The 230,686-nt window shown below is 46.5% G+C and carries 218 protein-coding genes, 1 pseudogene, 2 riboswitches and 1 other annotated feature (2 of these 222 cut by a window edge); of the genes and pseudogenes, 152 read left to right on the forward strand and 67 right to left on the reverse strand.

Annotation, left to right across the window (positions count from 1 at the left end; translation table 11 throughout):
* The 7 genes from BVG16_RS08815 to BVG16_RS08845 form a co-directional block, all read left to right on the forward strand.
* Window positions 1-1,646, forward strand: the 3' portion of a protein-coding gene (locus tag BVG16_RS08815) for a sensor histidine kinase (protein ID WP_078498183.1). It extends 214 nt beyond the left edge of the window; 1,646 of the gene's 1,860 nt are visible here — the last part of the coding sequence; the start codon falls outside the window, past its left edge; it ends in the stop codon at window positions 1,644-1,646.
* Between the two features lie 55 nt (window positions 1,647-1,701).
* A complete protein-coding gene (locus BVG16_RS08820; protein WP_078498184.1) occupies window positions 1,702-3,234 on the forward strand; it encodes an extracellular solute-binding protein in 1,533 nt (510 codons plus the stop codon).
* Between the two features lie 45 nt (window positions 3,235-3,279).
* Window positions 3,280-4,185, forward strand: coding sequence for an ABC transporter permease (locus BVG16_RS08825; protein ID WP_078498185.1), 906 nt, complete (start codon window positions 3,280-3,282; stop codon window positions 4,183-4,185).
* Window positions 4,185-5,048: a carbohydrate ABC transporter permease gene (locus BVG16_RS08830; protein WP_078498186.1), complete on the forward strand. Its 864-nt coding sequence runs from the start codon at window positions 4,185-4,187 to the stop codon at window positions 5,046-5,048. Before BVG16_RS08825 ends, BVG16_RS08830 begins: the two co-directional genes overlap by 1 nt.
* Before the next feature lie 156 nt (window positions 5,049-5,204).
* On the forward strand, window positions 5,205-6,104 hold the full coding sequence (locus BVG16_RS08835; protein ID WP_078498187.1) for an SDR family oxidoreductase: 900 nt from the start codon (window positions 5,205-5,207) through the stop codon (window positions 6,102-6,104).
* Window positions 6,105-6,239: 135 nt separating this feature from the next.
* On the forward strand, window positions 6,240-7,685 hold the full coding sequence (locus BVG16_RS08840) for an alpha/beta hydrolase family protein (protein WP_078498188.1): 1,446 nt from the start codon (window positions 6,240-6,242) through the stop codon (window positions 7,683-7,685).
* A 50-nt stretch (window positions 7,686-7,735) separates the two neighbouring features.
* The gene (locus BVG16_RS08845) at window positions 7,736-8,131 is read left to right on the forward strand and encodes a MerR family transcriptional regulator (RefSeq protein WP_078498189.1); all 396 of its coding nucleotides are present in this window, start codon (window positions 7,736-7,738) and stop codon (window positions 8,129-8,131) included.
* Between the two features lie 19 nt (window positions 8,132-8,150).
* Here the strand turns inward: BVG16_RS08845 and BVG16_RS08850 are convergent, their stop codons facing one another.
* Window positions 8,151-8,366, reverse strand: a complete 216-nt coding sequence (locus BVG16_RS08850; RefSeq protein WP_078498190.1) for a hypothetical protein — start codon at window positions 8,364-8,366, stop codon at window positions 8,151-8,153.
* Between the two features lie 80 nt (window positions 8,367-8,446).
* Here BVG16_RS08850 and BVG16_RS08855 point away from each other — a divergent pair, with 80 nt between their 5' ends.
* Window positions 8,447-8,701, forward strand: a complete 255-nt coding sequence (locus tag BVG16_RS08855) for a hypothetical protein (protein ID WP_078498191.1) — start codon at window positions 8,447-8,449, stop codon at window positions 8,699-8,701.
* Window positions 8,702-9,073: 372 nt separating this feature from the next.
* A complete protein-coding gene (locus BVG16_RS08860) occupies window positions 9,074-9,409 on the forward strand; it encodes a zinc ribbon domain-containing protein YjdM (protein ID WP_078498192.1) in 336 nt (111 codons plus the stop codon).
* 84 nt (window positions 9,410-9,493) lie between these two features.
* Here the strand turns inward: BVG16_RS08860 and BVG16_RS08865 are convergent, their stop codons facing one another.
* Together BVG16_RS08865 and BVG16_RS08870 are read right to left on the reverse strand one after the other, a co-directional pair.
* Window positions 9,494-10,168 carry an ABC transporter ATP-binding protein gene (locus tag BVG16_RS08865; protein WP_078498193.1) on the reverse strand — a complete coding sequence of 225 codons (675 nt, stop codon included), beginning with the start codon at window positions 10,166-10,168 and terminating at the stop codon, window positions 9,494-9,496.
* A 1-nt stretch (window position 10,169) separates the two neighbouring features.
* On the reverse strand, window positions 10,170-11,204 hold the full coding sequence (locus tag BVG16_RS08870) for an ABC transporter permease (RefSeq protein ID WP_078498194.1): 1,035 nt from the start codon (window positions 11,202-11,204) through the stop codon (window positions 10,170-10,172).
* 184 nt (window positions 11,205-11,388) lie between these two features.
* Here BVG16_RS08870 and BVG16_RS08875 point away from each other — a divergent pair, with 184 nt between their 5' ends.
* Both BVG16_RS08875 and BVG16_RS08880 read left to right on the forward strand, forming a co-directional pair.
* Complete coding sequence (locus tag BVG16_RS08875) at window positions 11,389-12,339, forward strand: esterase/lipase family protein (RefSeq protein ID WP_078498195.1); 951 nt, start codon at window positions 11,389-11,391, stop codon at window positions 12,337-12,339.
* 183 nt (window positions 12,340-12,522) lie between these two features.
* The gene (locus BVG16_RS08880; RefSeq protein ID WP_078498196.1) at window positions 12,523-13,581 is read left to right on the forward strand and encodes an LLM class flavin-dependent oxidoreductase; all 1,059 of its coding nucleotides are present in this window, start codon (window positions 12,523-12,525) and stop codon (window positions 13,579-13,581) included.
* Between the two features lie 90 nt (window positions 13,582-13,671).
* Here the strand turns inward: BVG16_RS08880 and BVG16_RS08885 are convergent, their stop codons facing one another.
* From BVG16_RS08885 to BVG16_RS08895, 3 genes are all read right to left on the reverse strand, one after another.
* A complete protein-coding gene (locus tag BVG16_RS08885; protein WP_078498197.1) occupies window positions 13,672-14,346 on the reverse strand; it encodes a lysoplasmalogenase in 675 nt (224 codons plus the stop codon).
* A gap of 31 nt (window positions 14,347-14,377) precedes the next feature.
* Entirely contained in the window at window positions 14,378-15,781 is a 1,404-nt protein-coding gene (locus BVG16_RS08890; protein WP_078498198.1) for an aldehyde dehydrogenase, read from the reverse strand.
* A gap of 179 nt (window positions 15,782-15,960) precedes the next feature.
* Window positions 15,961-16,392 carry an anthrone oxygenase family protein gene (locus BVG16_RS08895; protein ID WP_233146942.1) on the reverse strand — a complete coding sequence of 144 codons (432 nt, stop codon included), beginning with the start codon at window positions 16,390-16,392 and terminating at the stop codon, window positions 15,961-15,963.
* A gap of 276 nt (window positions 16,393-16,668) precedes the next feature.
* Here BVG16_RS08895 and BVG16_RS08900 point away from each other — a divergent pair, with 276 nt between their 5' ends.
* The 6 genes from BVG16_RS08900 to BVG16_RS08925 all read left to right on the forward strand — a co-directional run bounded on the left by BVG16_RS08900 (window position 16,669) and on the right by BVG16_RS08925 (window position 23,406).
* A complete protein-coding gene (locus tag BVG16_RS08900) occupies window positions 16,669-17,310 on the forward strand; it encodes a formylglycine-generating enzyme family protein (protein WP_198957445.1) in 642 nt (213 codons plus the stop codon).
* A 104-nt stretch (window positions 17,311-17,414) separates the two neighbouring features.
* On the forward strand, window positions 17,415-17,870 hold the full coding sequence (locus BVG16_RS08905; protein WP_078498201.1) for an SRPBCC family protein: 456 nt from the start codon (window positions 17,415-17,417) through the stop codon (window positions 17,868-17,870).
* 272 nt (window positions 17,871-18,142) lie between these two features.
* Window positions 18,143-19,120 carry a ring-cleaving dioxygenase gene (locus tag BVG16_RS08910; RefSeq protein WP_078498202.1) on the forward strand — a complete coding sequence of 326 codons (978 nt, stop codon included), beginning with the start codon at window positions 18,143-18,145 and terminating at the stop codon, window positions 19,118-19,120.
* Between the two features lie 51 nt (window positions 19,121-19,171).
* Window positions 19,172-19,437, forward strand: a binding site (T-box leader).
* A gap of 83 nt (window positions 19,438-19,520) precedes the next feature.
* Entirely contained in the window at window positions 19,521-20,774 is a 1,254-nt protein-coding gene (locus BVG16_RS08915) for an MFS transporter (protein WP_078498203.1), read from the forward strand.
* Between the two features lie 172 nt (window positions 20,775-20,946).
* Window positions 20,947-22,242 (forward strand): GntP family permease, encoded by a 1,296-nt coding sequence (locus BVG16_RS08920; protein ID WP_078498204.1) that lies wholly within the window; start codon window positions 20,947-20,949, stop codon window positions 22,240-22,242.
* Window positions 22,243-22,263: 21 nt separating this feature from the next.
* Complete coding sequence (locus BVG16_RS08925) at window positions 22,264-23,406, forward strand: glycerate kinase family protein (protein WP_078498205.1); 1,143 nt, start codon at window positions 22,264-22,266, stop codon at window positions 23,404-23,406.
* A 54-nt stretch (window positions 23,407-23,460) separates the two neighbouring features.
* On the opposite strand, the gene BVG16_RS08930 is transcribed toward BVG16_RS08925, so the two are convergent.
* Window positions 23,461-24,489, reverse strand: a complete 1,029-nt coding sequence (locus BVG16_RS08930; protein WP_078498206.1) for a CdaR family transcriptional regulator — start codon at window positions 24,487-24,489, stop codon at window positions 23,461-23,463.
* Window positions 24,490-24,696: 207 nt separating this feature from the next.
* On the opposite strand from BVG16_RS08930, the gene BVG16_RS08935 reads away from it, so the two are divergent.
* The 11 genes from BVG16_RS08935 to BVG16_RS08985 all read left to right on the forward strand — a co-directional run bounded on the left by BVG16_RS08935 (window position 24,697) and on the right by BVG16_RS08985 (window position 36,376).
* On the forward strand, window positions 24,697-25,182 hold the full coding sequence (locus BVG16_RS08935) for an SRPBCC family protein (RefSeq protein WP_078498207.1): 486 nt from the start codon (window positions 24,697-24,699) through the stop codon (window positions 25,180-25,182).
* Between the two features lie 3 nt (window positions 25,183-25,185).
* Window positions 25,186-25,554, forward strand: a complete 369-nt coding sequence (locus BVG16_RS08940; protein ID WP_078498208.1) for a DUF4180 domain-containing protein — start codon at window positions 25,186-25,188, stop codon at window positions 25,552-25,554.
* Window positions 25,555-25,719: 165 nt separating this feature from the next.
* Window positions 25,720-27,315 carry a PTS sugar transporter gene (locus BVG16_RS08945; RefSeq protein WP_078498209.1) on the forward strand — a complete coding sequence of 532 codons (1,596 nt, stop codon included), beginning with the start codon at window positions 25,720-25,722 and terminating at the stop codon, window positions 27,313-27,315.
* A gap of 232 nt (window positions 27,316-27,547) precedes the next feature.
* Window positions 27,548-28,279: a 2,3-diphosphoglycerate-dependent phosphoglycerate mutase gene (gene gpmA, locus BVG16_RS08950; protein ID WP_078498498.1), complete on the forward strand. Its 732-nt coding sequence runs from the start codon at window positions 27,548-27,550 to the stop codon at window positions 28,277-28,279.
* Window positions 28,280-28,359: 80 nt separating this feature from the next.
* A complete protein-coding gene (locus tag BVG16_RS08955; protein WP_332888767.1) occupies window positions 28,360-29,892 on the forward strand; it encodes a spore germination protein in 1,533 nt (510 codons plus the stop codon).
* On the forward strand, window positions 29,885-30,988 hold the full coding sequence (locus BVG16_RS08960) for a GerAB/ArcD/ProY family transporter (protein WP_078498210.1): 1,104 nt from the start codon (window positions 29,885-29,887) through the stop codon (window positions 30,986-30,988). Before BVG16_RS08955 ends, BVG16_RS08960 begins: the two co-directional genes overlap by 8 nt.
* The gene (locus BVG16_RS08965; RefSeq protein ID WP_078498211.1) at window positions 30,985-32,103 is read left to right on the forward strand and encodes a Ger(x)C family spore germination protein; all 1,119 of its coding nucleotides are present in this window, start codon (window positions 30,985-30,987) and stop codon (window positions 32,101-32,103) included. Before BVG16_RS08960 ends, BVG16_RS08965 begins: the two co-directional genes overlap by 4 nt.
* A gap of 113 nt (window positions 32,104-32,216) precedes the next feature.
* Window positions 32,217-33,038, forward strand: a complete 822-nt coding sequence (locus BVG16_RS08970; protein ID WP_078498212.1) for a COG4705 family protein — start codon at window positions 32,217-32,219, stop codon at window positions 33,036-33,038.
* Between the two features lie 158 nt (window positions 33,039-33,196).
* Window positions 33,197-34,180: an aldo/keto reductase gene (locus tag BVG16_RS08975; RefSeq protein ID WP_078498213.1), complete on the forward strand. Its 984-nt coding sequence runs from the start codon at window positions 33,197-33,199 to the stop codon at window positions 34,178-34,180.
* A 111-nt stretch (window positions 34,181-34,291) separates the two neighbouring features.
* Window positions 34,292-35,476 (forward strand): NAD(P)/FAD-dependent oxidoreductase, encoded by a 1,185-nt coding sequence (locus BVG16_RS08980; protein ID WP_078498214.1) that lies wholly within the window; start codon window positions 34,292-34,294, stop codon window positions 35,474-35,476.
* A gap of 36 nt (window positions 35,477-35,512) precedes the next feature.
* Window positions 35,513-36,376, forward strand: a complete 864-nt coding sequence (locus BVG16_RS08985) for an RNA polymerase sigma-70 factor (protein WP_078498215.1) — start codon at window positions 35,513-35,515, stop codon at window positions 36,374-36,376.
* Window positions 36,377-36,473: 97 nt separating this feature from the next.
* Here BVG16_RS08985 and BVG16_RS08990 read toward each other — a convergent pair whose 3' ends face one another.
* Window positions 36,474-37,673, reverse strand: coding sequence for an MFS transporter (locus tag BVG16_RS08990; protein WP_078498216.1), 1,200 nt, complete (start codon window positions 37,671-37,673; stop codon window positions 36,474-36,476).
* A gap of 240 nt (window positions 37,674-37,913) precedes the next feature.
* On the opposite strand from BVG16_RS08990, the gene BVG16_RS08995 reads away from it, so the two are divergent.
* From BVG16_RS08995 to BVG16_RS09020, 6 genes are all read left to right on the forward strand, one after another.
* Window positions 37,914-38,831, forward strand: a complete 918-nt coding sequence (locus BVG16_RS08995) for an AraC family transcriptional regulator (protein WP_158081654.1) — start codon at window positions 37,914-37,916, stop codon at window positions 38,829-38,831.
* 162 nt (window positions 38,832-38,993) lie between these two features.
* Entirely contained in the window at window positions 38,994-39,893 is a 900-nt protein-coding gene (locus BVG16_RS09000) for an alpha/beta hydrolase (protein ID WP_233146943.1), read from the forward strand.
* Between the two features lie 153 nt (window positions 39,894-40,046).
* Complete coding sequence (locus BVG16_RS09005) at window positions 40,047-40,697, forward strand: TetR/AcrR family transcriptional regulator (RefSeq protein ID WP_078498218.1); 651 nt, start codon at window positions 40,047-40,049, stop codon at window positions 40,695-40,697.
* Window positions 40,698-40,730: 33 nt separating this feature from the next.
* On the forward strand, window positions 40,731-41,513 hold the full coding sequence (locus BVG16_RS09010; protein ID WP_078498219.1) for a DUF4097 family beta strand repeat-containing protein: 783 nt from the start codon (window positions 40,731-40,733) through the stop codon (window positions 41,511-41,513).
* Window positions 41,514-42,118: 605 nt separating this feature from the next.
* Window positions 42,119-42,697: a sigma-70 family RNA polymerase sigma factor gene (locus tag BVG16_RS09015; RefSeq protein WP_078498220.1), complete on the forward strand. Its 579-nt coding sequence runs from the start codon at window positions 42,119-42,121 to the stop codon at window positions 42,695-42,697.
* The gene (locus BVG16_RS09020) at window positions 42,687-43,676 is read left to right on the forward strand and encodes a hypothetical protein (protein WP_078498221.1); all 990 of its coding nucleotides are present in this window, start codon (window positions 42,687-42,689) and stop codon (window positions 43,674-43,676) included. The genes BVG16_RS09015 and BVG16_RS09020 overlap by 11 nt, the downstream gene beginning before the upstream one ends.
* A gap of 86 nt (window positions 43,677-43,762) precedes the next feature.
* Here the strand turns inward: BVG16_RS09020 and BVG16_RS09025 are convergent, their stop codons facing one another.
* Window positions 43,763-45,505, reverse strand: coding sequence for a methyl-accepting chemotaxis protein (locus tag BVG16_RS09025; protein WP_078498222.1), 1,743 nt, complete (start codon window positions 45,503-45,505; stop codon window positions 43,763-43,765).
* Window positions 45,506-45,664: 159 nt separating this feature from the next.
* On the opposite strand from BVG16_RS09025, the gene BVG16_RS32755 reads away from it, so the two are divergent.
* Both BVG16_RS32755 and BVG16_RS32760 read left to right on the forward strand, forming a co-directional pair.
* Window positions 45,665-45,805 carry a hypothetical protein gene (locus tag BVG16_RS32755; RefSeq protein WP_158081655.1) on the forward strand — a complete coding sequence of 47 codons (141 nt, stop codon included), beginning with the start codon at window positions 45,665-45,667 and terminating at the stop codon, window positions 45,803-45,805.
* 25 nt (window positions 45,806-45,830) lie between these two features.
* On the forward strand, window positions 45,831-46,007 hold the full coding sequence (locus tag BVG16_RS32760) for a hypothetical protein (protein ID WP_158081656.1): 177 nt from the start codon (window positions 45,831-45,833) through the stop codon (window positions 46,005-46,007).
* Between the two features lie 668 nt (window positions 46,008-46,675).
* Here the strand turns inward: BVG16_RS32760 and BVG16_RS09035 are convergent.
* Window positions 46,676-47,809 carry an SGNH/GDSL hydrolase family protein gene (locus BVG16_RS09035; protein ID WP_078498224.1) on the reverse strand — a complete coding sequence of 378 codons (1,134 nt, stop codon included), beginning with the start codon at window positions 47,807-47,809 and terminating at the stop codon, window positions 46,676-46,678.
* 182 nt (window positions 47,810-47,991) lie between these two features.
* On the opposite strand from BVG16_RS09035, the gene BVG16_RS09040 reads away from it, so the two are divergent.
* The 8 genes from BVG16_RS09040 (at window position 47,992) to BVG16_RS09070 (ending at window position 54,758) form a co-directional block, all read left to right on the forward strand.
* Window positions 47,992-48,519 carry an AAA family ATPase gene (locus tag BVG16_RS09040; RefSeq protein WP_078498225.1) on the forward strand — a complete coding sequence of 176 codons (528 nt, stop codon included), beginning with the start codon at window positions 47,992-47,994 and terminating at the stop codon, window positions 48,517-48,519.
* 80 nt (window positions 48,520-48,599) lie between these two features.
* A complete protein-coding gene (locus BVG16_RS09045) occupies window positions 48,600-49,436 on the forward strand; it encodes a YitT family protein (protein WP_078498226.1) in 837 nt (278 codons plus the stop codon).
* 90 nt (window positions 49,437-49,526) lie between these two features.
* Window positions 49,527-50,597, forward strand: a complete 1,071-nt coding sequence (gene rlmN / locus BVG16_RS09050) for a 23S rRNA (adenine(2503)-C(2))-methyltransferase RlmN (RefSeq protein WP_078498227.1) — start codon at window positions 49,527-49,529, stop codon at window positions 50,595-50,597.
* A 14-nt stretch (window positions 50,598-50,611) separates the two neighbouring features.
* On the forward strand, window positions 50,612-51,085 hold the full coding sequence (greA, locus tag BVG16_RS09055) for a transcription elongation factor GreA (RefSeq protein WP_078498228.1): 474 nt from the start codon (window positions 50,612-50,614) through the stop codon (window positions 51,083-51,085).
* A 75-nt stretch (window positions 51,086-51,160) separates the two neighbouring features.
* Window positions 51,161-52,267: a glycosyl hydrolase gene (locus tag BVG16_RS09060; protein WP_078498229.1), complete on the forward strand. Its 1,107-nt coding sequence runs from the start codon at window positions 51,161-51,163 to the stop codon at window positions 52,265-52,267.
* A gap of 138 nt (window positions 52,268-52,405) precedes the next feature.
* Complete coding sequence (locus BVG16_RS09065; RefSeq protein WP_078498230.1) at window positions 52,406-53,281, forward strand: GGDEF domain-containing protein; 876 nt, start codon at window positions 52,406-52,408, stop codon at window positions 53,279-53,281.
* Between the two features lie 33 nt (window positions 53,282-53,314).
* Window positions 53,315-53,470 (forward strand): hypothetical protein, encoded by a 156-nt coding sequence (locus BVG16_RS33095; RefSeq protein WP_198957444.1) that lies wholly within the window; start codon window positions 53,315-53,317, stop codon window positions 53,468-53,470.
* Window positions 53,445-54,758 (forward strand): glycosyltransferase family 2 protein, encoded by a 1,314-nt coding sequence (locus tag BVG16_RS09070; protein WP_408635313.1) that lies wholly within the window; start codon window positions 53,445-53,447, stop codon window positions 54,756-54,758. The genes BVG16_RS33095 and BVG16_RS09070 overlap by 26 nt, the downstream gene beginning before the upstream one ends.
* 64 nt (window positions 54,759-54,822) lie before the next feature.
* On the opposite strand, the gene BVG16_RS09075 is transcribed toward BVG16_RS09070, so the two are convergent.
* Complete coding sequence (locus BVG16_RS09075) at window positions 54,823-55,320, reverse strand: hypothetical protein (RefSeq protein ID WP_078498232.1); 498 nt, start codon at window positions 55,318-55,320, stop codon at window positions 54,823-54,825.
* Between the two features lie 240 nt (window positions 55,321-55,560).
* On the opposite strand from BVG16_RS09075, the gene BVG16_RS09080 reads away from it, so the two are divergent.
* Both BVG16_RS09080 and pdxR read left to right on the forward strand, forming a co-directional pair.
* Entirely contained in the window at window positions 55,561-56,229 is a 669-nt protein-coding gene (locus BVG16_RS09080; RefSeq protein ID WP_078498233.1) for an S-layer homology domain-containing protein, read from the forward strand.
* Between the two features lie 144 nt (window positions 56,230-56,373).
* On the forward strand, window positions 56,374-57,810 hold the full coding sequence (gene pdxR / locus BVG16_RS09085; RefSeq protein ID WP_078498234.1) for a MocR-like pyridoxine biosynthesis transcription factor PdxR: 1,437 nt from the start codon (window positions 56,374-56,376) through the stop codon (window positions 57,808-57,810).
* 80 nt (window positions 57,811-57,890) lie between these two features.
* Here pdxR and BVG16_RS09090 read toward each other — a convergent pair whose 3' ends face one another.
* The 12 genes from BVG16_RS09090 to BVG16_RS09145 all read right to left on the reverse strand — a co-directional run bounded on the left by BVG16_RS09090 (window position 57,891) and on the right by BVG16_RS09145 (window position 69,927).
* Entirely contained in the window at window positions 57,891-58,463 is a 573-nt protein-coding gene (locus tag BVG16_RS09090) for an SCO family protein (protein ID WP_078498235.1), read from the reverse strand.
* A gap of 16 nt (window positions 58,464-58,479) precedes the next feature.
* Window positions 58,480-58,776: a c-type cytochrome gene (locus BVG16_RS09095; protein WP_233146944.1), complete on the reverse strand. Its 297-nt coding sequence runs from the start codon at window positions 58,774-58,776 to the stop codon at window positions 58,480-58,482.
* Window positions 58,777-58,858: 82 nt separating this feature from the next.
* The gene (gene cyoE / locus BVG16_RS09100) at window positions 58,859-59,779 is read right to left on the reverse strand and encodes a heme o synthase (RefSeq protein WP_078498237.1); all 921 of its coding nucleotides are present in this window, start codon (window positions 59,777-59,779) and stop codon (window positions 58,859-58,861) included.
* Window positions 59,776-60,096: a cytochrome o ubiquinol oxidase subunit IV gene (gene cyoD / locus BVG16_RS09105; RefSeq protein ID WP_078498238.1), complete on the reverse strand. Its 321-nt coding sequence runs from the start codon at window positions 60,094-60,096 to the stop codon at window positions 59,776-59,778. Before cyoD ends, cyoE begins: the two co-directional genes overlap by 4 nt.
* Window positions 60,097-60,651 carry a cytochrome o ubiquinol oxidase subunit III gene (gene cyoC, locus BVG16_RS09110; RefSeq protein ID WP_408635323.1) on the reverse strand — a complete coding sequence of 185 codons (555 nt, stop codon included), beginning with the start codon at window positions 60,649-60,651 and terminating at the stop codon, window positions 60,097-60,099.
* 77 nt (window positions 60,652-60,728) lie between these two features.
* On the reverse strand, window positions 60,729-62,702 hold the full coding sequence (locus tag BVG16_RS09115; RefSeq protein WP_078498240.1) for a cbb3-type cytochrome c oxidase subunit I: 1,974 nt from the start codon (window positions 62,700-62,702) through the stop codon (window positions 60,729-60,731).
* 36 nt (window positions 62,703-62,738) lie between these two features.
* Complete coding sequence (gene cyoA / locus BVG16_RS09120) at window positions 62,739-63,656, reverse strand: ubiquinol oxidase subunit II (protein WP_078498241.1); 918 nt, start codon at window positions 63,654-63,656, stop codon at window positions 62,739-62,741.
* Window positions 63,657-63,977: 321 nt separating this feature from the next.
* Entirely contained in the window at window positions 63,978-64,937 is a 960-nt protein-coding gene (locus BVG16_RS09125; RefSeq protein WP_144027331.1) for a COX15/CtaA family protein, read from the reverse strand.
* Window positions 64,938-65,080: 143 nt separating this feature from the next.
* Window positions 65,081-66,211, reverse strand: a complete 1,131-nt coding sequence (locus BVG16_RS09130) for an ATP-binding protein (protein ID WP_078498242.1) — start codon at window positions 66,209-66,211, stop codon at window positions 65,081-65,083.
* 95 nt (window positions 66,212-66,306) lie between these two features.
* Window positions 66,307-67,593: a histidine--tRNA ligase gene (locus BVG16_RS09135; protein WP_078498243.1), complete on the reverse strand. Its 1,287-nt coding sequence runs from the start codon at window positions 67,591-67,593 to the stop codon at window positions 66,307-66,309.
* A 252-nt stretch (window positions 67,594-67,845) separates the two neighbouring features.
* Entirely contained in the window at window positions 67,846-68,688 is an 843-nt protein-coding gene (locus BVG16_RS09140; RefSeq protein WP_078498244.1) for an aldo/keto reductase, read from the reverse strand.
* A gap of 12 nt (window positions 68,689-68,700) precedes the next feature.
* Window positions 68,701-69,927 (reverse strand): MFS transporter, encoded by a 1,227-nt coding sequence (locus BVG16_RS09145; RefSeq protein WP_078498245.1) that lies wholly within the window; start codon window positions 69,925-69,927, stop codon window positions 68,701-68,703.
* Window positions 69,928-70,084: 157 nt separating this feature from the next.
* Between BVG16_RS09145 and BVG16_RS09150 the strand changes: the two genes are divergently transcribed.
* The 3 genes from BVG16_RS09150 to BVG16_RS09160 all read left to right on the forward strand — a co-directional run bounded on the left by BVG16_RS09150 (window position 70,085) and on the right by BVG16_RS09160 (window position 71,356).
* Window positions 70,085-70,450, forward strand: a complete 366-nt coding sequence (locus BVG16_RS09150) for a winged helix-turn-helix transcriptional regulator (RefSeq protein ID WP_078498246.1) — start codon at window positions 70,085-70,087, stop codon at window positions 70,448-70,450.
* A gap of 18 nt (window positions 70,451-70,468) precedes the next feature.
* Window positions 70,469-70,780, forward strand: coding sequence for an MGMT family protein (locus BVG16_RS09155; RefSeq protein WP_078498247.1), 312 nt, complete (start codon window positions 70,469-70,471; stop codon window positions 70,778-70,780).
* Window positions 70,781-70,903: 123 nt separating this feature from the next.
* Window positions 70,904-71,356, forward strand: a complete 453-nt coding sequence (locus tag BVG16_RS09160) for a thioredoxin family protein (protein WP_078498248.1) — start codon at window positions 70,904-70,906, stop codon at window positions 71,354-71,356.
* A 50-nt stretch (window positions 71,357-71,406) separates the two neighbouring features.
* On the opposite strand, the gene BVG16_RS09165 is transcribed toward BVG16_RS09160, so the two are convergent.
* Window positions 71,407-72,108 carry an FHA domain-containing protein gene (locus BVG16_RS09165; protein WP_078498249.1) on the reverse strand — a complete coding sequence of 234 codons (702 nt, stop codon included), beginning with the start codon at window positions 72,106-72,108 and terminating at the stop codon, window positions 71,407-71,409.
* A gap of 142 nt (window positions 72,109-72,250) precedes the next feature.
* Here BVG16_RS09165 and BVG16_RS09170 point away from each other — a divergent pair, with 142 nt between their 5' ends.
* Window positions 72,251-73,219 carry a glycerophosphodiester phosphodiesterase family protein gene (locus BVG16_RS09170; protein ID WP_144027346.1) on the forward strand — a complete coding sequence of 323 codons (969 nt, stop codon included), beginning with the start codon at window positions 72,251-72,253 and terminating at the stop codon, window positions 73,217-73,219.
* Window positions 73,220-73,307: 88 nt separating this feature from the next.
* Entirely contained in the window at window positions 73,308-73,802 is a 495-nt protein-coding gene (locus BVG16_RS09175; protein WP_078498251.1) for a glutathione peroxidase, read from the forward strand.
* A 94-nt stretch (window positions 73,803-73,896) separates the two neighbouring features.
* Here the strand turns inward: BVG16_RS09175 and BVG16_RS09180 are convergent, their stop codons facing one another.
* The 6 genes from BVG16_RS09180 to BVG16_RS09205 form a co-directional block, all read right to left on the reverse strand.
* Entirely contained in the window at window positions 73,897-77,199 is a 3,303-nt protein-coding gene (locus BVG16_RS09180) for a DEAD/DEAH box helicase (RefSeq protein WP_078498252.1), read from the reverse strand.
* Between the two features lie 674 nt (window positions 77,200-77,873).
* Window positions 77,874-78,620: an ABC transporter permease gene (locus BVG16_RS09185; RefSeq protein WP_078498253.1), complete on the reverse strand. Its 747-nt coding sequence runs from the start codon at window positions 78,618-78,620 to the stop codon at window positions 77,874-77,876.
* Window position 78,621: 1 nt separating this feature from the next.
* Complete coding sequence (locus tag BVG16_RS09190) at window positions 78,622-79,329, reverse strand: ABC transporter permease (protein WP_078498254.1); 708 nt, start codon at window positions 79,327-79,329, stop codon at window positions 78,622-78,624.
* Complete coding sequence (locus BVG16_RS09195) at window positions 79,326-80,246, reverse strand: ABC transporter ATP-binding protein (RefSeq protein WP_078498255.1); 921 nt, start codon at window positions 80,244-80,246, stop codon at window positions 79,326-79,328. The genes BVG16_RS09190 and BVG16_RS09195 overlap by 4 nt, the downstream gene beginning before the upstream one ends.
* Before the next feature lie 90 nt (window positions 80,247-80,336).
* Complete coding sequence (locus BVG16_RS09200) at window positions 80,337-81,731, reverse strand: HAMP domain-containing sensor histidine kinase (protein ID WP_078498256.1); 1,395 nt, start codon at window positions 81,729-81,731, stop codon at window positions 80,337-80,339.
* Between the two features lie 7 nt (window positions 81,732-81,738).
* Window positions 81,739-82,413, reverse strand: coding sequence for a response regulator transcription factor (locus tag BVG16_RS09205; RefSeq protein ID WP_078498257.1), 675 nt, complete (start codon window positions 82,411-82,413; stop codon window positions 81,739-81,741).
* Window positions 82,414-82,642: 229 nt separating this feature from the next.
* Between BVG16_RS09205 and BVG16_RS09210 the strand changes: the two genes are divergently transcribed.
* Together BVG16_RS09210 and BVG16_RS09215 are read left to right on the forward strand one after the other, a co-directional pair.
* Window positions 82,643-83,230 carry a TetR/AcrR family transcriptional regulator gene (locus tag BVG16_RS09210; RefSeq protein ID WP_233146945.1) on the forward strand — a complete coding sequence of 196 codons (588 nt, stop codon included), beginning with the start codon at window positions 82,643-82,645 and terminating at the stop codon, window positions 83,228-83,230.
* Between the two features lie 86 nt (window positions 83,231-83,316).
* Window positions 83,317-84,138: an SDR family NAD(P)-dependent oxidoreductase gene (locus tag BVG16_RS09215; protein WP_078498259.1), complete on the forward strand. Its 822-nt coding sequence runs from the start codon at window positions 83,317-83,319 to the stop codon at window positions 84,136-84,138.
* A 99-nt stretch (window positions 84,139-84,237) separates the two neighbouring features.
* Here the strand turns inward: BVG16_RS09215 and thrC are convergent, their stop codons facing one another.
* A complete protein-coding gene (gene thrC / locus BVG16_RS09220) occupies window positions 84,238-85,626 on the reverse strand; it encodes a threonine synthase (protein ID WP_078498260.1) in 1,389 nt (462 codons plus the stop codon).
* A 337-nt stretch (window positions 85,627-85,963) separates the two neighbouring features.
* On the opposite strand from thrC, the gene BVG16_RS09225 reads away from it, so the two are divergent.
* Window positions 85,964-86,149, forward strand: a complete 186-nt coding sequence (locus BVG16_RS09225) for a lysozyme family protein (protein WP_233146993.1) — start codon at window positions 85,964-85,966, stop codon at window positions 86,147-86,149.
* Entirely contained in the window at window positions 86,142-86,342 is a 201-nt protein-coding gene (locus BVG16_RS09230; protein WP_233146946.1) for a hypothetical protein, read from the forward strand. Before BVG16_RS09225 ends, BVG16_RS09230 begins: the two co-directional genes overlap by 8 nt.
* A gap of 87 nt (window positions 86,343-86,429) precedes the next feature.
* On the opposite strand, the gene BVG16_RS32400 is transcribed toward BVG16_RS09230, so the two are convergent.
* The 7 genes from BVG16_RS32400 to BVG16_RS09260 form a co-directional block, all read right to left on the reverse strand.
* On the reverse strand, window positions 86,430-86,597 hold the full coding sequence (locus BVG16_RS32400; protein ID WP_144027333.1) for a helix-turn-helix domain-containing protein: 168 nt from the start codon (window positions 86,595-86,597) through the stop codon (window positions 86,430-86,432).
* A 192-nt stretch (window positions 86,598-86,789) separates the two neighbouring features.
* Window positions 86,790-87,068, reverse strand: a complete 279-nt coding sequence (locus BVG16_RS09235; RefSeq protein WP_078498262.1) for a hypothetical protein — start codon at window positions 87,066-87,068, stop codon at window positions 86,790-86,792.
* Window positions 87,069-87,082: 14 nt separating this feature from the next.
* Window positions 87,083-87,544: a hypothetical protein gene (locus BVG16_RS09240; protein ID WP_078498263.1), complete on the reverse strand. Its 462-nt coding sequence runs from the start codon at window positions 87,542-87,544 to the stop codon at window positions 87,083-87,085.
* 112 nt (window positions 87,545-87,656) lie between these two features.
* Window positions 87,657-87,872: a glycerate kinase gene (locus tag BVG16_RS09245; RefSeq protein ID WP_269845588.1), complete on the reverse strand. Its 216-nt coding sequence runs from the start codon at window positions 87,870-87,872 to the stop codon at window positions 87,657-87,659.
* A gap of 455 nt (window positions 87,873-88,327) precedes the next feature.
* Window positions 88,328-88,885, reverse strand: a complete 558-nt coding sequence (locus tag BVG16_RS09250) for a YdeI/OmpD-associated family protein (protein WP_018759915.1) — start codon at window positions 88,883-88,885, stop codon at window positions 88,328-88,330.
* Window positions 88,882-89,814: an alpha/beta fold hydrolase gene (locus tag BVG16_RS09255; RefSeq protein WP_010861405.1), complete on the reverse strand. Its 933-nt coding sequence runs from the start codon at window positions 89,812-89,814 to the stop codon at window positions 88,882-88,884. Before BVG16_RS09255 ends, BVG16_RS09250 begins: the two co-directional genes overlap by 4 nt.
* A gap of 91 nt (window positions 89,815-89,905) precedes the next feature.
* On the reverse strand, window positions 89,906-90,976 hold the full coding sequence (locus tag BVG16_RS09260; RefSeq protein ID WP_332888768.1) for a helix-turn-helix transcriptional regulator: 1,071 nt from the start codon (window positions 90,974-90,976) through the stop codon (window positions 89,906-89,908).
* Here BVG16_RS09260 and BVG16_RS09265 point away from each other — a divergent pair.
* Together BVG16_RS09265 and BVG16_RS09275 are read left to right on the forward strand one after the other, a co-directional pair.
* Complete coding sequence (locus tag BVG16_RS09265; RefSeq protein WP_233146947.1) at window positions 90,952-91,215, forward strand: CHAP domain-containing protein; 264 nt, start codon at window positions 90,952-90,954, stop codon at window positions 91,213-91,215. The two genes, BVG16_RS09260 and BVG16_RS09265, sit on opposite strands and share 25 nt — an antisense overlap.
* Before the next feature lie 544 nt (window positions 91,216-91,759).
* The gene (locus BVG16_RS09275) at window positions 91,760-92,842 is read left to right on the forward strand and encodes a VanZ family protein (protein ID WP_078498503.1); all 1,083 of its coding nucleotides are present in this window, start codon (window positions 91,760-91,762) and stop codon (window positions 92,840-92,842) included.
* A gap of 11 nt (window positions 92,843-92,853) precedes the next feature.
* Here the strand turns inward: BVG16_RS09275 and BVG16_RS09280 are convergent, their stop codons facing one another.
* The gene (locus tag BVG16_RS09280) at window positions 92,854-94,086 is read right to left on the reverse strand and encodes an MFS transporter (protein WP_078498265.1); all 1,233 of its coding nucleotides are present in this window, start codon (window positions 94,084-94,086) and stop codon (window positions 92,854-92,856) included.
* 111 nt (window positions 94,087-94,197) lie between these two features.
* Here BVG16_RS09280 and BVG16_RS09285 point away from each other — a divergent pair, with 111 nt between their 5' ends.
* Window positions 94,198-96,021, forward strand: coding sequence for an SgrR family transcriptional regulator (locus tag BVG16_RS09285; protein ID WP_078498266.1), 1,824 nt, complete (start codon window positions 94,198-94,200; stop codon window positions 96,019-96,021).
* Window positions 96,022-96,156: 135 nt separating this feature from the next.
* Window positions 96,157-96,891 (forward strand): MerR family transcriptional regulator, encoded by a 735-nt coding sequence (locus BVG16_RS09290; RefSeq protein WP_078498267.1) that lies wholly within the window; start codon window positions 96,157-96,159, stop codon window positions 96,889-96,891.
* A gap of 311 nt (window positions 96,892-97,202) precedes the next feature.
* Here the strand turns inward: BVG16_RS09290 and BVG16_RS09295 are convergent, their stop codons facing one another.
* Window positions 97,203-97,388 (reverse strand): copper amine oxidase N-terminal domain-containing protein, encoded by a 186-nt coding sequence (locus BVG16_RS09295; protein ID WP_078498268.1) that lies wholly within the window; start codon window positions 97,386-97,388, stop codon window positions 97,203-97,205.
* Window positions 97,389-97,666: 278 nt separating this feature from the next.
* Between BVG16_RS09295 and BVG16_RS09300 the strand changes: the two genes are divergently transcribed.
* From BVG16_RS09300 to BVG16_RS09310, 3 genes are all read left to right on the forward strand, one after another.
* Window positions 97,667-97,990 carry an AbrB/MazE/SpoVT family DNA-binding domain-containing protein gene (locus tag BVG16_RS09300; RefSeq protein ID WP_078498269.1) on the forward strand — a complete coding sequence of 108 codons (324 nt, stop codon included), beginning with the start codon at window positions 97,667-97,669 and terminating at the stop codon, window positions 97,988-97,990.
* The gene (locus BVG16_RS09305) at window positions 97,990-98,373 is read left to right on the forward strand and encodes a type II toxin-antitoxin system PemK/MazF family toxin (protein WP_078498270.1); all 384 of its coding nucleotides are present in this window, start codon (window positions 97,990-97,992) and stop codon (window positions 98,371-98,373) included. Before BVG16_RS09300 ends, BVG16_RS09305 begins: the two co-directional genes overlap by 1 nt.
* A 704-nt stretch (window positions 98,374-99,077) precedes the next feature.
* A complete protein-coding gene (locus BVG16_RS09310) occupies window positions 99,078-100,388 on the forward strand; it encodes a GHKL domain-containing protein (RefSeq protein ID WP_078498271.1) in 1,311 nt (436 codons plus the stop codon).
* 95 nt (window positions 100,389-100,483) lie between these two features.
* On the opposite strand, the gene BVG16_RS09315 is transcribed toward BVG16_RS09310, so the two are convergent.
* Window positions 100,484-100,858 carry a winged helix-turn-helix transcriptional regulator gene (locus tag BVG16_RS09315; protein WP_078498272.1) on the reverse strand — a complete coding sequence of 125 codons (375 nt, stop codon included), beginning with the start codon at window positions 100,856-100,858 and terminating at the stop codon, window positions 100,484-100,486.
* Between the two features lie 159 nt (window positions 100,859-101,017).
* Here BVG16_RS09315 and BVG16_RS09320 point away from each other — a divergent pair, with 159 nt between their 5' ends.
* Window positions 101,018-102,052 (forward strand): LLM class flavin-dependent oxidoreductase, encoded by a 1,035-nt coding sequence (locus BVG16_RS09320; RefSeq protein ID WP_078498273.1) that lies wholly within the window; start codon window positions 101,018-101,020, stop codon window positions 102,050-102,052.
* Window positions 102,053-102,098: 46 nt separating this feature from the next.
* Window positions 102,099-103,226 carry an NADH-dependent flavin oxidoreductase gene (locus BVG16_RS09325; RefSeq protein ID WP_078498274.1) on the forward strand — a complete coding sequence of 376 codons (1,128 nt, stop codon included), beginning with the start codon at window positions 102,099-102,101 and terminating at the stop codon, window positions 103,224-103,226.
* Between the two features lie 63 nt (window positions 103,227-103,289).
* Here BVG16_RS09325 and BVG16_RS09330 read toward each other — a convergent pair whose 3' ends face one another.
* Complete coding sequence (locus BVG16_RS09330; RefSeq protein WP_078498275.1) at window positions 103,290-104,180, reverse strand: LysR family transcriptional regulator; 891 nt, start codon at window positions 104,178-104,180, stop codon at window positions 103,290-103,292.
* 125 nt (window positions 104,181-104,305) lie between these two features.
* On the opposite strand from BVG16_RS09330, the gene BVG16_RS09335 reads away from it, so the two are divergent.
* Complete coding sequence (locus BVG16_RS09335) at window positions 104,306-105,373, forward strand: branched-chain amino acid aminotransferase (RefSeq protein WP_078498276.1); 1,068 nt, start codon at window positions 104,306-104,308, stop codon at window positions 105,371-105,373.
* A gap of 53 nt (window positions 105,374-105,426) precedes the next feature.
* On the opposite strand, the gene BVG16_RS09340 is transcribed toward BVG16_RS09335, so the two are convergent.
* A complete protein-coding gene (locus BVG16_RS09340) occupies window positions 105,427-105,705 on the reverse strand; it encodes a hypothetical protein (RefSeq protein ID WP_078498277.1) in 279 nt (92 codons plus the stop codon).
* Window positions 105,706-105,830: 125 nt separating this feature from the next.
* Here BVG16_RS09340 and BVG16_RS09345 point away from each other — a divergent pair, with 125 nt between their 5' ends.
* The 15 genes and pseudogenes from BVG16_RS09345 to BVG16_RS09420 all read left to right on the forward strand — a co-directional run bounded on the left by BVG16_RS09345 (window position 105,831) and on the right by BVG16_RS09420 (window position 122,966).
* Window positions 105,831-106,109, forward strand: a complete 279-nt coding sequence (locus tag BVG16_RS09345; protein ID WP_078498278.1) for a hypothetical protein — start codon at window positions 105,831-105,833, stop codon at window positions 106,107-106,109.
* Window positions 106,110-106,413: 304 nt separating this feature from the next.
* Window positions 106,414-107,115: an ABC transporter ATP-binding protein gene (locus tag BVG16_RS09350; RefSeq protein WP_078498279.1), complete on the forward strand. Its 702-nt coding sequence runs from the start codon at window positions 106,414-106,416 to the stop codon at window positions 107,113-107,115.
* 12 nt (window positions 107,116-107,127) lie between these two features.
* Entirely contained in the window at window positions 107,128-110,436 is a 3,309-nt protein-coding gene (locus BVG16_RS09355) for an ABC transporter permease (protein WP_078498280.1), read from the forward strand.
* A gap of 102 nt (window positions 110,437-110,538) precedes the next feature.
* A riboswitch (glycine riboswitch) is annotated at window positions 110,539-110,608 on the forward strand.
* Between the two features lie 38 nt (window positions 110,609-110,646).
* A riboswitch (glycine riboswitch) is annotated at window positions 110,647-110,760 on the forward strand.
* Between the two features lie 155 nt (window positions 110,761-110,915).
* Window positions 110,916-112,249, forward strand: a pseudogene (locus BVG16_RS09360) (alanine/glycine:cation symporter family protein).
* 464 nt (window positions 112,250-112,713) lie between these two features.
* Window positions 112,714-113,904: a hypothetical protein gene (locus BVG16_RS09365; protein ID WP_078498281.1), complete on the forward strand. Its 1,191-nt coding sequence runs from the start codon at window positions 112,714-112,716 to the stop codon at window positions 113,902-113,904.
* Window positions 113,905-113,934: 30 nt separating this feature from the next.
* On the forward strand, window positions 113,935-114,543 hold the full coding sequence (locus BVG16_RS09370) for a hypothetical protein (protein ID WP_078498282.1): 609 nt from the start codon (window positions 113,935-113,937) through the stop codon (window positions 114,541-114,543).
* A gap of 602 nt (window positions 114,544-115,145) precedes the next feature.
* Window positions 115,146-115,694: a glycerol-3-phosphate responsive antiterminator gene (locus BVG16_RS09380; RefSeq protein ID WP_078498284.1), complete on the forward strand. Its 549-nt coding sequence runs from the start codon at window positions 115,146-115,148 to the stop codon at window positions 115,692-115,694.
* Window positions 115,695-115,823: 129 nt separating this feature from the next.
* The gene (locus BVG16_RS09385; RefSeq protein WP_078498285.1) at window positions 115,824-116,537 is read left to right on the forward strand and encodes a glycerophosphodiester phosphodiesterase; all 714 of its coding nucleotides are present in this window, start codon (window positions 115,824-115,826) and stop codon (window positions 116,535-116,537) included.
* 20 nt (window positions 116,538-116,557) lie between these two features.
* Entirely contained in the window at window positions 116,558-117,370 is an 813-nt protein-coding gene (locus BVG16_RS09390; RefSeq protein ID WP_078498286.1) for an HAD-IIA family hydrolase, read from the forward strand.
* A gap of 18 nt (window positions 117,371-117,388) precedes the next feature.
* Window positions 117,389-118,225, forward strand: coding sequence for a metallophosphoesterase family protein (locus tag BVG16_RS09395; RefSeq protein WP_078498287.1), 837 nt, complete (start codon window positions 117,389-117,391; stop codon window positions 118,223-118,225).
* Window positions 118,226-118,248: 23 nt separating this feature from the next.
* A complete protein-coding gene (locus BVG16_RS09400) occupies window positions 118,249-119,340 on the forward strand; it encodes an ABC transporter ATP-binding protein (RefSeq protein WP_078498288.1) in 1,092 nt (363 codons plus the stop codon).
* The gene (locus BVG16_RS09405) at window positions 119,337-120,209 is read left to right on the forward strand and encodes a carbohydrate ABC transporter permease (RefSeq protein ID WP_078498289.1); all 873 of its coding nucleotides are present in this window, start codon (window positions 119,337-119,339) and stop codon (window positions 120,207-120,209) included. Before BVG16_RS09400 ends, BVG16_RS09405 begins: the two co-directional genes overlap by 4 nt.
* A 12-nt stretch (window positions 120,210-120,221) precedes the next feature.
* On the forward strand, window positions 120,222-121,055 hold the full coding sequence (locus BVG16_RS09410) for a carbohydrate ABC transporter permease (RefSeq protein WP_408635315.1): 834 nt from the start codon (window positions 120,222-120,224) through the stop codon (window positions 121,053-121,055).
* A 23-nt stretch (window positions 121,056-121,078) separates the two neighbouring features.
* Window positions 121,079-122,395, forward strand: a complete 1,317-nt coding sequence (locus BVG16_RS09415) for an ABC transporter substrate-binding protein (RefSeq protein WP_078498291.1) — start codon at window positions 121,079-121,081, stop codon at window positions 122,393-122,395.
* 127 nt (window positions 122,396-122,522) lie between these two features.
* Window positions 122,523-122,966, forward strand: a complete 444-nt coding sequence (locus BVG16_RS09420; RefSeq protein WP_144027335.1) for a carboxypeptidase regulatory-like domain-containing protein — start codon at window positions 122,523-122,525, stop codon at window positions 122,964-122,966.
* A gap of 9 nt (window positions 122,967-122,975) precedes the next feature.
* On the opposite strand, the gene BVG16_RS09425 is transcribed toward BVG16_RS09420, so the two are convergent.
* On the reverse strand, window positions 122,976-124,091 hold the full coding sequence (locus BVG16_RS09425; protein ID WP_078498293.1) for a response regulator: 1,116 nt from the start codon (window positions 124,089-124,091) through the stop codon (window positions 122,976-122,978).
* Between the two features lie 352 nt (window positions 124,092-124,443).
* On the opposite strand from BVG16_RS09425, the gene BVG16_RS09430 reads away from it, so the two are divergent.
* The 9 genes from BVG16_RS09430 to BVG16_RS09470 are packed head-to-tail and all read left to right on the forward strand — an operon-like array spanning window position 124,444 to window position 136,278.
* Window positions 124,444-125,574 carry a hypothetical protein gene (locus tag BVG16_RS09430; protein ID WP_078498294.1) on the forward strand — a complete coding sequence of 377 codons (1,131 nt, stop codon included), beginning with the start codon at window positions 124,444-124,446 and terminating at the stop codon, window positions 125,572-125,574.
* A gap of 30 nt (window positions 125,575-125,604) precedes the next feature.
* Window positions 125,605-127,089, forward strand: a complete 1,485-nt coding sequence (wsfD, locus tag BVG16_RS09435) for a glycan biosynthesis hexose transferase WsfD (RefSeq protein WP_078498295.1) — start codon at window positions 125,605-125,607, stop codon at window positions 127,087-127,089.
* Between the two features lie 18 nt (window positions 127,090-127,107).
* Window positions 127,108-128,667 carry a DUF2334 domain-containing protein gene (locus BVG16_RS09440; RefSeq protein WP_078498296.1) on the forward strand — a complete coding sequence of 520 codons (1,560 nt, stop codon included), beginning with the start codon at window positions 127,108-127,110 and terminating at the stop codon, window positions 128,665-128,667.
* Window positions 128,664-129,914 carry a glycosyltransferase family 2 protein gene (locus tag BVG16_RS09445; protein WP_078498297.1) on the forward strand — a complete coding sequence of 417 codons (1,251 nt, stop codon included), beginning with the start codon at window positions 128,664-128,666 and terminating at the stop codon, window positions 129,912-129,914. The genes BVG16_RS09440 and BVG16_RS09445 overlap by 4 nt, the downstream gene beginning before the upstream one ends.
* Before the next feature lie 20 nt (window positions 129,915-129,934).
* A complete protein-coding gene (locus BVG16_RS09450; protein WP_144027337.1) occupies window positions 129,935-132,013 on the forward strand; it encodes a cellulose biosynthesis cyclic di-GMP-binding regulatory protein BcsB in 2,079 nt (692 codons plus the stop codon).
* Window positions 132,010-132,864 (forward strand): GGDEF domain-containing protein, encoded by an 855-nt coding sequence (locus BVG16_RS09455; RefSeq protein WP_078498299.1) that lies wholly within the window; start codon window positions 132,010-132,012, stop codon window positions 132,862-132,864. The genes BVG16_RS09450 and BVG16_RS09455 overlap by 4 nt, the downstream gene beginning before the upstream one ends.
* A 50-nt stretch (window positions 132,865-132,914) precedes the next feature.
* Window positions 132,915-133,958, forward strand: coding sequence for a glycosyltransferase family 2 protein (locus BVG16_RS09460; protein WP_078498300.1), 1,044 nt, complete (start codon window positions 132,915-132,917; stop codon window positions 133,956-133,958).
* A 14-nt stretch (window positions 133,959-133,972) separates the two neighbouring features.
* The gene (locus tag BVG16_RS09465) at window positions 133,973-134,980 is read left to right on the forward strand and encodes a lysylphosphatidylglycerol synthase transmembrane domain-containing protein (RefSeq protein WP_078498301.1); all 1,008 of its coding nucleotides are present in this window, start codon (window positions 133,973-133,975) and stop codon (window positions 134,978-134,980) included.
* Complete coding sequence (locus BVG16_RS09470) at window positions 134,977-136,278, forward strand: NAD(P)/FAD-dependent oxidoreductase (RefSeq protein ID WP_078498302.1); 1,302 nt, start codon at window positions 134,977-134,979, stop codon at window positions 136,276-136,278. The genes BVG16_RS09465 and BVG16_RS09470 overlap by 4 nt, the downstream gene beginning before the upstream one ends.
* Here BVG16_RS09470 and BVG16_RS09475 read toward each other — a convergent pair.
* Together BVG16_RS09475 and BVG16_RS09480 are read right to left on the reverse strand one after the other, a co-directional pair.
* Complete coding sequence (locus tag BVG16_RS09475; protein ID WP_078498303.1) at window positions 136,275-136,991, reverse strand: class I SAM-dependent methyltransferase; 717 nt, start codon at window positions 136,989-136,991, stop codon at window positions 136,275-136,277. The two genes, BVG16_RS09470 and BVG16_RS09475, sit on opposite strands and share 4 nt — an antisense overlap.
* Before the next feature lie 18 nt (window positions 136,992-137,009).
* Entirely contained in the window at window positions 137,010-137,318 is a 309-nt protein-coding gene (locus BVG16_RS09480) for a metal-sulfur cluster assembly factor (protein ID WP_078498304.1), read from the reverse strand.
* A gap of 238 nt (window positions 137,319-137,556) precedes the next feature.
* On the opposite strand from BVG16_RS09480, the gene BVG16_RS09485 reads away from it, so the two are divergent.
* The 13 genes from BVG16_RS09485 to BVG16_RS09550 all read left to right on the forward strand — a co-directional run bounded on the left by BVG16_RS09485 (window position 137,557) and on the right by BVG16_RS09550 (window position 149,934).
* A complete protein-coding gene (locus tag BVG16_RS09485) occupies window positions 137,557-138,825 on the forward strand; it encodes a stalk domain-containing protein (protein ID WP_078498305.1) in 1,269 nt (422 codons plus the stop codon).
* A gap of 291 nt (window positions 138,826-139,116) precedes the next feature.
* Complete coding sequence (locus BVG16_RS09490) at window positions 139,117-140,313, forward strand: ParM/StbA family protein (RefSeq protein ID WP_078498306.1); 1,197 nt, start codon at window positions 139,117-139,119, stop codon at window positions 140,311-140,313.
* A gap of 52 nt (window positions 140,314-140,365) precedes the next feature.
* A complete protein-coding gene (locus BVG16_RS09495; protein WP_078498307.1) occupies window positions 140,366-140,716 on the forward strand; it encodes a hypothetical protein in 351 nt (116 codons plus the stop codon).
* A gap of 415 nt (window positions 140,717-141,131) precedes the next feature.
* Window positions 141,132-142,589, forward strand: a complete 1,458-nt coding sequence (locus BVG16_RS09500) for an arylsulfatase (protein WP_078498308.1) — start codon at window positions 141,132-141,134, stop codon at window positions 142,587-142,589.
* A gap of 43 nt (window positions 142,590-142,632) precedes the next feature.
* Entirely contained in the window at window positions 142,633-143,445 is an 813-nt protein-coding gene (locus BVG16_RS09505) for a GNAT family N-acetyltransferase (protein ID WP_078498309.1), read from the forward strand.
* A 354-nt stretch (window positions 143,446-143,799) separates the two neighbouring features.
* The gene (locus BVG16_RS09515; RefSeq protein WP_078498311.1) at window positions 143,800-144,243 is read left to right on the forward strand and encodes a MarR family winged helix-turn-helix transcriptional regulator; all 444 of its coding nucleotides are present in this window, start codon (window positions 143,800-143,802) and stop codon (window positions 144,241-144,243) included.
* A gap of 96 nt (window positions 144,244-144,339) precedes the next feature.
* A complete protein-coding gene (locus tag BVG16_RS09520; protein ID WP_078498312.1) occupies window positions 144,340-145,287 on the forward strand; it encodes a ring-cleaving dioxygenase in 948 nt (315 codons plus the stop codon).
* A gap of 1 nt (window position 145,288) precedes the next feature.
* Window positions 145,289-145,903, forward strand: a complete 615-nt coding sequence (locus BVG16_RS09525; protein WP_078498313.1) for an alpha/beta hydrolase — start codon at window positions 145,289-145,291, stop codon at window positions 145,901-145,903.
* A gap of 39 nt (window positions 145,904-145,942) precedes the next feature.
* Window positions 145,943-146,554: a flavin reductase family protein gene (locus BVG16_RS09530; RefSeq protein ID WP_078498314.1), complete on the forward strand. Its 612-nt coding sequence runs from the start codon at window positions 145,943-145,945 to the stop codon at window positions 146,552-146,554.
* Window positions 146,555-146,742: 188 nt separating this feature from the next.
* Window positions 146,743-147,366 carry a TetR/AcrR family transcriptional regulator gene (locus BVG16_RS09535; RefSeq protein WP_078498315.1) on the forward strand — a complete coding sequence of 208 codons (624 nt, stop codon included), beginning with the start codon at window positions 146,743-146,745 and terminating at the stop codon, window positions 147,364-147,366.
* A 34-nt stretch (window positions 147,367-147,400) separates the two neighbouring features.
* Window positions 147,401-148,285, forward strand: a complete 885-nt coding sequence (locus tag BVG16_RS09540) for an ABC transporter ATP-binding protein (protein WP_078498316.1) — start codon at window positions 147,401-147,403, stop codon at window positions 148,283-148,285.
* An 8-nt stretch (window positions 148,286-148,293) separates the two neighbouring features.
* A complete protein-coding gene (locus tag BVG16_RS09545) occupies window positions 148,294-149,091 on the forward strand; it encodes an ABC transporter permease subunit (protein ID WP_078498317.1) in 798 nt (265 codons plus the stop codon).
* A 45-nt stretch (window positions 149,092-149,136) separates the two neighbouring features.
* The gene (locus tag BVG16_RS09550; protein WP_078498318.1) at window positions 149,137-149,934 is read left to right on the forward strand and encodes an ABC transporter permease subunit; all 798 of its coding nucleotides are present in this window, start codon (window positions 149,137-149,139) and stop codon (window positions 149,932-149,934) included.
* A gap of 71 nt (window positions 149,935-150,005) precedes the next feature.
* Here the strand turns inward: BVG16_RS09550 and BVG16_RS09555 are convergent, their stop codons facing one another.
* Window positions 150,006-150,554 carry a zinc ribbon domain-containing protein gene (locus BVG16_RS09555; RefSeq protein WP_078498319.1) on the reverse strand — a complete coding sequence of 183 codons (549 nt, stop codon included), beginning with the start codon at window positions 150,552-150,554 and terminating at the stop codon, window positions 150,006-150,008.
* A 183-nt stretch (window positions 150,555-150,737) separates the two neighbouring features.
* Here BVG16_RS09555 and BVG16_RS09560 point away from each other — a divergent pair, with 183 nt between their 5' ends.
* Together BVG16_RS09560 and BVG16_RS09565 are read left to right on the forward strand one after the other, a co-directional pair.
* Window positions 150,738-151,175 (forward strand): RrF2 family transcriptional regulator, encoded by a 438-nt coding sequence (locus BVG16_RS09560; RefSeq protein ID WP_078498320.1) that lies wholly within the window; start codon window positions 150,738-150,740, stop codon window positions 151,173-151,175.
* Window positions 151,176-151,238: 63 nt separating this feature from the next.
* Window positions 151,239-152,138 (forward strand): NAD(P)/FAD-dependent oxidoreductase, encoded by a 900-nt coding sequence (locus BVG16_RS09565; RefSeq protein ID WP_078498321.1) that lies wholly within the window; start codon window positions 151,239-151,241, stop codon window positions 152,136-152,138.
* Between the two features lie 99 nt (window positions 152,139-152,237).
* Here BVG16_RS09565 and BVG16_RS09570 read toward each other — a convergent pair whose 3' ends face one another.
* On the reverse strand, window positions 152,238-152,735 hold the full coding sequence (locus BVG16_RS09570) for a DinB family protein (RefSeq protein ID WP_078498322.1): 498 nt from the start codon (window positions 152,733-152,735) through the stop codon (window positions 152,238-152,240).
* 169 nt (window positions 152,736-152,904) lie between these two features.
* Between BVG16_RS09570 and BVG16_RS09575 the strand changes: the two genes are divergently transcribed.
* A complete protein-coding gene (locus BVG16_RS09575) occupies window positions 152,905-154,134 on the forward strand; it encodes an MFS transporter (protein WP_078498323.1) in 1,230 nt (409 codons plus the stop codon).
* A gap of 175 nt (window positions 154,135-154,309) precedes the next feature.
* A complete protein-coding gene (locus tag BVG16_RS09580) occupies window positions 154,310-155,284 on the forward strand; it encodes an aldo/keto reductase (protein ID WP_078498504.1) in 975 nt (324 codons plus the stop codon).
* Window positions 155,285-155,464: 180 nt separating this feature from the next.
* On the opposite strand, the gene BVG16_RS09585 is transcribed toward BVG16_RS09580, so the two are convergent.
* A complete protein-coding gene (locus tag BVG16_RS09585) occupies window positions 155,465-155,875 on the reverse strand; it encodes a DUF1761 domain-containing protein (RefSeq protein WP_078498324.1) in 411 nt (136 codons plus the stop codon).
* Window positions 155,876-155,974: 99 nt separating this feature from the next.
* On the opposite strand from BVG16_RS09585, the gene BVG16_RS33680 reads away from it, so the two are divergent.
* A complete protein-coding gene (locus BVG16_RS33680) occupies window positions 155,975-156,100 on the forward strand; it encodes a hypothetical protein (protein ID WP_269845585.1) in 126 nt (41 codons plus the stop codon).
* 133 nt (window positions 156,101-156,233) lie between these two features.
* Entirely contained in the window at window positions 156,234-156,662 is a 429-nt protein-coding gene (locus BVG16_RS09590) for a VOC family protein (protein ID WP_078498325.1), read from the forward strand.
* A 75-nt stretch (window positions 156,663-156,737) separates the two neighbouring features.
* Here BVG16_RS09590 and BVG16_RS09595 read toward each other — a convergent pair whose 3' ends face one another.
* A complete protein-coding gene (locus tag BVG16_RS09595; RefSeq protein WP_078498326.1) occupies window positions 156,738-157,244 on the reverse strand; it encodes a hypothetical protein in 507 nt (168 codons plus the stop codon).
* 252 nt (window positions 157,245-157,496) lie between these two features.
* On the opposite strand from BVG16_RS09595, the gene BVG16_RS09600 reads away from it, so the two are divergent.
* The 3 genes from BVG16_RS09600 (at window position 157,497) to BVG16_RS09610 (ending at window position 162,476) form a co-directional block, all read left to right on the forward strand.
* Window positions 157,497-158,510, forward strand: a complete 1,014-nt coding sequence (locus BVG16_RS09600; protein ID WP_078498327.1) for an ABC transporter substrate-binding protein — start codon at window positions 157,497-157,499, stop codon at window positions 158,508-158,510.
* A gap of 147 nt (window positions 158,511-158,657) precedes the next feature.
* Window positions 158,658-159,272 carry a TetR/AcrR family transcriptional regulator gene (locus BVG16_RS09605; RefSeq protein ID WP_078498328.1) on the forward strand — a complete coding sequence of 205 codons (615 nt, stop codon included), beginning with the start codon at window positions 158,658-158,660 and terminating at the stop codon, window positions 159,270-159,272.
* Window positions 159,273-159,362: 90 nt separating this feature from the next.
* On the forward strand, window positions 159,363-162,476 hold the full coding sequence (locus BVG16_RS09610; RefSeq protein ID WP_078498329.1) for an MMPL family transporter: 3,114 nt from the start codon (window positions 159,363-159,365) through the stop codon (window positions 162,474-162,476).
* 70 nt (window positions 162,477-162,546) lie between these two features.
* Here BVG16_RS09610 and BVG16_RS09615 read toward each other — a convergent pair whose 3' ends face one another.
* Window positions 162,547-162,921: a VOC family protein gene (locus tag BVG16_RS09615; RefSeq protein ID WP_078498505.1), complete on the reverse strand. Its 375-nt coding sequence runs from the start codon at window positions 162,919-162,921 to the stop codon at window positions 162,547-162,549.
* 251 nt (window positions 162,922-163,172) lie between these two features.
* On the opposite strand from BVG16_RS09615, the gene BVG16_RS09620 reads away from it, so the two are divergent.
* Complete coding sequence (locus tag BVG16_RS09620; RefSeq protein WP_144027338.1) at window positions 163,173-164,261, forward strand: hypothetical protein; 1,089 nt, start codon at window positions 163,173-163,175, stop codon at window positions 164,259-164,261.
* Window positions 164,262-164,415: 154 nt separating this feature from the next.
* On the opposite strand, the gene BVG16_RS09625 is transcribed toward BVG16_RS09620, so the two are convergent.
* The 4 genes from BVG16_RS09625 to BVG16_RS09640 form a co-directional block, all read right to left on the reverse strand.
* On the reverse strand, window positions 164,416-165,525 hold the full coding sequence (locus BVG16_RS09625) for a sensor histidine kinase (protein ID WP_078498331.1): 1,110 nt from the start codon (window positions 165,523-165,525) through the stop codon (window positions 164,416-164,418).
* A complete protein-coding gene (locus BVG16_RS09630) occupies window positions 165,522-166,202 on the reverse strand; it encodes a response regulator transcription factor (RefSeq protein WP_078498332.1) in 681 nt (226 codons plus the stop codon). Before BVG16_RS09630 ends, BVG16_RS09625 begins: the two co-directional genes overlap by 4 nt.
* Window positions 166,203-166,261: 59 nt before the next feature.
* Window positions 166,262-167,455, reverse strand: a complete 1,194-nt coding sequence (locus BVG16_RS09635; protein WP_078498333.1) for a chromate transporter — start codon at window positions 167,453-167,455, stop codon at window positions 166,262-166,264.
* A 125-nt stretch (window positions 167,456-167,580) separates the two neighbouring features.
* Window positions 167,581-168,459, reverse strand: a complete 879-nt coding sequence (locus BVG16_RS09640; protein WP_078498334.1) for an AraC family transcriptional regulator — start codon at window positions 168,457-168,459, stop codon at window positions 167,581-167,583.
* A 133-nt stretch (window positions 168,460-168,592) separates the two neighbouring features.
* Between BVG16_RS09640 and BVG16_RS09645 the strand changes: the two genes are divergently transcribed.
* From BVG16_RS09645 to BVG16_RS09680, 8 genes are all read left to right on the forward strand, one after another.
* Entirely contained in the window at window positions 168,593-169,603 is a 1,011-nt protein-coding gene (locus BVG16_RS09645) for a Gfo/Idh/MocA family protein (protein ID WP_078498335.1), read from the forward strand.
* On the forward strand, window positions 169,600-170,586 hold the full coding sequence (locus BVG16_RS09650) for a Gfo/Idh/MocA family protein (protein WP_078498336.1): 987 nt from the start codon (window positions 169,600-169,602) through the stop codon (window positions 170,584-170,586). Before BVG16_RS09645 ends, BVG16_RS09650 begins: the two co-directional genes overlap by 4 nt.
* A gap of 213 nt (window positions 170,587-170,799) precedes the next feature.
* A complete protein-coding gene (locus BVG16_RS09655; protein WP_078498337.1) occupies window positions 170,800-171,228 on the forward strand; it encodes a MarR family winged helix-turn-helix transcriptional regulator in 429 nt (142 codons plus the stop codon).
* A gap of 82 nt (window positions 171,229-171,310) precedes the next feature.
* A complete protein-coding gene (locus tag BVG16_RS09660; protein WP_078498338.1) occupies window positions 171,311-172,321 on the forward strand; it encodes an alpha/beta hydrolase in 1,011 nt (336 codons plus the stop codon).
* Window positions 172,322-172,432: 111 nt separating this feature from the next.
* Window positions 172,433-173,086 (forward strand): TVP38/TMEM64 family protein, encoded by a 654-nt coding sequence (locus tag BVG16_RS09665; RefSeq protein ID WP_078498339.1) that lies wholly within the window; start codon window positions 172,433-172,435, stop codon window positions 173,084-173,086.
* A gap of 248 nt (window positions 173,087-173,334) precedes the next feature.
* Window positions 173,335-174,258 carry an ABC transporter permease gene (locus tag BVG16_RS09670; protein WP_233146995.1) on the forward strand — a complete coding sequence of 308 codons (924 nt, stop codon included), beginning with the start codon at window positions 173,335-173,337 and terminating at the stop codon, window positions 174,256-174,258.
* A 30-nt stretch (window positions 174,259-174,288) separates the two neighbouring features.
* Complete coding sequence (locus tag BVG16_RS09675; protein WP_078498341.1) at window positions 174,289-175,185, forward strand: carbohydrate ABC transporter permease; 897 nt, start codon at window positions 174,289-174,291, stop codon at window positions 175,183-175,185.
* Window positions 175,186-175,268: 83 nt separating this feature from the next.
* Window positions 175,269-176,963, forward strand: a complete 1,695-nt coding sequence (locus BVG16_RS09680) for a type 2 periplasmic-binding domain-containing protein (protein WP_078498342.1) — start codon at window positions 175,269-175,271, stop codon at window positions 176,961-176,963.
* A gap of 79 nt (window positions 176,964-177,042) precedes the next feature.
* On the opposite strand, the gene BVG16_RS09685 is transcribed toward BVG16_RS09680, so the two are convergent.
* Complete coding sequence (locus BVG16_RS09685) at window positions 177,043-178,359, reverse strand: deoxyguanosinetriphosphate triphosphohydrolase family protein (protein WP_078498343.1); 1,317 nt, start codon at window positions 178,357-178,359, stop codon at window positions 177,043-177,045.
* A gap of 242 nt (window positions 178,360-178,601) precedes the next feature.
* On the opposite strand from BVG16_RS09685, the gene BVG16_RS09690 reads away from it, so the two are divergent.
* Both BVG16_RS09690 and BVG16_RS09695 read left to right on the forward strand, forming a co-directional pair.
* Window positions 178,602-179,414, forward strand: coding sequence for an aminoglycoside N(3)-acetyltransferase (locus tag BVG16_RS09690; RefSeq protein ID WP_078498344.1), 813 nt, complete (start codon window positions 178,602-178,604; stop codon window positions 179,412-179,414).
* A gap of 156 nt (window positions 179,415-179,570) precedes the next feature.
* Window positions 179,571-181,247, forward strand: a complete 1,677-nt coding sequence (locus tag BVG16_RS09695) for a M20/M25/M40 family metallo-hydrolase (RefSeq protein ID WP_078498345.1) — start codon at window positions 179,571-179,573, stop codon at window positions 181,245-181,247.
* A gap of 100 nt (window positions 181,248-181,347) precedes the next feature.
* Here the strand turns inward: BVG16_RS09695 and BVG16_RS09700 are convergent, their stop codons facing one another.
* On the reverse strand, window positions 181,348-182,214 hold the full coding sequence (locus BVG16_RS09700; RefSeq protein ID WP_233146948.1) for a helix-turn-helix domain-containing protein: 867 nt from the start codon (window positions 182,212-182,214) through the stop codon (window positions 181,348-181,350).
* 73 nt (window positions 182,215-182,287) lie between these two features.
* On the opposite strand from BVG16_RS09700, the gene BVG16_RS09705 reads away from it, so the two are divergent.
* The 6 genes from BVG16_RS09705 to BVG16_RS09735 all read left to right on the forward strand — a co-directional run bounded on the left by BVG16_RS09705 (window position 182,288) and on the right by BVG16_RS09735 (window position 189,141).
* Window positions 182,288-183,346: a Gfo/Idh/MocA family protein gene (locus BVG16_RS09705; protein WP_078498346.1), complete on the forward strand. Its 1,059-nt coding sequence runs from the start codon at window positions 182,288-182,290 to the stop codon at window positions 183,344-183,346.
* Between the two features lie 36 nt (window positions 183,347-183,382).
* Window positions 183,383-184,240 (forward strand): sugar phosphate isomerase/epimerase family protein, encoded by an 858-nt coding sequence (locus tag BVG16_RS09710; RefSeq protein WP_078498347.1) that lies wholly within the window; start codon window positions 183,383-183,385, stop codon window positions 184,238-184,240.
* Between the two features lie 41 nt (window positions 184,241-184,281).
* A complete protein-coding gene (locus BVG16_RS09715; protein WP_078498348.1) occupies window positions 184,282-185,157 on the forward strand; it encodes a sugar phosphate isomerase/epimerase family protein in 876 nt (291 codons plus the stop codon).
* A gap of 438 nt (window positions 185,158-185,595) precedes the next feature.
* Complete coding sequence (locus tag BVG16_RS09725; RefSeq protein WP_078498350.1) at window positions 185,596-186,558, forward strand: ABC transporter permease; 963 nt, start codon at window positions 185,596-185,598, stop codon at window positions 186,556-186,558.
* Between the two features lie 21 nt (window positions 186,559-186,579).
* Complete coding sequence (locus BVG16_RS09730; protein WP_078498507.1) at window positions 186,580-187,488, forward strand: carbohydrate ABC transporter permease; 909 nt, start codon at window positions 186,580-186,582, stop codon at window positions 187,486-187,488.
* A gap of 39 nt (window positions 187,489-187,527) precedes the next feature.
* Window positions 187,528-189,141, forward strand: a complete 1,614-nt coding sequence (locus BVG16_RS09735) for an extracellular solute-binding protein (RefSeq protein WP_078498351.1) — start codon at window positions 187,528-187,530, stop codon at window positions 189,139-189,141.
* A gap of 70 nt (window positions 189,142-189,211) precedes the next feature.
* Here the strand turns inward: BVG16_RS09735 and BVG16_RS09740 are convergent, their stop codons facing one another.
* Window positions 189,212-191,485, reverse strand: coding sequence for a helix-turn-helix domain-containing protein (locus tag BVG16_RS09740; protein WP_078498352.1), 2,274 nt, complete (start codon window positions 191,483-191,485; stop codon window positions 189,212-189,214).
* Window positions 191,486-191,815: 330 nt separating this feature from the next.
* On the opposite strand from BVG16_RS09740, the gene BVG16_RS09745 reads away from it, so the two are divergent.
* The 10 genes from BVG16_RS09745 (at window position 191,816) to BVG16_RS09790 (ending at window position 208,625) form a co-directional block, all read left to right on the forward strand.
* Window positions 191,816-193,204 carry an alpha-L-fucosidase gene (locus BVG16_RS09745; protein ID WP_078498353.1) on the forward strand — a complete coding sequence of 463 codons (1,389 nt, stop codon included), beginning with the start codon at window positions 191,816-191,818 and terminating at the stop codon, window positions 193,202-193,204.
* A gap of 18 nt (window positions 193,205-193,222) precedes the next feature.
* Entirely contained in the window at window positions 193,223-194,509 is a 1,287-nt protein-coding gene (locus tag BVG16_RS09750; RefSeq protein WP_078498354.1) for an alpha-L-fucosidase, read from the forward strand.
* Between the two features lie 62 nt (window positions 194,510-194,571).
* Window positions 194,572-195,891: a glycoside hydrolase family 125 protein gene (locus tag BVG16_RS09755; protein WP_078498355.1), complete on the forward strand. Its 1,320-nt coding sequence runs from the start codon at window positions 194,572-194,574 to the stop codon at window positions 195,889-195,891.
* Window positions 195,888-199,037 carry a beta-galactosidase gene (locus tag BVG16_RS09760; protein WP_078498356.1) on the forward strand — a complete coding sequence of 1,050 codons (3,150 nt, stop codon included), beginning with the start codon at window positions 195,888-195,890 and terminating at the stop codon, window positions 199,035-199,037. The genes BVG16_RS09755 and BVG16_RS09760 overlap by 4 nt, the downstream gene beginning before the upstream one ends.
* A gap of 3 nt (window positions 199,038-199,040) precedes the next feature.
* Window positions 199,041-201,779: an alpha-mannosidase gene (locus BVG16_RS09765; protein ID WP_078498357.1), complete on the forward strand. Its 2,739-nt coding sequence runs from the start codon at window positions 199,041-199,043 to the stop codon at window positions 201,777-201,779.
* A gap of 32 nt (window positions 201,780-201,811) precedes the next feature.
* Window positions 201,812-202,834 carry a carbohydrate-binding family 9-like protein gene (locus BVG16_RS09770; protein ID WP_078498358.1) on the forward strand — a complete coding sequence of 341 codons (1,023 nt, stop codon included), beginning with the start codon at window positions 201,812-201,814 and terminating at the stop codon, window positions 202,832-202,834.
* A gap of 6 nt (window positions 202,835-202,840) precedes the next feature.
* Complete coding sequence (locus BVG16_RS09775; protein ID WP_078498359.1) at window positions 202,841-205,459, forward strand: transglutaminase domain-containing protein; 2,619 nt, start codon at window positions 202,841-202,843, stop codon at window positions 205,457-205,459.
* A 23-nt stretch (window positions 205,460-205,482) separates the two neighbouring features.
* Window positions 205,483-206,517, forward strand: a complete 1,035-nt coding sequence (locus BVG16_RS09780; RefSeq protein WP_078498360.1) for a glycoside hydrolase family 18 protein — start codon at window positions 205,483-205,485, stop codon at window positions 206,515-206,517.
* A 184-nt stretch (window positions 206,518-206,701) separates the two neighbouring features.
* Window positions 206,702-207,373 (forward strand): FadR/GntR family transcriptional regulator, encoded by a 672-nt coding sequence (locus BVG16_RS09785; protein ID WP_078498361.1) that lies wholly within the window; start codon window positions 206,702-206,704, stop codon window positions 207,371-207,373.
* A 13-nt stretch (window positions 207,374-207,386) separates the two neighbouring features.
* Window positions 207,387-208,625, forward strand: a complete 1,239-nt coding sequence (locus BVG16_RS09790) for a CynX/NimT family MFS transporter (RefSeq protein ID WP_078498362.1) — start codon at window positions 207,387-207,389, stop codon at window positions 208,623-208,625.
* Between the two features lie 68 nt (window positions 208,626-208,693).
* On the opposite strand, the gene BVG16_RS09795 is transcribed toward BVG16_RS09790, so the two are convergent.
* Entirely contained in the window at window positions 208,694-209,125 is a 432-nt protein-coding gene (locus tag BVG16_RS09795) for a MerR family transcriptional regulator (protein WP_078498363.1), read from the reverse strand.
* Window positions 209,126-209,150: 25 nt separating this feature from the next.
* On the reverse strand, window positions 209,151-210,161 hold the full coding sequence (locus BVG16_RS09800; RefSeq protein WP_078498364.1) for a medium chain dehydrogenase/reductase family protein: 1,011 nt from the start codon (window positions 210,159-210,161) through the stop codon (window positions 209,151-209,153).
* 151 nt (window positions 210,162-210,312) lie between these two features.
* Here BVG16_RS09800 and BVG16_RS09805 point away from each other — a divergent pair, with 151 nt between their 5' ends.
* The 3 genes from BVG16_RS09805 (at window position 210,313) to BVG16_RS09815 (ending at window position 211,850) form a co-directional block, all read left to right on the forward strand.
* A complete protein-coding gene (locus BVG16_RS09805; RefSeq protein ID WP_078498365.1) occupies window positions 210,313-210,774 on the forward strand; it encodes a DUF2269 family protein in 462 nt (153 codons plus the stop codon).
* Between the two features lie 162 nt (window positions 210,775-210,936).
* Window positions 210,937-211,446, forward strand: coding sequence for a hypothetical protein (locus BVG16_RS09810; RefSeq protein WP_078498366.1), 510 nt, complete (start codon window positions 210,937-210,939; stop codon window positions 211,444-211,446).
* A 95-nt stretch (window positions 211,447-211,541) separates the two neighbouring features.
* Window positions 211,542-211,850 carry an antibiotic biosynthesis monooxygenase gene (locus tag BVG16_RS09815; protein WP_078498367.1) on the forward strand — a complete coding sequence of 103 codons (309 nt, stop codon included), beginning with the start codon at window positions 211,542-211,544 and terminating at the stop codon, window positions 211,848-211,850.
* A 73-nt stretch (window positions 211,851-211,923) separates the two neighbouring features.
* Here the strand turns inward: BVG16_RS09815 and BVG16_RS09820 are convergent, their stop codons facing one another.
* Both BVG16_RS09820 and BVG16_RS09825 read right to left on the reverse strand, forming a co-directional pair.
* Window positions 211,924-212,763 (reverse strand): lipoate--protein ligase family protein, encoded by an 840-nt coding sequence (locus BVG16_RS09820; RefSeq protein WP_078498368.1) that lies wholly within the window; start codon window positions 212,761-212,763, stop codon window positions 211,924-211,926.
* Between the two features lie 30 nt (window positions 212,764-212,793).
* Window positions 212,794-212,979: a hypothetical protein gene (locus BVG16_RS09825; RefSeq protein WP_078498369.1), complete on the reverse strand. Its 186-nt coding sequence runs from the start codon at window positions 212,977-212,979 to the stop codon at window positions 212,794-212,796.
* A gap of 120 nt (window positions 212,980-213,099) precedes the next feature.
* On the opposite strand from BVG16_RS09825, the gene BVG16_RS09830 reads away from it, so the two are divergent.
* Window positions 213,100-214,902 (forward strand): ABC transporter substrate-binding protein, encoded by a 1,803-nt coding sequence (locus BVG16_RS09830; protein WP_078498370.1) that lies wholly within the window; start codon window positions 213,100-213,102, stop codon window positions 214,900-214,902.
* 49 nt (window positions 214,903-214,951) lie between these two features.
* Here the strand turns inward: BVG16_RS09830 and BVG16_RS09835 are convergent, their stop codons facing one another.
* On the reverse strand, window positions 214,952-215,857 hold the full coding sequence (locus BVG16_RS09835; protein WP_078498371.1) for a LysR family transcriptional regulator: 906 nt from the start codon (window positions 215,855-215,857) through the stop codon (window positions 214,952-214,954).
* A 130-nt stretch (window positions 215,858-215,987) separates the two neighbouring features.
* Between BVG16_RS09835 and BVG16_RS09840 the strand changes: the two genes are divergently transcribed.
* Window positions 215,988-216,737 (forward strand): SDR family NAD(P)-dependent oxidoreductase, encoded by a 750-nt coding sequence (locus BVG16_RS09840; protein WP_078498372.1) that lies wholly within the window; start codon window positions 215,988-215,990, stop codon window positions 216,735-216,737.
* Between the two features lie 53 nt (window positions 216,738-216,790).
* Here the strand turns inward: BVG16_RS09840 and BVG16_RS09845 are convergent, their stop codons facing one another.
* Together BVG16_RS09845 and BVG16_RS09850 are read right to left on the reverse strand one after the other, a co-directional pair.
* Window positions 216,791-217,240, reverse strand: a complete 450-nt coding sequence (locus tag BVG16_RS09845) for a hypothetical protein (protein ID WP_078498373.1) — start codon at window positions 217,238-217,240, stop codon at window positions 216,791-216,793.
* A gap of 161 nt (window positions 217,241-217,401) precedes the next feature.
* Window positions 217,402-218,199 carry a lipase family protein gene (locus BVG16_RS09850; RefSeq protein WP_408635316.1) on the reverse strand — a complete coding sequence of 266 codons (798 nt, stop codon included), beginning with the start codon at window positions 218,197-218,199 and terminating at the stop codon, window positions 217,402-217,404.
* Between the two features lie 228 nt (window positions 218,200-218,427).
* On the opposite strand from BVG16_RS09850, the gene BVG16_RS09855 reads away from it, so the two are divergent.
* The 5 genes from BVG16_RS09855 (at window position 218,428) to BVG16_RS09875 (ending at window position 225,643) form a co-directional block, all read left to right on the forward strand.
* Window positions 218,428-219,390, forward strand: a complete 963-nt coding sequence (locus tag BVG16_RS09855; protein ID WP_078498375.1) for an ABC transporter permease — start codon at window positions 218,428-218,430, stop codon at window positions 219,388-219,390.
* 60 nt (window positions 219,391-219,450) lie between these two features.
* Window positions 219,451-220,317, forward strand: a complete 867-nt coding sequence (locus BVG16_RS09860; RefSeq protein WP_144027349.1) for a carbohydrate ABC transporter permease — start codon at window positions 219,451-219,453, stop codon at window positions 220,315-220,317.
* Between the two features lie 73 nt (window positions 220,318-220,390).
* Complete coding sequence (locus tag BVG16_RS09865) at window positions 220,391-222,058, forward strand: extracellular solute-binding protein (RefSeq protein WP_078498377.1); 1,668 nt, start codon at window positions 220,391-220,393, stop codon at window positions 222,056-222,058.
* 225 nt (window positions 222,059-222,283) lie between these two features.
* Window positions 222,284-223,870, forward strand: a complete 1,587-nt coding sequence (locus BVG16_RS09870) for a response regulator (RefSeq protein ID WP_078498378.1) — start codon at window positions 222,284-222,286, stop codon at window positions 223,868-223,870.
* Between the two features lie 15 nt (window positions 223,871-223,885).
* Window positions 223,886-225,643, forward strand: coding sequence for a sensor histidine kinase (locus BVG16_RS09875; RefSeq protein WP_078498379.1), 1,758 nt, complete (start codon window positions 223,886-223,888; stop codon window positions 225,641-225,643).
* A gap of 83 nt (window positions 225,644-225,726) precedes the next feature.
* Here the strand turns inward: BVG16_RS09875 and BVG16_RS09880 are convergent, their stop codons facing one another.
* Both BVG16_RS09880 and BVG16_RS09885 read right to left on the reverse strand, forming a co-directional pair.
* Window positions 225,727-227,010, reverse strand: a complete 1,284-nt coding sequence (locus tag BVG16_RS09880) for an ammonium transporter (protein ID WP_078498380.1) — start codon at window positions 227,008-227,010, stop codon at window positions 225,727-225,729.
* Between the two features lie 339 nt (window positions 227,011-227,349).
* Window positions 227,350-227,484, reverse strand: coding sequence for a DUF4023 domain-containing protein (locus tag BVG16_RS09885; protein ID WP_078498381.1), 135 nt, complete (start codon window positions 227,482-227,484; stop codon window positions 227,350-227,352).
* Between the two features lie 127 nt (window positions 227,485-227,611).
* Between BVG16_RS09885 and BVG16_RS09890 the strand changes: the two genes are divergently transcribed.
* The 4 genes from BVG16_RS09890 to BVG16_RS09905 form a co-directional block, all read left to right on the forward strand.
* Window positions 227,612-228,043, forward strand: coding sequence for an EamA family transporter (locus BVG16_RS09890; protein WP_078498382.1), 432 nt, complete (start codon window positions 227,612-227,614; stop codon window positions 228,041-228,043).
* A 119-nt stretch (window positions 228,044-228,162) separates the two neighbouring features.
* Complete coding sequence (locus BVG16_RS09895) at window positions 228,163-228,696, forward strand: YceI family protein (protein WP_078498383.1); 534 nt, start codon at window positions 228,163-228,165, stop codon at window positions 228,694-228,696.
* Window positions 228,697-228,809: 113 nt separating this feature from the next.
* Entirely contained in the window at window positions 228,810-229,916 is a 1,107-nt protein-coding gene (locus BVG16_RS09900; protein ID WP_078498384.1) for a nitric oxide synthase oxygenase, read from the forward strand.
* 2 nt (window positions 229,917-229,918) lie between these two features.
* Window positions 229,919-230,686: the 5' portion of a 1,4-dihydroxy-2-naphthoate polyprenyltransferase gene (locus BVG16_RS09905; protein WP_078498385.1), read on the forward strand. Its footprint extends 183 nt past the window's final position; the window shows 768 of its 951 coding nt (coding positions 1-768); its start codon is at window positions 229,919-229,921; the stop codon falls past the right edge of the window.

A 230,686-nucleotide genomic window follows, 5' to 3' on the forward strand; every position in this document is an offset into this window, starting at 1 on the left:
GTATCGCGGCGAGCCCGGAAGTTCAAGCTTATCTGAAAAAAGAGAACTCATCGGTCGAAGAAACAGAGGCAATCGAGAGCGAGCTGCAAAAGTTCGCAGCGACCGATCGTCCCGAACTCGCGGGCATGTTCCTCATGTCCAAACAGAGCCGCATGATCTCGATTTTTAGCTATTATTATTCACAATCGGGATTTTACTCTAACGAGCCGTGGTTCTCGCTCCCTTTTCAATCCGCACCGCAAATCATTCCAACGCACTACACTAATTATCCGGATCAAACCAAATATGCGGTATTCTCCGTCGTCCTTCCGATTTACGATATCGATACGATTGAGATCATCGGTCGGCTGGTGTTGGACATCATTCCGAAGCGGGTGATCGAAACGTTCGGTAAAGTCGGGGTGGGCGAAAGAGGATATCCGCTCGTTGTGTCTTCCGACGATATCGTGGTCTATCACCCGAACGATACTTACGTCGGAAAACCCCGGTCAAAGACGCCATTATCGTCTATCCGGTTGGCAGCGGACGCTAGCGCCGCATACAAGCAAGCGTGGGGCGGAGAGTCGTGGCTCGTCTCCGTCAATCAATCGAATCGCATGAAATGGAACATCGTCTCCATCGTGCCCTCTTCCGAAATGGAGGCAGGGTTAAAAGCCGTGCGCAACGCGATATATGCCTCATTCTTTATCGTTACGCTCATTATTATGGCAGCCGTTCCGCTGCTCACGCATCAATTCGTCAAACGGATCACGGGATTGAAAAATATGATGGCGAGGGTATCGAGGGGCGACTTACGGGTGCGTGCCAAAATTGAGAAGCGGCAGGATGAGTTCCAATATCTCCATCTCGGCTTTAACAATATGGTCTCGCGGTTGCAACAGCTTCTGGACGAGGTGTATGAGTTGCAGATGAAAGAAATGCGTCTTGAGCTGCGTCAGAAAGAAGCGTTAATTCATGCGCTGCAAAATCAGATCAATCCCCATTTGCTCTATAACACGCTGGGCATCATCAAGAGCATGGCGTTCTTCGAAAACGTGCCAAAGATCGAGCTGATGGCTCGAAACCTTGCGGATGTGTACCGCTATACCGCAAGGTTCGAGCAAGAAGAAGTAACGCTGCGGCAAGAATTGGATATTATGACCAAATATTTCGAAATTATTCATTTGCGCTTCCCCGCGACGTTCAACTGTTCCGTACTCATTCACACACGATTCCACGACTGCCTGTGCATGAAGCTAACGCTGCAGCCGATCGTGGAAAACGCGGTGAAATATGCTATTGAGCCGCATGGAGGAGACGGCACGATTATTGTGAGCGCTTTTGAGGACGGCGAAGCTTTGGTTATTGAAATCGCCGATAATGGCAAAGGAATTGATGAAGCGCAATTGGAAGAGATTCACCGGATGCTGGAACAAGCAACCTCCATACGGCATGAAGATGCGGTCCCTCACCCCCATCGTTCGCTCGGGCTTGCGAATGTCCATGCCCGCTTGGTGCTCAAATATGGCGAGAAGTATGGCATCCGTATCGACTCTTTTATTGGCAAAGGGACCGTGGTATCGGTACGAATTCCATTGCGGACAGACAAGCCCATTCAACTTCGTGGAAATGAGTCGGAGATCGTGAATTTGGATAAGGCGCCTTGAGTCTTGCTCTTTTATACTGGGTGAGAACATACACCGCACTCAAGGGGGATACAAAATGAAAAAGTTATTTATGGCTTTACTGGCCGTTGCTTTGTTCCTAGTAGGTGTTATCGGCTGCGGAGACAAGGCAAACGAAGGAGAGAAGCAGGCGAATGGAGTGATCCAACAACCGGGCTCGGCGGATAAAGGCATGTCGGAGAAGCTGGACATCACGATGATGGTCAGCACAGCGGCGGGCGGCGGGTGGTCAGATGATCATCCCATGGTTAAGCTGCTAAACGAGAAGTTCAATATCAATTTGAAATTTCAATGGGTGCCGGGTGACAGCTATAAAGAAAAGCTGAACGTATTGGCTGCATCGAACAATTTTCCGGATGTGTTCCAGATTTGGGATGCTTCCATGTACAGCAAGTGGATGAATAAAGGGGTGTTTTTGGATTTAGAGCCACTTTTGAAAGATTATCCGAACATTATGAACAATGTGCCGAATGAAGCTATGAAGATGATGAATCCAAAGGGAAAGGTTTATGGACTACCTATGTATGCGCCGGCATTTCGGAGCAATCTGGCGATCCGGCAAGACTGGCTGGATAAGCTGAGTCTGCAAATGCCGACGACGGTAGACCAGTTCTATGATACGGCTAAGGCGTTCGTGGAACAAGATCCCGACGGCAACGGAAAGAAGGATACCATTGGTTTTAGCATGTCCGTAGGCACCACCTCCATCGGTGGGATAGATTACTTGAAAGGCGCGTTCGGACTGGCAAACAATTGGAAGCTGGAGGACGGCAAGCTTGTTCCTCAGCAGGTTCAGGCGACCGAGTGGAAGGCACTGGCTGAATTTCTGCATAAAGCGTATGTAGAGGGTGTGTTGGACAAAGACTTCCCGGTCAATAAAGATCGTGATCCATGGAATAAATTAGAGGCTAACACGTTAGGAATGGCCGAGGTCAACCCGAACGAAGTATACACCCAATCGCTGCCGACGCTGCAGAAGCTTGCACCGACGGCGGATATCGTACAGTTGGATCCGCCGAAGGGATCGACGGGGCTGCAATTCGCCAATACGGTGACGAGTACGGCGAAAATCGTTTTAAATAGCAAGTTGGAAGAGAAGAAGCAACAGCGTGTTCTGCAAGTGCTCGATTATATTTTCTCGGACGAAGGATTTATTCTGACGAAGAACGGAATTGAGGGCGTTCACTATCAGAAGGACGGGGATAAATACGTAAAGCTGGATAAATTCGATACAGATCGACCGCAAATATTATCCACCTGGTTCATACGTCGTTTTGACCCGGGCATTCAGATCCGACTGTGGGACAGTAAAGAATATGCAGACAAAGTCATGGCCTGGTTCAATAACACGGAGAAGTACCGTTGGACCGATCCGGCCGCGGGGCTAGTATCCGAGACGGCATCCAAGCTTGGTGCCCAAATCGATCAGAAGCTGGTGACCGCTATCGTGAATGTGATTGTCGGCAGGGAGCCGATCGAATCCATCGATCAAGCGATCCAAGCTTGGAGAACCGGCGGAGGCGATAAGATTATCGAGGAGACGAATGCGATCTACGCCGAATTGAACTAAGCCGTTGAGCTGAAGGCTCATACAAGTTGAGGGGGATGGCCGGCCATGGCCGATACGAAAAAGCTTCTCCGCAGAGGAATTCCAATGTACATCATGATTTTGCCCGGTCTGTTGTACTTTCTCTTGTTCCGTTACTTGCCGATGGGCGCGATTGTTATCGCTTTTCAGAATTATGATCCATTTAATGGTTTCATGCATAGCGAATGGGTGGGACTGGACCATTTTGCAAGGTTGTTTGGCGAAGCGGATTTCTGGCGGTTGCTTAAAAATACTTTGATTTTGAGTGCCATGAACTTGTTTTTGTTCTTCCCTGCGCCGATTGTTCTAGCACTGATGCTGAATGAAGCACGGGTTCGGGCGTTCCGCAAGACCGTTCAAACGATTACCTATATGCCGCATTTTCTATCCTGGGTCGTGGTGGTAGGCATCTCCGTGCTGCTGTTCGCCACCCAGGAGGGTGCGGTGAACAAACTATTCGTCTCCCTGGGATGGGATCGGATCGAGTTATTGACGAACCCCGATTACTTCCGACCATTGTATACGTTCATGAACATCTGGAAGGAATCGGGCTGGAGCGCAATCATCTTCCTCGCGACGCTGGCATCAGTCGATCCAACGCTTTACGAAGCGGCTGTCATGGATGGGGCAAGCCGATGGAAGCAGATGCTGCACGTCAGCCTGCCCGCCCTCAAGCATGTCATTCTGATTATGTTCATCTTGCGGCTGGGTCAGACGATGGATACCGGATTCGAGCAAGTACTGCTCATGCAGAACACGCTTAACATAGATGTTTCGGACGTGTTCGATACCTATGTGTACCGCGTGGGCATCTTATCGGCCGAGTATAGCTACACGACGGCTGTTGGTCTGTTCAAATCCGTTGTTGGGCTATTGCTCATCATCGGGGCGAACAGCTTCGCCAAACGCAAGGGAGAAGAGGGTGTTTACTAATGAAGACGACGGGAACGGATCGCATCTTTACAGGTACGGTCTATACGATCTTAATTGTGTGCTCGTTAGTCGTATTGTTGCCTTTCTTATATGTCGTGCTGGTTTCTTTTGCCACCAAGCATGAGGTGTTGTCGCGCGGTTTCTTTTTGTTCCCGAAGGAGTGGACGCTGAATTCGTATCAATTCCTGTTCCGCGAGCACAACTTCCTTAAGGCATTTCAGAACTCGCTATGGATCACTTTCGTTGGAACGGTTATCAATATGATCTTGACCAGCCTCATGGCGTATGCGCTTGCCAAGCGATGGCTGGTCGGTAGGAAGACGATTAACCTGCTCGTATTGATCACGATGTTATTCAACGGCGGCATCATTTCGACGTATTTGGTCGTTAACGGCCTGCATCTGCTTGACACTTACTGGTCGATCTGGTTAACGGGGGCCATTGCTCCGTTCCATTTAATCGTCATGCGCAGCTTCTTCCAGAGCTTTCCGATCGAGCTGGAGGAGTCGTCGCGGATGGATGGCTGCGGGGAGCTGCGACTGTTCTGGAACATCGTCGTACCGCTGTCGATGCCGGCCATTGCCACCTTCACGCTGTTCTACATGGTGCAGAATTGGAATACGTTTTTCAATGCGCTTATCTATATCAACGATTCCGACAAATGGCCGCTTCAAGTATATTTGAGGCAAATGTTGATCGAAGCGGCCGATTCTTCGATGTCGCTTGATATCGAGGGCTTCGAGTACGGGCCGCCGGTGAAGATGGCGACGGTCATCGTGACCGCAGTGCCGCTACTCATTGTGTATCCGTTCTTGCAAAAGTATTTCAATAAAGGGATGCTGCTCGGTTCTGTGAAAGGATAGCGGGCAGCGGACCGAACGCTGTGTCTATCCACATCAGAGGGGAGACAAGAAGACGAAAAAAGCCCGAGCGGAGGGCTTTTTCTTTTTTTACACCGTCACCCATCGGGAACTAGGCGAATATCCTGCTTATGCTAAGAAAGTAAAGGAGGATTCGCCGTGATTCCATACTATCCCTATTTCGGCTACGAGACGCGATGCCAGCAGGTGCCAATTACGTTTCCGCCACAACATCAGGACGTACAGCCCGGGTTGGAGTATGTCATGAACCCACTCCCGATATCCGATAATCCCGATTACAAGGGAAGCGGTAAGTTGGAGGGGAAGATCGCTATTATTACCGGAGGAGACAGCGGAATCGGCCGTGCCGTCGCCATTGGCTTCGCCAAAGAGGGAGCAGATGTGGCGATCGTCTACTTGTATGAGCGAGAGGATGCCGAAGCAACGAAGCAGATAGTAGAGCGCTACGGACGCCGATGCCTGGTAATTGAAGGTGATTTGCGAGATCCGGCATTTTCCGCGGAGACGGTCAGAAGAACGTTGGAATGTTACGGTAAATTGGACGTTCTCGTATTGAATCAAGGCGTTCAGTTTCCGCAGGAGAGCATCATGGACATTTCCGACGAACAGTTAGAGAATACGTACCGCACGAATATTTTTCCGCATTTCTATATGACGAAGGCCGCGCTCCCGCACTTGAAGCCAGGAAGTACCATCATATCGACGGCATCTGTGACTGCTTATGCTGGCGCTCCCTTACTAGTCGACTATTCCTCGACCAAAGGGGCAATCGTATCCTTCACAAGATCCTTGTCGCTCCAGCTCGTAAGCAAGGGTATTCGTGTCAATGCGGTGGCACCGGGCCCGATATGGACGCCGCTCATCGTGTCCAGCTATTCGGCTGAATATGTAAAGACGTTCGGTCTAGAAACCCCGATGAAACGCGCTGGACAGCCGTTCGAGCTCGCGCCGACCTACATTTATTTGGCGTCTGAAGATTCTTCCTTCGTCTCAGGACAAGTGCTTCATGTCAACGGTGGCATTATCACGGAAACTTGAACGGGAGTCCCCAATATAACATCGAATGCAATTGCAGCTTGACCTTGCAGTATACTTCAACGTTTATACTTTGCCTAAAATCAATTGCGGTTCTGCATGACAGAGAATCGTGATAAAGTTGGAGGTATTTGTATCATGAGAACGTTAGAAATCATTCTGGTCCTGGTTACGTTAGCCGCAATGGGAGGAATTCTCTTCGTAAAAAGAGATCGGCGGCTAGATGTGGCGATGTTATTATCGGTTGCTCTAGTTGTCGCTTTGCATGGCATCATCGATCATTTCCGCATACAGATGGTTCCGGCCTACGCTGTGGCTCTGGGACTGATCGTTGTATTCATCGTCAGACTGGCTAAGCCTCACAGCGATGTTCGGTCTAAATCTCCACTTAAAAAGAGCTTGCTATCCATACTCGTGTTGGCTGTCACGGGCACAGCGGTGTATTCCAGCATGTTGCTGCCCGTCTTCTCTATGCCTGAACCGACGGGGAAGTATGGAATTGGCACCGTATCTCGCCAGCTTACAGATGAAGCCCGTGGCGAAACTTACAGTGCTGACCCGAACGACAAGCGGGAGCTTATGGTGAATATCTGGTATCCAGTTGACCGGAACAAGGTCGAAGGACAGCCACGGGAGCACTACCCTTCTTCCCTAGGGGAAGCCATCAGTCTGGTCTTCGGTATCCCGAAGCAGATATTCAGTCATGTAACGAATATCCCCACGCATGTTGTTGACGGGGCGGAGTTATCTACGAATGAAGCGAAGTATCCCGTATTGGTGTTCTCGCCCGGTGTCCGTTCGACCCGGTTCCAGAGTATGACTGCCATCGAGGAGCTGGTAAGTCACGGGTATATTGTTGTAGGTATGGATCATCCATACACTTCGGCCAAGGTTACGTTCCCTGACGGTCGAGCTGTGATCTATGAACCGGAACCTCAGTTTCCGACATCAGCAGAGCTCTATGAGAACAACATCAAGGGAGTTGCCATTCGTGCGGCAGATGCGCGGTTCGTACTCGACACGCTTGCGGAATGGAACGTGGAGGACCCGGACCATCGATTCGAAGGTAAACTGGATCTGGATCGTGTCGGCATATTCGGGCACTCCTATGGCGGGGCGACGACGGTAGAAGCGATGGCATTGGACAAGCGATTCAAGGCAGGTGTCAGTCTGGAAGGCGGATTCTGGGGGAGTGTTGCCCATACGGGATTGCAGCAGCCGTTCATGTATATGATGACAGGCGGCACCGCGAAGAGTTTGGATCCATCGACGGAGAAGAAGGACAAGGTGTTCTACAAGGAGTTTGCTCCTGATCTGGAATCGGTAATGACGAAGAGTACGAATGACACCTACTATTTGATCGTTGACCATTTGATCCATCAGAGCTTCACAGATATTGCGCTGTTGTCGCCATCGTTGTTTGCTAAGCAGATCGACCCGGTGCATAATATCGATATCACTAGATCTTATGTGAGAGCCTTTTTCGATCAATATCTAAAAGGAGAAAAGCAGCCGCTTCTGGATGGCCCGTCTTCCGCATATCCCGAGGTGAAGTTTGATGCTGCGTATACGAAAAAAAGATAATCAGAATAAATCATGAATAATAATGACCGTAAAATGATGGGGGTGCAGGCATGGAAGGAATGACACGCGGTGAACTAGCCAAACGTACCGGAGTTAGCATGGCAGCCATTCGTTATTACGAGGAGAGCGGTGTCCTGCCTGCTACCCAACGTGTGGCGAATGGGTACCGTATCTATACGGATGACTATCTGGTGAAACTTAAGTTTATCCAGGATGCCAAGTCATTAGGTTATTCGCTCAAGGAAATCCGGGAGGCGCTGCACATGCTCAGTCGAGAAATGGATGCAGAGACCTTAAAGGGCTACGTACGCGATAAAATTAACGAAATTAATGAGAGAATCAACACGCTGCAGGCTATGCAAACGATGCTGGCTGGCTTGCTGCAGACCCCGCAAGAGGCCATTCACAACTATTTGCAATCGTTCCGACACTTGGACGAGGGGTGAGGGGTATAACCGCAGATCATTATACTTGGTAAAGACGCTGGAGCTGATGTTCTTCAGTGTCTTTTTTTAGATTCTCTAATCGATGAGAATCATCTTGATCTTTGCATAACGTCCCTTCAGAATTCATTCGGTGCGATTTCTTGGCTGATGCATTTGAATATGGGATAGCTACACTAATCATCATAATTGCTGCTGTCGCAATAGATATCCCCTTCAATTTTTTGATGATTTTCATCACAACATCTCCTTGTATTGGGGTTATATGGGATAATAACCACATTAAGATCATACTTTTAATAATTTGGAGGAAGTTGTATGAAAAATAAGCCTTTTAGGTATTTAATAGTCTCAATCGTTCTGATATTTTTATCTCTAGGTCAATTATTAATGCAATTACGTCCAAATGATTTTTTAACGGATTCCGAGAGAATAACTCGTGATAATCAAGCATGGTTATTTTTCTCAATAGAGATGGTTGTATTAATATTTCTATTAATTATGTCAATTGCGGGAATTATCAAGAATAACAATAAATCAGATATGGGAAAAAAAGACGTTAGTGATAAATAGAGCAATAACCCTATTCGTTGCGCTAATCTTGAGAGCTGCTAGCAGCTCTTTTTTTATTTATTTAAATTTGTTTCAAAAGCTGACCAAGCTCTTTATGCATCGAAAGAGCAGGGGAGAAACCAGGTTACGCATTTCATGGACTTGAACAATGAGCATCTTTAGATAAGGAGCTTTTTTTGCTATCGGAATAATGAAACCAAATGAGTTCAGAGGGAACCATTCGGTCGTTGGGGCTGCGTATCTTCGGACAAATAGGATGGAATGTGGTAAAATGCTCGGGAGGCAGGCACTTTGAAGAAAGTGGTTGACCTTCCGAGTTTTTGTATGGTGATAAGCTAAAATGGACAAAAAGCAGATGGAGGAACTTATTGAATGAGTGTTTTACCAAATTGCCCGAAATGTAGTTCAGAATATACGTACGAGGACGGAAGCCTTTTGGTGTGCCCGGAATGCGCGCATGAGTGGACTTTAGATGCCGATCACAGCGAGGATACAAAGGTTGTTAAAGATGCGAATGGAAATATCCTGAACGATGGGGATTCCGTCAGCATCATTAAAGATCTTAAGGTAAAAGGAAGTTCATCGGTGCTCAAGATTGGTACCAAGGTCAAAAATATTCGCCTGGTAGACGGCGATCATGATATCGATTGCAAGATTGACGGCTTCGGTGCAATGAAATTAAAATCCGAATTCGTAAAGAAGATATAGTTCACATGTATACGTTGTGAAAATATACAGAAAAGGGTTGCCCGCAAGTCATGACAGATCATGGCATTGGGGCAACCCTTTTTGCTATACAATCAATCCATCTTTCATCGTAATGATGTGATCTGCATAGGACAGCATTTCTTCATCATGGGTGACCATTAAGGTTGTGATGTTCAATGTTTTGGTCAGATCCCGAATGAGCGTCATCACATCTCTGGAACGCTTCGAGTCGAGACTTGCCGTCGGCTCATCCGCGAATAGAATTTTGGGTCTATGGATGATGGCGCGGGCAATGGCAACGCGTTGTTTTTCACCGCCGGATAAGGAAGAAGGATAAGCATCTTTGCGGTGATTCATATCAACCATGTTGAGGATCTTGGTGACTTCTGCTTGTTGTTCTCGCTTGGTCATTTTGGATTCCGAGACGTCAAGCATGAGCATGAGTTGGTCTTCTACGGTAAGGAATGGGACGAGATGGGCCGATTGAAATACAAAGCCGAATTTACTTGCTCGTATTTTTCGAATCTCCTCCTGCGTCATCGCGATCAAGTTGTTTCCTTCGAATTGCACCTGCCCGTCGGAAGCGCGTTGAAGGCCGGCGGCGATGGTAAGCAGCGTGCTTTTGCCGGAACCGGAAGCACCCACGAGAGCCGTGAGCTCTCCTTCCTGCAGGGTAAGGTTGATCCCGTTCAATACTTGCTCCTCAACTTCGCCATTGGTAAATGTTTTGGTTACGTCATGTATTGTGAAGGTTGTCATGTTACATGTCTCCTTGTTGAATAGCTTGTAAAGGTTCTACTTTCTTAATCTGGATGCCTGAGAGCGTCGCGCCGATAAATCCGATGACCAAGAATAGGATCGATAAGAGAAGGGTTGTGTCCAGCGTTAGGTGGAACGGCATGCCTTCCGGTGCAATCAGGCTAAAGCCTTGGCTTAATGCCACGGACAAGACCAATGCGATGATCGTAATGAAGAACATTTGGGACCACATCATACGGAATAGCGTACTCGTTTTGACGCCGATGGCTTTCAAGATCCCGTATAGCCCGATTTTTTGGACGTTCATCATATAGAAGAAAATCGCGAACAACATCCCGCTGATGGCCACTAAGAACCAAATGATCATATTGAGGGACATTTGTTCTGCTTTATAGCTCGAAATGGTGTTGAGAAATTGGCTTGTGGAGAAGGATTGTAATCCTGTAATCGATGGCGCTTGATCTTGTGCCGGAATGAACAATAATTGCATGTTATTGACACGGTATATCTCTTTATAGTTGTCCATGTGGATAAAGGCGACAGGGGCATGACTGTATTTCTTCTGATCCACGAACCCGGTCACTTTGAATGTACCACTGAATTGATTATTCGTAAGGACATCTCCGACTTTAATGCCGTCTTTTTCCAAGGAGCGATCTAACACGATTTCGCCTGGAGCGACGTTCTCGAATAATTTGGAATCTGTTGAAGTGACGAATGCTACGCTATGCTGTTTGTCTTCCGCATCGTTCACAAAGCCCATCTGGATAGAAAAAGCCGCGGCATCTTTGTGGTCTTGTAAAGCTTGATCCTGCACGCCTGCATCTATTTTCGAAAGATTATAGGTTTCTTTCGCATCGGCATTCATATAGAAATGACCTTTAGGCAGATCTTTGATCAAGGCCGCATTATCTTGGGACAATCCATTGGCCAATCCCGATATGATAAAGGTTAGGAAACTCACGAGAAAAATAATGGACCCTAATATAATAAACTTCGCTTTGCTCTTCTTGATTTCTTTCCATGCCATATTCATGACAAACCCTCCATTTCTTTGGTACAGCTTGAGTATATGCTCTCTCTATGAACGGAGCATGAACGGAGAGTTACATGTTCTTGGTGATTGTGATGTTTAAACGGATGGTTAGCTCAAATTTCATTTGCATATATATAGCATATTAGGGATTAATCGAAGCTTGAACTATAGGTGGGTGGAATCGATGCAGATGCACCGTATGCGCAAAACGCCACTCGTTTTTGTTCCCGGGGTATTCGGGTCCAGGGGCGATATGATTATACCTGGGACCGGGAGATGGAGCTTTGGGGCGGCTGGGGCAATCTATGATCCGTTTGTTCGACAATTGGAACAGTTAGGTTATGAGAGGAATATTTCACTGTTCATTGCATTCTATGATTGGAGACAACCTCTTCCGAATGCTGCACAGACTTTTCTGGTTCATACCATTCAAGAAGCGAAACGAAAGACGGGTGCCAGACATGTGAATTTGCTTGGACATAGTATGGGTGGACTTGTGAGTAGAGCGTATGTGCAGAGTGATTATTATCAAGACGACGTAAACCAGCTTATTGTATTATGTTCTCCCAATGCCGGTTCGCCAGCTAATTATGCGTACTGGACGGGAGCGACCCTAGAGCATCATTCAGAAGCTCCTGTTAATGTTGTATCGCTCTACATGGATAGATACCTTAGTTATTTAACTCAGATCTCTCCCCTGAATCGGGTAGAGGCGATTCATATGTATTTTCCAAGTCTGTTAGATTGTGTGCCCTCTCAAGATTACGGAAATTATGTAATCGTGAATGCATCGGATTCGAAGAGATTTGTCCCCTACCAGACGTTGGGAGTCCAGAATCTATTTTTAGATGCGCTAAATAGGGATCAAGACATCCTGAAGCGGAGGAATATTGAGGTTACCTTGATTGCCGGGATGGGACATAACACGATTCAGTATCTCCAAGAGAATCATTGCCCTTTGACATTTGTATGGAATGCTGGTCCAGTCTGGGATACCGTTAATAGTGATGCAGGGGATGGAAATGTCATGATGAAGAGTGTTTTTACATTGGAAGGAGATCAACATGTAATAGAAGCGGGGCACATCGAAGCGCTATTCATCAGTGTTCCTCTTCTAAAAAAGAAGCTGACGTGATCCCGGAGTTATCCATCCCTAGAGGAGGATTGAAGGTCATTGCATAGCATACCGAAGCACCGAGGAAAGATTTTTCGCCTTGGTGCTTTTTCTTTGGTGCAAGAAAGGTTATAATCGAGAAAATGCTTTATTTTTTATATTTACTGGTATAAAAAAAGTTAATAAATACAGGAGGGGTTACTCATGGAAATAGGAATTAGCACATTTGTGGAAACAACGCCGGATGTTCAGACCGGTGAGTTGATTAGCCATGCACAGCGCATCCGCGAGGTTGTGGAAGAGATCGTACTTGCAGATCAGGTAGGGCTGGATGTCTATGGCGTAGGCGAGCATCATCGCAAAGATTATGCAGCCTCCTCCCCGGCCATTGTACTGGCTGCTGCTGCGTCACAGACGAAGCGGATCCGGCTGACAAGCGCGGTCACGGTGTTGTCTTCCGCCGATCCTGTGCGTGTTTTCCAAGATTTCGCAACCGTCGACGCGATTTCGAATGGACGGGCTGAGATCATGGCAGGACGGGGTTCTTTTATCGAATCCTTTCCGCTGTTTGGGTATGATCTGAAGGATTATGACGAACTATTCGACGAAAAGTTAGAGTTGTTATTAAAAATTCGAGAATCGGAGAAAGTGACGTGGAGTGGGACGCATCGACCAGCTATTCATAATTTGGGCGTGTATCCACGTCCGGTTCAGCATCCTTTGCCTGTATGGATTGGCAGTGGAGGCAATCAGGAATCGGTGATCCGTGCGGGATTGCTCGGATTGCCGCTCGTCCTCGCGATCATCGGAGGAAGTCCCATGCATTTTGCGCCGCTCGTGCAGCTCTATAAGAAAGCAGCTGCTCATGCAGGCCATGACGTATCGCAGCTGCCGGTTGCGTCACATTCACACGGGTTCATCGCGGAGAGTACCGAGCTTGCCGCCGATAAGTTCTTCCCTTCCACACAAGCCAGCATGAATGTGATTGGACGGGAGCGGGGTTGGGGGCATTATGACCGTGCAAGATACGATGCAGCTCGCGGCTTTGAAGGGGCGTTGTACGTAGGCGATCCGGAGACTGTTGCGCAGAAGATCATCAACCTTCGGAAACATGTAGGCATCACGCGTTTTATGCTGCACGTGCCGCTCGGCACCATGCCGCATGCGGATGTCATGAGAGCTATTGAACTGTTGGGAACCGAGGTGGCGCCGCGCGTTCGGGAGGAGATATCCCGATGGGAATCTGAGGGCGAAGCCGAGTAATCATCAGAGCTGGAGTATCTAATCTTCAGTCGTAAATAATAAAAAGCAATAAATGCAGTCCTATGGACGGCGTTTATTGCTTTTTGTGTATTACCCTTGAACGCTCTTGCTGCTGGAAGGAGGTATAGCTGGTTGCCGTACTACAGCATGAATGCTGGAGGCCATGCAGAATTGGGCGGTGTAATAGGTGGTCATAATGAGTACGTTAGAGAACGTGACAGGGGATACAAATAGATTCCAAGATAGGATCGAATCCGAGATCGTAAATAATAGGCTTCCGATGATCGCCCATGTCTGACCGGTCATGATGGCTGACCATGTCATCAATGAAATGACGGTAATGTAGAGTAGAACGGGCACGATTAGAGCTTCGTTGTGATCTCGGATCAACGCTTGAACAATCTCCCCACCGATGAAATATGCATATAGCCCAAGGGGGAGAATTGTTGCGAACCGAAGCTTCGAAAAGCGCCACCTGCTGAAAAATCCAGTCATATAGAACAGATGTCCGATCAGGAAGGCAGATAACCCAATCACGAACCAGTCTAACAGGCCATCGCCAAGCATACAGAAAAATAACCCGGCTAATAGCATGAAGTAATAACGTTGCTTCGACCGTGGAGCTTGCAGGAACGCATAGGTGATAATGAGCCACATTGGGATTAACTTGAATAAGAGTTTAACGGCATGTGGATCCGTCGGAATGACGAAAATATAGAGTAAACTCATGATCAGAATAAGTAAGGGCAATCGGAACTTATTCAATGCGCAGGCTCCTTTAGGATGGAATGCAAGGCTATTTGAGAAACATCTTAATTCGTTTCAGACCATTTTTGAGATGAGGATACCGAAAAGGAATATCAAATAAGGTGGTCTGTTTCAATATGCTCTTGCGGTGGGAGAACAGATCGAAGCTTCCCTTTCCGTGATAATTGCCGATTCCACTGCTGCCAACCCCGCCGAAAGGCAGGTACGGAGAGGTGAAATGATAGACCGTATCGTTCACGCAACCACCCCCGAAAGAAGCCTGAGTCAGCACTTGCTGCTGAATCTCTTTATTTTCGGAGAAGATATACAACGCGAGCGGTTTTGGGCGGTTACGGATTTCTTCAAGAACATATGCAATCGTGTCATATTCAAGAACAGGTAGTAGGGGGCCGAATATTTCTTCCTGCATGATTGCAGCATTCGCCGTGATATCGGTAAGAATCGTAGGTTCGATTCGTAGGGTGTCCCGATTGCTGTGGCCTCCTGCGATAACCGTGCCTTCATGAAGCATGGCTTCAAGCCGTGTAAAATGCTTATCACTCACAATCCGTGTATAGGACTCGTTATCGAGCGGGTTTGCTCCGTACAATTCTTGAATGGCGTCCTTTAAATGTATGATGAATGCCGCTTTAACCGATTGATGGACATAAATATAGTCTGGCGCCACACAGGTCTGGCCTGCATTCATGAACTTTCCCCAGGCAATCCGTCTCGCGGCCAACTTCAGGTTCGCATCCTTGTGAACGATGCAAGGGCTTTTGCCCCCCAACTCTAACGTGACCGGCGTCAGATGCTTGGCGGCCGCTTCCATAATGACTTTGCCAACGGAGATACTCCCCGTAAAAAAGATATAATCTGTCTTTTCGTTGAGCAGCGCTTGGCTTGTACCGACATCCCCCTGTACGACAGTAATATATTCCTCGTCATACGTCTCTTGGATGAGAGCAGCTAATACCTCCGATGTCTTGGGAGTAAGCTCGGATGGCTTGATGATCGCGCAATTCCCCGCGGCAATGGCACCAATAAGCGGCGCGATAGCGAGCTGAAAAGGGAAATTCCAAGGCGCAATAATCAAGACGACACCATAGGGCTCCGAATAAATGGTGCTTTTTGAACCCCAATGCGTGAGCGGCGTCTTCACTTTTTGGGGCCGCGCCCAGGTATGCAGATGTTTCAGGACGAAGCGAATCTCCTTCAAGACAATGCCAATCTCGGTGGAATACGCCTCAAATTCGGATTTATTCAGATCCGACTTCAACGCTTGAATGATGTGCTGCTCGTATTTTCGAATGGCATCCCCTAATTTGATCAGTGCATCCCTCCGATAGGCGAGTGACTTGGTCTGGTGCGTATCAAAGAAGGTCTTTTGCTTATCAATGAGGGTTGTATATTCATTTTTATGTAGGTTGGAGCTGAGATCCATGGTGGACATACCTATTCACTCCCGCAAAATCGTCATTTTTTTACTACTGAAGCCCATATTAACCTTACCATAAGCGGTCATGCCATGGGGGCTGTAACATAAATATAGCAGCGATATTGTGGGAGGGAAATGTGCGGTATGGGTAGCCTAGCGATTGAGGACGAACGCCGTATCCTTACGTATGTCCCTTACCACTTGCGAAGCGCGATGATGAACGATGCCAAAGCTGCAAGCGAGGCAATCGTCCGCACGTGATTCCACACCATCCATTGGGACAGGTATTGCGTCCATACGCGGGTTCCTTCGGCACTGCTGGGGTCCACGGCGGCTAAAGCATCGTTCAAGGGCACATTGCATACGACTGTAACCAGGAAGCTGCCTACGACATAGAGTGCACTGCCGACAAGAAGATAAGTCGTGGGAGTCGTGCCTAATTTGAAGATTGAATAGACGGCTAGAATCACAGAGGCCAGGGCGGTTCCCATAAACACCAAGCTGAATAAGGGATTTAGCACGGTGATATTGATGGATTGCATGGCAGCAATCCCTTGATCTGCCGGCAGACGGGCGAGCGCGGCCATGACGAATGTCGAAAAGGCAAAAAATAATCCAGCAACCAAACCAGAACCAAGGGCAGAAGCAAAAGTTAAACCAAAGAGAAAGTTACCGATGAGATCCAACCTCCTTTTTCGAGTAAGCGATGGGGCAATTCCCCATACCTACAGATTATTTTAAGAATAGAAAAATATGGAATATTAGTCAATTCCGAATGAAGAGATTCTTTGAAAATTTATATGTTGATTTAACGGCTCGAAAAGTGCTAAAATTTGCAAAATTGAAATCATTGGGAGGAAGATAGATTGTCAAATGAAATAAAGCGTTACATGGACGATCCAATGGTAGAAATTCCAGGGGGAGAAATAGAATTAAGAGACGATAGAATAAAAAGCAAATGGAAAGCTGAAATAAGACCGTTTCTTCTTGCTCGGTATCCTGTAACTAGGGGTCAATACGATGCGATTACAAATAAATCACCGTATTCTTATGACGGAGATCTAAAACCGGTTGTGAATATTTCTTGGAATGATGCAATTGCTTTTTGTAATCTACTTTCTGAGAAAGCTGGGCTGAAAGCGTGTTATTCGATAAATAATGAGGGTAACATCATTTGTGATTGGGAATCGGACGGCTATCGTCTTCCTTCAGAAGCAGAGTGGCAATATGCATGTAAAGCAGGCACGACGGGTTATAGATACGGAGAGATTAATAAGATTGCCTGGTATAATGAAAATTCTGGGGGCAAAATCCATGAAGTAGGAAGAAAGGAACCGAATGCATGGGGTCTGTATGATATGTTAGGGAATGTTTGGGAGTGGTGCTTTGATTTATATGATGAGCAAGTGTACGGCTCCTACCGAATTTTTCGGGGAGGCAGCTGGGCTGAAGAGGCCAGGGGTTGTGGGGCTTCGTGTCGTCGTCGCAGCCATCCGACATTTGGCATAGATGACCTTGGATTCCGTCTTGCCCGGTCTATTTAACTTTTACGAACAAGCCAACTGTAAATAAATAAACGAAATGGATAGAGTTTTAGATTACATCTGAGACGCTATCCATTCTTATTTCTGAGAGAAGGAGATTGACGATGATTCATTGGAATGAAGAAACTGTAATTGACGCAAATATAGAAAAGGTATGGAACCTGTTCGCACTGGAGAACATTCATCGCATTATGCCGCATGTCATTGAGAATGAAGTCATTGAACAGCATGAAGGCGTTGTCGGTACGAAGTATCGTCAGAAGTATAAACAGGGCAAGCGTGTTGAGACGTATATTGTTGAAGATCTGGCTTATGAGAATACACCGGACAAAAAACATAACACCATAGGTTTCACCTTAGCCAAAGCTTTTGAGATTAAGGCGTCATTTACACTCATAAAGATCGATGATGAGCATACCGAATTTAACTATAGCGGTCAAAATAGAGGAGTAAATTGGTTGGGTAAGCTGATGCTGAAGCTTGGGGGAACCCGAAATAACGATAAAGTCATACTTAACTTTATGGAACTTGTGCGGCAAGAAGCGATGAAAGACTTGTAATCTAGACGATCAAGGGATCGAAATGCCGGTTGATGGCGGTGTGACAGCGAAATAAGATCTTCATACGTAAGGCTCCGTCGCGACATTCGTGATGGAGCCTTTGTTTTGCAGGAGTATTTGACACCCAAGTATAACCGCGCTATAATATCTTTAAATAAAGATATTTAGTTAAAAAATAAATAGGATAGCTCAAAGAATCACATGCTATGAATTATGATTTCAACAGCATGTCCTTTCCTTTGTGAAAGACCAATCGAATGGAGGATGACAATATGAACGGTTTAAAAGGGATCCATCACGTAACAGCGATCACAAGCAGCGCGGAGAAGAACTATGCGTTCTTTACGAATGCATTAGGTATGCGCCTCGTGAAAAAGACAGTGAACCAAGACGATATACAGACATATCATTTATTCTTCGCGGATGACAAGGGCAGCGCGGGTACAGATATGACTTTCTTTGACTTCCCGGGGATTTCGAAGGGAACGCACGGAACGGATGAAATTGCGAAGACCTCCTTCCGTGTGCCGAGCGACGCGGCATTGGATTATTGGGTGCAGCGCTTCGATCGCCTGAATGTGAAGCATACGGGCATTCAAGCGTTGTTCGGCAAAAAGACGCTTTCCTTTGTGGATTACGATGATCAACAGTACCAATTGATCTCAGATGAGCATAATGAGGGCGTTCAATCCGGCACGCCATGGCAGAAAGGGCCCATCCCTTTGGATTATGCGATTACAGGCTTAGGACCCATCTTCGTCCGCGTCTCGGATTTCGATTTCTTCAAGCAAATGATGGAGGAGCTGCTCTTGTTCAAAGAGATCGCGAAAGAAGGTTCGCTTCATTTGTTCGAAGTCGGTGAAGGCGGCAATGGCGCTCAAGTTATTGTGGAACATAATGTCATTCTTCCGAGAGCACAGCAAGGCTACGGCACGGTTCACCATGCGGCATTCCGCGTCGAAGACCGCTCGGTGCTGGAAGAATGGATCAAACGTCTGGATCGTTATAAATTCCCGAATTCCGGATACGTCAATCGCCACTTCTTCGAATCCTTGTACGCAAGAGTCTCGCCGCAAATTCTATTCGAATTCGCGACGGACGGCCCAGGATTCATGGGTGATGAACCCTATGAGACACTTGGGGAGAAGCTGTCACTTCCGCCGTTCCTAGAAGCGAAACGCGAGTATATCGAGAGTGTGGTCCGTCCGATCGATACGGTGCGCAGTACGAAGGAATTTGTAAAAGAATAACGCTGCCATCTTTACCCAATTGGGATATTTTGATATTATGTTAGGAATATTCCAAATGCGTTGAAGAGAAGAGTAAATACATCGGATTTTGTAACAGAGAGCTCCGGCAGCTGAAAAGGAGTACGGAATCATGTATTGAACCAAGACTCTGAGCATCACATCGGACCTAGTATTGCGGGATGGTGTGACAGGGGCTCCTGTTATCGAGCTAGAGTATAAACACCGGGTTGTACCCGATGTCGTACTTGAAGAGGTTAATATGGCGACATATTAACGAATCTGAGGTGGTACCGCGAAATCCAAATCTCGTCCTCAAGACTACGGTCTTGGGGGTGGGATTTTTTTGTTGTGTCATAGCCATCGGAGATGGAACAATCTCGATTCATAAAGGAGCATTTCCATGAATAGGAAACAATTCTTAGAAAATTGGAAGTATCCTTCCATTTTATTGCTTGGCATCGGTATCTCGAACATAGGATCATGGATTTATTTTATTGCACTGAACTTGATCGTGCTGGATATGACGAAGTCGCCTTTTGCGGTATCGGTGCTGTATATCTTGAAGCCTATTGCGACACTGCTCACCAATCTGTGGTCCGGCAGTTTCATTGACCGTAGGAATAAGCGGAACGCCATGGCTTTACTTGATATGCTGCGGGCTGTTTTCATCGCGTTATTACCTATAATTTCATCCACATGGTATATCTATATGCTCGTCATTTTCATCAACATGGCTGATTCCATGTTCGGTCCCGCATCGATGACGTATATCACGAAGCTCATTCCGCAGGAAAATCGGCAACGCTTTAACTCGCTTCACAGCTTAATCAGCTCAGGAGCGTTTCTGATCGGCCCAGCTGTCGCTGGACTATTGTTCCTGCTGGGTTCGCCACTACTCGCCATATACATCAATGCAGCGGCATTATTGATTTCAGGTGTGATCACGCTTTTCTTACCGAACTTGGAGGAATCGACAATCGTCGGGCAACGTGAGTCAAAGCCGAAGATGTCATTCGCCGTCATCCAAGATGATTGGAAGGCGGTTATGCGGTTCTATCGCAGCCATGTTTATATTATGGCGATTTGCTTGCTGTTCGGGGGTGTTATGGTGGTCATGGCATCCGCTGTCGACTCACTCGAGGCTTCGTTTGCTACACTCGTGCTGCATTTGACTGAAAGTGAATATGGCGTACTCGTCAGCATCGCGGGAGCAGGGATTATTATAGGAGCGATGGTAAATACTTTAATTGTCAAAAAAATTGCGGTTTCATCGATGATCGGCATAGGTACAATCGGCGTATGCTTCGGTTATTTGATCTTTGCTGTCTCCCATACATTCTTTTTCGCGGGAGCAGGATTTTTCACGCTGGCATTCTGCCTGGCCTTTGTGAACGCAGGATTCGCGACCTTCTATCAAAATAATGTTCCCGTGGATATGATGGGGAGGATCGGAAGTCTGAACGGATTTATTCATGCCGTATTCATCATCTTGGCAACAGCCGCGCTTGGGCTTGCTTCCGAATGGTTCTCCTTGCGTATGGTCATCATCATCGGGGTGCTCGTGATGGTCGTGTTGGGGGCGATGTTATGCGCGTTCGTATTGCAGTCTTCGAAGAAACCTTATTATGTAACGGCATCAAGCCTTAAAGGATAAAATAACGAAATAACAGCCTCTTGCCAACGAATCTTAGGGTATAGAGGCTGTTGTTATGTGTGCTCATTTTTGTGCAAATGCACAATACATTTCGTCCGTTTTTCAATATTTTTATTCGGGTACAGACCTTATAATGAAAGCGTGTTCAACAAATGCATAGGGGGTATGACAGATGGATTTTACGATCAGTTGGATTGGAGCTCTTATAGGTCTTGGAATCGCGATCGTTTTGATACTAAGAAAGCTTAATCCGGTATATGCATTATTTCTAGGAGCAATTGTAGGCGCTTTAATTGGGGGCGCAAATTTAGAACAAACGATTAATGTACTTGTTAGTGGAACGCAAAGTGTCATGGGGACGGTCATCCGGGTTCTTGCCGCAGGTGTGCTGGCCGGGGTCATGATGGAGTCGGGGGCAGCCGAGACGATTGCACAAGCCATCGTGAAGAAATTCGGCGGGGGTAAAGCCATTCTCGCCTTAGCCTTAGCGACGATGATTATTACCGCAGTAGGCGTATTTATTCCCGTTGCCGTATTGATCGTTGCACCGATTGCCCTGTCTGTAGGGAACAAAATGGGGATCTCCAAAATCGCGCTGCTTCTTGCCTTATCGGGTGGAGGTAAAGCAGGGAATATCATTTCACCGAATCCGAATACGATTGCAGCAGCACGGGGATTTAACTTGGATTTAAGCCATGTCATGTTGGCGGGCATCATTCCTGCGATCTGTGGTTTGATTGTAACCGTAATCATTGCTTCAATGCTAAAGAATAAAGGCGTTATGGTATCGAATGAAGAAGCAGTAGATAACAATAAGGCCGATACTTCCAACTACCCGACGCTTGGCAAAGCCATTGTCGCTCCGGTTGTGGCCATCATTCTGCTTATGATTAATCCGATCGGCTCGCTCTCTGGAATTGAAGCACTTGCCAAATTCAAGGTGGATGCGATGTACATTCTACCGATTGCCGGTATTGTCGGCATGCTAGCGATGGGGCAAGGCAAGAAAATTTTGCAATATACTACATCCGGTATTAACAAAATGACAGCAACGGTATTGATCTTAATTGGTGCAGGCGGGATTGCAGGGCTGATCTCGGCATCTGACTTATCTACGCAGGTTGTAAGCTTGATCGAGGCTTCGGGTATCTCCGGAACCTTCCTAGCTCCAATATCCGGTATTCTGATGGCAGCCGCAACGGCTTCTACGTCGACGGGTGTTATCCTGGCTACAGGATCGTTCGGACAAGCGATTCTGAATATGGGTACGGCACCGCTCGCTGCAGCAGTGATGGTGCATACCGGGGCAACGGTCATTGACTCCTTGCCTCAAGGCAACTACTTCCATGTCACGGCGGACAGCATGAAGATGAGCATCAAGCAACGGATGGGGCTTATTCCTTACGAGGCCATTGTAGGTGGAACAATGACAATTGTTGCAACGTTAATCTACGGATTTCTGTTCTAATATAAGATATGGGGTGAGAAGATGAGAGAGAAAACATTTGTATTGGCACCGGACTCCTTTAAAGAGAGCATGACGGCAAAAGAGGTATGTATCGCGATGGAGCAGGGAATACGCAAGGTCTTCCCGACGGCTAATTATATTCATGTCCCGATGGCAGACGGCGGCGAGGGGACGGTACAGTCGCTTGTTGATGCTTCTGGTGGACAAATTCATTACAAAGAAGTCATGGGCCCCCTTGGACAGACGGTAACGGCCAAGTACGGAATTCTGGGCGACGGCCAGACGGCAGCGATCGAGATGGCCTCCGCGAGCGGCATTCATTTGGTCACGAAGGAAACCAAGAACCCACTCATCACGACGACCTATGGGACAGGGGAATTGATTCGGGAATGTCTGGATCAAGGGATCAACAAGATCATTATCGGGATCGGCGGAAGCGCGACGAACGACGGCGGAACAGGGATGGCGGAGGCGCTTGGTGCAAAATTCCTGGACGAGGAAGGCAATCTTCTTCCGCGCGGCGGGGGCCGTCTGGATAAGCTGGCTAGCATTGATATTTCCTCGCTTGACGAACGTCTCCAGCATGTCGAGATGATCGTAGCTTGTGACGTAACCAATCCGTTATGTGGAGAACATGGCGCGTCGCATGTGTTCGGCCCGCAAAAAGGAGCAACGCCTGACATGGTGCTTCAGCTGGACCGTAACCTTGCGCATTATGCGGAAGTCGTGAAGCAGCAGCTGGACAAAGACGTGCGGGATATCCCAGGCGCCGGCGCTGCAGGCGGTTTGGGCGCAGGATTGTTGATTTTCACCCAAGCTACGCTGCAAAAAGGTATTGAAATTGTGATTGAGTATACCGGCTTGAGAGAGAAGCTTGCCGATGCGGACTATGTGTTCACAGGCGAAGGCGGCATTGACTTCCAGACCAAATTCGGTAAGACCCCTTACGGTGTAGCGAAGGCAGCCAAAGAGGCCGACAAAAAAGTCATTGCGGTAGCGGGGTACATTGGAGAAGGCATTGAAGCGCTCTATACCGAAGGCATTGATGCCGTATTCGGCATTGTTCCTGGGGCGGCTGATTTGGAGAAGCTGTTGTCTGAGGGAGCACAGAACGTAGAGCGGACTTGCGAAAATATCGCGCGAGTTCTTCGATTCAGCGAATGAGAAATGGTATGACAAGAGCAGCGCCTCGAAGGTTTCGTCCGAGGCCGCTGCTCTTTATTTGTATAGAGACAATAATCCATGGGTGAGTTCAAATAGCTGCAGTACATTTCGCGGGTCTTTTCCTGTGATGGAATGGATCCGTTTGAGGCGGTATTGCAGCGTGTTGCGATGAATATTGAGCTCGGCCGCCGTGAGCGAGACGCTGCAATCATGGTTAATAAAGCTCCGCAAGGTCTCCATCATGTCCATCGTATCCTCTAATTTGCTGACAACGTTCAAGTTGTTACTCAGATCCGCATGGCTTAGCTTAACAAGGAAATCGACCTCGTCATAAGCAACGACCCGCGATGGCAGGTTGAGGGCAACCAATACATTCATTGCCGACTTGGCCTGGTAGTAGCTTTCTGCAATGCTGCTCTTCAGATTTCCGATGGCGATTAACGCATCATTCTGATGCTGCAGCATCGTCTGTATGAGTTTATCTGTACTTTTAGCGTTCTGAACCATAATGAGATGGGTGTCTTCTTCCATGACGAATGACGGGTAGAGCAGCAAGCTCTTTGCGGATTCCTCATTCCACGTGAAATTTTTGACATACAGGACTACGGTCTTTAGAAGCAAATCGATCTTATACGTTGAAGCTTCTTTTTTGAGTTTTTGCGAATAGGCCCCCTGGTGTTGAAGCAGCATTTCTAGAAAAGCTTTTTTGCGATTCGCTTCATGAGCCAGGTTTTTTAAGGCGGTACCTTGCTCGATCAGCAGCGCTACCGTTGTTCTTACAATGTTGCAAAAGGGTCTTACTTCATTCGGATTGCCGGTAATCCCTATGACGCCTACGCGTTTGTGGTCGATCACAATGGGCTCGTTGGTTCCTTTCTTCTCAAAGCGGCCATCATCCCATACTTCAATCATTTTTCCCGTGGCCAAAGCTTTTACCGCACCTTGGTGAATCGTGCCTACCCGCCCTTTATTCCCACTGCCGATGATGACGCCTTGGTCATTCATGATATTGATGTTATAGGGGATGTCTTTCATCATTTTATCGACGATGTCTTGTGCCTGTTGCTCGGAAAGCTGGAACAATTCAAGGCCCTCCCTTCCTGATGCTAGTATGGTGCAATATCCTGCTTCTCATATTGTGAAAGTTTGAACTTGTTTGTGCAGATGAACGAGATTTCTTTTATCATATCATAACCAGGATGAGATCTCAGCAGCACCCTACGGCGCAAGCTGGATCGCGCTTCCGACAAATGGTAATATTATCCCATAACGATGATAGGAGGGTCCACCATGTTAGCTGTCATAGAACAAACGGAGGTTGGATATACCGCGCGAATGGAACGTCGTTGGAAGCATAGCGTTCAGAAGGTATGGTCCATGTTGACAGACAATGACATGCTTGCGAAATGGTTCGTCGAGCTTCAGGTCGAGGAGCTGGCTATAGGCGGTCTAATGAAGTTCGATATGCAGAACGGTACGTTCGAGGAGATGAGAATTACCGATCTTACCCTTAATTCTGTCTTGGAATATACATGGGGGGAAGACCAGGTTCGTTTTGAACTTTATCCGGAGCAAGAGGGCTGTCGGTTGGTCTTTCAAGAGAAGATTCATCGGTTAACGGATCATACATCCAGGGATCTTGCCGGCTGGCATGTATGTTTGGATGTGATCAGCGCCTTACTGGATGACAGGACGCTTGAATCGCGCCAGAGTGAATGGAATAGACTGCATCCGCAGTATGTACAGTTGATTGAACGATTGAAGGAAAGGGGATAAACCATGGAAGTGCGGGTAGATCAACAAGGGAGCTCTAGGGTAGCCGTCATTTCAAGTCCGGATATCCTGATCAAGGATGTTCAAGATGCCTTAGATTTGATGTCTACGTTACAATATACCGACAATTGCTATAAGTTTGTCATTTATAAATCCAACATCACGGAGGATTTCTTCGATTTAAGTACGCGGTTGGCGGGGGAAATTCTGCAGAAGTATATCAATTACCAGGTGAAAATTGCGATTGTCGGAGATTTTAAGGGGTACACCAGCAAGAGCTTGAAGGATTTTATCTATGAGTGCAATCAAGGTAAAGATGTGTTTTTCGTGGAAAATGAGCAAGCAGCGCTTGAAGCGCTTCATCGCTCGGCGTAGCCAATGATTTGAAGCAGCGTCAAAGACACCGGTCGGGTCTTTGGCGTTTTTTTGTATGCACCCACTCGCCCCATAATAACTATTGTTCCCCCGTCTTTTTACTCGTATAATAAGCTAATGCGGTAACTAATTAAAGTGAGAAAGCTATTAGATGAGGGGTACATCATGAAACGTATAGCCATTCTGGGCAGCAGCGGCGGAAACTTATTTAATCTCGGGGGGAAAGATCCCGAAAAGTTGATGAGTGAAATTATCTCGCAATGTAAGGGTGCGAATGTAGAGATTGCTGCGGTGCAATTTATTGCAGCCGTAGAATCGATGGATGTAGCGAAGGATCATACAGCGGCGGTTCTCTATCGATGGGATGCAGGCGAGATGCGTCTCACCAAGATGTATGAGGGGCCATTGAAAGAGACGAACCAAGCAGCGATGGTGTTAGACACGGAAATTGCAGGTCAGATCCAAGCCGGTCAGATCGATGGTATCATCGTGATGAGCGCCGATCCTAACCAGGCCAACCAACAAGCTATGATAGCGGCGGTTGAGAAGCGGATTCCTGTCGTAGGGACCGGGGGAACATCCATGGCATTGATCAGTTCCAAGGGAGCGAATGTGATCGCTACCTCCGGGACGACAGGAACGACGAATCGGACAAGAGCCGTATCCTTCATGACTTCTTTGTGCAAATATTGGGGGATCAAATATCATCCTGTCCTTGGAGATACGTCCACCCAACATGCATCCGTGTCTTCCAATCCGTGGCGGAAGATCAATCTGAAAGGGATTATGCAGGCTTCGCTGCCAGGTTTTATAGCCATGGCGATTGTGCTCGCCATAAGCCAAATCCCCGCGTTAAAAGGGCTAAGCGAAGTATTCGATCTCATGCTCAAGGCATTGCCGGTTGTTCTTGCGGTCATTGCCGCGAAGCAAATCTCCGACTTGGATGAAGTATCGATCGTTGCAGGTGTCATTGCAGGAACCTTATCGATCAATGGCGGCATTATTGGCGGTATTATTGGCGGGATTGGTGCTGGTCTTCTGGTTCAGTACTTGTTCGTAAAATGTGTACAGTGGCGTTTCCCTATGACGACGGTCAATATCGTGGCTGGTGGATTCGCAGGTCTGATCTCGGGACTCATCATGTATTATTTGATCGCTCCATTTGCCTTGCAAGCCGGAGAGTTGATGAAGTATTTGATTAACGAGGCGATCTCTTTCAATCCGATCGTAGCCGGCGTTGTGGCAGGGCTGTTGATTTGGCCAGCGATCTTGGGAGGCGTCTATCATGCCGCAATTCTGCCGATCGTATTGCTTGAAATGGAGAAGACGGGCAATAGTTTCTTGGGTGCGGTAGACATGGTAGGTTTGGTTATGGTATCTGCCGGTATTACCTTAGCGAATATCATTGCGCCAAGAGATAAAGGGGAAGCGGCGGTCGCGACTCCGGGATTTCTGATCAATATGGGCTTCGGTACGTTCGTAGAGGCGGCGTATCCATTTATGTTCTCGAACAAAATGGTATTTGCGGGAGCGATCTTGGCCGGGGGTGTAGGAGGCGGACTCGTGGGCGTGTTCAACGTTCGAGGTACCGCGTACGTTCCTTCGTTCATGGGGCCTTTGCTATCCAATAACGTGATGGGGTTCACGATCGCCATGGCGGTCGCGTTATTACTCTCATTGGTCATTACTTTGGTGGCGAACAAGGCTGTCCGAAACAAGAAGAACCTGGAACCCACCACCCAGGTTGAACAATCTGCATAACATCTACTAGGCCAACCTTATCTGGATAAAATATAAAGCCCGCTTAGCTAATGGTATAGCTAATACGGGCTTTTTGTTGTGTCGAGGATCTAACTGTTTTTTAAGCACCTTCGTTAATCGATGCAGCCCAGCTTTCGTGGCGCGGTTTTCTCCAGGAGAATAACTTCGGAGCCTCTGGGAGATGAATAAAGGGGAATTGTTAACGCATACCGGATATAGAAAGAAGCGAGCGATGATGAAAATCGTACTTATTCGCCACGGGCAGAGCGTGTGGAATCTAGAGAATCGATTCACGGGATGGACAGACGTAGATTTATCGGACAATGGATTGGAAGAAGCAAGGCAAGCAGGAATGATCCTGAAGCAGAACGGATTTTCATTTGATGCTGCGTATACATCTGTGCTCAAACGGGCAATTCGTACGTTATGGATTGTTCTGCATGAAATGGACTTGATGTGGATACCCGTCTATAAATCCTGGTGCCTGAATGAGAGACATTATGGTGCGCTCCAAGGTTTGAACAAAGACGACACAGCCAAGAAATACGGTGAGGATCAAGTGCATCAATGGAGAAGGTCCGCCGATATCAGGCCCCCTGCGTTGGAGAAGAGTGATCCAAGGTACGAGGCCTCCCATCCTAAATATAAGGCGTTAAAAGAAGGGCAGTTTCCTCTCACAGAGAGTCTGGAAGATACCGAGCGAAGAGTGTTGAAGTATTGGAATGAAGCGATCGCACCTGCGATTCGAAAAGACCAAAAATTGATGATATCCGCCCATGGGAATACGATCCGTGCCTTAGTTCAATATCTGGACAATATCCCTTCCAACGGCATCGTGAATCTAAATATTCCGACGGGAGTTCCGCTGGTATACGAATTAGATGAAAATCTGAAGCCGGTCCGACACTACTATCTAGGCATGGAGGGCGAATTGGAGCCCGGTGTTATTCCTCATCACTTCTAGATAAAGGAATATTTCTCCTATTATGGGGACAATCTACGATGTAGCTATCATATCATTGTAAGTTGTGAGGGGGCAGGGTCGTGGGTTTTTTCAAAGAAATGTTGAATAATAATCGAAGAAAGAGCAGACCTATGCCCGGAAAGTCTACATTGACGCCCCGACCGGTATTTCCTACAGTGCAGGAGAATATTCAATATTTGAAAGAAGCGCTGTTTCATACAGATGATTTAGTACGCCAAAAGGTATCGATCCCAGGGTATACGAGCGAGTTCCTCTTTATGTACACCATGTGCGACCAGAGTAAAATTCGTGAGGAAATATTCAAGCCGATTTTGGAAAATAAAGACGGAGATTTAGAAGGAATTCTAATCTCGATGCGAGCGAACAAGCATGATGATCTTGAGAAAGTGATTGATTTGGTAGTTAAAGGAAATGCCGTGCTATTTATCGAGGGTATGGAAGATTGCTTTGTTATTGAGGTAGGATCGAGTCATGTCCGAAATGTCACCGAACCGAACAATGAGAAGGTTGTGGAGGGCTCACACGAAGGTTTTGTGGAAAGTGTCAGTATAAATCTACAGCTCGTTCGTAAACATATCGAGAATCGAAATTTAGTAGTGAAGCGGTATAAGCTTGGGAATGAAACAAAAATTGAAGCGGTAATTGTCTATTTGCAGAATCTGGCCAATCCCGAGCTTATCGAAGAAGTCGATCGCAGGATACAGAATATTGATGCGGATAATATCTCATCTTCCGAATTTATCGAAGAATATATTGAAGACAAAACGTTCTCGCCCTTTCCTCAGCTGCTGCATACAGAGAGACCGGATCGAGTCATAGGGAATTTACTGGAAGGCAGAGTGGCATTGTTAGCCGAAGGTAGTCCTACGGCCTTAATTATGCCTGTGACCTTCTTTGCCTTTTATCAATCGCCCGATGATTATAGTTTTCGGTCTCTGCAAGGGTCATTTATTCGATTCATCCGGGTATGCAGCTTTGTCTTCGCGATCGCTCTACCGGCTTATTATATTGCGGTGGTTTCTTTCCATTATGAAGTGATTCCGGAGGATTTACTGCTGCCCATTAAAAGCAGCATTGAGAACATTCCGTTCCAGCCGATTCTTGAGGCGCTGTTTATGGAGCTGACGATTGAATTGCTTCGTGAAGCTGGCATCCGCCTCCCTGGGCCTGTGGGACAAACAATTGGGATCGTCGGCGGTCTCGTCATCGGGGATGCGGTTGTCAAGGCGGGTCTAGTTTCGAACACTATGATCATTGTTGTCGCCTTAACGGCGATTGCTTCTTTCGTTGTACCTTCCCATGAGATGAGTGCATCGGTCCGAATGCTGCGCTTTCCTATTATGGTTGCCGCATCGCTATTCGGATTTATTGGAATTGTCTACAGCTTAATGATCATTCTGATTCATTTATGTTCATTAGAATCGTTCGGTACGCCTTATTTGGCTCCTATCGCTCCGTTCCGATGGAAGGATTTGAAGGATACGATCATTCGAATGCCACAGTGGGCATTAAGACAACGTTCGCAAGATCCAGCTCCTCAAAAACTAAATCAGCAGTCACAACCCGTGGAGGAAGAGAGAAGCGATGATTAATGTGAGGGATCAAATTACACCGGGACAGCTCGCATTTTTGGTCGTCCAGACTCAAATTGGAGTGGGGCTGTTAATGCTGCCTTCCCAAGTGCATACCGCAGCCCAAGGGGACGCGTGGATCTCCGTCCTTATCGCCGGATTATTGGTTCAATTTTTCATTGTTGTCCTATGGTGTTTAGGCAGGAGATTTCCTTCGCTTACATTGTATGATTATTTGCCGGCACTATTAGGAAGATATATAGGAAAACTTGTCCACCTCGTATATGCGGCTTACTTCATACTCGTGTCAAGCTACATCATTATTAACTTTGCTAAAACAATCCGAGACTGGGTGTTGATTGAGACGCCCCAATGGATCGTTATAGGGATGATGACGAGCGTATGTATCTATTTGGTCCGTGAGAGTTTGCGAACGATTGCCCGTTTTTTTGTTCTTGTATTTTTCTGTAACATCGCGTTGATCATTATCGTTTCTTGTGCGTATCTTCACGTTAATTTTCTATATATATTGCCAGTGGGACAGGCAGGAATATGGAAAATTACGAAGGGCGTGCACGAAACCATGGCCGCTTTAGCGGGGTATGAAATTCTATTAATTTGTTATCCCTTCGTGAAGGGAGGCAGCGTTGCGAAAATCAAGGCAGTCGTCTTTGCGAATATTTTCTCCACATTGTTATATGCCTTTGCGGTCTTTACTAGTCTTATCGTATTCAGTCCTCAGGAGTTGAAACTGCTGCCCCAACCTCTACTGTACATGGTCAAGGCGTTAGGCTTTAAATTGTTCGAGCGGTTAGACCTCTATTTTCTCTCCCTGTGGATGGTTGTAGCAACCACTTCGGCGATAGGTTATTTTTTCATGGCTTCCAAGGGAGTCGCCAATCTCTTTCGGCAACAGAGTAATCATCGCAAGGCAGTGCCTTATACGGCGGCGCTCGTATTTATCATTGCGCTGATCATTCAAGATCCGCTCCTCATTGATACGATAGGGAAAATTTTATCTATCACAGGTTATGTGTTTATAATTGGGATTCCCTTCGTTCTATTAATGATTTCCGTTCTGTTCAACATACATGAAGCAAGGGGGAGACCGAGGTGAGAACGGGGTTAATCTTATTCGCAACCTGCTTCCTAGCAGCAACGCTTCTATCGGGTTGTTGGGACCAACAACTGTTGAAGGACATCAGAATTGTAGATGCCAGCGGCTTAGACCTGGATCCGGAAGGGAAGCTTCAAGCTACCTCCTCGGTACTCGAAGTGAGCGGTTCGCAATCCGGAAATAAGAGTTTGGACGAAATCCAAACGGGGAAGGGAAATACAACCAGACAATTGCGGGATATTCTTGACCGTAAGATATCCGGTATATACTCGGCTTCCAAGCTTCGTGTCACTCTAATGGGAGAGGCTCTAGCGAGACAAGGTATTTATCCGTATCTCGATGTATACTACCGTGATCCCAGCAGCGCTTTGAATGCGAGGATTGCTGTCGTTGAGGGTACAGCACATGATATCCTCACTTTCAAAAAACCAGGAACAAAACTCGTCGGCGAGTATTTTAACAAGCTAATCAGTAGCGCGGAGCGTAGAACGATTATTCCAGCGGTTAACCTTCAACTTATCTGTCCACCCATGTTGGATCCAGGTGATGCTTTTGCTCTCCCCTATATTTCTAAAGATACGACAAGTCCTTCGATTTACGGGATAGCATTATTTAGTGGGGATAAAATGACAGGTACCTTAAAATCGGAAGATTCCATGTTATACCTATTGATGGCGGATAAATTAGCCAAGACTGCCAGTGTGACGCTTAAAATAAATGAGGAGGGAAGTCAGAACCCGGAGAAATATATCGCGATAGACATTCAAAAATTAAAGCGGAAGTTGAAAGTAAACGTTCAAAACAACCGAAATATTAAAGTGACGCTCGATCTGAAATTAAAAATAGCTGTCGTTGAATACGCAAAGGATCACTTAAATGATAAGCGAAATCTCACCCAGTTGGATAAGAAGCTATCGGAAGAACTGACGAGAAGAGCGCAAGTGATTACGCAGAAAATGCTGCAGGCCAAGCATGACGGGTTTGGAATCGGTCGAAGAGTGATGGCTTACTATCCGAATACATGGAAAAAACTGCATTGGTTAGAGGATTACCCGAAGGTGGAGTTTGTTCCTAAAGTGACGGTTAAGATTGTTAAACACGGAATAATGAACTAAATAAAGCGAGGGAATAACCTAATCTTTTCTCATCGTATTCACAGAATGCGATGCTACACTCATGGCATCAGCTTAGAAATCCGCCTAGCCATGAAAGAGAGGAGAAATGAAGCATGAATAGCGAAAAATCAATCCATTCTGACAACGATTTGTATGTTCAGCAAAATGGACGGCAGATGTTGAACAAGGTACCAGAGGTCATGATTTTCTTCTGGATCATTAAGATTATGGCAACGACGGTGGGTGAGACGGCAGCCGATTTCCTGAACATGAATTTGGGCTTAGGCTTGACCAATACGACCCTTGTCATGAGTATCTTCTTGGTCATTATGCTATTCGTTCAGTTCAGAGCGAGAAAGTATGTGCCTTGGATCTACTGGCTCACGGTCGTACTTATCAGCGTTGTTGGCACATTGGTCACGGATAACCTCACAGATAACTTCGGAGTTCCTTTGGGAATAACGACCGTCATCTTTTCAGTCGCGCTGATGTTGGTATTTTTGGCCTGGTTTGCGAGTGAGCATACACTCTCCATCCACTCCATTTACACCACCAAGCGGGAAGTTTTCTATTGGCTGACGATTCTGTTCACCTTTGCCTTGGGGACTGCAGCCGGGGACCTTATAGCAGAGGGCTTGAATTTGGGTTACTGGTTGTCAGCGCTGATGTTCGCGGGACTAATCGCCTTGGTGACCATTGCACATTACTACTTTAAGTTAGGTGCTGTGCCGGCCTTTTGGATTGCTTATATTTTGACTCGTCCATTCGGTGCTTCTCTCGGCGACTATTTATCACAACCTCGTGATGAGGGTGGGCTTGCGTTGGGAACGGTAGGAACGAGTGCAATCTTCCTCGTTACGATTCTATGCTTGGTGATTTACTTGACCAAGACAAAAAGAGACGAGATATCGCTGTCCCATTTAACGGAGAAGTAGATATTTTATAAAATCATTCGAAAAAGCTTAGAGCAGAATGGCTCTAGGCTTTTTCGTGCATATGTGCTAGAGAAACGGTTCATGTGATAAATTAGAGGAATAATCATCGTTACGAATACCAGAATAGTACCAAACAACGAATAAAGGAGTAAACGAATATGAAATATCGTCGACTAGGAAGAAGCGGGTTAGAAGTATCAGCATTAGGATTAGGTACGAATGCATTCGGGAAACGTGCGGATCAAGAAACATCCACGCGGATCATTCATTTTGCCTTGGACCAAGGCATTAATTTCGTGGATACGGCCAATATTTACGCGGGTACGGAATCGGAAAGGATTATTGGAGAGGCGCTGGCGGGAAAGCGTCATCACGTGGTACTAGCTACAAAAGCCGGATTAGTAACGGGACAAGGTCCGAATGCCATGGGTTCATCGCGGTATCATCTTCAACAAGAATTGGAGAGCAGTCTTCGACGCTTAAAAACCGATTATATCGACCTCTACCAGATCCATACCTTCGACCCGTATACACCGATTGAAGAGACATTACGTACTTTAGATGATATGGTCCGTGCCGGAAAGGTTCGCTATATTGGCGCATCCAACTATGCCGCATGGGAACTGATGAAGGCGTTGGGAATCAGTGAACAGAAAGGATTTCCCCGTTATATCTCTACGCAAGTTAGTTATTCACTCGGAGATCGGACACCAGAGCAGGAACTCGTCCCGATGTGTGTAGATCAGGGCGTAGGAATTATACCGTATTTTCCACTGGCTGGCGGTATTCTAAGCGGGAAATATACGTTGACAGAGGGGGCGCCTGCCGATTCCAGGGCCGTGACGGACCCTAATTTCAACAAATTCCTGAATTCTAGCCGGATTACACTAGGACAGCAAGTAAGTAAGCTCGCTGCTGATCGAGGAAGCAGCCCTAGTGCGCTTTCCTTAGCATGGCTTATGCATAAACCCGCTGTCTCGACCGTCATTGTGGGTGCCACAAGAGTGGAACAATTGCAAGATAATTTGAAAAGCGTAGCTTTAGACATGGATGCAGAAGTGAGCGAGTCATTGGACGAAATTAGCGATTCGTTCCGCCATGGAGAGCCTTTTGCGGCTTACCGATTACCTTCGAATGCCTAGTTAGCCCTCGCCGGTTCGCATTCATGTATTTTTATAAATAGGTTCGCTTATGCTGTCACAAGATGGCATCCTTCCTCGTTTCATGTGCAAACGAAGAATGGAGTGATTGTCATGAACGAACTTACATGTGTCATTATTGGTGGAGGATACGCGGGCATAAATGCTGTAAAAGCGATTCGCAAATCATGTCAGGGGGAAATGAGCAGCCGAACGCTCCGGGTCATTCTTATCGATAAGAACCCCTACCATCTGCGTAAAGTATTACTTTTTAAGCTTGCGGTCGGACAAGAGGATATTACGATCCCTTTGAATCAATTGTTTCCTGAAGGGGTTGAATTCGTTCAAGCTACCGTAACAAATATTGCAGCTAAGGAACGAAAAGTGCTATATCGGGATCCAGCAGGCACGGAGTTCGCCATGAATTACGATATTCTCGTCGTGGCAGCAGGCAGTGTCGTAAGGCAGCCAGATCCCTCGCAGGGCGGCCTTGCATTGGACAGTCAGGACGCTGCGAGGAACATCCGTGACATATGGATGGCGAACTTAAGAAAAGCGGTTCAAACGAAAAATGCGCAAGAGCGCCAGCGATACATGACCATAGCCGTTGCAGGAGCCGGTATTAGCGGTATCGAGACCTCTGCGGAATTGGCTTATGTCGTTCGTGCGGAAGCAGAAAAGCTCGGGTTAGACCCGGGTGCTGTGAAAATATATCTATTGAATGCGCAGGATAGACTTTTCAAGGAAGGTCCGGCCAAGGTAGGGATGAAATTAGAACGTTCTCTCGCTGACTTTGGAGTAACTTCCTTACATGGATGCAAGGGATTGCAGGAGACCGAGGGAAGGCTGATCCTGTCGAACGGACAGACGCTATCCGTCGGCTTATGTATATGGACTTTGGGGCTTGTACCCCATCCCATGCTGCGAAGCGTCGGATTACCACTCACGGAAGAAGGATATGTTATCGTCGATGCAAGCTATCGGGTTCAAGGTGCGCCAGGCGTGTACGCTATCGGAGATTGCGCGCAGATCGTTGATCCGGTAACTGGTCGAACGGATGGCAAGACGTGTAAAGAAGGTAATGCGCAAGCCGATCGACTTGGCAAAGTTATTCTAGCGGATGTGGAGGGGCATACGGCGCCCTCGCATAAGCCATTTACGGATTTTTTCTGTATTGGCTTAGGTCCTGGGCAGGGAATGGTATGGACTCGTCAGTGGGGTCTGGATATTGTTCTTACAGGGAAATTGGGTTGGAAAATTAGGAAATACACGTGGGATGTGGCCAGTTTGCTGAAATAACTCCAAATGAATGGCAAAATGACAGGAAGTGATCCAATGCAGGACCTATACGAGCAGTATAAAAGGCTGTTGTTTACGCTTGCCTATCAAATGACGGGTTCGGCTTCTGATGCGGAGGATGTTGTACAGGATGTGTTCTTGAAACTGTACGATGTTAACCCGGAACGTCTAGTCGAGCCCAAAGCATATTTGTGCAAAATGGTAACGAATCGTTGTCTCGATGTGCTCAAATCAGCACGAAAACGGCGGGAACAGTATTTCGGTCCCTGGCTTCCTGAGCCCATCCGTACCTCAGAAGACGATTCGTTCGAATCCGTCGTTCGCGGCGAATTGTTGTCCTATGCGATGCTCGTGCTGTTAGATCGGCTATCCCCCGCGGAACGAGCGGTGTTCGTTCTTCGTGAGGCACTCTGCTTCGAGTACCCCATGATTGCCGAACTTGTTGGTAAAAGCGAAGCGAATTGCCGCAAGCTGATCAGCCGCGCGCGAGGGAAAATGGGCATTTCGCCCGACGAACCCATCCATGCCGAGGCAGCAAGCGAAGAGTGGGTTGGCCGGTTCCTGTCTGCGCTTGAGCAGGGCAATGTAGATACGGTGATATCTTTGCTTGGCGAAGATGTCGTGCTGGTATCTGACGGGGGAGGCAAAGTATCCGCAGCTGCGCATCCTATTGAAACACGGGATCATGTCGTCCGATTCCTTCTTGGAGTCATACGTAAAGCTCGTCAGGACGAAGAAGGTCTACAAGTGGAGATCGCTCAGGTTAATGGTCAAACGGGACTTGTTATTCGTTCAGAAGGGGGAATCTTAACCATTGTTCTCCTTCATGTCGAAAAGAATCTGATCCAGAACCTTTACTTTGTTAGGAACCCGGATAAGTTGACGCTTTTTCATGAATAAAGATCTATCCCTACAGCTCATCATGTGGACAGCAAACAGCCCCGCTTCTACAAGAAGAGAAGCCGGGGCTGTTCGTATTTTGATGATATCTATACCATTATGCTGCATGGCGTTTCCGTTCCGAGAGATAGCTTGCCACACCGATGGCGAGACCTAGACCTACGAGTACGGCACCGACCCACGGTAGAGACGTAATCGAGAGGTGCGTAATAACCCATCCGCCAATGAAAGCTCCTGCCGCGTTCCCGAGGTTGCCTGCGGAATGACTCGAAGTCGAGGCCAGTGCAGGAGCATCCTGCGCCAGACTCATGACGCGTACCTGAAGACCTGGCATCACGGCGAAGGAAGCTGCTCCCCACAGGAAGATGGTAATGACGGAAGCAACCGGACTGTGTACGGTGAATGTAAATAGCGTGAGGATCACACAGATCGTGAAGTAAAGCCCTAGAATGGAAGGCATGAGCTTCCAGTCGGCGAGCTTCCCGCCAATGATGTTACCGATGGTTACGCCGCAGCCGAAGAGAACCAGAATCCAAGTCACGCTGTGCTCCGCATACCCCGTAACCTGTTGCAGCAAAGGAGCAATGTACGTAAATACCGCGAATAACCCCGCATTTCCTAACGCTCCAATAAGCAGATATAACATGAGCTTCGGTGAAGCTAACGCCTTGATTTGCTGTGTCATGCTTGTCGGCAGTTCCTGCCGAAGCTTCGGAATGAACGCGAAGATTCCGATCAAAGCCAGCACGCCCATGATGGCAATCACGCCGAATGAAGCCCGCCAACCTAAATGTTGTCCGATGAACGTCCCCATCGGAACCCCGATAATATTTGCAATCGTTAACCCGGCCATCATGATGGACACGGCGCCGGCACGTTTGTCCGGGCGTACGAGATTGGAAGCAATAACCGCACCGACACCGAAGAACGTTCCGTGTGTTAAGGCTGTAATCATACGTGCAACCATCAGAACGGCGTAATTTGGTGCAAATACAGAAATACCATTACCGAGAATGAAGAGCACCATGAGCAGACACAACAGTTTCTTTTGCGGAATCTTGTGGGTAAGGATGGTCAGAATGGGTGCGCCGACAGCGACGCCAAGTGCGTACATGGTAATGAGCTGCCCTGCCGTCGAAATGCTGACGTGCAAATCATCCGCTACATTCGGGAGAAGACCCATGATGACGAATTCCGTCATGCCAATAGCAAACGCCCCTACGGTAAGCGACAAAATGGAGATAGGAAACGGTTCTTTGACAGCCTTTTTCCTCGAAATACTGTGAGATAAATCCATGCTGTGAATGACAACCTTTCTATGGCATAAAGTGATACGATAAACTTGTAAGTACAAGTTGCTTGAATTGGAGACCTGCTTTATATTATTTCGTTTTCAGAAAATATTTTCAAGATAATTATTTGATAGGTATTGATATGGATGAGGTATATGCATAAAATTACCATATGATGGTATATTTAGTATCATGGTTTTTTCATGATGCAAGTGATCAAATATCAAAGGATGAGGGAAGTCTTTATGATGAAGCTCTGGACGGAAGGGATTATCTACTATCAAGGCTATCAGCTGGGCATGACATACCATCCTGAAGATACGGTCTACGAGGATCACGAAGATCTTAGGACCTACCGTATTCTCTTGATCAAAGAGGGGACTGGGGTATTGCAGCTAAAGGATCGTCTGTACCCGATTATGGCCCCGGGGGTATATTGTTTCAATGACCGGGAGCATGTACGCTTTATGGCAGGGGCATCGTTCAAGGTGAAGTACTTACGGTTCCAACCGAGCGTATTGAATACCCGGCTTGGTCATTTGCTTCAGGGTTTACAGGAAGGTCTTACTACAGATTACCAAGATCTATGGGTGATGGAACCTTTCATCGATCGCACGGAATCCTATTACGGAGGGATGCCGCTAGATCCCTCCGTTGCGAAGCGTGCGGAAGAATTAATCGAGCACATCGGGAAGAATCTCACATTACAGCCAGATTGCTACTGGCCATGCCGCAGCCGCTCCTATCTCATGGAACTGCTGTTTCTTATTCGTCAGGTTTATCAAGAGATGGATTTGTCTCCCCACCCGATCCCCCATGTCGTTCCAGAATCGATAAAGCCTGTCATCGCCTATCTGCATACATACTACAAAGATAAAATTAAGCTCGAGCATTTAACTGGATTATTTCATGTGAACAAGACCACGCTCAATGAATCTTTCAAAAAATCAACCGGCTATTCTGTCATCTCTTATCTGAACCACATTCGTATGCGCATGGCGGATGCGATGCTTCGCAATACCACATTGCCAACAACCGAGATTATGGAGATGATCGGAATTCACGATGATGCGCATTTCATCAGGAACTTTCGTAAGCATTCGGGGTATTCACCAGCGGAATACCGTAATAAATATTGTTGGATGCTGCACAAATCGTTATAAAACAGCGCTCCGATGCGGAGCGTTTTTTGATGTCGAAAAGCTTATATTAAAATGTTGTCAATATGCAGGAATACACTGCGGATATTCAGTACCCTCACCATCCATGTCCTGATACGATTCCAATAGAGCAATTCGATGAAATCAAAAAGAGGAGATGTATGTATGAAATGGATGAAAACGGTATGTGCTGTAGTGTTTAGTTTCTCGTTATGGCAGTCTGCTGCGATAGCAGCTCCACAACAGGCTCACGTGTCTTCGACCACGTTGAAAGCCGTCTTTTATAGCGAGTCTCTGCAGAAAGAAATGAATGTAAATGTGTATTTGCCGCCGAACTATGATGCGCAAGATAAGTATCCTGTCCTCTATGTGCTGCATTCCTACAAACTTAATGAAGATCATTGGTTCAAAGCACTTAACATCACGAAGAAAGCGGATGAACTGATCACGAGTGGAAAAATCGAGCCCATGATTATCGTAGCGCCAAAAATAGATAACAGCTTTGGGGTCAATTCAGCAGATCATACCGGGTATGTAGACGGAAGCGGCAAACCCGGGGACGAAGGCGTTTTAAACGCTGGCAAATACGAAGACTACATCACAAAAGACGTGATTTCCTACGTAGATAGTCACTTCAACACGATTAAGTCACGAAATAGCCGATATATCGGAGGGACTTCTATGGGTGGATTTGCTGCATTGCATATCGCCTTACGTCATCCGAATTTATACAGCAAGGTGGGAGGACATTCACCGGCCTTGTTTGTCGGCAAAATGTGGGATGTGCTGGAGAAAATGATATATCCAACGAGCACAGTTAGACAAGAAAATGATCCGCTCGCCCTCGCAGCAAGTCAGAAATTAAATAAATTGAACATTTATCTGGATTGCGGCGACCAAGACGATTTTAAAGAAGGAACCAAGAAATTAAGCGATATTCTTCAAGCTCAGAAAACCAAATCCTTTGAGTTCCATACCACGCCGGGCGGGAAACATGACGATGCTTATTGGAGCAGTCAAGTCGAGAACTACCTCCTGTTCTATGGAGGATTCGATCGCGAGTAAAATCGGAAAAAATGCTTGAAATGACCTGCCTTGTGCAGGTTTTTTTGCGTAGATCAAGATGCGGGAGGAGACATTGGGATGCTAGTTCATGACAAATAGACGTGAATATGATAATATACATACCAACGTTCGGTATGTAAAGGAGAAAGACCTATGGCTAGAAATAAATATCCAGAACAAACCGTAGAGCACATTCTGTCGGTTTCAGCGAAGCTTTTTATCGAGAAAGGCTTCGATAAGACGAGTATACAAGACATTATTCAGGAGCTAGGCATGTCCAAGGGAGCTGTGTACCATCACTTTAAATCCAAAGATGAGATCTTGGGGGCTGTGATGCGAAGACATTTCGACCGGGCTGCGCAAATGCTGGACGAACTCGTAGCGTATACCCAAGCAGCGAATGCGAGGGAGAAGCTTGTCCGCATTTTGGAACACAGCATTGCAGACCCTGAAGCCCATGCGATGGATCGAATCCTAAGCGCACAGATCAAAAATCCGCAATTCGTGGTCGCTGGCATTCAAGGCGGTGTGAATAAGGATGCCGCGATCATTGCACAAATCATGATGGAGGGCCGAGAGGACGGATCCATACATACGGACTACCCGGTGGAATGCGCGGAGGTGTTCATGATGCTCGTGAATATCTGGGCGAATCCGATCTTATTCGAGCGTACGCTTCCAGAGACGAGCCGCCGCTTAACGTTTTTACAACACATGATGAAGCAGCTGGGTGTAGATATTGTCAGTGATGCATTGATTCAACAAATCATAGACCGACATACGGAAATGGGCGGCTATCAGTAGCAGAGGTCATGGAATAAAGGGGGAGTGATAATCATGTTGGAGAGCCGTACGATACGAAAAACGCAACATTTTCAGGATACCATTTCAAATATTTCATTAGCATGGCTGACGGGTGATATTCAGATTATAAAAAGCGATACGGACGAGATCAAAATCATTCAGTACGCCAACCAGGGATTCTCGGAAAACAAACTATTCGACGCACGAGTAGAGAACGGAACGTTAAACATTCTAGATGGACGGAAACGCAAACTGTCGTTCGGGATTCACGTTCATCGAACCCTATTGGAGCTTCACCTTCCGGCTCAATCCTTTCAATCGTTCTCGATACAGGGCACAGGCAGTCATATCACGATACAGGATATTCAAGTTACGGATTGCAACTGCCATATCACCTCCGGCGTAGTTAATTGTTCGGGTACGATCACAGATCTTAAGGTAAGAGCGATAGGCAGCCATATCCTGGGCGAGCAACTGTCGGTACAGAAGGTTCGCCTTCAAGCTACTTCCTCGAAAATAGATCTCTCGGGCATGTTCTCGGTGGTTGATACCCAGATTACGGGTAGAAGTATGCGGATAGAATCATCCTCGATGATTCGGCGGCTTCACTCTGTATCAACGGGAGCCAGCGTGAACGTGGTTATTCCGGAAAATGACGGGTTTACCCTCCAATATAAGCAGGGAAGCGGGCAGATGAAGAGCGAATTTCCCCTTGTCACACAAGGGAATACGCATCGCTATAAGAACGGAGAGAGCAAAGAGAGCACTCTTAAAGCGGAGGTTCGGGGCGGGAAATTTACACTTTTGAAAAGTTGAAAAATGAGATGTCCAAAGTAGAAGTCCAAAGTAGATAGAAAAGTTGAAAAGGACATCATGGACTAGTGGAATAGGCCCTGCAGCACCGCCGCCATAGAAATATGCACTGCAGCACACATCGCAATAGAAATAAGCCTTGCAGCACATGCCGCTATACTGGATTTATCCAAGACAGCAGGCCAGTTCGGCTCCTATTCAACCCCTATATTGGACAAATGTAAGATAGAACCCTAAAAACCCACTGATTTAAGTAGAAATGTAGTTTTTGGTTGGATATATCCAATATAGCCCTGTCTGAAGGCATTATTTATCGAGAGTTAGTGGATAAATCCAATATAGATACCCAATGTGAAGTCCAGAGTAGGAATCCAGAGCAGAAAATCCAGAGTAGGAATCCAGAGCAGAAAATCCAGAGTAGGAATAGAATCCAGAGCAGAAATCTAGAGTACATATCCAAAGTAGATATCCTATGTGGTATTCAAAGTAGATATCCAATATAGGGTATAGAAATCCATGGCTGCGGCGTATTTTTTTACATTTAGTGAACCTTTTTTGCGGGTAGGAACCAATATCTAGTGTAATTCCTGAATGGAGGCCGGCCCCCAATGAATGAACAAGATTTGCGACCTTGGCTCATCCGGATGAGTCAGGGCGAGGAGGAAGCGTTGCACGTTGTGTTCGAGGCAACACGTGCGCATACGTACAGGATGGTCTATTTTCTAGCTGCAAATAAGCAAGATACCGATGACATCGTGAGTGAAGTGTACATGGAATTGATTCGCTGTATGTCCAAATACAATCAGGAGCAGCCCTTCATGCCATGGTTCAACGGGATCATTGTCCGCCAGGTACGCAACTGGAAGCGTCGGATTTGGAGAAGCCTTCGCCTCATGGAGCGGGTCAAGTCGGCGGAACAGCTTGTGGCATCTCCGTATATGGAAGATCCTTTTGATGGGATTCATGGCGGGCAGGAGCTGCTGCCGCTGGTGAATCATTTATCCCAGAAGCTCAGAGAAGTCATTGTCCTTCGGTATTATCAAGATTACACCTTAGAAGCAATTGCTCAACTTTTAAATATTCCCTTGGGTACGGTGAAGTCCAGACATCGTCTGGCGCTTGAAAAATTGCGGCACCATGTGTCGCACACCATGAAGGAAAGAGGGGAGTCTACCTATGTCCATTGAAGAGAAGCTAAGACAGGAGTATTTGCAGGAATCCAGACGCTTAGAGACCTTCCCCTCCCTCGACAGACATGTTCTGGACATCTACCGCAAGGAGATGAAGAAGAATAGAGGGATGGTCGATATGGCACGTAGGACGAAACTGCCGAAAATTGCTGCGGTATTGCTTATCGTAGGTTTGCTCTCCGGGTTTGCTTATGTAGGGGGAAAGCTGCTGTTCCAAGAGAATCAGGGCCCTTGGCGAGTAGAAGCCCGAACAAGCGGGGACAATTTCACATTACAGCATATTTCAGCGGAACAAATTCGAAGCAAAATGGCCGAAGTGAAATCAACGTTGGCTGCCGGGGAAGCTGCGGTCATTTATTTCGCGGACTTGGAGAAAGAGGCTAATCCTTTGCTTCGCCAGGTTCCAATGGTTGGGGTGAGTCAACCAGAATTGGTAAGCGATTGGAATCAATGGCAGGGACGGTTGCAGGAGCACGATATTTCCGTTCCTGTCCCCCAAGTTATCGCGGGTCAGTTTACCTTTGAGGCAGGTCAATTGGGCAGCCCATTGGTGGGAGATTTGGATAAGGAAGGACTACGTATGCTGGATCAATTGAAACAGGAAAGCCAGGATACCGGGAACAGCATCGTATGGCAAAAAGTTCAGGGGTATAATCCAGTACTCGAAACCTACTCCTACACCTATCATTCAGAAGCCGGTGAACGACTATTTGTTACACTTGTTGAAGCACCTGCGGAGAAAATCTCGATGAAATTGACGCTTCCGGATTCAACAGCCTATGAGGAAGTGAGCATTCATGGCGTGAAAGCTCATTACACGAGCCATTCCCAGATGTTCTATAGCGAATCGAACCAATACCAGGAGCTATTCTGGACGCAGACGTACGGGGAGCATAGTTATATGGTGAAGGTAGGTTCAGATTCTCCGAACATCACCAAAGCACAACTCATTCAAGCCGCGGAAAGTATACAATAAAGGCAAAGCGTAAGCCAAAGCCAAAGCCAAAGCCAAAGCCAAAGAGCACCGGGCCAGTACCGGTGCTCTTTGCTTTGTATAGTCGATTATGCCTCTAACTTAAACTTTCTAATCTCCGTCTCTAAATCATGGGCCATATCACGAAGCACCGTAGCCGAACCTGAAATCTCCTGCATCATGGCTAGTTGCTCTTCGGAGGATGCCGCGACATTTTGGGAATTCTGTGAAGCATTTCGACCGATTCTTGCTAGTTCATCGAGGGAAGCGGCAACCTGTTCACTGCCAGCGGACATCTGCTCTGCTGCAGCCGATACCTCATATACTTGCTCATTGACGCTTTGCAGGGCACCTACGATATCCTGGAATGTTTGTCCCGCCAGATGAACGGCTTTTGCGCCTTGGGTGACTTGAACCATACTGGTATTCATTGCGGTTGAAGCGTTATCGACATTCTCCACAATCCCATGTAACAGCTCTGAAATCTGCTGTGAAGAATGATGGGATAATTCCGCCAGCTTCCGTACTTCATTCGCGACAACGGCAAATCCTTTGCCATGCTCACCAACTCTAGCTGCTTCGATGGACGCATTGAGTGCCAGAAGGTTGGTTTGTGCCGCAATGTTCGTAATGATGCCTAGAATGCTGCCGATTTCTTGAGAACGAAGCTGTAGGTCAGCTAAAATCGTAACCGTTTCCGATACCGTTGTATGAATCGTCTCCATGTCTTGAACCGATTGACGAATGACCACGTTGCCTCGTTCGGCATTTCCTGCGACCTCACTCGCGTGTTCAGATAGTTGTGAAGAGGATTCAGCAATACGCTGGACCCCTGCGGCCATTTCTTCTATCGCGATTTGGCTTTCCATGGAAGACTGCATTTGAGTCTCGGAGCCTGTTGCTACTTCTTGAATCGAAGAGGCGATTTCCTCCGTTGCCTTTGATGTCTGATCTGCACTCATCATCAGGGCATTCGAAGAAGCCGAGACTTGAGATGAGGTCAATTGTACATTTTGTACGAGCTGACGGATATTATGAATCATGGTGTTGAAGTTCTCTGACAGAATACCGACCTCATCTTTATTTTTGACCGGAATTTCAACCGAGAGATCGCCTTCAGCCACTTGAATACTTAATTGGGATAGCTGGCGAATCGGACGAAGCGCAATGCGTACAAGGAATATCGTTAGGGCAATGAAGAGAATGGCGATGCTTGTACCAATGATAATCGTATCGATTAGCGTAGCATTCTGGTCGGCTTTGAGGCTTGCATAGTTAAAGTCGATGCCGAAAATACCGACTTTCTTGCCTGTACTATCCGTAATCAAGCTTACGATACTCATCCATTGGCCGTATTCATCCGTGTATACCTTGGATGCGGCATAGCCGTCTTTCTCCATTTGGCTCACCGCCTTCGCAAAGGCGCCTTTGGTCTCGTACACGGTACCTGATATCATGCCCGCATCGTATAATTCTTGGTTGCCAAGCAATAAGGTTAGCTTTTTGCTCTCGCCATTTGCCACGACATCAGGTAGATAGATATAGCTATTTGCGATCATTTTATTATTTTTCACACTGTCTAGCTCACGCTGGAGCTGTAGAATCTCAGGGTCTTTCATCAGGGTATCTTTCCCGATTAAGGTTTTAGCCTTTTCAATAGTTGGAATGCTCTGAGCTACTAGACTGTGCAGTGTCCATTCTAGGTTAAGCAATTCTGCATCCTGCTGACTTCGTAATCGAATCGAAGAGATGGTGGTTAACGCGCTTCCCATGAGGAAGAACAGAATCGACAGAATGATAATCGATTTAAACACTAAGCTTTTTTGTTTCATGAACAGGCCCCCGGATTCTATGAAGTATATTTCATATTTGTAATGAATTTATTATCGTCATTTTATCGCGGGATTGTTACGGGAAAATGGGCTTCTTTGAAAATAATGAGGGCGCAGAAACCTGCGCGAGTAGACTGATATTATATGTGCTTTACCTGTATGGAAAGTCAAAAAGGATTTGGCGTGTTTTCCCCTCAGAATCGGGATCAGGGGATTTACGAAAATGTAGGGTGGGATTTTACGGTAACGCCACAATCGCAAGCGTCGACGGTCGTATTTGGACTCGGCATGTGGCGATAAATCTGGTATTACGAAATATCCAGATTTGAAACCTGTATTTGATAACATGGAGAAAGCAGGCTTGCCTTTTGCCTATCCAGAACAGACCAAAGCATTCCAAGCGGACCTTTCAAAAGGTGTGGAAGAGATTATCTTCAAAGGCGGCAAGAAGCCTGTCAAAGAATTGCTGGATGAATTACAGAAGAAATATGGTCAGAACTAATTAAGATAGCGGACCGACCAATATGACGATCACGATCGATGGTGTGAAGTATGCAGTAAGCGGATCATAAACCATGGGAAGTAGAAGAAAGACACCCTTATGAGGTGCCTTCAGAGTGTCGATAAAGTCCAGAGGACTTTTCGGCACTTTATTTTTTTGGTGATCTCGTTTCGTAGAAGTAAAATCAATTTAAAACGATCTATAACAATGATGAAGATGAATGCAGTTTGCTATGTTGTTAAAATCCAGTACAGGTGGGGAAAAAGTACTTGTGGTGGTGCTATATTGGATAAATCCATTAACTTCGCCGTTTTCAGTACGATTTCACACTCTATACTGGATAAATCCAATAGAATGTGCTGAAAATGCCTCTAAAATGCTGATTTTCCCCCTCTATATTGGAAACGTCCAGTATAGGTGCGCGTTTTAGTGCTGGTAGTGAAGCTATGTTGGATAAATCCATTTTAGGTACGCGAATTCGTGTTGGTGGCAAAGTAATATTGGATTATCCAAAATCGCCATAATTCTCAATTCATGGCTCTATAGGAAAACTTGCTTGTTTAGGGTGAAGGCCCTTTTTTACGTGCCCTCCAAAAAAACGGGGGTTTCTCGACAGCCTTCTTTATCTCAATACCCCTCGTTTCAACTCTTCTGAGTAGGTCTTTTCTTTAGTACTGCTGTTTGTTTGGGGTTTCGAAGACGTCTGTAAGCAGATTTTGGATAACTGGCAGCAGATGATGGGCCATACGATGGAAGCCCAAATCGGTCGGATGAATGCCGTCAACCGTGCATTCGGCGAAATCTTCTCCTAGCAAATCCCCACCATCGAGAAAATGAACATGCCTGTCGCCGCTCTGTCGCAACTGTTCGACTATTTCCATCTGAATATGTCTCATTCGGTGCCTTCGATTCTCGGCATCGGTGGAAAAGCATTCGGCTGCGTTGCGGATCTTAGATAGGACGAGGATTGGAGTCGTCGTATGCTTACTCCGTAATATACGGATAAATTCAGGTAGAGTCGCCTCCATTCGCTCATACGTACCCACGTTCGCTTCATAGTCCAGTACGAACAAGGCCGGATTATCGATTTCACTGATGACCTTGGCAACCTCGGGTTCGCCTCTTCCGTTACCGGAAAAGCCAAGATTAATAAATTCTAGCGGAATGGAGCGGCTCAAAATATGGGGGTACGCCATCCCTGGGCGGTTCGCGCATCCTCCTTGAGTGATGGAAGTGCCGTAGATGACAATACGCTTATCACTGATGTAGGCAGGCACCTCACTTACTTCTGCGTCGGGATCAACGCCGATCCAGATTTCCTCTACGCCTTGATAAAGGGGGAAGTAGAGTGTTATACACTGTTGCCGTTTCGTGGGCAACTCGAATAGCATCGATTCGTACTCCGTTTTTGTATGATCGAATCGGGTTGTGCTGCAGTAGCGCTGCTGTCCGATTTCGCCGATATAGCAATCGAATCCGCACTGACCGGTCGCGGCCATATGATACATGTTTCCGATGCCTGACAATTTTACTTTGATGGACAGTTTGGAGGAATTTGTTTGAAAGCGGATCTGCCCGCCTGCGGTGCAATTAGCCAATTCATTTACCTGCTGTGGTAATGAGGCGGATGGAGCTGCGGGCAACCTACGATACTTGTTGTCCTGTTCGAACCAGTAAAAACCTGCAAGATGAAAAGGTTTATCTTTCGGAGACAACCACTTCAGTGGTTCGTCACCTACCTGTCTAATCGCCATATTCGGATCAAGCTTCACTGCATTAATACCTGTGGTTTGTTCCGACATTGTCCATCATCTCCCGTTTCCCTTAGCTTTTCGAGAAAATAATGCCTGATTTCTGCGGGGTTGTCAATATATTCCTTCCATGCCATGGAACGAGGTATAATTAGTATAGAATGGGAACCAAAAAACTAACACTTCATTTGTGCGACGGCACAAATCATCCATACATAGGGGAGAAAAAGAAAATGCAGCCAACCAAAGACAAGCATGTCGTCTACCTCCTATCCGGTCCTTGCGGGGTAGGGAAATCTACGGTATCGAAGATGCTCTCTCAAGAGCTGAAGCACGCGGCGTTAATCGTCGGTGACAATATTATGCACATGTTCGAAGAAGGGTATGAACCGCCGTGGGAGAAGAGATTATCGCTCACATGGGACAATATTACAGCCCTTACGCGCAATTTCATTTCGCAAGATATTGACGTGATCATTGATTATGTTGTCGAAGATGAGTTAGAATGGTTCTGCCAAAATCTAGCCGACTTGACCGTGGATATCAAATATGTGGTACTTCGCGCAAATGAGGACACGCTAATCGAGAGATTGAACCAACGTGGGAATCAGGAGTTGATCAATCGCTCTTTATTTTTGCTTAGACAGCTAGAAGGGGCGGTGCATAATCAGCCCTATCTATTAGATACAACGGTGAAGGAGCCTGCGGCGATTGTAAAGGAAGTGCTGGACCGCGAACCGTTGCCGCTCCCATTGCTATAACGATTTATCTTGATAATTACCAACGTAGGAGTCTTGGTACTGGATAGATTTACTTCATGGCATCTAGAAAGGACAGAACAATGAAAAAACGCATCATGGACATTTTTATCATTATGATCGGAGCATTGATATTTGCCTTGGCTGTCAATTTGTTCGTTATCCCGAACGAATTTGGTGAAGGCGGCGTAACAGGGCTTACGATTATTCTGTATTACCTGTTCCAGTGGTCTCCGGGGCTTGTCAGCTTAATCTTGAACGCCATCTTATTAGTTGTAGGTTATAAATTCCTGGATAAGCGAACGACCATTTATACGATTATTGCTGTCGTATTTAATTCACTCTTCCTCCATCTGACAGAACACTGGCATATCGAGTCGAATGAATTGATCATTAATGCGATCTTTGCCGGGGTTTTTGCCGGAGTAGGGATTGGATTGATTATTCGGGTTGGCGGCACGACGGCAGGGTCGACCATTCTAGCCCGTATTATGAACAAGTATCTGGATTGGAATGTCAGCTATGCACTCTTGTTCTTTGATCTGATCGTCGCCTTCTCTTCGTATTTCATTATTGGCGCACAGAGTCTGATGTTCACGATCGTGCTGCTCTATGTCGGCACCAAGGTCATGGACTTTATTATTGAAGGGGTCAACCCGAAAAAGGCCATTACGATTGTATCTAAGCAGCAGAATGAGATCGCCGAGCAAGTGAATATCGTGATGGATCGTGGTGTTACAGTGCTCTACGGCCACGGGCATTATACGAAGGACCCGAAAGAGATCCTATACATCGTCATTAGCAAACAGGAAGTCAGCACGTTGAAGAAAATCGTCAAAGCCATCGATAAAGATGCCTTTATTACCATTCATGACGTACGCGATGTGTTCGGTGAAGGATTCGTCGATATTTCGAAATAATATCCGTGTATGTGTGTCCCCTTGTTTAAAACAATGAATTCTGGGACAATAAAAGAATGAATTTGAAAGTTTTGAAAAGAGGACAACTACATGAATAAACCATCCATCTATGGATTAACATTAGATCAATTATATGCCTGGCTGGCGGAACGTGGTCACAGCAAGTATCGCGCGTCGCAAGTCTGGGATTGGTTATATCGGAAGCGGGTGACGGACTTCGCGGCCATGGAAGATGTTCATCCTGAATGTATACAATTATTGGCTGAATCATTTGCTATCCTGACCTTAGATGAGCACGTTAAGCAAGAATCAGCGGATGGAACCATCAAGTTTTTATTTAGGCTGCAAGACGGGAATTTGATTGAAACGGTACTCATGCGCCATAAGTTCGGTTTATCTGTATGTGTGACGACACAAGTGGGGTGCAATATCGGTTGCAGCTTCTGTGCAAGCGGGTTGTTAGCGAAAAGCCGTGACTTAACCAGCGGCGAGATCGTGGAGCAAATCATGAAGGTGCAGCTTCATCTGGATCAAACAGGTCAAGGCGAGAAGGTCAGTCACCTCGTCGTGATGGGAATCGGTGAGCCGTTCGACAACTTCAAGAACCTGATTGATTTCATCAAAGTCGTTATTGATCATAAAGGATTAGCGATTGGTGCAAGACATATTACGGTGTCAACGAGCGGCCTTGCGGGAAAAATAAAGGAGTTCGCGGACCTGGATCTTCGGGTGAACTTGGCTATTTCCTTGCACGCGCCGAATAATGAACTGCGGACACGGATTATGAAGATCAACCGCGCGATTCCGATTGAGGAATTGATGGTAGCGATTGAATACTTCCTAGATAAGACGAATCAGCGGATTACGATTGAATACATTTTACTCAAAGATGTCAATGATCAGGTAGAACATGCGCTTGAGCTGGCTGAGTTGATCAAGGCTCGCCCAAGACTGGCTAAGCTTGCCAATGTGAACTTGATCCCATACAATCCAGTAGATGAGCACAGCCAATATCAACGAAGTGCGCAGGAATCCGTGCGTGCGTTCTACGATGTGATGAAGAAGCAGGGCGTCAGTGTGAGTGTGCGTCTGGAGCATGGAACAGATATTGATGCGGCTTGCGGTCAGCTGCGAAGCAAACAAATTAAGAAAGCGGAGTAGGAGTTGTAGCAACGATGGCGAAAGAAGAAGTGATTGTAACTCAAGAAGGTCTGGAAAAATTGGAGGCCGAGCTTGAAGAATTGAAATACGTGAAGCGCAAAGAAATCTCGGAACGGATTAAGATAGCCCTTGGCTATGGTGATTTAAAGGAAAATAGTGAATACCATTCCGCGAAGAATGATCAGGCGTTTATGGAGACAAGGATTCTTATCATCGAAAAAATGCTCAAAAAGGCACGCGTGATCGACGCCGACAGTCTGGATAATTCGAAAGTTCATATCGGTTCGACCGTGCTTCTGAATGATCTTGAATTTGCCGAGAAGATCGAGTATCGTATTGTCGGTACAGAAGAAGCCGATGTATTGGATAACAAAATTTCATATGAAAGCCCGTTAGGCAAGGAATTAATCGGGAAAAAAGTTGGCGATGTGGTTAACGTCGATGCCCCGATGGGCGTCATTAAATATGAATTGCTTGAGATTAAGTAGAGTTGAATAGGGAAGACCCGTGTAGCTGCGTGTGGCAGACGCGGGTCTTTTATTTTATGCAGGAAGAGGTGGAATATGGTGTTTCTGAATCGCAACCGTACATTTATGATTTTGGTCATCTTGCTGATTATTGTAGGGATCACGATCATGATGGTACGGAAGGACAAGAGTATGCAACGAGCATCGTCACATACGCAGGAGTTCATCGAGCAACACATGGTAAATCCGAATGGGACGATCGCTACCTACTTGAAGGATGCGGCTTCGGATCATCCGGACATTGTCGCCGGTCGGGAGTCTTTATCGGAATCCTTAGGCATCTGGATGCAATATACCGTGCTGCAACAAGACCATGAGCGGTTCGACCAGAGCTATCAGCTGCTCCAGAAATGGTTCATCGCTCCACAGAAATATATTACGTGGAAGCTAAGCAGCGACGGCACATCCCATGTGAACACGAATGCGTTAGGGGATGATTTTAGAATTATAGGCGCTTTATTGAAAGCCTACGAACAATGGAACCAAGAGGAGTATCGTACAACAGCCCAAGAAATCTCGGCGACCTTATTGAAAAGTGTGCAGAAGAACGGGTATTTCGTGGATTACCATGATTTCGCAAGAGACGACTCCTCAAACCTCCTTAGCCTTGTTTACGTCGATATCGAGACGCTTCAGTCCATGCAGGGTCAGCATCTGATGGATCCATCCTTGCTTCAGAAATATATGGATTTGCTGCGAGATATGCCGGATGACGGCGTGTTTTATCCAAAAGCCTATGATGTGACAACGCATCAATATAGCTATGATGATAACGTTAATATGATTGATCAGCTTATTGTTGCCAACCATTGTGCAGAGATGGACCTCAAGCCTGAGAAGCTCATAGCGTTTCTGAAGAATGAGTTCAAGTCAAATCATCGAATTATGGGGAGCTACAATCGGGTAGACCGTTCTGCGGCCGTGGACTATGAATCTCCTTCGGTCTATGCGCTAGCTATTTTACTCGCGCTGAAGGTGGATGATTTGACCTGGGCGAACCAGTTATATGACCGGATGATCACGTTCCGCGACCAGGATGTTTCGTATCGAGGCGGTTATGTGTTCGATCAGAATACGCATGTGTTTGATAATCTATTTCCCTTGCTAGCAGAAGCCGAATTACATCAGGCGAATGCTCGTTAAGAGGCGTAATAGAGTGGACCTATAGCGAATTATGCAAAAACTTGTCGAATAATGTAAAACGTTGTTATAATACATAAGGTTAAATGGATTCCAGTTATCATAACTGGAATTTTTTATTTCTTTGAAAGAAGGGATAGGATGGAGAATCGAGCGCCCACTCGCGGTATGGAATTGGGTTATATGTTGTTGGTTGGACTATCGATGGTGCAAGTATTGCTCATTTATTTGAAGCTTTACATGACACAGACCTATACCATGCAAGATATTGTATTTAGCATGGCTACGTTATTCGCTTTATTAATCGGTTTTTTTGTGCCGTTCGGGATATCGGTCGTTGGTATTTTTATTTTTATGGTGGGCTATTTTGTATGGTTGGTCACATATGCACCCGTTAACGTTCTTACATTGACTTGGTTGTTGATCATTCCGGTGAACATCCTCATCGCTGCGTTTATCAAGACCCGGCTGATTCGTACGCAACGGATCATGGAACGGTTGGAAGCACTGAAGGATACCAATCCGGAGATTGATTTAGCCACCAATCTGGGGAATAAAGACGCTTTGGAAGATGCCGTGATGAAACAATCGAACTTGGCACGACGGTATTCGGAGCATTACGGGTTCTCGATGGCGATGTTCAAGATTGAATTCCTGCCGCTTGTGCTAGAGTCGCTAGGATCTGAACGATATGCGCAGTTGCTGCTAGAGCTGTCGAATACGATTCAACAGCAAATCCGGTATGAGGATTACAAGTTTTCGATTGAAGACGGGCGATTTATTATTCTATGTCCCATGACCAGTCAAGAGCATTTCCACGTGGTGACCGATCGGATCAAGAATGCGATGATGGATCTTGCATTTATGGATAAAAAGGGATTGCCTCTGAAATTAGTCGTGCGTGCTGGAGCGATGGAATTCCAAAAGGAACACTTCAGTCACTATGAGCGGATCGATGAGGTTATCGCTGCATTAGAACGCAGGACGGAGACGGATCTCGTGGGCGAATACATTTAGAACGGCAGCGTGCCGAACAAAGGAGGTTGTTATATGCTGCTTGTGGTATCGTATACGAGATGGTTCATCCCTTTAAGTATTGTCGTCTCCAGCTTATTTGTACTCGCGATCATCGGTCTGACCATTGCCACGCTAATTTTTCGCGCTAAAGTGAACAAAACGTATGATCGGGGGAAGTCGAGTGGCTGAATCGATCCTATTATTTTCAATTATTAGCATTTGGATTGCCGTGCTTGAAGCGATTATCATCATGGCAGGTGCCGTACGATTTGTATATAGACAGCAACGAACGTCATTCCATATCCCTGAGGATATGGCTCATTTCCCGACCGTCACCGTGATGGTTCCCGCACATAATGAGGATGTTGTCATTACGTCGACGGTCGAACATATTCTCGACTTGAATTATCCACCGGAGAAAGTGCAGGTCATTGTGATTGCAGACAACTGTTCGGATGATACGGCATTAAAGATGTATCAGCTTCAGGCACGCCCTGCTTATCGCGATCGTGATTTCTATATTATGGATCGAACCGGGACAGGGGGTAAATCGGGTGCGTTAAATGACGCGCTGAAGATGGCCAAGGGCGAATGGTGCTGTATTTATGACGCCGATGCTGCGCCGGAGAAGAATGCGCTGTTATTCCTGACGCAAAAAGCGATGGAGAAACCGGAGGAATACGGTGCGGTATTCGGCCGCAACAAAGCGCGGAATCGCGGTCAGAATTTCCTCTCCAGATGCATTAATTTGGAGCTGGTCACTGTGCAGCGCGTTCACCATACAGGACTATGGGAGCTCTTTAAGTTAGGAACTATTCCCGGGACGAATTTCATCGTGCGGACGGAGCTGATGCGTGATATCGGCGGTTGGGATGAAGACGCCATTACAGAAGATACCGCCATATCCTTTGATATATTAACAAGAGGACAGTTGATTGCCCTGGCGCCGCAAGCCGAAGCCTATCAGCAAGAACCGGAGAAACTCAGCGTGTATATGAAGCAGCGTGAACGTTGGTCGAAGGGGAATTATCAGGTCATTTTGGATAACGCAAAGCATTTATTCGATGGGACAAGCTGGCGCATTAAATTGCATATTCTGTACTATGCAGCGAGTTATTTCTGGTTTATGATCGCGATCATTATTTCGGATATTCTATTCCTAACCAATATCGTCTACCAGACCATTGCCCTGTTTAACCCGGGGGTTGTCTCTCCGTTCCAGTTCGCAGGCGATGTCTACGTATACTTAATTATTGCTTGGGCGCTTATGTATTACATTTATGTTCTTCAGATTAATCTCGCCCTGGCAGCCGATATCGGGCAGAGCAATACGCGAAACTTTATTATATCTTGCGTCTCCTATTTTACGTATGCGCAGTTGTTCTTGATCATCTCGATCAAGGCATTCTATTCGTTGTGTGTGGATAAGGTGGCAGGACGCAAGACGAAATGGTATAAGACGCAGCGATTCGATTAACGGATCGACGGCACAAAAAAACTACCCAGGTTCTGGGTAGTTTTTTGTTGTGAGACTTATGGAATTATTCAAAATTAGTGATGATATATCTTCCTTTGTCTTCTTGCCATTTCAAGGTATAGATCTTGTTCTCCGGCGTTGTAATTTTGAATTCTTCTTTACTGCCTTCGACTTTCACGGTATCGAACGTTGTATCGACAATCGAAGGGTTGAAGAATGGAGCCGCAGCGCCGTCTTCGCCTTTGTTCAAGACCACGTTGTTGTCTACCGTCTGGTCTGTAACGTAATGCTTCATGATGTTATCGACGAGTGGTGCATCGAAGTATCCAAGCAGAAGTTCTTTCGCCTTTTCTTGTCCGCCTGTTGCCGGATCTAAGATGGGTGTTCCGTCTTTTGCGGTTGTTTTGTGGAATAGCGTTTTAACTTTATCAACGGCTACACGAGCGTCGTTATAGGCAATTTGCTTGTCCATAGGATCGGCTTCTTTGGCCGGTGTAGAGCAGGCTGCGACGGATAGGATAAGAATAACGAGCATTAGTACGGTCATAAATTTGTTACGCATGTGGAGTCTCCTTTTGTTCTGTAATCATCACTATAGTGTAATCCTGTTACCACTAAATTCCAACTTGTAAAACTTTCCAGTTTATTTGAACGCTCGGTGCTTTAAGGGAATGGAAGGAAGACTTAGGCCGACAGAGCAAATGGTATAAGACGCAGCGATTTGATGAAGTGCATGCAACTTATCCGCATGTGATTCGTCTATGATGGTAAATTGTTCTATCTTATGACTTGAGGTGATTCCATGCGCACACAACATAAACTTATTGCACTATCTGCCGCTGTCGCGGTGTTCTTGTCGCTTGCTGGACAGAGCTTTGCGGCCGAGGCTCCTTTTACGGATTTGAACCAGGTTACGGAAACAGAGAAAATTACGCTTTTACAGTCGCAAGGATACTTGCATGGGGTAGGTTCCGATCGATTTATGCCTTATGCAGAGTTAACGGCAGCGCAGGGGATACAACTCATGGTCAATTCACTAGGATTGAATATCGATTTTATAAAGTTTGTGAAGCAGCCCCAAGCGACCGATTATTATCCGAAAGCAGACAATGATGCGTGGTATGCCAAAGCGTTGGTCATCGCAGCTTATCACCATGTGGATGTCACAGCAGATTTAGATCCCCAAGCGGTATGGACCCGTGAGGAGTTTACCTATCAATTGATGAACACCATGGAAGCCAATATCGCATTGCCGATGGTGAAAATCGCTCCCGTGGATGTCGCGGATGAGAAGGACATAGCGGGAGATCGCATCGGGGCTATTCAACGTGCGCTAGCCTTACATATCGTGACACTCGACGAGTCAGGGAAGTTCCGGCCCCAAGAACCTATGACTCGCATAGAGGCTGCCGTGTTGGTCTACCATGCGCTTCAGTACATCGAGAAACATACGGTGCCTGTAACCGAATAAGCATTGTTTCGAAAAAGGTCCCTTTTGCAGGGGCTTTTTTGTGCTATTATCCGAATTCATTTGGACTATAAATGATCAAATGATATGATGAAATAGGACATTGAATACCAAACATTCAATTACGCTAACAGGGAGGCGATGACCATGTGGAAGCCTGACCGTCTAAGCGCTCAGCCTCTTTATCAACAAATTGCAAATGATCTTGAACGAAGAATCTCGTATGGCGAATTCCCGCCCGGTGCGATGCTGCCTTCCGAACGCAAACTCGCCGAGCAATTGGGCGTGAATCGAAGCACCGTCATTCTTGCTTATGCGGAGCTTCGCTCGCTTGGCATTATCGAGAGCCGCTCGGGAAGCGGAACGCGTGTGAGTAAGTATAAATGGGGAGCTACGCCGAAGCATACGCCGAACTGGCATCGGTATGTAGAAGGCGGGAGCTTCTTGCCTAATTTGCCTTTTTTGCGCCGTATTCGTGAAGCCTTGCAGCAGAACCCCGAATTAATAGATTTTGCAAGCGGAGAACTCGCGTCGGATCTCGCTCCAGCCGAAGAAATCAATGCGCTCATGAAAGTAAATCAATACACGGAATATTTAGGGTACAACCATCCCCAAGGATATGCTCCCTTGCGGAAATCGCTTGTGCAATATTTACATCAACATCGGGATATCCAGACGACGGACTCATCGATTCTCATCACATCGGGCTCACAGCAATCGCTTTATTTAATAACCCAATGTTTATTGGCCCCTGGCGATGCGGTTGCCATAGAAGATCCTTCGTATTGCTACTCGCTGCCTATGTTCCAGTCCGCCGGACTTCGGTTATTTCGCCTGCCGGTCGACCATCGAGGTGTGCGACCTGAAGGCATCCGATCTTTGTATAAAAAACATCGTATCAAGATGGTATTCGTTAACCCGAACTTCCAGAATCCAACGGGCACACTGCTCGATGAGGAACGTCGCAATGAACTTCTGCGTGTGACAAGTGAGTTGGGATTGCCGATCGTAGAAGATGATCCCTTTAGCCTTACCGCCTATGACGGGGCATCACGTCCGCCGCTCAAATCCATCGATGCTATGGGCTCGGTGATCTACATTGGTTCCTTCTCCAAAATTGCGGCTTCCGGGCTGAGGGTCGGCTGGATGGTCGCCCCTAACTCCGTTGTTGAACGGTTGGCCGATGCCAGACAACAAATGGATTTCGGGCTTAGCATCGTGCCGCAAAAGGTTGCGGAGCAATTCCTGAATTCAGATTATTTCCAACCTCATTTGGAACGGTTGCGAATGCGTCTGCTCTATAAAAGGGATTTACTGATTGAAGCCCTGCGCAAGGAACTGCCAGGGCTGGTCAGCTTTATGGTTCCGCAAGGCGGGTTGCACCTGTGGTGCAAGATTATTCCCGAGGTCAATGATCATAGATTATTGGAAGAAGCCATTCGAAGAGGGATTGTCTTTGTACCGGGGAGTGTCTATGGTTCGGATTCCGGTTATGTTCGCTTTACGTATGGAAGATCCAAGGCGGACGAGATCGAGCCAGGCATCTCAAAATTTGCCGAAGCGCTTCGGAGCGTTCTCAGCTAGAATAACAAAGGTGCATGACATGTGTGAGTCTCACACAGGTTCATGCACCTTTGTTGTTTGATGAATCGTCTCTATTTCGTTTATTGCTGTAAGGATTTAATATCTTTTATCACTTTATTGTAAGGTACATCCGTCATGCCATCATATTTGGCTACAACGGTGCCGGATTGGTCGACCAGAAAGAACGTGGTTCCGTGAATGACTTGATCGGAAGCCGTGTCTTTGGCCACGACGGTTCGGAACGATTGTAATGCAAAGGTTTTGATGTCTTCGAATGAATATCCGGTCACCCCGTGCCAATGGGTAAAATCAGCTTTAAATTTCTCCAGGTAGCTTTTTAACGCGGCGGGATCGTCTCGCTCCGGATCTACGGAAAAGGAGACCAGCTCCACATCCAAGCCGGCTTCTTTTATTCTGTTCTGCAATTCCGCCATATTGGCGGTCATGGACGGACAGACCGTAGTACAATACGTGAACATGAAATCTGCGATCCATATCTTATTGTCCAAGTCGGCCGAAGAAAACGATGTTCCTTCTTGATTCGTATACTCAAACGGTACGACCTCGGTGCGAAGCTTATGCTTACTTTCTCCGCAAGCCGTGATCATAACAATCATTAGACTGAATAGACCCAACAAAAATGCCTTTTTCATTGTGATTCCCCTTCATTTAACGATGGTTCGAGAGCCATGTTGCCAAGGAATCGATTTCCTCGGTCTGCAATACCTTTTTGAAAGCCGGCATGCCTTTCGCCCCGTCACGGATGATGTCAGCCAGTTGTTCTTCTGACCATTTCGATCCAACCTCCTGCAAGTTCGGGCCGACTCTTCCGCTTAAATCCGCAGCGTGGCAAGCGAGGCACTGCTTCTTATAGATGGCCGCTGCTTCCGCCTCTGCCGGTGTTGAATCGGCCGTGCGCTTTGTCTGATTGCTTGCTCCTTGACCGCATCCCGTTGCGACGAGCACTGTGATAAAGAGAAGAACAACAGATAACTTTGCCTTCAGAGCAATCCCCTTCCTCTCATCAAAATCAAATCTTCGAATCTATTCAGAACGGACGACCTGGCGTATCCAGAATCATCGTCAGAAATACAATCATGAGGTAATTGACCGAGATCAAGAAATTGGTGCGAGCCCATTGGTCCGTATCTGCCGCACGCTTCCCGAGCAGGGTGTGCCACATCCAAATGAGGCTTGCAATGACGGATACGGCCAGAAATACGATGCCTGAATAGTTCAGGACGTACAGCATGATAACCGTAGGCGTCAGCAAGGCAACATAAGGAATCATTTGGAGTTTTGTGCGTTCGATGCCTTTGCGGACAGGCAGCAGCGGATAGCCTGCTGCTCGATATTCCTCTACGCGCCGAATGGCCAGCGACCAGAAATGTGCAGGTTCCCACAGGAACAATAAAGCGAACAGAAGGAACGCGCCTGCATCAATTTCATTCGTAAATGCGCAATACCCGATCACGGGCGGCATAGCACCGGATATTCCGCCAACTGATGTACTCCAAGTCGAGGTGCGTTTCAGCCACATCGTGTATACGACGACGTAGACGAACATCCCCAGCAGTCCGAGCCAGCCGCTCAGTATATTTACTTTCCAGAACAGAATCGCTTCACCAGCTAGACCAAGCGATATGGCGTAGAAGAGGACGCTCCTTGTCTTCAACCGTCCGGTCGCAAGCGGTCGATTAAGGGTGCGCTGCATCCGTTGATCCAGCTTTTGGTCCCATATATTGTTCATGACGCAGGAGGAAGCCATGGTTAATACTGTCCCCAGAAGCATCCATAGCAATATGCCCCAATCCGCGTTCCACTTGGATGCTAACCAGTAGCCGCCAAATGCGGCGACGAGATTGAGTTGCAGGATCCGGGGTTTTGTCAATTGAATCCAGTCTTTTAGCATCGCTCTTGCCGGTGCTTTGTCGTTAACAACCACGGTGTTTGAAGATGCTCTGCTCATACGGCCACCATATTGTATAACATAATCCACATGGAGCCGACGACGATAATCAGTAAGATGACGATGCCTAGAATCAGGGCCATCAGATTATAGCGCGGCTTCTGCTCCTCCCGGAGGTGCATGAAGAAAATCAGTTGTACGATAAACTGCAGCGCTGCTGCGCCCATCAGAACGACTTTGCTCACCATGCCGTCGAACCATCCTCCCAAGACGATGGCAATCGGAATGATCGTCAATACGATGGAGCATAGGAATCCGATCGAATAGGTTTTCAAGGAGCCATGAGATTCCTCATGAGCGGTTTCATGTTGCGCCATCTAACTCACTCCCATCAAATAAACAATTGTGAAGACAAAAATCCAAACCACATCAAGAAAATGCCAGAACAAACTGATAATATGGACTTTCCGCTTCGTTACAGGTGTAATGCCATGCTTGCCCAGTTGGATAATAATCGCAATCATCCATACTAGTCCGACAAGCACATGAAGCCCATGGGTGCCGACGAGCGTGTAAAATGCAGATAGAAATGCACTCGTCGACAGGGTGGCTCCCTCACCCACAAGATGTATAAATTCATTCACTTCCATAGCGATGAAGGCAGCGCCCAGTAGTGCCGTAACACCAAGCCATCTCATCAATGCTTGACGGTTGCCTTTATGCATGGCCAGTACGGCGAGGCCGCTCGTATAGCTGCTGATCAATAGGATGAAGGTACTTACGATAATACCGCCGATTTGAAATAGATCTGCAGGTCCGGGTCCGCCATTCGTATTGCCTTTCAAGACGATATACGTCGCAAATAAGGTTCCGAATATGATGATATCCGTCATCAGATAAATCCAGAATCCAAACTTCCGCATTTCCTCCATATCCGGGTGGCCATGGTCTTCCGAATGTAGTTCGGCAGGGGACACTTGTCCGGCATGGTTCACGTTCCGTTGCGCCATTAGCTGGTCACCTTCCTTAACTCCGATTCTGTACGGGTTATTTCATCAACAGGGATGTAATAATCGTTGTTATAATTAAACGAATGAACAAGCATACATGCGACGACGCCAATCAATCCCGGTATCGTTAACCACTGCCAGTGGAACACGAATCCGAAGCCGGCCAAGAACCAGCACATGGACATCACAATCGGAATGCCGGAATTTTTCGGCATGTGGATCGGCTCCAGTACGGGCTTCGCAGGAACTTGCTGGCCATTTGCTCTGCGTTGCTTTTCCTCCCACCATTCGTCTTGATCCGAAACCTGAGGTAGCGTTGCAAAATTATAGAGCGGCGCGGGTGACGGGATGGACCACTCCAACGTACGTCCGTTCCATGGATCGCCTGTTTCGTCTTTTTTAAGATGCTTCACACTGTATATGATTTGCCATATTTGGAACAAGAACGCGATGCCCATGAACCCTGCTCCAATGGTGGATACTAAATTCATTTCCCACCAGCCTTTATCCCAACCGTACGTATAGACTCTTCGTGTCATACCCATGAGGCCCAATACATATTGCGGCATAAAGCACAGATAGAACCCAATGTTCCACAACCAGAACGCCCACTTGCCGATACGCTCATTCAATTTGAAGCCGAACAATTTAGGCCACCAATAATATAAACCGGCGAAATATCCGAATACCACGCCGCCAATGATGACATGGTGGAAATGCGCGACAAGGAAATAACTGTTATGGAACTGGAAGTCAGCCGGTGCTACCGATAGAAGAACCCCGGTCATGCCGCCCGTCACAAAACAAGGAATAAATCCGATCGTCCACAACATCGGCGTCTCGAAGGTGATCTTTCCGCGGAACATCGTGAACAGCCAGTTGAACACCTTGACCCCGGTCGGAATTGCAATCAACATGGTTGTGAGTGCGAAGAACGCGTTGACGTCCGCGCCGGAACCCATCGTAAAGAAATGGTGCGCCCAGACGAGAAACGATAGAACGCTAATAATAATCATCGCAAATACCATGGATTTATAGCCGAACAGCTTCTTCTTCGCAAAGGTAGATACGATCTCCGAGAAAATACCGAACGCGGGCAGTACGATAATATACACTTCCGGATGGCCCCACATCCAAATCAAGTTAATGTACATCATGGGATTGCCGCCGCCATCCAAGGTGAAGAAATGCGCGCCCGCATAACGGTCGAGGAACAATAACGCGAGCGTTGCCGTCAGAATAGGAAAAGAAAATATGATGGCAATACAACTGGAAAGGACGGACCATGGGAACATCGGCATTTTCATTAACTTCATGCCAGGCGCCCGCATTTTCAGAATCGTGACGATAAAGTTGATGCCTGTCATGAGGCTGCCGATCCCGGAAATCTGGATCCCCCAAATATAGAAATCCTGTCCTACGCCCGGATTATGCATCAGGCCTGAATAAGGCGGATAAGCGAGCCAGCCGGCATCCGGCGAACCGCCGATGACAAAAGATAAGTTAAACAGCATGGCCCCGGAGAAGAAGAGCCAGAAGCTGAGCGCATTCAAGAACGGATACGCCACATCGCGCGCACCGATCTGCAGCGGCACGATCACGTTGAATAAACCGAACATGAACGGCATGGCCATAAATAAAATCATGATCACGCCATGCGTGGTAAAGACCTGGTTATAATGATCCGCGGCCAAAAATTCCATATTCGGCATGGCCAGTTGCGCCCGCATCAGCAGTGCATCCACACCGCCCCGGAACAACATGATAAAGGATGCAATAATGTACATAATTCCGATTTTTTTATGATCGACGGTCGTTAGCCACTCTCGCCACAGCCAACCCCATTTTTTGAAATAACTGAGTCCGACGATAATCGCTAGCGTGACGAGTACGATGCTGACGTCCGCTCCATAAATCATTGGATCGCCCGTCACAAAAAATTCCGAAGCAAAGCTTTTCACTTTCTCCCACACGAATGATTCACTCCCTATGTTTCCTTACTGAAATCGTTATTCTTCCAACTGAATTTTGTTAATGTCCTTCCACGAAAGCCCATGATTGTGCGAGGAGGCATATTTTGTAACCGTCATCTCGAACAGGCCCTTCGGAAATGCAGAGAACATCCGAACGTCAGATGCGGCAGGCTTGGCCAGCTCTTTGTAACCGTCTAGTGTCAATGCCGGTGAAGAGGTTTTGACTTCGCTCACCCATTGATCGAATGCCTCTTGTGAAGTCGCATTGGCTGTGAAATACATCTTCGCGAACTCTCTTCCCGTGAAATTCGCGCCAGAACCCATGTACTCACCTTTTTCGTCCGCCTGTAAGTGAAGTGTCATGGCCATACCGGACATGGCATACATCTGACCCCCGAGCTGCGGGATCCAAAAGGAATTCATGGGCGAATCAGCTGTAATTTCGAAGCGAATCGGTACATTTTCCGGAAATTGAACATAATTTACGCTTGCGATCCCCTGCTCTGGATACTGGAACAACCACTTCCAGTCTAATGAAGTCACCTGAATGGTGATGGGCTTCACATCCGATTTCAGCGGTTTTGAGGGTTCTAACGCATACGTTCCTTTAACGGTAATGACCCCCAACGCAATAATGATGATAATTGGAATCCCCCACCAAATGATTTCTAATTTCGTGCTGTGCTCCCAGTTAGGCTTGTATTTCGCTTTTCTGCCTTTCTTATCTCGGTAGCGCCAGACGATGACCGCCGTAAGGATCAGAACCGGCACGATAACAACAGCACACAATATGGTTGAGATCAGCATTAAATCTCGTTGTTGTTCGGCAATGGGTCCTTTCGGATCAAGCACGATCATGTTTTTAGTACACCCAGTAGTCGCGAAAAGCACCAGCACCATCATGGACAAGGAAGCGAACCAGCGAAGTGCTTTGTATGCTTGGGGTGTTTTCATGTAACTCATCTCCTATCGACATGCGTGAGCACTTTATTATCACGTCTTACTTTAATGAGGAACGTTTGACATGTCACCAGCCACTACCCGCGTCTGCGCACCAACCATGTTCAATGAAACGCAACAAATACGACACATTTTATTCATAAGAAAAGCTTTAATCTTGGTGGAAAGTATAATATGTCATAGTGTTTTGTGGATAAACGTTGAGCGGTTCAGATGTCTTTACAGAGGTTATTTCTGTCGAGAATGCTATCTTTGAATACAATGGCGACACATTTTATCCACAAAAAAAGACCCTTCAAGTGAAGGGTCCGCATCCTATCTTGCTCTGAATTTCCATGAGCGAATGGATATATCCGTCAGCGCACTAAACAAAAGTGTTGCCAGCACATTGTGAAGAAGACTCGTAAAGATGTAGATATCTGCATTATTCATCGTGAGGGTGAGCCATGCGCCGCTAAATACTTGAGCCATAACGAAGAGTAGTGCAAGACCTGCGACGTGGTTCAAGGATAACGCCTGCTCCCCCGAGTCGTGGCGGCGAATCAACAGATACAAGCATACGATAAGAATAAGTAGAACCGCCGCGGCAACCCGGTGCAGAAAGACAATGCCGGAAGCCCCGGACAGGGTAGGTATAACCTGCCCGTTACATAAGGGCCAACCCATGCAGCCTGCATCTGAATGTGTATGGCGGATGTAAGCTCCCAAATAAACGACACCGTAACAATAGATCCATATTCCCCAAGCCAAGAGATAAACGGCTTTCGGGAATCGAATAGGGACCGCATCTTCTTTCGTCTTCTTCATCCGATACGTCCATACAACCAACAGCATGCTGCTGGCAACTGCGAGCAGCGATATACCGAAATGGATCGCCATCACGGCCGGTCGCTGCGGCCATATCACGGCAGCGGCGCCCATGAAGGCTTGTACGACGGTAAAGAATAACGTTCCGCCAGCATACCCTACGGCTTCTCGATACTGTCTAAGATAACGCCAGGTATATATAAATGTGGCGAGAATAATCAATCCTACGATCCCTGTAACCATACGGTGCGAGTATTCAATAATCGATTCCAGCGTATAAGCGGGAATGAATTTCCCGTTGCATAAGGGCCAATCATCCCCGCAGCCTCGTCCGGAGCCGGTCTTGGTCACGATGGCTCCTGCGATCAATACTAGAAACATGCCAATGAATGAAGCCCATGCCAACCATCGGTAACGAAAGGATATGGATGGGTCTGGATCCCCTTTTTGCGTGGTCGTGATGTTCATGTTGTTCAACCCCTGTCAGCCTATTTTTACAGACCGATTGTATCGGAATTTAAGTAACCCGTAACCATCCATTCCATTTCGTTCTGCACCAGCCATTGGGCATGTAAAAAGCCCCTTCACAGGGGCTAGGGGTCATCTTTGTGTTAATTCAGATGCAATTGTACAGATAATTGCGGATGTAGAGTTGCCATTTCCGTCACAAGTTGTTCCAAGGTTCCCGGATCGAAGCCAGCAGTGAAAATCTCGCGATCCGGTAAGAAGGTGATGCTTGTGCCTGTCTCGCTTGTCACGCCTACAGTTCGAAGAGGGGATTGCGGGATTCCGTGTTTGTAATCCTGAAGGAACACCTTGCCCTCCCGGCGGATTTCCACGGTTAGCTTCTGTGAGAGTGCATTAACGACAGGGATGCTAATCCCATGGTCACCATCTGGGGCATTCAAGGTAGCACTAGGGATAAAGCGATTCAGGTCTGTCATCACCGATTGGACATGTGTTGTCGCGGAATGCGGCAACGCTTGGACAGGGATGCCTCGACCGTCATCGGATACGGTGACGCTGTCATCTTGGTGGAGGAAGACTTGAACTTGCTTGCAGTAACCTGCTTGGTGCTCTAAGACGCAGTTCTCCAAAACCGTTCGTAGAAGCAGGTGAGGATCGTACGACTTTGATGGACTTCCCAGATATGCGCTTGTATGATCCCGTACTTCCGCTAATGCGAGATAATCGCTCGTCTCAAGAAGCTCGGATGTTGCTGCGAATAACAGAAGCAGCGGTAAAGCGCGGTGGCCCCGAATCGTATACTGGCCTCCGCGTTCTTCTTGTGTCAGCAGATCAGCTCCTTGCAGAGCCTTGATATGGTGATACAGCTGTCCTGTCGTGCCCATATTTAAGCGTTCAACAAGCTCGGGGCCGGTAAGCGGCTCTCGTAGAACAGAGCGTAGAATATCCAAGCGCTGCTTATGTCCGAGAGCGGCGAGGATCTTAGCCATCTTATCACCATCTAGGTCTAATAACTGTTCTACACCTTTCGATTGAGGCTCCCATCTGTAGCGTTGCTGTCCTCCGGTGTAGTGGCCGGAAAAGAATACTTGCCCTGTATCTGTTTCGGTTGAGCGGGAATCTGGTCCAACAGCCATGAACGGTTGTGTATCCTTGGCCCCAACAGGTTCATGCTTCCCGTCGTTCCTGTCCATAATTTGTTCCATAAGCTTTTGCAGTGAATTCATTTGTGCTTTTAAGGTATCTAGCTCGACGCCATAATCTCGAGAACTCATCGAATCACCCTCACTAATTTATTTAAATACGTAATTACGTAATTGAATAATAACATAAAGGGCAGCGTTTGTAAATTGCTTCCGTCCATTTTAGCTTATAAAAGATTCTGCGTTATGAGGTAGATCGCTTCATCTATCGTAACCACGGTTTCGCTCAATTCGCGCATATCCTTTAACCGTACTTTTCCGGCAGTTGCCTCGCTCTCCCCGATGAGGATCGCGTACCGAATACCTTTGGAGGAGGCCGAAGCCAGTGATTTTTTTAATTTGCGGGAACGTGCCTCCATTCGGGTACGGATCTGGCAGGCACGCAGTTCTGCTGCTGCCCGAAGTGCCTCCGGCAGGGTATCGCCAATCGGAATGACCACCACTGCGGCATCCTCGACGGACATATCGTCGCGCAGATTCAGCATGGCCATGATGGATTCCATGCCGAAGGAAAGCCCGACGGTGGGGTAAGGGAGATCCTCCCGTCCAATGAGTTGGCCGATGATTGCGTCATAACGTCCTCCCGCACCTAAGCTGGATGTGAAGGCGGACGAGGCATCGAAGATTTCATAGACCGTTCCGGTGTAGAAGGAGAGACCGCGAGACAGGAAGGGATCAAAGACGCAATGCGAAGCCAATCCAATCCGTTGCAGCAGATCCTGCAGCGCCAGAACTTCCAAGGCTCCCGGGCGATCTCCGATCCCGAACGTATCAACCAATTGCGCAAAGGTCGGATTCTCGATGGCGATCAGTTCGGTGATGGCATTCAAGGCAGCAGCGTCGAGCTCCTTAGCATGAAGCTCTTGGCGTACGCCGTCTAAGCCAATCTTAGCTAACTTATCTAAGGTCAGCATGACAGATAGCGTCAGCGATGCAGGCACGCCGATCGCTTCTAACATTTCCCCGAGGAAGCGGCGATTATTCCATTTCACAATGATAGGAATATCGAGTTGGCGGAACGCGTCAACCGCAAGCTGCATGAGTTCGGCTTCCGCTTCGGGTCCTGCGATCCCGACGACATCGACATCACATTGCAGGAATTCGCGCAAGCGTCCCCGTTTGACAGGGCCGTCCCGGAATACTTTGCCGATCTCGTACCGTCGGAAGGGCAATTCCAGACCCGGGTGAAGCGCAATGGCTTTGGCGAATGGAATCGTTAAGTCATAGCGAAGTCCGAGCCGGCGGTTCCCTTGATCCTGCAGCTGATACATTTCCTTCACAATTTCATCTCCGCCGGCGTACTTGGAGGTGAGCAGCTCCATTTCGTGGAGGACGGTCGAATCCATGGATTCATAATCATAGACCTCAAAGATGTTTTGCAGCGTTGTTTGAACTTTTTTGCGCAGCGCTTGTTCCTGTCCTAGAAAATCGTAAGTACCTTTCACGTTCTGCATGTTCATCGCACCCTTTCGATTGGCAAAATAAAAAACGCGCCGGACCTCTTGGTCCTGCGCGTTTGGTATGCCGCAGGGAGGCCAACGCGAAATGCGTTAGCCCGCCCTGAATGAATTCAGGTGTGCTAACGCATTTTGTAATAATGAAATTGTTGTAGGTTGATGCTATTCATCAGGAACATTCCCCTTCAACGTATAATTAGGAAGATTATAGCGAACTCCCTGAGGGAATGCAACCTCAAAATACCCAGATTAGAAATCGAAGTTATCCGGGTCCGGACCTACGCGGCGATCTTCATTGAGCGCATCGATACGGTTCATATCTTCTGCAGACAATTCAAAATCAAATACCGAAGCGTTCTCGATAATACGCTGCTCTTTCGTGGATTTCGGAATGGTTACGATGCCATGCTGAAGGTCCCAACGAAGGATAATTTGCGCGACGGATTTGCCGTATTGCCCTGCAATGTCTAGCAAGGTCGGGTTATCTAGCAGCTGTCCTTGCATCAACGGAGACCAGGCCTCCATTTGAATGCCGTGCTCGCTAGCGAACCGAATGAGATCTTTTTGCGTAAGCATTGGATGGTATTCCACCTGATTCACCATAGGCTTGATTTCAGCGTCTTTCATCAAATCTTCCAAATGGTGGATTTGGAAATTGCTTACACCGATGGCTTTAACACGTCCTTCTTTGTAAAGGGTCTCGAGCGCACGCCATGCTTCCTTATACTTTCCTGCGACAGGCCAATGAATGAGATAAAGGTCCAGGTAATCTAGCCCAAGTCGCTCTAAGCTGGCTTCATACGCCGCAATCGTGGACTCATAACCAAGATCGGCATTCCATACTTTGGACGTCACGAATAGATCTTCGCGTGAAAGGTTATTCTCTTGCAGGGCTTCGCGAATGCCTTGTCCCGTGCTTTTCTCGTTCTGATAAATCGCGGCAGTATCGATACTCCGATATCCGTGCTTGACCGCTGCTTTGATCGCTTGGACGAGCTCTGATCCTTCTTCGACTTTAAATACGCCTAAACCGAACCACGGCATACGAACGCCGTTGTGTAATGTTGTTGTAGCTTGTAAGTGTTGTGTCATGATGATGACCTCCTAGTTAGATGTTTGATATGATGCAACTGATTCATTCTTGCTCGCGACTTCACTTCGCTTCTCTAAGGATCGGCTCCAGCCTGTTAATAGAACGGCTCCCAGCACCATGATGGCACCTACCCATGTCGTATGAATAAGACCCATATGGTCCGTAACGACACCGCCCAAATAGGCGCCAATCGCAATGCCTGCATTAAAGGCTGCAATATTAAAAGCAGATGCGATATCCTTCGCGGTTGGCGCATAACGTTCCGCTAGCATAACCACATATACTTGCAATCCGGGGACGTTCATGAAGGCGAATAGACCCATGAGACTTATGGTAACCAATCCCGCGATTTTAAAAGGTGCCGTAAAAAAGAGAATAAAGAGCACAATCGCTTGAACGACGAACATATAAAATAAAGCCTTCAGGGGGTTGCGATTCGCGGCTTTTCCGCCAATCACGTTGCCTATGGCGATCGCAATCCCGTAGACGAGCAGAATGATAGCCACTGTATTTTCATGAAAACCGGTGATGTCGTGCAGGATTGGGGATAAATAAGTAAAGACGACAAATGTACCCCCATAACCCAGTGCGGTGATGATTAAAGAAAGCAACAATCGTCCGTTCGTCACCAGCTTGACTTGGTCGCGGAACGGTGTCTTGGCTCCTGTCCGTAAACCGGATGGTACAAGGATCGAATTAGCGATCCATGCTAGAATCCCGACGACGACGATGGTGATAAAGGCAGATCTCCAACCCCATTGTTGTCCGATCCAAGTACCCAAAGGCACGCCTGTGACCGTGGCAATGGTAAGACCGGAGAACATGATGGAGATCGCGCTAGCTCGACGGTTCTCCGGAACCAGATCTGCAGCGATCGTTGATCCGATGGACATAAATACGCCATGGGCGAATGCGGATATGACACGCGCAATAAGTAGCACAGTAATTCCGCTAGCAACGGAAGCTAAGCCATTCCCCAGAATAAAGACAATCATGATCCATAGCAAAAGTGTCTTGCGTGATACTTTCGCCGTCAATGAGGTGAGGATGGGAGCTCCGAACATCACCCCTAACGCATACAATGTGACGGTTAATCCTGCGGTTGTCACCGATATATTTAAGTCTTCAGCAATAAGCGGGAGTAACCCCACGCTGATGAACTCGGTTGTTCCAATTGCAAAGGCGCTTACCGCTAATGCTAAGAGCGCCAGCGTACTTCTTCGTTGATCGAATGTCATGTGTTTCACTCCTACAGTATGGCAATCACCGGCCGGTAAATGTTATTATGGGACAATCAATACAAAATGAACAGTACGTACTTTAAAGTACTATAGGCACTATAAAGTGCTATAGGCACTAAAAAGTTCCTGTACATGATACAAGGAGGGACAGGCAATGGCCGAGAAGAAATATAATATTTCCGTTGAAGCAACCTTGGAGGTGATCGGCGGGAAATGGAAGTGTGTTATTCTGTGTCATTTAACCCACGGCAAGAAAAGAACCAGCGATCTGAAACGCGTGATGCCGAGCATTACGCAGAAAATGTTGACCCAACAGCTTCGTGAGCTGGAGCAAGACGGCATCGTGAACCGGATCATTTATAATCAAGTGCCGCCCAAAGTCGAGTATGAACTAAGTGAATACGGCCGCAGTCTCCAACCGATATTGGACTCGCTGTGTGCATGGGGAGAAGCTCATATTATTAAAGAGTACGGCGATAAATTCGCTGTGCTCGAGCCGAACTATTTGAATCAACCGTGAGAGGAGAGGACATCAGACATGCAACCTTTCACACGTCGTGTCATTGAGATTATTCAGGGAATCCCAGAAGGATACGTGATGACCTATGGCCAAGTCGCCGAATTGGCGGGGAGCCGTCGTGGCGCCCGGCAAGTCGTTCGGATTCTGCATTCGTTAAGTGATAAACATGGTCTTCCATGGCATCGTGTCGTCAATGCAAAAGGTGAGATTGCGATACAGGATGATGAAGGGCGGTTCACACAGACCGTGTATCTGCAAGATGAGGGGGTCACGATGCTGGCGAATGGGACGATTGATTTGGAGAGGTATCGATACATCCCCGAGGTATGATGTAATTAGGAATATTTTGGGTTATTCGCGATAAATGTGAGATTAGTATCAGATTGTCCATAACACCCCGTGGTATAAAAGGGATAAAAACAAGCTATTGGTATCCGAATAGCATGGGGGGACATGATGAAGAAGCGAAGAAAGTATACCTTTTTCTGGGGGGTAGGCATTGTTATTGTTCTGTTGGCAGTCCTGGGTTGGTTGAATGGGATGCAGAATAAGTCCGTGTTAACGCCGATGACGAATGAAGGTCTGGAGTCCTTCTTCCAGGAACAACAGTCAGGAGTTGTCTATATTGGCCGACCGACTTGCCCGGTATGCAGGGAGTTTCAGCCTAAGGTCGAAAAGGTATCTAAGGCAACGGGAACCGAAGTATTCTATTACAATACCGATCTGGCACGTCAAGAAAATGAGACGACATTGAACCAGATGATGGAGAAGCTGCAAGTACAAGCTGTCCCCACGGTGATCTATTTTAGCGAGGGTAAAGAAGTTGATCGGCTGCAAGAAGGAGAGTACACGCAAGAGGGGTTTGAACAGTTTTTGCAGAAACATGAAGTACCGCATGCCAAATAAGAGAAGCGCCAGAGCCTCAAGAGAGGTTTCATGGCGCTTTTTCTGTGGTTCTATAGGCGATTCGCAGCTGACTCCTTCAGAGAGAGGATATATCCTTTGCTTCGAATGTTCTCGATGGCAAGAACTTGTTGGGTTTTCTGCCGAATACGATAGATGAGTGCATTCACCTCTTCGGAACTAACGTCTGGAATTTCGTCGATCGAAGGCGATCGTTCGGGCCATACATACGTTTTGATCTCGTCCTTAGAGACGAATTGCCGTTGATTCTGAACGAGCAGCTCAATGCATTTATACTCTTTCTCCGAGAAAGCAAAGCACTCGTCATGCACGCTCAGTTCTTGCTTGATTGGATCTAAGCTGAGGTCGGTTACAAGCATGGCATTGGCGGCTTTTAGGAAAGGTACGATATCGATCGTATCATTCAGATTGTACGTTGAGAATGTAAGCAGGACGTGGCCGTGGGCGAGTGAAATGTGATCTGTATGTTGAAGTAGGGTCTTTTCGTTCGGTTGAAGTCGGTTGTGGTTTACGTATGTGCCATTCTTGCTGTCCAGATCCTCAATATAGTATTGGCCGTTCTCCTCGTGAATCGCGAAATGCTTCCTCGACACGAAGATGCTGCTAAAAGCGATATCGGTATCCTCAGCGCTATCGGTTGTTCGTCCTATCACGACGCAACTTTTTTCTAGCGGAATCGTCGTGTCTTCCTGATAGGGAACGCCTTGTTTGACGATTAGAAATGATAATCCCATAATGGTCTCCCTTTACTCTCGTTGTTATGCTGTTATTATTCTATGATCTACTTATTATGTCATAACTATTGTATTCGCGTAAGGGCATTTATAAACTATTAAGTATGAAGCATTGACATGTCGACCATATTTGGAGGGTATGATGAAAAGGTTCTTTTCTAATAAAATCGTATTATTCATTCTGCTAATCATCCTATTAATATATCTGAACAACGGTTCGTTATTCACGAAACAATCGACTACGCCCCCAGAAATCCTTGCTCACCGGGGACTCGGGCAGACCTTTACAATGACGGGGATTACCGGGGATACCTGTACGGCGGAGCGGATTTTCGAACCCGAGCATCCCTATTTAGAAAATACGATTCCATCGATGGCAAAGGCATTTGATCTTGGAGCCGATATCGTAGAACTGGATATTAAGCCCACCAAAGACGATCAATTCGCCGTATTCCATGACTGGACGCTGGAATGCCGTACCAATGCCCATGGCATGGTCAAAGATTATACCATGGAAGAGCTGAAGCAGTTGGATGTTGGTTATGGGTATACTGCGGACGAAGGGAAGACATATCCTTTTCGCGGGAAAGGTATAGGTCTCATGCCGTCGCTGGATGAAGTCCTGTCTTATTTCCCAGAGAAATCGTTCTTGATCCATATCAAGAGTGCGGATCCAGAGGAAGGAACACAACTGGCACAGTATCTCGGAGCACTTCCTGAGCATCAATTAAGTCAGTTAACCGTATACGGCGATGACCAGCCGATCAGCATGCTGAAGAAGAGTCTTCCGGACATCCGTGTGATGTCCATGTCGACGTTGAAGAGCTGTGTACTGTCTTATTTCGCGACAGGATGGACAGGGTATGTTCCAGCAGCATGCCAGGATACGCAATTACATATTCCAGAAACCTATGCCCCTTGGTTATGGGGGTGGCCGGATAAGTTCATACAACGTATGGCCGAGGTGAATACGCGAGTCATTCTTGTAGCAGGCAACGGCGGATGGTCGGAAGGTTTTGACACCATGGAGGATGTTGAACGGATACCGAAGCATTACTCGGGGGGCATATGGACGAATCGAGTTGACCGCATTGCACAATGGTTTAAATAAACGTCTTCCTAACTTTTTGCCGTTGACGATATCATATAAATTGTATACAATTTAATTACATACAACTTATATAAAGGAGGATGTTCGCATGTCTATCTATGATATTGAAGTCAAGTCCATACGAGGGGAGCTGCAGACCCTGGCGCCTTATCAGGGACGGGTGATGCTGATCGTTAATACAGCTACACAGTGTGGTCTAGCTCCACAGTTCAAAGGGCTTCAGCATCTTCATGATACGTATCAAGATCAAGGGTTTACGGTGCTTGGGTTCCCGTGCGCGCAGTTCGCGAACCAGGAACCGGGCGACAACGATGAGGTCGCTCAGGCATGCGAGATCAACTTTGGCATTACGTTTCCGTTGTATGCCAAGATTGATGTGAATGGCAGCAACGCACATCCTTTGTTCCAATATCTTACGCAGCAAGCCAAAGGGATCTTCGGCACCAAAGCGATCAAGTGGAATTTCACCAAATTCCTTGTGGATCCACAGGGGAATGTGGTGAAGCGCTTTGGACCGAAAGATGAACCCCACCGGATTGAGAGCTATATTCAACAATTACTTAAGCATTCACAAAATGCATAGCGATCGGAATATAAAAGCACCCTTATCGCCAAGATCTACTTTTTAGGAGTAGGTCGGAGGAGTTCGATAAGGGCGCTTTTTTTATAGACGGTACTTAGGATTCAATCATCAGGATTTCGCGAATTTCTTGCTCGGTGAGTGCGGTCAAGGCTTCTTCCCCCGGCTGGATGATTTCATCAATCAGATTTTTCTTACGCTGCTGCAGTTCATACATCTTATCTTCTACCGTGCCATGGGCGACAAGGCGGATGACTTGTACAATACGTTTCTGTCCGATGCGGTGAGCGCGGTCGGCAGCCTGCTGCTCAACTGCAGGATTCCACCAGAGATCATAGAGAATGACCGTGTCGGCTCCTGTTAGATTAAGTCCCGTACCCCCTGCTTTCAGGGACATCAGGAAGAGGTCGCGTTCGCCTTCGTTGAATCGGTCACAGAGCGTTACACGCTCGGATGCAGGTGTATTGCCGTCGAGATAAAAATGAGGTACGCCCTGATAGCTTAGCTCGCGTCCAATGATACCAAGCATTTCCGTGAATTGTGAGAAGATGAGCATTCGTTTCCCAGCACTTCGGCACTCTTCGATGATCTCTAATAACTGCTCGAATTTGGCGGAGCTCCCCGTATAGTCCTCTACGAACAAGGCGGGGTGACAGCATAATTGGCGAAGTCGTGTTAACCCAGCAAGAATTTTGATGCGATTTTTCTGGAAAGTCTCAGCATCCAGATGCCTCACGGTTTCTTCACGCAGCTTTGCTAAATAGCTGACATACAGCTTCTTCTGATCAGGCAGAAGCTCTGAAGCTTGAATGGATTCAATCTTCTCGGGCAATTCCTTGAGCACATCGGTTTTCAACCGCCGAAGCAAGAACGGGCGTGCCCTTCGGGCTACGGTTGCTCGAGGGAGGTCTTGAAATGTGCGCCGACCCACGAATAGATCCGGGAATACCGCGTCGAAGATCGACCATAGCTCTTCGAGCCGATTTTCGATGGGCGTCCCCGTCAGAGCGAAGCGATACTGCGCCTGAATAGATTTGACGGCCTGAGCCGTCTGTGTTGCATGATTCTTGAACATCTGAGCTTCATCCAGGATCAAGGTGTGGAACGATGCTGCGATATACTCCTCAAGATCCCGACGTAAGAGTGGGTACGAGGTGAGAACCACATCGACCTGGGATACATCTTGGAGAATCGAACGACGTTCCGACTTGGTTCCATCGGCAATTACCACGCGAATTTCAGGTGCGAATTTCTGCAGCTCGTTATACCAGTTATAGACGAGAGAAGCAGGAGATACCACGATCGCGGGCAGCCCTTGTTCTCGAATTTCAGGGAGTACAGAGACGATAAAGGCGATACTCTGCAAGGTTTTGCCGAGCCCCATATCATCCGCCAGAATCCCCCCGAATTGATAGTACGCAAGGGTTTTGAACCATTGAAACCCATATTTCTGATAATCGCGAAGAATGGGATCTAATCGTGCAGGCACCGGAAATTCCAGGTTATCCGGGTTGCGCATGTTGTCTAAGAGCCGTCGGAATGATTTCCCGAGCTTAACGGAATTCCGTTGTTCATGAGAGTCGATGAGATGAAGTCCGCGGAAGACAGGCAATCGAAGCTCTCCGTTCTTGAAATCCTCCTCTGTGACGCCCATCTCGTTCATGAAACGAATAATTTCTTGGAACTCCTCCGTCTCCAGCGGAAGCAATGCACCGCTTGGAAGTCGATGGTATTTGCGCTTTTCTTCCAGCGATTTGAGCAGATTTCGAATATCGGATTCGGGAATACCATCCATATCGAACTGGAATTCCAGCCATTTGGTACGTTCATCCACATTGACGGTGATCTTGGGCGGCATGATGTCCGTGTAAAGTCTTAATTTCACGCTCGTCGTTGCATAGACGTCCATCAGCTTCTCGAGTTGGGGCACGATATGATAGAGAAAGTCATACTCCCCGTCTTCGTCCTCCATGAAATAGCCAGCTTCGGTCTTGGCGAACGATCCCTGCTCCATCAGTTCGAGAATTCGTCGTTCTTTCTCGCCGTCCCGTAAAAGAATCAGCTCATGGTTGTGCTGTTGGCTGTGACCTTCCAGCGGGTTGATGGTCATTTCGCCGTACTGAAACTCGATGCCGGCTAATAGCCGATCTCTTACGCGGTCAAGGTATAGCTTTGCCTTCAAGGGAGTTCGGAGAATGCGGTCGGATACGGTCTTGGCGATATGAACGGCACCTAATTTCATCAGCCCGGGCGTTACCCGTTCCATAAAGGACTCCATGTGCTCCGGTGCGATCTGGATGTTATGCTTCGGAGAGGCTTCAAGGAGCTGCTTCAACGATGCGAGGCGTCTGCATTGTTCCGTCGACTGCTTCATTATCTTCCCATTCGACAGTATGATGCCGTACATGTCCATGACAAGAATCTGCTCTAGTCCCTCCACATCCAATTGATAGCTCTCCGGCTGGGATTGATCGAATTCGAACTGGACCGGAAGCGGACCATCATCTAATGCAATCCCTTCATACGTCTCGTGGCCGTGTTCAAGCTTAACCGAAGGTGCCGATGCAAGGAGGGATAACATCTGGTCCCACGCGAACGGCGGCACAAGAAGCATGCGGTCGCTTTGTAATCGATTGGCACGTGCTGCAAAGTTATGGAGCGTTTCACGATACATTTTTTCGTGTTGGTAAATGTGAAGGAGCTGTTGAATAATGGCGTCATGCGCCGGCTGAAAGCTATGAAGCTCGGGATCATAGCTGAAATTCTTGGAGAATACATAGGGCTCTCTTCGGTCAATGTGCTCTAGAACATCCCTAATTTTTTGAACCACATAGAGTCGTTTCGGTCCGACCTTCATCTCCAGACCGAACATATATTTCCGGTATCCGTAAGGGACGGGTTTGCACGTGAATTCAACATCAAGCGTTATCCGTGTATCGAAGATCGGTCGTGTGCTCGTTGAACGACGAGGTTTCTCGGTGAAGAGACCCATGATCCGCTCTGTCATTTGTTTGTCGATGGGCGAAATGACTGGCTTTCTATTGGCCGTAACGGCAGAGGATCCTGCGTTATGCTGCGTTGTATCCGCTGAACCGACCGCAACCCAGCTGCGCTCCTGCTGATCATGAATGTGCAGCAATGCAGCTGCGACATGCTTACAGTACGTATCATAAGAATAGAACGCGAGACAGGTGCATTCGGCCCCGATATCTCCGTTGCTATCGATTTCGATGGTGACTTTGCATTCGGTATTTCCTTGCACAATAGCTTCGTAGGTGAAGGCGTCGGGATCGTCATGCGTGAGTGTCACTTTGCCAGCTTGGTAGTCAGCCTGTCCCTTATCATAAGCGCTTGTACCGCATAACAATTTGATAATCCGCTCGGTCAAATAAAAGCTCATGTCAGGAATCCTTTCTTTATTTGAAATTCGTATAAACTTAACTCCGTACTAACGATATCTTTAATATAACATCTCGAATTTTCTAAGGGTACGTCCAAGACCTATTTTACCTATAATGTCGATGAAAAACCAAAAAAGAACCAGGGCAGTTGCCCAAGTTCTACAGAGTGGCGGTAAAAACGATCTATAACAATGATGAAGATGAATGAAATTTGCTATGTTGTATAAATCAGTACAGTGGGGAAAAAGTGTTTGTGGTGGTACTATATTGGATAAATCCACTAACTTCGCTGTCTTCAGTACGATTTCGCACTCTATACTGGATAAATCCAATAGAATGTGCTGAGAATGTCTCTAAAATGCTGATTTTCCCCCTTTATATTGGAAACGTCCATTATAGGTGCGCGTTTTAGTGCTGGTGGTGAAGCTATGTTGGATAAATCCAGGATAGGTCCGCGAAAAAGGACTGGTGGTGTAGCTTTGTTGGAAAATCCATTTTAGGTCCGCGAATTAGCTCATCCGGATGAAAAAAATCGAGGAAGACTTGCTTGTTTAGGGGGAAGGTACTTTTTTTTACGCTCCCTCCAAAAAAACGGGGGTTTCTCGACAGCCTGAAGAACTAGGGCTAGTTGCCCTAGTTCTGTGCTATGTATGAGGATTCGGCTTTCTAATCCCTATACCTCTTTCCGCTTCAAATGCAGCAATCCTCCAATAAAGAACAGAATGAAACTGCACGTAATCGTAATCAGAATATTTTCGATCGGCAGCGTGAAGGCACCGAAGTCCATCTCACTATGTGTCAACATGGCCAGTGAAGGTTGTGCCCAAGGATAGTAAGGTCCGAATTGGGCGGAGTTGACGATAAGCATATTGGGCAATGTCAGTGCTACATTAATGGCCAGCGGTGCAGCAAAGCTGCTCCATCCGATCGATACCCATAATTGCAAAGCCGCGAGCGGCAGACAAGCAACCCAACCGCTGATAATGGCTGGAAGCGCAAACTCCCAGTTCATTCCTCCGGGAATATCATGAAAGCTTACGGACGCAGCTAGGGAAGCGAGCATAAGCAGTTGGGTAACAGCAAGCAGCAGTACAACAATACTAAACTTTGCCATAAATAAGCCCGTTCTCGATACGGGTAGGCATAGCAGTGATTTCCAGCCTCCTCCGCTATGTTCATATCTGCACACAAATGCAGAGAATATTCCCGTCAATATCGGAAGCAGCAGCATAGCGTGAAGTGTGAAGACGATAGACTGCAACTGGACGTACTGTATGAGTGCTGGCGTATCATCGAGCGATGCCATCAGACCGATGATGAGCGAGATAAGCGGGCTTACAGGAACCAATATCCAGATGAGGGATCGGCTCAGCTTTAGTCTTTCAGAAGCCAGTAATCCCATAAATGATTTGACGTTCATCTCAGTTCACATCCTTCCGGTTGAAGTGAATGGAGCCGAGCAGCAGAACGATGAAGCCGCAGAGGAAGCCTACCCCTACAAACACTTCACCTTGAGAAGCTTTGAATGCAGCGAGCGGCCAACTCACGGGCAGCCATTCCGAGGTCGGAAAGATGGACAGTACGGCCAGGACTACACCGATCGTTATGGGAAGTGACTGATTCCGATATGTCATACACATCCATAGCACAAATGCTAGAATAGGCCAGGAAGCGATAAATGGATAGAAGGCCAACTTTGCCACATCGACGATCGGAATATCCGTCCCGAATCTTAGCATCAAGCCTAATGTGATGGACCCCAGAGCCAACAAAATGCACGATACAGTCAGCAGGAATATCGCAACTGCAAACTTGGCGCCAAATACGGAATAACGTGATATCGGCAATGCCAGCAGCTGCTTCCATGCGCTCGTTTGGTGCTCGATATTCGCGAGCATCGAGCTTAGAATCGTAATGCCCATGAGGAGCGCGATAGGAACGAACATCGCTATGTTCTCCAGTAAGTATCTCCATACATCATCCGCATATTGCTTCATCAAATAATCGTATCGCAAGCCGTAGTTAAGCGCCTGCATGGCAATCAATCCGATTGGAGCCAGAAACACCAGAAACCAGAGCCCTTTGCCCTTAAGCTTCAGCAGATCGGCCCTTATAGCTCTGCCGATCATAAGCTTCGTCCCTCCCCGATAATATGAAGGAACAGCTCTTCAAGCGACTTGCGATTTTCCTCCACGCGATAGACGGAGTGGCCTGCGCTCACAAGACTTCTCACCGCGCCAGCTACACGATTATCGTCGGTTATACCCATCGTCAAAGTCGAGTCTGCACCTTGGAAGGAGGCTTCAATACCTTGTTCGCGCAGCAGCCTTAACGCACGCTCCGCTTCTGATACGCGCAGGGATACGACGCTCTGCGACTGAAGCTGCATGTTCTGAATGGTATCTTGGAACACAAGCTCGCCCTGCCGAATAATGCCGACGATGGAAGCCATCTGTTCGACCTCGCTTAATAAGTGGCTGGAGATGAGCACGGTGATGCCATGCTGCTTCGGCATGTTTTTGATGAGTTCCCTAATTTCTAGAATGCCGGAAGGATCGAGTCCATTCGTCGGTTCATCCAGAATGAGCAGCTCCGGACTGCCGAGCAGCGCCCTGGCGATGCCGAGCCGCTGTTTCATCCCAAGGGAATAGCCTTTAACCGCGCGCTTCGCCTCTTTCGTTAGGCCCACGATCTCCAGCACTTCATCGATGCGCTTACGCGGCACGTCGATGATGCGCCGAATTGCCTCCAGATTCTCCACCGCGTTCAAGTGTCCATAGTAAGAAGGATACTCAACCAGAGAGCCTACCTTTCGCAAAATAGAGAGCCGCTGCTTGGCCAGCGATTGTCCGAACACTTCTATACTCCCACTGGATGGTTTGATTAAGCCTAACAGCATACGGATGGTCGTTGTTTTGCCTGCACCGTTTGGACCCAGAAAGCCGTATATTTCACCTTTCGCTATTTTCAAGTTCAGATCAGACACTGCATAGCGCCCTTTATACTTTTTACTAAGACCTTTCGTCTCTATAATCCATTTACTCATCTGTATCACCTCGAGTACCAGCATACCTACTCAAGGTTAAAAGAACGGGGGACTAAAGTTTAAATTTGGTTTAAAAATAGGGATGCGCTTCTATTTCTTCCGTTCATAGATGTAGATTCGAGTTCCTTCACTCGAGCTATCCGTCTCCAGGCCTAACCCCATTTCGACGATCAGATAGTTCACGATTACCAGCCCGATACCGGCTCCCTTAGCCCCTGATTCGGAATGGATGCCTGTGCCGCGATCCGCGATAACAAGCGCACTCCTGCCTGCATGCTGCTCAACGAACAGCCCGATATACCCGCCTTGCGAAGCGTGACGTACTATATTCTGGAACAGATTATCCAATATACGCTGGAAACCCGCCTTGTCCACGTTCCATACCCATGCCTCTTCGGGCAGAAGCACCTCGACCTCCATATTTTCTCGTTCCCAGATGGGATACCAGCCGGCAGCGCTCTCTCGTGCCAGACGCAGCACATCGAGCGGCTCAGGAGACAGTTGATAACGACCGCTTGTCATAAGTGTGTGGGTCAGCAAATTATCGATCAGCTCACTTAATCCCGAAACTTTGTCCTGCACGATAGAGAGAGAGTTCCGCCCCCGATCGCTTAGCGCTTCCTCCCGCAAGCCATACAAATGTCCACTCATGACGGTCAGTGGCGTTCGTAGATCATGCGAAAGATTGGCTATGAGCGATTTCCGCAGCGCTTCCTCTTCGAGCTGTCGCTCTCGACTGATGTGCAGCTGTTCAATCATTCCATTGAACGCGGCTTCCAGCCCGCCAATCTCATCTGTTCTCCTTAGCTCCACGGGTTTTGGGATACCATGCTCATCCTGAAGTGCCATGGCCGATTGAAGGTGGAGCAAGCGCCTTTGAATATGTCGGAAGAAGAGGATGGAGATCGTAACGAACAGCACAAACATAGTAAAGATAATGGCGATATATACAGGCGTCCCTATCGTTGCAGGTCTTTCGAACAGATCTCTCGGCATCTGCAGCACCATAAAGCTTGAGTGGGCATTGTCCTTTCCCATGAAGGCTACCACCGTGTACGGATCCGTGTTCACGCTCTTCTTCATGAAGGCTACTGCATCACTAGGCATCCAGAGGTCGGGTATTCCGGCTTGCGGAGGGAGCTCCAATTCTGTAGCTCCTGCACTGTTCACCCAGAATATAGAAGCTTCGGGGTACTGCGCCTTCAATTCATGCAATCGGAGATTGATCTGGGGCGTCGACTTTCCTTCCATCTCCGCTGCAGCAGCGTACCACATGGCCCTCACATCAGACGCATTACCGTACTTTAAGTCATCTTTCGGATTGCCGTTCATCATATTTCCAAACACGATATAAGATACGCTTACGATAGGCATGACAACGGGGATGAACAGAAAAGACCCAAGGACAATAAGCAGATACTGGCTCCTTAGGGACTGTCTTGCGAACCATTTGGACTCCCTGGGCTTGCGAATAGCTTTTTTCATCCCTTCATCACCCTCTAATCCTATATCCTAAACCTCGTATGGTCTCGATAATTTCAGGAGATGCAGGGTCTCTCTCGATTTTCTCGCGAAGGTAGCGTATATGTACCATCAGTGTCTTGTCCCCTTCAAGATAGGATTCTCCCCACACCGATTCATAGATTTGCTCTTTCGTCATAATCTGGCCGAGATGGCGGATCAGATACATAAAGATATGGAACTGCTTGCCGCTTAACGTGATCTCTTCTTCGTTATCTGTATTCACGATCCGATTCTCGGCTTCATAGACGAGCAAGTGCTTCACGTTCGTTGGAACGTTGGAAAATGTGCTGGAACGCCGCAGCAATACCTCAATTCGAGCAATCAGTTCATCGGGATGGAATGGCTTCGTAACATAATCATCCGCGAATTGAAGTCCTTGAAGTTTATCGTCAATCGCTGTTCGCGCTGACAGCATGAGGATTGGAATCGAAGGCGCAACCTTCTTCAATCGCTGCCCCACTGTAAATCCATCTAGTCCAGGCAGCATCACATCCAGAATGATTAGACTGCAGTTCTCAACCTCCTCCGTGGCCCGATCTCCGCTTCGAAGCCATTTCACTTCGTATTGATGTGCGCGAAGATGCTCCACAACGAAGCTTCCTATCTCTTGATCATCTTCAATGTATAACAGCGTCGTTATCATACGCCAACTCTCCCTTCGCCGCTCATGATTGTATGTGAGCATTGTACACGATCCTAATCGTTTGATGATATGGATAATATGGATTTTCAAGCATAGTAAAGGAACTTCACCTATGTATATTTATTCTACTAGAAAATGAGAGGGTGACAAATGTTCACTTGTCATAAGGAAGGTTATTTCGTATCATCACATTAGAACGATCGTTCAATAGATGAGGATGACAAACTACGTGAAAAGACATTATGACAGTGAACAGACAAGACAGATCATTGCGGAGAAGGCGACGCAGTTATTCGCACAGAATGGCTTTTCGGGGACCGCGATCTCGGATATCTCTAAGGAATCGGGCTTTAGCAAAGGGCATGTGTACTATCATTTCGAGAATAAGGAAAAGCTGTTCGTCTTTTTGGCACAGGATTCGATGCGCTTATGGGGCGAGAAATGGGAGGCTGTCTCTACGGCTTATCCATCGGCTACCGCGAAGCTGTATGGCATGGCAACGTTCGTACTGAATCATTATAAGACGCCTCTACTCAAAGTAGGGCAAGAACTTGCGGCGAATCCGTCGACGAGTCCCGAGACGGTGAAAAGTCTCTACGATCTCGCCGTTGTGCCCATGCAGGCTTACGCGGGCATTTTCCAATTAGGCGTGGATACGGGGGAGTTCGATACTCTGGATGTGCAAGAGACGGCGTTCCTGTTCGGTACGTGGATGGGTGCCCTATGTCAGCATGTTTTTACGATGGAGTACGAGGTTCTGCATCGGATGTTTCAGCAGAGTGTAACGATTTTTTTGGGCGGAATTCAGAAGAAATAAGCGTTTCGCCTCTCTCAATTAGAACGATCGTACTAATTGTTCTAAAGTCATCTCATTCTCTTATGTCAAAGAAAGGTTGTGCTAGAATGCCATCTTCGAACCAGGTAGGGATCATCACAGGGGGCGCTTCAGGAATAGGCAGGGCGATAGGCAAGGAGCTTGCTCGTCGCGGCGTTTATGTCATGCTTGCGGATAAGAATGCGGAAGAGGGGGAGAACGCGGTTCAGGAAATTCAGGCGCAGGGTGGTAACGCTAGGTTTATCAAGGTGGATGTAAGCGATGCGAAGCAAATGCATACGGCTGTTCACGCGGTGTATGAAGAATTCGGCCGCTTGGACTATATGTTCAACAATGCGGGCATTTCCATGTACGGTGAGGTGTATGATATGACCTTGGAACATTGGGAACGTATCATGAACGTGAATGTATGGGGGGTTATTCACGGCATTCAAGCGGCCTATCCTCTCATGAAGCAGCAGGGCTTCGGCCATATTGCGAATACGGCTTCTGCAACAGGGTTGGGACCTTCGCCGACGGCAGCGGCTTATGCGACGACGAAACATGCGATCGTCGGGTTAACGACGTCACTGCATTATGAAGCGGAAGCCTTTGGAATCAAGGTTAGTGCGCTATGTCCAGCCTTCGTAGATACATCGATTTTTGAGCGTGGAGAAGCGATATCCATGGATAAAGCCCTGATTAACGAACAGGTTAAGAAGCAGAAACCCATGAGTCCAGAAAAATTTGCGGTCTTCGCGTTAAAGGGACTAGAACGTAATCAGCCGATCGTATGCCCGATGCCATTGCGTCGGACGATGGATATATTCTTTACCCTGTTCCCTTCGGTGCATCGCAAGCTGATGCGTCTGGTCTGTCGCGTTGCACGTAAAGCACGGGTGGAGGCTTAACACTCTCCTGGCTATAGATAGGCATAGGTATCATCACACACAAATACAGCTCCGATAGGCAAATATGCCGTATCGGAGCTGTGTGACGACATGGGACATTTAGTAGAATTTCACTAATTGTTCCACGATCTCGCTGTTGGATCCGCCAACAAGCGTTTGGAATTGCGGTTTATCGAATAACGCTTCGATTTGAGGTGGAGGCGTCTGTTCGATGTTGACCAGGCGAATGGCCTCGTCGAACTTCGCTGGATGCGCGGTGGATAGGGCCACGGTGACTTCATCCTCGCTGGTGAACTGCTCTGCCGCTGCTACGCCGCATGCCGTATGCGGATCGAGCAAGTAAGCATTGGAATCATAATACTTGCTGATGGTGCGTAGGCATTCTTCGCCCTGTACGCCATATGCGACGAAATCGGCTTGAACCGTTGCTAACTTGTCGGCAGGAATGACGATGTTGCCATCAACCTTGTATTGATCCATGATCGCGGAGATCGCTTGCGCATCTTCCCCATGCAGGTAATAAAGATAACGCTCGAAGTTGCTTGCCACTTGAATATCCATGGATGGACTGTAAGTGCTGTGGAACTCGCCTGGTTGATATACGCCCTCGCGCACGAAGCGCTCCAAGATATTGTTCTCATTGGTTGCAAGAATAAGCTTGTGAATCGGCAGACCCATGCGTTTCGCGAGGTATCCTGCGAAGATATCCCCGAAATTCCCTGTCGGTACGCTGAAGTTCACTTTCCCAGCTTGTCCTTGGTTCGCGAGTTGGAAGTAAGCGTAGAAGTAATATACCGTCTGAGCTAGAATACGCGCGATATTAATCGAGTTAATAGCACGCAAATGGTAGCGGTGCTTGAACTCCACATCAGCGAACAATTCCTTGATGATGCGCTGGCAATCATCGAAGTTGCCTTCCACAGACAGGTTTAATACGTTCGCATCATCCACGGTAGTCATTTGCAGCTCCTGCACCTTGCTTACCTTCTGATGCGGGTGGAGAATACAAATGCGAATGCCTTCTTTGCCGCGTACGCCTTCGATTGCCGATGCGCCCGTATCGCCGGATGTCGCGCCTAGAATATGGATGATCGAGTTATTTTTGCGTGAGATATAGGAATAGAGATTGCCCAAAAATTGCAAGGCTACGTCTTTGAATGCAAATGTCGGGCCGTGGAACAATTCAAGAATGTGAAGATGGTTATTGATCGAACGTACTGGTGTGACCTCCGCATCGCGGAATGTTCCGTAGCTGTCATCAACAAGCTGTTTCAAGTCCTCGCGCGGAATTTCTCCGTCAATGTAGAGGGAGAATACTTCTAGTGCCAACTCCTGATACGAGAGCTGCTGCCATTGCTTCAAAGTGTCTGCAGATACTTGTGGAATGTGCTTTGGAACGAGGAGGCCGCCATCATCTGCGAGTCCCATCATGACCGCATCGATGAAGCCGATTGCCCCTACTTTCCCCCGAGTGCTAATGTAGTCCATAATAATCTCCTTAATCGAGTAAGTTTTCAGTTATTGTATCAAAAAAACGTGCCCCTGCGTAATGAATTTTCTATATGAGCCTGAATAGGGGAGCTTATCGTAGGGAATGAATCGATTTATGGGGCTGTAATATCATTTTGATTACCAATAGACGGATTGAAAAAAACAGGTTTGCGACTGGTTTTAATTATAAAATCCTTCAATATAACTAAATAAGGCTTGATTAGCTTCCTAAGTCTGTATGCAGGATTATTCCGTCAGGAATACTGTATCTGGTATCTGAGCTTCGCTTTTTGTAACGTTTCTAGTATAAAGTTGAAGGTCGTTCGTTTTGAGAATGGAATCTATTGAAGTTGGCGTAAAATATTTTGCAGATATGTGGAAAGGACAACGCGAATACGATGTTTTAAATATTGTACAAGCATATAATTTTGGAGGTGGTTTTCTAAGTCACTCAGGTAAGAGTTATTCTCTGGATAGTGCTATTCAATTCTCAAAAAATCAAGCAGGTGAATATGCCTGATAAAACATCGCTAATTCTTGGAAGATATATAAACCAGCAGACTCTAATGAGAGAATTGCATATTGGCTATGACACATTAAAAACACTTCGTCTAAATGGATTAGAAGTAATTATTATTGGTAGGCAACATTTGTATGATCTTGAAGATGTAAAGGATATTTTCAATCAATCAAAAAATGATTTACCTGATTAAAACCTCAACTATTAAAATCTTACTAAAAATAAAAATATCCTAATCCTTGCGACTTCTTTAGGAGTTAGATTCCGAGTATTTTTCAGTTCAGAGACCATACCAATAGGAATTCCTACGTTGATAGCAATCTAAATCAAGTTCACCATCTCGTGTAGATTCTTTTAGTAATAAAGGTTGAAACTGTTGATACAAATAGACCATCGCTTCATTCTCGCCTTGTTGAGCTTTAAGTGCTAAAGAAGTGAGAGTTTCCATATTATATTCCTCCCTTAAAAATTTGTGATTAATTTTCCAGGGAGGAGGTCGTATATAATTGAATAGGAGACTATCTTATCATTAACCCCTTTAATTTTTCTAATAACCTTTTTTTGTAAATAGAAATCGCCTGTTGAGATAATTCTTTTTCTTTTGCAAGTTCAGTGTCGCTTTTTTTTGCAACATATTTTTCTAGTAAGAATTTTTTTCTTGTATATTTAGTCGTTTAATCGCTTTTATAAGCATTTCATCCTCAAAGTATTCTTCAAGATTTTTCAAATCAATAGCTGATATATTACTAATATTAAAATAGTTGTCTGTGTAAAAAGAATCAGGTGTGATATCTTGAAAATCATTAAGGATTGATCTAGTAGAATAGTTTCTCTTTTTTCTGTAATAATTGTTTGCGTGATAGTGTATGCCAATGTGAATATATTTCTTCAGTTTGTTATCACTTGGAGTATTTGCCATGTAACCATCCCCCTTTACCTTTGTGTCTTTTCTGCTCGCCTATACTGCCAAAAACCCCTATGAACTTTTTCAATAGGCAAATTATTGTCTTTCACCATTTTGGGTAAAATGTTATTTACTAGATTTTTGTAATCTAAATTAAAATGTAGATTTTTAGTGATAGAGGAATGGATTTTTGAGCCATTCATGGGTATGCCAGAAGTTTTCAGGATGTAGCAAATATCTTTAGAAATAATGTCGTAGGGGATAGAAGAAGGCTTTATTTTTTGATCATTAAATTTTGCACGATCAATTTCTTTCTTTGGAATAATAGTTGTTTTAGTGTATGATTGTCCTTCAGAAATGGTGTTTTCTATTTCTTCTATCCGGTTTAATCGGTTTTCGATGGCTTCATAAAGACTAGTGATTGCTTTTCTTTCATGGATTAATTCAACAATCAGCTTCATCAATGCCCTTTTTTCTTCTAACAAGTTCAAATTATCACCTCTTTACTAATAAGAGGTTTTAAAGCTGTCAAATAACAACAAAAAAACTATCAATTAATTTTTGATAGCTTTTTGCGAGTTTCTCTTTTAATATTGTTGTATTTTATGAAGAGATAGTTTTAATAAAATTAAATAAATTGTAGATTGTTAGAATTAAATCGACTTTGCTATTTTTCTTAGTAATTTGAAAATCTTTTGCACCTCTATTAATACTGAAAATACCACTTAAACCATTATCATAAAGTGATTCTATATTTTCACCAACAACAGCAATGGCAGGAACTTGATTTTTCTTTGCCATTCTTGCAATACCTGCAATGACTTTTTCTTATATTTCGAGGCAAAAGGTAATCCAGTGTCTTCTTTGACTGGTAGTGCATCAATGTCCGTTCTTAACCCAATTATTGGATGGTCTTTATTGTCTTGTAACATTGCGACTAATCTAGTTCCAAGGTACTGGTGAAAATGATGTCTTAATCCGATCGTATAATCTTAATCTTTGTTTTCCTTAGTTAGGTTCTTTACATTCATCTGTTATTCTTCTTTGTTTGTTTTATTCAATAGAATTGTCAAATTAAGTACAATACAGATATGCCTCAAAGGAAACTAAAAGACATGCTTTCTGTTAGAATTTAGGGTTCATGCCTTTTAAGGATTTTATTCAGTGTCTATTCTAACGGGCTTGACATTTAACGACGTTTCTTTTTTTGATTGATTAGCGAAATGCATAACCCCTTACATACTCTCTTTGCGACAATGAAGCAAAATGAAAATCTAGGGTCTTAACATTTCTCCCTTGTCCCATGAAACAATTAATCGATTCAATCTTCTTAGCCGAGTTTCTTCTTTTTTAGCACTCATTACCCACCAAATAGAATCTCTTCTGTACGAAGGTGGAAGCTGATTAAAAAATCCCCAAGAACTTGGATCTTTTCTAATTTCATCCTCATATTCTTTCGTTAAAGTAACGTTCCTATGAACGGAAGAATAACCTGTTTGATCATTTCTTTGATTGAAAACAGTCAATCCCTCAGGCCTCATTTGATTGTGTTCTATCAGTTTATGCACCTTTTGCACATTAACTTTACTCCAGAGGCTATTAGGCTTACGTGGAGTAAAGCGAATTTTATAGCAATCTTCATCAACTGTTTTTCGTATCCCATCAATCCAACCAAATGACAGTGCACAATCTACTGATTCGGACCAAGTGAGACTTGCTTTATTGGTCTTTTTCTTAAAAAAAACTACCCAAATTTCACTAGCTGTTTGGTGATGAATATCCAACCAATCAATAAATTCTGTTTGATTACTAAAAAATAGCACTTCACTCATTTTTCCAGCCATTCTAAAATCATTTGATTAAGCTCTTCAGGTCTTTCTTCTTGAATCCAATGACCAGTGTTTAAACTCTTAATGTCTATATTAGGTACAAAATCTTTTATATTTGGAAGCGGCGGAATAATATCTTTCTCACCATAAATCATCAATGTTGGCTGATGAAGAATAGGAGATACGTCACCTAATAAATGCCAATTACGATTTAAATTTCTGTACCAATTGATGCTTGGAGTGAAACCTGTCTTATTGAAGGCTGTGATATAAACAGAAAGATCATCATCGCTCATAACAGGTTCACCTAACGGCTGGGTTGCTTTAGCTAGATTAATCATTTCCATTCCTTCAACAGAGCCTTGTGATGGAACATTCTTTCGATATAAGTTACGAAGAAATTGGGCTGCATTTTCGTCTAATACAGCATCTGCAACACCTGGTTGTTTGTTAAAGTGAACAAAATAGTAATCATCGCCAAAAGCTTCTTCCATAAAATCAATCCAAGGTCTCTCTCCTCGAACTTGGTAGGGCAAGCATAAGTTAATCATTTTATTAACACGTTCTGGATGCAGCAAAGCCATACTCCAAACAACACTTGCGCCCCAATCATGGCCCATAAAAATGGCATCTTTGTATTGGTAGTGATCCAAAAGAGCAACAAGATCACCCGTTAAATGTTCAATATCATATTTTGTGACTTCTTTTGGACAAGAAGACTCTCCATACCCTCGTTGATTAGGAATAATAACGTGATAACCTGCTTCTACAAGAGGAGTCACTTGATGTCTCCAAGAAAAGGCATGCTCTGGCCATCCGTGGCAGAGAACGATAGGTTGCCCCCCATTTTTTTGTCCAGCTTCAAAAACCTCTAGCTCCACACCGTTACCTGAGATAAGTGTTGGTGTTGGAAATTCATAATTGTTTGTCATTTAACATCCTCCTAATTAAAATAAAAGTATCTTACAATGACAATATTATCATGGACGTTTGACAACGGTCTGTCAGCTTTGAGAAACTCACTTAATGATATTTGTCAGCCATCAATCTGAGTTTGGAAGCAATTTTTTTGCGCATTTCTTTTGGAGCTAAGACCTCTATATGCTCTCCAAAACTAAATATGAGAGAGAACAACCATTCTTTTTCGGGGAATGTAGCTGTAACAAGAAGTTCACCTGTTTCTAACACCGCAATATCTTCTTTATTAAAAACATCCTTCACACGAGACTTCATTTGAGGGGAAACTTTTAAGACAATTGTTGTCATTGTTGTTTGTTCATTTAATAATGCCATAATCTCGTGATAGGATTTTTCTCGACGTTCAAATGATTGATTTTCAATGTGAAAATCACTTATACGGGAAACTCTAAATATTCTGAAGTCTTCTTTTAAAAGACAATAAGCAAATAAATACCAAGTATAATTTTTAAATATGAGCGACATAGGCTCAACTTGTCTTTTGCTGACGATATTATCATAATTTCTGTAGTCAATAGTCAGTAAATTAGTCTGTGTAATAGCTTTCCTTAGCGTCTTAACTAATGCTTTTTGATTTGGAGAGTCTCCATAAGGATGTAAATCAATGATGATTTGTTCCATATGCAGCTTTAGATAATCTACCTTGTTTTTAGGAATGATATTTTGTAGTTTTTCTATGGATGATTCTAACTCAATGTCGTCAACTGTGAAATTAATATCCTTGAGAACAGAAAGAAGGGAGGACAGGTTATTAAGAGTTAGTACTTGATGATTTAATTTATAACTCTCATAAATGCTGAATCCACCATTGTTTCCGGAATGGGAAATGATGGGAATACCAGCTAGATTGATTGTTTCAATATCTCGGTAAATAGTCCGGACCGACACTTCAAATTTCTCAGCCAATTCATTTGCTGTTACACGATTTCTATTAAGTAACATCACAATAATGGTTAACATACGTTCTATTTTCATCTTGTTCTCCTTAAAAATATATTTTTTTATTATGTAGTAAGAGCAATTAATCAAATGTTTTGTCTTAGAGTTGTTAGGGTTTGCCTTGATTATCTGAAAAATATGAAATATTGGCAATGGAACGGTTTGCTTATTGCCCAACAGGTATTGAGAATTTTAAAGCTAAAAACCAATGGCTAGGGAAAGGAAATTTGCCTAAAAGTGGCAATATCATCTTTTTTGATTGGGTTGGTGATTCTGTCAGCGACCATGTAGGGATCGTGGAGAAAGTAGAAAATGAGGTTGTTTACACAATTGAGGGTAATTCAGGAGATAAAATTGCCAAACTAAGTTATGAAAAAAATAGTCCTTATATTATGGGGTATGGAACTCCTAAATAAAGAAATTTCTATCTTCTTTTTCTCAACTCTTATTATTATTGACTTCATTTGCATTTTAAAAGAATCAACTACAGCGCTTCATTTACTTTTCCAAGTACTCAAAGTTAAATAGATTTAAACTTTCTAGTCTAAGTTTGTTCTTCTTTGACAGACTTGGAATATTTATAAAAAGTTTTTCTTTTGCTCTACTAAGTGCGACAAAATGCACTCGATCATCTTCATCACCATTTGATTTATGAATTGTTCTAAATAAGATATTTGTTTCATTCAAATCAACTGTACAAGCAATAACTTCGCTCGTTCAATTCATTGAAAAATGGTGTAAACAAGTAACTGTTCTTTGTTGTGTCGGCTATTAGAAATTCCTAGGAGCGTCCGAAATGAGCCTTTAACAGCGACACAAATTTAGTCTCCTTTAAACATGTACAAAGTTGATGAAGCAATTGAGTTTACGGTCAATTATGTGGGGTATCACGGTTTGTGGTATGATGATACAGCATGTTTCGCACATGACACATATTTTTCGATAAAGGCAGGTGAATTTATGCTAGAACCTTACCTATTTCCGATCTCTTATGCGTTCATGACATTTCCCATCGCGGCAGCATTCTTTACTTTGCCATTTCTGATCGTCCAATATCGACGACATGGATATATTCATAAATACCGGGCATTGATTCTTTATTTGTTCCTGTTGTACATGATGAATGCTTTGTATCTGATCGTATTGCCTTTGCCTGCATCGATACATAATCTTCCGCCGAAAGCGGTTTCTTACTATCAACTGATTCCGTTTCATTTTGTCATGGATATTATACGAGAGACATCGGTAAGACCGGGGATCCCTTCCACGTATTGGCATCTGTTGAAGGAGCGCGCTTTTTTGCAGGTTGTATTCAATGTTGCGCTCACCGTTCCGTTCGGTATGTTCCTGCGTCATTATTTACGGGCGCACTGGGTCAGATGTCTTGTGGTAACCTTCATGTTGTCATTGTTCTTCGAAGTCACGCAAGTGACAGGCATATATGGGATTTATGATTATCCATACCGACTGTTTGACGTCGACGACTTGATCACAAATACGCTGGGCGGGATGATTGGACTGCTGGCAGCGGAATGGTTTGCCAAAATATTACCGCGTGTGGACAGACTAGATGAACATGTAGATTTATCGACCAAGCGAGTCTCGTATACCCGTAGAGGCATTGCGTTCTGCATCGATTGGTTTGTTTTGTCTCCTTTTCTGACGTTGTTGGCCATTCTGCAAGTACCGTATCCGTTTGTTATAGGGGTTATCCTTTACTTCATCATTCTCCCTTATGTCACGAATGGGCATACGCTCGGCAAATGGATCGTTCGTATTCGGGTCAAAGGCCAAGGAGAGCGTCTTACCGCTCGCGAGGTTATCGTTCGTTACGGCCTATTCTATCTTGTGCTGGGCGGTCTTAATCAGCTTCTTTTTATTGTTGCGAGCAGTTCCCTGTCGCCGATCCTGATCATGATCTACGCTTTGGGGATGTTCGTCGTTGATGTCCTCTTCGGCATCCATTTATTGCGCTGCATGTTCAACCGTGAACGTCAATTGTTCTATGAGGCGAAAAGCCATACGACGCATATTATTATTTGAATGAGTAAGCATTATTTCGTCCATAACGTGCTGTGCCGGCAGCCGAAGAAAATCAAGATATTTCCCACGCATGCGATGGCGAAAACCATACTCGGGTCGGCCAGTTGCGAGATCCAGCCGGCTCCCATGATAGCGAAGGGCATCCCTAGCTTGAATAAGGAGCCGGTAATTCCGCTGATACGGCCAATGAGTTGATGGGGGGTCGTCTCTTGACGGAAGGTCCAAATACTCACAATGCTGATCGTCTCGAAAAACCCATTAAAAAACAGGCTCATCCCAAGCAGGATGGCAGAATGCGCGAAGAACATCATCAGATACGTGATCCCTACAATTAGTGTCGTCCAAGCAATAAGAACACCAACCCGAAATTTTCTCCGAAACCAGCTAATCACGAAACTCCCGAGTAATCCTCCTACGCCAGCCATCGACAGAACAAGTCCAAGTTCGTAATTCTGCAACCGCAAGGTATCTTTGGCGAGAAAAATAATCGTGGTATCCACCATGCCTGCCGTGCTATTGAGAAATATGACGGTGATCGTAATTAACCATAAGGGCCGATTGCTGCGCAGCTCGCGCCATCCTTCCCCCAGTTCCCGCCAGAATCCTGCACGTTGTGAAGTTACAGGGATCTCCTCCGACTTTAAGAATAGTAGAATGACGAAAGCGAAGATAAAAGCAATGGCTGTGATAAATAAGCCTTCATGCAGCTTAGGGAGCATCAGAATTAACCCTGTAATCACAGGGCCCATAATGCCAATAAGTGTCGTGATGAAATTGAACGAAGCATTGGCGGAGGTTAGCATTTCCTTCGGCAGCGCTTGTTTTACCATGCTAACCCGGGCATTCGAGAAGGCGTAACCGAACGTCATAAGGAAGAAGCCGGCGATATAGAAGACGAAAATCGACGGGTGACCGAATTGTATCGCGGTGAATAAGGCAAGCAGCACCAGAATTTGCAGCAGTATGGACCCGAGTGACCATCGTTTCTTGTGAACTCGATCGACCATGACGCCGATGAACATCGCTAATAGGAGGTTCGGCAAAAATTCAATGCCTCGCATGGTGGACATCGTGACAGAGGACTCTGTTAGTTCGTACAGGATTAGTGGCAATGCGAGCTCGTAGATCCGATTCCCGAATGTGATGATACCGCTCACGAGGAAGAGGACTAAGAAATTAGGGTGCAGCCAAATCGATTTCGGTTTGGATGCTATTTTTGTGTTGGTTTCAGCCTTTGCAGTCATATGCGTTACACCTCTTTACGTGTGGGGATGCTCCACATTATACTTTTGTAAAAGAGGAAGAAAAAGTGAAATGAGTGACGATGTTATTTCGCTTTTTAGGAGTCGGTAAAGATGGAAGTAGAAGCGTATTACCATGCACTAAGGAAACATTACAGCATCATCCCTGAGGATCAGGCATTTATGGTTACTATGGATGAGCTTACAGAAGTCTTATTGTGTACCCGAAGGAATGTGCAGCTGCTTATTCAGAAAATGAGCGAATCCGAGTATATCCATTGGATCGCGGGCCGCGGCCGCGGCAATCGGTCGCAGATGATATTCCGGACATCCGTGCGGGAACTGGTGATGGCAAAGGCGAAGGGATTGGTGGAGCTCCGCAAAATCAACGAGGCTTGGCGTTTGCTGGAATCCTTGGGGGAACCCTACCTGAAGCAGGAATTCACGGCTTGGTTGTACCCCCAATTTGGTGTGTCGCAAGGTGAGGATGAGCTCGATGTACTTCGGTTTCCGTTCTATCGGTCGGTACCTCATTTAGATCCGGCGTTCGTCTTCCGGAGGACAGAAGCTCATTGGATGCGGCAAATTTTCAATACATTAGTGGTATATTCCGCACAGGATCAACGGCTGATGCCGCAGCTCGCGCATGCTTGGGAGAGTAATACGGATAAAACAAGATGGGTATTCCATTTGCGCAAAGGCGTTCGGTTTCATCATGGCAAGCTGCTGACAGCGGGGGATGTTGCTTATAGCTTCCGTCGTATGATGGAAGAGGCGGAGGATGAATGGATCGCATCCATGCTGCTGGACATTCAAGTCCTGGGGAAGCATGACGTGATGTTTGTGCTGAATAAGCCGAATCAAGTTTTTCCTCATCTGATCGGTACGGAGCGATTTTCCATCGTACCGGAGGATATTCATACGCTGCAGCGGGCAGAATCATTCGCAACCTTGCCGATCGGGACAGGCCCGTTTCGAATCGTTCGAAATAACGAATCCATGTTAATACTAGAGGCGCATGAGGCCTATTTCCAAGGATGTCCACATTTGGATCGGATTGAGATGTGGGTGTGGCCGAATTACGAAGATCAGACGGTCGTGTCAGACCGAGAGAAGGATGTCCAGATTCTGTACTCGAAAATCCAAATTGAGAAGGGATCCAATCCGAGTCTAAGCCAGTTGGAGCAGGGAAGTGCATATCTCTCTTTTAATCAACGGAAGCCCGGTGTGATGCAGGATGTGGAGTTCCGTCAGGCCATCCATCTTGCGCTGGACCGTCAACGCATGGTAAATGACCTTGGCGGTATTCGTCAACAACCCTCGGAGGGGTTCATTTGGAACGGAGCAGAGCGAAGGGTCTCGAGCGGATCGGATGAACATGCCTTCCTTTCGGAAGCGAAGCGATTATTAGCAGCAACGGCTTACGCAGGTGAAAGATTGACGTTATATACCTATGAATTGCTGAGCAACGAGCAGGATGCGAGGTGGATTCAAGCGGCGTGCCGTGCAATAGGCGTCCATCTGGAACTCGTCGTGCTGCCCATTGAGCAGCTGACAGACGCATCTGTCATTTCGCAATCCGATATGATTTTTGCAGCTGAAGTTCTTGGAGAGCAGCCGGATATCACGTTGATGGAAATGTATACGATCGGCAACGGGTATATCCGCAATCATCGGAGCGATCAAGAGAAGGCGTGGATCGATGGGTATATTTCACGATGTCTCATGGAAGAAGATGCCGCCGCGAGAATGGCGATCTTGGATGAAATCCAGGAGCAATTGAAGCGAGATTATCGGCTTTTGTTCCTGTATCATACCGTGCAGGTTGCAGGTCATCATGCCTCGCTTAATGGAATAACGCTCAACGCTTGGGGAAAGATTGACTATAAGGACGTGTGGGTTCGGCGACATGCAGACTTTGATCAACGGGACATGTAAACAAGGGAGATCTTCGTAGGTCCCCTTGTTTTTTTATTGCATAAATATCCCGATGCTCCATGGCAAAAGAAAACGGAAATAAGTATTGACTCTCACGTTACGTGATACCCTATACTCCAAAGTGAAGGGAGTCCGATGGCCATGAAAGTAAAAGAAGTTGCCGATCTCGTCGGGATCAGTGTGCGCACGCTGCATCATTACGATGAGATTGGATTATTAACCCCGGAGGAGACGACGGAAGCCGGCTATCGTCTCTACTCGGATCAGAATTTAGAGACGCTGCAACAAATTTTATTTTTTAGAGAATTAGGCTTCCCTTTGAAAAAAATAAAAGAAATCCTTAGTAGTCCTACCTTTGACCAGGAAGAGGCTTTCAGATTGCATCGCAAAATGCTGCTCGATAAACGCAAGCAGCTCGATCAATTAATCATGACGCTGGATAAGACGATTCAGCATAGCAAAGGAGAAATTCACATGTCCAATCAGGAAAAATTCGAAGGTTTTGATTTTAGCCATAATCCTTACGAGCAAGAGGCTCGCGAACGTTGGGGGGACGAAGCCGTCGATAAAGCGAATACCAAAGCGGCTGGATTTGGCCCCGACAAGCAGGAACAATTCAATGAAATTTACAGAAATCTAGCGGCGATCCGCCATACGTCACCGGATTCCGAAGAGGCACAAGCAGGTATTCAAGTATGGTATGCGTTTTTGAATGAGATGGGGGAATACTCGCTAGAGGCCTTCAAAGGGCTTGGTCAAATGTACGTCTGTGATGCGCGTTTTACGAAGAATATCGATAAGTTCGGTGAGGGATTAGCCGTATTTATGCGGGATGCGATGGCATTCTATGCGGATAACCACAACGAATAATTAGCAAATCATAGCTGTAAGGAAAGTCCACTCGATGCCCTGGTCAACCTTTTTAGTTCGGTATTCTTATGTTCAATAATCGGCTGGCGTCGAATACGCTCTTTAAACGTACTGCGGACTTTTGCAGGGCTCTCTATATGGAGGGTCTTTTTTTTTTTTTGAAGCATATATGCGGAATAGTTGTATTTTTTGCTTAGATCGGTGGATTTAAATGAGTTAAGGTATTTTCTTTTTCACTGCGGGCTACAGGTTGCATTTCGACAATACTGCCCTAATTGTAGGTTCCACGAGGGAAGCTTTCAGCGTAAAGATCAGTTTTGAATCCTGGTGCCCACTTCCGATTTGAATTGCGGATCGGAATTGACGTACACTGTTTTGCTCTTATTGTCCCATTGAATATCTACTCCAAGGCCCTCCCATATTGAACGAAGTGGCACATAGACTGATCCATCAATGATTTTCGGTGCTGCACTGCTTTGAACGGTATTGCCATGAATAAAGAATTTAGGAGCTACCGTTGCGGCATAAGCGCCTGCGCTAAATACGGTTGCAACTTTTGGGACTAAAAGGGTGGGAACCGGATTTTGGGGAGAACGGGCGACGGATAGAAGGAGAACAGAGAGCGAGGATTGGGCATGGCGGTATCCTGGCCGATCCGCGCTGCTACGCTATATTTGGTACATATGTAGGAATAAATTTAGGTTATCGATGTATCAACTTTCTTCATTTTGTGTATATACATAAGTATATACATTCGAAAGGGGAGGTGATATAATTGGAGCATAAAGTAAGTGAGGGGTTGATCCATGTGGTAGCAATTGCTGAACCTATTGCAAAAGGAACTATTCGAACTTGGGGGAATAGCCTTGCTCTTCGTATTCCATCTGAAGTAGTTAAAATTTCGAAGCTTAAAGACGGGGTTGAAGTTGGATTTCATGTTTCAGCGGATGGAGAGGTTGTTCTTCGAGCATCTTATCCGAATGCGGATGACCAAGAGTCTCTTCGTGCACTTTTTCTTTCTTTGCGTGGATCGTCTCGACCAGGAGTACGAAGCCATGAAGAAGAACCCTATGAACCAATGGGAGCTGAACAGATTTAATGGCCATTACGGGAGAAGTAGTTCGCGGGAGCGTTGTCTGGCTTAATCTTTATCCAAAAGCAGGACATGAGCAAGCTGGATACCGACCTGCAATTGTTATATCAGATGGACTTATCGATCCATCGATTTCAGATTTAGCTTATATTGTACCAGTTACTAGTCAAGTAAAAGGATATGCCTTTGAAGTTCCAGTGCCCGCGGGTATCTCAATTGATGGTTCTGCAATAGGAACGATCTATACCCAACTCGCGGGGGTTGCACTAACTGACCATGCAAAATCATTGGATCTAGGTGCACGCAATGCAACAGTAATTGGGCATGTAGATCCTAATTCGGACTTTTATAAGCACGTCATTACATATGTTAGAGCAATACTTGCATAGAAAAAGCCATCGAGAGAGCAATCTCTTGAGCGGTTTTTTGTATTATATAGGTTAAGCTCATCTGTATTTCTTATTCCTTCTCACATTCTATATCCTGAGTATTAATTTTCCCATATTTTTCAATTCTCCTTTTTTCCCGTACCGGGATTTATAGATATTCGTTCTCATCTTAAACTAAGGTTTAGGAGTAAGTTCTATAGTAGGCGTTAATAGCGGAGCTTAAAAGCCTTGTGGTTCTAAGTTTTCTTTATTTGCAAGCTTTGCTTGCTATCTGTCGGCGCATAAGCGCCGATCACCTTATCCTGCCCTCAAAATGAGTCGGGAAAACTCTTCAATTATCCGTATACGTGATTGCCTCTGAAGATACGGACTTCACATAAGGATTGTTAGATAACAGCTTGATTTCTTTATCTGTGAATATTTTCTTGCTCATACCATTCCTCTTTCCCATCTTCGTGCTATAAACAAAAGTACCCTATCGAGAGACTTTTTTAAAGTGTCTACTCGATAGGGTACAGTTTATGCATCGGGTGGGCTTTTTTGGATTTTGTGCTACCAACCGCGAAATTTGTCGTATTATCAATCATATTGCGAAATAAGGGTGAAAAAAGGCAACGCTTAATGGTAAGCTAGATGGAGATGTCTATCTCAGATATCTCTCTTATATTGTGCAAATCCAAGAAATAAGGGAGCTTGAAGAAGTAATGCAGCTCAGAAAAATGTATACGGACAAAAGAGTTTTATTGTTCGTGATTGTTACAAGTATCGTATTCGGTGCGCTAATAGGCGCCAAGCTATTTCTATCTTATTATGCGACCGACAAATCCGCGCAGGTTGCGCTTGCTAGGCAATACATCGGGATTGCCGAAGATATCGTAAAAGGTTTAGATAAAAGGGAATATCAGAAGTTTCTGGACACCCCGCAGGACGAAGCGCGGCGGCAAAATATTAAGTTATTTCTAGAACAGTATCGTCTTCGAATTAATGCGCATTATGTGTACACGTTACTTTTTGACGATACGGATATCTCGAGGGTTGGCGTGTCAGCAAATCCGCCTGGGTATGAAGATGTATGGATAGGAGCCATTTGTACGCTTCCTTCAGCTCAGGTAAGGCAGGCGAAGAGCGGCCACAGCTATTATTCGGATATTATTCAAGGCGAATACGGGGACTATTACTTATCTGTCGGTGTACCGCTCTATGATAAGACTGGACGAATGTTAGGTGCGTTGGGGATTGATATCGAAGCCAAAGATTTAGCGAATGTGAGCCATCAAGTGGTTCGCGGCAACTCGTTTATTTTTTTTATTGACATTATCTTTGCGCTAGCATTGTTAGCAGCGGTGTTTTTCTTATACAAGTGGTATAGAGTGCGTCTAAGCCGCAGCCTACAGGAAGCAGAAAATCTGTACACCTCGGAGCTGGGAAAAGTCGTGGATACGATCAAGTCTGGACGGCATGATCTGATGAACCATCTACAGGTGATTAGCGGGCTGATGCAAATCAAGATGTACGATAAAGCATGGGATTATCTCAAACAGCTTAGCGTGGATGTCAAGGTAATGGACTGGACATTAAGGATCAAGAACCCCATTCTTATGGTACTCTTCCAGAGCAAATGGGAGTTGGCCCAGACGAGGAACATCCAAATGGATTTCGACACGGATCAAGAAGATTACCGTCGCGTCGAATCGATGGACCTGGTCAAAATTTATGCCAATCTCTTGGATAACGCGATTGAAGCTTTAGATGGCTATGACGGCGATCAGCCGCGATGTATCCGTGTCACCTGCAAAACGATGGGAGAGAAATATATATTTGCTGTAGAAAATCCTGCCTTGCTGACGGCTAAGGAGCAGAAGGCTTTTTTCCAACACGGTTATTCGACGAAAGATCAAGCCCATGCTGCACGAGGCAATGGACTGATGATTGTGAAGAAGACGGTCACGAAGTACAAAGGAGCGTTATTGTTCAAATACGAGGATGAGAAAGTTCTGATCCAAATCACGATATAGGCGTACCGAACCCGATGTCAAATTCATGAACTACCAAGAGGACAGCCCATATAACGGCTGTCCTTTTTAGTATTTATAAGAGCTGAAGAACAGACTCAAGCTTCTGCTGCCTCAGAATCGCCATTTTTGCAATCCATGAGAATGGCGCTCTTATCTCCGTATTTATGCACGATATAATCATCGCCCCAGACGCAAAGACTGTTGATCAACGGGACAATGGATGTTCCGAACTCCGTAAGCGAATACTCTACTTTAGGTGGCACTTGGTTGTACATGGTCCGGAGTACAATGCCGTCTTCTTCTAGCTCGCGGAGCTGCTGCACGAGCATCTTCTGCGTAATGCTAGGCATGAGTCTTCGGAGTTGGCTGGTACGCTGGGGGACATGACTGAGATGGTGAAGAATGAGACATTTCCACTTCCCGCCGATAATGTCCATGGTCACTTCGATGGAACAACTATATTTTTTCATAAGCGCTACACCCCTTGATATATACAATTATCACTTTTTGGTAACTATGTCACTAAAAAGTACGTTATTACTTCATGGACTACTATGGTATATAATAGCGGTTATTCATTGATTTGACTAGTGAAGGTGAATGAATCTAGTTATAAGGAGGTTTGTTCTATGGCTTTAACGAACGAGCAGACAACAAAATCTCTGCAAGATATACGAATATCGGTGTTGGATTTAGCGCCTATTATAGAGGGCGGCACGCCAGCGGAGGCTTTTCAACGGACAAGGAGCTTGGCGCAGCATACGGAGGCATGGGGTTATCATCGGTACTGGCTGGCTGAGCACCACAATATCCCGGGTATTGCCAGTTCTGCGACATCCGTGTTGATGGGGTATGTAGCCGCGCATACGAGCAAGATTCGCGTAGGTTCAGGCGGCATCATGTTGCCCAATCATGCGCCCTTGGTCATTGCGGAGCAATTCGGTACGCTGGAAACCTTATATCCAGGACGTATCGATCTTGGGTTGGGAAGAGCGCCAGGGAGTGACCAAGTCACGGCACGAGCGCTTCGACGCGATGTTAGAAGCGGAGAGGATTTTCCGGCTCTATTGCAGGAATTACGAACGTATTTCAATCCGGCGCTTGCCGGTCCTTCGGGATTCCGTCGAGTCCATGCCATTCCAGGCGAAGGCTTGAACATGCCGATCTGGCTTCTTGGATCCAGCGGGTTCAGCGCACAGCTAGCGGGAGAACTCGGTCTACCTTTTGCCTTCGCAGGGCAGTTCTCGCCAGGGTTCATCTTACCGGCCCTTTCGATGTATCGGGATTCCTTCAAGCCCTCTGAGGTATTGCAGGAGCCATACGCGATGGTCGGGTTGAACATCATTGCGGCAGATACCGATGAGCAAGCCCGGAAGTTAGCGACTTCACAGCAGCAGAATTTCTTGAATCTCGTGCGGGGTACGCCGGGGTTGTTGAAACCTCCTGTCGAGGATATGGATGCGATCTGGAATGAACGGGAGAAATACGCTGTCGATCAACAGTTGGGCTCCTCGATTGTCGGAGGCCCTGCATCTGTCAAGGAACAACTTGAGGCTTTTCTTGCGAAGACCCAAGCGGATGAGATAATGATAAACGCTGCGATTTACGATCATCAGCATCGGTTGCGCTCGTATGAGATTGTCTCCGAGATTTGGCGGGGGTAATCGTAATCTGCGTCAAGAACTTTGGAAATATAGGAGGAATACAGAAATGAACACAAAATATAGCCCATTATTTGAATCATTTACTTTAAAAAGCGGTGTATCGCTCAAAAATAGAATCGTCATGGCGCCGATGACGCATTGGTCGTCTCATGAAGACGGTACCGTATCGGATGCCGAAATCAAGTATTATGCGCGACGCTCCAAAGGCGTAGGTATGGTCATTACAGCTTGCGTATATGTTACGCCGAATGGCAAGGGCTTCTCCGGCGAATTCGCGGCAGACACGGATGAGATGATCCCAAGCTTGCGTCGTCTGGCTGCAACCATTCAAGATCAAGGCGCCAAAGCGATACTTCAAATCTACCATGGCGGACGTTCTTGCCCACCGGAAGAGGTACCGAATGGAGAGATTGTAAGTGCAAGTGCCATTGCGGAGGACCGTGAAGGAGCGAAAGTCCCTCGTGCACTGACCGATGCTGAGATTGAGGGCATCATTCGTGATTATGCAGAAGCTACTCGTCGTGCGATCGAAGCGGGTTATGACGGCGTAGAGATTCACGGTGCGAATGGATATCTGCTGCAGCAGTTCTTCTCGCCAAGTTCGAATCATCGGGAAGACCGTTGGGGTGGATCGCTAGAGAAACGTCTGGCATTCCCAATCGCCGTAGCGGAGGCAGTCAAAGAAGCTGCGAGTCACGCGAAGCATCCGTTTGTCGTCGGATACCGTTTCTCACCGGAAGAACCCGGAGATGACGGCATTACGATGGAGGATTCGTACCGGTTAGTCGAAGCTCTAATCGATAGAGGAATGGATTATCTGCATGTCTCCTTACAAGATTTCTGGTCGCTTCCTCGTCGCGGAGCCAATGAGTCGCGGACACGGATGGAATGGTTCCACACGCGTTATGGCTCACAAATGACGTTTATTGGCGTTGGTGGATTACACACGGCTGATGATGTGTTGAAAGCCCATGCGTCTGGTATCCCATTGATTGCGCTGGGACGTGAACTTATTATAGATCCAGATTGGGTTGAGAAAGTTGAGCAAGGCCGTGCAGAAGAGATTCAGACGACGCTGACGCCACTGGATCAAGATCGGCTTGTGATTCCTGATCATTTATGGGAGAGAATCATGGCGATGAAGGGCTGGTTCCCTGTGGTTGAATCGGAGTAAAGTGAAACGGCAATTCATGGTTCCCGCGAGCATAGGCTTGCGGGAATTTTTATGATTTACTAGTTAACTGGAGAACATATCAATGAACCTTCGTGCACTTTTGGATAAATAGCGGTCTTTTAACCAGACGATTCCTACGTCGGATTGAAAATCGGCATGAAGAATATCGAACATGTGAATATTGTTCAGAGGGAAGGAAGACATCACGGATTTGGGCAGCACGGTGGCGCCAATACCCGCAGCCACAAGGGCAATCGTAATGGCTACGCTGGAGCATTCACACAGTATATGCGGTTCAACCCCGGCTTGTCGGAACTCCTTCATGAGATTCTCGTGCATACCGACGGTTAGGTCTGTTTTGAGCGAGATGAAAGGGTGCTGAGCGAGCTCTTCCATGCGGATTGTCGTTTGTGCAGGGTCGTAGTGACATTGCTTCGGAAGGACGGCCACGAAGGGGTCAGAGGGCAACTGCATGACCTCATGTTTGTCCTGATCTAGCGAAGCTTCGAAAGGGAGCCGCGCAACGATAAGCTCGATGGCACGCTCATCCATTTGCTCATCCAGCAAGAAATGATCGCCCTCACGAATTTTGAAGGTAACCCCGGTATGCATGGTTTTGAAACGATGAATGGCTGGGGGCAGCAGTGAAATACAGGATACGACACAGCCGATGGACAATACGCCTTGAATGCCTTCGTCCAACTCTTTCACTTCTTTAACTGTCTCGTTGAATTGGTTCAACAGAAATTCAGCCCTGTCACGAAGAAGTTCTCCGGCATTCGTTAGTCGAAGTCGATTCCCTGTTCGGTCGAAGAGCGTCACGCCAAGTTCCTGCTCCATCTGTTTCAATTGGCGGCTTAACGGCGGCTGCTCCATGTTGAGAATTTTGGCCGCACGAGTGACCTTTCCTTCATTTGCTACCGTAAGAAAATAGCGAAGTTGGCGGAGATCCATGATAAGCCCCCTTTACATCAATACCAAAAAGGTATAATAATTGTATAATACGGATATTTTCAATATACCGAATAACTTGATATCATTCAATTAACGAATACTTATAACAAAGGGATGATTTGAACATGGCGCACACCATCACGATCGAATATACCACCAAGAAAAAACAACAACCACATGTGAATCAACTTGGCTTCGGGAAATACTTTACCGATCATATGTTTATCATGGATTACGATACGGAGAAAGGTTGGTACGATCCTCGTATTGTTCCTTATCAACCGATCCTGATGGATCCGGCTTCCAAAGTATTTCACTATGGTCAAACGGTGTTTGAAGGACTCAAAGCATACAAGACGGCGGATGAACGGATCCTTCTATTCCGCCCAGACAAGAATATGAAACGGCTTAATAAATCGAACGACCGCTTGAGCATTCCTGCCATTGATGAAGAGTTGGCTTTGGAAGCGCTGAAGCAGCTCATTCTGACGGATCAGGATTGGATTCCCGAAGCAGTGGGTACATCCCTCTATGTACGGCCTTTCGTCATTGCGACAGAATCTTGCTTAGGCGTTGCGCCATCTCGTCAATACAAATTTATGATCATTCTCTCGCCTGTAGGGTCATATTACGCAGAGGGCATTAACCCCGTTAGCATTCACGTGGAATCCGAGTATGTGCGGGCCGTGGCCGGCGGTGTCGGGAATGCCAAGACAGCAGGGAACTATGCGGCAGGTCTCAAAGCGCAAGAAGGCGCCACAGACTTAGGTTATGCCCAGGTCCTCTGGTTAGACGGCGTTCATCGCAAGTATATTGAAGAGGTTGGCAGCATGAATGTCTTCTTCCGGATCAATGATACGGTGGTAACACCGATGATTAATGGCAGTATCCTGGAAGGAATCACGCGCGCGACGGTGATCGAACTCTTGCAGCACTGGAATATCCCTGTCGAAGAGCGTAGAATTTCGATTGAAGAATTGGTGGAGGCACAGCATAACGGCTCGTTGAAGGAAGCCTTCGGCACAGGTACGGCTGCCGTCATTTCACCGATCGGTTCTTTGCACTATCAAGACGAGAAGCTTGTGCTAGGCGATGGAATTACAGGGGAATTGTCTAAGAAAATCTACGATGCTGTAACGGGTATTCAGAACGGGGTTCTTCCGGACACTTACGGTTGGACAATCGAGATTTGAACATAAATAAGCAAAAAGCCTATCCCTTGGGATAGGCTTTTTGGGTGTGGCACCTAATCGCTACCCCCACCGCCGTCTCCGCCCCCGCTGTCGCCGCCACTATCTCCATGGCTGCCGCTATCATGCGTATCGTGATGGTGGTTGTGATGATGATGGGCATGGTTCCGATGATGGTCATTCATGGAAGCATAATCGCCGCCGCTTGGATTCGCGAAATATCCATCGTTGTTCGAATGTCGTCTTCGACGGTGGCTGCGCTTATTTTTGTTCGTGTCTTTGGCTATGGCAAGTAAGACGAATATCGCAATGATGAGAATAATGATAAATCCCAAATCGTTATCATCCTTTCGTCCATATTGTGCATAATAAGATAGGTACCTCTCAATTGTGAACGATGGGATTCGAAATTACAATATGATACAATGACTGCATGACCTAATACAGGAGATGACAACAGATGAGTGAACAAGTGAATCAGCAAGAGCTTGTGCAATACATAGCGGATGCGTCTAAATTGGATCCGAATCATATCACGATAGTGTTGAAGCATGAGGAGACTTATATCAATAAGGCGAACGCAAATGCGAAAGGTGAAGTCGATATTGATAGCGATGATCTGGTGGATTATGTGATGAGTCGCCCGGATGTGAAATTAAACGAGCTGCAAGTGGAGACGATCCTTGATCTAGAGATGGATTATTTGATGGAGCAGGGCCTTGCTGGCTACGTAGATTAATGTATCGGATATCCTGATGACGGCTAATTGCCTGCGAAATACATGGTTTATGGCCCTGATTTCGTTCAAAAACGCTTACGAACCTGTCATGGTTGCTGTAGGCGTTTTTTTACGTCCATACCAAGCGTTGTTTAGCGAGGTTGGCGCCCCCCATTCTTTTCGCAGATATGAACATTTTGTGCCTTTTGTCATTGCGGCCGTTATGCATTTTTGTTCGTATATTTGTTTGTGCTACACTGGTTTAAAGCTCATACGAACGAGAGAAATCATGGGGCAGCGATCTTAGACGGGGGAGTGGACAGATATGGCATTTGTGACGATCAAAGATGAATATAAACGTTATCAGATGGGCGAGACGACCATTGTTGCGAACGATGGGATTAACTTGGAGATTGAAAAAGGGGAGTTCGCGATCATTGTCGGTCCCAGTGGTGCCGGGAAGTCGACGGTATTAAATATACTTGGCGGCATGGATACGGCCGATGAAGGACAAGTTCTAGTGGATGGTACGGATATTGCCCGGTTCAATAGCAAAGAGTTGACGGGGTACCGTCGCAACGATGTCGGGTTCGTGTTCCAATTCTATAATCTAGTGCCCAACCTGACCACGAAAGAGAATGTCGAGCTGGCATCGCAGATCTCGCCGCGAGCATTGGATGCGGAACAGGTGTTAAGGGATGTGGGGTTAGGCGAACGGTTGAACAACTTCCCAGCACAACTGTCTGGCGGTGAGCAGCAACGGGTAGCCATTGCGAGGGCTCTTGCCAAACAACCGAAGCTGCTTCTGTGCGACGAACCGACGGGTGCCTTAGACTATAATACGGGAAAACAAGTGTTGAAGCTGCTCCAGGATACCTGCCGAAATACAGGGACGACAGTCATTGTCATTACGCATAATTCCGCGTTGACGCCGATGGCAGACCGGGTGATCGAGATTAACAATGCCAAGGTTCGTAAAATGGCAAAAAATCCGAATCCAATTTCTGTCGATGACATTGAATGGTAAGGGGTTCATCACATGAAGAAAAAAGCATTGTGGAGGGATATCCTTCGGGAAATCTGGCGCACGAAAACAAGGTTTCTATCGATTTTCGCGATTATTACGTTGGGTGTCGGGTTTTTTGCCGGGATCAAGGCGACGGGACCCGATATGCTGGATACAGCGGATCATTATTTTAAAGAACTGAAGCTTATGGATGTGAAGGTTCAATCGACGTATGGTCTGAATGAACGCGACATCACAACGTTGAAGCAGATCCCGAACGTGCTAGAGGTGCAGCCTGAATATAGCGGGGATGCTTTTCTAGGCGATAGCGGGTTGATTGGCAAGGTGTTTTCTTACCATGCAGGGGATTCACTGAATCGTTATGTGGTCGTCGAAGGGCGGATGCCCGAAGCCGCGGGCGAAATCGCGATAGATGCGAGTGAGCGGGGCAGCCGATTTAAGTTGGGCGACACGATCACGTTTACGAACCCGGATGCCGAGACTGACCTTGAGGATACTTTCCATACGCTCGACTATAAAGTCGTGGGCAGGGTCAAAAGCCCACAGTTCATCAGCAGCATGGGCCGGGGAACGAGCAGTATCGGCAAAGGAACGGCAGATGTATTTGCCGTCATACCGGACAAAGACTTTAAGTTGTCGGTCTACACGGAAGCCTATATGAGCTTTAAGGACACAGCCGACTTAGTGCCTTACACGGCCGCGTACGATGCGAAGATTGAGAAGCATACCAAGGCTGTAGAACAAGCCTTAGCTGCACGGCCGGAAGAACGTCTGGCAGAAGTCCGCGTCGAGGGTCAAGTGAAGCTGGATGAAGCGCAGCAGAAGATAGATGACGCTAAGAAACAATTAGCCGAAGCGAGTCAGAAGTTGGCCGATGCCAAACAGAAGCTTGATCTAGGGGAACGAAGCTACCAAGCGGGCGTAGACAAGCTTGAATCAGAGCTTGCCCAAGGTCAGGCGAAGCTGGATACAGCGGCTCAGGATATCGTGAAGGGGAAAGCAGAGATTCAGCGCAATCGGCAGACGCTAGCGGAGGGGCAAGGACAACTTCAGACCGGGCAAGCGAAGCTGGATGCACAGAAGAAAGAGCTGGAGCCGAAGCTAGCCCAAGGCCTGGCGCTGGTGAAGTCGCTGCTTCAAGTCTCTAATCTGCCACCCGATGCAATTCCGGAAGCGCAGCAAACCGAGCTTCAGACGGCAGCACAATCGGCTGATCCAAAGCTCGGCCAAACGGTGGCCGGGTTCATGCAGGGAGCGGTTGATGGAGAAACCTTGAAGCGCGCTGCCACTTCGTTCGAACAAGGCTTGAACCAAGCCTCTCAGCAGTTAACGAATGCACAGCAGGAGTTAGATGCGAAGAAGAAGCAGCTACAAGCAGGCTCCCGGCAGCTGCAAGCGGCAGAGAAGAAGCTAATGCAAGGCGAAGCAGCGTGGAAGCGTGGGACAGCCGAGTTAGCGAAAGCTAAGCAAGAAGGGCAAACACAGCTAGATAAGGCGAGAACAGAGCTTGCTCAGGGGCAAGCCGATTACGAAGAAGGACTGAATACCTACCAGAAGGAAAAGGATAGTGCAGACCGGAAGATTGCGAATGGCGAGAAACAGCTGGCCGAAGGGAAGGAAGAGCTGAATAAGCTTGAGCTGCCCAAAATCTATGTGATGGATCGCAGTGTCAACCCGGGTTACACGGAGTTTAGTGATAATGCGGACCGGTTGGCATCGATTGCGACGGCTTTTCCGGTCTTCTTTTTCCTCATCGCGGCTTTGGTGAGTCTGACGACAATGACCCGTATGGTGGAAGAACAGCGATTGCAGATCGGGACACTCAAGGCGTTAGGATACAGCAACATGGATGTGATGAAGAAGTTCCTAGTCTACTCCACGTTGGCTAGCATTACGGCATCGGCGGCGGGTCTAGCGATTGGCTTCACCCTGTTCCCTACGATTATTTACGATGCCTATAGCTCACTCTATAATTTGCCCGGCGTACGGACCAGCTTCTATATGAGTTATAGTATCATTTCAGTACTTGTTGCTGTGCTCTGTACAACGATGACGGCTTCGATCGCGACCCGGGTTGAGTTGAAGAGCAATGCATCCGTGTTAATGCGTCCGAGAGCGCCTAAGAGCGGATCGCGTATTCTGCTGGAGCGCATTGATTTTATCTGGCGCCGACTGAGCTTTATCGGGAAAGTTACGGCACGCAACCTATTTCGCTACAAGCAGCGGATGTTCATGACGGTATGCGGCGTTGCCGGGTGTACGGCATTGATTCTGACCGGATTCGGATTGAAGGATTCAATTGGTGATATTGCACCGCTGCAGTATGGCAAGATTATGAAATATAACGCAGCGGTCGTTTTGCAGGAGGATAGCAGCAAGAAGTTGGCGGAGGATTACAACAAGCTCATTGCAGATACGCCTGAGATTACGGGCAGCTTGAATGTTACGCGTGAAGCTGTGCTGGCCACAAAGAAGGGCGTTAACAGTCAGGATGTGAACCTGTTCATTCCAGAGCAGGCGGATGCGTTGAATAACTTCATCGTACTGAAGGAACGGGGCCGTGAGGAGACCATTCCTTTACCGAGCAATGGCGTGATCGTATCGGAGAAGTTAGCGAAGCTATTCGACCTGCATGCAGGCAGCACGTTGACCGTCCAGAATAAGAATAATGAGCCGTTTGAGCTGAAAGTAGCGGGGACGACCGAGAACTACGCTATGCACTATGTATATATGACCCCACAATATTATGAAGCGGTTTTCGGAAAACCGGCGGTAGTGAACATGCAGCTGCTCACATTCAATCAGGCAAATCCCGCATGGGAAGATCAATTCGGTGAACGATTAACAGCAAATCCGCGTGTCGGTATGGTCAGTTTCACGAGCGGTGTAAGCAATGCGTTCGGCGATACGATGGATAGCATGAATGTCGTCGTGGTTGTGCTGATTATTTCTGCTGCTGCACTGGCCTTTGTCGTATTGTACAATTTGACCAATATCAATGTATCGGAACGCATCCGAGAGTTGTCAACGATCAAGGTACTCGGCTTCTACGACAAGGAAGTCACTATGTACATTTACCGCGAGAATATGATCCTGACGGTGCTTGGCATTATCGCGGGGAATTTCCTCGGCGTACTGCTGCACCGATTCGTGCTTCAGACGGCGGAAGTGGATGCGATGATGTTCAGTCCAACCGTTCATGCCATGAGTTATGGATATGCGGCAGCATTGACCTTGTTATTCTCTGGGGTTGTCATGGTATCCATGCACTACAAGCTGAAGCATATCGACATGATTGAAGCGTTGAAATCGGTAGAATAACGTACTTTCACCAATAGGAAAATATAACCAAACGATCAAACTTCCTTGTTAAATCCTACAAGGGGTCCTATAATGGGTACCAATCAAATGCATATACACTGGATGAAGTTTACGGGAGATAAGCAACAGCTTGGCCGAAGGGGCATAAACTCTCAGGCGCTGAAGACATGGGTTGACATAAACCCTCATGTTCGAGGCAGGACCGTAAGTGGACAGGACTCTGGAGAGACTCCGTGGATGGAGCACCGAAGGGGCAATACGCGATCAGGGAACAGTATCTTATGACGCGTTAAAACTCTCAGGTAAAAGGACAGGGATTGCAAGATCGGTACCTAACATGTACACGCTTAAGATGTGAATGGTTTCACATGCTGCGGCGTATTTATGATCTGCAATATTGTCCCCAGAGTCAAATCCTCGGATTTGGCTCTTTTTCATGTCGTCTACAAGGGATGCAACATCATGAGGGGGAAAAGGAAATGCATGCTTTGGAACATGTATTGGAGAAAGTGAATCAATGGGTATGGGGAGCGCCGCTGCTTATTTTATTGGTAGGAACGGGGATATTGCTGACATGTCGGCTTGGTATGCTACAGGTGATTCGGCTGCCGTTGGCCCTAAGACTGGTATTCAAGGCTAAGAATGAAGGCGAGGGCGATGTGACAAGTTTTGGCGCCTTGGCTACGGCACTTGCGGCAACCGTCGGTACCGGGAACATCGTCGGGGTTGCGACAGCCATCCAAATTGGAGGCCCTGGTGCGTTATTTTGGATGTGGATGGCCGCCTTCTTCGGGATGGCAACGAAGTATGCCGAAGGTGTGCTGGCTGTGAAATACCGGACAATCGATGACAAAGGACAAGTCTCCGGTGGTCCGATGTACTATATTGAACGGGGATTAGGGATAAAATTCAAGCCGCTGGCAATATTCTTCGCAGTGAGCGGGGTATTGGTGGCACTCTTCGGGATCGGGACGTTCCCGCAAGTTAATGCGATCGTATCTTCAACGCAGTCGAGCTGGGGAGTCCCGGTGATCGTGACAGCGGGGATCATGACGGTGATCACGGCTTTGGTCACGTTGGGGGGAATCAAGAGTATTTCACAAGTGTCGACCAAAGTTGTTCCTGTGATGGCAATCATCTATATTATCGCGAGTCTTGTGGTGCTCGCCACATTTGCCGATCAAATTCCTCATGCCGCAGCTCTTGTCTTCCGGGGGGCGTTCAGTCCAACGGCTGCGGGCGGGGGTTTTCTCGGTGCAACGGTCATGATGGCGATTCGCAACGGGGTTGCTAGAGGGGTGTTCTCGAATGAATCAGGTCTAGGGAGTGCACCGATTGCAGCAGCAGCTGCGAAGACCAAATGGCCAGCCGAACAGGGACTCGTATCCATGACAGGTACGTTTTTTGACACGATTATTATTTGTACATTAACGGGCCTTACTTTAATCGTGACGGGGGTCTGGAATGGAGCTGAGAGAGGGGCTATGATGCCGCGATTCCATATGGATCGATGATTCTAACGGTCAGTCTGATATTGTTCGCTTTTACGACTATTCTAGGGTGGAATTATTACGGTGAGCGCTGCATGACCTATTTGTTCGGCGTGAAATCGATCTTGCCGTACCGGATTATATTTATTCTCCTGATTGCCTTCGGTGCTTTCATGAAGCTGGATGCGATCTGGCTGCTCTCGGATATTGTGAATGGCTTAATGGCGCTGCCGAATTTGATCGCTTTGTTAGGCTTATCCGGTGTGGTTGTTGCGGAGACGCGTCGTTATTTGCAGCATTTGAAGGGTCAGAAGTTAGGTTGATATAACAGACTATTTATAAATTCATGTACCGTGTTCGTGCGGTAGAAAAGTTGTTGCAGGAAATGATTGCCGAGGCGTTCGAGATAGAATTAAGGTATAACTGATTGAAGCCAAGCATAAACCAAAAAACCATCATAAAAGGGCTGAAAGCATCAACAACCGTAAGTTCGACGGTTAGGGGAGCTTCAGCCCTTCTGTGTGTAAGGATATATCGTAATGTAACACCTCGAGGGGTGTACCTCTCTTGAGCCCCTATAACTCATTGAGGAGAAATAGAAAAATCAGTCATTAATCAGGTTTTATAAGCCATTATTCAAGTGAGTGGCTTATGCATTTAATGTTATTTAAAGTAAATATATGATAAAATAGGGAAAATGTAATAAACATCATATTTTCACTATAATAAATGTGAAAAAATGGTTTTGTGTTCATATATTTCCTATCTAGAGGGAGGGAGAAATGCGATGGATGTATTGAACAAAAAGGGAAATAGAATGCCTCGGAATTTTATTTTAGTCATACTTCATAAAGGAGTGATTTATAACATGGTAAAAAGAAAGAAGTTTTTACTGGCCGGTATTTCTATTTGTCTAACACTAATCTTATCCGTAGGAGTTGCTGCTGCTAATTGGGATAATATTTTGCAAAAGTATTTAGCGAAGGATGAAGTGGCTTTGCAAAATGATGTTGAAAATATGAGCAATGAACAACTTATTGATGAAATTGATACTTTGGCTGCTACAGTTGATCAACCGGCATTAAACAGTAGTTCAGGGAAAAGTAATATCAATATACTTATTCCTTTTGTATCAGAGCTATTTCAAAGAAAAGATGAACTAAAGGATGTCGATATTCTTAGTATTATTGCTGATAATAGCAAAACGGATATTACACATGAGTCATTAGTAGATTTATATGCGCTTAAACATGAAGCTAGCAAAGATGGAACCGAGATAAAGCAACTCCTTCTTCAGGATGAGATTAGTACTCGGGTTAAATCTAGAATTGTTTCTACTGCCAACTTCACTATAGAAGACGTTGAATTGTTGAAGGAATTGATTCAAAAGGACGATGGGATTCTAGCCTTCAATAGTTTAAAACGCTTAAGCAGAATAGATGGTGCAGAATCGTATAGGCTTTCAGAAAGTATCTTGTCAAATATAGAAAATGAATCAAATACTACGATATCGGCCGCTTTAAAAGCTACTGCAAACTATCTTAAAGATTCTAATCAATCTGCGATTCAAAAAAATACAAATCTAGAAGCTGATTTCATCAATGTAAGCTTGAAAATAATAAATACCAGTAATGACCCCATCCTCAAAGACTCCGCTTTTTTCGCCATTTCTGAAATTGGAAGCCAGAATGCTATTACTCAGATTATTGAGAGCGACTCGGTTGAAAACCAACTAAAAACTTATGCGATCGATCAAAATTTTCTTACTCTAAAGGAAATGCTGACTAGTAATCCTACAGAGGATGAAATTAGAACTGTGCTAACTGCACTCGAATTACTGCCGATTGTGGATTTGCTTGATCCGCTTAAAAATGTGATATCCAACATTAGTGATCCTGATTTGAAGCAGCGGAGTGAAGAAGTTATTTTGCTTATAAAGAATGAAGGCATTAATGGAAATTATAAATGGGTTAAATAACAATAACTCATATAGATGAGGTGAATAAAAATGACAAAAATTTGTAAAAAGTTTTGTATTACTTTAGCAACAATGGTTTTGTTGGGAACTTCGTTTACAGGCATTGAAACAGTTAATGCTGCTACTGGAAATCAAGGCTATGCAGCATATAGAGATGGTGTGTTTTTTGGCTTTGATTGGCACGCAGGTTTATGGGATGAACCCTCGACTGCTTATGCATTTCCTATTCTACATGCTCCTGGTCCTGGTTCTGTACTTAAATGGGATTCTTATGAAAATTTCTTGGATGGAAATACATTTACAGGAACATTCAAACCGAATACTGATCCTAGTTCAAGTGCGAGAGATTTATTTGTTGCTATGGGGAGGAACCTGCGTACAGAAAATATTTCTTATAATTTAGTTTACCAAGTATATTACAGCACTGATGATGCTAGCACATATGTAAAGTACGATGAAATAAGCTCCATGCGTTGTGATGGTGTTATCGAATATATTTATGAATGGTACAGTAACAGAGTATACGGAGACGACACATATTGGGATGTGACGAAAAATAGTTTTTGGGGTAGAGACCACCATAGCGGTACGGCTGTTACACCAAAAAAACAAGTGAACTATCTAACGGCACTACCATGAGCAAAAACAAACAATTAGTCATTATGTTCCTTATCTCAGTTCCGTTCAGTATCATGAATTTCACTGCTTATCTAATGGGAAATATGCCTAGCCTATTACAAGCACTTTCATCTATCCTTTTCATGATAATTTGGTTTGTTTTTGGATGCATGAGGTATCAGAAGCAAAAAGAATACATGCTGCTATCCACTGTATTTTGGTTCGTAGGCGCATTGTTACTAGCATCAGGTTACTATTTCAATATAGCTGAAATATCTATTCCTGCGGTTCTTATCTGGCCTGGGCCTGCTTATGGAATAAGATACTTCTTAGAGACTCCATCTGAGATAACATTAGCATTAATCCTTGTAATGATTTGTTATGGGTGCAGCACGGCGGGTGTTATAGTAGGGAAGCTTTTTGCAGTGATACGCAAAAGATTATAGGGACTATTGCTGAGGAGAACCCCCATCTTAACAAGATGGGGGCTTTTTTTGCATAATGAGCCAGAAGAAAGGGTGTCATCGCTCACGAATTTACCGGTTTTTTACATAGCGTTGATACGGGACTAATATTTCTCAGGTATCTTTAAATTAGAAAATCGGTAGAAACGAGGATTGCTGATGAATTCCTATCCCGTGATTGCTTCAATTACGGAAGCAGACCAAATTGCGAAGGCGTTAAAGAGCGATGTAAGGCGAGTTATTTTAATGACAGGCAGTATCACGAATTTGAAACAGATCATCGAACAGCTCCATAAGGCTGACAAACAAGTTTATGTACATACGGAAATGGTTAGCGGAATTGGCCGGGATGCAGCAGCGATTCAATATGTCGCCGAGGTTTTTCGGGCGGATGGGATCGTAACGACGAAGAGCAACGCGGTTACAGCCGCCAAGCAGGCAGGCATGGCCAGCATACAACGGATTTTCGCGATTGATTCCGCGGCCGTAGAGACCGCGATTCGCATGATCAATACATGTAAACCGGATGAAGTCGAACTCATGCCGGGGTTGATGCCAAGAGTCATTCGGCATTTAAAGCAGCGAATTACGCAACCACTCATTGTCGGCGGCTTGATCCGTCATGAGGAAGAAATTGTGCAAGCTATCGAGCACGGTGCAGATTTTGTATCTATCGGCCATGAGAAATTCTGGTCACCAACTATATAGGATCCTTGGGTGGAGACGACGAGAAAACCCGGTGGTCAGTGAATCAACATCTTTTCATCAAAAAAGAGGGGGGTTTGCTACTGGGTTTTTTGTGTTATTCAAAAATACATTTGGTGGAGGTACGTGTACATGACGATTCAAGCAGTGGCCCATCGCGGGTATCCAAGAAAGTATCCTGAGAACACCTTGTCCTCGTTCCAAGCGGCGATTGAACTGAACTTTTCCCATCTGGAATTGGACGTTCACCTCAGCAAAGACGGAATCCCTATGGTGATTCATGATCATACGATCGATCGTATGACGAACGGAACCGGAAGAGTCGTGGATTATACAGCTGCGGAGCTGCAACAATTTACGATTGCCGGAACCGAACGTATTCCAACGTTGGTGGAAGCTTTAGCCCTTCTCAAAGGCAAGCTGCGGATCAATATTGAGTTAAAGCAAATGGGGAATATGTATCCCGGATTGGAAGAAAAGGTGTTGCAGGTCATTGAGGAGATGGATGCGATACAGGATGTCGTCATGACTTCGTTTGATTTTGATGCCTTGGAACACATGCGTACCCTGTCCCATGATATTCCCATCGGTTTAATCACATTCAGCTGCTCTACTGCCATTCTGGATTGGTCCAAGTCCGTGAATGCAACCTTCTTATCCATGCATTATGGATTTGTCACGGAACGATATGTGCAATTGTGTCAGCAGCAGCAGATTCAGCTGATGGTATGGACCGTGAACGATAAGAAGGTAATGGAGAAATTTAAGCATGATCCTTCCATTTTGGTATGCACAGATGAGCTTGAGCAATGGATAGAGACGGTGCACGCAGCAACGACAGCATAAGAAGTAGAAGGAGATCGGATATGGACGATTTATTATCATTTGACGCTTACTGTTTTGACTTAGACGGTACCATCTTCATCGGGGATCGGCTTCTCCCGGGTGTACTAGATACGATCATGGCTCTGAGGCAAAGGGGCAAGAAGGTGATGTTCTTAACCAACACGTCCGTGCATACGCGGCAAGACTGCCAGCGAAGATTAGCACGGCTTGAACTCGAATGCCAGGTGGATGAGATCATGACGGCCACTTATGTATCGGGAATGTACTTTCAGGAGCATGCACCGAATGCCGTTATCTTCATGGTGGGCGAAGCGGCCATGAAGGAAGAGCTTCGCCAGTTCGCTGTTCGCATGACAGAAAATCCACTCGAAGCAACGCATGTGCTCGTAGGTATGGATCGCCAGTTCACCTATGACAAGCTTCATGGGGCTGCAAAAGCGATACGGAACGGGGCCAAGCTGATTGCCGCAAACCCGGATACATGCTGTCCTGTTGTGGATGATGTCATTCCTGATACAGGTGCCTTAGTCAAGGCGCTGGAGGCAGCAGGCCAGTCGCAACTAGATGTCGTCATTGGCAAGCCTTCTGCTTATTATGCAGCTAAATCCATTCAACAATTAGGCTTGAAGAGTGAACGATGCCTGATGGTGGGCGACCGCTTAGAGACGGATATCCTTCTTGGCCTGAATAACGGCATGAAGACGGCTCTTGTACTCACAGGAATTGCTTCAAGGGAGGATATCGACAACATGCAGATCTATCCGGATTATGTGATTTCTACGTTAGGCGAAATGGTTCGTGGAACAAAGGGGTTATATACGGCCCAACTATAATGCTGGAGGTTGATATCGATGCGTATCGCACTCATAGGGGATTTCCATTATTCACGGATGCACCATGATTCCGAAGAGTTGGTGAAAGCCAAAGAAAAAGCCTATCGCTACATGCTGCAAGCTTTTCTAGACCAAGAGGCAGATTTCCACATTTCCATAGGGGATTTGACTCATGAAGGAGTCCCGGAAGAGTTAGAACAACTCGTGGAATGGATAGATCACAGCGGACGTCAGTTCATTCATGTCCTTGGCAACCACGATACGTATTCGATCCCGAAGGCAGATATTCTGGCGATTACGGGTCAGGAGCGTTACCGTGTCATCGATACGGAGGACGTCATGCTCTTGATTCTGGATACGACGCAAGAAATGAACCCATCCGATTGGGGCGGAACATTAGATGCGGAACAGCTTGTGTGGCTGCATCAACAGCTTGAACGGTCGGGGGATAAACCCGTGTTCGTTTTTGGCCATCATCCTGTGCATGACACGACGATGCGCTCTACGATGGATATGTTATCGATCCATCCGCGCGTGGATGTGAAGTCCGTCTTGCATCGCAAGGCAGAGGGCGGATTCTACTTCTGTGGTCATAATCATGTGAATTCGTTGGTCCGCCAAGCAGGCTGGCATTATATTCAGACCGCGGCCTGCCTGGATGTTCCGGCATTTCGCATCATTGAAGTTAAAGATGGCGAGGTAAGTATGGATTACGTTCGTATGGACGATCCCCAGTTGAACGAGGATGTCGCCTGCTTCTATACGCGTATGCCAGGGTTCGGACCTACAGCATCTGCACTTGGCGAAGAAGCGGACTTGCGACTCGTTACGCAACGATTGAAGGCTGCACGATAATTCAGAAAGCGGGGGTGACCGTGATGGCACAAATCATGCTGAAGAATATTGAGAAGCGTTTTAAGCAGGAGAAAGTCATAGAAGGCTTGGATTTGACGATAGAAGATGGCTCTTTCACGGTGTTGGTCGGTCCGTCAGGATGCGGAAAGTCGACGACGCTCCGTATGATTGCTGGTCTAGAACAACAATCTGACGGACAAATATGGATCGGCGACCGCTGCGTGAACGGGATTGAACCGGGGAAACGCAACGTTGCGATGGTATTCCAGAACTACGCCTTATACCCGATGATGACAGTCAAAGAAAATATTGAGTTCGGACTCGTGAACCGTAAAATGCCGAAGGCGGAACGTGAGAAGGTGATACGTGAGATCACGGAAATTGTTGGCCTCGCAGATTATTTGCACAAGAAGCCTCAAGCGCTATCCGGCGGTCAGCGGCAACGCGTAGCGCTTGCGCGGGCAATGGTGAAGAGCCCTGCCGTCTTCCTCATGGATGAGCCGCTGTCCAATCTGGACGCCAAGCTTCGGAGCCAAATGAGGACGGAGCTCATTCAACTGCACAAACGGCTCGGAGCAACGTTTGTTTTCGTCACCCATGACCAAGTCGAAGCAATGTCGATGGGGGATCGGATTGTCATTATGGACAAAGGCCGCATTCAACAAGCGGATAGCCCGATGCAGATTTACGATGATCCTGACAATTTGTTCACGGCACAATTCATTGGCACCCCTCCGATGAATATCGTAACCCGTTCCAAAGCGGTAGAAGCATGGGATTATCAGGTGGATGAATCGGTGCATCACATCGGCTTCCGCCCGGAGAAAGCCGTGATGACCATGGACAAGAAGGCAGCAGTCGGGAAGCTGCATATTCCTGCGCGTATCGTGACACGCGAGACGCTCGGGGCGGAAATTATTTATCAGTTGGAATCCACGGTAGGTACATTCTATGTGAAGAGCTTTCTGAAGCCGTTAGAAACCGCCGTGGAAGTGAATGTTTCGGTGTCTTACACGGATCTGTTCTACTTCGGCCAGGATGGGCAGCGAGTTCGGGCATTAGAGCCTACCGAGGTGCAGGAACGGTTAGTGATTGCAGGAGGGGGATACGCATGACGTTGTGGTCTCGGCTTCGCCCCTATGTGATGGTGGCACCGTCCATTGCGATCTTCTCGATTTTCTTTATTTACCCGATTTTTTACATGATTTATTTGAGCTTCTTTAACTGGGATTTCATCAATCCAGTGAAGGAGTTCGTGGGACTTGATAACTTTACGGAGCTATTTCGCAATAACGAGTTTCTTCAAGTGCTTAGCAATACGCTCAACTACACGCTGCTTACGGTGTCTTTATCCATTGTGATCTCGCTGTTCCTAGCCATCTGGCTGAATCGGGAGGGAACGTGGTACGGCATTGTCCAAGGCGCGCTGTTCAGCCCGCATATCATTTCGCTCGTATCGGTCTCGCTGGTCTGGATGTGGCTCATGGATCCGCAGTTCGGACTGTTGAATTGGCTGCTGCAGCTCGTCGGATTGCCGAAGCTGGAATGGTTAAGCAGCCCGGACAGTTCGCTGCTGTCGCTGGTTCTTGTGGCGGTATGGAAAGGTGTCGGGTATAACGCCCTCATCTTCATCGCTGGTCTACAAAGTATCCCGAAGGACATGTATGAGGCATCCGCGCTGGATGAAGCCAACCGCTTACGAACGTTCTACAAAATAACGCTGCCGATGCTGTCGCCGACCTTGTTTTTCCTGATTATCATTAATCTGATTAGTTCATTTCAGGTCTTCGAGACGATTGCGATTATGACCAAAGGCGGTCCAGTAAACTCCACGAATACGCTCGTCTTCTATATATATGAGTATGGGTTCCGCTATTTCAAAATTGGTTATGCATCAGCTGCCGGGGTCGTTCTTCTCGTCGTGGTGGGATTGCTGACATTGGTATATTTCAAGCTATTAAGCCGAAAAGTTCATTACCAATAGAAAGGAGCGAGGATGATGCCTATAGAACAAAGACCTCTTCTCAAAGTACTTCATTATCTGGGTATGGTCCTTCTGATGGCCGCCTTCGTTATTCCCTTTCTGTGGATGATCTCGACATCGCTGAAATCGTACGCGGAGACGGTTATTTTTCCGCCGAAATGGATTCCGTCGAAGATCATGTGGAGTAATTTCACCGCCGCATGGGAATCAGGTCCGTTTTTGAAATATTTCATGAACTCGGTCGTGGTTTCGATCAGTATTTTGCTGCTGCAATTCACGACGATCATTCTAGCGGCATATGCCTTCGCGCGGTATCGGTTCAAGGGCGGCAATCTGCTGTTCGGTATTACGATGGTGACGTTAATGATCCCAGGACAGTTAATATTTTTGCCCGTATATCTGCTCATGAGCAAATGGGGGTTGTTGAATACGCTGTTCGCCCTTATTCTGCCGTTCTCCTCCAGCGCCTTCGGAATCTTTATGTTACGGCAATCGTTCAAGCAGGTACAGGAGGAGTTGATCGAAGCAGCTCGGCTGGATGAGGCGCCCGAATGGAAAATCATCCTGAAAATCATGGTGCCGATGGCTCGTCCAACCCTGGTGACCTTTGCGTTGTTCAGCTTTATCGCCCATTGGAATGATTACTTCTGGCCGTTGGTCATGACGACGACGGATGCCGCACGTACGCTGCCGATCGGGATTTCCAAGCTGCGGGAGGTGGATGGCGGCGCAGCATGGCACATTTTGATGGCTGGTAACATGATTCTTGTTATTCCGATTCTGATCGTTTTCTCGTTGGCTCAACGTCACATTATTAAAGCTTTTGTCTATTCAGGCGTTAAATAATATACCAATAGGGAGGATTTACCGTGAAAAAAATAGCTTCTGTTCTTCTAGCAACGACGCTTGCTTTGTCTTTGGCAGCCTGTGGGAATACGACGTCCAATGCTTCAAATGATGCGCCAGCCTCAGGCAGTGCCTCGACGCCAGCACCCGAGAAGAAAAAAGTTGAAATTACGTATTGGTATTCGTGGGGCGACAAAATCGGGGAGAACAACGAGAACCTCGTGAAAATGTTCAATGAATCGCAGGATGAAGTAGTCGTGAAAGCCGAATATCAAGGAACTTATGATGACCAACATTCCAAAGCGCAAGCGGCATTCGCAGCAGGCAATGCACCAGAAGTATGGCAGAACGAAATTTCATCGGTGGGCGTATTTGCCAAATCAGGCATGACAGAAGATTTAACCCCTTTTGTAGAGAAGGCTAACTTGGATATGAAGGATTTCATTCCGGGGTTGATGGGGAACTCTTATGTGGACGGCAAGTTATATGCATTGCCTTACTTGCGCAGCACGCCGATTCTATACTTGAACCGTACACTGTTGAAAGAAGCGGGATTAGATCCAGCCGGTCCTAAGAACTGGGCGGAATTCGAAGAATATGCACGGAAACTGACGGTAAAAGACAAACGCTTCGGCATCACGATGCCGGTCGATATTTGGACTTACGAAGCCTTCGTAAGACAAAGCGGCGGTACGATGATTAGTGAGGATAACAAGACTGCGGCATTCAATACGGCAGCAGGCATAGATCCCGTGAAGCTCTGGCTGAAGATGAAGAAAGAAGGGACCATGAACATCGTTACGACGGATGATGCAGGTACCCAAGCCAAGACGGATTTCCATAACCAGCGCTCTGCGATGCAATTTGCTTCCACGGCAGATTTGACGAAGAACATGATTGTGGCGGAGGAACAAGGTTTTGAATTAGGTACGAGCTTTATGCCTGCCAATACAACCTTCGGTGTACCGACGGGCGGCTGTAATCTCGTGATGTCCGCTAAGTTATCGCCGGAAAAACAAGAAGCGGCATGGAAGTTCATCCAATGGATGACGAGTAAAGAACAGACGATTTATGCGAGCTCCTTCACAGGGTACTTGCCAAGCCGTGTTAGCGCGGTGGAAAGCGATGAAATGAAGAAACTATATGAAGAGAAACCGTTATTCAAAGTTGCAGTTGATCAATTAGCCTATGCAGGACCACGTCCAATGCAGAAGGCATACCCGGAAATTGCGAAGATTCTGAAGGATGAAATCCTTCGTTCCGTGGTCGATTCATCGGTTACCGCTGAAGCAGCCATAGCTGAGGCAGCGAAGAAGGCAGATGCGCTGTTAAGTAAATAATCTCGGGTGGCCTGCAGCCTCCTCTCACATCGTGAGGGGAGGTTGTTTTGATTTCAGAATTTGTAGAGATCTTGCTGTTAGAATGGAATTTGCTTTTGTGAACTGTCTAGGAAGGGATGAAGTCATCGTGTCCAAGCGTCATGTGAAGAATGATATCGAAGTTCGAGTTATAAACGTAGGGGGGATCGAAACGCAGGTAACCTTTAGGGAAGTGGTTCATCCGAATCCCGATTCGGGCATTTTTGTTCGGCCCTATGGGAAAGTAACGGATAAGTTAACCCAACGTGCAATTGAAGGTGCGGAGATTCGGATGTACGATGCCGATTCGTCAAGGGATCATCACTTTCCAAGCGGTTTTGCACCGCAGGATCATGCAAATGCTATACAATACAGCGATAGAAACGGGATGTACGTATATTGGTTCTCCCCTAACACAAACTATTACCTTGTCGTCACCAAGAAAGGGTATGAGCCGTATATTAGCCCGTTACTATCTACTGCTGCAGCTATTGTGAAACATGATGTGATGCTGAAAGCTGCATACCCTGTGAAGCTGCCATTTGCTAAATAGCCGTGTGACTTAACGTACCATACATTGCTCATACCAAGCTGTAATATGCGGTTCGGGTACGGTTCCGAATTCTTCGGATAGAATCTCGCATAAAATCGTGTATTGTTTTTTGATCGCGGCATAGTCACCTTGGGCTTGGTAAATTTTCATCAATGACCAATAGATATCTTCTACGTCCGGAAAGGCTTGTTGAATACGATAATTCAAAGTGAGGGCCTCTGCATAGAACTCGGATTCCGCCATGAAGTTCGCCACACGTACGGCGTGCTGGAACCAGATTGCACGAAGGCGCTCTCGTTCGCTTTCCGCCCAAATATAGTCATAATCCTCTAAGTAATCCCCGCGGTACAATTCCAAGAGCTCCTTGTGATGCGCAAGGGTGTCTAAGGAGAGTGGCGGCATGTCTTGTAGGCTCTTCTGCCATTCGTCGACGTCTAGTCGCACTTGCTGTACATCAAGCATATATCCTTTATCTATGCTATGAACCTCGATCGGAATCTCATGAGATTCTAGTAGTTTGCGAATTTGATAGATCGCTGAATACAGCTGGGTTAGTCCTTTCTTGGGATCGGTATCTGGCCATAGCATCTCTAGTAAGGTATCTTTTTTTATCGTTTTCTGTCTCCAATGGATAAGATATGCGAATAATTCTTGCGCTTTTGTAGTCCGCCATGCGAAATGAATAGGCTGCTCCCGTTCAAATTGCAGGAATGAAAAGCAGCGCAACAAGGGAGGGGAATCTGCCTTGTGCATATACGGTGCCCGATCCTGACAAAGTTGAAGTCGAGTTATGGTGGTCTGAAGGCGTTCGGGATGCAGCGGCTTCAGGAGATAATCGACAGCATTAACTTCAAAAGCTTTGATGGCATGCGTATCATAGGCTGTTACGAATACGATATTCATGGCAGCGTGGCATGCATATAATCGTTCAGCTAATTCAATTCCGGACATAACAGGCATATCGATATCTAGGAATATCACATCGGGCCGAAGCTCCATTGCTGCATGCAGAGCCGCTTCGGGATTCTGATATTTGCCGATGATGTCCATCCCGCCAATCCTTAATAAATGCTTCTCAAGGGCAAGCAAGGCCAAAGCTTCATCATCAACCAGCATCACCTTCATCACGCTAACCTCCTAAGCCCTGCTTTCGTCTAAGCGTGGGATTGTCTTGTCTGTATACGTCATATTATATCTCTATTTCGGCTCGATAGTTAGCTTTTTGGAAGGAGTTTATTATTTGAAAAGCGTACGCATCCCTTCGCTATATAGGATATTAAACCTATATAACATGTTGAGAAAATATGGAGGTAGGCAATTTGTATCACTGATTAATGACAATAAAATTGTTAATCTGTCATGAAATATCAGATTTTGTATAGATTTTCATGATACAATAAGTGTAAGATATAGAAAGCAAATTATTTACAGTTTCACAAGGACTAAAGACCTAATGAATTCATCGGAGATAGAAGAGATGAAGTGGAGTATTTTTTTTTGCATTCATGTCATGGTATTGTTCGTCGTTTTTGTTTCTTTCGATCCTGTTTTTGGTGAACCTGACACATCTTTTAGAGCGTCCTCCAGGCCCTTTACCCCCTCAAATGAGACCTTACAAATTCAACAGAAGCAAAACATGCTATATCAGTTCATCAACAGCAAGCTTCGCGGAAGACATGGTGTGTTCACAAATTATCGGGATACGGATCAATCTGCGCAACTAGCCACCGGGCATGAAGTATTATCCGAGTCTGAGGGTCTGCTGCTGCGTTACTTTGTTAAGACGAACCAACGCAGTGCGTTTGATAGAGAATGGGCACTTGTGAAACGTACTCTTAATCTAGCATCGGGGTTCAGTTATCGATACAGCCCAAAGCTTCCAAAGCGTTATTCGACCAATGCGGCTGTGGACGATTTACGAATCATTCGTGCACTGTATGAAGCAGCGAGTACATTTAAGAATACGACATATAAGAACGAAGCCGACACTTATGCCAAACGATTCTATACATATAATACGAAAAATGGATATGTATACGATTTTTATGATGCATCATATCAAATGACGAATCAATCCATTATGTTGTGCTATATCGATTTGACAACACTACAAAGACTGCCGGGCCCTTTAGATCAGCAGCGTCAGTTGTATTCCAATATGTTGAGCGTGATACAGAATGGATATGTGTCTCATATTTTCCCGTTTTACGAGACAAGGTATCAGTATGATACGCATTCGTATCATTCCGAGAACATTAACACGGTCGAATCCCTACTAACAATTCTAGCGCTTGTCGAAGTCAACCAACAGAAGCCGGAGAGCATTGTTTATTTGAAGGAACAGGTGAGAAGCGGTACTTTGTACGGCCAATACACGCGAGAGGGAATTCCGACGAACACAATTCAATCCACGGCCATTTACGCTCTTACAGCGATGATAGGTTCTGAGCTTGATGATCAGGAGCTCTATGAGAATAGCATTCAGAGAATGTCTCAATTTCAAGTAAATAATGCCGATAGCCCTCTGTATGGCAGCTTTGGTGATACGAAGTCGCAGACAGTCTACTCATTTGATAATTTAATGGCACTGTTGGCCTTCTCATACTAAGCAATGAAAGAGAGGAGGAAGCCACACCTCATGATCAGGAATCATCTTCAAAAAATTAACCGCCTAGGTATTTTAAGACGTTTAACCAATATATCCCCAGCTTTCTTCGCCGCATTTATGGTGTTGTTGATTACAAGTATCGCGCTATTCACACCGCCTTACATCGGAATGGCCGACAACGGGGATTATTTCCGTATTTTATACGGCAATGGGGTTTATTTTAATGTGCCGGATTACACAAGCCAGTATTTTGGCTACTTTATACCCAAGTATGGCATATTTCAATATTTTAATGAGAATAACACGGTGGTTGTCTCCTCACAGTCTATCTTTATCCAAGCAGCTGTTTGGTTGAACAAATTGTTTATTGATGCATTGGTGTTCGACGTTCGAGTTCAAGCGGCGATCTATACCTGTCTGTATACGATTGCGGTGTATTTGCTGGTTGAGAGCATCACATGGAAAACGCCTCGCAAGTATGGCTACCCCATTGCGATTTTGGCTATTTTTCTTTTTGGCGATACAGCGTATACAGCCTACTTCAATTCTTTCTATGGAGAGAGCGTAGCCTTCATTATGATGATTTTTCTCCTTGCATCGGGTCTGCTGCTCTATCGCAATCGCTATAACGATTACGTCATGTTGACCGTGTTTACCTTGAGTGGAATCTTATTAACCACGAGTAAGCAGCAAAATGCTCCAGTGGGGGTTATCGTGGCATTCATCGGAATCATGCTTATTTTTATACGAAAAGGAAAGACATTTCGTATATTGACGGCTTCCTCATTAGCATGCTTATTGCTAGCAGGTGTGGGCACTTATGCCTTTATTCCAAAAGAATTCGTGAATATTAATAAATACCATGCTATGACGAGAGGCATTCTTATGGAATCGAAGGATCCTGAGGCTGCACTGAAGCCTTTTGGAATCGATCCACAGTATGCCATTTTGGATAAAAGCGTTTATTTTGAATCGAATACAACGGTGGATCTTGATTCTGAAATACTAGAGAAGAGTTTTTATAGTCACTATGGATTTGGGTCGATTGTTAAATACTACATTACGAATCCGGGTCAAGCAGGCCAAATGCTCGATTTGGCAGCCAAAAGCGCGTTTATCATAAGGCCTCCTGCCATGGGGAGTTACGAGAAAGATGTTGGCAAGCCATGGGGTGCCCAGACGAACTTTTTTTCCGAATATAGCGAGCTGAAAAAACATCTCACACCAAGAACTTTCGGTTTTATTGTCATATGGATTTCATTGGTCATGGGCCTGTACCTCCCTTCCTTTATCTCAGCCTTAAGATCAAGGAATATGAGGAAGGCAGCTCGTTTTCCGCTTATTGTCATGCTGATTTTAATCGGTTTATCCGGTATTGTCGTGTCCTTTATTGGGGCGGGAGACGCCGATTTGGCCAAGCATGTCTTTCTATTTACCGCAGCGTTTGATCTGGTTACCTTCTTATTGGTGGCAGATGCGATTCGCAGGCGTTTGATACAAGGGGATCAAGATTAATATTTTGGGGGGATTGGCTTGTATTTCAAAACAATGATAAGGACATTCCTATGCATCCTTATTATTATAGGGGCAGTTCCTTCGAATTACGTACATGCATTACCTCGAGAGCCTTCACATGTATTGCTGATCTATGATGGGCTGGCAATAGGAACTTCGAGAGAGGGCAATATCGAGGCATTGCAGAGGATGCTAGCCTCTTACCGCATGCAGGTTACTATATCAACTTTCGATGCCTATAAAAAAGGGATGTTAGCTCAATATCAAAAGGTCATCGTGGTTCGGAATCTAGATGACGCAACGACGACGAGCGTGGATTATTTACATGATTTTGAAGCGTATAAAGGCGACTATCTGCATATTGGGTTTCACGTTCCTGCGCAGGTTCAATCCCAACTCAACCTTCATACAAAGATAACCAACGATCAGTTCGTCCAATTATCTATTGGACAATGGAAACAACGATCCGTTCGGGTCAGCCATATTCCCTACATTGTGCAAGCAAACGGCAGACATTATGGGGGCATATCGTCTGAAAAAGGGGATATTCATGCCCCTTACGGAGTTCGGGAGAACCGCTTCGCGTATGTGCCTTATTATGAGCGCGGCAACCTTAGTGAATTAGCCATGGCCTATGTGTTAAAGGATTGGCTGAAGGTGACGGAGCAAGGGAGAACCTATTTGCTGATCAAAGAAATCTATCCTTTTTCCGACTTGAAGCTTGTAGAGAGCATGGCAGATCAATTGTATCGGGCGGGTATACCCTTTATCGTCAGTGTTCGACCTGTATTCAGCAATACCGACTATCCTGCCATGAAGCGTTACCTGGAGACGTTGAAATATGTGCAGTCTCGTAATGGAAGCATATTGGTCAACGCTCCTGTTGTAACGACAACCATTAATCAAGCAGGAGCTAAGTTAGAGGATCAGATGGAGTTATTTATCGATGTGTTAGCTAATTACGGGATAGCTCCGTTGGGAATGGGGGCTGAGATGTACTGGTCGTATGATCAATATTATGTAAATCAAGGGATGAGATTTTTCAATTCAACCATTCTTTTCCCGAATGAAAGTATCAGATACAAATCTCAGCAAGACGAATCACAGAGGTTTAGCTCTTCCGCCTTCAGCATGCCATTGAGCTTTTTGGAACAATTTGAGCACGCCGATAAGGTGATTGCCCGTTTGCCAATGGATGTGGCTCTAACCTACGACTTCGATGAAACAGAAGATCAAATGAATGAACATATGCAGACCCTGATGGATCGTTGGATTCACTTCGATGATTACAAAATCGATGATCATGAGGTTAAGACGGTTACGAATACGGTCTTATCCCGGAACGGTTTATTGTATATCAATGATCGAAGCGTTGATATGAATGATGCCTATAGACACATCAATTCGGAATATGACTATTTGCATGAACAAAAGAAAAGCTTAGCCACGTTATTCAATATTCAGAATAAGATCCTGATTGCGTTAATTATAGCGACACTCCTGGTATTTGGATTGTTATTCATTATTGGATATCGACTTTACAAAGACAAATATATCAAGCAAAGGAAAGAACTATGACTATTGCAGATATTCTTATGCTCATTTCGGTCATTTGTATCTGGGCGCTCTTGGTTGTCAATGTTGTTCTTATTATTGCTGGATACTTCTACTATATCGAGAGTGAGAGGGAACCTGTTCCGGAGTTGGAAGGGGAGGTACCGTTCGTCTCGATCATGGTCCCTGCTCATAATGAAGGCAAAGTCATTACCAAGACAGTCGAGGCACTCCTTGCACTGGATTATCCTCATGATCGATACGAAATTATTGTCATCAATGATAATTCTTCAGATAACAGCCATACCTTGCTCCACGATTTACAGGTGAAGTACCCGGGTCGTCATTTAAACATCATAAATACGGATTCCATTACGGGCGGAAAAGGGAAATCCAATGCATTAAATATCGGATTTGCTCAAAGTCGGGGCGAGCTTATTGCCATTTACGATGCAGACAACACACCGGAGAAAACAGCCCTACGTTACCTGGTTGCCGAAATTGTGGAAGATGCTTCGTTAGGAGCCGTGATTGGCAAGTTCCGAACGCGAAACCGTGATGCCAGTTTGTTAACACGATTTATTAATATAGAAACGTTATCGTTTCAATGGATGGCTCAGGCGGGTCGATGGAAATTATTTAAGCTATGCACCATACCGGGAACCAACTTCATCATACGACGTCATATTTTGGAGCAAATTGGCGGTTGGGATGAATCTGCGGTAGCAGAGGATACGGAGATCAGCTTCCGTATTTATATGATGGGCTATCGAATTAAATTTCAACCCAAAGCCGTGACATGGGAACAGGAACCGCAGACCTTAAAGGTTTGGTTCAAGCAGCGGACGCGCTGGGCGAAGGGAAATATTTATGTCATTGTGAAAAATGCTGCATTGCTGTTTAATCCAGCAGCGAAAAATATACGTTTTGATATTATCTATTTCCTATCGATCTATTTTTTATTGTTAACCTCCTTGATTATGTCCGATATATTGCTTATTTTACATGCTTTGGGATACGTGCATACGACGCTTGCAAGCTTTAGCTCGTTCCTATGGATGTTAGCTATTACCATGTTTGTTGTGGGGACGTTTATTACCGTTATGACGGAAAAAGGCGAGATGCGCCTGTCCAATCTATGGATTATCATGCTGATGTATATTTCTTACAGTCAGTTATGGATCATCGTTGCTGCGAATGGGTTATACACCTATTTGAAAGATTTGATATTTAAACGGGAAGTAAAATGGTATAAAACGGAACGCTATTAAGTTAGAAGGGAAAGAAAATTGTGATAAAACGATGGTTAGTAATATCTCTGACATGCCTATCTTTAATATTCGTACAATGGGGGCAAATCTCAGCAGTAAGCGCGGAACAATCAGGACGGTTAACGTATGAGATGCCCTTGACGAGCACGAATATATCATTATCGGGTGCTTTGACAACAAAACAGCTTTATTTTCAGATTCCGACGTATTGGTCGGTCCAAGACGTTACCTTGATGGTAGACTATGAGGCCTCTCCTTTAGCGTTAAAGGATCGTTCAAGCATAACGTTGAAAATAAACGGGACATATTTGAACTCTTTTAGACCCTCTACCGAAGAGGGGAAGCAGCATATTGCGGTAACGATCCCAAAGGCGTTAGTCATGAAAGGTTCGAATAACATCACGATCGAAGGAACCGTTCAAACATTTCAGACCAAAGATGAAGTCTGTGTGAATGAAAATTGGCAAGATAACTGGCTGCAAATGTATAGCACCTCCCATGTAGCGATTCAGCATTTCAATGAGGCGCCGCAAAATATTCGGGAGTTTCATACGTTTTTTACTGGCTTGGATATTATGGATGCGGATCAAAGTGCCATTGTTCTGCCTGGGGAGAGCAATACCACTGAATTGGAAGCAGCCGTCTACGCGTTAACAGGCCTTTCAAAATCCAGCAGCAATGAGGATAAGCCGATTCCCTTCCTTTCTTATGGAACCAATCAAATAACAGAAAAGAAGGCTATTGCGGTTGTGTCCTTATATGATCATTTACCGAGTGATATTAAGGCCCAGCTGGCACAACAAGACTTACAAGAAAAGGCACTCATTCAATTGCTAACATCAGAAAAGCAGTCAACGTTAGTTGTCACATCTCAAAATCCGGATCTATTAGTGAAGGCTGGGAAATGGATCGCAAATCAAGATTTAATTGGGCAGTTGAACAAGGATATCAAAATCGTGAATAAAGATACTGACGTTGATACCCCTGCTGTGAGCATGAACAGAACCATAGAATTAACAGCAAATGGGGATACGCTCAAAGGGTGGAGACATCAAGAGCAGACGTATTTTGTTTCTCAGCCCGTAAACCGGTCTATTGCGGATGCAAGCAAAATCAGTGTTGATTTCCGATATGCGCAAAACCTTGATTTCGAACGTTCGATGATCACGGTATTGGTCAATGATAAACCGATTGGCAGTAAGAAGCTGACTACGGCGTTAGCAAATGGGGATCAAGTCACGCTGCCCATCCCCAAAAACTTAAATATATCAGGTAATTTCACGATTACCATTGCGTTTGATCTGGAATTAAAAAATGCGTATTGTTACCGAAATGAAGACCAGATGCCATGGGCCTTTATTACAAAGGATACGATATTACAGCTTAACACAACCGAAAAAACGGAGTTGTTATTCAATAATTATCCATATCCCTTTATTCGTGATGGCAACTTCAATCGAATGGCTGTTGTGATCCCGAAGCAGCGTGATAACTATACGTATCAGACGATTTCCAACATATTCAGCCTACTTGGGCAATATACAGACGGCAACCGAGGAGAAATCCATTTCTACGAAGATAAGGCGCCACAGGACGTGTTGGATCGCAATATCATTGCCATTGGGACCTACGAAAATAATGAACTTATTCGATCACAAAATAACAGTTTCTACTTTCAATTCCGAGCCGATGGGACGGGGTTTCTATCGAATGAAAAAATGAGTATTGATGACGATTACGGTGCGCGTGCAGGTACATTACAACTTATGGACTCACCTTATAAGAGTGGGCATGCTTTATTGGCTGTGACGGCTTCTCGTTCGGAATCCTATTTTTTAGCCTCAAAATTGATAGCTAGCAAGAGTGCAATGTGGAAAATCTACGGGGATGGTGTCATTGCCGATAAAGATGGCAAAGTGAATTCGTATCGTTTCAAGAAGCAAGCAGATGATAGCCAACCAACGCTAATAGATAAATTGGTCCAACGGGAAGACGTGTTGGGCTTTACGGTAGCTTTTTCATTGGTGCTGCTGCTAGTGCTTGTAGCTCTCGTTCTCATTGTACGCAAGTATAGAAAGAAACGGGGTGAGGGTCGATGAAACGGAATCAAAGCAGTCTTTTATCGGATGTAGCTTTTCTGCTATTGTTCGTGATCTGTTTTATTTGTGTCGTGTTTACCTCAAGCAATCCAACTTATTATATTCAGAATATCATTTTTTTGAATGCAGCCTTTTTAATTGCAATTGTAACTTACTTTACGAATCTGACAGCAGGCTTGATCCTTAACTTTCTTTTCATTTTTGGTTGTGGAACCTACACGTTGTATCAAAGCGTTGTTCAAGGCGTGAGCATTGATAGTCAAAATTATTTTTGGATCCTAATGACGCCGATCATTACCGCGGTGACCTGGACGCTTACCCGGGCCAATAAGCAGTTGCAGGAGGAAAAAGAGCAATTGCAACGAAGCAACGCATCCTTAGCGACTATGGATGAAAATACGCTTTTAAAAAATAGCTGGTCGTTTCAAAAGGATACCACTGTATTTATGGCGCTATCGAAACGGTTTAATATCCCTTTGACGCTTGTCGTCATGCGTGTTCGGTATTGGGATGAAATACGGCGTATGACCAGTGATGAAGAGATGACATCGGTGATCTACGATATCTCGACATTAAGTCAGACGAGCATTCGAACCAACGATTGCTTGTATATTTTTGATAAAGAGAATTTGACTTGGGGTTTGATTTTATTTACCGATCGCCAGGGGGCTAATGTAGTTATTGATCGTTTGAAGCAGAACGTAATTAATCTAAATAATGGTGAGCATTCCTATAAGTACAAAGTTGAACTGAACCTTAAGATTGGAGCTGTTGAGTATGACCCGGAAGGGATTTCAACACCGCTCGATTTTATTGCAGAGGCAAGAAAACAATTGGAGTATGACGTATAGTTCTCTGCATCCCAATGTAGAATTAAGACGGTTAACGAAGGAGGTATATCATGGAACATCGTAATCAATACCCGATCCTTACTATGGTTGTTCCTTGTTACAATGAAGAGGAAGTTATTCATGAAACAACGAGTAGATTGTCGAGCGTCATTCATAATCTTATCGAGGATAAGCAAATATCACCGTTAAGTACCATCCTCTATGTAGACGATGGAAGCAAGGATCGCACATGGGAGAACATTCTGGAACTCAATTTGACGAACCCATTCGTTAGTGGGCTAAAACTAGCTAGAAACGTAGGCCACCAAAATGCATTGTTAGCGGGTCTCCTGCATGCAAAAGACAAGTCGGATTGCGTGATATCGATGGACGCTGATTTGCAAGATGATGTGAATGTGATTCCTGAATTTATAGCCAAGTATAAAGAAGGGTACGACATTGTTTATGGCGTGCGTAAGGATCGGAGTTCGGACACCTATTTCAAACGTAATAGTGCGATGATGTTCTATCGATTTCTTAGACGTATGGGCGTCAATATCGTTACAAACCATGCAGATTACCGTCTGATGAGCAAGAGGGCCCTTGAGGGGTTAGAGCAATTTAAAGAAGTTAATTTATTCTTGAGAGGAGTTATTCCTCTTATCGGCTATAAGTCTACAGAAGTATACTACGAACGTCATCCAAGATTTGCAGGAGAATCCAAGTATCCTTTGAAGAGAATGCTGTCCTTTGCTTTGGATGGAATTGTTTCTTTTAGTATTTCTCCAATAAGGGCTGTATCTCTTATCGGGGTGATATTCTCTCTGTTAAGCATCATCATGGGAATCTACGTATTCGTAAGCAAACTCTATGGAAATGCCGTGTCGGGTTGGGCATCGCTGATGATTTCCATATGGTTTATTGGAGGAGTGCAGCTCATTAGCTTAGGTCTGATTGGAGAGTACATCGGAAGAATTTATAAAGAGGTTAAGAATAGACCTAAATATATTGCCGAAGTGAAGCTCGAAGCACAGGTCGTGCAGGACATGCAGGACGTGTTCCAAGATAAAAGATATGGATTGCAACCAACTCAAGTGTTAGTCAATGGAGGGTAGTAGGCAAATTAACGATGAAAAAGAAAATAGCAAAATTAAGTATTCAGATTCTGATTAGCGGATTTTTTTTATGGTTGGCATTCAGACATGTGGTCTGGGGTGACATCATCACAGCTTTCTCTCTAATTGACGTGAAATATGTCATCATCGGTACGGTATTGCAGAGCACCAGCTTCTTCATTCGAGCAAGTCGTTGGCAATATTTATTGTCTCCGGTTAAAAAAATCAGTTACGGTTCCTCCTATCAAGTGATGACGATTAGTTATGCAGCGAATAACTTAATTCCATTACGAGCGGGAGATATTCTAAGAGCCGTTCTGATTGGCAACAAAGAAAAAATAAGTAAAGTGGCTTCATTCTCCAGTGTCATCTTGGAACGAGTGGCAGATGGATTAACCATGCTGATATTTCTAATCATTGGTTTTGTTAATTTGCATACGGAGTCTCTATGGCTAACACGACTAATGTACTTATCGATTTTAGTTTTCGTCACATGCATTGTGTTTATCGTGATCTTATGTAAATATCAACAATCTTTCATTCACTTCTTAGGGCGCATGATCTCCAAGAAATCCGAGAAGCTTGCGGATACAGCGACTCGTTTTATGCAGAACTTTCTGGTTGCTTTTCAGGTTGTGCAATCCAAATCCATGTTAGTGAAAATTTTGGTATCTTCTTTATTGATCTGGGGATTGGAAGCAAGCTTATTTATGATGATTGCGAAGTCTTTCGGGATTTCCGAGCACGTATTTCTATTGGGTATCGTATCCGTTGCAATCGTTAATTTAGGAATCATGATTCCGTCCTCTCCTGGCTATGTAGGAACATTTGAATTTTTCTGTACATTAAGCTTGGGTCTGTTCATGATTCATTCCTCGCAATCAGCAAGCTTTAGTATATTGGTGCATGTGAGTCAATATATTCCGATCACCGTGATAGGATGCATCATGTGGTTATCGCTTACGCTGAGCAACAAATCTTCACGACAAAGAATAGAAACGATAAAGGATGAGTCTGTATGAAGATCGCAATTATCGGTGGTGGATTTACAGGATTGGCTGCTGCAAAAAGGTTGTTAGAAGCAGGTCATCACGTGGATATCTACGAAAAAGAAGCCAAGCTGGGCGGAGTGGCCGCAAGCATAAATTATGAAGATACGAAACTAGAAATTTTCTATCATCATATTTTTACGTCGGATCATGAAATTATTGCACTAATTGAAGAGCTTGGATTAAAGAATCAACTAAAGTGGCTCGAGAGTAAGATGGGATTTTATATTGATGGGAAAATATATGAGTTTGGGACCCCGATAAGTCTATTGAAATTCAAACCGCTCACATTTATGGATAAGATAAGATTCGGCATATCGGTATTGCGTTTACAAATGATTCAGGATTGGAGACCTTTAGAGCGTATTACAGCAAAGGAATGGCTCGTAAAGCATGCTGGGGAAAAAGCGTATAAAATTTGCTGGGAGCCTCTATTAACATCTAAATTCGGTGAGAAGCATGATCAAATATCGATGGCGTGGTTTTGGGGAAAGATCAAACTAAGAGGCTCTACAAGAAGCGACGCTAAGACAAAAGAGATGTTAGGGTATGTCATGGGCAGCTTTGAAGAAGTAGGAACGAAGCTCATCGAATATGTGCAGGGACTTGGCGCGCAGATAAAGTATAATTCTTTCGTGAAGAATGTAGAGTTCATAGATGATCATGTAGTCGTCCACGTCGATCAAGAGGAAGTTCAATATGACAAAGTACTGTTAACCGTGCCGTTGCCTGTTGTTGGACATCTCGTTCAGGGACTTTCCAGACATGATTTACAGACCATCGATCAAATTGAATACACAAGTGTCATTTGTTCTGTATTGAAATTAAATCAATCCTACTCGGACATTTACTGGTTAAATATCGGAGATATGGACATTCCTTTTGGGGGATTGATCGAGCACACCAATATGGTGCAAGATTCAAGATATAATGGCAAGCACATTCTCTATATCTCGAATTATATGTTTGAAACAGATCCGCTATATCAAGCGCAAGACGATCAAATCAAAGCCGAATATATCCATCATCTTCAGAAAATAAACCCATCGTTTCATGAGGGGTGGATTGAGGATTTTCAAATATTCAAAGCGAAATATGCGCAACCGATGATCAAATGCAATTATTCATCCTTAAAACCAGCGTTCCAGACATCCATACCCCATGTGTATATTGCGAATATGACCCACATTTATCCGGAAGACCGGGGTATGAACTATGCAATCCGCACGGGGTATGAAGTTGTGGATGTCATGTTGCACGATTCACGCTAAATTGATGATTTATTTGCAACAATAATGAGCGCTGGAGATGCGGCAGACGAATACGGTTCGGCATCAAAATTGCCGCAAGTCGCTACAGACGCAAACCCGCAAGATTGAAGAACTGGCCGAAGCTGCTCCGCCGTAGCAGGATATAGAGGAATCGTGTTAGATAAGCGCTCCCCATCTGCTGTTAGTGTCGTTGTGAACAGTATTTTATCGTCTGCCAAGGCGTAGCTTCGTTCGAATTGAAATGTCTCCCGGGTCATGACGGGGAACTTGAAATCCTGATGGAGAAGCACTTTCTCGTAGTTGACGATTTGTATAACCAACTTGCCATGGTCATTCAGCTGGCTGTACGCGGTGTGCAGGAAGTCTTGTATTTCGGCCATATCATTCAAATGTACGAGTGTATTTCCCACGCAATAAATGCCATCAAAGGCCTCCCCGACATCTTCGATTTGCTGCATAGGAAGCGTGCTGACGGTTAGCTTATCAGACTTCTCTGCTTTCTTCATAATTTGCTCAGCCATCATGCGTTCAGGTTCAGCAGCAAGGACGGTGAATCCCTGCTCAACGAGAGCTGCAGCCATATTCCCTGTACCAGCACCTACATCAAGCAGACGGCCTTTTTGGGCGAAGGTAGTTGATAAGAAATGCAACTGTATGGGATTAGCCGGAAAAATTTGATCATAGTAGGGTGTTAAAGTTTCGTAAAAAGTCATGGTCGGGATCATCCTTTCCTAGACGTGAACGCCTAATGCGATTTTGGCGTATCGAGACATGCGGTCTTTGGTCCATTGCGGCTTCCAGACAATTTCAACGTCAACTTGTTGAACAGGGAGGGTGGCATGTAATTGTTTCTTGAGACTAGCTACAATTTGCCCTGCCATAGGACATCCCATGGAGGTCATGGTCATGATGATCTTGACATGATTCTCTTCCTCGATGATCGCGTCGTACACGAGACCAAGATTGAGAATATCCATCCCAAGCTCGGGATCCATTACATATTCAAGCTGCTCGTAGATTTGTTCTTTGGTTAATGTCATCTTGTTGGTCCTCCTTATACAGATAGATGAGAATAGCTTAAATATACGGCAGAGATAGGGAGAGGCTTGTGATTTCAATCACGAACTTCCAGGTATGGGGAGCATGCAATTCTATCCAATGATGAAGCTTAGGTCATCTAGCATTTGTAGATGCTATGAATCTATTGATATACTAGACAAATGCAAATCTTCCACGATGTGGAGGATTTCGTAATGATCTCATAGGGAGATGAGAGGAATGAAGCATTGGGGAAAATCAGCTGCAGCAGCACTTCTAGCACTATCCATCATCGGAGCAGCTCCGTTCACAGGCCACGCGCAAGCGGCGTCCAATATGACTGTATTACTCGATCATGTACCGCTCACATTCGACGCGGCGCCGCGGGTGGATAAGGGAGTTACCTTCGTGCCGTTCCGCGCGATCGGCGAGGCGTTAGGGATTCAAGTGACATGGGACAACAAGACCCAAATCGTGAAGGCCGTGGGGATGAAGAACGGCGAGCCAACGGAAGTGATTCTGCAAGTAGGGAATCTATCGGCAACGGTCAATGGGACGAAGGTGAAGCTGCCGGCGGCGCCTGTTCAGCGCGAAGGTCGCGTATTGATTCCGTTGAACTTCTTTAGCAGTCAATTTGGCGCACAAGTGGCATGGAATCAGGCTTCAAGCACCGTGTCGATTGTATCTCCGAAGCGGGAGATGCATTTGCGGGCATTCTATGCTCTGCAATCTTTTCAGGAGAGAGATGTCATCGCATCGATGAATTCCGTGGCCTTTGGCTGGAGCCGGATTGATCGGGACGGCAAATTTACGTTAGAAGGCGATGAATATCGTCTGCCGGCAGCTGCAGGCGATACCACACCACAGTCTATTGTGACGGATGCATCTACGCAAGGCGTAAAGCCTTATTTAATGGTGTACGCACTCGATGGCAACGGTGAATTGACGAAGATGTTAAGCGATGCAACTTTACGCAGCGAGTCGATTGCCGGCATTGCGACGGCTGTGAAAGAGAATGGTTTCGGTGGAGTTGCCCTTGATTTCGAGGGGCTTGGATTTAAGCTCAATCCGAAGGAGCAACAACAATTATTAAACGCATACGTAAAAGAGCTTCGAGAAGCATTACCGCAAGATACAGCGTTATCTCTCGCAGTTCCGCCGTTGAATAGCGCCTATAAAGGGTACGATTACAAGACGCTAGCATCGCTAGCAGACGATCTTATGATCATGGCCTATCAATATAATCCGGTTGGTACAGGCTCTCAGATGGCAGAACCGAATAGTCTTGTAAATGAAGCCATTCAGTTGGCTTTACAAGCGGGAGTGCCAAAAGACAAACTGCTGTTAGGTATCAGTCTAAGCAGTGAAACGCCAACATCAGTGGATGATAAGTTGGGTCTCGCCAAACGTTATGACCTGAAGGGTGCCGCATTCTGGCGATTGGGTTTATTCCGTGCTTACAATGATCAGATGGAAACTGCTGTGAACAGTTCGGTAGGAAAAGAATAACAAGTTAAGACCGGCAAAGGAAAGCTTTGTCGGTCTTAACTTATTTGGTTCCGTTCTAATGGTGTGTCGAACCGATGAACGCATGAAAAAATCACAAATAGGTCTAATGGAGGGCACTTGAGCAAGGTGTCCTTTTTTTGTTTGCTAAACCTTCTAATGTATTTACAAATTCCGACGGCAAACCTTCTCATCTTCGCTTGTCCAGGTTGGGTCCATCAGCAGATGTGGAATAACACATTGTGTGGCAAAGTATTACCAAGTCATATTTTTGCATATAAGGAGGAATTGGGAATGAGCTACCACTTCTTTGTAGGAAATGATAATGGGAACAGTGAGCATGATCTGATTGTAGACGGTACATTAATTCAGCAGCCCAATGTGAATTGCGCGGTGGATGAGCTTCCATGGAGTGAAGAACAGGTGCCAGAGGGTTTTATTCAGCGGTTGCAGGAGCAATTGGTCGTAACCGTGGATTCGCCGGCAGCGCGTCCTGGCATGTATTATGTAGGGAAATTCGCACTTGAGAGCGGAGAGATATTAGATAATCTGCAGATTGGCATTGATTTGAAATGCGACATGGATTTACCGGTGATCAATACCTTAGCCCAAATCGCAGCCGTGGCTGTACAGAAAGCCTACGAAGAAGAGAGGAGTATCCCAGATCATGTGGATGTTGAGGTAGATATGGCGACAGCGCTCCCGGTGACCCAACATACGGATGAGACTGCTGCGAAGTTCGAGAAGCGATTTACGACAGGAGTGCATCACATTACGGTTCACCTTGGTATCCGTCGTGTTGCTGTGAATATCGTATTCCCCTTTGTAAAAGTCGTGCCGGAAGCGACACCGGTTATATTTACGCTTCAGAAGGATGCGGAAGGCAAATGGCGGGAGGGCGAGATTTTCCAAGAGTTCGTCGAACGTTATGAAATCGAAAAGAAGTTTAACGGTAACTTTTTCAAGGAGAAACGGATTCTTCATGTCGATATTGGAGATGGATCGACGGAATATCCGATTACAGAGGGCAATAAGTTCCTGCGGCAATTCGTGCATGGCAGCCATCACGGTGCAGGATATGCGATTGAGGAGGCACTGGATGAATTTAATCGACTCATCCATTTGCCAAATAGTCCACGTCAATTCTTTAGCGATGTCCTTAAGAATCCGAAGCATAAATATCATGCCCGTGCGATCAAAACCTTGAAGAGGCCGCTCGAAAGCCAGGTGAAGCAGATCGTTCAGAACGTGAAAAGACAGATCACGAAAGCGCGTAACGAAATTGATCTTATCTGCGTATACGGTGGGGGCAGTATTCTGATGCGTCCTCTCTTGAACCCGCTGTTGGACGAGCTGTGTGTAGAGCGGGAAATGCAGTTGTTGTACATTCCGGCAGCGTATGCGGTTCCGTTGAATGCGATGGGGCTGGATGCCTTTGTCCGCGGCAAAATCTATGAAGCATTGAAGAATAAAGCCGCACAACCTGCTTAAGTCTGCTTGATGGAAGAGGAGATCCAATAAGTATACGAAGAAGGTGGCGCGTGTGAAGAAGACCAAGCAGCCCGGCGATAATATTAGCTTAAAAACGAAAAAAACCGAAGATCCTGCAGTGATGAACTGGCTCAACGCACAGTCGAATCTAATGGATTCTTTACGGTATCTGATCGAACAGGAAATTGCTGAACATGGCGTCCGTAACTTACAGACGGTTGTTCCTATGGAACGTAATGTCCTGACGAGTATAACCATCCAGCAGGGCGGTCGATTGGTAGTTTCCCGTAACGCTGATCGAGTCGTTGAAGGATTTCAAGAAGTTGATGAGGAAATAAGTGCTGCTGTCGAGGTTGTTCCGGAAGAAGAGATTGAAGATGAGGACATTGCGGCCTGGATATAGTTAGCCATATGTAATATTGCAAAGTCCTACAAAGTGTTACTGGGTCATGTCATTCGCACCCCGCGCTAAGAAGTACTGGTAGGTATGATAAAGCACTGTCAAGTAAGACCAAGCACTACCAAACACTGTCGAGCAACACCAAGCACTACCGAGCAACACCAAGTAACATCAAGTAACACCAAACATCGCCAAGCAACAATCGCATGCTAGAGCTCGATAAATGGCGCTCCTTGAGGGAGCGTTTTTTATTTTCGATTTAACAGTTCAAGTGAAGTTAGAAAAATCATAGAAGATACCACGTGCTGACTCTGTTATAATATGAACCAACTAATATGCCTGGTAGATTCTTCTAACCGTAATGGTAATGTGTGATGACGAAGATTTTCGATGATACCCATGACAGGAGGAACGGAATATGAAGCCTAACATCCTATTGATTACCGTCGATCAAATGCGCTGGGATTGCTTAAGTTATGCAGGACATCCCATTGTCGAGACACCCAATTTGGATCAATTAGCACGTAATGGTGTGCACTTTCGCAATGCTTACTCAGCAACGCCGACTTGTGTCCCGGCACGTGCAGCCATCATGACAGGCATGAGTCAGCGTTCGCATGGTCGCGTAGGATATCAAGAAAAGGTCCCATGGAATTATGAGCATATGTTGGCGGGCGAGCTGGCGCAAGTCGGGTATCATACGCAGTGTGTCGGCAAAATGCATGTAGACCCTGTCCGCAATTTATGCGGATTCCACAATGTGGTGCTGCATGACGGTTATTTACATCATAACCGGTTTAAACATACCAACACGGTAGCGGAGTCATTCGACCATTGCGACGATTATTTGCCTTGGCTGCGAGACCGGGCAGGTGCTTCGCTGGATCTAACGGATCTAGGACTTGACTGCAATGCATCAACGGTAGCAAGACCTTGGCATCTGGCAGAGTCCTTGCACCCGACCAACTGGGTTGTAACCCAGTCCATTGATTTCTTGCGCAGGCGTGATCCGAGGAAGCCATTCTTCCACTGGATGTCATTCGTTCGACCGCATCCGCCATTTGATCCGCCGCAAGCTTATCTTGATTTGTATGATGGCTTAGATCTCCCGGATCCAGTTGTTGGGAATTGGGCTAAGCGAGAGGACCCGGAGCTTGCAGGCTTAAATCCAACCACTTTTGGAGGGAATGTACCACGTCGTAGATTGAAGAAAGCCATAGCAGCCTATTATGCGCTTATTACCCATTTGGATCACCAGATCGGCCGATTCTTCCAAGCGATGGAGGAATATGGGGTGATGCACAATACGATCGTATTATTTGCATCGGATCATGGAGAGCTTCTTGGCGACCATCGTTTGTTCCGCAAAGCCTTGGCGTACGAAGGAAGTGCCAAAGTGCCGTTTATTCTAAGTGATCCAGGGGATCTGCTGCATTTGCGAAGAGGGACGACGGTTGATAACGTCGTGGAATTAAGAGATATTATGCCTACGCTGCTCGATATCGCGGATGTGCCGATTCCGACATCGGTAGACGGTAAGAGTGTACTGCCGCTGGGACAAAATTCTCCAACCGTATGGCGTGATTATATTCACGGAGAACATGCATATGGAAACATGTCGCATCATTATGTAACGGATGGGACAGCGAAATATATCTGGTACTCTCAGACCGGTGAAGAACAACTGTTCAACCTTCAGATGGATCCCATGGAATGCGTCAATGTCGTGGCGGACGGGGCCTATGCAGATCAACTTCGGATGTGGCGGGAGAGACTCATTCATGAGCTGAAAGGCCGGGAAGAAGGATACGTGACGGACGGAAAACTTCAGACAGGCTGCGCGGTAAAGGCCTGCTTGAATCATATTTTACAGTAGGGGTTTGTTGATCTTAATCTAGGTTCCGGGGAGGGAATACGGCATGTTACTACAGAAGGTTCACGCGAGAGACATTCGGCTTGATCATCCTGAATTTATGGATCAGGAAGTACAATTCAACTTGATTCATCGGATCACAGACTCCGAGGACGCTCACTGCATTCAATCGGAGCAGGGGAATCTGGTTTTTGCCCAGACGCCAGGTCACAATGCATGGTTATGGTTAACATCCGATATGCCAGACGAAGCAAAGCGAAAGGTTCTGAGTAGTTTGATCAAACAGCTTGAGCAATCGCCATTACCTGGGGTGTCTGGAGATCCGGCGACGGCAGCTTTATTCGCTGAAATGTACGCGGAACGGAATAACGTCCAAGGGCGGCCTTTCATGCAACTGGAGTCGTATTTCTGTCCTACATTAAAGCGACCTCTAAATGTTCCGGGATCTTGGAGACAAGCAACGAACCAAGATGTAGACACGGTTGCTGAATTTCTAGCAGGATTCTCAAATCGAGCGTATGGAGTAACGGTAAGCTCAGCGAGTCAGCGTCCTAACGCGGAGGCTACGATTGCCGGACAGAACTTATACTTATGGATCGTGGATGATGCCCCTGTATCCATGGCAAATATTGCGCACCGCTCGCCAAGACACGGGCGGATCAATGCGGTATACACTCCTTCAGAAGCACGGAAGAACGGTTATGCAAGCGCGATTGTTGCTGAGTTATGCGCAATGCTTCGTCAAGAAGGGTTGCTGCCGATGCTCTATGCGGATGTAAATAACCCGGATTCCAATAAGGTGTATCGTAATATTGGTTTTGTGGAGAGCGGGAATATCCTAGATATCAAATTTGGATAAGTTAGGTCCGCCGGCGATCGAATTGCTTCCAGTTATAAGCAGCGGGGCGATGAACTTACCCACCGATATGAAATTTCCATGGATAGGGGTTAAACCTCGGTATTTCCGTCACGGTATAAATGCGGAAATTGCCTCGGGCCCCGCCTCCTATAGGAGGACGAATCTGGCATGGGCTGTAACAGCGCATCCTTCGCCGGGTCAGCCATCTGGATTCGGTTCGCATGCATGCATCTATAAGCGTCGTTTTCATAAAATTAGATCCTCTGAAGGTGTTGACAAAGGTCTCAAAGTATAATATCTTAATATTAAGATAATTATTCAAATGAAGAACGCGAAGGAAAGAAGTGAGGTCCTATGGTACAAGGGAAAAATGAATCGCTAGATCTCTATATTGCGCTTTCTCGTGCAAGCCAATGGGTCAATGCACATGCGGATCGGGACATTCGGCTGCACGGCTTGAACCGTACGGAATTCGGGGTGCTGGAGCTGCTGTATCATAAAGGTGCACAGCCTATTCAGCAAATCGGCGGCAAAGTTCTGATGAGCAGCGGCAATATCACCTATGTGGTCGATAAGCTGGAGAAGAAGGAACTGGTACGGCGCAAAGCTTCAAGTGAAGACCGCAGACTTATTTATGCAGAGATCACGGATAAGGGCAACCAATTCATCGAAGAAGTATTCCCGAAACATGCCGGTGTTATTGAACAGGCGGTACAGGGGCTTACGGAAGAAGAGAAGCAGGTTGCGAGCAAGCTATTGAAAAAGTTAGGCAAAGCAGCCCAGGATACGTTTAAGTAGCACGATGATAGGGAATTTCGATTCTCAAACATCGTTCGTCATATATCTTTAAATTAAGAATCTTAAATACATTTAAATTGAGGAGTTGAATTTATCATGAAACAACAAACAGCAGGTATTCACCACATCACGGCTTTTGTAAGAAATCCACAGCAAACCGTCGATTTTTATGCAGGCGTATTAGGATTGCGTCTGATTAAACAGACCATTAACTTCGATGCACCTGAGGTATATCACTTGTATTTAGGCAATGAAATGGGCAGCCCAGGGACAATCATTACATTCTTTCCGTGGAAAAATTCGCGAAAAGGCCGAGTAGGCGGCGGTCAAGTCGGCATCACGACGTATGTCGTACCGAAAGGCACGCTAGGCTTCTGGAAAGAACGGTTAGCGAAATTCCAGATTCCCGTGACCCAAACATCCAGATTCGCAGAACAATATCTTCAGTTCGAAGATAAAGATGGTTTACAGCTGGAGATCGTGGAACGTGAGGAAGGTCCGCTTAGCCAGTGGTCATTCGGCGGCGTTCCAGCGGATAAGGCCATTAAAGGATTCGGCGGGGCAATTCTGTACAGTACGGCGCCTGACAAAACGGCTCATCTTTTGCAGCATGTGATGGGGCTGGAGCGTGTAGGTCAAGAAGGAGCGTATGCACGTTATAGATCCTTCGGCGATTTGGGGAATATTATCGATGTAAACGTTACACCTATGGCGCATGGCTCCGGCGGAGCTGGTACGGTCCATCATATTGCATGGCGTGCCAAAGACGATGCTGAGCATACCTTGTGGAGAAGCCACGTAGCGGAGAACGGCTTCCAGCCAACGCCAATCATTGACCGCCAGTACTTTCATGCGATATATTTCCGGGAAGAAGGCGGAATTCTGTTCGAGATTGCAACAGACCCTCCAGGCTTTGCCCGGGACGAAGAAGCGGAGCATTTGGGCGAGAACTTGATGCTGCCGGATTGGTTCGAACCGCAACGCCAAGAGATCACTGCAAATTTGGAACCGTTCGAGGTTCGTGTATTAGAGGAGGATCTATAAGATGAAACATATTTTCAAGCAAGGTTCAGATGCATCAGCTCCTGTACTGCTGCTCTTACATGGCACTGGCGGCACAGAACGAGACTTGTTGCCCATCGCCGAAGTGGTATCGCCAACATCTTCTGTATTAAGCGTACGGGGGAATGTTCTAGAGAACGGCATGCCTCGCTTCTTCCGCCGATTGGCGGAAGGGATCTTCGATGTGGAGGATCTCATCTTCCGCACGGAGGAACTGAATGCCTTTCTGGACTCGGCAGCCGAAGAATATCAATTCGACCGTCGTAACGTGGTAGCCATTGGCTATTCCAACGGTGCCAACATCGCAGGCAGCTTGCTCTTCCATGATGCGAATGCTCTTCGCGGGGCCATCCTTCATCATCCGATGGTACCGCTAAGGGGAAAAGAACTGCCGAACTTGTCTGGTATCCCGATCTTCATTGGAGCTGGCAAAAATGACCCGATTTGTTCGTCCCGCGAGACGGAAGATCTAACAGCGATGCTGACGCAAGCAGGGGCATCGGTGGACGTCCATTGGGAGAACTACGGTCATCAACTGACACGTACCGAAGTAGACGCGGCAGCAGCATGGTATAACGATCAATTTAACAATAAATAATGATAATGCGGCTTCCAAAGACCGAAATGAGGTGTTCCCGTGATTAGCATTGATCCACAGCATCAAAGTGAACGTGATAATTATAAACTGCTCATTGGGAGTATTATTCCTCGGCCCGTCGCGCTCGTCACGACGCTGTCGAATACCGGCTCGGTCAATGCTGCTCCCTTCAGCTACTTCAATATCGTGACGGCAGATCCGCCGATGATTTCTATATCGGTACAGCGCAAGCAAGGCATGCCAAAGGACACGGCAAGAAATGCGACGGAGACAGGTGAGTTCGTCGTCCATATTGCAGATGAATCCTATGTCAGGCAGATGAATCAGACCGCTGCAAATCTATCGCCGGACGAGAGTGAAGTAGAATTCGCGGGATTATCAACCGTCCCAAGCTCGAAGGTGCGCGTTCCAGGGATTGCCGATGCCAAAGTGAGGATGGAGTGTAGGCTAGAACGCATTGTTCCCTTGGGAGGAACAGCCGATTCGCCTTCGACGGATTTGTTGATCGGACGTGTCGTTCAATTCCATCTCGATGATTCGGTGTACGATGAAGGGCATGTTCTTCCTGAAGCGCTTCAACCCGTAAGCCGGCTTGCAGGCAGCAATTACGCGAAATTAGGCGAGATATTCGCATTGGAGCGGCCAATGTAACATAGCAAATAAAAAGGTCCTTGTATTCTATTGGATACAAGGACTTTTTGTGTTATTTCGTCTCCAGGGAGGCATAAATTCAAGTTTTAAATACAGATAAATTTCACTATTGACCACGATGGTCAACGGGAGTACAATGATGTTGACCAAAGTGGTCAATGGCAGGGAATCCATGGAGGACACAACATATGATTTCTAAATTTCATAATTTAAATCCGGAAAAGCAGGAACGAATTATTAACGCCGCACTGAAGCAGTTCGCGCAAAAAGGATACACGCAGGCCTCGACGAATGAGATGGTGAAGGAAGCCGAGATTTCGAAGGGGTTGCTGTTTCATTATTTTAAGAATAAGCAGGATTTGTTCTTATATTTATACGACTATTCGATCGAGATGATGATGAGCGAATTTTTCGCCAAGCTGGATATGAAAGAGCGTGACATGCTGGAACGATGGAAGCAAGTCGTTGTGATTAAGATCGAGCTGATGCATAAGCATCCCGAGATGTTTCAATTTATCAGAATGGCGAATGAGGATGATGCGCCAGAGGTGAAGCGAGCCTTGGAGCCGCGGAATAAGGCGACGATTTCCGATGCGTTCCGCCGCGTGCTTCAGGATATTGACACATCGAAGTTCAAAGCGGATGTGGATGCTTCGAAAGCGACCCATATCATTTTCTGGACATTGGAAGGGTACAGTAACCGCGTGCAGGAGCAAATTCGAGCGATACCGCTGGATCAGATCAATCTAGACGAGATGTTGAAGGAGATCGATGAATATCTGGAGTTGTTGAAGCAAGCCTTTTATAAATAAAAAGTTCACAGGGCGAAAAAAGGAGTGTTGAAGCATGAACGTGATTGAGATTGATCATCTAACCAAAACGTACGGGCAGGCCAGAGGGATTACCGATTTGAGCTTCACGGTAGAGAAGGGCGAGATCTTCGGATTCATCGGTCCGAATGGAGCGGGTAAATCGACCACGATTCGTACATTGCTCGGATTGATTCATCCGACAAGCGGAAGCGCGAAGATTTTTGGCAAAGACATCATCCAGCACGGGCCTGAGATCAAGCGAGAAATTGGGTATTTGCCGTCCGAAGTTTTCTACTACGACAATATGAAGGTAAAGGATCTCTTGAAGTATTCAGCCAGCTTCTATAACAAGGATTGCAGTAAGCGGATCAAAGAACTGGCGGAAGTCATGGATCTAGATCTTTCGAAGAAAATTGATGACCTATCCCTTGGCAATAAGAAGAAAGTGGGTATTGTGCAGGGATTGCTTCATGGACCGAAGCTGATAATTCTCGATGAGCCAACAAGCGGATTAGATCCGTTAATGCAGCAGAAGTTCTTCGAATTGTTGGAGCAGGAAAATAAGAAGGGGGCGACGATCCTCTTCTCCTCTCATATTCTGAGCGAGGTGCAGCGCTTGTGTAACCGTGTTGCCATTGTGAAGGAAGGAAAGCTCATTCAGTTGGAGAAGATCAGCACGCTGAAGGAGAGCAATTATAAACGATTCAAAATCGAAACCAAAACGCCGGTATCTGCTGGTTATTTCCGAATGGTCGGGGTCAATGAATTGAAGGAAGAGGGTCAACACGTCAGCTTTTTGTATAAAGGAAATATCAACGAAGTGATGCGCAAGATTGCGGCAATCGAAATTCAGAATGTCTGGGTAGAAGAGCCTGACCTCGAAGAGATCTTTATGCACTACTATGAGAAGGAGGACTGAGCCAAGTCATGAATATGTTCTGGCATGAATTACGGGCTTATCGGAAATCCACAATCACGTGGACGATTACGATGGTGGCGCTTGTGGCCATGATGTTCTCCATGTACCCCACGTTCGCGAAAGATGCAGGACAATTCAAGGCCATGCTTGAGGGGATGCCTGATACGGTATTGAAGGCGATGGGACTCGATATGGATACCATTACATCGCTGCTGGGGTTCTATGCTTATACATTTGCGTATATTGCGCTGTGTGGGGCGATTCAGGCGATGAATTTAGGAACGTCGATCGTATCCAAAGAAGTCCGTGAAAAAACCGCGGATTTCTTGCTAACCAAACCGGTGACACGTTCTCAGATCATCACATCCAAGTTATCCGCTGCGGTTGTTTCCCTCATCCTTACGAATGTCATCTATCTGGTGGGAGCGTTCCTTATGGCATCTGTCGTTAGAATCGATGAATATAGCTTCATGAACTTTTTTCTCATATCGATATCGCTATTGTTCGTTCAACTGATGTTCTTGGCATTGGGGTTTGTCATCTCGGTTCTGGCACGTAAGATCAAATCCGTGCTTCCGATCTCGCTCGGGACCGTATTTGCCTTCTTCTTTATTGGGGTGTTCGGAGCGACGACGGGAGATCAGACCGTTCGATACTTCACGCCGTTTAAATATGTTGATGTGGCTTCGATTGCAAAGGGCGGAGGGTATGAGACCCCATTCGTGATCATTGCGATTCTTTTTATCGCAGCAGCTATTGTGTCCAGTTATGTCGTGTATGTGAAAAAAGACATTCATGCGGTGTAAAAAGATGACGGTGATGAGTTGGAGCTTTGAGGGAGGAATGAGCTCGTGAATATATTTATTCGGGAATTAAAAGCAAATCGGAAGGCATTAATCATTTGGTGCATAGGTGTTGTTTTTCTCGTTGGATCAGGGATGAGCAAATATGCCGGGATGTATTCCTCAGGACAATCCATGAATAATCTGATGGCGGATTTGCCAAAATCATTGCAAGCGATGTTCGGCGTAGGCGGCTTGGATCTATCGAAAGTGAGTGGATATTACGGAATACTCTTCATATATTTGCTCGTGATGGCAACGATTCATGCGGCCATGCTCGGATCGAGCATTCTGTCGAAGGAAGAGCGGGATAAAACATCGGAGTTCTTAATGGTGAAGCCCGTCTCCAGAAATCAAGTGTTATCCGCTAAGCTCTGTGCCGCGATAATGAACGTGATCATCTTTAATGTCGTCATGCTGGTTTCAAGCATCGGTCTAGTCAATCCCTACGCCAAGGGGGAAAATGTCATACCGGATATTCTGCTGCTAATGGGCGGCATGTTCATCCTTCAACTGCTGTTTTTAATGCTTGGAATGGCGATTGCAGCGATCAGTAAACATCCGAAACGTGCCGTATCTTTGTCTACAGGCATACTGCTGGCAACTTTCATTTTATCGATGATGATTGATATTAGCGGACAGATCGATGCGTTGAAATATGTAACGCCGTTTAAGTATTTCGAAGCGAAGCAGGTGATGTATGGCGGGGGATATGATCCCGTATTCGTGATCCTGTCGGTTGTGATCATAGCCGTCTCACTCTTCGCCACCTATTATTTCTATAACAAACGGGATCTGACAGTGTAATCATCGGATCGGATACGGAAAAGACGCCTGCACAGGCTCGTGCGGGCGTCTTCTACTTGCTTATTGGAGCTTTATTCGGGTTTATTGGAATCATCGGATGTCGTAGAATGCGTATCCTCAGCAGCATCTGAACGCGCGGTGTCTGTTGTGGCAGCCTCTTCTGAATTCCGCGGTTCGGAGACGGAACTTTGAGAAGGTGCTGTGTATGTCGTCTGATAGTATTTAACCTCGGGCTCCACAATGGTCGTCTCCGGTTCGAACGCCTTGCCGCAACGGCTGCAGAATCGGGATTCTTCAGGAACCACAGAACCGCAGGATAGGCATATTTGCTCCCCTTTGACACGATGAAGAACTTGTTCGAGTGTGATGACTTGCTCCTCTAATTGGGCGATCACACGGCAAAGGGTTGTCATTTGTCCTTCGGCTTCGTCCATTGAGGTGGTTGCATTCTTGCTCATGCCTGAGGCACGATAGACCAGCTCGCCTAGCTCTTCGTAGTGATCTTGAATCTCTCTACGCTTGGAGGAGAGTTGGGAACTCAACTTGGTCACTTCGACGGTTTGTTGTGCCTTATCTTTTACTTGGTTCAAACCGGTTTTCATTTTATTGAATATGCTCATCGCTCGGTAAGCCTCCTATACAATAACCTTCTTTTCCATATTATCTCATGCCTAAAACAGGCGGGTCAATGAAGCAAGCAGCCTATCCGCGCCTTCAACGATCATTCTATGCTGTACTTGACACAATATGCACACTTGCATATAATTGTAGACAAATTCAGTCTGTAATAAGGTGGTGTTGTCATGAAATATTCCAAAGCTACGAACTATGCATTACATACGATGGTGTATCTTGCGTCAGCGCCTGCAGGCAAGACCATCGGTGTTCTGCCATTAGCGGAATTCCAGCAGATTTCTCCGACGTATCTTTCCAAGATCTTAACGAAACTTGTGAAAGCGGGTTATGTGGAGTCTACACCTGGAGTTCGCGGAGGCTATAAGTTGTCAAAGAACAAAGAAGACATTTCATTTCTACATGTGATTCAGGCAATTGAAGGTAACGAAAGCTTGTTTCAGTGCGGGGCAGGGCATGATGAGAACGCTCCTTATTGTATGGTTGAGTGTGTCATGTCGCAGGCAGAGCAGGAAATGGAGAAATACTTGCAGCAACGTACGATTGCTGAGCTGGTTGAGAAGTCAGATGAACGGATTCTGTCGTTTGTGAATCGAGTAGCGCAGTAAGTTTTTTTTAGATGAATTACAGATAAGCTGAGTCTTTAATTGAAGGGGAGGCGTGAAGGCAATATGATATTTGATTGTGCCATTATTGGTGGAGGGCCTGCGGGGCTTAATGCAGCGCTCGTACTCGGGAGAGCAAGACGAGAGGTACTGCTGCTGGATCATAACCAGCCACGGAATGCAGTGACGCAGGAATCGCATGGCTTCATTACCCGGGACGGTACATCACCGCAGGAGTTTCGAAGACTGGCGCATCAGGACCTCATGAAATACCCTTCCATTCATATACAGTCATCCAAGGTGCAGGACGTGAAGTCTCATGCTGACGTATTTGAACTCATTACGGAAGTGGGAGAGACGTATCATGCCCGCAAAGTCATCTTGGCAACGGGTCTGCGTGAGACCTTGCCTGCCGTGGATCGTCTTCGGGAGTATTATGGGAAGAGTATCTTTAATTGCTCCTATTGCGATGGGTGGGAGCTGCGTGATCAACCGCTAATCGTCATTTCAGATACCGCAGCCGCGTATCATATGACCATGATGATGGAACAGTGGACGAAGGATCTTATCGTATGCACGAATGGAAATCTTGTTCTGACAGAAGAGCAGGTGGCTAAATTGCAGAGCAAAGGGATTCCCGTATATCCACAGAAGATCCAAGCACTTGTCGGGGAGAACGGACAGCTGCAGCAAGTGGTGCTGGAGGATGGCGTCATCCTGGAGCGATCCGGTGGGTTTGTTACCCCGCAATGGGGGCAAGCGGCTTCTATTGGCGAGTCTCTAGGTTGTGAGTTGGATGAGCGTGGTGGGATCGTCACCGATCTGTTCGGTAGAACGAATATCCAAGGCGTTTACGCTGCGGGTGATTCAGCGCTTTTCGCTCCTTCGCAATTGATTATTGCAGCTGCAGGTGGAAGTAAAGCGGCGATGGGCGTAAATATGGAATTAACGGTTGAGATCTTTTAATTTAGATCTGAAGAGATGGATGTATGTAAAATAAGAGGCTATCCGACGTGAACCTGGTAAGGAACCAGTCATGAGGGACAGCCTCTTTCTGCTTAATGGTTACTTTCTGTTCTTCAGCATTTCGGCATACTCTTCACGGCTTGGTCCGTAAAGACCTGGCACTGTAAGGCCTGCTTGGCGCATCAAGACGGTCATTTGGCCGCGATGGTGCGTCTGATGTTGAATCAGCATGCGGAGTGTCATGCCGTTCGCCATTTCTCTGCCGAATACTTGACGGACTTGTGCGATATCGGCATCGGTCCACGAAGAACGAAGTGCCTCCACAAATGCGCGATTGGTCTTCGCGTATCCTTCGGCGATGACGCTTGCTTGTGTAGGTACTTCTTTATAATCTCCTGGGTAAGGCACTTCAATTCCAAGCTGTCCTGCAAACACAGGGATACTATTCGCGATATGCCATCCCAATTCCCCTAGTGTGAAATGATTCTCTGCGATTTGTTGAGGTAAGGATGCGTCTGTCAGGTGATTCAGAATGCGCTCGGATCCTGCAGCCTCTTGATTCCATTCCTGTAGAAATTCTTCAATGGTATGAAACATCGTAATCCCTCCATATAAGTGGTTTAGAAGTTGTATGTATCTATCTTCTGCAATTTGTTTCAATCCATAGTATAGCGATCAGGTCTGAATAGATCAAATAGTATACCGAGTAGATGCAAATTATTTTTGCATTTGGGCTATCCTAAGCAGATGGAAAGGAGGATTGCTCATGCAGAAGGATCAGCCGTCTCCTTCCAGAGGGAAGTTAGACAGGCAGTCTTGGTTGCTGCTAGCAGTCAATGCGTTATTTATTATAGCAAGTGCGTTGTCAGGGACATTCATTGGGGTGTATCTCTGGAAAGCAAGTCATAATTTTGCGGTATTGGGTTTGTTTACGCTATTAACGCATTTCTGTATGGCGGTAACATTCTGGACCGCAGGCTACTGGGTGAAAAAAGGGCATAAAATGATGTGCTTCCGCCTTGGCATCGGGATGTCGGCGGTATTCTATGCAATCGTCTTATTGCTTGGGATAAATGCCGTACATTACATATGGTTGTTAGGCATAGTACAAGGATTAGGTACGGGGCTCTTTTGGCTTGTATTCAATGTGATTTATTTTGAAGTTACCGATCCGGATAATCGCGATCGATTCAACGGATGGACGGGGATTATCGGGGCGGTTGCCGGCATGGTTGCCCCATGGTGTTCGGGTTTACTTATTACCCGAATGGCCGCCGAGACGGGTTATCGCATGGTTTTCATGATTTCGTTTGGAACATTCGTAGCTGCCGTCGTCGTAAGCATCTGGTTGCGAAATCGCAAGAGTGAAGGGGACTACGAATGGAAGCTGCCTGTGCGGATATTTCAGAAGCCGCACACCGCATGGAAAACTACCCTTGGAGCCTTAGCTGCACAGGGTTTCCGGGAGAGCGTATTCGGCGTCATGATTGGATTGCTCGTCTATATCCAGACCGGCAGTGAGATGAAGCTCGGGAATTTTACGTTGATTACATCCGCGATTGCCTTCTTAAGTTTCTATGCGGCAGGTAAATGGATCAAGCCGATCTGGCGCAGCCGCGCGATGTTGGTCGGGACCATCGTCATGACCGCGGTTATTATTCCTTTCTTCTTCGGGATCAGCTATAAGACGATGCTCGTATTCGGTATTGGAACCTCATTGTTCATTCCGCTGTACACGATCCCGATGACATCGGCGGTGTTCGATTTAATTGGTCAGCACGAAGAGAGCGCTAAGCAGCGAGTAGAGTATGTGGTGCTCCGAGAACTGGCGCTCAGTGCTGGGCGGGTCGTGAGCATGATCATTTTCATTATCACCATTCACTTCAGTAAAGCGCCGATCGTCTTAAACTGTCTGCTTCTGTTCATAGGATGCTCACCACTTGTGAGTTGGCTGATGATGAGAAGGAATTTTGCGCCGAAACCTATAAAAGAATGAATAAGGGCTGATGTTTCCGAGGATGGAAGCATCGGCTTTTTGGCTTGGTCTTGTTACGTAGAGGGGGCTGATCATGATGTTGACTTGCGGATCAGATGCGACATACAATCAAGTCAATAAGATGCACAGGAAGAAACGCCAAGTCGAATAGGGGAAGAAGGTAAGGTTCGTGGGCATTCAACCAACGTTAAGAACATTGGGAGCTTCAGATTTACGGTTGTCTCCGCTGGGTCTTGGCTGCTGGCAGTTCAGCAAAGGCGAAGGAATAGTGGGGCGATTCTGGCCGGATATCGATCCAGCGATCATTGAAGAGATCATTCGCGTCTGCTTGGAGGGCGGCATCAACTGGTTCGACACGGCCGAGGTCTATGGTAAAGGACAATCGGAGCAAATGCTTGCCAGCGCACTGAACAAGCTTGGTGTCCGTGAAGAGGACGCTCACATCGCGACCAAATGGTGGCCTGCATTACGTACGGCAGGGAACATTCCGCGAACCATTCAGACACGATTGGATAGCTTGAAAGGCCGGATGATCGACTTGTATCAAATCCATCAACCCTTCTCTTTCTCGTCGGTATCCGCAGAAATGAAGCAGATGGGGCAGCTGGTTAAGCAAGGAAAAATCAAGTATGTCGGCGTGAGTAATTTCACCGCCAGCAAAATGCGCGAGGCCGACCGAGTTCTTAAGGATATGGGATTGCGGCTTATCTCGAATCAAATGAAATACAGCATGCTCGATCGGCGGATCGAAGACAATGAGGTATTGGATACGGCGAAGGAGTTAGGGATCTCCATCATCGCCTATTCACCATTAGAGCAAGGATTGCTCAGTGGGAAGTTTCACCGTCAGCCCGAACTTGTGAAGAGCATGACGGGTCCGCGCAAGCTATTGCCAGCTTTTAAAGCGGGTGGATTGCAGCGCACCCTGCCACTCATTGAGCTTCTGGAACAGATCGCGGTGAAGTACAATGCATCGGCAACGCAAGTGGCATTGAATTGGACGATTCATTATCACGGAGATACCGTTTTTGCTATACCTGGCGCTTCCAAGGTGCATCACGCACAGGAGAATGTGAAGACGATGCAATTCCGTCTGACAGACGATGAAATGAAGGCAATTCATGACGTGTCACAACGAGTGGGGCGTTAAAAGGAAGGTAGTATTGGATTTTTACACCAACTATTGTGCAACATTTGCTTAGATAGCGATATTTCCCGGGCTATATGGGATTCATCCTATATAGCACAGCAGGTCTGGTCTAAATGGATGTGAAAAAGGATCCCATCTCGAAGCAGAGGAGGATCCTTTTCGTTATATTACCTATGTAGGTTAACCTTGCATCCATCCAAGGATGAGACCCGCGACAACATACGATACCAAGTGGTATCCGATGGTAATAAAGTATAGTCCTAATTTGCTGCCTTCGAATAGGTAGTTCATGCCGATCTTGACTGAAATACTGATACCGATCAATAGACCGATCGTAATACCTGTTCCAATCGTAACGTGATCAACAAGGGTGAGCAGCAAGGCCAGTACGAAGGCTCCTGCCAATTGGGTGAGCGCTGTAAGGAAATACGTGAACGGGCTTCCTCCTGACATCTCTTCCATTTTGACCCCGCGTTGTTTCATCCAAGCGTTACCGAATAGGACCGGTGAGTACCACAGGAATCCGATCACCATGGTTGCTACCGTGGCGATTAGTACAGCTACATAGTTAATTTTACTTACGTCCAACATGAAATAAAGTCCTCCTTGTTAAATGGTGCCTTCCTATTATACGACAAGCATTTCCTATTTGTGGTGTATAAAAACGATTTTCATACAAGGTGGTGCATCATGGTGATTTTTTGGCGGGAGCAGCATTACTTTGAGTTGATGCATGATATCATCGCGAGATTAGGTATGTTTTGGAATACCGGAAGATTCAGTCATTCGAACGGGGATACAGCAGCTGCGGCATAGGGCAACGTGGGGTGGAAAAAATCTTCAGCGTTGTCCTCTGTTCGCCTTATCTGTTGCATCGAATCAGGTTATAATACTAGAGATAGGGGGATTTTGCCTATACAATACATAGAAAGAAGGATGAACAGGAATCATGAAAATTTCACCGTACATCAATTTGGATGGGAAATGTGCTGAAGCGGTTGCATTTTACGAAAACGTATTGCAAGCCAAGAACTTGGGTGTAATGAGATTTGGCGATATGCCAAATGAAGAACATCCCGTGCCTGACAATATGAAGGATCGCGTACTGCATGCATCACTTGAATTTGACGGTAATGTCATTATGTTCTCGGACACCATGCCTGGACATCCGTTCACCTTGGGTGATCAATTAAGCATTGCGATCACGTCGGCGGATTTCGAACGTTTGAAATCCATATATCACGGGCTAGTTGAAGGCGGACAAGCTCTTATGGAATTGCAAACAACATTCTGGAGTCCTTTATATGGTATGGTACGTGATAAATTCGGCATTACTTGGCAGTTAAACGGTGCGGCAGAGCAAGCTTGCGTTGAATAGAGTAACATGATGAGATGGTACGTACATCAATAATGGGAAAAGGGCACTCGCATGCAGCGAATGCCCTTTTTTCCGTTATACGAGTTCTTTTTTCTTGAAGAAAAGAATGAACGCTCCCACGAGAATTAAGATCATCGCAAGAATCGGCTTGCCTACATATAGATGACTGAAGAGTGAGCTAATGGTGAATACAACAAAGAAAATAGTGGATAACGCGGTCAAAATGTTGATCGGGATCAACAGATAACGGTTACGGCTGCCCATCCAGTAGAATTCGAACAATCCGACGGCTACGGCCAGAATAAATCCAGGCCACATGATTGCCCAGCTATCGAACAACATTGAGATCTGGCAGACGACCCCTGTCGTAACGAGAATTCCTCCGGGTATTAACAGTCCGACCCCGCGGCGGTTCGTTACCGAGAAGTACATCCAGTGCAAGAATACTCCGACAGGAATGACGAATAACGTAGGCCAAAAATAAGTAAACATTGTTCCGGTGCTCCAAGCTTCGCCTCCGCTGAATACGAGCAGGGCCCCGAGTACGATCAAGATGGCACCTACAAATAGGTTTCGATTCATCGTGTGTATCGCTCCTTCTTCGAACATTTCATTTAGCATCACTTTACCATGCGGACGGGATGCTGTCTTCCGTCTTTGGGTAAGCTGCATACTGGTCGTAAGTCTAGGTTGACAAGCCGCGTAAGCATTTTCCAATAATATTGAGATTGACAATGATAATGATAATTATTATCATCAACTATATGGTAAGTGAGGATGAGATGTCCAATCCATCAGGCGATACGATTTTTTTCATAGATTAGGGAGGCTATTATGTTTCATACAAAGGCAAACAACGTTAGAAAATACGCAATCATACTTAGCTGTCTATTAGCACTTACTGTGTTTCTATCTGCTTGCAGCAATTCGGTGGACCGGGGTTCGGATGCATCTTCGACAGAATCTTCACAACAAGAGACGACGAAGGATCCTGCCGCAGATGAAGCCAAGCCGAAGACCGTCACGGACGTGATGGGGCATGAGGTGACCATTCCTGCGCATCCGGAGCGCATTATTGCTTCCTACCTAGAAGACCCTCTCGTTACGCTAGGTATGAAGCCTGCGGCACAATGGTCCGTTGCGAACGGAATTCAAGATTACTTGCAGACGGATCTGAAAGGCATTCCGACGATCGCTTATGATCTTCCGACAGAAGCCGTTTTAAGCTTTAACCCGGATTTATTGATCGTGAGCTCGGAGAATACGGTAGGCAACGGCATGTACGAACAATTATCGAAGATTGCTCCGACATACGTGCTGGGAGATAAGATTAGCAAAGACTGGCGTCAGGCCCTATTGAAAATTGGGGAATTACTGAATAAGTCTCCTGAAGCTGAACAAGCATTGAAGGAATACGATGCCAAAGCCAAGGATACGAAGGAGAAATTAACGAAGGCCGTAGGCCAAAAGTCGGCGGCGATTCTATGGCTGACGAACAAACAATTCTTCTTAGTGGACGAGACGGTATCCAGTGCTGCTGTGCTTTATAACGATTTAGGCATGCTGCCTCCGAACTTGGTGTCTGATATTCCAGACGATAAGAAAGCAAGTTGGAACTCCGTTTCCCTGGAGAAGTTGGCTGGATTAGACGCGGATTATATTTTCCTCGTGAACAGCGATAAGATGGCGGGTACCGACGAGACGCTCGGCAGTCCGATTTGGAAAGGGCTGAAAGCCGTCAAAGAAGGACATGTCATCGAGTTGCCTTCCACTTCCAGCTGGTTGTACAGCGGGGTTAAAGCGGGCGAGCAAATTATGGATGATGTGTTGAAGAACCTTGTGAAATAAGATTGAAAATCTTTCGGGAGTGCATGGAATCGGCATGTTATCGTGCTGGAGCCTATGTGCTCCTTTTTTGGCAAAGTTGGAGTTGCATCTCACGCATGAGCCCAGTATAATAAATCCTATCAATTAAAAGTAAACGGGTGTTCATGGATGCAGTATTTAAAAGATGACGTGAAAAACAGCATTCTTCAAGCAGCCTTGTCAGAGTTCAAGCGGCATGGTTATTCGAATGCGTCTATGCGGCAGATTGCGAATACAGCAGGGATCACGACAGGGAATATCTATCGTTATTTCAAGAATAAAGAAGACCTCTTCCATGAGTTGATCCATCCAGTCTATGAGAAGTTCGTGCAATATATCATGGATATCAAGGATGATTTTGACCATACCTGCACGAAAGACACCACAGATCCCCTTCATTACCTCCGTAAAGTAGAAAGCACGATCGTTGAACTATTCAAAGAATCGAATGTCGAGCTTCGTATTCTGTTGAATATGAGCAGCGGATCTTCGTATGAACCCGTGAAGCAAGAGCTTATTCAATTGGCAGCCCATATTCTGATGAAGGTCTTCATTCCCGGGGAAGATCAGCAGGATCAGGCGAGGATTGAAGAGCGCAATCTGGCTCACATGCTGGCCGAAACCTTAGTCGAAGGCACATGTATTATTCTGCGCGATCATGAGGACGGAGCGACGGTACGGCAATTGGTAGACGAATTGTTGCGAGTATACTGCGTGGGGATTATTTCAAAATTGAATATATAGATTTGTATTTTTTTAGACAAAAAATGAACGCTTGTTCATTATCCATGGAATTTTGTGGATAGGGAAAAAGTGGAGGAGGAGATGGCAAAGATGCACAAGATTATTAAGTGGCGTTGGGGTATTCTCGCCGTGTGGCTGGTGGTTACGGTTGTATTGACAGCTTTCCAGCCGGATGTGAATGCCATTCTGCGCCAAAGGGGTCAAGATCCGCTAAGTGATAATAATCCGTCGAAAGTAGCGGCTTCCATCTTGAAGAAGATGAATCCGACGAATGGCACGAGCAATATTATCGTGTTCCACAACCCGGATCAACTGACAGATCAGGATATGAAACAGATTGAGGCGGGAATCGGCAATATGAAGTCCCATCAATCCGAGCTCGGTGTTGGGGATATGTTGGATCCGTTCTCCATGCCGGATGCGAAGTCGTCGTTGATTTCGGAAGACAAGACTACCTTAATGGTGAGCTTTAGCTTGGATAAGAAACAACGTGAAATTGAGGACATCAAGAAAGAATTCAGTCAAACGTTGAAGGACGTGAAGGTACCGTTCTATCTGACCGGCGAGGAATTCATTCAGAACGACTATTTGAAAGCATCCGAGAAAGGCGTCGAGAAGAGCGCGATTCTGACCGTTATCTTTATCCTTGCCGTATTGATCATCATGTTCCGCTCGATCATTATTCCATTCGTCTCGCTGCTTGCCGTGGGTATTACTTACGCATGCTCGATGGGGATTGCAGCCCAGATCATCGATAAGTTCCATTTCCCGGTGACCAGCGTCACGCAAATGCTGCTCATTGCGATTTTGTTCGGGATCGGAACCGACTATAACATTCTGTTGTTTAATCGGTTCAAGGAAGAGCTTGCGCATGGGAAATCAACGGATGAAGCCATTATTGTGACGTATAAAACCGCAGGGAAGACTATTGTCTACAGTATTTTAACGGTCTTCATCGCATTCGCAGGGTTAAGCTTCTCTACCTTCGGTATTTATAAATCGGCCAATGTCGTTGCGATCGGGGCTGCTATTCTGCTGCTTGAGATCATGACATTAACACCGTTTATCATGAAGACATTGGGCGTTAAATTGTTCTGGCCGACGAAGAAAGCAACAGGTCATAAAGAGAACAAGTTCTGGGCGAAAATGACATCGACAGCGGTTAAGTATCCGGTGCTAACCACGGTTATTATCGTTATCGTAATGATTCCGGTTCTGTTGTCCAGCGGGCAGAAGCTGTCCTTCGACCAATTGAAAGAATTGGGGAACGGGTATGCTTCGACGCAAGGCTTTAATATCGTGGCGGAGCACTTCAGTCGGGGGCAGGCTTTGCCGACAACAGTCGTCGTAGAGAGCGACAAAGCTTTGGATAATAACGAATCTTTGGCCGTCGTCGATAAATTAACGGATAAATTAAAAGAGATCGATGGCGTGAAGAAGGTCGCGAGCGTGACCCAACCGCAATCGGAGCCGATTGACAAATTTTATATCAGTTCACAGACAGAATCGGTCGCGGATGGCATTCATGCCACAAAAGACGGCGTAGTAAAGATTCAAGACGGCATACAGCAAATGCAAGGCAAATTGGTTAGCCCAGACTTCTCGAGTGTAGATCAACTCATCTCGGGTACGGGCCAAGTACAACAAGGCTATACTCAAATTACCGATGCGATCAATCAAGTGGCCCAAGGCATTGACCAAGGGGCGAGCGGGGCTGCCAACCTTCGGGACGGTATCGCGCGTCTCAAGACAGGACTTAATACGGTTGCAACCGAGACGTCTACATTAAGTACAGGGATGACACAATTGCAGCAAGGCTACAAGACCCTAGGTGATGGTTACGTGCAGTTGGAAGGGAAATTGCCTGCGATTCAGCAAGGGCTCGCTGGAATGAATGGATTAATTGGAGGTCTGGGTGCGAAATATAACGAGTTAAGCCAAGACCAAGATTATCTGACGCTGAAGCAGACGGGTGCAGGGCTCGAATCAGGTATGGCGCAGATCATTGGCGGTTTCCAAGAGCTGAACAAAAATTATACCCAGTTGAATGAATCCTTCGCCAAGGCTTCGCAAGGGTTGAAACAGATCGCAAATGCACAGACCCAAATGACTACAGGCCTCACAGCCTTGTCCACAGGCGCGGATGCGTTGGTGAAAGGTTTGAAGGAGGGTGCTGCAGGCAACCGCGAGATCGCTGCAAATATGAAGAAGTTAAATGCAGGTCTTGCTGGGGTGAAAGACGGTCAGCAGAAGCTCTCAACGGGATTAACGCAGTTGTCCGATGGGATGACGCAATTAAAAGACGGACTAGGCAAAAGCGGCAATGGTCTAGGGGACATCTCAGATGGTCTAAATAAGACGGGGGATTTTATCACCGAATTGAATGCATCCAAGACCTTCTTTATTCCGCGTGAGGCATTAACAAGTGAGGATTTCAAGAAATCATTAGATAATTTCATGTCGAAGGACCGAACCATTACGAAGTGGATCGTCATCCTGAATCATGATCCTTATTCTCCGGCAGCGATGGAGACGATCGAGAAGATCAATGACACCATGACAAGCGGATTAAAAGGAACGGTATTGGCGGACGCAAAATTTGGGGCGGCAGGACCGAGTTCAACGACCTATGATACGAATGCTGCACAGGTGAGCTCCTTCAACAGTACGGCGATCATTATTATTGCGGGTGTATTCCTGGTATTGTTATTCGTGATTCGGAAGTTCTGGCCGTCGGTATATATTATTCTGTCACTGCTGGCTTCTTATTACGTTGCCATGGCGACATCTAACTTCGTCACGGAATATATCATCAAAGCAGATGGGGTATCTTCCTTCGTGCCGTTCTTCTCCTTTATTATTATCGTAGCGGTTGGGGTCGACTACAGTATCTTCCTCATGATGCGCTATAAGGAACATGAAGACTTGCCAACAGGAGAAGCGATTGTTCATGCAGCCAAACATGTGGGTGGTGTTGTTATCTCCGCTATGATCATTCTGGGGGGAACCTTGGCAACGTTGGCACCATCAGGCTTAGTCTTATTGATTGAATTAGCTGTGGCAACGATCGTGGGGTTGATTGTACTGTGCTTTATCTTGCTCCCGATGCTGCTTCCAGCGCTCATGGTACTGCCTGATGCCATCAAGAATAAAAAAAAAGCATCGCAAAGCGAAAACCTTGTGATGAGAACTTCAGGTAAATAACAGGCATGGATAGCAAAAAAAGCCTTGATCACTTCCCGATAGGGATGATCAAGGCTTTTCCTGTCTATAACTATTTATTAAAACAGTTCATCACCCAATTGATGTGATTCATGCTGTCCGTCACTTCGGCGTGCAGCGCCCCAAAGAAGGTATCCTGTATTTCGGTAGTGACTTGACCTTGATCCGCGATAAGTGCCTCATACACCTGCTGTAGCTCTTCTCTTTTCTCAAGCAGCAAGATGACTTTTACGTTGGTGGCTTTGGGGATGCGACCGCCAAAGGTACCCGAGAAGTGTAGTAAGGTTTGACCTAAGTGCAGCTCAGCATGCATAACCACGCCTTGGTGTTCATTCAAAATTTTAGTTTCGCCGCCAAACCGGCTTTGATAATATTTAATGGATTCTTCAACATTGTCGACAACAAGAAATGGACTTGCACTCGTAATCATTAGTTTGTTCCTCCTAGAGTGGTTATGAAACCCTAAGGTTTCGTTTTTTGTTATTATACGAAACCTTAGGGTTTCGTGTCAAATGGAAGATGATCATATGTACGTTGAAGGATAAAAACGAAATCACCGAAGAAGGTGGAAAGTTAGACCTTTGATTTCGATCAGCAGTTTCTTTTTTAGAATGGAAGATATTAGGGTAAAGTGATAAAATAGCGATGAGAGAAAATTCGGACGAACCGGAGGGCAAGGTGTTATTACATCGTATAATTGAAAATTTTGAAACTGAAGCTGAAGAAATGTACATAGAGTTTGTTGATGAAAATGAAGCTCCGAGTTACGAAGATTTAGAACTGATAGAGATGGATCGAAAAACGGTGAAAAAAGTACGCTCAAGTGCATCTCTCTTTGCAGAACTTTTTGATCCGGACACAAATTATTTTTACGAATTTCCATTTCGGAAACGGATAGAAGTAGAGGGTGGCTATCGTGTTGCTCGTCGTCGGGGAGCGCGTCTTGATGAGGTTAACGTATATAATTTAGTTGTCCGTTTTAAAAATTCCCGTATAGATCACTCTGAGGCACGCGCATTTATGTATCGCCCTGTTAAGAACAACCAGGAATGGATTGTCCTTTTACCGGACAATACTATGGATACGATAGATAGTGAAATTGGTATTTTTGGACGTAGTGCTCAGCTTTTTGCTGAGTCAGGGAAATTATCTTCGGAAATAACATTGGATCATATTAATGAGAACTTAAAACTATTGAATTTACATGAGCGATGCGCACAAACACTTATGCACGAATATGGTCATGTCTTACATTGGCGGATTTTTGACCGCCTTGGTACACCATATGAAGATTATCTTGCATACAATTGGTTTATAGAGAATAATTATGCCGAACTAATCGACGGACGTGTACCGAATTATTTTAGATTGAGTGATGAGAAAAAATTGTGGATGCTGAAGGAATGTCTAGTTGAGGATTATCGGATTTCCTTGAATCTAGATAGTGAAAATGGTATGTTTATATTACCAGGTAAGTACACATTTAGTGCAGACTTCCGGGCACCAGAACTATTGAAAGATGGGGTGAAGATTATGCGACGCATGTTACAACCTGCTATGGAAAATGAAAGCATGAGACGTAAAACAGGATCGGTTCCTTCTGAAAGTGAGATGACGGATATCGCCTTAATGCGTAGTATTTTGGAAGCTTCGATGGATGAGAACTGGGTGCCAGGACAACAACGCATGACGATCGAAGATCATCATGCTGTATCGGATAGACTATTAATGAAAACGATTAAGAACCAAGTTGCTATTACAAGATAAATATTAGGTCATTTTACTGAAGGAACAATGTATCATCATCAATATAGGAACTTTATTAGCAATAGGTCCTGCTAGTATAAAAGTGGCGTAGGCACTGAGCACAATGGCCATGCGCAGCTATAGAAACACATAGCGAAAAAACAAAGAGATCCAGTCATTCGACTGTGATCTCTTTCTCTTTTCGCGGATTCGGTTTGGGAGGGAGGGTAATATGGAATGCTGTTCCGACGCCCAATGTGCTATGCACGGCTATGGAACCTTCGTGCAGATCGATGATTCTTTTGACAATAGAGAGCCCCAGCCCGTTCCCCCCTAAATCGCGGTTCCTGGATTTATCCGCCTTGTAGAATCGCTCGAAAATATGCTGCTGAGACTCGGTATCCATACCGATCCCTGTATCTGTGATACGCACGACGGTTTCCTTGCCGGCTTGCGATAAGTTTACATGTATGGTTCCGCCCTGCGGCGTAAATTTGATGCTGTTATGGATGAGATTAATCCAGACCTGGCTCATCATTTCTTCATCGGCAAGAACGGTATGCTCTGTCAGTTCTGCCTCAACTTCAATATTCTTCTCCCGCCACTGCGGTTCACAGGCTAGGATGGTTGTTTTTAGCTGCAGATCCAGTCGATAAGGCTTCGGTTGAAACGGATGATGTTTCGATTCTAACGAGGTGAGCTTCAAGAGGTTCTCGCTGAGCTTCGAAAGTCTCACGCTTTCGGTTTCGATAATTCCCAGATAATGCACCCGCATGTCAATCGGCAAATCCGGATCTTGCAGCGCACGGGCGAATCCGCGTATGGAAGTTAATGGGGACTGAATTTCGTGCGAGACATTCGAGATGAATTCTTGCCGCAGGGTCTCCAGTTCATTCAATTGCGCGGTCATATGATTGATACTCTCCACAAGATCTAGGAATTGCTCATCTTCAAAATGTTTATGATAGGCGATTTTCACCGTAAAATCACCTTTCGAAACGCTGTTGATTGTACTGATAAGGGTTCCGAAAACATTCCCGGACTTCCGCTTCGCTACGAAGGCGATCGGTGTGGCGACACAGGACATGATCGCAAAAGTTAATAACTGCGTAACCAAAAGTTGTACCCATTCCGCCGTTGGCAGGAGATCGCTCTTCAGACGAATCCAATAGATCAGTCCATAAGAGGCTGCCTCGCAGGCCAAGAAAAAGAGGATCAGCGAACAGATGGCAGTCGTCATTCGTACCCACATTTGCTTCCGGAAATGTTGTATCCATTGCTTCATGGGAGCACCTCGAGCCGATACCCCAATCCGCGGATCGTACGGATTTTGAAACCATACGTTTCTTCGGGGAAACGGTCCCTCAGTCGATTGATATGGACATCGAGCGTCCGTTCATTTCCTTCAAAATCATAACCCCATATATCTTCGATGAGTTGTTCCCTGGTGAAGGTCTTTTCCGGATAGCTGGCCAGCTTGAATAACAGCTCAAATTCCTTGGGCGGCAAAGTAATACATTGCCCGAGGCGATCCGTAACCTCCAAGGTGTTATGGTTCAGCTGCATATGTTGACCGATAGAAACAACTTGCGATGCTGTAATTTGGTAACGTTTCAATAGAACTTTCACCCGTGCTACAAGCTCCAGCGGGTCGAACGGCTTGACCAGATAATCATCTGTGCCAAGGTCGAAGCCTTTGAGCTTCTGGGTCGTTTCACCTTTCGCGGTCAGCATGAGTAAGGGAAAATCATAGTGCTTCCGCAATTCGCGGCAGAGCTCCCAGCCATCCATCTTCGGCATCATAATATCGAGAATGACCATGTCTACTTTGACTTGATCGATGAGCTTCAACGCTTCGATTCCATTCACGGCTTCACAGGTGCCAAACCCTTCATTATGAAGAAATAAGCTAACGAGCTCGCGAATATGTGCATCGTCATCGACGATCATGATGTTAATCATACGCTACATCTCCCTTCACACCCCACCACTATAGCATATATTCGCTATGTAAATAGAATTTAAACGGCGGAGAGAAGGAATCCCCCTAGTGCTCCGGTGATGACGATCACCCAAGGCGGGAGCTTCCAGAAGACAAGCATGCTAAAGAGTGCCGCTCCCAAGGCAAAGTCCATGGAAGATAGGATCGAACTGGTCCAGATGGGAGTGTACAAGGCTGCGGTGAGGATGCCTACAACAGCGGCGTTAACCCCATGAAGGGCGGCGCTCGTCGTGGCATGATGCCGTAGTTTGTCCCAGAAAGGCAAAGTACCCACAATTAACAGGAAGGCTGGCAGGAAAATGGCTAATGTAGCTACAATGCCGCCGATCCATCCGTGCATGATCGTGCCTACGTAGGCAGCGAAGGTGAAGAGCGGACCGGGTACGGCCTGTGTGACGCCATAGCCAGTCAAGAAATCGGCTTTGGAAATCCAGCCCGTAGGAACAAACTCACGTTCGAGGAGAGGCAATACGACATGACCGCCGCCAAACACGAGTGAACCCGCCCGATAAAAGCTGTCCACAAATGCGATCCAATACGAAGAAGTCATTTCCCGCAGGATAGGAAGGATCATGAGCAGACCAAAAAATAATGTCAGGCATGTCCATGCCCATCTTCGGGATATCGGAATCGTAACGGTGGAAGGTTGTATATCCCCATCGCCTTGCTGGCACCAAAGAAGCCCAAGCAAGGCTGCGCCCAAGATGATCCCCACCTGCGTATAGGTTGCCGGCCAGAGTAAGCTAATGATAAGCGCAAGAGCGGCAATCGTTCTGCGGGTGCGGTCCGGCGTCAGCTTCTGTGCCATCCCAAGCACCGCATGGGCGACAACGACGACAGCGACAATTTTAAGCCCGTGGATCAAACCTGTAAGCTGCATATCCATGCCATGGAGCAGCCAAGCGAACAAGATTAACATGATGACCGATGGAAGTGTGAATCCGAGGAATGCGGCAACACCGCCTAGTATACCGGCTCGCATCACACCGATGCCGATGCCGACCTGACTGCTGGCAGGGCCGGGGAGGAACTGGCATAAAGCCACAAGATCCGCATATCTGCGCTCTTCGATCCATTGTCTTCGACGTACATATTCTTCATGAAAATATCCTAAATGCGCGACGGGTCCGCCAAATGATGTCAGTCCGAGCTTGGTGGATACCCAGAACACCTCAAGGATTGATTTCATGGCTGTATTTAATGTTCGTTTCATGGGTCACATCCTTTACGAACTCTATGGTAGCAACCGTGGCATGCGCCGTAAAGCGATGAATTGTGAAGTTATTGTAAAAGACAAAAAAGCACCCGAAGGCGCGGAAGGTCTGTCGGATGCGCTCGCTATTGTCCTTGCGCATGAAGCATGCGCTCCATGTATTGCTTGGGAGTACATTGATTATACCGTTTGAATAGCTCATAGAAGTGCGCCATATTGCTGATGCCGACCTGCTCGGCGATATCTACAATGCTTTGTTGTTCCGTTACCAGCATCCGCTCGGCTTTGGCGATTCGCTTACGGTTAACGAAATCCGTAAAGGCGACGCCCATCTTGCGTTTAAAATATTTTGAGAAATACGTGTAGCTCATCCCTGCCAGTCGACAAACATCCTCCATGTCGATCCGATCGGCTAGACGTTCTTCGACGTATGACACAATAGGCTGCATGACGGCGGCATCTAAGTGCCCGTAAGGCTGCAACACATCTTGTGTATCATGGCGCAGCAAAGAGAGCATGAGATGATGGATGTTCATACTAACAGCCATCTCATAGCCTTTGCGCTCGCACATGACCTCGTCGTGAATGCTCGTGATGATCTCCGCCATTTCCTGTCGCGCATCCTGATGTTTGAAAATATAGTTCATCCCGTCCAGCGCTTCATATACCTCCGAGAAATGACCGTAGTACATCATCGTTGCCGGATCGAAGTAGGTCTGCAAATGGACATGCAGCACAATATATTTTAGTTGTTCTGGGGTTGTTTTGTGCGTTCGATGCAGCTGTGAAGAACCAAGAATGACGACATCTCCGGCTGCTAAGGAATAGGACTGCGCGGGAGTCTCAACCTCGAGTCTGCCTTCTTCTACGAGGATGAATTCGACTTCCTTATGGTAGTGCCAAGGAACGGAGGTCATGGTGGATAGTTCGTGTTGAACAAATCTCCATACTTTCATCGACAGTGCTTGATGCTGATAAATGATAGGTTCTTTGAATATATCCATGTGGGGTGGCACCTCTTCATCGTATAAAGGCTAATTTGGATATAAAGAGCGTAAATGTCCGCATTTTCGGATACTGTTGTTAATTATATCATAGGGATGTATTGAGATATCAATCTATAAGTGAGGTGCTGTTATGAAAGTCGCAGTAATCGGCTGCGGGAGTATGGGAAATGTACATGCTCATGCGTATGCCAAGATGAACGATGTGGAATTGACGGCCGTATGTGATATTCAAATGGAACGGGCCGAAGCGCTCGCGGAACGAACAGGTGCAGTTGCCTATCCATCCTTTGAGCATATGCTGGCGGAAGCAGAATTTGATGTGATTAGTATTACGCTACCAAGCTATCTACATAAGGAATACACGATTCGGGCGGCGGAAGCCGGCAAGCATGTGATAAGTGAGAAGCCTCTTGCTTTAACATTGGAGGATGCCCAAGCGATGATCGAGTGCTGCGATCGCCAGGGCGTTCGGCTGTTTGTTGGACATGTGGTTCGGTTCTTCCCGGAATATGCACAGATCAAGCAAGTGATCGATCAAGGGAAGATTGGGCGCGTAGCTGTCGTACATACCAAACGCAGAGGTTCCCATCCTGGACTGGCTTCGCCCTGGTTCAAGGAAGCGGATAAGAGCGGCGGTATTCTCTTTGATCTGATGATACACGATATCGATTACCTTCGCTGGGCTGTTGGTGAGGTCAAATCGGTATATGCGAAGAGCCATACGGATCAAGATCTTGAGTTTGCTTTTGTTACGCTGCAATTTGAGAATGGTGCCGTGGCGAATCTGGAAGTCTGTTGGGGTTACCCGGGTTCCTTCCATACAGGGATCGAAGTGGCGGGTAGTAAAGGTGTTGTGCGCAACAACAGTGAATCCAGTAACTCGGTTCGAGTTCGTCAAATATCCTCTGATAAACCGGGGCAGGCCCCTGTGGTCGAAGTTCCGAAGAGCCCAGGAGCGAAAAGCCCTTATGAGCTGGAATTAGAGCATTATATCGCGTGTATCCGGACGGGAGATACGGCGATTGTCACCGCTCAAGATGCGTATCAGGCCATTGAGATTGCAAAGGCAGCAGCAGATTCCGCCAAGACCGGCAAGGTGGTATCGCTTCAAGCGAGCCGTGTACAGGAGGTAACGAAATGACAACATTAAAGGTTGGCTTTATTAGCTTTGCGCATGGTCACGCCTTCTCGTATCTCGAGGGATTTCGGAAGCTGCCCCATGTGGTGATTGCAGGCATTGCGGATGCAGAGAAGCATCGCGTCGAAGACGTCGTGCAACGTTACAACATTCCGTACTATGCGGATTATCGTGACTTGCTTCGAACGGATATCGATGCTGTAGTCATTTGTTCCGAAAATGTTCATCATGCCGAGCTGACGATCGCGGCAGCGAAGGCTGGCAAGCATGTAATGTGTGAGAAACCGCTGGGTATCTCGGTATCCGAGATGGAAGCTATGATTGCAGCTTGTGAGGAACACCATGTACAACTGATGACGGCATTTCCGTGTCGGTCCTTGACGGCTGTCGTGGAAGCGAAGGAAGCGGTGGATCGGGGCGATATCGGCGAGATCATTGCGATCAAAGGTACGAATCGCGGATCAAATCCAGGCGGCTGGTTCGTAGATCCTGCATTGTCCGGCGGCGGCGCGCTGCTGGATCATACCGTACATGTGATGGATTTGATGCACTGGTTCACGCGATCCCAAGTATCTGAAGTCTACGCATATGCTGCAACCCTGTTCAATGAAGAATTGCAGGTAGATGATACGGGCATGATTCATGTGACGTTTGAGAACGGCGTATTCGGCGTGTTGGATACGAGCTGGTCACGGCCGAAGTCCTTCCCGACATGGGGCGATGTGACAATGGAAATCATCGGCACGAAAGGGGTTATATCCGTAGACTCCTTCGCGCAGAGCAATGAGCTGTTCAGCGATGAAGTGGGCAAAGGGACTTGGGATTATTGGGGCGATAACATGGATGATGTTATGGTTCGTTCCTTTGTGGATGCCTTAATCGAAGGGGAAACGGTTCCGATTACGGGCGAAGATGGACTGCGGTCGGCTCAAGTCGCGTTAGCGGGATACCAATCTTTAGAAGCGGGTCAGCCTGTCCAACTCTAAGCTTTCTTGAATGAAATGAGCGTAAGGTGGCTATCGATGTCGATGAAGCTGTCTTACGCTCTTATACTGTCTGGATCATAATGCGCCTGATGAATATACACCTGAAGCGATGGCGAAGCAGCTCTAAGGATATTTTCCGAATCCCTGGAAGCGCCAATCGCCCAAGGATAAATCTGTGGTATACTGTTGGTAAAACAGCGTGGAAGGAAATGTATGATGGCGGTCAAGCAAACTATTGGTATCCTTATTCATCAGACCGATTTGATGTTGACCCATGCGGTGAAGGATGTTCTTGAACCGTTCGATCTATCGACGGAACAGCAGCTGATTATGCAGTGTCTGTGGCAGCAAGAGGGGATCACCCAGAAGGATATCGCGAAGCAATTAATTAAGGATCAGCCGAATATTACGCGTATGTTATGTAACTTAGAGAAGAAAGAGATGATCTATCGGATCACCCCGGAGAATAACCGTCGTGTATCTCAGGTATATTTGACGGATAAAGGGAAAGCTGTGCGGGACGAAGTTATGCATGCCACCTTAAATCTCTGCGAACGGATTCATGCGGATTTATCAGAGTCTGAGCTAGCGCAGCTGGAACAATTATTACTACGAATACAGCGTAATATTCGCCAATTATAGTCGATGAATCAAGCGGAGATGTAGCAGCATTTCTGCTTTTTTGTTGGTTCAAAAAGGATGTCATGATGGAGGAGGAGCAGCGATGCATCTAAGTTTATGGGAACATGGCGTGAATGAAAGCGATCAAGGCAGTACCAACGAGGGTTGTCCTAGCCTGACTACATATTTGCTGGAAGGGGAAGGACCGCATCCGTTGATGGTCGTCTGTCCGGGTGGTGGATACGGGATGCGTGCTGCTCATGAGGGCGAGCCGATTGCGAAATGGCTGAACCGGATCGGCGTATCCGCGGTTGTGCTGCATTATCGTGTCGCGCCTTACAAGCATCCGATTCCGCTGCAAGATGCGCAGCGTGCCATTCGGATGGCGAGACATCATGCGGAGACATGGCGTGTCGATCCGCAGCGCATCGGGATCTTAGGATTTTCGGCGGGAGGGCATGTAGCGTCAACAGTTGGGACGCATTATGATGCAGGTGAACCGAATGCTGAAGACCCGATAGAACGGGAGAGCAGCCGGCCGGATCTGATGGTATTGTGCTATCCCGTAATTACGATGGGAGAATACACGCATGAAGGCAGTCGCACCAACTTGTTGGGAGAATTCTTAGATGATGCGCTCGTAACGCTCTTATCGAATGAAACACAGGTGACGGGAGATACGCCGCCAGCCTTTATCTGGCATACGGCAGATGACGAGGCCGTCCCCGTGGAGAACAGCTTGCAACTTGCCATGGCTTTGAGCAGACATCGGGTGCCTTACGAATTGCATGTATTTGAGCAGGGAAGGCATGGGCTTGGGCTTGCCGAAGATACACGGGAACCGAAGGTGTGGCCACAACTTTGTGAGGCTTGGCTGCAAGGGCGGAACTTTATCCATGTGTATCCGATGTATTCCGAATATACGAAGCTGGAGGTTCTACTCGCGAACGAACAGGCAGCCGCCATATTGGAAAAGCATATCCCAGGCATCTCTACAAGCCCGCATTTGGCATGGGTCAAAGGGATTCCGGTCATTCAATTCGCTAACTTCGCGGAATTTCAAATTCCGAAGAATCAGGTACGTGCGCTGGGGGAAGAACTGTCGCGGATATAGATATGTAGCCGGTGATTAGAAAATATATCTATTTGATTGTAATCACACGAGGTTAGTTATTCTAATGCTATAATGAGGGTAATGAATAGATAAGTAGGTGTCATCGCATACATGAATATATCAGATATCATCTCGTTGATTTCGGACGGGAATTGGATTGAATTATTAGAGCGATATCGGTCTTTGGGACCTCTCCCGGGGATCTTGTTGACGTTCATGAAATCGTTCGTTCCCCCGCTGCCGACGATTGTTCTTGTTGGAGGGAATGCGGCGGTCTACGGATTCTGGCTTGGCTTCCTGTATTCTTGGATCGGACTCGTTAGCGGGTGCGTATTGACGTTTCTTATTGTACGCAAAATTGCTTCTTCGCAGTATGTCCAGCGTTGGGCGACCAAACCGAAAGTCCAGAAAAGCATGATTTGGGTTCGACGCAATGCTTTTAGTTATGTGTTCATACTAAGTGTTTTTCCTGTCGGGCCGTTCGTCATGGTGAATATGGCGGCTGGTGCGGTACGGATGTCATTCCGGTCTTTCTTGTTCGCTGTTGGGATGGGCAAAGCGATTATGGTCCTTATGGTCTCTTATATCGGTTATGATCTTGGAAGATTCGCCGAGCGTCCTTATGAAATCGTGTATGTGGTCTTATTCGTTGCAGCTTCCTTGTGGGCTAGCAAAAAGATTGAAAAGAGGTTCACGCGTGTACACCCCGTTGGCACAGCAGTGACCGACCCTATTAGCGCCGAGCGAAGTGAAATCATTCAATAGATTCCTTGGAAAAGGCTCTCTGACTTGTCTTCAAACAAGTTGGGGGGCCCTTTTTTATTCTGAACTGCAAATAACTGCTATTTTTTAAACAACATGGAAATCTATAACATTCCGTTGATTTGACATATACCGGAAAAATAATTAAAAAAATACAATGAGATGGAAGGTTGATCAACCAATTTAGGGAAGTCGAGGGGGGCTCTATGGCACGAACAACGGTTACGAAGGGGACTGCAAACCATACACCGATGTTGAAACCCAAGCAGCGTCTAGGGATACGCATGATGAAGCAATGGGATATTCAACTTATGGTGATCCCCGCCTTGGTACTTATTTTTATTTTCAGCTACATCCCCATGTATGGCGTCCTCATTGCTTTCCAGGATTATAAAGTAGGACACAATTTCTTTAGCAACCCGTGGGTGGGGTTCAAACACTTTGAATCGTTCTTTCATGCACCCGAGCTGTACACGGTGATGCGGAACACGATTGTGATCAGTCTGCTGAAATTTGCCATCGGATTCCCGGCACCGATCGTTCTGGCTTTGATGTTGAATGAAGTTCGGTTGATGTTTTTCAAGCGAGTCGTGCAAACGATTACATACCTGCCCCACTTCATGTCATGGGTTATTATCGGCGGTCTTGTGACTACGATGCTATCGGTTGATATTGGTTCAGTCAACGGGGTTCTGGTTGGGCTGAACCTAGTCGAGGAACCTATCAACTTCTTCTCCATTCCGGAGTACTTCTGGACCATTCTGATCACGACGAATGTGTGGAAAGAGATAGGGTTCGCTTCGATTGTTTATTTGGCTGCTATCGCCGGCGTGGACCCACATCTGTATGAAGCGGCATCGATGGACGGCGCAAGCCGGTTCAAGCAGATATATCTCATTACGCTGCCGACGATTATGCCTGTTGTGATCATCTTTATGATCCTTGCCATCGGAAGCCTGCTGAACGCTGGCTTTGAAGATATTCTCATTCTTGCGACCAACCCGGGGCTGAGGAGCGTGTCCGATGTTATCGATACGTATGTGTATCGGATCGGGATATCGAATTTCCGGTTTTCTTACGCGACAGCTGTTGGATTATTCAAGGCCGTTGTCAGTGTGATCATGCTGACGATCGCAAATGCTATAGCACGGAAATCAGGTAACAGCCTATGGTAAGGAACGACATAACAAAAAAGGAGGTTGCCCGTGATTCGTTATAGTATTGGGGATCGGATTATGATCGGGTGTATTTACCTGCTGCTCACGTTGCTCGCGTTCTCAACCTTCTATCCGTTCTGGAACGCACTTGCTATTTCGTTTAATGCAGGGTTGGATACGGCGAAGGGAGGCATCACCTTCTGGCCACGTGAGTTCACCTTGGAAAATTATAGTATTGTGTTCCAAGATTCGAGTCTTCTCCGCGGCTTTGGCGTTTCTGTAGCTCGAACGATCGTAGGTACGGTGCTCTCCATCTTGGCGACGAGTATATTCGCTTACGGCATGACGAAGCGTGAATTAATCGGCCATAAGTATTACATGCTGATGGGAATAATCACGATGTACTTCGGTGGCGGACTTATTCCGACGTATATGCTCATTCGGAATTTGGGACTCATGAATTCCTTCTGGGTTTTTATTATTCCGGGTCTAATCAGTGTTTGGAACATGATCATCTTCCGTACGTTTTTCAAGGGACTTCCTGTCGGCCTTGAAGAATCCGCCAAAATTGACGGCAGCGGGAACTGGGGCATTTATTTCCGCATCATCCTTCCGTTATCCGGACCTGTTATCGCAACACTGGCTTTATTTACGGCTATTGCGCATTGGAATGATTGGTTCGTTCCAAGTATCTATATTTCCGATGAAAACCTGCTGCCGATTCAGACGATTTTAAGACAAACCCTCTTATCTAATATATCGGTCACCCAGATGAGTGGCTTGGATTCCGCCTCGCTTGCCAGATTAGAGCAGATGAAGAACGTAACGAGTAAGTCGCTGACGATGGCTACCATGATGGTTGCCACGCTGCCGATCATCGCCGTCTACCCTTTTGTTCAACGCTTTTTCGTAAAAGGTGTATTGATTGGCTCTTTAAAAGAGTAGTACCTGAAGGCATGGCAAGGGAGTGTGTTTAGAGCAAAATGCTTTAGACATAAATGAATGAATTGAAGGGGGATTTCGATTTCATGAGGAACAAAAGGAAACCGTTATGGATGACCATGTCTGTCGTATTCGTTCTCGCACTCACGGTGGCAGGATGTAGCGGGGGCGGCAATAAAACCGCGGAGTCAACGGAAAAGCAGGGAACGACGGAGCAGACAACAGAACCGAAGGTTGAAGGAAATACGGAAGCGAAAACGGCAGGTTGGCAATTGGGAAGCGAACCGTTAGACTTCACTTTCTATGGGAACTACGACTGGTATAAGATGCCTGAATGGGGCAAAGACAAGACAACAGCATGGATCAAAGAAAATAAAAAAGTAAATATCAAGGCAATTAGCTCAGGTGGCGGTACCGCGGCGAAGCTTAATACCATGATGGCCTCCAATGAGCTGCCGGATGTGATCTGGGGCGAACGTCAACCGGATGTCGAACGTCTGATCGAAGCCGATATGCTTGTACCCATCGATCAGTACATGGATAAATATCCAAACCTCAAAAAATGGCTGGATCCAAAAGCCGCCAATATGCTGCGTTCTTCGGACGGCAAGCTGTACATCTTCCCGAACTGGTACACAACACGTGCAAATGGTACGGCGGGTTGGGTTGTTAACAAGAAAATCTACAATGAGCTAGGTTCTCCGAAGTTAGAAACATTTGATGATTTGTATGCGTACTTAAAACAGGTCAAAGAAAAATATCCGAAAATCATACCTTATGAAACCGGCTTAGCGAAAGATGGCCAAGGGGTAGATATGATCTATCAAGGCTACAAAGAAAACAATCCAAGTTATCAATCGTTCTATGCGGTTCCTCAAGGTGATCAACTGACTTCAATTTACAAGGATCCAGATTTCCGTGAAGCGAGACAGTTTATAGCTAAATTGTTCCGTGAGAAACTTGCGACGCAAGATGCATTTACCCAAACAGCTGACCAGGTTAAAGAAAAAGTGGTATCGGGGCGCGTTGCGGTATATGCCTCTTCGAACCCAACGGTGGATGCGATGCAAGGGGATGCGGAATTGAAGAAAACGGATCCCGATGCTGGATATATCATGATTTGGCCGCTTCATAAAGAAGGACTCGATAAGAATAAAATTTTCGCTGGTAACTATAAGCAACTGGGCTGGAATGGTGCAGTGATCACCAAAAATGCCAAAGACCCTGAGAAAATATTCGCTTTCTTAGATTGGTACACAGGTCCTGAAGGTAGTGCGCTTCAAATGTGGGGCCCTCCAGGTCCAGACGGATATTGGAATGGGTTTGATGCTGATGGCGAGACACCGAAATACACGGACAAATATAGCTCGGATTCAGCTGGATTAGGTGAGCTTCAATCCAAGAATGATCCATTTATGTGGGTAGGCAACACGGTCTATATTGATGATAATAAAGCGAAATTTGAAGCGACGCTTCCGATGGAGAAACGGAACTGGTCCACACACTATCAATATGAAATTACATGGAAAACGCAAAAAGACGCAACCGAGTTCGTTAACTTGTTCCCTGTCCCAGACAGTCAGGAAGGCGAGATTCGTACTCGAATCACGGATATCTATTTAGAGCAGTTATCCAAAGCTGCATTCGCGAAGTCCGATCAAGAGGTGCTTGATATTCTAGACAAAGCCCATGAAGATTCGGTGGCAGCGGGCTACCAGCAATATCTGGATTACATTACGAAGAGATGGCATGAAAACCTGGGGAAAATGGCAGGTAAATAACTGAAATGAGAAAAGGGGCTGCCTCCTAGGGTCGATCCAATGATCCTGGGAGGGGAGTCCCTTTTTGAGCTGTATAACCTTAATCCATCTCATAAATGGAGCCAGATTTACTAGCGAACAGTTCCGCATAGACCTTCTCGGCATAGCTGTCTGTCATGCCTGAAATATAATCGGCGACAAAACGCGGCCAACTCCATTGCTGTTGGTGCTTCTCATAGCTTTCGATCCAGTCGGGCGGGATAATCCGCCCACCTGTTTCGGGAAGGATGAAGCTCTCCCATAACCGGCGTATCATGATTTCACTGCGCATTTGAAGACGTTGAACGCGAAAATCCATCACTAAAGTCACCCAAGCGAGTTTCTTGAGGATTTCCATCGTTCGCAACAGTTCGAAGTCCTGCTGCCCGTCTCGCACGAACGTGACTTTTTTCCAGTTACGTGCGGGGTCGTCGATAATCCCGACGCGACCCGCGAAGATGCTTACCCACCGAGCTTTCATTTCTCGCCGGGTCCGAGAGGATTCACGGTCACAGGCGTGATAGATTTCTTCCCATTGTGCGAGATAATCGGCGAGAACACGTCTAGCCATGGATTTGATGTCTACTTGCTCCCAGCAGAGCTCTGCGTTTCCATTATCATGGATGATCTCATGTACGAGATGCTCGAGTAAACGGTCATCCTCGAAGAAAGTTGGATTCATCTGAATTTTCCCGGCCCGAATCCCGTCCTCGATATCATGGGTAGAATAGGCGATATCATCGCATAAATCCATGAGTTGGGTTTCCAGTGTCTTCGCTTCATGCGGCATCGCCCACTTATGACGAAGCTCAGCGATGGCTTCCCATTCCGAGGTATAGACACCTTTCAATCGACCCGGTTCATTGATGTGATACGGATATTTATTCGTAGCAAGCAACACGGCAGCTGTTAAATCCAATCCGCTGCCGCTGCCTGCTCGCTTCTCCAGGAACATCAGAATACGGAAATTCTGTGCATTGCCCTCGTATTTCAGCCCATATTCCTCAGCGAGGAGGCTATTCAGTACTTCTTCCCCTTTATGTCCAAACGGCGGATGACCAAGATCATGCGCTAAGGCAGCGCACTCGACGACCGTAGGATCTATCATCAGTCCGGGATGTTCTCTTTTCTCAAGAAACGGGTATTGACGCGGTAACCGCCGTGCAACCTCGCGAGCAATCTGCGAAACTTCAAGAGAATGTGTAAGCCTCGTGCGATAGTAATCTCCTGTTCCTGCGCCAAATACTTGTGATTTGCCCTGTAACCGGCGAAATGAAGGAGACTGAATTAAACGGGCGTAATCGCGCTCATATTCTTCTCTCTCCTCGCTGAATGTCGTCGAAGTTAGCTCGTTTAACCGAAGTTTGCGCAAATCCATACAAATCCCCCTTTGTGTCTTCATGCCATAATATATGTGAATATGCCTTACATGGAAATGATTTATTGCAAAGAATTGTAACACATCCATAACGTCACTTGAAAGCGGCATGTGGTGCTAACGTATGTATAGGATCGGTTTTATCTTTTCGGGGTTAGGGTGTGTTCGGTGTTGGATCATGATAAGATCATAGGGTAGGCATTTTCTAATCACTCTATACGTACATGAGGGGGCTATCAATCATGAGTGAATTACATATTATTGAGTCTACCCGTACACCGAATACGGTTGAATCCATAGAGAACGATTTGGTCGCACTCGGCATCCTAGAAGGGGATCTATTGCTAGTCCATTCCTCGCTGTCCAGCTTAGGTTGGGTATGTGGCGGTGAACAGGCCGTCATTATGGCGCTGCTCCATACGCTCGGACCTGAAGGAACATTGGTCATGCCGGCGCATAGCTCTCATATTTCGGATCCCGTGGAGTGGGGCAATCCACCGATTCCATCGGACTGGTTAGCAGATATTTACTTGCATATGCCGGCGTTTCATCCGGATCTTACACCGACGCGTGGAATGGGGAGTATAGCAGAGCTCTTCCGGACGATGAGCCCTACGATTCGTTCGCTTCATCCGCAGAGTTCCTTTGCGGCACAGGGTCCGTTAGCTCATCGGGTTACGCAGGATCATCTGTTAACACCACAACTGGGCCAGAGTTCTCCATTAGGGCGATTATATGACTTGGATGCCAAAGTGCTGTTACTCGGTGTTGGCTATGACTCATGTACAAGCTTTCATTTGGCGGAGACGTTGAACGAATCGATGCCGATGAAACGAATGGGAGCCGCGATGGAGGAAGAAGGGTCGCGAACGTGGAAATGGTTCGAGGATTATGATTATAATTCGGATGATTTCGAGTCCTTAGGTAAAGCGATGGAGCGGCATACGGCTGTATCCATCGGTAAAGTAGGGAAGGCGCAGTGCAAGCTATTTTCCATCCGAAAGGCTGTTGATTTTGCAGCGAAATGGTTGAATGAGCAACGCTTCTCCAATTAAAAGAGCATAGGGATTTTCATGGGTAAGGGCAGGTTCTTCGACAGAACCTGTCCTTTTTCTCTTGTGCGCCGCTGAAATTCACGCTATAGATGCTGAATTCATGCTATGATGGAAGGGTTGAAATATTTTCCAATATTTACATGAGGAGGATGTTTTGTGAATTCGAATCAACCAATCTCTCCAGTGATTTCACAGCAGACCCATATTCGATGGGTTACATGGTTCAGGCGTGCAAGTATCTTCGTGTTGATCGCAGCTTCGGTACTTGTTGGCATGCTGCAAATTCAGGCACCACAGCCAGTTGGGAACGATGCACCTGCAGATCAATTCTCGGCGGAGCGGGCCCTTGAGAAGTTGAAGGTAATCGCGAAGGATGCGCATCCGATTGGAAGCGCCAGGCATACGGAGGTCCGAGATTATCTGATTGCTGAACTTCGACAGTTAGGTTACCAACCCGAAATACAAAAGGCTAAGGTGATTTCCGATTTCGCCAAGGAATCCTTGGATTTATCAGGGAACATTGAGAACATCGTTACGCGCATACCGGGTACGGATTCCAGCAAGGCATTAATGATTGCTGCGCATTACGACTCAGTTCCCGAAGGGCCTGGAGCAGGAGACGACGGCGCTGGAATTGCTGCGATGCTGGAGACGGTCCGAGCGATTCAAGCCGGGCAGCCTTTAAAGAATGATCTCATTCTGCTCATGACGGATGGGGAGGAAATGGGGCTGCTCGGGGCCAAAGCATTTATTCAGGAGCACCCATGGGTTCAAGATATCGGTTTAGTCCTCAATTTTGAGGCACGGGGAAATAAAGGCCCGGCCTTTATGTTCGAGACGAGTGAACAGAACGGGTGGATCATCCAAGAGTTCATGAAAGCTGCACCGCAGCCTATTGCGTATTCGCTCATATATAACGTATATAAGTTAATGCCCAACGACACTGATCTTACGAAGTTTAAGCAGGGCGGATTGCCCGGTATGAACTTTGCCTTCGGCATGGGGTTAGATGCGTACCACAGTCCTACGGATACGCCCGAGAACTTGGATCGGAGTAGCCTTCAGCATCATGGCGAATACATGCTGAACTTATCCCGGCACTTCGGTCAGCTTGATTTAAGCGAGGTGCGGCAAGAGGATCGGATTTATTTCAATGTGTTCGGCTGGCATATGGTCAGCTATCCTCAGTCCTGGGCTATTGGATTGATTGCGCTTGGTGTCTTGCTGTTTGTATTAACTTTATGGCACGGGTTCCGACAACATCGATTAACGCTTAGTGGGATGGTCGGCGGTATTCTGATTCCAATAGGCAGTCTGGGTTTAGTCTATGGGGTCATTACTTTGCTATGGCGTTTCATCCCATCGAATTTGTCGAGAGATCGGTATATGGATATTTTGACGAAATCCCATATTAGTGTGTATTATCTGATCGGGCTGCTCGCGGTAACGGCGTTGATCACCATCGGTTTGTATCGCTGGCTCTCGCGTTATGTCCGTACGGAGAATGTATGGGCTAGTATTTTGTTCTTGTGGTTACTGTTTGGTGTGGCGACGGCATTCATGCTGCCGGGCGGCAGCTATCTCATGTTCTGGCCTTTCGTGTTCAGTCTCATCGGGTTAAATATATCTTTTCGGTGCAGAGAAGGACGATGGACGTGGCTTGCAGCGCTATTCGCGGTACCGGGAATGGTGTTAATCACCCCGATCTTCTATCTCGTGTACATGATGATGACGCTGAATATGGCAGGCGCATTAATGACGGTAGTGGCGCTAGCGTCCACCTTAATCTATCCTGTGTTCAGCAAGCGGCTGAGCGTACGGAGGCATTCCTAAGAACTCGTTGTCGCTTCCTGCGCATGCCATTGCTACTTATATAGAAGAATAAAGATTACTCAAGAACAGACTCTGCAGCAGAGTCTGTTTTTTTATTGGGTTACACATTATGGCGGAAATGTTGGGGCGAGACCCCTACGAACTTTTTGAACAAGCGCGAGAAGTAGAACACGTCCTTGAATCCCAGTGAAATCGCAATATCCTTAATCGATTGATCCGTGTTAAGCAACATATTTTTGGCTTCGGAAATCTTGAGCCGATGGACATATTCGTGCAGGGAGTACCCTGTATTTTTATGAATCAGCCGCCGAAGCGTGGATATGGATATATGATGCCGTCTACATAGTGCCTCAGCATCGAACTTCTGATCAATGGAAGTCGCAATGTCCTCCATGAGCTTTGTGCCGTAGTCATCATTTGTGACGATCCGCGGTTGCGCATGACTGCTGTGCACAAATTCATACAATAAGGATTCCAGAAGCAAGGCCGCACGATCCAAATTCGCTGGAATGCCGCTATCCATGAGTGTGAATATACGATCAATTTTACTCTGCTGCGCGTCGTCCTGACCTGTCTGTCGGATGCGTCCAGGATCTGTAAACCACGTGGAAATCCATTCTTCAATCCGCGGACCTTCAATTGTGAAATAGTATTCGTCCCATGTCTCCTGCCCATCAGGTCCATAGTCGAACACCGCGCCGGGGTAAAACAAGAAAAAACAACCCTTCTGAACATGCTGCGTCTCCCCGTTATTTATACGATACGTGCCTGAACCGCCTGCGATGTAGACGAGCGCGTGGTGTTGGAACGTCGCTTGGGGCCGATAGAGCAACCGATTCGGAAGATGCCCGACGCTGCGGATCGATAAAGACTGGATTTGAAGCTTGCTTTTATCCGTGGTGCGGTCAATAATGCGAATCGGCTTCGAGCTGACTGTATAGTCCATGTACGTGGTCATAATGGGCATTCTACCTCTCTGTAAGTAGTGTTATCCTGATTGTATAACAAAACTTCACCTATATATAGGAGGTAACAACGTTATGAGTAAGAAGAAGATTGGGATTATCGGAGCGGGTTCGATTTCCGATATGCATTTGCAAGCCTATGCGAAAAATAATGAAGCTGAATTGTATGCCATCTGTGATTTGAACCAACAACGTGCAGAAGAAAAAGCCAAGCAATATCAGATTCCAAATGTATATACAAATTATCATGATCTATTGGCAAATCCGGAAGTGGAAGCGGTTAGCATTTGTACGTGGAACAACACGCACGCGGAGATCAGTATTGCTGCATTGCGCGCTGGGAAGCACGTATTGGTAGAGAAACCGCTATGCCGCACGGTTGAAGAAGCTATTGCTATGCAAGACGCTGTGCGCGAGACAGGCAAAACGCTGCAAGTCGGCTTTGTTCGCCGTTATGATGCCAATGCGCAGCTCGTGAAGCATTTCATCGACAAGGAGGAATTGGGCGAAATCTATTATGCCAAAGCAACCTGCATTCGCAGACTCGGCAACCCAGGCGGCTGGTTCGCAGACGTCGAACGCTCTGGCGGCGGTCCGTTGATCGATCTAGGGGTGCATATCATCGATTTGTGCTGGTACATGATGGGACGTCCGAAGCCGGTTTCGGTGAGCGGCAACACGTATCACAAGTTAGGCAACCGCGCGAATATCAAGAACTTGTCCTTCTACCAAGCGGCTGACTATGATCCCAACACGAACGGCGTAGAAGATTTGGCGAATGCCTTGATTCGCTTCGAGAATGGAGCCTCTTTATTGATCGATGTCAGCTTCACGCTCCATGCGAAGAAAGATGAAATTGCCGTGAAATTATATGGCGACAAAGGCGGCGTGGAGATCGAGCCTGAATTGACGATGATTACAGAGAAATACGACACGATTCTGAACGTAGCTCCGCAAACTGATAGCAAATCCATCAACGTAACGGAAGCGTTCTGTAATGAAGTGAACCACTTCGTGTCATGCGTTCAGTCAGGAGAGACACCGATCAGCCCTGTGGAAGATGGTTTGAATATCATGAAGATCTTGTGCGGAATTTATGAGTCTGCGGCAAAAGGCCAAGAAGTTCAACTATAATTCATTCATCATAAATCAGGAAAAGAGGCTAAGTATATGAAACTGGGCGTAAGTTCTTACAGTTTATTGGGTGCAATGCAGTCCGGCGAAATGGATATTCTAGGTGTCATCGATTGGGTGGCCGATCAAGGCGGCGAACATATTGAGATCGTTCCGATCGGTTTCGAATTGATTGGGAACCCTGAACTGACGGATGCGATTCGTGAAAAAGCACAATCTCGCGGCATTGATATCTCCAACTATGCGATCGGTGCTAATTTTGCGACGGAAACTGAAGAAGCATATGAAGCGGAGATTAAGCGTGTTATGGCTGAAGTGGATGTTGCAGCTCGCTTAGGCGTCAAGCGTATGCGCCATGACGTAGCGAACAGCAGCGATATTTCGATCGGCAATTTCTACCGTGAACTGGATCGCTTGGCAGCAGCGTGCGCGCGGATCGCGGATCATGCGGCACAGTATGGCATCGTAACGAGCGTAGAGAATCATGGATATTTTATTCAGAACAGTGATCGTGTACAGATCTTGGTGAACAAGGTTGATCGTTCTAACTTCCGTACGACGCTTGATGTAGGTAACTTTATGTGTTCAGACGAGGAATCTGTAGCGGCTGTGAAGAACAATATTTCGTATGCATCCATGGTCCATGTGAAAGATTTCTATTTGAGACCTTCTTATCAGAATCCGGGTGACGGATGGTTCAAGACAGCAAGCGGGAACTATTTAAGAGGCGCTATTGTAGGGCATGGCGATATTGATATGCAGGAAGTGCTTCGGGTTGTGAAGAATTCGGGATATGATAGTTATATTTCACTAGAATTCGAAGGGCTTGAAGAGTGCAAAAAAGCAACGAAAATCGGTCTGGATAATATCAAAAGATACTGGGACCAAGCTTAATATCGTCCCAAATGAAATGAAGCAGAGGAGGTAACACGCACATGAAATTAGTTAATCCGATTGGTATTATGGTTGACAGTCTGCGTCTTGACCTGCGCGACGGTCTGCGGAAGGCCAAAGAACTTGGCGCCGACGGCGTTCAAATTTATGCCGTGTCCGGCGCCATGGATCCCGCGAACCTGTCATCTACGCAGCGCAAAGACTTGAAGGACTATATTGATTCGCTTGGGCTGCAAGTATCTGCTTTATGCGGCGATTTGGCGGGCCATGGGTTTCAGGATGCAGCCGCAAATCCGGCGAAAGTTGAGAAGTCAAAGCGCATTCTCGATCTGGCAGTTGATCTGGGGACACCTATCGTGACTACACATATTGGTATCGTACCAAATGACGTAAATGATCCTGTGTATGAGACCATGCAACGGGCTTGCGAAGAACTCGGGGTGTATGCGAAAAGCATGAATGCTTATTTCGCGATTGAGACGGGTCCTGAGGAGTCTGCTCATTTGAAGCAATTCTTGGATTCGCTGAGCACGAATGGCGTTTCGGTAAACTTTGATCCTGCGAATATGGTTATGGTTACCGGGGATGATCCAGTTCAGGGTGTCTACAACTTGAAGGACTACATTGTTCATACGCATGTGAAGGACGGTATTCGTGTGCGTGTTGTTGATCCGCGTGAGGTGTACGGCGCACTTGGCTATGAGCCGATGAGTCATGAACGAATCGCTGAGCAAGCTGCTACAGGGGCGAGTTATCGTGAACTGGCGTTGGGCGAAGGCCATGTGAATTTTGATGCGTATTTCAAAGCGTTGCAAGATATTGGTTACAAAGGCTATTTGACGATTGAACGGGAAGTTGGCGAGAACCCCGAAGTGGATATCGCGAAAGCCATCGATTTCATTAAACGTTACAAATAAGTTAGGCAAAGAATAAACGAGGAGTATGTGATCCGACTCGAAGCTTGCGAGGGAACTTGCAGCAAGAGGAGGAATCGCATACTCCTTTTTCTATATATTTCGAATTTTATTGAAAACGCATACATGTCATTTTTGACATTGCCTCATAACCCGCGTAACGGAGGGGCTTTGAACGGGATGGGGGGCGATTGGTCAAAATTGCACGAAGGTCAAAAGTATGGATTTACAACAAGAATGACATATATTCGCAAGATCTACATATCGGGTCAAGAATGTCATTTTCCTTGTAGTGGCGCGGTTTCAAGGCCAAACCAAAATGACATATTTACGGTAATGGCAGTTGTTGGGTATGGTTTATGTAAGCGCTGGCAAAACAAATTCTGGCGAATCGCGAAGAACAACAAAATAATAACAACTTGATAAGGAGGGGGTGATACTATGCAGGATACGCAAAGTATCTTAACGGGCAGTGCACTTCCGAAGATGAAGAAAGAAAAGAACAAAGTGTGGAAGAGAGTTATCCAAAACTGGGAACTATATCTATTCATAGCACCTGCATTTCTCTACTTTCTAATTTTCAGCTACGGTCCAATGTACGGTATCCAAATCGCATTTAAAAACTTTATTCCCACAAAAGGGATCACAGGAAGTCCATGGGTTGGGTTCGACCATTTCGTTCGGTTCTTTGACTCCTATTATTTCTGGGACTTGCTGTGGAATACACTAAGTATCAGTTTATATGATCTGGCCATCGGGTTCCCGATTCCGATCATTCTCGCTTTAGCTTTTAATGAAGTGAAGGATGGATTCTTCAAACGACTAGTTCAGACGGTTACGTATGCACCGCATTTCATTTCCGTCGTCGTTATGGCAGGTATGATTATTACATTCTTGTCTCCTTCAACGGGTATCGTCATTCATATCATTGAATGGTTAGGATTCGATGCACCGCAATTCTTGACAGATCCGGCATGGTTCAAGACAATGTATGTCTTCTCTGGCGTGTGGCAGAGTGCAGGATGGGGTACGATCATTTATTTGGCGGCATTGTCCGGCGTAGATCCACAGTTGCATGAAGCAGCGATCATCGATGGAGCTTCACGGTTCCAACGTGTGCGTCACATTAATATTCCGACCATTGTACCAACGATGACCATTCTATTGATTCTAAATATGGGTAGCTTACTTGGTGTAGGGTTTGAGAAAATATTATTGCTCCAAAATCCATTGAATATGGGAGCTTCAGACGTTATTTCAACCTTCGTATACCGGGCAGGTCTCGTCGATGCGCAGTACAGCTTCTCCACAGCGGTAGGGTTGTTCAATTCCGTTGTCAATGCAGTTCTGCTCATTACCGTTAACCAGGTTGTTCGTCGTACAAGTGAGAACAGTCTATGGTAGAAGAAGGGGGTTAGGCGAATGATGATTTCTGGCGTAAAAGAGACTGGACGGGATAAGGCATTCCTCATATTCAACTATATCTATGTTATTTTGGCTTTAGTTATCGTAGCTTATCCTGTTATTTACATGATAAGCGCTTCCATCAGTGATCCTAAGTATGTAGGATCCGGAGAAATGTGGTTATGGCCCAAAGGGTTTACACTAAAGGGGTACCAAATCGTATTTGAAAATTCAAAGATTTGGACCGGATATGCCAATACGATTTACTATACCTTGCTTGGAACGGCGATCAACTTGTTTGTAACAATGCCGGCAGCGTATGCACTGAGTCGCAAAGATTTTGTAGGCCGTAACTTTTTTATGGCGATGTTCATGGTGACCATGTTCTTCGGCGGCGGTCTTGTTCCAACTTACTTACTCGTCAAAAACCTAGGCATGGTGAATACGGTCTGGTCGATCGTGCTCCCATCCGCAGCGTCCATCTGGAACATTATCGTGGCTCGCACATTCTTCCAGTCTTCCATTCCGAAAGAACTACAAGATGCTGCGCAAATCGATGGATGTACCAATATGCGATTATTTATTAAGATTATTCTACCTCTATCGATGCCGATCATCGCCGTTATGGCGTTGTTCTACGGGGTAGGGAACTGGAACAGCTACTTCTCGGCACTCATTTATTTGAACGATGAAGCGAAGTATCCGTTACAAATGGTCTTGCGTCAAATTCTCGTCCTTCAAGAAATGTCGGCACAAGGAGGCGGAGCGATGGATGCAGCATCTGCAGCGGCTTTGAATAATAAAGCTGAAGTTGCTTCACTCGTCAAATATGCTGTTATCATCGTATCGACGTTGCCGATCATTGCGGTTTATCCGTTCTTACAGCGTTACTTTGTCCAAGGTGTCATGATTGGTTCCGTTAAGGGCTGATTTTGAACATATATACAAAATAAAGGGGAGGATTTTTGAATGCAAAAGTTTCGTAAACCATGGGCACTATTGTTGTGCCTCACGATGCTCATCTCGATCCTATCAGCTTGTGGTTCATCCAATGATTCCAAAGCAGCTAAAGACGGTGAAGGCACGTCCACGACAGCTTCTGATGTGAAGAAAGAAGGATTCCCGATCGTTGACAAGCCGATTACTTTGACCATGATGGCGCCGGATGTTGGGGTTGCCGATTGGGAGAAGATGCCGGTATTGCAAGAGATGGAAAAGTTGTCGAATGTGAAGTTGAAATTCCAGAATGCACCGCAAGACAGCTTTGAGACCAAGAAAAATCTCGTATTTGCGAGCGGTAGTCTTCCGGATATTTTCTACGCAGCGGATTTGAAACCTGCGGATCAAGTGACGTACGGCAGCCAAGGCGTTCTTATTCCCTTAGAAGATCTTATTGATAACTACGCACCAAACTTGAAGAAAATTCTAGACGAGCACCCGGACATCCGTAAGTCCATGACAACGCCAGATGGCCATATCTATGCGCTTCGCACGATTGATTTATCTGCGGTATGGTATCGCGGTCCGATGTGGTATAACGGCAAGTTCTTGAAAAAGTTCGGTATGGATAAATTACCAGCTACGACAGAAGAACTCTACACGTTTTTGAAACGCGTGAAAGATGAAGATGCGAATGGCAATGGCAAGCAGGATGAAATTCCATTGACTTCCGTAAAGTTGGATGATTTGCGTATGTACTTCTTCGGCTTCTGGGGTATGTACGATGAGGTGATTTACTCCGACAAAGAAGGAAAAGTACACTACTCACCGCAAGAAGAAGGTTACAAAGGTTACTTGACATTCTTGAACCGTCTATGGAGCGAGAACTTGTTGGATCACGAGACATTCTCGCAAACGGACGAGCAGAAGAAAGCTAAAGGTAAAAACAATCAAGTCGCTTTATTCAGCGATTACTTCCCTTACTTCACACTAGGCGGTGAGCCAAGCGAAGACAATCCGATGATGACGCCGGTAGCAAGTGATATCGCAGGAACACCTGTATATGGTAAACACCCAGGTCTATCTTCGAACGGTACGTTCGCGATTTCAAGCACGAACCCGAACCCTGAGGCTTCGATGCGTTGGGTAGATTACCTCTACGGTTATGAAGGCGCTACACTGTTCTCTCAAGGTCCGGAGAATCTGTTGTGGAAATATACAGATAAAGAGAAGCACGTGAAAGAATGGCTTCCGGTACCAGGCGGTAAAGACCGTGAAGAGTACAAAGGTTCATTAACACCGAACTATGGTATCTTGAATCCAGGCGCTAATGATGTCTCGTTCAGCTTAGGCTTGAGAAGCGACTTCGATAAATGGATTGACAAGGAAAATGAAGCGAAGCTTACGCCAATTGCTAAAGCTCCTTTCCCTGACGTATATCTATCCGTTGATGAACAGTCTCAAGTGTCTGCACTTCTATCTGACTTGAATACGTATGTGAAACAAATGGAAGCGAAATTCGTAACAGGCGCAGAACCCATGGCGAACTGGGATAAATACAAAGCTCAGCTTCAAAAAATGGGCAGCGACAAAATCGTAGAAATCTATCAAGGTGCTTACGATCGTTGGAATGCTAGCAAATAATCAGGCTCTATAGATCATGAAAAAACAACTTCCCGATGATGTTCAATCATGGTCGGGAAGTTGCTACTATTTAGTCTACATTTAACGTTGTCTCTGGATTTTCAGTTTGTGAATGCATCTGGCGGTATTGCCCTGGCGTATACCCGGTTTCTTTCTTAAATTTACGGATGAAATTCGGGGTATCCAGATAACCGACACGCATGATGATATCTTTTAACGGATCGTTCGTCGTTTTCAAATCATGCATGACCGCTTCCACCCGTTTCTGCCAAATATATTGGATGAAGTTAATGCCGACCTTCTCTTTGAACGAACGGCTAAGGTGCGAAGGGGAAATCGTAAACTCGAACGAAATCGTCTCTAGACTGAGCGTATGATCCATGTAATGGGTATCAATGTAGTTCACGATTTGATCCATGAGCGAATGTTCTTCTTTCTTATGATTTCGCTCCACTTGGGCGCAGATCCGAGAAGCAAGAATGAAGAAATTTCGTTCAAGCTCATCAAGCGAGCCGGACATGATGTTAGGTCCGACCTCTTGCAGAACATTCTGAATACCCAATTCTGAAGCTGTCTTCAACATGGTGTTCAAAATATCGAAGCAAACGCATCGCATGAGCAGTGAAGAGAGTTCGGACGTCTGCAAATCGCGAATCGCGATATGAATCATTTGCTCGGCGACATCGTCGTTTCCTTGCTTTAAACTTTGCGAGAGCTTCAGCAATACACTGTTATCGATCCAGACCGTCTGATCTTGGGAATGAGACAACTTCTCGAAAAAGGTCACGGTACCTTGTCCAGTGGACATACGCATCTCATATGCGGAATAGGCTTCTATAAAAGACTGATTCAGTTGGTCTAAGCTCGAATAGCACGTACCGACGCCAATCATCGGAATCACATCGAACATTTCAAGCAAATTGTTGCGAGTAGCCTCGACGATTTGACGTACATGCGAGAATTCTAGCATGTCATCGCCAAGATTGAAGCTCACAATGAGCGCAAGCTGATCCAGTTGAGGGAGCTCAACACCGTAAGCATGCGCAGCGAGTTCAGGGAACTCAATTTGTGCATGCATTTGGATAATCTCTTGCCGGTCTTGAAGATCGCCCTGCTGATCCTCCGCTTCCGTCCATCCGATGACCATCACGAAGTGATGCGATTGATCAAATTGGAGATCGAAAGCTTCGAGGAGATCGGGGGTCAAGCTCTGGGTGTTGCCGTATTTCAATAGCAAGGATAGAAAATGGTTGCGTGCATAAGGCTCTTGGAGATCTACTCTGGAGCTGTAATCCTGTAACGTTGTCCGGATTCGATCGAGTTCATTTCCTGAAGAGCGGTCCGTTCCTGATTGCGCATTGGCGAAATTCACAAGCTCGAAGATCGGCGAATATTGCCTTCTAGCGAGTACGAGCGCAATGGCTGCACCAACAAGCACGATAATGAAGAACAGGATAATGATAAAGCTGCGAACATGCAGTACACTGCTGAAAAATTGATCGCTTGTCATTAATGTCACATATGACCAGCCGTTCTTATCGGATTTTACGGATACGACGGAATGGGATTCGCCGTTAATTTTCTGGTTATGGATTCCTGGAGCTAAAGTAAATAAAGATTTGGCTTCCTGCATCGTCAGGGATTCGCCATTTCCGCTATGCGTTAAGATATTGCCGTTATTATCGAAAATATAGGTCAATCCACGGTAGTTACCTAATACCGACTCAATGAGACCCGCAATTTCAGATTCGTTGATCAGGTACATCACGGACCCATGAGGGTTAGGGCTGTTCGGTGTGATGGGAACGTTATATGCCAGCATGGATTGTTCGCGATAGCCGTTGCGAACAACGATATCCGCAGGCCGCATGCTCGGGTATTTAGCCGTATTCAATTCCTTCACAAGATCTTCGTGTCTCCAGTTCTGGAAGCCGTAATTGGCTTCGAATACATGGAGATCGGACATGCCTTGAGTTGAATAAATTTTTGGGTCATTATGGTAGTATAAGAACAATTCTCCAATAATAGAGCTCGTCGCTTTGTAGTTGTTCAACGCTAAGATCGAATCTCGGCTATCATACGGATCATGGACCCGGAAAGGGGTTAGCCGCTCATCGTAAGAAATACGTGAGGCAATGTCGTTCAATTCTTTAATCCGACCGTCGATGACCGTCTTGGTTTGTGTAAGTTGATTGAGGTGAGATTGCTCGATCTCCGACTGTAAATTGCTAACCGCATTACGGTAGATGAATACGGTTGCAAGAATGAGTGGGATCAGTAAAATGAACAAGTAAGAGCCGATAAATTTCAAGAACAATTTGGATTTGAAATAATCCCGATTCATACAAATGGCCTCCCTCTGGTTGCTAAAATCCGCATCGGATGAAGCATCCGGATCCTGTTGATACGTTAATTTATGGATAAGTAAGCTTTGAAACGAGCCGACAATGATCATTTTCATAGACGAGAAATTTGTCGAATAATTCTATGATACCAAAAAAACGAGTCGATGCTATACAAAATCGAAATAATATTTTCCAAAAGGCATTCGATAGATTCATAATTTCGCGTCAAAAAAGGAACTTGCGAACTACGAGATCACCGTATCTGTTCTAACTTATACGTTTTTATATTTTACAAAAACAGGCCAAACGCGCCCATCTGGAGGTAAACCATGAGTGAGTTGAATGTGACAGAACAAGAGCAAGAGCAAGTTGTAGAGCAAGGGGTTCATAACTACAGCAGTGAGGAGGAATGGGTAAAACCGGAGAGTCCGCTTTTGCTTGAGCGCCTTGAATGGTTCAAGGATCAGAAGCTGGGACTCATGATGCACTGGGGACCTTATTCACAGCTAGGCGTGGTAGAATCGTGGGCTCTTAGCGATAAGGATGAAGAATGGTCCCGGGACGGGATCGATTGGGACGTTGATGCAGATGAGCTGAAGCGCCAGTACTTCGGATTGAATAAGACTTTTAATCCCGTGCGCTTCCAGCCGGAATTATGGGCAGAATTGGCTGCCGAGAATGGATTCAAATACTTGAATTTCACGACAAAACATCATGACGGGTTCTGCATGTGGGATACCCACACTACCGACTACCGTGTTACAGGTCCGGATTGTCCGTTCCATACACACAAATATGCAGATATCTGCAAGCAGTTATTTGATGCATTCCGTGCCAAAGGCTTGGGGATCTCGGCTTACTTCTCCAAAGCGGACTGGAACACGCCTTCGTATTGGGCGCCAGGCATGGAACGCGGTACGTTCACGTCGCGCGGACCTTCGTATAATCCGAAGGAATATCCTTGGCTATGGGAGCAGTTCGTGAAGTTCACCCATGAACAGATTATGGAGCTCATGACCAAGTATGGCCGCATTGAAATGTTGTGGCTGGATGCAGGTTGGGTCTGCGAACAGAGCGGCCAAGATATTCGCCTCGGCGAAGTCGTGGAGAAGGCGCGCGAAGTGCAGCCTTGGTTGCTGTCAGCTGACCGGACGGTCGGCGGAGCCTATGAGAATGTCATTACACCGGAGCAGACCTTGCCTGAACGTCCACTGAACGTTCCGTGGGAGAGCTGCATTACAATGGGAACATCGTTCTCTTTCCGTTATGAGGATAACTATAAATCGGTACGTCAATTGATTCATTTGTTAGTAGAGATCGTGGCGAAAGGCGGCAACTTGGCGTTGAATGTCGGACCGCAGCCGGACGGAAGATTATCGCAGACGGCGATTGATCGGATCAAAGGGATGGGCGCATGGCTGAACGTTCATGGCGAAGCCATTTATGGGACACGCGTGTGTGCGCCGTATTCCGTCGGGAACTATCATTTTACGCAAAAAGAAGAGACAACCTATGCCTTTTATCTATACAAAGATGAGCAAGAGATGGTGAAAGAGGAAGTGCACCTTCCAATTACGCAAGAATTCAGCCGGATCGATCTCGTCGGTGGACAAGACAACCTGCAGTTCCAACGCACGGAGAACGGAATCGTTGTTCGCATGCCGGAGAATGCCGTGTCAGAACAAGCGCCAATCGCACATGTATTCCGCATGAAATAAACAAAGGGGGAAATGAAAATGCAAAAGTGGTTTGAAGAAGCGAAGCTGGGGATTTTTATTCACTATGGAATTTATGCGGTAGACGGGGTTGCGGAATCTTGGTCTTTCTATAACGGGAGAATGTCCCATGAAGACTACATGAAGCAATTGGATGGCTTTACGGCCTCGAAATTCGATGCTGAGCATTGGGCCGATCTCATTGAAAAATCAGGTGCTAAATATTCCGTGCTAACCACCAAACATCATGATGGAGTGGCACTGTTCGATACGCAATACAGCGACTTAAACGTCGTGAAAAAGACACCGGCGAAGCGCGATCTAATCAAGGAATACGCGGAAGCCGTGACCAAAAGAGGAATTCGACTAGGGATGTATTATTCCTTAATCGACTGGTCGCACCCGGATTATCCAAGCGTATTTGAAGGCGGCAAGGTGCCAGAGGATCTGAGTACGGTGAATAAGTTCTCGTACCCTGTAGACGGCGTTCAAGATGAAGCGACGTGGCAGAAGTTCCTGGAGTTCAACAATAACCAATTGCGCGAGATTATGACGAATTATGGAAAAGTCGATTTGCTGTGGTTCGACGGAGACTGGGAGCGCAGCGCGGAGCAATGGAATTTGCCGGCATTCAAGCAATATCTTCAATCGTTCAACCCTGATCTCATTATTAACTCTCGGTTGCAAGGGCACGGGGATTACAAGACACCGGAGCAAGGAATTCCGATTACGCGTCCGGAAGGACCATGGGAATTTTGTACCACAATCAACCAGTCATGGGGATATGTGCCAACCGATAACAAATACAAATCATTGAACCAGATCATTCGCATGTTCTGTGACTGTATCAGCTTGGGCGGCAACATGCTGCTGGATATCGGACCGATGGAAGACGGAACGGTTGATAAGCGACAAGAAGATATTCTGTTAGGTCTTGGAGATTGGATTCGGACCCACGAAGAAGCGGTGTTCGGTACGACAGAAGGAATTATGACCCGCTATTACTTAGGCGGCAGCACCATTTCCAAAGATAAGAAGACATTGTATCTCTTTGTCTATGATGCGCCAAAAGAAAATGTATGCCTGAAAGGGCTGTGCAACCCGATCAAGAAAATTACCGTAATGCACTCAGGCAAAGAATTGACGCATGAGATTCATGGCGGCGTGCCATGGTTCAACATTCCGGGGACGACATGGATTCATATGACACCGGAAGACACACAGGAGCATGTGACGGTTCTGAAGCTTGAATTTGATGAAGAGTTGGACATGTACGGCGGCTCTGGCGCTGTTGTAACCCATAACTAATGACGCCGCTACCCGGGAGCCTTTCTTCGGGTAGTGAGCTTAATCGATAAAGGAGTATGACGATGGAACAATTCAGATTGCCTCGGATTAAGATGCCTGAACTAACGCTTCCCCAAGCGATTCAAGAGGTGCTGCAAGAAGCGGAAGAGAAGCTTGCGCATCGTCCGAAGCTGCTGCAGTTATTCAAGAACTGTTTTCCGAACACGTTGGAGACCACGACGAAATTAATGGAAGACGGGACGACATTCATCATTACGGGCGATATTCCAGCTTCGTGGCTTCGTGATTCTGTAGAACAAGTGATGCACTATGTGCCGTTCGCCAAAGAAGATGCGGATTTGCAGCGGATTCTTAGCGGGTTAATCAAACGCCACATTCAATATATTCACATTGATCCATACGCGAATGCATTCAATGAATCTGCGAATGATTGGCATTGGAACAAGGCCGACATCACGGAGATGTCACCTTGGGTATGGGAGCGTAAATTCGAGATTGACTCCCTGTGCTTCTCGATGCGACTTGCGTATGCGTATTGGAAAGAGACTGGCTTAACGGATATTTTCGATGCAGGCTTCAAGTCAGCGATGCGTATCATTTATGACTTGTTCGTCACAGAGCAGCGCCATTTCGAGCAATCTCCGTACCGTTTCACGCGGGATAACGGGATCCCCGAGGATTCCCTGCGCAATAACGGCCTAGGGATGCCTGTGAATTATACCGGCATGGTATGGTCCGGCTTCCGTTCCAGCGATGATGCGTGTGATTTCCACTACAACATTCCGGGGAATATGTTCGCTGTCGTGGTATTGCGTCACATGCAAGAATTCGCGGAATGGGTATTCCGGGATACGGATTTCTTGAAGGAGCTTAAGGCTCTGGAAGCAGATATTGATCACGGCATTCAGCTGTACGGCATTTACCGCCATCCTGAGTTCGGCCCGATCTATGCCTATGAGACAGACGGCTTCGGCAACTATTGTCTTATGGATGATGCGGGTACGCCGGGATTAATGTCGATTCCTTATTTGGGCTATGTATCGGCGGAAGATCCGATTTATCAGAATACAAGACGTTTTGCCTTGTCCCAAGAGAATCCATTCTACTTCGAGGGTAAGGCGGCCAAAGGAATCGGCAGTCCGCATACGCCGGACGGATATATTTGGCATATGGCGCTTTCGATGCAAGGCCTCACGGCTACGACGAAGGAAGAGAAGCTAGAGATGATTGCCATGCTCGAAGCAACCGATGCGGACACAGGCTATATGCATGAAGGATTCCACTCGGATGATCCGAAAATCTTTACAAGATCATGGTTCGCATGGTCGAACAGCCTATTCTCTCAACTCGTGTATAAGGCGATGAAAGAAGGGATTCTATGAGCCGTCCGGTCATTATTTTCTATGATTCTACGTTTCCTGGACATGCAGCGATGGACAGCCAAGCGATTGAAGGGTTAGGGAAAATCGGTTCTGTCGTGGATGCGAAAGGCTTGGCGGAAGCATTACGTTCAGAGGATGCAGGTTGCTTCGTCAACCTGCATCCGCCTTATTTTCCGAAATCGGCTTGGCCGGAGATTGTTGCTTTCTTGAAAAGAGGCAGCGGGTTGGTAAGTATCGGCGGCGCGCCATTCAAACAACCTGTGCGTCTAGAGGCGGACGGTTGGCAGATTGAAGGCGAGCAGACGGCTTACCACCAAGAATTATATATTCATGAGACATTGCGTGTGGATAGTACACCTGTAACGGCATGGACCGTATCGGATCGAATTCCACTTCTTACGGGACAGGAGTCCCTATTCCCGATTCAAGATACATGGAATCTGGTGCCGCACACGACGCGGAATAGCGATATGCCGGACCAAATGGGTGCAGCCGGCACGATGAGTACACAAGTGTATCCGCTCCTAAAAGGAGTAAGCAAGGAAGGGCGCGAGATTGCTGCGCCTATCGTGCTTTGGGAGAACACGCGCGGTGATTATGCGGGTTCGCGTTGGATGTTCGTGAATACAACATTATCCCCGGACTTCTTAGTGCAAAACGGATTGGAGGCGCTGGCTTCCTGGGTGAATTTCTGTGCGAAGGAGCTCACCGAACTATGGATCAAGACGAATTATGCCACTTATGAACCGGGCGAGCGCACCGTGCTTACGCTGCAGACGCAGCGGATCGTGCAGGCAGGTCAATCGACGAACCACAAGGATCACTGGACGTTCGAGGTCACGGTCGAACAGGATGAAGGACAACAGCATTGGGAGCACCGCTTCGCGACAGAAGTGACGGAGGAAATCGATTTTGTCCGTATTCTCGTTCCGTTAGATATTCAGAGCGGTCTTTATCGTGTCGTATGTGTAGCTACAGCCGAAGACGGCGAAGTACGCGTTCTCCGTCAGGGGTTCTGGGGAAATGATCCGGAATTGCTCGCACAAGGCAGCCCTATTACGTGTAATCGGGATTATTTCGAGAAAGACGGCCGACCGCTTCCGATCGTAGGAATGACCTATATGGCCTCCGATGTGGCACGCAAGTTCATTTTCCTGCCGAATGCAGATGTATGGGATCGTGACATGGCGCAGATGGCGAATGCCGGGATTAACTGGATTCGCACAGGCATATGGACAGCTTATCGGAATGTGATGCAGGTGGACGGACATGCTTCAGAAGAAGTGCTGCGCGCCATTGACGCTTTCTTCTTAACGGCGAAGAAATATGATTTACAAGTGACGTTTACGTTCTTCTCGTTCACACCAGAGACATGGGAGGGTGTGAACCCTTATCTGGATCCGCAAAGCGTTGAAGCACAGAAGCGGTTCATTCGTTCGATCGTATCCCGTCATCGGGCAACAACCCATGTGGATTGGGATTTAATTAACGAGCCGTCGATGTTCGATCCGGCGCTTATCTTCTCCGGCGGACCACGCTCATGCGGTGACCGTTATGAGCAGAAGGCTTTTGTGGAATGGCTGGAGAAGCGTCATGGCCGCATCGAGCTCCTGCAGCAACGATGGAATATGACGCCTGCACAGCTTCCAAGCTTCACAGCTGCGGTCGTTCCGGGTCCTCAGGATATTAACTTTGATGTGCAGGATATCCATTCCGGCAAGAAGGGAACACGTTGGTTGGATTACTGCCTCTTCTCGATGGAAATGCACAACCGTTGGGCGAAGCAGCTGTACGATACGATTAAGGAGCAATGCCCGGATCATCTCGTAACGGTAGGGCAAGATGAAGCCCTTGGCGCACAACGCCCATCTCCGTTCTTCTATGAGGAAGCTGTCGATTATACGACGGTCCATTCCTGGTGGTTGAACGATCAGCTCGTATGGGACGGGATCTTCACCAAGACACCACATAAGCCGAACGTGACGCAAGAGACCGGGATCATGTACGTGGAAATGCCGGATGGCCGTGCGAAACGCTCCGAGCTAGAATTGCGAAGCTTGTTGGAACGCAAGTATGCGTATGCGTTCGCAACAGGTGGAGCGGGTGCGATCCATTGGATCTGGAATACAAACTTCTATATGAATAATGCGAATGAATCCCATATCGGCGCACTTCGCGCAGACGGTACAGAGAAGCCGGAAGCAGATGTGTCCTATGATTTCGGGCGGTTCATGGGTGAAATTCGGGATCTGTTCCAAGAACGCGCACTCGAAGAGATTGTTGCCGTCTTCCCGTATTCGAATGATTTCTCCAATCGTAAATTCGCGTTCGAAGCAACAACACGTCTGACGCGTGTCATGTCGTATCAATTGAAAGTGCCGTTCCGCGCAATTTCCGAATATCATCTGGATTCGCTGGACACGACGCCCGCGAAATTGATCATGCTCCCGAGCGCACATAACATTGACGATGCGGCTTGGGAGAAGCTTACAGATATCGTGAAGCGTACAGGTGCGACGCTGCTCGTGACAGGTCCGCTCTCGATCGATGCTTACTGGAGAAATACGAAGCGTATGGAAGACTCGTTAGGCGAGGGGCAAATACGCAATGTACGTCGGGAGGAAATGATCGATGTGAACGGAACAAAGCTTCCATTGTCCTTCGGTCAACGACGGATTGCCGAGGTATGCAAGGAAGTACGTGCTGGACGTCTAGGAGATGCTGCGAATTCGCTTGAAAGACAAGGCGATGATGTGGTAGATATTCCGCTCGGTCAAGGTAGATTGATCTGGAGTCCATTGCCGATCGAATTGAATGAAAGGTCCGAATCGATTGCCGAATTGTATCGTTATGCGATGAACGCGGCGAATTGCCAATCCGACTTGGAGTGGATTCAAGGCGGAGACCTGGCAGGCGTGTACGGTCGGAAATTGCGGTTCAAGGATGGGTTCTTATATACTTTCGTATCCGAGTACGCTTGGGATACGAATATCCGCATTAAAGATCAGGATACAGGAATGACATATGCATTCGTATTGGAGCAGGAACGTTCGGTTCTCTTCGCAACCAATACTGCTGGACAGATCACATCTGTGTACCGTCCGAATGAAGTTCAAGTTGAAGTTATCGGTTCCAAGGAGGAATAGTGCATGTCGAACAAAAAAACAGCCCATATCATCTCGCACACCCATTGGGACCGCGAATGGTATTTACCCTATGAAAAACATCATGTGCGTCTCGTGAAACTCGTAGATACGCTTCTCGATAAGTTGGATCAAGATCCGGAGTATCGCAGTTTCTATTTGGACGGACAGACCATTATTCTAGAAGATTATCTTCAAGTAAGACCGGAACAAAAGGAACGGTTGACGAAGCATATCCGTAACGGCCGTATTCTCATTGGGCCTTGGTATATTCTGCAGGATGCATTTCTGACGAGCGGCGAAGCGAATGTCCGTAATATGCAGATTGGACACCAAGATGCACAGCGTTACGGGGACGTCTCGAAAATCGGGTACTTCCCGGATACATTCGGGCTTGTCGGCCAGACGCCTCAGCTCATGCAGCAATCAGGAATTCAGAACGCATTCTTCGGACGCGGTGTGAAGCCAACGGGATTCAATAATACGGTCTCGGATGGAGACTATGAATCCTCCTTCTCTGAATTGCAATGGGAAGGGCCGGATGGCTCGAAAGTGCTTGGGATTTTATTTGCGAACTGGTACTCGAACGGCAATGAAGTGCCGACGGATCCCGAGGAAGCTAAGGCATTCTGGGCACGTAAGCTGGCGGATGCTGAGAAATACGCTTCGACAGGCGAATTGCTCTTCATGAACGGCTGTGACCATCAGCCTGTCCAATTGGATTTACCCGAAGCGATTCGAGTCGCACGTGAGTTATATCCGGACACGGAATTTATTCATTCGAATTTTATTGACTACTTGCAGTCATTAGACAACGCCTTGGACCGTGAGTTATCTTCGGTACGCGGCGAGCTTCGCAGCCAACGGACGGATGGATGGGGAACGCTTGTGAACACGGCTTCCGCTCGCGTGTACTTGAAACAGATGAATCAACACGGACAGATCATGCTGGAAAAAGTGGCAGAACCGTTGTCTGCTTATGCGAGTCTGCTCGGTCATGACTATCCGCATCACTTGTTCACTTACGCTTGGAAGACTTTAATGCAGAATCATCCGCATGACAGTATTTGCGGCTGCAGCGTAGATGATGTGCACCGTGAAATGGTTACGCGCTTTGAGAAAAGCCGGAATGTTGCGGAGACGATTGTGCAAGACAGTATCGAGGTGATTGCGAATCATATCGATACCTCATCTTTTGCAACGTATGGAGAGGATGCGCGTCCTTTCGTCGTATTTAATACGACAGGCAAGGATCGGAGCGGCACGGTGACCGTGGAACTGGATGTAGCTCGCCATTATTTCCGTGAAAATATCCCATTCCATGAGATGAAGTCACGCGTGAAAGAATTCGTCATTGGCGATTGGCGTGTCGTGGACAGCGAAGGTCGCGAAGTAAGCTGCACACTGACGGATCTTGGATTAAATTTTGGTTACGATTTGCCGGATGACCAATTCCGCCAACCTTACTTTGCTCGCAGGGTCCGCATCGAATTGGAAGCAGAGGCGGTACCTGCGAACGGACATCAAGCCTATGCATGGGTTCCTTCCGTTCATGCGGGTTCCGTTAGAAACGCGAAGGCAAGCTTACGGGTTGATGAACGCACGATGGAGAATGCGTATTTGCGCATACACGTGGAAGACAACGGTTCTGTGACCTTGACGGACAAAGAAAGCGGTAGAACCTACAGCGGCTTGTGCGTTTATGAAGATAGCGGAGATATCGGCAACGAATATATGTATCGCCAACCAGATGGGGAAATCGCAATCACGACGGCAGATCTGTCCGCAGAGATTTCTGTTGTTTCAGATCAACCTTATGCTTGCGCGATTCAAATTGTACATGCGTGGGATGTGCCGAAGGGAGCTGACGCGCTTCTGGAGCAAGAGCGGAACGAACTTGTCTGGTTTACGGGCAGAAGATCGGCTCGGGCGCTGGAGACGGTCAAGCTCAACATCGTAACGACGATTACCCTGGAGAAAAACGGCAAAGGATTGAAGGTCAGCAGCTCGTTCGATAATCAATCGACAGACCATCGCTTAAGAATGTTATTCCCAACGGATGTAGACAGTCTTGTCCATCAGGCGGACTCCATGTTCGAAGTTGTCACACGGGATAATGAACCGTCGGCAGAATGGGTGAACCCAAGCTATTGTCACCATCAACAAGCGTTCGTCAGCGTGAAGGATTCATCTACGGGCTTGACCGTAGCGAACCTAGGGCTGAACGAATACGAGGTGCTTCGTGACGGTCGCAATACGATTGCAGTTACACTCCTTCGCTCCGTGGGAGAACTTGGCGATTGGGGCGTCTTCCCGACACCGGAAGCCCAATGTCTTGGACAAGGAAATGCGGAGCTCATGATTATTCCGCATGGACAAGGAACGCCAGAAGAGGCTTATTCGACGGCTTATCAATATCAGGTGCCTTGGATGTCGGCACAGACCGATGTACATCAAGGAACCCTTCAGCCTATTCACGGTTGGTTCAAGTGGGACGGAGCAGGGATGGAATTATCTTCTGTCAAAGTCGTTGAAGAGACAGGGGATCTGGCACTGCGGTGGTTTAATGCAACAGCATCGAAGACAACTTTAGCTGTTGAACCGAAATTCGCGTATACAGGTGTTCATAAGAGTACGATCTTAGAGCATCGCGTGGATGCGGTAGAGGTTCAACCCGGAGCAGACCTTGCGGTTGGCGTCGGTTCAGCAGAGATTGTAACACTCGTGGTCAGCATGCCATCGTAAAGAACGTTCAAAATCCTATGGGAGGCAGTAACATGAATCGAAGTGGAGTGCCGGAGCCGAATATTGAATATGCTCCCAAACATTATATATGTAAACGTGCAGAGGGACCGCTCGTGCTAGACGGTCGTATCGATAAACCGTTCTGGGATACGGCGGATTGGACAGAAGAGTTCGTCGATATCGAAGGCGATCTTCGTCCGAAGCCAGCGAAGCAGACTCGCGTGAAAATGCTGTGGGATGATCAGTATTTCTATTTCGCGGCAGAGTTAATCGAAGACCAAATTTGGGGGACGTTAACCGAGCGGGATTCCGTTATTTTCTATGACAATGACTTTGAAATTTTCATTGATCCTGATGGGGATTCCCATCAATATTATGAGTTCGAGATCAATGCGCTGAACACGGTTTGGGATTTGCTATTAGTGAAGCCGTACCGTGACGGCGGCCCTCCGGTGAATGCGTGGGATATTAACGGACTGCAGACAGCCGTTCACATTGATGGCGAGCTGAATCAGCCGGGCGCAGAGAACCGGAAATGGAGCGTCGAGGTGGCAATGCCATGGACCAGCCTGCGTGAATGTGCGGCTGAAGGGCGCCCGCCTGTCAAAGGTGAGTTCTGGCGCGTGAATTTCTCCCGTGTGGAGTGGCGCACGGAAGTTCAGGATGGCGAATACCGCAAGGTTGTGAATCCGGATACGGGCAAACCTTATCCGGAAGATAACTGGGTATGGTCGCCGATGGGCCTCATCAACATGCATTACCCAGAGCTCTGGGGTTATGTCGTGTTCGCGGATCAGGAAGGCCCGCACGGGTTCGAGATGCCGGCCGATGAACGCATCAAATGGGAGTTGCGCAAGTTGTACTATCGTGAGCGTAATTACTTCGAAGCCCATGGCCAATTTACGAAGGACTTGCAGCAATTGATGGGTGATGAGACATGGGCGATTCAACCGATGATTGAGACGACGAGCCGATTATTTCAGATTTCAGCACCATCAGCAGATGGAACCGCAACCCTGTTTATCCGGGAAGACGGAAAGCTATGGAAGGAGTGAGGAACGGTGACAACGCAAACCTCCGTATTTTCATTAGACCAAGAGGCTTTGGAGCTTATTGAACGGAAATTCCGTGAGAAGAGACAGATGGCTCATGCGAGAGAACAGCAATTATTTCGTATTTTGGATGAGGCATTGACGGAAGAAGAAACATGGGCGCTGAAATACTTGTTTGCTTATATGCCTGTGAACGATTTGGCGGATTATAACGGTGAGCTATTTCTGAGCCACGTTAGAACGACCTTGGACATTCGTCAACAAATTCCTTGGGGCGAGCGGGTTCCTGATCATTTATTCTTGCATTTCGTGCTGCCTTACCGTGTGAATACGGAAGATATCGAGGACAGCCGCGGGATCCTATTCAATGAATTAGCCGATCGGACTCGGAATTTATCGATGGCAGATGCTATTCTCGAGACCAACTATTGGTGCCACGAGAAAGCAACGTATATCGGCAGCGATTTGCGTACGATCTCGCCGTTGACGATGATCCGCAATGCGCGCGGACGCTGCGGTGAAGAGTCGACGCTTGCCGTAGCCGCGCTGCGCAGTATTGGGATTCCGGCACGCCAAGTGTATACGCCGCGTTGGGCTCATTGCGATGATAACCATGCATGGGTAGAAGCTTGGGCTGACGGTGAATGGTATTACATTGGCGCTTGCGAGCCGGAAGCACGTCTGAATCAAGGTTGGTTCAGTCCGCCGGCACGACGGGCCATGCTGATCAATACGCGAATCTTCGCCAATTATCCCGGACCGGAAGATATTACGCTTGCGGATAACTGGTTCACGGAAATTAACTTGTTAGAAGGATACGCACCGACACGTACGATTACGGTGGTAGTGAAAGATGAGCAGGGCAGTCCGATAAATGGAGCTGACGTTCATTTCGAACTTTATAATATGGCTGAATTTTATCCGATCGCTACGCTGCCAACCAATGAGCAGGGTGAAGCGTCATTCAAAACAGGGTTCGGTGACCTCGTTATCCGTGCAGTGAAGAATGGCCAGTGGGGCGAACAGAAGATCACGGTTGCTGACTGCGAACGCTTGGAATTGGTCATCAACCAATACGAACAGCCGGCAGAGAGTTGGGACTTCGATATGGTGCCGCCGCCGGAACGCGAGGGCGATGCTGCCGATGCGATCTCTGAGGAGCGCATACAGCGTCATAATGTTCGTCTCGAAGAAGGAACCAAGATTCGTGCTGGCTATGAGGCGACGTTCATGGAGGAAGCTGAAGCAGCGACGCTGGCCCAAGCCGCGGGTCTTCCGACCGAGCGGGTATGGGATGTACTGCGTAAAGCACGCGGCAACAGCCGTGAAATCGCTGCATTCCTTGAGGAGCGTATGCCTGAATATGGGGAGTGGCCATTGCGTTTATTGGAGAGCCTGAATGAAAAGGATCTTGTCGATACATTCCGTCCAACACTGGATGACCATCTCATAGGCTCGCTTGCACAACGTGGAGATCTTGCGGAAGATATTTTTGTTGCGTACGTGCTATGTCCGCGCGTTCTGTATGAAATGATCGTGCCGTACAAGCAATTTTTCCAACAGGCCTTCGCGGCAGCGGAGTCTGCAGCGTTCAAATCAGATCCTGTAAAGCTCGTTCAGTTCATAGACGAGACATGGAGTATCTGGGAAGACCTTCAGAATTTGAAGGGCAAGGGAACGCCGGTAGGCACCTTCCAGTTGAAGATGGGAGACCGGAACTCGATTGATATTCTATTCGTAGCCGTCTGCCGCAGCTTAGGTATCCCGGCGCGTCTTCACCCAAGCGAACATAAGCCGCAATATATGGTGAACGGCATCTGGAAGGATGCGACGTTTACGAAGGGCATGGTTGAGCAAGTACAGCTTGCAGACAATGGTACATTGCGTTTGCTGCGGGATCTCTCCGCTTCAACGGACGCTCCGGCAGCTTCGTATGCTGAGAACTTTACGTTTGCCCGGCTAGAGAATGGGTTCTACAAAACATTGGTCTACCCGTATGGAAAATCCGATGTATACGACGAGCCCTTCGAAGTGGAACAAGGTTCTTATCGGTTGACATCCGGTGTTCGTCTGAAAGATGGCACGGTGCAGGCGCGGTTTACGTATTTTACGGTATCTGCGGGTGAGCTGACCGAAGTTCCATTGACCTTCCGCCAGACTACGCTGGATCTTCCAGTGCTCGGTACGGTGGATCGGAGCGGTACGCTTACGTCGCTGGACGGAGCCGATCAGACTTTAGGTGAATTGACAGGTACACACGGTGCGTTCGTTGCTTGGCTTGAACCGGAACGGGAACCATCCAAGCATTTGATCCGCGAACTTGCGGAGCTTCAAGACGCCCTCACCGAGCTGGGCGCCCCCGTTATTCTGATTGTAGGCGATCAACAGTGGACAGCCTCCTTCGATCCGAACGGTTATCCGAAGCTGCCTGCCGGCACGAAGTTCGTCCGGGATTCCACGTATGAATTATTGCCGGGCTTTTTCTCCGAACCTCCAGCCAGTGAAGCGGGCTTCCCGCATCTTTTGGTACTGGATGGAGAGGATCAGATTCGGTATACGGCTTCTGGATACAAATTGGGTGCGAGTAAAGAAGCGTTGCAGGTGTTATCCAGTGTATGGAAATCTTAAACGGATTGGAGTGAGATCAATCGATGGAACAACAATATATTGTGGCTGGTTATTGTGTCGATACTAAGCTTCCTGAATTGACGCGGGAGGACTTGCAGAAACTAACCCATTTGAATTTGGCTTTCGGGCATGTGCGTGAGGATCAAATCCGCACGGAACATATGCAGCATATGGAGTTATTGCGGGAGATTAAAGCAAACCATCCCGCACTACATCTTATCCTATCGGTAGGTGGATGGAGCGCAGGAGGCTTCTCGGAGGCAGCATCTACCGAAGTGGGAAGACAGCGTATGGCTGAATCGGCCGTTCGTGCATTAACGGAATACCCGCTCGACGGCATCGATCTCGATTGGGAGTATCCATGTTATGGCGAAGCAGACATTCACTCAAGCCCGGACGATAAGAAGAACTTCACGCTGCTTCTGAAGACGATCCGCGAAGCATTGGATCGCAAAGGCGCGCAGGATAACAAGCACTACTTGCTAACGATTGCCGCAGGAGCGGATCAATATTATATCGATGGTACCGAGATGGACCAAGTCCAGCAGTATTTGGATTTCATCCAGTTGATGACATATGACATGCGCGGCGGGTTCCAGGTTCTGACGGGGCATCATACGAATCTGTACACACCAACCGGTGATTTATTCCGGATCAGTACGGAAGCATCGGTGAATCTATTCATGCGGGCAGGCGTCCCCCGCGAGAAAATCGTGATCGGGGCGGCCTTTTACTCCCGGGTATGGCATCAAGTGCCTGACCGTAACCATGGCCTCCATCAAATGGCAGGGACAACGGGCGGGTATGGTCCTGATTTTACGACGCTTACCGCAGAATATATTAATAAGAACGGATACACAAGATACTGGGATGAGGAAGCTCGCGCGCCTTATCTGTTCAACGGTCAAAGTCTCATCTCCTATGATGACGAAGAGTCTATTCATCACAAATGCAGCTATGTGAAGGATCAGCAATTAGCTGGCGTGATGTTCTGGGAGTACAGCTGCGATACAACGCATCGTTTGCTCGGAGCGATCTATAACGGATTAAAAGGTTAACTCGAATCTAGGAAATAGAACTCATAGATATGTATCAAAAACACCCTGCAGGGTCGGGATAGGTAGTAAATCTACCATTCTGCCCTGCAGGGTGTTTTTTGGCATGAAATAATTAGTTCTTGCCTCGATGTGTCGCCTATGTTATTTTTAAATGACCAATCATCCTATGTTTGGAGGTATGAATTTGAAATTACAAAAGGCAACACGTGTAACCCTAACGGAACAGATCGCTGCTCAGTTGGACCAACTGATTCAATCCGGTGAATGGGCTGTGGGACAGCGGATCCCCGCAGAGCCTGAATTGGTAGAACAATTGGGCGTGAGTCGCAACACGGTGCGGGAAGCAGTCAAGGCGCTTATCCATGCGGGATTATTAGAAGCCCGGCAAGGCGATGGCACGTATGTGTGCTCGAAGAGCGATTTGGGCGCGGCGCTGAACCGTCGGTTCAAGAAGTCTGACTTAATGGAAATATTGGAGGTCAGGTATGCCCTCGAGCGAGAAGCTGTCCGGTTGGCTGCAGAGCGCAGAACAGAGGAGGACATTGAATATCTCCAACAATGTTTGATGAATCATAAGGATGCGGGTGGGAAACCCGAATACGTTGAAGTTGATTTGGAGCTGCATAAAGCGATTGTTCAAGCAACGCATAACAGCATTCTGATTGATCTCTATGAGCATATGACCGAAACGGTGAAGGCCACCATCCACCCGGCAAGCGAGCTTCAGCATCAGCATGATGAGATTCATGCTGATTTAGTGAAATATATCGTAGAACAGAACGTTGATGCGGCTGTGGATACGGTTCACCGCTTAATTCAACTATCGATGAGTGACATTCAGATGCACTTGATGTAAGGAGTAAGGAAACATGAAGAAACAAGGAACAAGAAATTTAGTTGTATTATTTATAGGCATCATGCTGATTGCAGCCAATTTGCGAGCGCCTATTACAGGTTTAGGCCCGCTGGTCGGGATGATTCGTGAAGATACGGGCTTATCTGGTACCGTAATTGGGTTGTTGACCACACTTACTTTGTTAGCTTTTGCTGTGCTATCTCCCTTAGTGCCTAAGATTTCGCAGCGTATTGGTATGGAACGAACGATTTTTTTAAGTCTGATTGTCCTCACGATCGGCATTCTGATCCGGTACATGGCTTCGGTAACGACGCTATTCGTCGGAACAGCCCTCTTGGGACTCGCGATTGCTGTTGGGAATGTATTGGTTCCCACCTTGATTAAGCGAGATTTCCCGGATCGAGTTGGTCTCATGACCGGGGTCTACTCCTCCTTCATGAACTTATGGGCAGCCGTAGCCTCCGGGATCGCCATTCCGCTTGCAGACAATGCAGGATTAGGGTGGCACGGTGCTTTAGCGGTTTGGGCCGTGCTTGCCGTCATTGCTATGTTCATCTGGCTGCCTCAATTACGCCATTCAACCGCCGCTGCATCAGGGGCGCGCAAGGCCCATCAGAAAATCAATCTTTGGCATTCCAGATTGGCTTGGTGCGTGACGCTATTTATGGGATTCCAGTCTTTCCTCTTCTATGTCAATATCACATGGCTGCCGGAAATTATGCATGCGCAGGGTATGAGTATTACGACGGCTGGATGGATGATGTCGCTGCTACAAATGGTGAGTCTTCCGGCTTCCTTGTTCACGCCTATCATTGCAAGCCGAATGCGCAGCCAACGTCTGCTCGTAGCGCTTGTCGTATCGGGTTTTGGTATCGGGTACGCAACATTAATTATTGGAGGATCGGTGCTCACGGCAATCGGGGTCTCCTTGATTGGGATTGCGGGCGGCGCTGGATTCAGCCTAGCGGTGATGTTCTTTGCGCTTCGTACGCGGACGGTACAGCAAGCCGCTGAAATGTCCGGTATGGCACAATCTATTGGGTATTTAATTGCAGCCGTAGGACCGATGTTATTCGGATTGCTTCATGATATGACGAATAGCTGGACGGTCTCCTACATTTCTCTGTTTGTTACGTTATTTCTATTTACGATATTTGGTCTTGGAGCGGGAAAGGACGACTATGTCGTGCCTTATGAACGCGCGCAAGACACAGCAGAACCGACGATTCGTCCAGAAAAGACACCTTCCTAAGGTGACTTCAAGCTGCCGATACCAGTCAAAACACGAAAATAACGTGTTAGACTGGTTTTTGCTGCTTATTAACATCGTCCCTCTTCTTCTGCCTTACTCTTCTGTTCATTTAGCATGTTGAAGTAGAACGCTCTTTTCTCAAGTGCGATCCCCTTCACAGCTTCCAACTGCTTCATCCGTTGGTCCAACTCGTCGATGTGCTGGTCTAAAATCTCGATCCGTTTATGCAACGTATCGTCGATATCGAAATCGGCCTCACGCTGCGCTGTAAGCAGGCAGCCGTCTTTCGTAAAATTCGAGATATCCTCTAGCTTCATTCCCGTCTGCTTCAGACCGTGAATAAACCGGATAAACCGTAAATCCGCGTCGTCGTATTGTCGGATTCCGGCTTCCTTCCCGTGCTGGCGCCGGGGTCTCGGCAGCAGTCCGATTTTCTCGTAATAACGAAGCGTAAAAGCTGTTATACCCGACAGTTTCGCGATTTCGCCGATCGTGTACATATCGCATCACCGCCTTTATTTATGATTAACTTGTGATAAGAACGATTTTACCAGCAATTTGAGACGTTTCAAGCAGCTTATGCGCCCGCGCTGCTTCACGCAGCGGAATCCGTGCAGCGATAATCGGATTGATTTGTCCCTCGGCAAGCAGGTCGAACACGCGTGCCAAATCCTCGCGGAACCATTCCGGCCGCTCTTTTCTCAACATTGTGGAGGAATACAGGTAAGCGGGATTGCCCTCGGGGGTCATTTTTTTGGTAGCAAGGTTCGTCCAGTCGTTGACCCAACCGCCGGAGTCAGTCTGCCCGAGAACTGAGGTGTATCCGTAGCCAACGAAGCGTCCACCCGTACCCAGTGTTCGGAATGACCGCTCCCAGTTGTTTCCGCCAATCGGATCAAATACGGCGTCCATGCCTTCCGGCGCCATTCCGCGCACAATTTCAACAAAATCCTCTGTTCTGTAGTCGATCGGCACCGCTCCATATCGGGTGACGACGTCGTGTTTGGCAGCCGAAGCGGTACCAAACATTTCAACGCCCGCTAGCCGGCCAAGCTCAAGCAGTGCGGTGCCCGTCCCTCCGCTTGCGCCATGAATCAAAATACGGTCCCCTGCGGAAACGCCCGCGAGTCGATGCAACATTTGATAAGCCGTGACATAATTCAGAATGATCGCCGTTGCTGCCGCGGCGTCAATTTGCGCTGGTACCGGGTATAGCTCGTCGAATTTCGCATAAACATAGGCCGCGTAACCTCCAGTACCGTTGTAAAAAACAGCGACTCTGTCGCCTTTCTGGACATGCAGCACGTCCTCTCCGAGATCATCGACAATGCCAACCGCATCGTATCCCGGTGTAAAAGGTGTAGGCGGTGAGCCGGGATATTTGCCCTCTCTTCGCATAATATCGGCAAGCGCAACTCCGGCGCTTTGCACACGGACTCGAACCTCGTCCCGCAGTGGCTGGCGCAGCGGCTCCTCTACGATTTTCAATGTTTCCGGCCCACCATATTCTGTTACAATCACACGTACGTTCATCATTTTGCATCTCTCCTCGATCCAGAATTAGTAGATGCCTTGTATTGTAGGGGTTTGAGTTTACTCTAAGTCAAGAGAATATACCTAAAATTTATATAAACAGGCTTTAATTCGTAGTCGGTCACGTAAGATGAGGAGAAAAGGAGGATGGTTGATGAGTTGGCTGCAGCTGTTAGTTCTGGTACACGTATTATCTGCGATTATCGGTATTGGACCAACGTACTTCGGACATGTGCTGATGCGTCGCAATCAGACGGTTGCCGAATATCGGTCTGCGCTTCAAATCACGAAATATCTGGATTTTTTTCCGAAAATCGGCGGGTCCATCGCAGTCTTAAGCGGCTTGTGGTTATTCTTCGCTGGTTCGTACGGAACTTTCACACAGCTATGGTTGCTGGGATCACTCATTCTATTTGTGTTGATCCAGATCATCGTGCTTGGTTTCATAACCCCTGCTATGGGCAAATTGAGACAATGGCTCTTAATCCCCGCGAATGAGCGGCTACAGCGATTCCCGGCTGAACAGCAGCACACCGTGAATAGGATCAATAACCTTTTCTATGCTGCCTCTACACTAGGAGTGATCTTGTTTATCTTTATGATTATGAAACCGTAGCAGGAGAAGACAGCTTGCAAGGAAATCGAACATGGTTGGCCTCGGTCTCTAGACCGAGGTCTTTTTCCTTTTACAGCCCGATTCTATTCCTGCGGAATGGTTTGTACAATAGAAGTAATTGGATGATAGATAACGATACGATAGAATGGGACGGGATGTTGTATGATGCAGTGGATGCACCCTTTTATGCGATTTGTGACGAGTCGGTTCGGACATGGCGGTGAGGTAGATTATCAATGGCCTTCTCCACAACTGCCGGTAATCAGCATACGCAGTAGTATGGGAGAATATCGCGGCGGTCACCGACCGTCGCCGAAAGTCGCGATTGGCCTCATCGCTGTGGGCGATATCGCGGTAGGTTTAATTTCAATTGGGGCGATAAGTTTAGGCGTGCTTTCATTCGGGGCCGTAGCGCTTGGGGTGTGGCTTGCGTTAGGGGCGGTCGCCATCAGCGGATCATTCGCCGCGGGTGCCGTGGCTGCTTCCTGGTTATCCGTAGGTGCTGTGGCTATCGGGGAGTGGGCTTTGGGTGCGGTAGCCATTGCCGAGACAGCGCTCGGGGTCGTAAGTATTGGAGAGTGGGCCTACGGCGTGGTCGCGATTGGGGCACACGGCTTCGGATTAATCCCCATTATTGGCGATTTGTTTAAGTGGTTTGGAGATTTGTTTTAGCGGTGTGCATTTCGTTATAATGGAGTGGACAGGAAAATCTGTCCATTGAACTTATACACGGATGATTCCTAAGGGTCCGTAGCGGAGGCGATAAGATGTTAGTTGTAACCAATACGATTCGCATTAAAGCAGGCTTTGGCAGTCAGGTCGCAGAACGATTCGCGCAAGCGAAAGGCGTTCAGGCGATGCCGGGTTTTGTACGGATGGAAGCATGGCTTGGACAAGGGCAAGAAGGCGAAGAAGAACTGAAAGTGTGTACAGTATGGGAGAACGAAGAGGCATTCAAGAACTGGACATCCAGTGATACCTTCCGTGAATCTCATCGCGGTGCGGGTGACAGCAAAGAATATATGCTAGGTGCTTCGCTTAATAAATATCAACTGGTGGTTAGCCATAGCGCGTAAGCTTGGCACCCATCGCAACTCAGCAGAAAGCGTGTCTTCTCGATGAAACAACATGGGGAGGGCACGCTTTTTCTTATGAGATGCCATATCGCTGGCGCAATGTGGCTGCCATCGCATGGATTTCTTCGGATGTGGGAATGATCCCGTTCGGTAGGATACGATCTGCTTCATCCCTGGATTGCTGTTCTCGGATGACTCGCTTGATCGCATCAATAAAGGCCTGCGCAGCGTGTGGACCGATGTGTGCCAGTTCCTCTAAACTTGCGGTGCTTTGCTCCTCAACGATGGGATAGTCAGGTTGTGCAGCGCCGATAGCCGCTCGTTCGTAGAATTCCCTTGCAAGCTTGGCACGCTCGCGGCCTGAGCCTTCTGCAATCACGAAAGCCTGCACGATATAAGCTTTCGCCTGCCTCCGTTGTGCAATGCCACAGAATTTACGACCCGCAATACTTAAGTCATAGTCACCAGGACAGAATGCGCCTTGAATTTCCCCTTTTTCTACAGGATATCCCGTTTCGCGCAACGCTTCGCGAATTAGAGTATACATTTGTTCGAAATCTTGATGAAAATGGCGGTCATCTCCAGCGGTTTTCGGTAAGATAAGTGAAATATTGATTACTCCGGGATCCAGCGGGACACCGGCTCCTCCCGTATTACGCACGGCTGTGGAACGACCGAGCGAAGCCAACCAATGGAGAGCTTCCTTCGCCTGGGGTAAGCGGCTGTCGCGCAGCCCTAAGACGAATGCATGTGGATGGCGCCAGAGATGGCAGATTGCGGGACCGCCTTTTCCCGTCTGCCGACACAACAGTTCATCCAGTGCAAACGGATATAAGATGTCGGTCTCGCTTAGGTCTTGGGTTCGGTCAAGCAGCAGGATGTTGCGCAGACTTGTTAAATGATGATCTTTCATAGCAGTGGTCCTCTTTTCGTTCCATATCAGTTATGTTCTATTATGGAACAGAAGACGTGATTTCCGCAAGAAACCGAGCAAGCTCTGCTTGCGCAATCTAGCTGCGGATTGGATGGCTTTGCGATGCAGGTAATATCCGCTCCGATCCCGCTTATCAATATCTTGTTGATGGAAAACCGTTAGTTGTTCTTTAACATACATTTCGGATAGTGTCATGGTGATTCCCCCTTTGCTTGAGTTCATTATCCTCTCGCCAAGCCGGCAGAAAAAGAGTATAGTTTTATCAAAATATTTCCTCTTTTAGGGTCATAAAATGGAGGGGGGAGTGACGAAAACATGCAGATGATTGAACGTTACACGGTGTTATTTGATAAATTCGGGAGCTCGGACGGCAAGGTTGGCATGACTGCGGAGGTGTCGCTCGAGCAACTCGCAGAGACGTTGTATTGTACGGTAAGGAACGTGAAGCTCATCATTCGCCGGTTGGAAGAAGAAGGGTGGATTCAATGGCAAGCCGGCCGAGGAAGGGGCAATTTGTCCCGTCTCACGTTTCTAGCTGATAAAGACAATCTGGTCCTGGAACATGCGCAGCAGCACGCGGAACGCGGTGAATATAAGCAAGCTTTTGATTTATTGCATGCCTACAGTGAAGAGACGCAGGTCAAGAGCAAGTTCATGGACTGGCTCGATACGCAGTTCGGTTACCGGACGGAGTCTTGGCAAGGGAAGAACGAGGCGGATATGCTGCGCTTTCCTGTATACCGCCCTATTAATACGCTGGACACAGGAGAGTTGGTGTACGCATTTGACTCGCACATGGCGCGGCAAATTTTCGACCGGCTTGTTCAATATGATGCGGTTCGAAGTCATTTTTCGCCGAGTATCGCGCATACCTGGGAGCATAATGAGGATGCGAGCGTCTGGACATTTTATCTTCGCAAAGGGATTCAATTCCACCATGGACGCGAATTGGTAGCCGAGGATGTTGTCTTTACGCTGGAACGATTACGGACAGGGAAGATCCAGAGCTGGATGATGCGTACGCTAGATCGGGTGGAGAAGCTTAGCGATTATGCCGTACGGATTCATTTGACCCGATCAAATTGGCTATTCCTTCGTTTCCTGTGCTCAGCATCTCTATCGATTCTGCCTTGGGATCTGGGGGGCTTGAGTGAGGAGCATTATTGGAGACTTCCGCTCGGGACGGGACCTTTCCGGATTATCGAATGGACGGAGAATCAATGTGTGCTGCAGGCGCATCATGCTTATTTTCAGGGGCGTCCGCATTTGGACGGCGTCATCATCGCTTTTATACCGGATGAGAAGGCCTGCCAACCGAAGGATACCCAATGGCCGCGATTAATGTATGGACATGACCATAAGGAGACCACCACGGATGCGGAGTGGAAACGGATTGAGTGGCTGTCACGCGGATGCAATCTGATTCATTGGAATATGCGGAAAGACGGTCCCCAGCGATCTCTCGCTTTTCGACGGGCATTAGACTTGCTGTTGGATCGGCAGCGAATGATTCAGGAATTGGGAGAGGACCGCATGTATCCGGCCCGCGGGTTTTATCCAGATGATAATACGCCCTATGAACATGATATGTTTGATCCGGATTACGCCCTAACAATGCTGCGCGAAGCTGGATATGACGGAAAACCGATTACGATCATGACGCGTAAGGTCCATGAGATAGATCTGTTGTGGCTGCAGCAGTATTTTGCTGAATTCGGCATTACGATTGAGGTTCAAATCGAGACATGGCAATCCATAAGGCACCCGGATATTTTGATGAAAGCAGACGGCATTTTAAATGAGTTCGTTCTGGCAGAAGAAGAGGTATGCTTGTTGGAAATGTATGAACAGGAAGGAGGCCTCGCGCAGGAGTTCATGCCAGGAGACTTCAATCGTTGGATTTCTTCCAGGATTGATCGGACCCTGGAATGCCAGAACGCAGCCGAACGGTGGGTGCATTTGTCTGCCATTGAGCGACGAATCCATGATGAGGGAGTGATTCTATTCCTGCTTCACAAAAATTTAAACACTCAATTCCATCAAAGCGTGCGGGGTGTGGGCATGAATTCCTTGGGCTGGATTGACTTCAAGGATGTATGGGTGGCAGCCATTTCATAGTGATATATTGAAAAGACTATCCGCACGACGGATAGTCTTTTCCATTCGTCTACCCGAATTGCTCCAGGCGGTATTTCAATTTCTGGATAAACAGCTCGGATGCCTTAGGGAAATGTCTCCCTTCCGCACGTACCCATCCCAAATGAACCGGATCCATATTCTCGATCTCCAGGTTCACCGTAACAATCTCGCCTTGCCGCACCGAAGGTTCGTTCAAGAAGGAGAAGTTGAGTCCGATGGTTGAAGCCATGCCATCTCGGACAGCTTTGACAATAGCTGAGGTATTGTTGGTATAGAAGAGCACATTGGAAGGATCGAGCTTCGACTTATACCGTTCCATGAACCCCGTGAGATAATCTTCGTTGTATAGTACAAGCCCCTCGTGCTTCAAATCATCCAACGTGACGGATTTACTTAACGCGAGCGGTGAATTGCGATTGACAGCGACAACCATACGCCCTTGAAGCAGCCGACCAATCTGCAGCCCCCCACTCTTATGTTGAAAATGCTCCGATAAGATCACAAGACCGAGATCGACTTCGTTGTGACGAACATCATCCATGATCTGCTCAATGCCTTTCTCGCTGATATCCAATTGGATGTAAGGATAGTCGCGCTTAAAATCCAGAATCGCATCCATAGCGAGCAATAAGGGACCCGGGAAGGCGGCAAGCCGCAATTCTCCATGCTGTGTGTTGGCATAGCCGGCTGCTTCTTCTCGCAATTCGTTTGCCTTAGCGACTACCTCGAATGCCTTTTTGATCAACACTTGCCCCTCAGGTGTAGGGGTTGCGCCAATACGTGAGCGTACGAATAAGGATACCCCCAACTCCGACTCTAAGTTCGAGATCGATTGACTGACAGCCGAGAGCGTTACATGCAAATTATGCGCTGCGGCCGTGAATGAACCTGTCTTGGCTACCTCAATCACACAAGTCAATTGTTCTAGCTGCATCGTGATTACCCCTTTAGAGTTCCTTAAGTATCGGTTAATAGGTTTAAATATACTTAATCATAGAGCAGGGGTAAAATAAAATCAAGCAATGAGAAACATCACTAATTTAACCAAATTGGAGGTATTTTATATGGCAACGAATAGAGTGGCAGTTATCACAGGTGGAGCGAGCGGGATTGGTCGGGAAGCATGTTTGAAATTTGCCAAAGAAGGAGATCGGGTCGTTGTAGCCGATTTCAATGAAGCGGGCGGACTAGAGACAGTTGAGCATATCAAGAGTACGGGTGGAGAAGCCGTATTTGTCAAAGTTGACGTAACGAAACAAGCAGAAGTAGAAGCATTGGTAGAGAAAGCCGTAGAAGTATACGGTCGGATCGATGTCATGTTCAACAATGCAGGAATCGGAGGCGCAGGTCCTGTGTTGACGCAAGATATGGATTTGTACCACCGGACGATTAACGTGAATCAACATGGTGTTGCTTACGGTATTATGGCCGCAGGGAACAAAATGAAAGAGCTTGGCATCCAAGGTGTCATTATCAATACCGCATCTGTATTCGGATTCCTTGCTTCACCGGGTACATTTGCTTACCATGCGACCAAAGGCGCGGTCATCATGATGAGTAAATCCGCAGCGTTGGAACTATCGCCACATCATATTCGCGTCGTCGCTGTTGCACCGGGCGCAGTGGATACACCGATTATTCAAGGGTTCAAAGACAAAGGCATGTTAGACAGTATGCGTGCCAAAGTTATCGGAGGAGAATTGACGCAACCAGAGACAGTAGCAAACACGGTTTATCTCATTTCCCTACCTGATGCGGAAGCAATCAATGGTAGTGTTGTGATGGCAGACCAAGGATATGCCTCTTTCAAATAATTCATCTGAAATTCAAAAAGACTGCCAGCATGCTGGCAGTCTTTTCGTTTATTCTATTTCTTCTTATGGCTGCCCACCGTGAATTTGTCCACGCTGTTCCAGTCTGCTTTTTTATTCACATTGCGAACTTGGTTCGTCGACTCATCATATTCGTAACCGTCTTCCAAAAAGAGCTGTTTAACTTCCAGCTTGAACTGCAAAGCACAGGTTTTGCATAAGTGACCGCGATGAATCAGCGTATCGCAGAAGTAGCAGGGGTAAGTCAAATTCTGATAATCATGAGAATAGAGCTTGCCCTCATTGATATATTTAATGATTTTGCCGACGGATACTTCCGTAGCTTTACTCAGCTCAGGGATCGTACATTTGCGATTGTTCTTCAGATATTCTGCACAACGTTCCAGCTCGGAGCGGATGAAGGTGTAGCATTCAGGGCAATATTCCGAATAGTATTTCTGGAACACCTTATCGCATCGTTTGCAATTATCAACATTGAAAGTCATGGGTTCACCTCATATCGGGTCATGCATTTTAGTATAGAGGATATCTCCTCTGAATGCGATGTATGATTTAAATCATATATCGGCATCGGGGGTAGATTTCCTAAGCTTATTGGAAAAAGTTGTAACCAAGGGGTCAAACTCAATGACGAAGGGTACATCATTTATTCACTGGATTTCGTGTCCGCAACAGGGCAAAACCCGGGGTTGAGATTGCATAAGAGCTTGGCATACGCTGGATTTTGCTCAGATAGATCGTCGAAATAACTACCGATGAGATGATTGGCCGCGACGGAGCCGTTTTGAAAGTGAAGAGAGGTCACGGACGGGACATGGCTATAGTAGTAGGTTTTCTCTCGTTTAGGCAGCTTATAGATGAATGGGGGCGCATGCGTGACGACATCGAAGAGATTGGCAATGCGGGTGCTATTCTTGACGTATTTGGGGAATACCCGAGCAAAAGCGGGATCACCGACGCGAGGCGAACCGTATGTAAAAAGGTAAGGGGATGTGAATTTCGTATTTGCGGCGATATCGATGGCACATAACGTGGCGAGCGCTGCTCCAAGACTATGCCCGGTTACAAATAAGGTTTTATCAGGGGAGAGTTTGTTGAGCCCAGCTATGATTTGATCCCTTGCCGATGAATAGATATCGGTGAATCCCCGATGCGTCAGGCAAGGCTCTTGAATATATTTGAAGGTTTTCTGTGATGCGATGGCATCTGAAATCCAATTGGTCTTGGACATGGTACCTCGAAAAGCAATGATGATTTCTTGTGATGACTCCAGCATAAACCCGAACCGCTCCCATACCCTGCTAATGGATTTCGCGCGAATGCTAGCGACTTCGGAATAATTCAACGGAACGACGAACTTGCCGTTGGGATCGTTGAATTGTGCATAGGTCTGTTCACACACAGCTGCAAGAAAAATGGCCCATTGATCTTGATAACTATTCATACCCACGTGCATCCCGCCCTTCTTCCATACACTATATTAGAAGGAGTAGGGGGTAATGCCTATATTGTGAGAAAGCGCCGATTGCATCAGCAAATCGGCCTTTTTGTCATGGGTTCACAGGGTATGTTAATAAATTACATGGAAATGTATCACATTTCGTTGTTTACACATCTACCCAATGGAAGCGCTTAAACTTTAAAATAAGAATACAGACAAGGAGGTTATTACATGGCGCAGATATCCGTCAAACCGGAGAGCGATGTTCCCATTCCAGCATCGAAGCAAGGCAATTTGTCGAGGCTCAAGAGACAATGGGACTTGCAGCTCATGGTCGTTCCCGGCATCATATTAATTCTAATTTTCAGCTATATCCCGATGTATGGCGTCTTAATGGCCTTTCAGGATTACAGTATCTTTAAGGGATTTCTACATAGTCCATGGGTGGGATTCAAACATTTTGAAATGTTCTTTAATTCACCAGAGTTCTTCAATGTCATGCGGAATACGATGGTGATTAGTTTATTGAAGCTTTGTATCGGCTTCCCAGCACCGATCATTCTGGCCTTGATGCTGAATGAAGTAAGACACATGTTCTTCAAACGTGTGATTCAGACGATCACGTATCTTCCACACTTTATGTCCTGGGTTATCGTAGCAGGAATCGTGATGTCACTGTTATCCACCGATAACGGCAGTGTCAATATTTTGCTCGAGAATTTGAATCTCGTGAATGAACCGATTAATTTCTTGTCCATTCCGAAATTATTCTGGAGCATCTTGGTGACGACGACTGTGTGGAAAGAGATAGGGTTCGGTTCGATCGTCTATATGGCAGCCATTGCAGGCATTGACCCGAGCATGTACGAAGCTGCTTCCATAGATGGCGCGAATAAATTCAAGCAAATCTATCTCATCACGCTTCCTTCCATTATGCCGGTTGTCATTATCTTTATGATTCTCGCGATCGGTAACCTGCTTAATGCGGGATTTGAAGACATTTTGCTGCTTGGTGTGAACCCCGTACTTCGAGAAGTATCGGATGTCATAGAAACTTATGTTTATCGTGTCGGTATACAGAATTCCCGATACTCATACGCCACGGCGGTTGGACTTTTCAAAGCGGTTATTAGTGTAGGTCTTCTGACAATGGCTAATTATCTCGCAAGAAAATCCGGTAACAGCTTGTGGTAAGACGAAAGACTTCATGGGAGGTGTATTCTAGTGGCACGGCTTCAACTATCTGATCGACTGATGTATATCGCAATCTATACGTTATTAACTTTACTCGCTTTCTTAACTTTCTATCCGTTCTGGAATGCGCTTGTTATATCCTTTAATAAAGGAATCGATACCTCTATGGGCGGTGTTACGTTCTGGCCAAGAAGCTTCTCGCTTGAGAACTATGAGGTTGTTTTTAAGGACAAGCGGTTGTTAAATGGGTTTGGGATTTCCGTAATGCGTACTGTGGTGGGGACCCTATTCTCTATCTTGGCAACAAGCATTCTTGCCTACGGCTTGTCCAAGCGCGAGCTCATGGGACGCAAATATTATATGGTCATCTGTATTATCACGATGTACTTTAACGGTGGGTTGATTCCCACGTTCCTATTGAATCGCAGCCTTGGACTTATCAATACGTTCTGGGTGTTCATTATTCCGGGTCTCATCAGCGTATGGAACATGATTATCTTTAGAACCTTTTTCCAAGGGCTGCCTCAGGGGCTTGAGGAATCCGCGAAGATTGACGGATGTGGGCATTGGGGGACATTCTTCCGTATTGTTATACCGCTGTCTGGTCCGGTTATTGCGACGTTATCCTTATTTACGGCGATTTATCATTGGAATGACTGGTTCCTTCCAAGTATCTATATCTCGAATGAGAAGCTTCTTCCGATTCAGACCATGTTGAAGCAAATCCTAAGTTCGAATATTATGACAGAGCAAATGTCGAATATGGATTCTGCGGCACAAGGGCAATTGGCGAAGATGCAGAGCGTAACCAGTAAATCCTTGTCCATGGCAACGATGATGGTTGCAACACTACCGATTGTAATGGTGTATCCATTCGTGCAGAAGTACTTCGTTAAGGGCGTATTGGTTGGTTCGTTAAAAGAGTAGTTGTACCTTGGTTCCTTCGTTTAGGGCATCTTGCTTTAAACATAAATACAATATTGAAAGGGGAAATAGTCAGATGAAGAAAAAAATGCTTTTGAGTGTCTTGTGCGCTTTCCTAGTTCTTTCTCTACTAGCAGCGTGCGGCGGTAAATCGGATTCTACAGAGAAGAGCACAACCGATGAAGGTACGAAGACAGAGAGTAACGCAGGCGAGGCAACAACAGCGAGTGATAAATACGAGCTGGGCAAAGAGCAATTGGATTTTACTTTCTATGGTCACTATGATTGGTACACAATGCCTACATGGGGGCAAGATCGTGCAACAGCATGGATTAAAGATAATAAAAAAGTGAATATCACAGCGATTCACTCTGGCGGTAGTGCAGCACAGAAACTAAATACGATGATTGCAACCAATGAACTTCCTGATGTCATTTGGATGGATCGCGGTTCCGATGTGGAGAAGTTGCGTGAGGCGGGCATGCTCGTTGCATTCGATGATTATCTTGATAAATATCCGAACTTGAAAACATGGTTAGATTCCAAAGGGATGAACATGCTTCGTTCCGAGGACGGCAAATTGTATCAGTTCCCGAACTGGTATACAAGCCAACCGAACGGTAATGCAGGTTATGTTGTAAACAAGAAGATCTACACAGAGCTTGGTTCGCCGAAAATTGAAACGACAGACGATTTGTACAACTACTTGAAACAAGTCAAAGAAAAATATCCGAACGTGATTCCGTTTGAGACAGGTATTGCAAAAGACGGGCAAGGTCTAGATCAATTGTATGCCGCGTTCAAAGAAGACAATAAGAGCTTCACGCGTATCCGTGCTGTACCTACAGGGGACAAGTTGACTTCCATCTTCAAGGATGAGCCGTTCCGTCAGTCGATGGTCTATTCGGCGAAATTGTTCCGTGAGAAATTAATGACGCAAGATGCGATGACCCAAACGAAAGACCAAGAGAAAGAGAAAATTATGACAGGTCGCGTAGCGATCTATGCGACAGCCAGCCCGACAGACATCGCTCAGCTTGCTCAACCTGAGCTTGCCAAAGCAGATCCAAACGGCGGTTATATCATGATTCCTCCAGTTCATGCAGAAGGAATCGATCCAGCGAAAGTATTCCCGGGTTCATTTAACCAATTAGGTTGGAACGTATCCGTTATTACCAAAGCAGCTAAAAATCCAGAAGCGATCTTCGCGTTCTTGGATTGGTACACAGGTCCAGAAGGACAAAGCGTTCAAATGTGGGGCCCTCCAGGCGAATATTGGGATGGCGTAGACACGGATGGGATTACACCTAAATTCACAGATAAATACGTTACAGATGCAGATGGTCTTGCGAAGCTTCAAGGTGAAACGGTTAACTTGATGTGGAATGGTAACACGGTATTTGATGATAAGACAAAAGCGAAATATGAAGCATCTCTTCCAGAAGAAAAACGCAGCTGGGCTACACACTGGCAAAGCACTGTGACTTGGAAGTCACAATCCGATGCAACAGAATTCGTGAATCTGGATCCAATGCCTGAGAGCGAAGAAGGTATTATTCGCCAACGTATAGAAGATATTTATCTTGAGGCGAGAGCAAAAGCATTATTCGCAAAATCCGATGCAGATGTCATTGCTGTTCTAGATAAAGCTGAAGCAGATGCACAAACAGCTGGCTTCGATAAACTTCTTGCCTTCAGAACAACGAAATGGCAAGAAAACTTAAAGAAAATGGCTGGTCAATGAGAAAAACCTCTATCCTCGGTTCTTTCGAAGATGAGCGACCGCGTTATAAGGTAGTTTTTATCGCCAAATAGAATTTTGTGTTTCGATACGTCGAAACTTTGATGAATTCTATTGTGGTAGCATATTCTTGTCCGATAATAAACGAAGGGTATACTACTATAGTATACCCTCGTTTGTATGCTAGACTCGCAGTGTGTAGACATCATTCCAAGGGGGGCTGGGGGCATGTATAAGGTTTTGTTAGCAGACGATGAAATGCTAGATTTAGAAGGTATGAAGCAATTCATCCCGTGGTCTGAGTTAGGGTTAGAAGTTGTAGATGCCGTCAGCAATGGGTTCTCCGCTTGTGAGGTCATGGAGCAACACGTCATCGATATCTTAGTAACGGATGTCAACATGCCGAACATGTCGGGCTTGGAATTGGCCCGCCTTGCGCTGGATAAGAAAAGCGATCTGCGGATCATTTTCGTGAGCGGATATCAGGACTTTCATTATGTGAAGCAGGCATTATCCCTGAAGGCCGTCAGCTATGTGCTGAAGCCGATGGATGATAATGAGCTCATATCCTCATTAACGAAGGTCAAGCAAGATCTGGATGAAGAACGGAAACGCCGGGATACCGAGGAAGCGTACATGCAGATGATCCCGATGGCGAAGAATGATTTGCTTATTCGTCTATTTGAAGGGGATTTAACATGGGATCATTCGGATAAGCTCCAGAAACTTGCCGTTTCATACGGTCTAAGTGTCCTGCAATGGCCGATTCGGATTGCCGTGTTGGAGCTGGATGATTTGGCATGGATGCTCCAGGGTGAAGGGGAGCCGTCGCAGCAAGAGATCATGAATATGTTCTTCGTTGCGATGAATGAGATTTGCAAGAAACATGGCATGCCGCATAGCTGCAAGGTATCACGCCATCGGATGGCGATCCTGATGTCCGAGTCTGCACTCGGTGCATGCATGCAAGAGATGTACGGGACGCTGGAATCCATCTTCGCACGGCGGACGATGACCATCGGAGTAGGTGAAGCGGTCTTAGGGCTAGATCAATTGCATGTGTCATACCAGCAAGCCTTAGAAGCCTTAGATGGAAAGATGTTCTTCGGTAAAGGGAAGCAGATTTATTATGAAGAGGTGCGCAAAGCGCCAGCGTTACATGACGCGAAAACATTAGATTTTCGATTGGATGCATTATTCACGGCCATGACGCATTATGAGTTGGTTCGTATCCATGATGAAATCGAAAATTTATTCCAATCCGTGAGTACGATACGTTCCAAATTAACGATTCATAATCTTACGATGTATTTGATATGGAAGCTGGATCAGCATTTGCAGACTTTGGATGAGAATATCTTCGATATGCTGGGGATGGAGCTTCACAATCTCGATATCTTGTTACAGTTCGAAACGACCTTGGATATCCGTTCGTGGCTTGTGCGAAAGGTGTACGAAATTTCCGAATTGCTTCATCAGAAGTCAACCTCGAAGAACAGCAAACTTACCCGGGAAATATTAAAGACGGTCAAAGAACGCCTTCATGAGAATATTACGTTAAAGGATATCGCGCACCAGTTTTCTTTTTCACCCAATTATTTGGGATTTCTCTTCAAAGAAGAGGTCGGAAAGACCTTCAGTGAGGTGCTCATTCAGATGCGTATGGATCAAGCGCGCGAGCTGCTGAAGGACCCATCGCTTAAGATCTATCAAATTGCCGATCAAGTGGGATATCGCTATCTTCCTTATTTTAGCCGGCAATTCCGAGAGACCTTTGGCATGACACCGATGGAGTATCGCAAAAGAGAATGTTAACGGGGGGATATATCCATGCCAATGCCTGTCCGTCCTAAAAATCCAGGCTATCTCCCGATTGGATATAAGCTTATGTTCACGTTTATGATCTTCATCATTATTCCGGTTCTGGTAATTGGCTATGTCTCGCACGCCATGTATCAAGATTCGATTCGCAAGCAGACCACGAGCAATATTCAAGGTACGCTGCTTCAAATCAAGGATAATATCGAATATAAGCTAGAGGATGTTACGCGTGTCTCCGGAATGTTGTATTATGACTATTCACTTGCCACGCAGCTGCGAAGCTATCGAGAGGGATGGGAAAGCTTCGAGCGAACTACAAAATATATTATGCCGAAATTGAACATTGCGTTGAATGCAACAGGTATGAATTTATGGATGTCGATTTTTCTGGAGAATGATACCCTTCCGGAGGTCTATAACGGTTCCTTCGACAATGAGAATCCAGATGCGCTTGAGCGCTCTTACGGATTGTATCATCTGAAGAGAATTGAAGATAAGCCTTGGTACCTGAGTTTCCCTGTGGAGAATTACGGGCATACGATGCAGTGGAAGCAAGTTGAACGGGATGGGGACTTCGATCGCATTTCGCTCTTGCGTCGGATGGTGGATAGTTTTGATCCGGTGCGGCTCAAAGAGATTGGGTTCATGCGTCTGAGCGTGCGAATTTCGGAGCTGTTCCAGAGCGCAGACTATCATAAGATTGGCGAAGGCAGTGTCATCACCATCTTGGATGAGAAAGACACCGTCATGTATCAATCCGGGGTGTTATCAAGCGAGCTGCTTCACCAGAATGAATCAGAAAGCCATTATCTAACGATTGAAGAAAATCTGAATAATCCTTCGTGGAAGTTAGTCGCCTATATTCCAACGAATATTATGGAGAAGGATTCCTTGAAGGTTCGGATGTTCGTCATCGCGGTATGTTTCCTTTGTCTGGTTGTCTTTACCTTTGCAGGTGTCTTCATCTCCCGGTATTTCTCGATTCGAATCAATAAATTTGTCTCTGTTCTGAATGCCTTTCGTGAAGGGGATCTTCATAAGCGGATATCCTATCGTGGGAAGGACGAGTTCTCACAGATTGCAACGGCGCTGAATGAGATGGGTGAGAATATCGGCGACTTGATCAAAGAGGTATACCTGACCCAGCTGCAGAAGAAGGAAGCAGAATTGGAGACGCTGCAATCGCAGATTAATCCGCATTTTCTGTACAATACCTTATCCTCGATTAATCGCTTAGCCAAATTTGGTGAAACGGAGAAAGTGCAGCAGACCGTGCTCGAATTGGCGAAATTCTATCGGCTGACCTTGAATGAAGGACGCACAATGATCCCCGTACCTACGGAGATTGAGCAGGCGAATGCGTATCTGGAGATTCAAAAAATAAAGTACGGTGATCGGATGGAAGTCATGTTCGATGTTGATCCTGACATCTGGCCGTATGAGACCATGAAGCTGGTTCTTCAACCGTTTATCGAAAATGTGATGAAGCACGCATGGTGTGCAGACCGGATCCATATTCGCATTGTGGGACAAAGAGACGGCGACGATATCCTCTTCCGCATTATTGATGACGGGATTGGCATGAAGCAAGAGCGGATTGACCAAATTTTTGATTTCGAGGGCCATGTGAATGCGGGGTACGGAATTCGAAATGTGGATCAGCGGATTAAGCTTCAATATGGCGCAGGCTACGGGGTATCCATCTATAGTAAGTTAGGGATTGGTACGTCGGTGCAAATACGTATCCCGGCGAGACGGAGAAAGTAACGTGGATCGGGATCCCTATATCACAATCGAAGAAGCCAACTGCTTGATGCAGTTGGCTTCTTCGTATTCTCTCTGAAGATGTGTTACACGGATTGGCTTGTTCCTGAGGTTTGAAGCTCTTTCATTTGTTCTGGATATCCATAAGCTCCGTGTTCACTCATATCTAGACCAATCGTCTCTTCTTCTTCCGTTACGCGAATACCGATGGTTACTTTCATGATATAAAGAACCAGATATGTTACTCCGAAGGCAAATGCCGCACATACGACAACGCCAAGCGCTTGAACGCCCAATTGCTCGAGGCCGCCGCCGTAGAAAAGACCTGCTTTACCTACACCAACTTTCGCGGCTAATTCAGGTGTTGCGAAGAATCCATTCGCAAGCGTTCCCCATACCCCTGCCGCACCGTGAGCGGACATGGCATAGATCGGATCATCCATACGAAGTCTTTCGAAGAAACGCATGCTGATGAATACCAAGATCCCCGCAACGAGACCGATCACAATGGCTGCCCAAGATTCAACGAAGGCACAGGATGCCGTGATGGCAACGAGACCTGCGAGAGCACCGTTGAGCATGACGGAGATGTCTGCTTTGCCTGTCACGAGCCATGCGATGAGCATCGCTGCCACGGCACCAGCAGCTGCGCCTAGCTGTGTGTTGATGGCTACGAAACCGAAGAAGCTTCCATCGCCAGCCGTAATGGTACTTCCTGCGTTAAATCCGAACCAACCTACCCATAGAATCATTACGCCAAGTGTTGTGAACACTTGATTGTGTCCTAAGATATTGTTAGGTTTACCATTCTTATTATATTTACCGAGACGAGGTTTTAAGAGCAGTGTAGCAGCCATAGCGGCCATAGCACCTGTTAAGTGAACAACTGTGGAACCGGCAAAGTCTTGTTTGCCGTGCGCAGCTAACCAACCGCCGCCCCAGATCCAGTGTGCGATGACAGGGTAGATCACGACCGAGAACACAATCGCAAAGATCAAGTAAGCCGACATTTTAGCACGTTCTGCGAAACCGCCGAAAGCGATAGACATGGAAATCGTTGCGAAGGCTAATTGGAAAATAAAGTTGACCGTTGGCGCAACGCTCGCTCCGTCTGGAATATCCATGACATTGAAGCCGAAGTAATCTCCCCATCCAATAAGTCCATTCCCGTGAGAGCCAAAAATGAGTGCATATCCAACGGCCCAGAATACTATCGATACAATCCCGATCGTGAAAATCGTCTTCCCTGCAATATGTCCCGCATTCTTCATTCGGGTGGATCCTGCCTCCAACATGATAAATCCGCATTGCATGAAAAGAACGAGAATTGCGCCAAGCATGGTCCATACGCCATTGATTCCTATTTCCATGTTACATAACCTCTCTCTCGTGTGATTTATATCGTGTACTAGTTCCATCGACTTACCAAAATGTAGGAAAAACTTATGACTATGTTCGTATAATAAAAAATCACAAGTGTGTTGTCAATATATCTAACATTAAAATACAAAGTATTCTCTCATTTGTGCAAATGAATCCGATGAACAACCAAAAACAACAAAAAAATTAGAATTTAACACAAATATATTAGCGAATTGCATATATAATGTTATATAATATTACATAACATCATTAAAATTGTGGACGATAAAGTAAAAAAGGCTTCACGTTCCTGTGCCGGAAAATGAAGCCTTTTTGGATGCGATGAATTATTTGTTGGTACCGTGCTGCTGTTTGCCAGGCAATTGTTTCTCAGGGCTGCCTTGTCCGTTATGCTGCTTGTTTTTACGTGCTTTCTCTTGCGTGTCATGTACTTTCTGTACAAAGTCGTGTGTATTATCCATTCTGACCCTCCTTTACAATGCATGCTCTGTTATAATGTAACCCAAATATGTGAAAATCATCTGGCGATTAGGTAAAGACTGAAGATAACCTATGGATCAGTGACGTGAAAAGGAGGAGTTGTAGGAGATGGGCAGTTGGTTATGGTATGCCTTGGGTTCTGCTGGGATGGCGGCGCTCGTATCGATTTTTGGGAAGATTGGATTGAAAGGGGTAGATCCGAACACGGCGACGACGATTCGTGCAGTTATTATGATGCTGTTCCTTCTTGGCGTACTTATGGTGCAAGGGAAGGTGACGCAAATCGGAGAAGTGTTAGCGAATCGTAAGGCCATGATCTTTATTGTATTAAGCGGTATGGCAGGGGCGATGTCATGGCTATTTTATTTTGTTGCGATCCAAAAGGGGGATGTCGCCAAGGTTGCGCCAATCGATAAGTTGAGTGTGGTGCTCGCTGTGGTTTTTGCAATCGTCTTTTTGGGAGAAAAGCTATCGCTCTGGGGCGGTATTGGTGTAGGTCTTATTGCAATTGGTGTTCTGATTACGGCTTTTGCTTCATAAAAGATAGTATAGAAAAAAGTTGTTGACACTCCAGTTATGTATAGGTAATATAAAAATGTAAGTAAGTTTATTAATGTAACAAATTAAAATATAGTACATAACTATGGGAGGTTATTCACATGTCAAATTCGAAATGGGCAGTAGACGTAGCACACAGCAGTATTGATTTTACAATCAAGCATATGATGATCGCGAAGGTTAAAGGTTCTTTCCACACCTTTGAGGCGCAAATTGTTGCGGATCCGGAGGATCTTACAACCGCCAAAATTAATTTTAATGTAGATTTGGGTAGTGTGGATACGCGCAATAATGATCGTGATAACCATTTACGTTCTGCCGATTTCTTTGATATTGCGAATAATCCGACCTTGAATTTCGAATCCAGCCAGATTATTAAAGTATCGGATGATGAGTACGATGTCACAGGGGCTGTGACGCTACATGGCGTAACCCGCTTTGAGACGTTCCGTGCTTCATTCGAAGGCGCAGGTAAAGATCCATGGGGCAATACGAAAGTTGGTTTTAGCGCGACAGGCGCGTTGAAACGCAGTGATTATGGTCTAACATACAATGCAGTTCTAGAGACCGGCGGCGTATTGATTGGGGACGAAGTGAAGGTCTTTATTGAAATTGAAGCTGCAGAACAAGCTTAATCACATGATGTACAGCGGCGGTTCGGGGATTCCCGGACTGCCGTTTTTTGTTTTTGCGGAGATTCCCCCTATAATAAGGGTATTATCCGTTAGGGGACAGGAGTATTGTGAACATGTCATCAAATGTAGATGTTGCGGAAGCAGAACAATTTATTGGGACTTGCTATCTAGAGTGGGGAAGAACAGAGGAAGAGGCTTTAGCTCGGATTGAAGAAGTGAGACATGCTATTCGCGAGCATGGATATTATGAACAAACGCTTGAGGAGCTGACTTATGGGGCGAAGCTGGCTTGGCGTAATAGTAATCGCTGCATTGGGCGGTTATTCTGGGATACGCTGACCGTATTGGATGCTCGCGACTTGCGGACGGAGGAAGAGGTTGCTGAAGCGCTGTTCCAGCATGTGGAGACGGCGACGAACGGCGGCAAAATCCGGCCTACGATAACGGTGTTCAAGGCCGAGCATGCGCCGGGGGATACTATCCGTATTTTCAATCATCAATTGATCCGATATGCAGGCTATGAGACCGAGCATGGGGTCATAGGTGATCCGCATTCGGTTCCATTCACGAAGATGTGCCAGAAGTTAGGCTGGACAGGGGACGGTGGACACTTTGATATCCTGCCGATCGTGATTCAGATCGGGGAGCGTGTACCACGTTATTTTGAGATTCCGAAGTCTCTCGTGCTGGAGGTACCCATTACACATCCGGAGAACGCGGCGTTTGAGGATTTGCATTTACAGTGGTATGCCGTGCCAGCCGTATCGGATATGCGTCTCGACATCGGCGGGATGAACTATCCTGCGGCACCATTCAATGGTTGGTATATGGGGACGGAGATCGGAGCACGGAATTTTGCGGATACCGAACGGTACAATATGCTGCCGAAGGTGGCGTCTATCCTTGGATTGGATACGAGCAGTGAGTCGTCATTATGGCGGGATCGGGCGCTCGTTGAATTGAATGTTGCGGTATTGCATTCGTTTAAGGAAAAGGGCGTGTCCATCGTTGATCATCATACGGCTGCACAGCAATTTATGCGATTTGAAGCGAATGAAGCCAAGGCAGAGCGACCGGTAACGGGGAATTGGACCTGGTTGATTCCGCCAGTTTCGCCGGCTACGACGCATATTTTTCATAAACCTTACAACAATACCATCATAAAGCCGAACTTTTTCTATCAGAAAGCACCGGTCTTTGCCGAAGATGGCGGGGAGTAGGGATGATGATCAGACGATTTTTAGACTTGGTAGAGATCAAGACCAAAGTAGCAAGTATGATTCCTTTTCTGATGGGAACGGTCTATGCTATCTTCCATTTTCATACGTTCAACGGGTATCACTGGTTATTGATGCTCGTGTCTTTGTTAAGCTTCGATATGGCTACGACGGCGATTAACAATTACTATGACTTTAAAAAAGCGGTTCGTACCCATGGTTATGGCTATGAGACACATAATGCGGTTGTACGATACGGTATGAAAGAACGTTCGGTTGTATTGCTGATTGCTGTATTGCTCTTCCTAGCTATTGGGGCAGGCATCATGCTCGTATTCGAGACGGGGCTCCTCATTTTCTTGCTTGGGGGGTTATCGTTCTGTGTGGGGATTCTGTATTCCTTCGGGCCGATTCCGATCTCCCGCATGCCGCTTGGAGAGCTGTTCTCCGGTTTATTTATGGGGTTCGTCATTATTTTTATATCGACATATATTCATGTGCCAGGGGATCAATTGGTGTCATTGACGATAGACAGTAATCTATTCGTGCATCTCGATATTCAGCTCGTCGAAGTGTTGTTGGTCTTCGGGGTTTCGATTCCAGCCATCCTTGCCATTGCGAATATCATGCTTGCGAATAACATCTGTGATGTTGAAGACGATATGGAGAACCGGCGGTATACACTGCCCGTCTATATCGGGAAGCCGAATGCACTTCTTCTGTATCGGTATATTTATTATGCGGCGTATTTGGACATTTTCGTGCTATTTTAT

This window comes from Paenibacillus selenitireducens (assembly GCF_002021565.1).
Lineage (GTDB): Bacteria > Bacillota > Bacilli > Paenibacillales > Paenibacillaceae > Paenibacillus_K > Paenibacillus_K selenitireducens.

Bases quoted from the DNA above. Each gene is read 5' to 3' on its own strand.
- BVG16_RS09285 (WP_078498266.1), top strand. From the start codon at position 94,198: ATGGAAGTAGAAGCGTATTACCATGCACTAAGGAAACATTACAGCATC.
- BVG16_RS09575 (WP_078498323.1), top strand. From the start codon at position 152,905: ATGCAGAAGGATCAGCCGTCTCCTTCCAGAGGGAAGTTAGACAGGCAG.
- BVG16_RS08865 (WP_078498193.1), bottom strand. From the start codon at position 10,168: ATGACAACCTTCACAATACATGACGTAACCAAAACATTTACCAATGGC.
- BVG16_RS08870 (WP_078498194.1), bottom strand. From the start codon at position 11,204: ATGAATATGGCATGGAAAGAAATCAAGAAGAGCAAAGCGAAGTTTATT.
- BVG16_RS09335 (WP_078498276.1), top strand. From the start codon at position 104,306: ATGGCGCACACCATCACGATCGAATATACCACCAAGAAAAAACAACAA.
- BVG16_RS09890 (WP_078498382.1), top strand. From the start codon at position 227,612: ATGGGCAGTTGGTTATGGTATGCCTTGGGTTCTGCTGGGATGGCGGCG.
- BVG16_RS09075 (WP_078498232.1), bottom strand. From the start codon at position 55,320: ATGCGTAACAAATTTATGACCGTACTAATGCTCGTTATTCTTATCCTA.
- BVG16_RS09605 (WP_078498328.1), top strand. From the start codon at position 158,658: ATGCAGTATTTAAAAGATGACGTGAAAAACAGCATTCTTCAAGCAGCC.
- BVG16_RS09520 (WP_078498312.1), top strand. From the start codon at position 144,340: ATGAAACAACAAACAGCAGGTATTCACCACATCACGGCTTTTGTAAGA.
- BVG16_RS09170 (WP_144027346.1), top strand. From the start codon at position 72,251: ATGAAAAGGTTCTTTTCTAATAAAATCGTATTATTCATTCTGCTAATC.
- BVG16_RS08845 (WP_078498189.1), top strand. From the start codon at position 7,736: ATGGAAGGAATGACACGCGGTGAACTAGCCAAACGTACCGGAGTTAGC.
- BVG16_RS09860 (WP_144027349.1), top strand. From the start codon at position 219,451: ATGTATATCGCAATCTATACGTTATTAACTTTACTCGCTTTCTTAACT.
- BVG16_RS08985 (WP_078498215.1), top strand. From the start codon at position 35,513: ATGCAGGACCTATACGAGCAGTATAAAAGGCTGTTGTTTACGCTTGCC.
- cyoC (WP_408635323.1), bottom strand. From the start codon at position 60,651: ATGGAGGAAATGCGGAAGTTTGGATTCTGGATTTATCTGATGACGGAT.
- BVG16_RS08850 (WP_078498190.1), bottom strand. From the start codon at position 8,366: ATGAAAATCATCAAAAAATTGAAGGGGATATCTATTGCGACAGCAGCA.
- BVG16_RS09540 (WP_078498316.1), top strand. From the start codon at position 147,401: ATGAACGTGATTGAGATTGATCATCTAACCAAAACGTACGGGCAGGCC.
- BVG16_RS08910 (WP_078498202.1), top strand. From the start codon at position 18,143: ATGAACGGTTTAAAAGGGATCCATCACGTAACAGCGATCACAAGCAGC.
- BVG16_RS08840 (WP_078498188.1), top strand. From the start codon at position 6,240: ATGAGAACGTTAGAAATCATTCTGGTCCTGGTTACGTTAGCCGCAATG.
- BVG16_RS09185 (WP_078498253.1), bottom strand. From the start codon at position 78,620: ATGAACGTCAAATCATTTATGGGATTACTGGCTTCTGAAAGACTAAAG.
- BVG16_RS09045 (WP_078498226.1), top strand. From the start codon at position 48,600: ATGAAAAAACGCATCATGGACATTTTTATCATTATGATCGGAGCATTG.
- BVG16_RS09875 (WP_078498379.1), top strand. From the start codon at position 223,886: ATGCCAATGCCTGTCCGTCCTAAAAATCCAGGCTATCTCCCGATTGGA.
- BVG16_RS09760 (WP_078498356.1), top strand. From the start codon at position 195,888: ATGAGCCGTCCGGTCATTATTTTCTATGATTCTACGTTTCCTGGACAT.
- BVG16_RS09025 (WP_078498222.1), bottom strand. From the start codon at position 45,505: ATGAAACAAAAAAGCTTAGTGTTTAAATCGATTATCATTCTGTCGATT.
- BVG16_RS32400 (WP_144027333.1), bottom strand. From the start codon at position 86,597: ATGGAAACTCTCACTTCTTTAGCACTTAAAGCTCAACAAGGCGAGAAT.
- BVG16_RS09325 (WP_078498274.1), top strand. From the start codon at position 102,099: ATGAACACAAAATATAGCCCATTATTTGAATCATTTACTTTAAAAAGC.
- BVG16_RS09035 (WP_078498224.1), bottom strand. From the start codon at position 47,809: ATGTCGGAACAAACCACAGGTATTAATGCAGTGAAGCTTGATCCGAAT.
- BVG16_RS08820 (WP_078498184.1), top strand. From the start codon at position 1,702: ATGAAAAAGTTATTTATGGCTTTACTGGCCGTTGCTTTGTTCCTAGTA.
- BVG16_RS09665 (WP_078498339.1), top strand. From the start codon at position 172,433: ATGAATATATCAGATATCATCTCGTTGATTTCGGACGGGAATTGGATT.
- gpmA (WP_078498498.1), top strand. From the start codon at position 27,548: ATGATGAAAATCGTACTTATTCGCCACGGGCAGAGCGTGTGGAATCTA.
- BVG16_RS08960 (WP_078498210.1), top strand. From the start codon at position 29,885: ATGATTAATGTGAGGGATCAAATTACACCGGGACAGCTCGCATTTTTG.
- BVG16_RS09505 (WP_078498309.1), top strand. From the start codon at position 142,633: ATGTTACTACAGAAGGTTCACGCGAGAGACATTCGGCTTGATCATCCT.
- BVG16_RS09135 (WP_078498243.1), bottom strand. From the start codon at position 67,593: ATGCAGAACGTGAAAGGTACTTACGATTTTCTAGGACAGGAACAAGCG.
- BVG16_RS09565 (WP_078498321.1), top strand. From the start codon at position 151,239: ATGATATTTGATTGTGCCATTATTGGTGGAGGGCCTGCGGGGCTTAAT.
- BVG16_RS09010 (WP_078498219.1), top strand. From the start codon at position 40,731: ATGTTGGAGAGCCGTACGATACGAAAAACGCAACATTTTCAGGATACC.
- BVG16_RS08925 (WP_078498205.1), top strand. From the start codon at position 22,264: ATGAGAGAGAAAACATTTGTATTGGCACCGGACTCCTTTAAAGAGAGC.
- BVG16_RS08880 (WP_078498196.1), top strand. From the start codon at position 12,523: ATGGAAATAGGAATTAGCACATTTGTGGAAACAACGCCGGATGTTCAG.
- BVG16_RS09365 (WP_078498281.1), top strand. From the start codon at position 112,714: ATGGATGTATTGAACAAAAAGGGAAATAGAATGCCTCGGAATTTTATT.
- BVG16_RS09700 (WP_233146948.1), bottom strand. From the start codon at position 182,214: ATGCCCATTATGACCACGTACATGGACTATACAGTCAGCTCGAAGCCG.
- BVG16_RS09395 (WP_078498287.1), top strand. From the start codon at position 117,389: ATGCGTATCGCACTCATAGGGGATTTCCATTATTCACGGATGCACCAT.
- BVG16_RS09630 (WP_078498332.1), bottom strand. From the start codon at position 166,202: ATGATTAACATCATGATCGTCGATGACGATGCACATATTCGCGAGCTC.
- BVG16_RS09350 (WP_078498279.1), top strand. From the start codon at position 106,414: ATGGCATTTGTGACGATCAAAGATGAATATAAACGTTATCAGATGGGC.
- BVG16_RS08875 (WP_078498195.1), top strand. From the start codon at position 11,389: ATGCAGATGCACCGTATGCGCAAAACGCCACTCGTTTTTGTTCCCGGG.
- BVG16_RS09500 (WP_078498308.1), top strand. From the start codon at position 141,132: ATGAAGCCTAACATCCTATTGATTACCGTCGATCAAATGCGCTGGGAT.
- BVG16_RS09750 (WP_078498354.1), top strand. From the start codon at position 193,223: ATGCAAAAGTGGTTTGAAGAAGCGAAGCTGGGGATTTTTATTCACTAT.
- BVG16_RS09470 (WP_078498302.1), top strand. From the start codon at position 134,977: ATGAAGATCGCAATTATCGGTGGTGGATTTACAGGATTGGCTGCTGCA.
- BVG16_RS09650 (WP_078498336.1), top strand. From the start codon at position 169,600: ATGACAACATTAAAGGTTGGCTTTATTAGCTTTGCGCATGGTCACGCC.
- BVG16_RS09765 (WP_078498357.1), top strand. From the start codon at position 199,041: ATGTCGAACAAAAAAACAGCCCATATCATCTCGCACACCCATTGGGAC.
- BVG16_RS09610 (WP_078498329.1), top strand. From the start codon at position 159,363: ATGCACAAGATTATTAAGTGGCGTTGGGGTATTCTCGCCGTGTGGCTG.
- BVG16_RS09380 (WP_078498284.1), top strand. From the start codon at position 115,146: ATGAATTCCTATCCCGTGATTGCTTCAATTACGGAAGCAGACCAAATT.
- BVG16_RS09020 (WP_078498221.1), top strand. From the start codon at position 42,687: ATGTCCATTGAAGAGAAGCTAAGACAGGAGTATTTGCAGGAATCCAGA.
- BVG16_RS09555 (WP_078498319.1), bottom strand. From the start codon at position 150,554: ATGAGCATATTCAATAAAATGAAAACCGGTTTGAACCAAGTAAAAGAT.
- BVG16_RS09175 (WP_078498251.1), top strand. From the start codon at position 73,308: ATGTCTATCTATGATATTGAAGTCAAGTCCATACGAGGGGAGCTGCAG.
- BVG16_RS08995 (WP_158081654.1), top strand. From the start codon at position 37,914: ATGATGAAGCTCTGGACGGAAGGGATTATCTACTATCAAGGCTATCAG.
- BVG16_RS09460 (WP_078498300.1), top strand. From the start codon at position 132,915: ATGGAACATCGTAATCAATACCCGATCCTTACTATGGTTGTTCCTTGT.
- BVG16_RS09655 (WP_078498337.1), top strand. From the start codon at position 170,800: ATGATGGCGGTCAAGCAAACTATTGGTATCCTTATTCATCAGACCGAT.
- BVG16_RS09825 (WP_078498369.1), bottom strand. From the start codon at position 212,979: ATGACACTATCCGAAATGTATGTTAAAGAACAACTAACGGTTTTCCAT.
- BVG16_RS09205 (WP_078498257.1), bottom strand. From the start codon at position 82,413: ATGATAACGACGCTGTTATACATTGAAGATGATCAAGAGATAGGAAGC.
- BVG16_RS09885 (WP_078498381.1), bottom strand. From the start codon at position 227,484: ATGGATAATACACACGACTTTGTACAGAAAGTACATGACACGCAAGAG.
- BVG16_RS09425 (WP_078498293.1), bottom strand. From the start codon at position 124,091: ATGAAGGTGATGCTGGTTGATGATGAAGCTTTGGCCTTGCTTGCCCTT.
- BVG16_RS09385 (WP_078498285.1), top strand. From the start codon at position 115,824: ATGACGATTCAAGCAGTGGCCCATCGCGGGTATCCAAGAAAGTATCCT.
- BVG16_RS09755 (WP_078498355.1), top strand. From the start codon at position 194,572: ATGGAACAATTCAGATTGCCTCGGATTAAGATGCCTGAACTAACGCTT.
- BVG16_RS09865 (WP_078498377.1), top strand. From the start codon at position 220,391: ATGAAGAAAAAAATGCTTTTGAGTGTCTTGTGCGCTTTCCTAGTTCTT.
- BVG16_RS08905 (WP_078498201.1), top strand. From the start codon at position 17,415: ATGATTCATTGGAATGAAGAAACTGTAATTGACGCAAATATAGAAAAG.
- BVG16_RS08915 (WP_078498203.1), top strand. From the start codon at position 19,521: ATGAATAGGAAACAATTCTTAGAAAATTGGAAGTATCCTTCCATTTTA.
- BVG16_RS09525 (WP_078498313.1), top strand. From the start codon at position 145,289: ATGAAACATATTTTCAAGCAAGGTTCAGATGCATCAGCTCCTGTACTG.
- BVG16_RS09140 (WP_078498244.1), bottom strand. From the start codon at position 68,688: ATGACACAACACTTACAAGCTACAACAACATTACACAACGGCGTTCGT.
- BVG16_RS09490 (WP_078498306.1), top strand. From the start codon at position 139,117: ATGAGCTACCACTTCTTTGTAGGAAATGATAATGGGAACAGTGAGCAT.
- BVG16_RS09275 (WP_078498503.1), top strand. From the start codon at position 91,760: ATGCTAGAACCTTACCTATTTCCGATCTCTTATGCGTTCATGACATTT.
- BVG16_RS09780 (WP_078498360.1), top strand. From the start codon at position 205,483: ATGGAACAACAATATATTGTGGCTGGTTATTGTGTCGATACTAAGCTT.
- BVG16_RS09880 (WP_078498380.1), bottom strand. From the start codon at position 227,010: ATGGAAATAGGAATCAATGGCGTATGGACCATGCTTGGCGCAATTCTC.
- BVG16_RS09535 (WP_078498315.1), top strand. From the start codon at position 146,743: ATGATTTCTAAATTTCATAATTTAAATCCGGAAAAGCAGGAACGAATT.
- BVG16_RS08855 (WP_078498191.1), top strand. From the start codon at position 8,447: ATGAAAAATAAGCCTTTTAGGTATTTAATAGTCTCAATCGTTCTGATA.
- BVG16_RS09625 (WP_078498331.1), bottom strand. From the start codon at position 165,525: ATGAAGCAATGGATACAACATTTCCGGAAGCAAATGTGGGTACGAATG.
- BVG16_RS09645 (WP_078498335.1), top strand. From the start codon at position 168,593: ATGAAAGTCGCAGTAATCGGCTGCGGGAGTATGGGAAATGTACATGCT.
- BVG16_RS09790 (WP_078498362.1), top strand. From the start codon at position 207,387: ATGAAGAAACAAGGAACAAGAAATTTAGTTGTATTATTTATAGGCATC.
- BVG16_RS09080 (WP_078498233.1), top strand. From the start codon at position 55,561: ATGCGCACACAACATAAACTTATTGCACTATCTGCCGCTGTCGCGGTG.
- BVG16_RS09840 (WP_078498372.1), top strand. From the start codon at position 215,988: ATGGCAACGAATAGAGTGGCAGTTATCACAGGTGGAGCGAGCGGGATT.
- BVG16_RS09290 (WP_078498267.1), top strand. From the start codon at position 96,157: ATGGCCATGAAAGTAAAAGAAGTTGCCGATCTCGTCGGGATCAGTGTG.
- BVG16_RS09710 (WP_078498347.1), top strand. From the start codon at position 183,383: ATGAAACTGGGCGTAAGTTCTTACAGTTTATTGGGTGCAATGCAGTCC.
- BVG16_RS08980 (WP_078498214.1), top strand. From the start codon at position 34,292: ATGAACGAACTTACATGTGTCATTATTGGTGGAGGATACGCGGGCATA.
- BVG16_RS09660 (WP_078498338.1), top strand. From the start codon at position 171,311: ATGCATCTAAGTTTATGGGAACATGGCGTGAATGAAAGCGATCAAGGC.
- BVG16_RS09305 (WP_078498270.1), top strand. From the start codon at position 97,990: ATGGCCATTACGGGAGAAGTAGTTCGCGGGAGCGTTGTCTGGCTTAAT.
- greA (WP_078498228.1), top strand. From the start codon at position 50,612: ATGGCGAAAGAAGAAGTGATTGTAACTCAAGAAGGTCTGGAAAAATTG.
- BVG16_RS09585 (WP_078498324.1), bottom strand. From the start codon at position 155,875: ATGTTGGACGTAAGTAAAATTAACTATGTAGCTGTACTAATCGCCACG.
- BVG16_RS08940 (WP_078498208.1), top strand. From the start codon at position 25,186: ATGGAAGTGCGGGTAGATCAACAAGGGAGCTCTAGGGTAGCCGTCATT.
- BVG16_RS09560 (WP_078498320.1), top strand. From the start codon at position 150,738: ATGAAATATTCCAAAGCTACGAACTATGCATTACATACGATGGTGTAT.
- BVG16_RS09150 (WP_078498246.1), top strand. From the start codon at position 70,085: ATGGCCGAGAAGAAATATAATATTTCCGTTGAAGCAACCTTGGAGGTG.
- BVG16_RS09810 (WP_078498366.1), top strand. From the start codon at position 210,937: ATGATGCAGTGGATGCACCCTTTTATGCGATTTGTGACGAGTCGGTTC.
- BVG16_RS09680 (WP_078498342.1), top strand. From the start codon at position 175,269: ATGAGGAACAAAAGGAAACCGTTATGGATGACCATGTCTGTCGTATTC.
- BVG16_RS09690 (WP_078498344.1), top strand. From the start codon at position 178,602: ATGAGTGAATTACATATTATTGAGTCTACCCGTACACCGAATACGGTT.
- BVG16_RS09475 (WP_078498303.1), bottom strand. From the start codon at position 136,991: ATGACTTTTTACGAAACTTTAACACCCTACTATGATCAAATTTTTCCG.
- BVG16_RS09850 (WP_408635316.1), bottom strand. From the start codon at position 218,199: ATGAATAGTTATCAAGATCAATGGGCCATTTTTCTTGCAGCTGTGTGT.
- BVG16_RS09215 (WP_078498259.1), top strand. From the start codon at position 83,317: ATGCCATCTTCGAACCAGGTAGGGATCATCACAGGGGGCGCTTCAGGA.
- BVG16_RS09735 (WP_078498351.1), top strand. From the start codon at position 187,528: ATGCAAAAGTTTCGTAAACCATGGGCACTATTGTTGTGCCTCACGATG.
- BVG16_RS09845 (WP_078498373.1), bottom strand. From the start codon at position 217,240: ATGACTTTCAATGTTGATAATTGCAAACGATGCGATAAGGTGTTCCAG.
- BVG16_RS09255 (WP_010861405.1), bottom strand. From the start codon at position 89,814: ATGACAAACAATTATGAATTTCCAACACCAACACTTATCTCAGGTAAC.
- BVG16_RS08920 (WP_078498204.1), top strand. From the start codon at position 20,947: ATGGATTTTACGATCAGTTGGATTGGAGCTCTTATAGGTCTTGGAATC.
- BVG16_RS09570 (WP_078498322.1), bottom strand. From the start codon at position 152,735: ATGTTTCATACCATTGAAGAATTTCTACAGGAATGGAATCAAGAGGCT.
- BVG16_RS33095 (WP_198957444.1), top strand. From the start codon at position 53,315: ATGCTGCTTGTGGTATCGTATACGAGATGGTTCATCCCTTTAAGTATT.
- BVG16_RS09090 (WP_078498235.1), bottom strand. From the start codon at position 58,463: ATGAAAAAGGCATTTTTGTTGGGTCTATTCAGTCTAATGATTGTTATG.
- BVG16_RS09670 (WP_233146995.1), top strand. From the start codon at position 173,335: ATGTTGAAACCCAAGCAGCGTCTAGGGATACGCATGATGAAGCAATGG.
- BVG16_RS09310 (WP_078498271.1), top strand. From the start codon at position 99,078: ATGCAGCTCAGAAAAATGTATACGGACAAAAGAGTTTTATTGTTCGTG.
- BVG16_RS08860 (WP_078498192.1), top strand. From the start codon at position 9,074: ATGAGTGTTTTACCAAATTGCCCGAAATGTAGTTCAGAATATACGTAC.
- BVG16_RS09390 (WP_078498286.1), top strand. From the start codon at position 116,558: ATGGACGATTTATTATCATTTGACGCTTACTGTTTTGACTTAGACGGT.
- BVG16_RS09745 (WP_078498353.1), top strand. From the start codon at position 191,816: ATGAGTGAGTTGAATGTGACAGAACAAGAGCAAGAGCAAGTTGTAGAG.
- cyoA (WP_078498241.1), bottom strand. From the start codon at position 63,656: ATGAAAACACCCCAAGCATACAAAGCACTTCGCTGGTTCGCTTCCTTG.
- BVG16_RS09400 (WP_078498288.1), top strand. From the start codon at position 118,249: ATGGCACAAATCATGCTGAAGAATATTGAGAAGCGTTTTAAGCAGGAG.
- BVG16_RS09160 (WP_078498248.1), top strand. From the start codon at position 70,904: ATGATGAAGAAGCGAAGAAAGTATACCTTTTTCTGGGGGGTAGGCATT.
- BVG16_RS09635 (WP_078498333.1), bottom strand. From the start codon at position 167,455: ATGAAACGAACATTAAATACAGCCATGAAATCAATCCTTGAGGTGTTC.
- BVG16_RS08935 (WP_078498207.1), top strand. From the start codon at position 24,697: ATGTTAGCTGTCATAGAACAAACGGAGGTTGGATATACCGCGCGAATG.
- BVG16_RS09370 (WP_078498282.1), top strand. From the start codon at position 113,935: ATGACAAAAATTTGTAAAAAGTTTTGTATTACTTTAGCAACAATGGTT.
- BVG16_RS09355 (WP_078498280.1), top strand. From the start codon at position 107,128: ATGAAGAAAAAAGCATTGTGGAGGGATATCCTTCGGGAAATCTGGCGC.
- BVG16_RS09855 (WP_078498375.1), top strand. From the start codon at position 218,428: ATGGCGCAGATATCCGTCAAACCGGAGAGCGATGTTCCCATTCCAGCA.
- BVG16_RS09900 (WP_078498384.1), top strand. From the start codon at position 228,810: ATGTCATCAAATGTAGATGTTGCGGAAGCAGAACAATTTATTGGGACT.
- BVG16_RS09800 (WP_078498364.1), bottom strand. From the start codon at position 210,161: ATGATGAACGTACGTGTGATTGTAACAGAATATGGTGGGCCGGAAACA.
- BVG16_RS09685 (WP_078498343.1), bottom strand. From the start codon at position 178,359: ATGGATTTGCGCAAACTTCGGTTAAACGAGCTAACTTCGACGACATTC.
- BVG16_RS09065 (WP_078498230.1), top strand. From the start codon at position 52,406: ATGGAGAATCGAGCGCCCACTCGCGGTATGGAATTGGGTTATATGTTG.
- BVG16_RS09265 (WP_233146947.1), top strand. From the start codon at position 90,952: ATGGAACGGTTTGCTTATTGCCCAACAGGTATTGAGAATTTTAAAGCT.
- BVG16_RS09805 (WP_078498365.1), top strand. From the start codon at position 210,313: ATGAGTTGGCTGCAGCTGTTAGTTCTGGTACACGTATTATCTGCGATT.
- BVG16_RS32755 (WP_158081655.1), top strand. From the start codon at position 45,665: ATGGAAAGTCAAAAAGGATTTGGCGTGTTTTCCCCTCAGAATCGGGAT.
- BVG16_RS08825 (WP_078498185.1), top strand. From the start codon at position 3,280: ATGGCCGATACGAAAAAGCTTCTCCGCAGAGGAATTCCAATGTACATC.
- BVG16_RS09345 (WP_078498278.1), top strand. From the start codon at position 105,831: ATGAGTGAACAAGTGAATCAGCAAGAGCTTGTGCAATACATAGCGGAT.
- BVG16_RS09795 (WP_078498363.1), bottom strand. From the start codon at position 209,125: ATGTACACGATCGGCGAAATCGCGAAACTGTCGGGTATAACAGCTTTT.
- pdxR (WP_078498234.1), top strand. From the start codon at position 56,374: ATGTGGAAGCCTGACCGTCTAAGCGCTCAGCCTCTTTATCAACAAATT.
- BVG16_RS09145 (WP_078498245.1), bottom strand. From the start codon at position 69,927: ATGACATTCGATCAACGAAGAAGTACGCTGGCGCTCTTAGCATTAGCG.
- BVG16_RS09040 (WP_078498225.1), top strand. From the start codon at position 47,992: ATGCAGCCAACCAAAGACAAGCATGTCGTCTACCTCCTATCCGGTCCT.
- BVG16_RS09830 (WP_078498370.1), top strand. From the start codon at position 213,100: ATGCAGATGATTGAACGTTACACGGTGTTATTTGATAAATTCGGGAGC.
- BVG16_RS09515 (WP_078498311.1), top strand. From the start codon at position 143,800: ATGGTACAAGGGAAAAATGAATCGCTAGATCTCTATATTGCGCTTTCT.
- BVG16_RS09405 (WP_078498289.1), top strand. From the start codon at position 119,337: ATGACGTTGTGGTCTCGGCTTCGCCCCTATGTGATGGTGGCACCGTCC.
- BVG16_RS09235 (WP_078498262.1), bottom strand. From the start codon at position 87,068: ATGGCAAATACTCCAAGTGATAACAAACTGAAGAAATATATTCACATT.
- BVG16_RS09740 (WP_078498352.1), bottom strand. From the start codon at position 191,485: ATGAATCGGGATTATTTCAAATCCAAATTGTTCTTGAAATTTATCGGC.
- rlmN (WP_078498227.1), top strand. From the start codon at position 49,527: ATGAATAAACCATCCATCTATGGATTAACATTAGATCAATTATATGCC.
- BVG16_RS09410 (WP_408635315.1), top strand. From the start codon at position 120,222: ATGATGCCTATAGAACAAAGACCTCTTCTCAAAGTACTTCATTATCTG.
- BVG16_RS09125 (WP_144027331.1), bottom strand. From the start codon at position 64,937: ATGAACATCACGACCACGCAAAAAGGGGATCCAGACCCATCCATATCC.
- BVG16_RS09595 (WP_078498326.1), bottom strand. From the start codon at position 157,244: ATGAATCGAAACCTATTTGTAGGTGCCATCTTGATCGTACTCGGGGCC.
- BVG16_RS09815 (WP_078498367.1), top strand. From the start codon at position 211,542: ATGTTAGTTGTAACCAATACGATTCGCATTAAAGCAGGCTTTGGCAGT.
- BVG16_RS09230 (WP_233146946.1), top strand. From the start codon at position 86,142: ATGCCTGATAAAACATCGCTAATTCTTGGAAGATATATAAACCAGCAG.
- BVG16_RS08970 (WP_078498212.1), top strand. From the start codon at position 32,217: ATGAATAGCGAAAAATCAATCCATTCTGACAACGATTTGTATGTTCAG.
- thrC (WP_078498260.1), bottom strand. From the start codon at position 85,626: ATGGACTACATTAGCACTCGGGGGAAAGTAGGGGCAATCGGCTTCATC.
- BVG16_RS09320 (WP_078498273.1), top strand. From the start codon at position 101,018: ATGGCTTTAACGAACGAGCAGACAACAAAATCTCTGCAAGATATACGA.
- BVG16_RS09190 (WP_078498254.1), bottom strand. From the start codon at position 79,329: ATGATCGGCAGAGCTATAAGGGCCGATCTGCTGAAGCTTAAGGGCAAA.
- BVG16_RS09465 (WP_078498301.1), top strand. From the start codon at position 133,973: ATGAAAAAGAAAATAGCAAAATTAAGTATTCAGATTCTGATTAGCGGA.
- BVG16_RS09820 (WP_078498368.1), bottom strand. From the start codon at position 212,763: ATGAAAGATCATCATTTAACAAGTCTGCGCAACATCCTGCTGCTTGAC.
- BVG16_RS09280 (WP_078498265.1), bottom strand. From the start codon at position 94,086: ATGACTGCAAAGGCTGAAACCAACACAAAAATAGCATCCAAACCGAAA.
- BVG16_RS09835 (WP_078498371.1), bottom strand. From the start codon at position 215,857: ATGCAGCTAGAACAATTGACTTGTGTGATTGAGGTAGCCAAGACAGGT.
- BVG16_RS09005 (WP_078498218.1), top strand. From the start codon at position 40,047: ATGGCTAGAAATAAATATCCAGAACAAACCGTAGAGCACATTCTGTCG.
- BVG16_RS33680 (WP_269845585.1), top strand. From the start codon at position 155,975: ATGGTGATTTTTTGGCGGGAGCAGCATTACTTTGAGTTGATGCATGAT.
- BVG16_RS09545 (WP_078498317.1), top strand. From the start codon at position 148,294: ATGAATATGTTCTGGCATGAATTACGGGCTTATCGGAAATCCACAATC.
- BVG16_RS08900 (WP_198957445.1), top strand. From the start codon at position 16,669: ATGGTAGAAATTCCAGGGGGAGAAATAGAATTAAGAGACGATAGAATA.
- BVG16_RS09870 (WP_078498378.1), top strand. From the start codon at position 222,284: ATGTATAAGGTTTTGTTAGCAGACGATGAAATGCTAGATTTAGAAGGT.
- BVG16_RS09070 (WP_408635313.1), top strand. From the start codon at position 53,445: ATGATCGGGGGAAGTCGAGTGGCTGAATCGATCCTATTATTTTCAATT.
- BVG16_RS09060 (WP_078498229.1), top strand. From the start codon at position 51,161: ATGGTGTTTCTGAATCGCAACCGTACATTTATGATTTTGGTCATCTTG.
- BVG16_RS09195 (WP_078498255.1), bottom strand. From the start codon at position 80,246: ATGAGTAAATGGATTATAGAGACGAAAGGTCTTAGTAAAAAGTATAAA.
- BVG16_RS08945 (WP_078498209.1), top strand. From the start codon at position 25,720: ATGAAACGTATAGCCATTCTGGGCAGCAGCGGCGGAAACTTATTTAAT.
- BVG16_RS09225 (WP_233146993.1), top strand. From the start codon at position 85,964: ATGGAATCTATTGAAGTTGGCGTAAAATATTTTGCAGATATGTGGAAA.
- BVG16_RS09895 (WP_078498383.1), top strand. From the start codon at position 228,163: ATGTCAAATTCGAAATGGGCAGTAGACGTAGCACACAGCAGTATTGAT.
- BVG16_RS09730 (WP_078498507.1), top strand. From the start codon at position 186,580: ATGATTTCTGGCGTAAAAGAGACTGGACGGGATAAGGCATTCCTCATA.
- BVG16_RS09200 (WP_078498256.1), bottom strand. From the start codon at position 81,731: ATGAAAAAAGCTATTCGCAAGCCCAGGGAGTCCAAATGGTTCGCAAGA.
- BVG16_RS08830 (WP_078498186.1), top strand. From the start codon at position 4,185: ATGAAGACGACGGGAACGGATCGCATCTTTACAGGTACGGTCTATACG.
- BVG16_RS09130 (WP_078498242.1), bottom strand. From the start codon at position 66,211: ATGAGTTCTCGAGATTATGGCGTCGAGCTAGATACCTTAAAAGCACAA.
- BVG16_RS09015 (WP_078498220.1), top strand. From the start codon at position 42,119: ATGAATGAACAAGATTTGCGACCTTGGCTCATCCGGATGAGTCAGGGC.
- cyoE (WP_078498237.1), bottom strand. From the start codon at position 59,779: ATGAGCAGAGCATCTTCAAACACCGTGGTTGTTAACGACAAAGCACCG.
- BVG16_RS09165 (WP_078498249.1), bottom strand. From the start codon at position 72,108: ATGGGATTATCATTTCTAATCGTCAAACAAGGCGTTCCCTATCAGGAA.
- BVG16_RS08990 (WP_078498216.1), bottom strand. From the start codon at position 37,673: ATGGATTTATCTCACAGTATTTCGAGGAAAAAGGCTGTCAAAGAACCG.
- BVG16_RS09770 (WP_078498358.1), top strand. From the start codon at position 201,812: ATGAATCGAAGTGGAGTGCCGGAGCCGAATATTGAATATGCTCCCAAA.
- BVG16_RS09480 (WP_078498304.1), bottom strand. From the start codon at position 137,318: ATGACATTAACCAAAGAACAAATCTACGAGCAGCTTGAATATGTAATG.
- BVG16_RS09000 (WP_233146943.1), top strand. From the start codon at position 38,994: ATGAAATGGATGAAAACGGTATGTGCTGTAGTGTTTAGTTTCTCGTTA.
- BVG16_RS09445 (WP_078498297.1), top strand. From the start codon at position 128,664: ATGACTATTGCAGATATTCTTATGCTCATTTCGGTCATTTGTATCTGG.
- BVG16_RS09600 (WP_078498327.1), top strand. From the start codon at position 157,497: ATGTTTCATACAAAGGCAAACAACGTTAGAAAATACGCAATCATACTT.
- BVG16_RS09180 (WP_078498252.1), bottom strand. From the start codon at position 77,199: ATGAGCTTTTATTTGACCGAGCGGATTATCAAATTGTTATGCGGTACA.
- BVG16_RS09640 (WP_078498334.1), bottom strand. From the start codon at position 168,459: ATGGATATATTCAAAGAACCTATCATTTATCAGCATCAAGCACTGTCG.
- BVG16_RS09330 (WP_078498275.1), bottom strand. From the start codon at position 104,180: ATGGATCTCCGCCAACTTCGCTATTTTCTTACGGTAGCAAATGAAGGA.
- BVG16_RS09455 (WP_078498299.1), top strand. From the start codon at position 132,010: ATGAAACGGAATCAAAGCAGTCTTTTATCGGATGTAGCTTTTCTGCTA.
- BVG16_RS08890 (WP_078498198.1), bottom strand. From the start codon at position 15,781: ATGTCCACCATGGATCTCAGCTCCAACCTACATAAAAATGAATATACA.
- BVG16_RS08975 (WP_078498213.1), top strand. From the start codon at position 33,197: ATGAAATATCGTCGACTAGGAAGAAGCGGGTTAGAAGTATCAGCATTA.
- BVG16_RS09705 (WP_078498346.1), top strand. From the start codon at position 182,288: ATGAGTAAGAAGAAGATTGGGATTATCGGAGCGGGTTCGATTTCCGAT.
- wsfD (WP_078498295.1), top strand. From the start codon at position 125,605: ATGATCAGGAATCATCTTCAAAAAATTAACCGCCTAGGTATTTTAAGA.
- BVG16_RS09590 (WP_078498325.1), top strand. From the start codon at position 156,234: ATGAAAATTTCACCGTACATCAATTTGGATGGGAAATGTGCTGAAGCG.
- cyoD (WP_078498238.1), bottom strand. From the start codon at position 60,096: ATGGCGCAACATGAAACCGCTCATGAGGAATCTCATGGCTCCTTGAAA.
- BVG16_RS09155 (WP_078498247.1), top strand. From the start codon at position 70,469: ATGCAACCTTTCACACGTCGTGTCATTGAGATTATTCAGGGAATCCCA.
- BVG16_RS09430 (WP_078498294.1), top strand. From the start codon at position 124,444: ATGAAGTGGAGTATTTTTTTTTGCATTCATGTCATGGTATTGTTCGTC.
- BVG16_RS09315 (WP_078498272.1), bottom strand. From the start codon at position 100,858: ATGAAAAAATATAGTTGTTCCATCGAAGTGACCATGGACATTATCGGC.
- BVG16_RS09725 (WP_078498350.1), top strand. From the start codon at position 185,596: ATGCAGGATACGCAAAGTATCTTAACGGGCAGTGCACTTCCGAAGATG.
- BVG16_RS09715 (WP_078498348.1), top strand. From the start codon at position 184,282: ATGAAATTAGTTAATCCGATTGGTATTATGGTTGACAGTCTGCGTCTT.
- BVG16_RS09250 (WP_018759915.1), bottom strand. From the start codon at position 88,885: ATGAGTGAAGTGCTATTTTTTAGTAATCAAACAGAATTTATTGATTGG.
- BVG16_RS09485 (WP_078498305.1), top strand. From the start codon at position 137,557: ATGAAGCATTGGGGAAAATCAGCTGCAGCAGCACTTCTAGCACTATCC.